This window comes from Sphingomonas cannabina, assembly GCF_021391395.1.
Classification (GTDB): Bacteria; Pseudomonadota; Alphaproteobacteria; order Sphingomonadales; family Sphingomonadaceae; genus Sphingomonas; species Sphingomonas cannabina.
The window spans coordinates 552031-778706 of record NZ_CP090059.1 but is presented as its reverse complement, the minus strand read 5'-3'; the positions used below and the strand labels follow the sequence as shown (position 1 = coordinate 778706).

At 69.0% G+C, this 226676-nt stretch carries 204 protein-coding genes, 1 tRNA gene and 2 pseudogenes (2 of these 207 only partly in view); 87 read left to right on the top strand and 120 right to left on the bottom strand.

The window, feature by feature from the left end; all coding sequences use genetic code 11:
• Nucleotides 1-43: the final stretch of a M20/M25/M40 family metallo-hydrolase gene (locus LZK98_RS03845; protein WP_233785078.1), read on the top strand. 1226 nt of this gene lie to the left of the window's left edge; the window shows 43 of its 1269 coding nt (coding positions 1227-1269); the start codon falls outside the window, past its left edge; the stop codon is at nt 41-43.
• A 57-nt stretch (nt 44-100) separates the two neighbouring features.
• On the opposite strand, the gene LZK98_RS03840 is transcribed toward LZK98_RS03845, so the two are convergent.
• Both LZK98_RS03840 and LZK98_RS03835 read right to left on the bottom strand, forming a co-directional pair.
• Nucleotides 101-1024, bottom strand: coding sequence for a bifunctional helix-turn-helix transcriptional regulator/GNAT family N-acetyltransferase (locus LZK98_RS03840; RefSeq protein ID WP_233785076.1), 924 nt, complete (start codon nt 1022-1024; stop codon nt 101-103).
• Between the two features lie 71 nt (nt 1025-1095).
• Nucleotides 1096-3177, bottom strand: coding sequence for a malate synthase G (locus tag LZK98_RS03835; RefSeq protein ID WP_233785075.1), 2082 nt, complete (start codon nt 3175-3177; stop codon nt 1096-1098).
• A 199-nt stretch (nt 3178-3376) separates the two neighbouring features.
• Here LZK98_RS03835 and LZK98_RS03830 point away from each other — a divergent pair, with 199 nt between their 5' ends.
• Entirely contained in the window at nt 3377-5632 is a 2256-nt protein-coding gene (locus LZK98_RS03830; protein WP_233786500.1) for a glycoside hydrolase family 3 N-terminal domain-containing protein, read from the top strand.
• Here the strand turns inward: LZK98_RS03830 and LZK98_RS03825 are convergent.
• Nucleotides 5588-6996, bottom strand: a pseudogene (locus LZK98_RS03825) (MFS transporter). The gene LZK98_RS03830 and the pseudogene LZK98_RS03825 overlap by 45 nt on opposite strands.
• Before the next feature lie 226 nt (nt 6997-7222).
• Between LZK98_RS03825 and pepN the strand changes: the two are divergent.
• A complete protein-coding gene (pepN, locus tag LZK98_RS03820; protein WP_233785073.1) occupies nt 7223-9817 on the top strand; it encodes an aminopeptidase N in 2595 nt (864 codons plus the stop codon).
• A gap of 81 nt (nt 9818-9898) precedes the next feature.
• Here pepN and LZK98_RS03815 read toward each other — a convergent pair whose 3' ends face one another.
• Both LZK98_RS03815 and LZK98_RS03810 read right to left on the bottom strand, forming a co-directional pair.
• Nucleotides 9899-10741 (bottom strand): hypothetical protein, encoded by an 843-nt coding sequence (locus LZK98_RS03815; RefSeq protein ID WP_233785072.1) that lies wholly within the window; start codon nt 10739-10741, stop codon nt 9899-9901.
• A 94-nt stretch (nt 10742-10835) separates the two neighbouring features.
• A complete protein-coding gene (locus LZK98_RS03810) occupies nt 10836-12089 on the bottom strand; it encodes a S8 family serine peptidase (protein WP_233785070.1) in 1254 nt (417 codons plus the stop codon).
• Nucleotides 12090-12177: 88 nt separating this feature from the next.
• Between LZK98_RS03810 and LZK98_RS03805 the strand changes: the two genes are divergently transcribed.
• Nucleotides 12178-12666, top strand: a complete 489-nt coding sequence (locus LZK98_RS03805; RefSeq protein ID WP_233786499.1) for a sigma-70 family RNA polymerase sigma factor — start codon at nt 12178-12180, stop codon at nt 12664-12666.
• A complete protein-coding gene (locus LZK98_RS03800; RefSeq protein ID WP_233785068.1) occupies nt 12663-13349 on the top strand; it encodes an anti-sigma factor family protein in 687 nt (228 codons plus the stop codon). The genes LZK98_RS03805 and LZK98_RS03800 overlap by 4 nt, the downstream gene beginning before the upstream one ends.
• A 4-nt stretch (nt 13350-13353) precedes the next feature.
• Here the strand turns inward: LZK98_RS03800 and LZK98_RS03795 are convergent, their stop codons facing one another.
• A complete protein-coding gene (locus LZK98_RS03795) occupies nt 13354-14976 on the bottom strand; it encodes an alkaline phosphatase D family protein (RefSeq protein WP_233785066.1) in 1623 nt (540 codons plus the stop codon).
• 89 nt (nt 14977-15065) lie between these two features.
• Here LZK98_RS03795 and LZK98_RS03790 point away from each other — a divergent pair, with 89 nt between their 5' ends.
• Nucleotides 15066-16532, top strand: coding sequence for a DUF2029 domain-containing protein (locus tag LZK98_RS03790; RefSeq protein ID WP_233785065.1), 1467 nt, complete (start codon nt 15066-15068; stop codon nt 16530-16532).
• Here the strand turns inward: LZK98_RS03790 and LZK98_RS03785 are convergent.
• From LZK98_RS03785 to LZK98_RS03775, 3 genes are read right to left on the bottom strand one after another with little or no spacing between them, the layout of a single operon-like run.
• The gene (locus LZK98_RS03785; RefSeq protein WP_233785063.1) at nt 16490-17668 is read right to left on the bottom strand and encodes a glycosyltransferase; all 1179 of its coding nucleotides are present in this window, start codon (nt 17666-17668) and stop codon (nt 16490-16492) included. The two genes, LZK98_RS03790 and LZK98_RS03785, sit on opposite strands and share 43 nt — an antisense overlap.
• Nucleotides 17669-17679: 11 nt before the next feature.
• A complete protein-coding gene (locus tag LZK98_RS03780; RefSeq protein ID WP_233785062.1) occupies nt 17680-18207 on the bottom strand; it encodes a DUF2141 domain-containing protein in 528 nt (175 codons plus the stop codon).
• A complete protein-coding gene (locus LZK98_RS03775; protein WP_233785061.1) occupies nt 18204-19142 on the bottom strand; it encodes a hypothetical protein in 939 nt (312 codons plus the stop codon). Before LZK98_RS03775 ends, LZK98_RS03780 begins: the two co-directional genes overlap by 4 nt.
• Nucleotides 19143-19309: 167 nt before the next feature.
• Here LZK98_RS03775 and LZK98_RS03770 point away from each other — a divergent pair, with 167 nt between their 5' ends.
• Nucleotides 19310-20380: a glycosyltransferase gene (locus tag LZK98_RS03770; protein ID WP_233785059.1), complete on the top strand. Its 1071-nt coding sequence runs from the start codon at nt 19310-19312 to the stop codon at nt 20378-20380.
• On the opposite strand, the gene LZK98_RS03765 is transcribed toward LZK98_RS03770, so the two are convergent.
• From LZK98_RS03765 to pyrE, 5 genes are all read right to left on the bottom strand, one after another.
• Nucleotides 20332-21420, bottom strand: a complete 1089-nt coding sequence (locus LZK98_RS03765) for an AI-2E family transporter (RefSeq protein ID WP_233785057.1) — start codon at nt 21418-21420, stop codon at nt 20332-20334. The two genes, LZK98_RS03770 and LZK98_RS03765, sit on opposite strands and share 49 nt — an antisense overlap.
• Nucleotides 21417-22283, bottom strand: a complete 867-nt coding sequence (gene lepB / locus LZK98_RS03760; RefSeq protein WP_233785055.1) for a signal peptidase I — start codon at nt 22281-22283, stop codon at nt 21417-21419. The genes LZK98_RS03765 and lepB overlap by 4 nt, the downstream gene beginning before the upstream one ends.
• Nucleotides 22276-22683: a holo-ACP synthase gene (gene acpS / locus LZK98_RS03755; RefSeq protein WP_233785054.1), complete on the bottom strand. Its 408-nt coding sequence runs from the start codon at nt 22681-22683 to the stop codon at nt 22276-22278. Before acpS ends, lepB begins: the two co-directional genes overlap by 8 nt.
• Before the next feature lie 154 nt (nt 22684-22837).
• Nucleotides 22838-23566 (bottom strand): pyridoxine 5'-phosphate synthase, encoded by a 729-nt coding sequence (locus tag LZK98_RS03750; RefSeq protein ID WP_233785052.1) that lies wholly within the window; start codon nt 23564-23566, stop codon nt 22838-22840.
• The gene (gene pyrE, locus LZK98_RS03745) at nt 23563-24147 is read right to left on the bottom strand and encodes an orotate phosphoribosyltransferase (protein WP_233785050.1); all 585 of its coding nucleotides are present in this window, start codon (nt 24145-24147) and stop codon (nt 23563-23565) included. Before pyrE ends, LZK98_RS03750 begins: the two co-directional genes overlap by 4 nt.
• A gap of 165 nt (nt 24148-24312) precedes the next feature.
• Between pyrE and coxB the strand changes: the two genes are divergently transcribed.
• The 15 genes from coxB to LZK98_RS03670 all read left to right on the top strand — a co-directional run bounded on the left by coxB (nt 24313) and on the right by LZK98_RS03670 (nt 38412).
• The gene (gene coxB / locus LZK98_RS03740; RefSeq protein ID WP_233785048.1) at nt 24313-25422 is read left to right on the top strand and encodes a cytochrome c oxidase subunit II; all 1110 of its coding nucleotides are present in this window, start codon (nt 24313-24315) and stop codon (nt 25420-25422) included.
• Between the two features lie 4 nt (nt 25423-25426).
• Entirely contained in the window at nt 25427-27091 is a 1665-nt protein-coding gene (gene ctaD / locus LZK98_RS03735) for a cytochrome c oxidase subunit I (protein ID WP_233785046.1), read from the top strand.
• A gap of 103 nt (nt 27092-27194) precedes the next feature.
• Nucleotides 27195-27854 carry a peptidylprolyl isomerase gene (locus LZK98_RS03730; protein ID WP_233785045.1) on the top strand — a complete coding sequence of 220 codons (660 nt, stop codon included), beginning with the start codon at nt 27195-27197 and terminating at the stop codon, nt 27852-27854.
• Between the two features lie 303 nt (nt 27855-28157).
• Nucleotides 28158-28901 (top strand): virulence factor, encoded by a 744-nt coding sequence (locus LZK98_RS03725; protein WP_233785043.1) that lies wholly within the window; start codon nt 28158-28160, stop codon nt 28899-28901.
• The gene (locus LZK98_RS03720) at nt 28898-29302 is read left to right on the top strand and encodes a DUF2147 domain-containing protein (protein ID WP_233785042.1); all 405 of its coding nucleotides are present in this window, start codon (nt 28898-28900) and stop codon (nt 29300-29302) included. Before LZK98_RS03725 ends, LZK98_RS03720 begins: the two co-directional genes overlap by 4 nt.
• A complete protein-coding gene (gene mprF, locus LZK98_RS03715; RefSeq protein WP_233785040.1) occupies nt 29284-31833 on the top strand; it encodes a bifunctional lysylphosphatidylglycerol flippase/synthetase MprF in 2550 nt (849 codons plus the stop codon). Before LZK98_RS03720 ends, mprF begins: the two co-directional genes overlap by 19 nt.
• A gap of 190 nt (nt 31834-32023) precedes the next feature.
• Nucleotides 32024-32923 (top strand): heme o synthase, encoded by a 900-nt coding sequence (locus tag LZK98_RS03710; RefSeq protein ID WP_233785038.1) that lies wholly within the window; start codon nt 32024-32026, stop codon nt 32921-32923.
• On the top strand, nt 32920-33057 hold the full coding sequence (locus LZK98_RS03705) for a hypothetical protein (protein ID WP_233785037.1): 138 nt from the start codon (nt 32920-32922) through the stop codon (nt 33055-33057). The genes LZK98_RS03710 and LZK98_RS03705 overlap by 4 nt, the downstream gene beginning before the upstream one ends.
• Complete coding sequence (locus LZK98_RS03700) at nt 33054-33587, top strand: cytochrome c oxidase assembly protein (RefSeq protein ID WP_264757866.1); 534 nt, start codon at nt 33054-33056, stop codon at nt 33585-33587. The genes LZK98_RS03705 and LZK98_RS03700 overlap by 4 nt, the downstream gene beginning before the upstream one ends.
• A gap of 35 nt (nt 33588-33622) precedes the next feature.
• Nucleotides 33623-34540 carry a cytochrome c oxidase subunit 3 gene (locus LZK98_RS03695; protein WP_233785036.1) on the top strand — a complete coding sequence of 306 codons (918 nt, stop codon included), beginning with the start codon at nt 33623-33625 and terminating at the stop codon, nt 34538-34540.
• 12 nt (nt 34541-34552) lie between these two features.
• Nucleotides 34553-35059 (top strand): DUF3291 domain-containing protein, encoded by a 507-nt coding sequence (locus LZK98_RS03690; RefSeq protein WP_233785035.1) that lies wholly within the window; start codon nt 34553-34555, stop codon nt 35057-35059.
• Nucleotides 35052-35450, top strand: a complete 399-nt coding sequence (locus LZK98_RS03685) for a DUF983 domain-containing protein (protein ID WP_233785034.1) — start codon at nt 35052-35054, stop codon at nt 35448-35450. Before LZK98_RS03690 ends, LZK98_RS03685 begins: the two co-directional genes overlap by 8 nt.
• Complete coding sequence (locus LZK98_RS03680) at nt 35447-36085, top strand: SURF1 family protein (protein ID WP_233785033.1); 639 nt, start codon at nt 35447-35449, stop codon at nt 36083-36085. The genes LZK98_RS03685 and LZK98_RS03680 overlap by 4 nt, the downstream gene beginning before the upstream one ends.
• A gap of 60 nt (nt 36086-36145) precedes the next feature.
• Nucleotides 36146-37546, top strand: a complete 1401-nt coding sequence (gene thrC, locus LZK98_RS03675; protein ID WP_233785032.1) for a threonine synthase — start codon at nt 36146-36148, stop codon at nt 37544-37546.
• Nucleotides 37543-38412 carry a class I SAM-dependent methyltransferase gene (locus tag LZK98_RS03670; protein WP_233785031.1) on the top strand — a complete coding sequence of 290 codons (870 nt, stop codon included), beginning with the start codon at nt 37543-37545 and terminating at the stop codon, nt 38410-38412. Before thrC ends, LZK98_RS03670 begins: the two co-directional genes overlap by 4 nt.
• 157 nt (nt 38413-38569) lie before the next feature.
• Here the strand turns inward: LZK98_RS03670 and LZK98_RS03665 are convergent, their stop codons facing one another.
• The 3 genes from LZK98_RS03665 to LZK98_RS03655 are packed head-to-tail and all read right to left on the bottom strand — an operon-like array spanning nt 38570 to nt 40184.
• Complete coding sequence (locus tag LZK98_RS03665; RefSeq protein ID WP_233785029.1) at nt 38570-39205, bottom strand: heme exporter protein CcmB; 636 nt, start codon at nt 39203-39205, stop codon at nt 38570-38572.
• On the bottom strand, nt 39202-39786 hold the full coding sequence (gene ccmA, locus LZK98_RS03660; RefSeq protein ID WP_233785027.1) for a heme ABC exporter ATP-binding protein CcmA: 585 nt from the start codon (nt 39784-39786) through the stop codon (nt 39202-39204). Before ccmA ends, LZK98_RS03665 begins: the two co-directional genes overlap by 4 nt.
• The gene (locus tag LZK98_RS03655; RefSeq protein ID WP_233785026.1) at nt 39783-40184 is read right to left on the bottom strand and encodes a metallopeptidase family protein; all 402 of its coding nucleotides are present in this window, start codon (nt 40182-40184) and stop codon (nt 39783-39785) included. The genes ccmA and LZK98_RS03655 overlap by 4 nt, the downstream gene beginning before the upstream one ends.
• Nucleotides 40185-40275: 91 nt before the next feature.
• On the opposite strand from LZK98_RS03655, the gene LZK98_RS03650 reads away from it, so the two are divergent.
• A complete protein-coding gene (locus tag LZK98_RS03650) occupies nt 40276-40566 on the top strand; it encodes a 4a-hydroxytetrahydrobiopterin dehydratase (RefSeq protein ID WP_233785025.1) in 291 nt (96 codons plus the stop codon).
• A 38-nt stretch (nt 40567-40604) separates the two neighbouring features.
• Here the strand turns inward: LZK98_RS03650 and LZK98_RS03645 are convergent, their stop codons facing one another.
• Nucleotides 40605-41396 carry an SDR family oxidoreductase gene (locus LZK98_RS03645; RefSeq protein ID WP_233785024.1) on the bottom strand — a complete coding sequence of 264 codons (792 nt, stop codon included), beginning with the start codon at nt 41394-41396 and terminating at the stop codon, nt 40605-40607.
• Between the two features lie 48 nt (nt 41397-41444).
• On the opposite strand from LZK98_RS03645, the gene LZK98_RS03640 reads away from it, so the two are divergent.
• The 4 genes from LZK98_RS03640 (at nt 41445) to LZK98_RS03625 (ending at nt 46959) form a co-directional block, all read left to right on the top strand.
• Nucleotides 41445-42221: an ATP-binding cassette domain-containing protein gene (locus tag LZK98_RS03640; protein ID WP_233785023.1), complete on the top strand. Its 777-nt coding sequence runs from the start codon at nt 41445-41447 to the stop codon at nt 42219-42221.
• Nucleotides 42218-43747, top strand: coding sequence for an ABC transporter permease/substrate-binding protein (locus LZK98_RS03635; RefSeq protein ID WP_233785020.1), 1530 nt, complete (start codon nt 42218-42220; stop codon nt 43745-43747). The genes LZK98_RS03640 and LZK98_RS03635 overlap by 4 nt, the downstream gene beginning before the upstream one ends.
• Nucleotides 43748-43825: 78 nt before the next feature.
• Nucleotides 43826-45394 carry an aldehyde dehydrogenase (NADP(+)) gene (locus tag LZK98_RS03630; protein ID WP_233785019.1) on the top strand — a complete coding sequence of 523 codons (1569 nt, stop codon included), beginning with the start codon at nt 43826-43828 and terminating at the stop codon, nt 45392-45394.
• A gap of 17 nt (nt 45395-45411) precedes the next feature.
• A complete protein-coding gene (locus tag LZK98_RS03625; RefSeq protein ID WP_233785018.1) occupies nt 45412-46959 on the top strand; it encodes an MFS transporter in 1548 nt (515 codons plus the stop codon).
• A gap of 104 nt (nt 46960-47063) precedes the next feature.
• Here LZK98_RS03625 and LZK98_RS03620 read toward each other — a convergent pair whose 3' ends face one another.
• Together LZK98_RS03620 and LZK98_RS03615 are read right to left on the bottom strand one after the other, a co-directional pair.
• A complete protein-coding gene (locus tag LZK98_RS03620) occupies nt 47064-48395 on the bottom strand; it encodes a sensor histidine kinase (RefSeq protein WP_233785017.1) in 1332 nt (443 codons plus the stop codon).
• Complete coding sequence (locus LZK98_RS03615; protein ID WP_233785016.1) at nt 48385-49767, bottom strand: sigma-54-dependent transcriptional regulator; 1383 nt, start codon at nt 49765-49767, stop codon at nt 48385-48387. The genes LZK98_RS03620 and LZK98_RS03615 overlap by 11 nt, the downstream gene beginning before the upstream one ends.
• 156 nt (nt 49768-49923) lie before the next feature.
• Here LZK98_RS03615 and LZK98_RS03610 point away from each other — a divergent pair, with 156 nt between their 5' ends.
• From LZK98_RS03610 to LZK98_RS03590, 5 genes are all read left to right on the top strand, one after another.
• The gene (locus tag LZK98_RS03610) at nt 49924-50061 is read left to right on the top strand and encodes a hypothetical protein (RefSeq protein ID WP_233785015.1); all 138 of its coding nucleotides are present in this window, start codon (nt 49924-49926) and stop codon (nt 50059-50061) included.
• A 118-nt stretch (nt 50062-50179) separates the two neighbouring features.
• A complete protein-coding gene (locus tag LZK98_RS03605) occupies nt 50180-51496 on the top strand; it encodes an efflux RND transporter periplasmic adaptor subunit (RefSeq protein WP_233785014.1) in 1317 nt (438 codons plus the stop codon).
• A gap of 14 nt (nt 51497-51510) precedes the next feature.
• Nucleotides 51511-52191, top strand: a complete 681-nt coding sequence (locus LZK98_RS03600; protein WP_233785010.1) for an ABC transporter ATP-binding protein — start codon at nt 51511-51513, stop codon at nt 52189-52191.
• Between the two features lie 26 nt (nt 52192-52217).
• Nucleotides 52218-54677, top strand: a complete 2460-nt coding sequence (locus LZK98_RS03595; RefSeq protein ID WP_233785008.1) for an ABC transporter permease — start codon at nt 52218-52220, stop codon at nt 54675-54677.
• A gap of 10 nt (nt 54678-54687) precedes the next feature.
• Entirely contained in the window at nt 54688-57198 is a 2511-nt protein-coding gene (locus LZK98_RS03590) for an ABC transporter permease (RefSeq protein ID WP_233785005.1), read from the top strand.
• Nucleotides 57199-57239: 41 nt separating this feature from the next.
• Here LZK98_RS03590 and LZK98_RS03585 read toward each other — a convergent pair whose 3' ends face one another.
• From LZK98_RS03585 to LZK98_RS03575, 3 genes are read right to left on the bottom strand one after another with little or no spacing between them, the layout of a single operon-like run.
• A complete protein-coding gene (locus LZK98_RS03585; protein ID WP_233785004.1) occupies nt 57240-57866 on the bottom strand; it encodes a 2-dehydro-3-deoxy-6-phosphogalactonate aldolase in 627 nt (208 codons plus the stop codon).
• Entirely contained in the window at nt 57863-58735 is an 873-nt protein-coding gene (locus LZK98_RS03580; RefSeq protein WP_233785003.1) for a 2-dehydro-3-deoxygalactonokinase, read from the bottom strand. The genes LZK98_RS03585 and LZK98_RS03580 overlap by 4 nt, the downstream gene beginning before the upstream one ends.
• A gap of 4 nt (nt 58736-58739) precedes the next feature.
• Nucleotides 58740-60332, bottom strand: a complete 1593-nt coding sequence (locus tag LZK98_RS03575; protein WP_233785001.1) for a sodium/sugar symporter — start codon at nt 60330-60332, stop codon at nt 58740-58742.
• Nucleotides 60333-60490: 158 nt separating this feature from the next.
• On the opposite strand from LZK98_RS03575, the gene LZK98_RS03570 reads away from it, so the two are divergent.
• The gene (locus tag LZK98_RS03570) at nt 60491-61225 is read left to right on the top strand and encodes a FadR/GntR family transcriptional regulator (protein WP_233785000.1); all 735 of its coding nucleotides are present in this window, start codon (nt 60491-60493) and stop codon (nt 61223-61225) included.
• Between the two features lies 1 nt (nt 61226).
• Here the strand turns inward: LZK98_RS03570 and LZK98_RS03565 are convergent, their stop codons facing one another.
• Nucleotides 61227-62375: an aldose epimerase family protein gene (locus LZK98_RS03565; protein WP_233784998.1), complete on the bottom strand. Its 1149-nt coding sequence runs from the start codon at nt 62373-62375 to the stop codon at nt 61227-61229.
• A gap of 114 nt (nt 62376-62489) precedes the next feature.
• Between LZK98_RS03565 and LZK98_RS03560 the strand changes: the two genes are divergently transcribed.
• Nucleotides 62490-63425 carry a Gfo/Idh/MocA family protein gene (locus tag LZK98_RS03560; RefSeq protein ID WP_233784997.1) on the top strand — a complete coding sequence of 312 codons (936 nt, stop codon included), beginning with the start codon at nt 62490-62492 and terminating at the stop codon, nt 63423-63425.
• Nucleotides 63426-63536: 111 nt separating this feature from the next.
• On the opposite strand, the gene LZK98_RS03555 is transcribed toward LZK98_RS03560, so the two are convergent.
• From LZK98_RS03555 to LZK98_RS03540, 4 genes are all read right to left on the bottom strand, one after another.
• On the bottom strand, nt 63537-64391 hold the full coding sequence (locus tag LZK98_RS03555) for an SMP-30/gluconolactonase/LRE family protein (protein WP_233784996.1): 855 nt from the start codon (nt 64389-64391) through the stop codon (nt 63537-63539).
• A 243-nt stretch (nt 64392-64634) separates the two neighbouring features.
• Nucleotides 64635-65498 (bottom strand): nucleotidyl transferase AbiEii/AbiGii toxin family protein, encoded by an 864-nt coding sequence (locus LZK98_RS03550; protein WP_233784994.1) that lies wholly within the window; start codon nt 65496-65498, stop codon nt 64635-64637.
• Nucleotides 65491-66111: a type IV toxin-antitoxin system AbiEi family antitoxin domain-containing protein gene (locus LZK98_RS03545; RefSeq protein WP_233784992.1), complete on the bottom strand. Its 621-nt coding sequence runs from the start codon at nt 66109-66111 to the stop codon at nt 65491-65493. The genes LZK98_RS03550 and LZK98_RS03545 overlap by 8 nt, the downstream gene beginning before the upstream one ends.
• A 102-nt stretch (nt 66112-66213) precedes the next feature.
• Nucleotides 66214-66552, bottom strand: a complete 339-nt coding sequence (locus LZK98_RS03540) for a hypothetical protein (protein ID WP_233784991.1) — start codon at nt 66550-66552, stop codon at nt 66214-66216.
• An 89-nt stretch (nt 66553-66641) separates the two neighbouring features.
• On the opposite strand from LZK98_RS03540, the gene LZK98_RS20595 reads away from it, so the two are divergent.
• On the top strand, nt 66642-67739 hold the full coding sequence (locus LZK98_RS20595) for a recombinase family protein (protein WP_319937532.1): 1098 nt from the start codon (nt 66642-66644) through the stop codon (nt 67737-67739).
• Nucleotides 67740-67785: 46 nt separating this feature from the next.
• On the opposite strand, the gene LZK98_RS03530 is transcribed toward LZK98_RS20595, so the two are convergent.
• On the bottom strand, nt 67786-68685 hold the full coding sequence (locus LZK98_RS03530) for a LysR family transcriptional regulator (protein ID WP_233784990.1): 900 nt from the start codon (nt 68683-68685) through the stop codon (nt 67786-67788).
• A gap of 186 nt (nt 68686-68871) precedes the next feature.
• Here LZK98_RS03530 and LZK98_RS03525 point away from each other — a divergent pair, with 186 nt between their 5' ends.
• A complete protein-coding gene (locus LZK98_RS03525) occupies nt 68872-69909 on the top strand; it encodes a DUF1254 domain-containing protein (RefSeq protein WP_233784988.1) in 1038 nt (345 codons plus the stop codon).
• A 231-nt stretch (nt 69910-70140) separates the two neighbouring features.
• Here LZK98_RS03525 and LZK98_RS03520 read toward each other — a convergent pair whose 3' ends face one another.
• The gene (locus LZK98_RS03520) at nt 70141-71442 is read right to left on the bottom strand and encodes a hypothetical protein (protein ID WP_233784986.1); all 1302 of its coding nucleotides are present in this window, start codon (nt 71440-71442) and stop codon (nt 70141-70143) included.
• Between the two features lie 107 nt (nt 71443-71549).
• Here LZK98_RS03520 and LZK98_RS03515 point away from each other — a divergent pair, with 107 nt between their 5' ends.
• Both LZK98_RS03515 and LZK98_RS03510 read left to right on the top strand, forming a co-directional pair.
• Complete coding sequence (locus LZK98_RS03515; RefSeq protein WP_233784985.1) at nt 71550-72128, top strand: CGNR zinc finger domain-containing protein; 579 nt, start codon at nt 71550-71552, stop codon at nt 72126-72128.
• 360 nt (nt 72129-72488) lie between these two features.
• Nucleotides 72489-73307: a DUF2711 family protein gene (locus LZK98_RS03510; RefSeq protein WP_233784983.1), complete on the top strand. Its 819-nt coding sequence runs from the start codon at nt 72489-72491 to the stop codon at nt 73305-73307.
• Between the two features lie 84 nt (nt 73308-73391).
• Here the strand turns inward: LZK98_RS03510 and LZK98_RS03505 are convergent, their stop codons facing one another.
• Both LZK98_RS03505 and LZK98_RS03500 read right to left on the bottom strand, forming a co-directional pair.
• Nucleotides 73392-74372 carry an NAD(P)/FAD-dependent oxidoreductase gene (locus tag LZK98_RS03505; protein WP_233784981.1) on the bottom strand — a complete coding sequence of 327 codons (981 nt, stop codon included), beginning with the start codon at nt 74370-74372 and terminating at the stop codon, nt 73392-73394.
• Nucleotides 74373-74428: 56 nt separating this feature from the next.
• Complete coding sequence (locus tag LZK98_RS03500; RefSeq protein WP_233784979.1) at nt 74429-75880, bottom strand: efflux transporter outer membrane subunit; 1452 nt, start codon at nt 75878-75880, stop codon at nt 74429-74431.
• Between the two features lie 103 nt (nt 75881-75983).
• Between LZK98_RS03500 and LZK98_RS03495 the strand changes: the two genes are divergently transcribed.
• The 5 genes from LZK98_RS03495 to LZK98_RS03475 all read left to right on the top strand — a co-directional run bounded on the left by LZK98_RS03495 (nt 75984) and on the right by LZK98_RS03475 (nt 81447).
• Complete coding sequence (locus tag LZK98_RS03495) at nt 75984-76601, top strand: TetR/AcrR family transcriptional regulator (RefSeq protein ID WP_233784978.1); 618 nt, start codon at nt 75984-75986, stop codon at nt 76599-76601.
• A gap of 79 nt (nt 76602-76680) precedes the next feature.
• On the top strand, nt 76681-77763 hold the full coding sequence (locus LZK98_RS03490; RefSeq protein ID WP_233784977.1) for an efflux RND transporter periplasmic adaptor subunit: 1083 nt from the start codon (nt 76681-76683) through the stop codon (nt 77761-77763).
• A complete protein-coding gene (locus tag LZK98_RS03485; RefSeq protein ID WP_233784976.1) occupies nt 77760-80876 on the top strand; it encodes an efflux RND transporter permease subunit in 3117 nt (1038 codons plus the stop codon). Before LZK98_RS03490 ends, LZK98_RS03485 begins: the two co-directional genes overlap by 4 nt.
• 95 nt (nt 80877-80971) lie before the next feature.
• On the top strand, nt 80972-81208 hold the full coding sequence (locus tag LZK98_RS03480) for a winged helix-turn-helix transcriptional regulator (protein WP_233784975.1): 237 nt from the start codon (nt 80972-80974) through the stop codon (nt 81206-81208).
• Between the two features lie 35 nt (nt 81209-81243).
• Complete coding sequence (locus LZK98_RS03475; protein WP_233784974.1) at nt 81244-81447, top strand: hypothetical protein; 204 nt, start codon at nt 81244-81246, stop codon at nt 81445-81447.
• A 414-nt stretch (nt 81448-81861) separates the two neighbouring features.
• On the opposite strand, the gene LZK98_RS20515 is transcribed toward LZK98_RS03475, so the two are convergent.
• The 3 genes from LZK98_RS20515 to LZK98_RS03465 form a co-directional block, all read right to left on the bottom strand.
• Nucleotides 81862-82095 carry a hypothetical protein gene (locus tag LZK98_RS20515; RefSeq protein ID WP_264757865.1) on the bottom strand — a complete coding sequence of 78 codons (234 nt, stop codon included), beginning with the start codon at nt 82093-82095 and terminating at the stop codon, nt 81862-81864.
• Between the two features lie 19 nt (nt 82096-82114).
• Nucleotides 82115-83203: a tyrosine-type recombinase/integrase gene (locus LZK98_RS03470; RefSeq protein ID WP_264757864.1), complete on the bottom strand. Its 1089-nt coding sequence runs from the start codon at nt 83201-83203 to the stop codon at nt 82115-82117.
• 182 nt (nt 83204-83385) lie between these two features.
• Nucleotides 83386-83476 (bottom strand) — tRNA-Ser (locus LZK98_RS03465).
• Between the two features lie 79 nt (nt 83477-83555).
• Here LZK98_RS03465 and LZK98_RS03460 point away from each other — a divergent pair.
• Nucleotides 83556-84401, top strand: a complete 846-nt coding sequence (locus LZK98_RS03460) for a peptidylprolyl isomerase (protein WP_233784972.1) — start codon at nt 83556-83558, stop codon at nt 84399-84401.
• 128 nt (nt 84402-84529) lie between these two features.
• Here the strand turns inward: LZK98_RS03460 and LZK98_RS03455 are convergent, their stop codons facing one another.
• From LZK98_RS03455 to LZK98_RS03440, 4 genes are read right to left on the bottom strand one after another with little or no spacing between them, the layout of a single operon-like run.
• Nucleotides 84530-85114, bottom strand: a complete 585-nt coding sequence (locus LZK98_RS03455; RefSeq protein WP_233784970.1) for an ABC-type transport auxiliary lipoprotein family protein — start codon at nt 85112-85114, stop codon at nt 84530-84532.
• Complete coding sequence (locus LZK98_RS03450) at nt 85111-86091, bottom strand: MlaD family protein (RefSeq protein ID WP_233784969.1); 981 nt, start codon at nt 86089-86091, stop codon at nt 85111-85113. Before LZK98_RS03450 ends, LZK98_RS03455 begins: the two co-directional genes overlap by 4 nt.
• Nucleotides 86092-86100: 9 nt before the next feature.
• Complete coding sequence (locus LZK98_RS03445) at nt 86101-86904, bottom strand: ABC transporter ATP-binding protein (RefSeq protein WP_233784968.1); 804 nt, start codon at nt 86902-86904, stop codon at nt 86101-86103.
• The gene (locus tag LZK98_RS03440) at nt 86904-88010 is read right to left on the bottom strand and encodes an ABC transporter permease (RefSeq protein ID WP_233784967.1); all 1107 of its coding nucleotides are present in this window, start codon (nt 88008-88010) and stop codon (nt 86904-86906) included. The genes LZK98_RS03445 and LZK98_RS03440 overlap by 1 nt, the downstream gene beginning before the upstream one ends.
• A 62-nt stretch (nt 88011-88072) precedes the next feature.
• Between LZK98_RS03440 and LZK98_RS03435 the strand changes: the two genes are divergently transcribed.
• Nucleotides 88073-88747: an HAD family hydrolase gene (locus tag LZK98_RS03435; protein WP_233784966.1), complete on the top strand. Its 675-nt coding sequence runs from the start codon at nt 88073-88075 to the stop codon at nt 88745-88747.
• Nucleotides 88748-88866: 119 nt separating this feature from the next.
• Here LZK98_RS03435 and LZK98_RS03430 read toward each other — a convergent pair whose 3' ends face one another.
• The 3 genes from LZK98_RS03430 to LZK98_RS03420 all read right to left on the bottom strand — a co-directional run bounded on the left by LZK98_RS03430 (nt 88867) and on the right by LZK98_RS03420 (nt 94678).
• Nucleotides 88867-90075 carry a DUF445 domain-containing protein gene (locus LZK98_RS03430; RefSeq protein WP_233786497.1) on the bottom strand — a complete coding sequence of 403 codons (1209 nt, stop codon included), beginning with the start codon at nt 90073-90075 and terminating at the stop codon, nt 88867-88869.
• Between the two features lie 242 nt (nt 90076-90317).
• Complete coding sequence (locus tag LZK98_RS03425; RefSeq protein WP_233784965.1) at nt 90318-93476, bottom strand: efflux RND transporter permease subunit; 3159 nt, start codon at nt 93474-93476, stop codon at nt 90318-90320.
• Nucleotides 93473-94678 carry an efflux RND transporter periplasmic adaptor subunit gene (locus tag LZK98_RS03420; protein WP_233784964.1) on the bottom strand — a complete coding sequence of 402 codons (1206 nt, stop codon included), beginning with the start codon at nt 94676-94678 and terminating at the stop codon, nt 93473-93475. Before LZK98_RS03420 ends, LZK98_RS03425 begins: the two co-directional genes overlap by 4 nt.
• A 335-nt stretch (nt 94679-95013) precedes the next feature.
• On the opposite strand from LZK98_RS03420, the gene LZK98_RS03415 reads away from it, so the two are divergent.
• The gene (locus LZK98_RS03415) at nt 95014-95277 is read left to right on the top strand and encodes a GlsB/YeaQ/YmgE family stress response membrane protein (RefSeq protein ID WP_233784963.1); all 264 of its coding nucleotides are present in this window, start codon (nt 95014-95016) and stop codon (nt 95275-95277) included.
• Between the two features lie 115 nt (nt 95278-95392).
• On the top strand, nt 95393-96109 hold the full coding sequence (locus LZK98_RS03410; protein WP_233784961.1) for an SIMPL domain-containing protein: 717 nt from the start codon (nt 95393-95395) through the stop codon (nt 96107-96109).
• 66 nt (nt 96110-96175) lie between these two features.
• On the opposite strand, the gene LZK98_RS03405 is transcribed toward LZK98_RS03410, so the two are convergent.
• The 3 genes from LZK98_RS03405 to LZK98_RS03395 form a co-directional block, all read right to left on the bottom strand.
• On the bottom strand, nt 96176-96427 hold the full coding sequence (locus LZK98_RS03405) for a GlsB/YeaQ/YmgE family stress response membrane protein (protein WP_233784960.1): 252 nt from the start codon (nt 96425-96427) through the stop codon (nt 96176-96178).
• Nucleotides 96428-96597: 170 nt separating this feature from the next.
• A complete protein-coding gene (sciP, locus tag LZK98_RS03400) occupies nt 96598-96897 on the bottom strand; it encodes a CtrA inhibitor SciP (protein ID WP_233784959.1) in 300 nt (99 codons plus the stop codon).
• A 103-nt stretch (nt 96898-97000) separates the two neighbouring features.
• Nucleotides 97001-97231, bottom strand: coding sequence for a hypothetical protein (locus LZK98_RS03395; protein WP_319937530.1), 231 nt, complete (start codon nt 97229-97231; stop codon nt 97001-97003).
• Nucleotides 97232-97473: 242 nt separating this feature from the next.
• On the opposite strand from LZK98_RS03395, the gene mnmA reads away from it, so the two are divergent.
• A complete protein-coding gene (gene mnmA / locus LZK98_RS03390; protein ID WP_233784958.1) occupies nt 97474-98586 on the top strand; it encodes a tRNA 2-thiouridine(34) synthase MnmA in 1113 nt (370 codons plus the stop codon).
• 312 nt (nt 98587-98898) lie between these two features.
• Here the strand turns inward: mnmA and LZK98_RS03385 are convergent, their stop codons facing one another.
• Genes LZK98_RS03385 through pdxH form a run of 4 tightly spaced genes read right to left on the bottom strand, consistent with a single transcriptional unit; the run spans nt 98899 to nt 102042 of the window.
• On the bottom strand, nt 98899-99669 hold the full coding sequence (locus tag LZK98_RS03385; RefSeq protein ID WP_233784956.1) for a hypothetical protein: 771 nt from the start codon (nt 99667-99669) through the stop codon (nt 98899-98901).
• 56 nt (nt 99670-99725) lie between these two features.
• Complete coding sequence (locus LZK98_RS03380; RefSeq protein ID WP_233784954.1) at nt 99726-100523, bottom strand: PhzF family phenazine biosynthesis protein; 798 nt, start codon at nt 100521-100523, stop codon at nt 99726-99728.
• Nucleotides 100520-101467, bottom strand: a complete 948-nt coding sequence (locus LZK98_RS03375; RefSeq protein WP_233784952.1) for a cation diffusion facilitator family transporter — start codon at nt 101465-101467, stop codon at nt 100520-100522. Before LZK98_RS03375 ends, LZK98_RS03380 begins: the two co-directional genes overlap by 4 nt.
• Nucleotides 101467-102042, bottom strand: a complete 576-nt coding sequence (gene pdxH, locus LZK98_RS03370) for a pyridoxamine 5'-phosphate oxidase (RefSeq protein WP_233784950.1) — start codon at nt 102040-102042, stop codon at nt 101467-101469. The genes LZK98_RS03375 and pdxH overlap by 1 nt, the downstream gene beginning before the upstream one ends.
• Nucleotides 102043-102154: 112 nt before the next feature.
• On the opposite strand from pdxH, the gene ku reads away from it, so the two are divergent.
• The 8 genes and pseudogenes from ku (at nt 102155) to aroC (ending at nt 110429) form a co-directional block, all read left to right on the top strand.
• The gene (gene ku, locus LZK98_RS03365) at nt 102155-103039 is read left to right on the top strand and encodes a non-homologous end joining protein Ku (protein WP_233784948.1); all 885 of its coding nucleotides are present in this window, start codon (nt 102155-102157) and stop codon (nt 103037-103039) included.
• Nucleotides 103040-103042: 3 nt separating this feature from the next.
• Complete coding sequence (locus tag LZK98_RS03360) at nt 103043-103522, top strand: MgtC/SapB family protein (RefSeq protein ID WP_233784946.1); 480 nt, start codon at nt 103043-103045, stop codon at nt 103520-103522.
• Nucleotides 103509-105927: pseudogene (gene ligD / locus LZK98_RS03355) on the top strand (DNA ligase D). Before LZK98_RS03360 ends, ligD begins: the two are co-directional and overlap by 14 nt.
• 204 nt (nt 105928-106131) lie before the next feature.
• Complete coding sequence (locus LZK98_RS03350) at nt 106132-107070, top strand: DnaJ C-terminal domain-containing protein (protein WP_233784945.1); 939 nt, start codon at nt 106132-106134, stop codon at nt 107068-107070.
• Nucleotides 107071-107076: 6 nt separating this feature from the next.
• A complete protein-coding gene (locus LZK98_RS03345; RefSeq protein ID WP_233784944.1) occupies nt 107077-108027 on the top strand; it encodes a YihY/virulence factor BrkB family protein in 951 nt (316 codons plus the stop codon).
• Nucleotides 108024-108827 carry an enoyl-ACP reductase FabI gene (fabI, locus tag LZK98_RS03340; protein ID WP_233784943.1) on the top strand — a complete coding sequence of 268 codons (804 nt, stop codon included), beginning with the start codon at nt 108024-108026 and terminating at the stop codon, nt 108825-108827. Before LZK98_RS03345 ends, fabI begins: the two co-directional genes overlap by 4 nt.
• A gap of 10 nt (nt 108828-108837) precedes the next feature.
• Nucleotides 108838-109365 (top strand): GNAT family N-acetyltransferase, encoded by a 528-nt coding sequence (locus tag LZK98_RS03335; protein WP_233784941.1) that lies wholly within the window; start codon nt 108838-108840, stop codon nt 109363-109365.
• Nucleotides 109362-110429: a chorismate synthase gene (aroC, locus tag LZK98_RS03330; RefSeq protein WP_233784940.1), complete on the top strand. Its 1068-nt coding sequence runs from the start codon at nt 109362-109364 to the stop codon at nt 110427-110429. The genes LZK98_RS03335 and aroC overlap by 4 nt, the downstream gene beginning before the upstream one ends.
• A 399-nt stretch (nt 110430-110828) precedes the next feature.
• Here the strand turns inward: aroC and LZK98_RS03325 are convergent, their stop codons facing one another.
• Both LZK98_RS03325 and LZK98_RS03320 read right to left on the bottom strand, forming a co-directional pair.
• Nucleotides 110829-112118: an adenylosuccinate synthase gene (locus tag LZK98_RS03325; RefSeq protein ID WP_233784936.1), complete on the bottom strand. Its 1290-nt coding sequence runs from the start codon at nt 112116-112118 to the stop codon at nt 110829-110831.
• Nucleotides 112119-112197: 79 nt separating this feature from the next.
• Complete coding sequence (locus LZK98_RS03320) at nt 112198-115551, bottom strand: PAS domain-containing protein (RefSeq protein WP_233784934.1); 3354 nt, start codon at nt 115549-115551, stop codon at nt 112198-112200.
• A 97-nt stretch (nt 115552-115648) separates the two neighbouring features.
• Here LZK98_RS03320 and LZK98_RS03315 point away from each other — a divergent pair, with 97 nt between their 5' ends.
• On the top strand, nt 115649-116653 hold the full coding sequence (locus LZK98_RS03315) for a fumarylacetoacetate hydrolase family protein (protein WP_233784931.1): 1005 nt from the start codon (nt 115649-115651) through the stop codon (nt 116651-116653).
• Nucleotides 116654-116803: 150 nt separating this feature from the next.
• Here the strand turns inward: LZK98_RS03315 and pdeM are convergent, their stop codons facing one another.
• The 8 genes from pdeM to LZK98_RS03275 form a co-directional block, all read right to left on the bottom strand.
• Nucleotides 116804-117466: a ligase-associated DNA damage response endonuclease PdeM gene (pdeM, locus tag LZK98_RS03310; protein ID WP_233784930.1), complete on the bottom strand. Its 663-nt coding sequence runs from the start codon at nt 117464-117466 to the stop codon at nt 116804-116806.
• A 44-nt stretch (nt 117467-117510) separates the two neighbouring features.
• Nucleotides 117511-118917: a M20/M25/M40 family metallo-hydrolase gene (locus tag LZK98_RS03305; protein WP_233784929.1), complete on the bottom strand. Its 1407-nt coding sequence runs from the start codon at nt 118915-118917 to the stop codon at nt 117511-117513.
• 73 nt (nt 118918-118990) lie between these two features.
• A complete protein-coding gene (locus tag LZK98_RS03300; RefSeq protein WP_233784928.1) occupies nt 118991-119953 on the bottom strand; it encodes an aspartyl protease family protein in 963 nt (320 codons plus the stop codon).
• Nucleotides 119954-119957: 4 nt separating this feature from the next.
• Nucleotides 119958-120938 (bottom strand): retroviral-like aspartic protease family protein, encoded by a 981-nt coding sequence (locus LZK98_RS03295; RefSeq protein WP_233784927.1) that lies wholly within the window; start codon nt 120936-120938, stop codon nt 119958-119960.
• A gap of 41 nt (nt 120939-120979) precedes the next feature.
• Complete coding sequence (locus LZK98_RS03290) at nt 120980-123316, bottom strand: ligase-associated DNA damage response DEXH box helicase (protein WP_233786495.1); 2337 nt, start codon at nt 123314-123316, stop codon at nt 120980-120982.
• A 135-nt stretch (nt 123317-123451) separates the two neighbouring features.
• Entirely contained in the window at nt 123452-124762 is a 1311-nt protein-coding gene (locus LZK98_RS03285) for a hypothetical protein (protein WP_233784926.1), read from the bottom strand.
• A gap of 58 nt (nt 124763-124820) precedes the next feature.
• On the bottom strand, nt 124821-125024 hold the full coding sequence (locus tag LZK98_RS03280; protein ID WP_233784925.1) for a hypothetical protein: 204 nt from the start codon (nt 125022-125024) through the stop codon (nt 124821-124823).
• A 59-nt stretch (nt 125025-125083) separates the two neighbouring features.
• Nucleotides 125084-125773 (bottom strand): hypothetical protein, encoded by a 690-nt coding sequence (locus LZK98_RS03275; RefSeq protein WP_233784924.1) that lies wholly within the window; start codon nt 125771-125773, stop codon nt 125084-125086.
• Nucleotides 125774-125824: 51 nt separating this feature from the next.
• On the opposite strand from LZK98_RS03275, the gene LZK98_RS03270 reads away from it, so the two are divergent.
• The 3 genes from LZK98_RS03270 to LZK98_RS03260 all read left to right on the top strand — a co-directional run bounded on the left by LZK98_RS03270 (nt 125825) and on the right by LZK98_RS03260 (nt 127884).
• Entirely contained in the window at nt 125825-126823 is a 999-nt protein-coding gene (locus LZK98_RS03270) for a ligase-associated DNA damage response exonuclease (protein ID WP_233784923.1), read from the top strand.
• 94 nt (nt 126824-126917) lie between these two features.
• The gene (locus LZK98_RS03265; RefSeq protein ID WP_233784922.1) at nt 126918-127115 is read left to right on the top strand and encodes a hypothetical protein; all 198 of its coding nucleotides are present in this window, start codon (nt 126918-126920) and stop codon (nt 127113-127115) included.
• Between the two features lie 67 nt (nt 127116-127182).
• The gene (locus LZK98_RS03260; RefSeq protein ID WP_233784921.1) at nt 127183-127884 is read left to right on the top strand and encodes a DUF899 family protein; all 702 of its coding nucleotides are present in this window, start codon (nt 127183-127185) and stop codon (nt 127882-127884) included.
• Nucleotides 127885-127987: 103 nt separating this feature from the next.
• On the opposite strand, the gene rpoN is transcribed toward LZK98_RS03260, so the two are convergent.
• From rpoN to LZK98_RS03230, 6 genes are all read right to left on the bottom strand, one after another.
• Nucleotides 127988-129487 carry an RNA polymerase factor sigma-54 gene (gene rpoN, locus LZK98_RS03255; protein WP_233784920.1) on the bottom strand — a complete coding sequence of 500 codons (1500 nt, stop codon included), beginning with the start codon at nt 129485-129487 and terminating at the stop codon, nt 127988-127990.
• A gap of 31 nt (nt 129488-129518) precedes the next feature.
• Nucleotides 129519-130298, bottom strand: coding sequence for an LPS export ABC transporter ATP-binding protein (gene lptB, locus LZK98_RS03250; RefSeq protein ID WP_233784919.1), 780 nt, complete (start codon nt 130296-130298; stop codon nt 129519-129521).
• 122 nt (nt 130299-130420) lie between these two features.
• Nucleotides 130421-130981 carry an LptA/OstA family protein gene (locus LZK98_RS03245; protein ID WP_233784918.1) on the bottom strand — a complete coding sequence of 187 codons (561 nt, stop codon included), beginning with the start codon at nt 130979-130981 and terminating at the stop codon, nt 130421-130423.
• Complete coding sequence (lptC, locus tag LZK98_RS03240) at nt 130978-131616, bottom strand: LPS export ABC transporter periplasmic protein LptC (RefSeq protein WP_233784917.1); 639 nt, start codon at nt 131614-131616, stop codon at nt 130978-130980. The genes LZK98_RS03245 and lptC overlap by 4 nt, the downstream gene beginning before the upstream one ends.
• A 17-nt stretch (nt 131617-131633) precedes the next feature.
• Nucleotides 131634-132254: a ribonuclease D gene (locus LZK98_RS03235; RefSeq protein ID WP_233784916.1), complete on the bottom strand. Its 621-nt coding sequence runs from the start codon at nt 132252-132254 to the stop codon at nt 131634-131636.
• Nucleotides 132255-132312: 58 nt separating this feature from the next.
• Nucleotides 132313-133113: a TerC family protein gene (locus LZK98_RS03230; RefSeq protein ID WP_233784915.1), complete on the bottom strand. Its 801-nt coding sequence runs from the start codon at nt 133111-133113 to the stop codon at nt 132313-132315.
• A gap of 209 nt (nt 133114-133322) precedes the next feature.
• On the opposite strand from LZK98_RS03230, the gene LZK98_RS20590 reads away from it, so the two are divergent.
• Both LZK98_RS20590 and LZK98_RS03215 read left to right on the top strand, forming a co-directional pair.
• On the top strand, nt 133323-134069 hold the full coding sequence (locus LZK98_RS20590) for a cold-shock protein (RefSeq protein ID WP_319937529.1): 747 nt from the start codon (nt 133323-133325) through the stop codon (nt 134067-134069).
• A gap of 74 nt (nt 134070-134143) precedes the next feature.
• Nucleotides 134144-134974 carry a glutaminyl-peptide cyclotransferase gene (locus tag LZK98_RS03215; protein ID WP_233784914.1) on the top strand — a complete coding sequence of 277 codons (831 nt, stop codon included), beginning with the start codon at nt 134144-134146 and terminating at the stop codon, nt 134972-134974.
• Nucleotides 134975-135218: 244 nt separating this feature from the next.
• Here LZK98_RS03215 and LZK98_RS03210 read toward each other — a convergent pair whose 3' ends face one another.
• Both LZK98_RS03210 and LZK98_RS03205 read right to left on the bottom strand, forming a co-directional pair.
• Nucleotides 135219-136052, bottom strand: a complete 834-nt coding sequence (locus tag LZK98_RS03210) for a DMT family transporter (RefSeq protein ID WP_233784913.1) — start codon at nt 136050-136052, stop codon at nt 135219-135221.
• A 166-nt stretch (nt 136053-136218) separates the two neighbouring features.
• Nucleotides 136219-137793, bottom strand: a complete 1575-nt coding sequence (locus LZK98_RS03205) for a cisplatin damage response ATP-dependent DNA ligase (protein ID WP_233784912.1) — start codon at nt 137791-137793, stop codon at nt 136219-136221.
• A gap of 48 nt (nt 137794-137841) precedes the next feature.
• On the opposite strand from LZK98_RS03205, the gene LZK98_RS03200 reads away from it, so the two are divergent.
• Nucleotides 137842-138678 (top strand): metallophosphoesterase, encoded by an 837-nt coding sequence (locus tag LZK98_RS03200; protein ID WP_233784911.1) that lies wholly within the window; start codon nt 137842-137844, stop codon nt 138676-138678.
• Here LZK98_RS03200 and LZK98_RS03195 read toward each other — a convergent pair.
• From LZK98_RS03195 to LZK98_RS03180, 4 genes are all read right to left on the bottom strand, one after another.
• A complete protein-coding gene (locus LZK98_RS03195; protein WP_233784910.1) occupies nt 138675-138860 on the bottom strand; it encodes a DUF1328 domain-containing protein in 186 nt (61 codons plus the stop codon). The two genes, LZK98_RS03200 and LZK98_RS03195, sit on opposite strands and share 4 nt — an antisense overlap.
• Nucleotides 138861-138927: 67 nt before the next feature.
• Nucleotides 138928-139422 (bottom strand): Dps family protein, encoded by a 495-nt coding sequence (locus tag LZK98_RS03190; protein ID WP_233784909.1) that lies wholly within the window; start codon nt 139420-139422, stop codon nt 138928-138930.
• A 100-nt stretch (nt 139423-139522) separates the two neighbouring features.
• The gene (locus LZK98_RS03185) at nt 139523-140083 is read right to left on the bottom strand and encodes a TMEM165/GDT1 family protein (protein ID WP_233784908.1); all 561 of its coding nucleotides are present in this window, start codon (nt 140081-140083) and stop codon (nt 139523-139525) included.
• Between the two features lie 12 nt (nt 140084-140095).
• On the bottom strand, nt 140096-140401 hold the full coding sequence (locus LZK98_RS03180) for a hypothetical protein (RefSeq protein ID WP_233784907.1): 306 nt from the start codon (nt 140399-140401) through the stop codon (nt 140096-140098).
• Nucleotides 140402-140578: 177 nt separating this feature from the next.
• Here LZK98_RS03180 and rpmG point away from each other — a divergent pair, with 177 nt between their 5' ends.
• A complete protein-coding gene (gene rpmG, locus LZK98_RS03175; RefSeq protein WP_233784906.1) occupies nt 140579-140746 on the top strand; it encodes a 50S ribosomal protein L33 in 168 nt (55 codons plus the stop codon).
• A 303-nt stretch (nt 140747-141049) separates the two neighbouring features.
• Here rpmG and dapD read toward each other — a convergent pair whose 3' ends face one another.
• Together dapD and LZK98_RS03165 are read right to left on the bottom strand one after the other, a co-directional pair.
• On the bottom strand, nt 141050-141868 hold the full coding sequence (gene dapD / locus LZK98_RS03170; RefSeq protein WP_233784905.1) for a 2,3,4,5-tetrahydropyridine-2,6-dicarboxylate N-succinyltransferase: 819 nt from the start codon (nt 141866-141868) through the stop codon (nt 141050-141052).
• The gene (locus LZK98_RS03165; protein WP_233784904.1) at nt 141869-142534 is read right to left on the bottom strand and encodes a pyrimidine 5'-nucleotidase; all 666 of its coding nucleotides are present in this window, start codon (nt 142532-142534) and stop codon (nt 141869-141871) included. It abuts the gene before it with no gap.
• 58 nt (nt 142535-142592) lie between these two features.
• Here LZK98_RS03165 and LZK98_RS03160 point away from each other — a divergent pair, with 58 nt between their 5' ends.
• On the top strand, nt 142593-143579 hold the full coding sequence (locus tag LZK98_RS03160) for an LLM class flavin-dependent oxidoreductase (RefSeq protein WP_233784903.1): 987 nt from the start codon (nt 142593-142595) through the stop codon (nt 143577-143579).
• Between the two features lie 144 nt (nt 143580-143723).
• Here LZK98_RS03160 and LZK98_RS03155 read toward each other — a convergent pair whose 3' ends face one another.
• The 3 genes from LZK98_RS03155 to LZK98_RS03145 are packed head-to-tail and all read right to left on the bottom strand — an operon-like array spanning nt 143724 to nt 146152.
• Entirely contained in the window at nt 143724-145097 is a 1374-nt protein-coding gene (locus LZK98_RS03155; protein ID WP_233784902.1) for a sensor histidine kinase, read from the bottom strand.
• Nucleotides 145098-145146: 49 nt separating this feature from the next.
• Nucleotides 145147-145827, bottom strand: coding sequence for a response regulator transcription factor (locus LZK98_RS03150; protein ID WP_233784901.1), 681 nt, complete (start codon nt 145825-145827; stop codon nt 145147-145149).
• Between the two features lie 22 nt (nt 145828-145849).
• A complete protein-coding gene (locus tag LZK98_RS03145; RefSeq protein WP_319937527.1) occupies nt 145850-146152 on the bottom strand; it encodes a hypothetical protein in 303 nt (100 codons plus the stop codon).
• Nucleotides 146153-146250: 98 nt separating this feature from the next.
• Here LZK98_RS03145 and LZK98_RS03140 point away from each other — a divergent pair, with 98 nt between their 5' ends.
• Nucleotides 146251-148029 carry an ABC-F family ATP-binding cassette domain-containing protein gene (locus tag LZK98_RS03140; protein ID WP_233784899.1) on the top strand — a complete coding sequence of 593 codons (1779 nt, stop codon included), beginning with the start codon at nt 146251-146253 and terminating at the stop codon, nt 148027-148029.
• Here the strand turns inward: LZK98_RS03140 and LZK98_RS03135 are convergent.
• The 5 genes from LZK98_RS03135 to LZK98_RS03115 are packed head-to-tail and all read right to left on the bottom strand — an operon-like array spanning nt 148026 to nt 155637.
• Nucleotides 148026-148838 (bottom strand): ATP-binding protein, encoded by an 813-nt coding sequence (locus tag LZK98_RS03135; protein ID WP_233784898.1) that lies wholly within the window; start codon nt 148836-148838, stop codon nt 148026-148028. The two genes, LZK98_RS03140 and LZK98_RS03135, sit on opposite strands and share 4 nt — an antisense overlap.
• A gap of 18 nt (nt 148839-148856) precedes the next feature.
• Nucleotides 148857-150890: a tetratricopeptide repeat protein gene (locus tag LZK98_RS03130; protein WP_233784897.1), complete on the bottom strand. Its 2034-nt coding sequence runs from the start codon at nt 150888-150890 to the stop codon at nt 148857-148859.
• Nucleotides 150874-152226: a PEP-CTERM-box response regulator transcription factor gene (gene prsR, locus LZK98_RS03125; RefSeq protein WP_233784896.1), complete on the bottom strand. Its 1353-nt coding sequence runs from the start codon at nt 152224-152226 to the stop codon at nt 150874-150876. The genes LZK98_RS03130 and prsR overlap by 17 nt, the downstream gene beginning before the upstream one ends.
• Nucleotides 152223-154244, bottom strand: a complete 2022-nt coding sequence (gene prsK / locus LZK98_RS03120) for an XrtA/PEP-CTERM system histidine kinase PrsK (protein ID WP_233784895.1) — start codon at nt 154242-154244, stop codon at nt 152223-152225. The genes prsR and prsK overlap by 4 nt, the downstream gene beginning before the upstream one ends.
• A 4-nt stretch (nt 154245-154248) precedes the next feature.
• Nucleotides 154249-155637: a TIGR03013 family XrtA/PEP-CTERM system glycosyltransferase gene (locus LZK98_RS03115; RefSeq protein ID WP_233784894.1), complete on the bottom strand. Its 1389-nt coding sequence runs from the start codon at nt 155635-155637 to the stop codon at nt 154249-154251.
• A gap of 161 nt (nt 155638-155798) precedes the next feature.
• Between LZK98_RS03115 and LZK98_RS03110 the strand changes: the two genes are divergently transcribed.
• Both LZK98_RS03110 and LZK98_RS03105 read left to right on the top strand, forming a co-directional pair.
• On the top strand, nt 155799-156851 hold the full coding sequence (locus LZK98_RS03110; RefSeq protein ID WP_264757863.1) for a mannose-1-phosphate guanylyltransferase/mannose-6-phosphate isomerase: 1053 nt from the start codon (nt 155799-155801) through the stop codon (nt 156849-156851).
• An 81-nt stretch (nt 156852-156932) separates the two neighbouring features.
• Nucleotides 156933-157961 (top strand): phytase, encoded by a 1029-nt coding sequence (locus LZK98_RS03105; RefSeq protein ID WP_233784893.1) that lies wholly within the window; start codon nt 156933-156935, stop codon nt 157959-157961.
• A gap of 183 nt (nt 157962-158144) precedes the next feature.
• Here the strand turns inward: LZK98_RS03105 and groL are convergent, their stop codons facing one another.
• Entirely contained in the window at nt 158145-159779 is a 1635-nt protein-coding gene (gene groL, locus LZK98_RS03100; RefSeq protein ID WP_233784892.1) for a chaperonin GroEL, read from the bottom strand.
• A 90-nt stretch (nt 159780-159869) separates the two neighbouring features.
• Nucleotides 159870-160157, bottom strand: a complete 288-nt coding sequence (groES, locus tag LZK98_RS03095) for a co-chaperone GroES (protein ID WP_233784891.1) — start codon at nt 160155-160157, stop codon at nt 159870-159872.
• A gap of 341 nt (nt 160158-160498) precedes the next feature.
• Between groES and LZK98_RS03090 the strand changes: the two genes are divergently transcribed.
• The 4 genes from LZK98_RS03090 to LZK98_RS03075 all read left to right on the top strand — a co-directional run bounded on the left by LZK98_RS03090 (nt 160499) and on the right by LZK98_RS03075 (nt 165211).
• Nucleotides 160499-161053 (top strand): hypothetical protein, encoded by a 555-nt coding sequence (locus LZK98_RS03090; RefSeq protein ID WP_233784890.1) that lies wholly within the window; start codon nt 160499-160501, stop codon nt 161051-161053.
• 325 nt (nt 161054-161378) lie between these two features.
• The gene (sppA, locus tag LZK98_RS03085) at nt 161379-163259 is read left to right on the top strand and encodes a signal peptide peptidase SppA (RefSeq protein WP_233784889.1); all 1881 of its coding nucleotides are present in this window, start codon (nt 161379-161381) and stop codon (nt 163257-163259) included.
• On the top strand, nt 163256-163819 hold the full coding sequence (locus tag LZK98_RS03080) for a GNAT family N-acetyltransferase (RefSeq protein ID WP_233784888.1): 564 nt from the start codon (nt 163256-163258) through the stop codon (nt 163817-163819). The genes sppA and LZK98_RS03080 overlap by 4 nt, the downstream gene beginning before the upstream one ends.
• A 174-nt stretch (nt 163820-163993) precedes the next feature.
• The gene (locus LZK98_RS03075; RefSeq protein WP_233784887.1) at nt 163994-165211 is read left to right on the top strand and encodes an MFS transporter; all 1218 of its coding nucleotides are present in this window, start codon (nt 163994-163996) and stop codon (nt 165209-165211) included.
• Here the strand turns inward: LZK98_RS03075 and LZK98_RS03070 are convergent.
• Nucleotides 165193-165822 carry a trimeric intracellular cation channel family protein gene (locus LZK98_RS03070; RefSeq protein ID WP_233784886.1) on the bottom strand — a complete coding sequence of 210 codons (630 nt, stop codon included), beginning with the start codon at nt 165820-165822 and terminating at the stop codon, nt 165193-165195. The genes LZK98_RS03075 and LZK98_RS03070 overlap by 19 nt on opposite strands.
• A gap of 266 nt (nt 165823-166088) precedes the next feature.
• Between LZK98_RS03070 and LZK98_RS03065 the strand changes: the two genes are divergently transcribed.
• Nucleotides 166089-166331 (top strand): hypothetical protein, encoded by a 243-nt coding sequence (locus tag LZK98_RS03065; RefSeq protein ID WP_233784885.1) that lies wholly within the window; start codon nt 166089-166091, stop codon nt 166329-166331.
• A gap of 112 nt (nt 166332-166443) precedes the next feature.
• On the opposite strand, the gene lpdA is transcribed toward LZK98_RS03065, so the two are convergent.
• The 16 genes from lpdA to LZK98_RS02985 all read right to left on the bottom strand — a co-directional run bounded on the left by lpdA (nt 166444) and on the right by LZK98_RS02985 (nt 184614).
• Nucleotides 166444-167844: a dihydrolipoyl dehydrogenase gene (gene lpdA / locus LZK98_RS03060; protein ID WP_233784884.1), complete on the bottom strand. Its 1401-nt coding sequence runs from the start codon at nt 167842-167844 to the stop codon at nt 166444-166446.
• A 122-nt stretch (nt 167845-167966) separates the two neighbouring features.
• Nucleotides 167967-169190, bottom strand: coding sequence for a 2-oxoglutarate dehydrogenase complex dihydrolipoyllysine-residue succinyltransferase (gene odhB / locus LZK98_RS03055; protein ID WP_233784883.1), 1224 nt, complete (start codon nt 169188-169190; stop codon nt 167967-167969).
• Between the two features lie 135 nt (nt 169191-169325).
• Complete coding sequence (locus LZK98_RS03050; RefSeq protein WP_233784882.1) at nt 169326-172265, bottom strand: 2-oxoglutarate dehydrogenase E1 component; 2940 nt, start codon at nt 172263-172265, stop codon at nt 169326-169328.
• A 211-nt stretch (nt 172266-172476) separates the two neighbouring features.
• Nucleotides 172477-173361, bottom strand: a complete 885-nt coding sequence (sucD, locus tag LZK98_RS03045; protein WP_233784881.1) for a succinate--CoA ligase subunit alpha — start codon at nt 173359-173361, stop codon at nt 172477-172479.
• A gap of 57 nt (nt 173362-173418) precedes the next feature.
• Entirely contained in the window at nt 173419-173715 is a 297-nt protein-coding gene (locus tag LZK98_RS03040; RefSeq protein ID WP_233784880.1) for a GIY-YIG nuclease family protein, read from the bottom strand.
• Nucleotides 173716-173763: 48 nt separating this feature from the next.
• Nucleotides 173764-174726, bottom strand: coding sequence for a malate dehydrogenase (mdh, locus tag LZK98_RS03035; protein ID WP_233784879.1), 963 nt, complete (start codon nt 174724-174726; stop codon nt 173764-173766).
• 130 nt (nt 174727-174856) lie between these two features.
• Nucleotides 174857-175960 (bottom strand): cell division protein ZapE, encoded by a 1104-nt coding sequence (gene zapE / locus LZK98_RS03030; protein ID WP_233784878.1) that lies wholly within the window; start codon nt 175958-175960, stop codon nt 174857-174859.
• A gap of 88 nt (nt 175961-176048) precedes the next feature.
• The gene (locus tag LZK98_RS03025) at nt 176049-176501 is read right to left on the bottom strand and encodes a PaaI family thioesterase (protein WP_233784877.1); all 453 of its coding nucleotides are present in this window, start codon (nt 176499-176501) and stop codon (nt 176049-176051) included.
• A gap of 5 nt (nt 176502-176506) precedes the next feature.
• A complete protein-coding gene (locus tag LZK98_RS03020) occupies nt 176507-177289 on the bottom strand; it encodes a succinate dehydrogenase iron-sulfur subunit (RefSeq protein ID WP_233784876.1) in 783 nt (260 codons plus the stop codon).
• A gap of 9 nt (nt 177290-177298) precedes the next feature.
• Complete coding sequence (gene creD, locus LZK98_RS03015) at nt 177299-178687, bottom strand: cell envelope integrity protein CreD (RefSeq protein WP_233784875.1); 1389 nt, start codon at nt 178685-178687, stop codon at nt 177299-177301.
• A gap of 311 nt (nt 178688-178998) precedes the next feature.
• The gene (locus LZK98_RS03010; protein WP_233784874.1) at nt 178999-179694 is read right to left on the bottom strand and encodes a head GIN domain-containing protein; all 696 of its coding nucleotides are present in this window, start codon (nt 179692-179694) and stop codon (nt 178999-179001) included.
• Nucleotides 179695-179736: 42 nt separating this feature from the next.
• Nucleotides 179737-180477, bottom strand: coding sequence for a head GIN domain-containing protein (locus LZK98_RS03005; RefSeq protein ID WP_233784873.1), 741 nt, complete (start codon nt 180475-180477; stop codon nt 179737-179739).
• Between the two features lie 118 nt (nt 180478-180595).
• The gene (locus LZK98_RS03000; protein WP_233784872.1) at nt 180596-181129 is read right to left on the bottom strand and encodes a CarD family transcriptional regulator; all 534 of its coding nucleotides are present in this window, start codon (nt 181127-181129) and stop codon (nt 180596-180598) included.
• A gap of 331 nt (nt 181130-181460) precedes the next feature.
• Nucleotides 181461-181802, bottom strand: coding sequence for a ferredoxin FdxA (fdxA, locus tag LZK98_RS02995; protein ID WP_233784871.1), 342 nt, complete (start codon nt 181800-181802; stop codon nt 181461-181463).
• 51 nt (nt 181803-181853) lie between these two features.
• Entirely contained in the window at nt 181854-182153 is a 300-nt protein-coding gene (locus LZK98_RS02990; RefSeq protein WP_233784870.1) for an RNA-binding S4 domain-containing protein, read from the bottom strand.
• Nucleotides 182146-184614 carry a helicase-related protein gene (locus tag LZK98_RS02985; protein ID WP_233784869.1) on the bottom strand — a complete coding sequence of 823 codons (2469 nt, stop codon included), beginning with the start codon at nt 184612-184614 and terminating at the stop codon, nt 182146-182148. Before LZK98_RS02985 ends, LZK98_RS02990 begins: the two co-directional genes overlap by 8 nt.
• A gap of 249 nt (nt 184615-184863) precedes the next feature.
• Here LZK98_RS02985 and LZK98_RS02980 point away from each other — a divergent pair, with 249 nt between their 5' ends.
• Nucleotides 184864-186342, top strand: a complete 1479-nt coding sequence (locus LZK98_RS02980; protein ID WP_233784868.1) for a M23 family metallopeptidase — start codon at nt 184864-184866, stop codon at nt 186340-186342.
• Nucleotides 186343-186451: 109 nt separating this feature from the next.
• Here the strand turns inward: LZK98_RS02980 and LZK98_RS02975 are convergent, their stop codons facing one another.
• The 5 genes from LZK98_RS02975 to LZK98_RS02955 form a co-directional block, all read right to left on the bottom strand.
• The gene (locus tag LZK98_RS02975) at nt 186452-188134 is read right to left on the bottom strand and encodes an ATP-binding protein (protein ID WP_233784867.1); all 1683 of its coding nucleotides are present in this window, start codon (nt 188132-188134) and stop codon (nt 186452-186454) included.
• Nucleotides 188135-188213: 79 nt separating this feature from the next.
• On the bottom strand, nt 188214-188975 hold the full coding sequence (locus tag LZK98_RS02970; RefSeq protein WP_233784866.1) for a TIGR02186 family protein: 762 nt from the start codon (nt 188973-188975) through the stop codon (nt 188214-188216).
• Nucleotides 188972-189886 (bottom strand): sulfite exporter TauE/SafE family protein, encoded by a 915-nt coding sequence (locus LZK98_RS02965; RefSeq protein ID WP_233784865.1) that lies wholly within the window; start codon nt 189884-189886, stop codon nt 188972-188974. The genes LZK98_RS02970 and LZK98_RS02965 overlap by 4 nt, the downstream gene beginning before the upstream one ends.
• A 308-nt stretch (nt 189887-190194) precedes the next feature.
• Entirely contained in the window at nt 190195-191217 is a 1023-nt protein-coding gene (locus tag LZK98_RS02960) for a hypothetical protein (RefSeq protein ID WP_233784864.1), read from the bottom strand.
• Entirely contained in the window at nt 191214-192659 is a 1446-nt protein-coding gene (locus tag LZK98_RS02955) for a glycosyl transferase family protein (protein WP_233784863.1), read from the bottom strand. Before LZK98_RS02955 ends, LZK98_RS02960 begins: the two co-directional genes overlap by 4 nt.
• A gap of 83 nt (nt 192660-192742) precedes the next feature.
• On the opposite strand from LZK98_RS02955, the gene LZK98_RS02950 reads away from it, so the two are divergent.
• Both LZK98_RS02950 and pbpC read left to right on the top strand, forming a co-directional pair.
• Nucleotides 192743-198478: an alpha-2-macroglobulin family protein gene (locus LZK98_RS02950; RefSeq protein WP_233784862.1), complete on the top strand. Its 5736-nt coding sequence runs from the start codon at nt 192743-192745 to the stop codon at nt 198476-198478.
• Between the two features lie 118 nt (nt 198479-198596).
• Nucleotides 198597-200687 (top strand): penicillin-binding protein 1C, encoded by a 2091-nt coding sequence (gene pbpC / locus LZK98_RS02945; protein WP_406694162.1) that lies wholly within the window; start codon nt 198597-198599, stop codon nt 200685-200687.
• A 280-nt stretch (nt 200688-200967) separates the two neighbouring features.
• On the opposite strand, the gene LZK98_RS02940 is transcribed toward pbpC, so the two are convergent.
• Both LZK98_RS02940 and LZK98_RS02935 read right to left on the bottom strand, forming a co-directional pair.
• Entirely contained in the window at nt 200968-201486 is a 519-nt protein-coding gene (locus tag LZK98_RS02940; protein WP_233784860.1) for an RcnB family protein, read from the bottom strand.
• Between the two features lie 108 nt (nt 201487-201594).
• Nucleotides 201595-202062: an outer membrane protein assembly factor BamE gene (locus LZK98_RS02935; RefSeq protein ID WP_233784859.1), complete on the bottom strand. Its 468-nt coding sequence runs from the start codon at nt 202060-202062 to the stop codon at nt 201595-201597.
• A gap of 108 nt (nt 202063-202170) precedes the next feature.
• On the opposite strand from LZK98_RS02935, the gene LZK98_RS02930 reads away from it, so the two are divergent.
• Nucleotides 202171-202677, top strand: a complete 507-nt coding sequence (locus tag LZK98_RS02930; protein WP_233784858.1) for a ubiquinol-cytochrome C chaperone family protein — start codon at nt 202171-202173, stop codon at nt 202675-202677.
• A complete protein-coding gene (locus tag LZK98_RS02925) occupies nt 202674-203198 on the top strand; it encodes a YceD family protein (RefSeq protein WP_233784857.1) in 525 nt (174 codons plus the stop codon). Before LZK98_RS02930 ends, LZK98_RS02925 begins: the two co-directional genes overlap by 4 nt.
• 108 nt (nt 203199-203306) lie before the next feature.
• Here LZK98_RS02925 and LZK98_RS02920 read toward each other — a convergent pair whose 3' ends face one another.
• Nucleotides 203307-204203, bottom strand: a complete 897-nt coding sequence (locus tag LZK98_RS02920; protein ID WP_233784856.1) for a LysR family transcriptional regulator — start codon at nt 204201-204203, stop codon at nt 203307-203309.
• 176 nt (nt 204204-204379) lie between these two features.
• On the opposite strand from LZK98_RS02920, the gene LZK98_RS02915 reads away from it, so the two are divergent.
• Nucleotides 204380-205576 carry an MFS transporter gene (locus LZK98_RS02915; RefSeq protein ID WP_233784855.1) on the top strand — a complete coding sequence of 399 codons (1197 nt, stop codon included), beginning with the start codon at nt 204380-204382 and terminating at the stop codon, nt 205574-205576.
• Between the two features lie 17 nt (nt 205577-205593).
• A complete protein-coding gene (locus LZK98_RS02910) occupies nt 205594-206373 on the top strand; it encodes an SDR family NAD(P)-dependent oxidoreductase (protein WP_233784854.1) in 780 nt (259 codons plus the stop codon).
• Between the two features lie 128 nt (nt 206374-206501).
• Here LZK98_RS02910 and LZK98_RS02905 read toward each other — a convergent pair whose 3' ends face one another.
• Nucleotides 206502-207137: a TetR/AcrR family transcriptional regulator gene (locus LZK98_RS02905; RefSeq protein WP_406693761.1), complete on the bottom strand. Its 636-nt coding sequence runs from the start codon at nt 207135-207137 to the stop codon at nt 206502-206504.
• Nucleotides 207138-207260: 123 nt separating this feature from the next.
• Between LZK98_RS02905 and LZK98_RS02900 the strand changes: the two genes are divergently transcribed.
• Nucleotides 207261-209618 carry a TonB-dependent receptor gene (locus LZK98_RS02900; RefSeq protein WP_233784853.1) on the top strand — a complete coding sequence of 786 codons (2358 nt, stop codon included), beginning with the start codon at nt 207261-207263 and terminating at the stop codon, nt 209616-209618.
• Between the two features lie 92 nt (nt 209619-209710).
• Complete coding sequence (locus tag LZK98_RS02895) at nt 209711-210973, top strand: spinster family MFS transporter (RefSeq protein WP_233784852.1); 1263 nt, start codon at nt 209711-209713, stop codon at nt 210971-210973.
• Here the strand turns inward: LZK98_RS02895 and LZK98_RS02890 are convergent.
• The 8 genes from LZK98_RS02890 to rpmI all read right to left on the bottom strand — a co-directional run bounded on the left by LZK98_RS02890 (nt 210970) and on the right by rpmI (nt 219251).
• On the bottom strand, nt 210970-212496 hold the full coding sequence (locus tag LZK98_RS02890) for a peptide chain release factor 3 (protein WP_233784851.1): 1527 nt from the start codon (nt 212494-212496) through the stop codon (nt 210970-210972). The two genes, LZK98_RS02895 and LZK98_RS02890, sit on opposite strands and share 4 nt — an antisense overlap.
• A gap of 43 nt (nt 212497-212539) precedes the next feature.
• Nucleotides 212540-213742 carry an MFS transporter gene (locus LZK98_RS02885; RefSeq protein WP_233784850.1) on the bottom strand — a complete coding sequence of 401 codons (1203 nt, stop codon included), beginning with the start codon at nt 213740-213742 and terminating at the stop codon, nt 212540-212542.
• A 54-nt stretch (nt 213743-213796) separates the two neighbouring features.
• On the bottom strand, nt 213797-214672 hold the full coding sequence (locus LZK98_RS02880) for an aldose 1-epimerase family protein (protein ID WP_233784849.1): 876 nt from the start codon (nt 214670-214672) through the stop codon (nt 213797-213799).
• Nucleotides 214665-217016, bottom strand: coding sequence for a phenylalanine--tRNA ligase subunit beta (gene pheT, locus LZK98_RS02875; protein WP_233784848.1), 2352 nt, complete (start codon nt 217014-217016; stop codon nt 214665-214667). Before pheT ends, LZK98_RS02880 begins: the two co-directional genes overlap by 8 nt.
• Nucleotides 217013-218089: a phenylalanine--tRNA ligase subunit alpha gene (pheS, locus tag LZK98_RS02870; protein ID WP_233784847.1), complete on the bottom strand. Its 1077-nt coding sequence runs from the start codon at nt 218087-218089 to the stop codon at nt 217013-217015. The genes pheT and pheS overlap by 4 nt, the downstream gene beginning before the upstream one ends.
• Nucleotides 218086-218583, bottom strand: a complete 498-nt coding sequence (locus LZK98_RS02865; RefSeq protein WP_233784846.1) for a GNAT family N-acetyltransferase — start codon at nt 218581-218583, stop codon at nt 218086-218088. Before LZK98_RS02865 ends, pheS begins: the two co-directional genes overlap by 4 nt.
• Nucleotides 218584-218667: 84 nt before the next feature.
• On the bottom strand, nt 218668-219033 hold the full coding sequence (gene rplT, locus LZK98_RS02860; protein ID WP_233784845.1) for a 50S ribosomal protein L20: 366 nt from the start codon (nt 219031-219033) through the stop codon (nt 218668-218670).
• Between the two features lie 14 nt (nt 219034-219047).
• Nucleotides 219048-219251 carry a 50S ribosomal protein L35 gene (gene rpmI, locus LZK98_RS02855; RefSeq protein ID WP_097062249.1) on the bottom strand — a complete coding sequence of 68 codons (204 nt, stop codon included), beginning with the start codon at nt 219249-219251 and terminating at the stop codon, nt 219048-219050.
• Between the two features lie 155 nt (nt 219252-219406).
• Here rpmI and LZK98_RS02850 point away from each other — a divergent pair, with 155 nt between their 5' ends.
• Both LZK98_RS02850 and LZK98_RS02845 read left to right on the top strand, forming a co-directional pair.
• Nucleotides 219407-221557 (top strand): AsmA family protein, encoded by a 2151-nt coding sequence (locus LZK98_RS02850; protein WP_233784844.1) that lies wholly within the window; start codon nt 219407-219409, stop codon nt 221555-221557.
• 40 nt (nt 221558-221597) lie between these two features.
• Nucleotides 221598-222008, top strand: a complete 411-nt coding sequence (locus LZK98_RS02845; RefSeq protein WP_233784843.1) for a VOC family protein — start codon at nt 221598-221600, stop codon at nt 222006-222008.
• Nucleotides 222009-222042: 34 nt separating this feature from the next.
• On the opposite strand, the gene LZK98_RS02840 is transcribed toward LZK98_RS02845, so the two are convergent.
• From LZK98_RS02840 to tsaD, 3 genes are read right to left on the bottom strand one after another with little or no spacing between them, the layout of a single operon-like run.
• Nucleotides 222043-222579, bottom strand: coding sequence for a DUF1697 domain-containing protein (locus tag LZK98_RS02840; RefSeq protein WP_233784842.1), 537 nt, complete (start codon nt 222577-222579; stop codon nt 222043-222045).
• Nucleotides 222576-223550 carry an NAD(P)H-dependent glycerol-3-phosphate dehydrogenase gene (locus LZK98_RS02835; protein WP_233784841.1) on the bottom strand — a complete coding sequence of 325 codons (975 nt, stop codon included), beginning with the start codon at nt 223548-223550 and terminating at the stop codon, nt 222576-222578. Before LZK98_RS02835 ends, LZK98_RS02840 begins: the two co-directional genes overlap by 4 nt.
• Entirely contained in the window at nt 223547-224572 is a 1026-nt protein-coding gene (gene tsaD / locus LZK98_RS02830) for a tRNA (adenosine(37)-N6)-threonylcarbamoyltransferase complex transferase subunit TsaD (RefSeq protein WP_233786491.1), read from the bottom strand. Before tsaD ends, LZK98_RS02835 begins: the two co-directional genes overlap by 4 nt.
• 63 nt (nt 224573-224635) lie before the next feature.
• Between tsaD and hemC the strand changes: the two genes are divergently transcribed.
• The 3 genes in view from hemC to LZK98_RS02815 are tightly spaced (at most 31 nt apart) and all read left to right on the top strand, a layout consistent with a single transcriptional unit that may run on beyond the window.
• Nucleotides 224636-225520 (top strand): hydroxymethylbilane synthase, encoded by an 885-nt coding sequence (gene hemC / locus LZK98_RS02825; RefSeq protein ID WP_233784840.1) that lies wholly within the window; start codon nt 224636-224638, stop codon nt 225518-225520.
• Nucleotides 225517-226149, top strand: coding sequence for a uroporphyrinogen-III synthase (locus LZK98_RS02820; RefSeq protein WP_233784839.1), 633 nt, complete (start codon nt 225517-225519; stop codon nt 226147-226149). Before hemC ends, LZK98_RS02820 begins: the two co-directional genes overlap by 4 nt.
• Before the next feature lie 31 nt (nt 226150-226180).
• Nucleotides 226181-226676 carry the 5' portion of a hypothetical protein gene (locus LZK98_RS02815; RefSeq protein WP_233784838.1) on the top strand. It continues 386 nt past the right edge of the window, so only the first 496 of its 882 coding nucleotides appear in the window; it begins with the start codon at nt 226181-226183; its stop codon lies beyond the right edge, outside the window.

Below are 226676 nucleotides of genomic sequence, written 5' to 3'. Positions count from 1 at the left end.
CGGGCTGCTCGCCCTGATCGGCGCGGCGGGAATGGCGCCGTGAGGCCGTTGCCATCGCTGACCGCAGGATGATTCCACGCCGAAGCAGGCGCGAATGATGTCAAAGGGCGAGCGACCAGGTCTGCCCGATCAGGTCCTTGCCGAAGGAATGGTGCGGTGCCTCCTCGACCAGCGTGAAGCCGGCACGCACGTAAATGCTGCGGGCCGCCGCGAGGACGCTGTTGGTCCACAGGTCCAGCCGCTGGTATCCGAGCGCCCGTGCCCGCTCGATGCAGGCCGCCACCAGCATCTTGCCGACGCCGGCGCCGCGCGCGTCGGGCTCGACGTACAGCAGGCGCAGCTTGGCCACGCCCGGCTCGTCCCCGCGCACGAGGAAGATCGATCCGGCCATCCGGCCGTCGATCTCCGCGATCCAGGCGGCGTCGCGGGCGGGATCGAACGACTGGTGGAAATCGGCGAGGATGCGCGCGACCAGGGCTTCATAGTCGCTGTTCCAGCCATATTCCTCCGCATAGAGGATCGCCTGCCGCGCGATGACCAGGCCCATGTCGCCGGGCCTCAAATCGCGCAGTGTCACTGCCGGTGCGGTCTCGGCCTCGAAGATGCGGGTAATGGTAGCAGCCGCCGAAAGCAGGCGCCGCCGACGGGTTTGCGGCAGCCCTTCGAGCAGCGCACCGATCGCGGCGCGCGTGTTTCCCTCCAGGGCGGCAAACGCCTTGCTCCCCTCCTCCGTGAGTGAGAGCAGCTGCTGGCGGCCATGGGCCGGGTCCTCGCGCGATGCCACCAACCCGCGTGTCGCTAGCCGCTTCACCGTGCGGCTCATCTGCGCGCGATCGACGTTCAGCGCCCGTGCGATCTCCGCCGCCGTCGGATCGGTGCGGTGTGCGAGTTCGTAGAGGATCCGGGCCTCGCTCAGCGTGAACGGGCTGCCGTCGAGCCTTGCGTGGAGAAGGCCGAGCCGGCTGGTGTAGAGCCGGTTGAATGCGCGCAGGTCGGCGACGGCGCTCTCGTGCTGATGCGTCATGCGCGGGCTCCGTAGTGTTGATGCAGTCAACACTACGAATGTTGATCGAGTCAACACCTATCCGCGCGGGATCACCCTCGCGCCTTCGCCGCCGCCCGGAACCTGTGCAGCAGCGGCTCGGTGTAGCCGTTGGGCTGGGTCAGTCCCTCGAAGACCAGCGCGCGGGCGGCCTGGAAGGCGAGGCTTTCCTCCTCATGGCCCGCCATCGGACGGTAGAGCGGGTCGCCGGCGTTCTGCGCGTCGACCTTCGCCGCCATGCGCCGGAGCGCCGCGTCGACCTGCTCCGGCGTCGCCACGCCGTGCAGCAGCCAGTTGGCGATGTGCTGCGAACTGATGCGCAGCGTCGCGCGGTCCTCCATCAGGCCGACGTCGTCGATGTCGGGCACCTTGGAGCAGCCGACGCCCTGGTCGATCCAGCGCACGACATAGCCGAGGATGCCCTGGGCGTTGTTGTCGAGCTCTCGCGCGACCTCCGCCTCGCTCCAGTTGCGGCCGCCGGCGAGCGGCACGGTCAGCAGCCTGCCGAGCGCGGGGACCGGCTCGCCCGCGATCTCGCGCTGGCGGGCGAAGACGTCGATCTGGTGGTAGTGGAGCGCGTGCAGCGTCGCCGCGGTCGGGCTCGGCACCCAGGCGGTATTGGCGCCGCTCGTCGGATGGGCGATCTTCTGCGCGAGCATGTCCGCCATCCGGTCGGGCGCGGCCCACATGCCCTTGCCGATCTGCGCCTTGCCGGAGAGGCCGCAGGCGAGGCCGATGCGGACATTGCGATCCTCATAGGCCTTGATCCAGTCGGTCCCCTTCATCTCGGCCTTGGGCACCACCGCGCCGGCGTGCATCGAGGTGTGGATCTCGTCGCCGGTGCGGTCGAGGAAGCCGGTGTTGATGAAGACGATGCGGTCCTTCACCGCGCGGATGCAGGCGGCGAGATTGGCCGAGGTGCGGCGCTCCTCGTCCATCACCCCGACCTTGATCGTGCGGCGGGCGAGGCCGAGCAGGTCCTCGACCGCGTCGAACAGGCGGTCGGTGAAGGCGACCTCGTCGGGGCCGTGCATCTTGGGCTTGACGATGTAGACCGAGCCGGCGCGGCTGTTGCGCAGCTTGCCGAGCCCTTTGAGGTCGTGGAGCGCGATCGCGCTGGTCATGATCGCGTCGAGGATGCCCTCCGGCGCCTCGCCGCCGTCGGGGAGCTTCACCGCCGGTGTCGTCATCAGGTGGCCGACGTTGCGCACGAACAAAAGGCTGCGGCCAGGGAGCACGAGGTCGTCGGCGTTGGGGCGCTGGTAGGTGCGGTCGCCGTTCAGGCGGCGGGTCATCGTCTTTCCGCCCTTTTCGAACGTATCCTCGAGATCGCCACGCATCAGCCCGAGCCAGTTGGCATAGGCCGCCACCTTGTCCTCGGCATCGACCGCGGCGATCGAATCCTCGAGGTCGACGATGGTGGTCAGCGCCGCCTCAAGCAGCACGTCGGCGATGCCGGCGGGATCGTCCCTGCCGATCGGGTGGGTGCGGTCGATCACCACCTCGATGTGCAGGCCATTGTGGCGGAACAGGAGGTCGTCGCCCTTCGAGCCGACGAACTGGCCGGGGTCGGCGAGGTCGAGGTCGCCGCTAATGAAATCCTTCCAGCTTCCCGACTTGAGCGGCACCGCCTTGTCGAGGAACTCGCGGGCATAGGCGATCACCTGGGTGCCGCGCTCGGCATCATAGCCACCGGGCTTGGCTGCGCCGGGCAGCGCATCGGTGCCGTAGAGCGCGTCGTAGAGGCTGCCCCAGCGCGCGTTGGCCGCGTTGAGGACGAAGCGGGCATTGAGCGCCGGCACGACGAGCTGCGGGCCGGCCATCGTCGCGATCTCGGGATCGACGTTCCGCGTGCCGATTGTGAACGGCGCCGGCTCGGGCACGAGGTAGCCGATCTCGCGGAGGAACGCCTCGCCAGCCTCACCGCCCTCCACCAGGCGCGTATCGATCGCCGCCTGCAGCGCGTCGCGCCGGGCGAGCAGCTCCCGGTTCTCCGGAACGAAGCGTTCGAAGATCGCCGCCGTGCCCGACCAGAATTCCTCCGCCGCGATCCCCAGCGGCGGCAGCACCTGCTCCTCGACGAACGCGGCCAGGGGAGCGGCCACCGACAGGCCAGCGCGGGGAACATAGGTCATCGCAGAATGCCTCCAACGGAACGAACGGGCCTGGGGAGGCCCCCGCCGCTTAAGCCGATCCGGCCTGGGGGATCAACCTGAGGGTGGATTTGTAACCGGTTACAGCGCACGCTATCGGGCGATGAGCGCCGAGTCGGCAGGACGAAACGACAGGGAGGATGGCTTGAACGGCACGACGATCACGCGGCGCGGCGCGCTGATGGCGGCAGGGACGGTGATCGCCTGGGCGCATTCGCCGGCGCGCGCGCTGCTGCTCCAGGCGGGGAAGGATGGCGGATCGCACGCGGCGATCGACGCGCTGGTCGGGCGGATGACAGTCGAGGAGAAGTGCGGGCAGCTCACGCTGATGGCCGCCGCCTGGGCGGGCGCGGGGGCCAATGCGCTCAATCCGCCGCAGGCCGGCGCCGGCTTCGAGGCGCAGCTCGAGGAGGTGCGCAAGGGGCGGCTGACCGGCGTTTTCAACGGCAACGGCGCCGAGATGGCGCGGCGGATGCAGACGGTCGCCATGAAGGAATCGCGGCTGAAGGTCCCGCTGATCTTCGCCGCCGACGTGATCCACGGGCACCGCACCGTCTTCCCCGTCCCGCTCGCCGAGGCGGCGAGCTTCGATCCCGCGCTCGCCGAGCGCACGGCGCGCGTCGCCGCGGTCGAGGCGGCGGCGGCGGGGATCGACTGGACCTTCGCGCCGATGGTCGACATCGCCCGCGACCAGCGCTGGGGCCGCGGGGTCGAGGGCGCGGGCGAGGACGTGCTGCTCGGCATCGACATGGCCGCCGCGCGGGTGAAGGGCTTCCAGGGCAAGTCATTGTGGGACGACGACGCGGTCGCCGCCTGCGCCAAGCATTTCGCCGCCTATGGCGCGGCCGAGGCGGGGCTCGATTACAACAGCGTCGACGTCTCCGAGCGGACGTTGCGCGAGGTCTATTTCCCGCCGTTCGAGGCTGCGGCCGCGGCGGGCGTGCCGACCTTCATGGCCTCGTTCAACGAGCTGTCGGGCATTCCCGCCACCGGCAACCACTGGCTGCAGACCGAAGTGCTGCGCGGCGAATGGGGCTTCGGCGGCCTCGTCGTCTCCGATTATACCGGCGACGAGGAGATGATCGCGCACGGCTTCGCCGCCGACGCGCGCGAGGCGACCAGGCTCGCCTTCATGGCCGGCGTCGATATGAGCATGCAGAGCGGCTTCTATATCCAGCACTTGCCGCGGCTGGTGAACGAGGGCGCGGTGCCGATGGCGCGGCTCGACGAGGCGGTGCGGCGCGTGCTGGCGCTGAAGACGAAGCTCGGGCTGTTCGACGATCCGTTCCGCCGCCTCGATCCCAAGCGCGAGAAGGCGCGCTCGCGCACCCGCGCCAACCTGGCGGTCGCGCGCGACGCGGCGCGCAAGTCGATCGTGATGCTGCGCAACGAGGGCGAGCTGCTGCCGCTCCGCAAGTCTGGGCAGCGGATCGCGCTGATCGGTCCCTTCGCGGAGGGGAAGCACGACCTGGTCGGTCCGTGGAACGTCTATGGCGACAACGGCCAGGCGGTCGATATCGCCACGGGCATGCGTGCGGAACTGACCGACGCAACGGCACTGACGGTGACGCCCGGCTGCCAGCCGTTCGCGCCTATCCCGGGCGGCATCGACGCCGCGGTCGCCGCCGCGCGGGCGGCGGACGTCGCGGTGCTGGTGCTCGGCGAGACGCAGGACATGTCGGGCGAAGCCAAGTCGCGCACCTCGCTCACCCTCCATCCCGCGCAGCAGGCGCTGGCCGAGGCTATCGCCGCGACCGGCAAGCCCTATGTCGTGCTGCTCAAGAACGGGCGCGCGCTGGAGCTGCAGGGCGCGGTGCTGAGCGCGCCGGCGCTGCTCGTCACTTGGTTCCTCGGCAGCGAGACTGGCCCGGCGATCGCCGACGTGCTGTTCGGCGAGGAGGGGCCATCGGGACGCCTGCCGGTCAGTTTCCCGCAGGAATCGGGGCAGGAGCCGTTCTATTACGCGCACAAGGCGACCGGCCGGCCCAATCCCGAAGGACCGCTCCAGCCCTACAAGGCGCATTTCCAGACGGTGAGCAATGAGGCCCGCTTCCCGTTCGGCCACGGCCTCACCTACGGCCGCATCGGCTATGCCGACCTTGCGAACGGCGGCGGCCGGCTGGCCTGGGATGGGGTGATCACCCTCACCGCGCGCGTCACCAATTCGGGCAAGCACGAAGCGTGGGAAGTGGCGCAGCTCTACATCCACGACCGCGCCGCCAGCATCACCCGGCCCGTCCGCGAGCTGAAGGGTTATCGCAAGATCCGCCTGGCGCCGGGCGAGTCCGCGACGGTCAGCTTCACGCTGCGGCGCCGGGACCTGGAGTTCGTCGGCCAGGCGATGGAGCGCACGGTGGAGCCCGGCCTCTTCGACTTCTGGATCGGGCCCTCGTCAGCCGATGGGCTTCGGGGCAGTTTCGAGCTCCTCGCGGGCTAATCGCTGCTGTTCCAGCTCGTCGACGATGCGGTCGTGGACGTCGCGGCGGAGCGGGTTGAGCGCGATGCACAGCGCCGACAGCGCGAAGCCCAGTGCCGGCACCGCGAGCACGATCCAGCGCATCCCCGCCAGCGTCTCGGCCGACTGGCCGACGTTGGCGCGATAGCCGATCGCGTCGAACATCGCCCCGAACAGCCCGCCGGCGGCACCGAACGCGACCTTCTGCACCAGCGCGGCGACGCCGAAGGTGGTCGCCTCGAACCGCTGACCGGTGGCGCGCTCGCCATATTCGATCGTGTCGGGCAGCAGCGACCAGAAGGCGAAGTGCATCCCCATGATCGCCACCTGCAGCGCGACGAACAGCGCCTGCATCGCCAGCACGCCACGGATGTCGAGCCACGCCACGGCTCCTAGCGCCGCGAGGCCGCCACCGGCCGAAAGCAGCCACACTATCCGCGCGCCGAGATGGCGTCCAGCCACCATCCACAGCGGCACCGCAAGGCCGCCGGCGAACCCCATCACCGCCAAGGCCTGCCGCCCCGCCTCCTCGTGGCCGACGACATATTTGAAGTAATAGAGGATCGACTTGCCGAACACGGTCGCGGCGAAGGTCATGCAGATCATCGCGGCCATCAGCGACAGGAAAGCTGGATTGGTGGCAAGATTGCGCAGGCAGTCACCGAGGAAACGCAGGATGGCGCCTTGCTTCGGCGCCGGCGGCGCCGCCTCCTCGATCGCGAGCGCCACCGGCAGCAGGATCGCGACCCCCGCCAGCGCGAACAGCGCCGCGACGGCGAGGAAACCCATGGAATTGTCCGGCCCTCCCCCGACAAGCGCCGCCATCGGCTGCGTCACCAGCGCGACCGAGATGGCGGCGATCGTGCCGAACATCATGCGCAGGCCGGCGATCGAGGTGCGGTCGCGGCTGCTCGAGCTGATCCGCGCAGTCAGCGCCGAATAGGGCACGTTCACCACTGCATAGAGCGTGCGGAACAGGAGGTGCACCGCCAGCATCGCACCGAGCAGCAAGGTGCCGGTGAAGGGCAGCGGCAGGTAGAGCAGCACGAAGGCAGCGCCCAAGGGCAGCGCACCCCAGACCAGGAAGCGGCGATAGCCCCCTTCCCGGCACCGAGCCGGTCCGCCGACAGTCCCACCGCGAAATCGACCAGTCCGTCCCAGATCGACGGCAGCATGTAGATCAGCGCCGCCTGGCCGATCGGCAGGCCGACCACGTCGGTATAGTAGAACAGGAGATAGAGGGTAATGCTCTGCCAATAGAGGTTGAACGCGAGGTCGCCGAGCGCGAAGCGGGTGCGCTGCCAGAAGCTGAGCCTTTGCCCCGTGCGGTCGCCAGCGGTGGTCATTCGCCCGATGTAGCGGGGCTGGATCACCATCGGGAAGGCCCCACTGTCTCTCTCCCATTGGGAGAGGGAAGGAGCCGCCGGAGGCGGCGGGAGGGTGAGGGCGACTTCGGCTGGCGATGGTCACCCTCACCCTCCCACTCGGCTAGCGCCGAGCGGGCCCCTCCCTCTCCCAAGGGGAGAGGGAAAGAACTGGCCTGCCAGCCTTATGGGCGCGTATAGCGGCGGGATGGATGCCCGCCCTGCCGCTGCGCCGACGCCGAAGACGATCCGCCGCGAGGATTATCGCCCGCCCGCCTGGCTCGTGCCGACGATCGCGCTCGACTTCGACCTCGACCCCGCGCGTACGCGGGTTCGCGCCACGCTCACCGTAGAGCGGAACGGGGATCACTCGGAACCGCTGCGCCTGGATGGCGACGGACTCACACCGCTCGCGGTGCGCGTCGACGGCAGCGACGCCGACTGGTCGCTCGACGACGGCGCGCTCGTCGTCCCGCTGACCGGCGACCACCACAGCGTCGAGACCGAGGTCGAGATCGCGCCCGAGATCAACACCCAGCTGATGGGCCTCTACGCCTCGGGCGGGCTGCTCTGCACGCAATGCGAGGCGGAGGGGTTCCGCCGCATCACCTTCTTCCCCGATCGGCCCGACGTGCTCAGCCGCTATTCGGTGCGGATGGCCGCGGACAAGGCGCGCTTTCCGATCCTGCTCGCGAACGGCGATCCGGTCGCCTCGGGCGAGCTGGAGGGCGGCCGGCATTGGGCGCAGTGGAACGACCCCTTCCCCAAGCCGAGCTATCTGTTCGCGCTGGTCGCGGGCGATCTCGTCGCCAACCGCGCGACCTTCACCACCCGGTCGGGCCGCGAGGTGCAGCTCGGCATCTGGGTGCGCGCTGCCGATCTTCCCAAGACCGATCACGCCCTCCACGCGCTCAGGACGGCGATGAAGTGGGACGAGGATGTCTATGGCCGGGAATACGACCTCGATGTCTTCAACATCGTTGCGGTTGACGACTTCAACTTCGGGGCGATGGAGAACAAGGGGCTGAACATCTTCAACAGCCGCTACATCCTCGCCGACCCGGAGACCGCGACCGATTACGACTATGACGCGATCGCCGCCGTGGTGGCGCACGAATATTTCCACAACTGGTCGGGCGACCGCATCACCTGCCGCGACTGGTTCCAGCTGAGCCTCAAGGAAGGCTTCACCGTGTTCCGCGACCAGAGCTTCTCCGCCGACCAGGGATCGGCGGCGGTCAAGCGGATCGAGGACGTGCGCAGCCTGCGTGCCGCGCAGTTCCCCGAGGATGCGGGGCCGCTCGCCCACCCGGTCCGACCCGACGAATATATCGAGATCTCGAACTTCTACACCGCGACCATCTACAACAAGGGTGCCGAGGTCATCCGCATGATGGCGACGCTGCTGGGGCCCGAGAAGTTCCGCGCCGCGACCGACCTCTATTTCGACCGGTTCGACGGCACCGCCGCCACGGTCGACGATTTCGTCGCCTGCATGGAGGAGGCGGGAGGGATCGATCTCGGCCAGTTCCGCCGGTGGTATGCGCAAGCCGGCACGCCGCGCCTCGCCGCGCGCCTCAGCCATGATGCCGAGCGGCGGCGCGCGGTGCTGAAGCTCGAACAGTCCACCCCGCCGACGCCGGGCCAGCCGGTCAAGGAGCCGCTGGTGCTGCCGCTCAGGCTCAAGCTGTTCGGCGCCGACAGCGCGAAGCCGCTCATCGACGAGCGGCTGGAGGTGTTCGCCCACGCGAGCGCGGAGGTGGCGTTCGAGGGGCTGGCCGAGCGGCCGGTACTGTCGATCAACCGCGGCTTTTCCGCGCCGATCATCGTCGACAGCGATCGCACCGCCGCCGACCTCGCCTTTCTGTCGGCGCATGACGACGATCCCTTCGCCCGCTATGAGGCGATGCAGCAGCTGATGCTCGACACGCTGGTCTCCGCGGTCAGCCGTGGGCGCGCCGATCACGGGCCGGTGCTGGAGGCGATTCGCAACACGCTGACCGATTCAGCGCTCGACGCGGCGTTCATCGGCGAGGCGGTACTGTTGCCGTCCGAGAGCTTCATCGGCGACCAGATGCCGGTGGTTGATCCCGAAGCAATCTATCAGGCGCGCGAAGCGTTGCGGCATGACATCGGTCGGACGCTCGAGCGCGAGTGGCGCGCGGCCTATGAGAAGACCCGCGCCAACCGCTTCGAATATTCCCCCGCAGCCAAGGGCGCGCGGCGATTGAGGACGGTGGCGCTCGGCTTTCTCGCGGCGAGCGGGGCGGAGGATGCGGCGGCGCTCGCCTTCGCGCAGTTCGAGGCGGCGGACAACATGACCGACCGCCAGGGCGCGCTGACCACGCTCGCCAATGGCGACGCCGCCGAGCGGGCGACGGCGCTCGACCTGTTCTATCGCCGCTATCGCGACAATGCGCTGGTGCTCGACAAATGGTTCTCGACCCAGGCGCTGTCGACGCGCGACGATACCATGGCGGCGGTCGAGGCGCTGGCGCGGCATCCGGACTTCACGCTCGCCAATCCCAATCGCGCCCGCGCGCTGGTGGGGGCGTTCGGGGTGAACCAGCGGGCGTTCCATCACGCATCGGGAGGCGGCTACCGCTTCGTCGCCGATCAGCTGATCGCGCTCGACAAGCTCAACCCGCAGACGGCGGCCAAGCTGCTGCCGCCGCTGGGACGCTGGCGGCGGTTCGACGCGGCGCGGGCGGAGGCGATGAAGGCGGAGCTGAACCGTATCCTCGCCGTGCCGGGGCTCAGCAAGGATATGTTCGAGCAGGTCAGCAAGAGCGTGGAGGGATAGGCGCGTCCGGCGGAGGGGGCGCCGGACGCGCCGGTCCGGCCAGGCGAGAGCGGGGAGCACGCCCGGCCGGGACGAAGTCGATTACTGCTGCTGCTCCGGCTCCTGCTTGGCCGCCCGCTTCGTGACCGAACCCTTCCCCATCGCGGAGACGAGCACGTCGCCCGAGCCGGTGAAATTGGAGACGGGCAGCGTCGCGAGCCGATCGCCGACCTGGACGACCACGCCGGTGACCGCGCCGCGCGCGGTGGTCTTCAGCGACTGGACGGTGCCGATCAGCCGTTCGCGTGCGTCGACCACCGGCATTCCCGGCCGTGCGACGAAGTTGCCCGTGCCGCTGCCCGCGGCATTCCCGGCGAGCGCGAGCGTGTCGTCGCCCATCGAACCCGCCGCACCGCCCGAGCCGGCTGCGTTGCCCGATCCGCTCGCGCTGCCGAGCGTCCCCGCCCGATCGCGGACTGCGCCAACGGTTGAGCCGACGCCGTCGCGCGCGTTGCCGACGAGGCCGCGCCCGGCGCCGACTGCCTGGCCGGCCGTGCTGCGCACCGCATCGGTGCCGATGAGCTGGGCGTCGGCGCCGCCCGAGGCCGATCCCGAGCCCGACGCACTGCCGCTCAGCGCGCGGTCGGCGACGGTGCCATCGAGTGCGCCCGAGCCGCTGCCGTCGGCGCTGCCGCGCGCATGGACGCGGCCGCTGCGCCGGTCGACCGAGCGCTCGGCGCGGGCATTGCCGTCGCCGGTGATGCGGCCCGAGCTAGTGGTGTCGATAGTGCGGCCGAGCGTACCCCCGAGCCCGCCGCCGAGCGTACCGCCCAGCTGCCCACCCAAGCCGCCGCCTAGCCCGCCGCCGCCGAGCAGCTGCGCCGACGCCGGCGCCGAAGCGAATACGAGCGCGACGAGCGCGCCGCCGATCACGATCCTGGCCATTTCTTCGTCCTCCGTGACATGATTCCATCGGGCGCCGATCGGCGCCTCGTCACGAGAACGGCAGGGCTTCGCGATTTAATCCCGATGCCGGAATTTATTTGCGGGTCGCGCAGTCGCCGCAGACGAGGCCGCGGCCGTAGACGGGATCGGGGCCGCGCGTGCCGAGGTCCTTCGCAGCCGCGTCGACCGCGGCGAGACGGCCCCCTGCACGCGCGATCGCCGCGGCGACGAGCGGAACGGCGAAGGAGGTACCGCGCACCCGCCGCGCGCGGCCGCGTGCATCGAGCGCGACCATGTCGGCGCCGGGTGCGGCATAGTCGAGATGGGCGGCGCGGCCTGCCTCGATCAGCGCCCGGCCGCGACCATCGACGCCGGTGACGGCGACCACGCCCGGATAGGAGGCGGGATAGGCCGGCGGCGCCGCCGGCCCGTCGTTGCCGACCGCGGCGACGATCACCATCCCGCGCGTCTGGGCGGCGGCGACCGTGCGCGCAAGCAGCGGATTGGGCGGGCCGACGAGGCTGATCGCGACCACCGGCGCGCGCTCGCCCGCCAGCCAGCCGAGCGCCCGCGCGATCGCCACCGCGCTGCCGCCGGCGCGGTCACCGCCATAGACATCGGCAACGAGCAGGCCGGCTCCCGGCGCGCCGCCGCGCACTGGTCCGCCACCAGCGATCAGCGAGGCGACCGCGGTGCCGTGATCGCTCGGCCGTGGCGCGCCGGCGGCAAAGCCCTGCTGGCGCACCGGCCCGCCGACGCCGCGGCCGACGCCGCTGTCGATCATGCCGACCACGATTCCCTTGCCAGCCGCCGATGCCCGAGCCTCCTGCGCCGCCGTGCCAAGGCCGCCGCTCTCGAAATGGAGCACGTCCGCCGATACGGCGGCGACAGGCGCGAGCCGGCGTGCCTCGCGCATCGCCTCGGCGAGGCTGCGGCTTTCGGGGATCGCCAGCCGGGCATAGCCGACGCCCAGCCCTTCCACCTCGGCCTGCTCGATAAGGCGATACCCCCTGCCGGCGAACAGCGAGAGCGTCGCGGCATCGGGATCGGTCAGCACGATCTCGCCCGCGCGCGCGGGCTCGCCATTATCGTCGAGCGCGATGCGGCCGCGGCTCTCGCGCACCAGCCGCGCGAACCGATCGAGCCGCGCGGCGGCGAGCGCTTGCGGGGGCAGGTCACGGACGCGTTCGACGACTTCGCCCGTGGTCCGGCCGATGCCATCGACGATCTCGCCCGGCAGGCTGCCGACCGGCCCTGGCAGGCTCGGCAGCTGCGGCACGAGCTGCGCCTGCGCGGCCGCCGCCGTCAGGGCCGCGAGCACCAGCGTCAGCGCGAATCGCATCGTCATCCGGAACATCCTAAGAGAAAATATCGAGGACAGGGATGAAACGAGCGGGGCCGTCCGTTTCATCCAGGAAGCGTAAGGAGGAGGCATCCTGAGGTTCGAGGACGACGTGCTGGCGCTGCTGCCGCGGCTGAGGCGGTTCGCCCATGCGCTCGCCCGCTCGCCGAGCGATGCCGACGACCTCTGCCAGACCGCTGTCGAGCGGGCGCTGACGGCGCGCGCGGGGTGGCAGCCGGGGACACGATTGGACAGCTGGATGTACCGCATCATGCGCAACGCCTGGATCGACACCGCCCGCGCCCGCAGCCGCGCCGCGCAGACCTTCGTCGCGGAGGAGGCGGGGCTGATGGTGGGCGATGCGGGCGACCGAGCTATCGAGGCCGCGGTCGAGCTCGACCAGGTGATGCGGGCGATGGCGCGGCTGCCCGACGAGCAGCGCGAGGCAGTGGCGCTCGTGCTGGTCGAGGGGCTCGCCTACAAGGAAGCCGCGGCGGTGCTCGACATCCCGATGGGCACGCTCACCTCTCGGCTGGTGCGCGGGCGCGAGGCATTGATGCGGCAGCTGGGGGAAGCGGCATGACGATCGAACCGGAAATGCTGATGGCCTATGCCGACGGCGAGCTCGACCCGCTTGCTGCCAAGCGGGTCGAGCTCGCGATCACCGCCGATCCGGCGCTCGCCGAGCAGGTGGCGGCACATCGGCGGCTGCGCGCGCGGATCGCGGGCAGCTTCGCGCCGGTCGCGGAGGCGGCGGTGCCGGAGCGGCTGACCACGCTGCTCAAGCCTGACAATGTCGTGCCGCTGCGTCCGCGCGCGCGCCCGCGCTTCGATCTGCGCTGGATGGCGGCGATTGCGGCCAGCCTGGTGATCGGACTCCTGATCGGCCCGATGCTCAGGCCAGGCGCGCCGGTTGAGGTGGGGCCGATGGGGCTGGTCGCATCGGGCGATCTCGCCCGCGCGCTCGACACGCAGCTCGCCGCGACCCAGGGCGATGCGCCGATCCGGGTGATCGTGAGCTTCCGCGATTCCTCGGGCGCGATCTGCCGCACCTTCGCCGGACGGGCGACGAGCGGGATTGCCTGCCGGGAGGGCGACGACTGGTCGCTCCGCCGCACCGTCTCCGGCGCGGCCGAGGCGCACCCCGACTATCGCCAGGCCGGTTCGACCGATCCCGCGCTGATGGCGATGGCGCAGGACATGATGGCCGGCGCCCCGCTCGACGCCGCACAGGAACGCGCGGCGCACGATCGCAGGTGGCGCTGAGCCGTTACGCCATCACGTTCCGCCCGCGCGTCACCGTCGCGGTGTGGCCGACGCTGGCGTTGGTCGACCTGGCCTTCACCGTGTCGACGAACAGCCAGTCGTTGGTGACGCGGTCGGGCGTCAGCGTCAGCGCCATATAGCCGCGGCGCGAGACGTCGCACCATTTGAGCTCGCCGCTCGCCTTGACCAGCGCCGCCGCCATCGCCTTGGGATCGGCGGCCGCAGCGGATTCATAGCCCGGCGAGGTCACCGCCTGGCCGGCGAACTCGACGCCGGCGGGCTTGCCGTCGTTCCCGAGGTCGAAGGCCCAGGCGTTGTGGCTGTCGCCGGTGATCACCACCAGGTTCGCGCCGGCCGTCTGCGCCGAGGCGAGGAAGCGCTTGCGCGCCGCCGGATAGCCGCCCCAATTGTCGAAGTTGGAGGGCAGGCCGACCTTGGCCGCCATGATGCCGCTTTCCACATAGTTCCGGCTGCGCGCGGGCGCATCGGGCTTCAGCCAGCCGATCGCTTCCGCCGGCGCGCGCTGTTCGCCCATGATCGTGCCGAAGCCGACGACCTGCCAGCGCTGCCCCGCCTTCACCGAGCGCGCCATCGCGTGGGCGAGCCAGCTTTCCTGCGTGGTGCCGAGCATGGTCATGCCCGGGTCCATCCATGCGCCGTCGCGGAACTTGGTGAGCGCCGCCACCGGATCGGCGTCGCGAAACAATGGGGCGACGTCCGGCTGCGCGGTGCGGGCGAGCAGGCGCGTCTCGGTGCGGAACAGGGTCGCGAGCGTGCCGATGTCATAGGCCTTCCACGGCTCGTCGCTGACCGGCATCCATTCGCGATAGGCCTGGACCGCCGCGGCCTTGCGCAGGCTCCAGTCGCCTTCGTTCGGCTGGTGGTTCTGCGCGCCGCCTTCCCAGCTGTCGTTGGCCGATTCGTGATCATCCCACTGCACGATCATCGGCTTGACGCGGTGCAGCTCCTGAAGGTCGGGATCGGCGCGATAGCTGGCGTAGCGCAGGCGATAGTCGGCGAGGCTCAGAATCTCGCTGGGCGGCAGCGGCACGCGGCCGCCGACCGGCCCGCCCGGCGGGGCATAGCCGTCCGGCGCGTACTCGTAGAAATAGTCGCCGAGGTGGATCGAGAGGTCGATGTCGTCCCGCGCGGCGGCATGGCCATAGGCGTTGAAATAGCCATAGGGCAGGTTGGAGCAGGAGAAGATCGCCGCCTTGAAGGACGGCGTGGCGCCCTCCGGCAGCGTCCTGGTGAGGCCGACCGGCGAGAAGCTGCCGTCCGGCGCGACGAAGCGATAATGGTAGCGGGTCGCGGGCTTGAGGCCGTCGACGGTAACCTTGACCGTATGATCGCGCCAGGGGCCGGTGATCATCACCCCGCCCGCGGCGATGCGGGCGAAATCGGGCGTCTCGGCCACTTCGACCTTGAGCTCGGCGGTGCCGCCGTCGGCGGGGACATAGCGCGTCCACAGCAGCATCGTGTCCGGCCCGGGCTCGCCACTCGCGACCGAATGGGTGAAGCCCCGGAGCGCCGCGACGTTCGGCGTCTGGGCGAAGCCCGGCAGCGCGAGGCCGGCGATGCCGAGGATTCCGGTGACGAGCAGGCTGCGGCGGTCGATGATGATCATGAGCGTCCTCTTCAATCCGCGGGCCGTCTGCGCCTGCCATGTGTCGGGCGCGTGACACTATGACATGGGCAGGCTAGGCGCGCTGCAGGATGCGCCTGCCACCTCCTTTCGCGCTGTTGGCGGTACTTGCCGTCGTGCTGATCGCGCTCGCGTGGATGCGGCCGATCGATCACGACGAGAGCCAGTATGTCGCCGCGGCGGTGCTGAGCGCGGGAGGGCTGCTGCCTTATCGCGACTATGCCTATCTGCAGACGCCGTTGCAGCCGCTGCTGTTCGCGCCGATCGCCTGGGCGGCGGGGACATGGGCCTATCCGGCGCTCCGGATCGTCAACGCGCTGCTCGGCTGGGCGGCGGTGGCGGGCGTCTATGCCGGCGCGCGCGTCGCGGGCGCGCGGCGGACGATCGCCATCGCCTGCGCGATGCTGTTCGCGGCGTGCGACATCCTGCTGTTCTCGGCGGGAACCGCACGCAACGATGCCCTGCCGGCGGCAATGCTGGCATGGGCGCTGCCGCTGATCCTGAAGGCGGAACGGGGCGACGGCAGCCGCTGGGGCGCAGCTGCGATCGGATTGCTGCTTGCAGGCGCGACGGCGGCAAAAATATCCTATGCGCTGCCGGCGATCACTTACGGGCTTTACGCGCTGCTGCGCTGGCGGCGGCACCGGCCATTGTGGGTGATCGCAGGCACGCTGCCGGTGATCGCGATGGCGATGTGGCTTTTCGCGCTGGCACCCCTGGCCGCATTGTTCGGCACGCTGGGATTCCCGGGGCAGGCACCAGCCGAATATTATCAAGCGACTGGCCGGTCGTGGAAATTGTCGTCGGCGATCAAGCTGCTAGATTTGCTCAAGTTTCTGGCGCTTGGGCCTGCGCTGCTCGCCTTTACGCTGGTGGCGCCGCATCGGAGATCGCGCCTGCTCAGCTGGCTGATCGTCGCCGGAGTCCTCGCCGCGCTGCTGCCGACCCCGACCTGGCGCCAGTATCTGCTGCCGCTGCTGCCCCCGCTGTTCGTCGCGCTGGCGATGCGTTGGCAGGAACAGCCGCCCGGCCGCGCGCTGCGCGTTGCCTGCGCGGTGTTCGCCGTCGCCGGATTGGCACCGTCGATCGGGGCACTCATCCAGGGCCACGGTCTCGGCACGGCAATGGCCGAGAGTTTCGCGATCGGCCGGGCGCTCGACGCGGCGGGCGCACGCGGCCTGGTTACAACGCTCAGCCCGCAGTTCGTGCCCGCGACCGGGCGGCCGATCGATCCGCGCTTTGCGGCCGGCCCCTTCTACTTCCGAAGCCATGGCCTGCTTTCGGCGGCCGAGGAATGGTCGCAGCACTTGGTCGCTCGCGACCACCTGGTGGTTGCGTTCGTGGTCGCTCCGCCGGCCGCGATCCTGGTCGGCGGCGAAGGCAAATGGACTGCTGGCGAGGATGCGCTCGACCGCGTGCTGGAGGATTGGGCGACCGCGCATGGCTGGCGGCGGGTGCCGGTCGCGAGCGCGCGCTTCCGCCTCTACGTCCCGCCTCAAGCGGCGGCGCGGCGCTTGCCTTCGAGCAGCTCGGAATAATAGTCGACCAGCGCCGCGGCGTGGTCGCGGTCGGTGCGCACCTTGGCCGCGGCGTGGAGGCAGGCGGCGCGCAGGATCGCGGGCTCGCGCTGGAACAGTCGCTCGATCGCCGCCGCGCAGCTCCGGGCGTCGCGGGCGCGATATTGTTCGGCGAAGGTCGGCTCGGCGATGTCGGCGGCGCCGCCTTCGTCCGGCACGATCAGCGGCAGACCGGAGGCGACCGCCTCCAGCGCGACCAGTCCGAACGGCTCGGCGTCGGAGCCATGGATCAGCCCGTCGACGCTCGCCATGATCTGGGCAAAGCGCAGCCGGTCGTAGAGCGGGCGGAACAGGCGGATATGCGGGCTGCCTTCGACGCGGCGCGCCAACTTCTCGCGTGCGACGCCGTTGCCGAGCAGAATCAGCCCGACCGGCATCCGCTCGCCCGCCGCCTGCACCGCGTCGATCACGCAGGGCCAGCGCTTCTCGGGATGGTGCCGGCCGACGCCGAGCAGCAGATGCCCGTCCCCGGGCAGGCCGCACTGGCGGAGCAGCGCGGTGCGCAGCTGCTCGTCGCGCAGCTCGGGCGAGAAATAGCCGCGGTCGATGCCGAGCGGCATCGCGGCATGGACGGTGAGGCCGCGCCGGGCGTGGCGCTTGGCGAGCGTCACGCCATTGGTGACGAAGGCGTCGAAATGGGCGAGGAACCGCGCCTGATAGCGCGTATACCAGGCGAACCAGCGCTCGACCGTCGCCATGTCGGCCACGCCCTCCAGCCAGCGGCCGGCATAGGCGGCCATATTGTCGTTGTGCGCGAAGAACACCTTGAGCGCGCGGCCCTGCCATTGCCCGACGATCCAGGCCGGCCGCCACGGCGAGCTCGCCTCGACCACGTCGGGGTCGAGCCGGTCGAGCAGCCGCGTCACCGGCTCCGCGCTCCAGAACAATCCGTAATTATGGTCGAAGGGGAGGCGCGGCGCCTTCACCCAATGGACCACGCCGCCGCCCGGCCGTTCCTCGACCGCGTCCTCGCGGCCCGGGGCGATCACGATCAGCTCGTGCCCCATGTCGGCGAGGATGCCCATCTTGCGGTCGAGATAGGTGCGCACGCCGCCGCCGGTCGGCGAGTAGAATTCGTTGACGTCGACGATGCGCATCGCGGTTCGCCTCAATCGTCGGGCTTGTACGGGCCGAAGCCCGACAGGCCGCGCAGATATTGCACCTGGATCGTCGTGGTCGCCACTCCCCGGCCGACCATGATCAGTGCCTGGTCGAGCTTGGGGCGGCTGCGGCCGAGCTTCTGATTGCTGGGGAAACCCGCGCCGTCGCGCCAGAAGTTGAACTTGTTCCGGCCGTCGCGGTCATGGGTGAACAGCAGCGCGTAGCGGCCGGGTGCCGGCACGCGGATGCACATCGTCACCGGGCCGTTGCCGGACGGTGTCGCCGCCCAGACGCGGCGGAAGACCTTGCCTTCCTTGATCAGGTCGCGATCGTCCTTGAGGAAATCCTCTTCCGTCGCCGGGTAGAGCTCCAGCTTGAGCCGGCCGGTGCGGTCCTTGAGCCCCACCACATTGGCTCGGATCGCCGGCCCCCGCCCGGAGGCGCAGGCATCGGCATCGCTGCCGATCGGCCCGGTCTGCGCCGAGGCGGGAGCGATCATGACGAGAGCGAGACCGGCCGCGGCCACGCGCGTCATCCGATCCTCCGCACGAGCGCCTGGATGCCGAAGAAGGCGATGAACAGGGCGTGCCCGAGCAGGGTCAGCGCCGCGGTGAAGGCGATGAGCTCCGACAGCTGCTCGCCCTGGCCGATCAGGATGATCGCGAAATTGGCGAACAGCAGGTCCTTGTTCGGCACGAACGGCAGGCGCGAGACCAGCAGGCGACCGGCGGCGAGGAGCAGCCACATGCCGAGCGACACATGCGGCATCGCGAAATGCCAGGCGAGCGCGATCATGAACGAGCCGAAGCAGAGCCTCAGGCAGTGCATGCCGAACACCCACCACAAGGTCCCGCGCGGCAGCGAGAACACCCGGCGCGAGAAGATGATGAACGGCAGCGACATCGCGACGATGACCACCGCCGACCACACCAGCTTCTGGAAGGTCTCCGGATAGAACAGGTTCCGGGCGAGCGGCAGCGCCAGCGCCATCATCGCCAGCGTGATCGCATTGCCGGCGATGGCGGAGAGGATCGACACGTCCTTCACCGCGCCGAACGGCGCCGTCACCATCTTCAGCCGCGAGCGCGCCCAGGCGTAGAAATAGGCCTCGCCCGAATAGCCGAACACCACCTCGTTCGCGACGCGCTTCTTGATCAGCGCACCAAGGCCGGCGACCGGAAGTCCCCACAGCCGGCGGAAGATCAGCCAGTCGAAGGTCGGCGGCGACATGTAGAGCAGCGCGAAGGCGATGTAATAGCCGGGCGAGCGCGGAATCTCGCGGCTCAGCGCCGACAGCCCCTCGCCGAACAATTCATGAGCGAGGCCCGCCACCATCGCCAACGTGAGCAGGCCGGCCAGCACGATCGGCCAGCGCCGCCGGATGCGTTCGATCGGCTCGAGCCCGGCGAGCTGATTCGCGGCCGGGGCAGACGGCAGCACGTCGGCGTGCATTGTCGTCGAGGCACTCATATCGGGAGGATTCAAAGGGGCAATTCCGTATGGTGCCAGGTCTAGCCGGGCGGGAGCGCCCCTGGCCCCAGCCCGATCCGCCTCCCCATCGCCCAGGAATTTGACAAACATATGTCAAAAGCGATCCATGGGCGGAGAGCGGCCGCTTTGCTATCGGCACGCCGAAGATGAGTATCGCGCGCCACATCCTCGTGCCGATCCAGACGCTGAACGGCGGTGGGGTCGAAAAGGTTGCGCTGCGACTCGCCGAGGCGTGGATCGGACAGGGCCGACAGGTGACGCTGGCCATCGGATCGCGCAAAGGGCCGCTCGCGGCGGAGATTCCCGAAGGTGCCGCCTGCGTCGAGCTGGGCGATTCGCGCTACACGGCGCTGCTCCGGGCGATGCCCCGAATCACGCAGGAAGCCGCGCCGGACATCCTGTTCTGCCCCGGCAATCACTACACCAGCATTGCCGGATGGACCCGGCTGCGGCTCGGCCGCGCCTGTCCGCCGATCGTCGCCAAGGTCTCCAACGCGCTGGTCCGCCGCGACATGGGGAGGATTGTGGCGGGCGGCTATCGCGCCTGGTTGCGGCTGCATCCGCACTTCGTCGACGCGCTGGTGGCGATGACGCCAGGGATGGCGAATGAAGCGGTCGCGGCGATGCGGATGCCGCGGGAGCTTGTGCACGTCATACCCAATCCGGCGCCGCGGCACGGCGCGGGCGAGATACCGGCCGGCCGCTATCTGCTCGGCGTCGGCCGGCTCGCGCCGCAGAAGCGCTGGGACCGCGCGATCGCGGCGATGACACGGATTGCGGATCGCGAGGTGCGACTGGTGATCTACGGCGAGGGCGCCGAGCGCGCGGCATTGGAAAGCCGGGTGCAAGCGCTCGGTCTCTCCGATCGCGTGGACCTGCCCGGCTATGTCGCTGACCCCTCGGCCGCGATCGCCGGCGCGGCGGCGGTGGTGCTGACCTCTGACTTCGAGGGCGTGCCCGGTGTGCTACGCGAGGCGTTGGCGGTGGGGACGCCGGTGGTCAGCACTGATTCGAGCGTCGCCGTACGCGAAATTATCGCCAGCGCCGATCAAGGCAGCGTTGTGCCGGTCGACGACGCCGACGCGCTGGTCGCGGCGCTCGACCATTGGCTAACACCCGGCCGAGGCCGCCCTGCGCCTGTTGGCGAGAACGGCGATCCCGCTGCGGCCTATGCCGCGCTGTTCGATTCGCTGGTGTCGCCGACGCCTTCGATCTGAGCCGCGGCCTCGGAGCGGCGCTGCAGCGCGACCTTGATCATCGCCACCATCGGATCGGCGAGCGCGAGGCCGAGCACGCCGAACAAGGTGCTCGCCAGGATCTGCGCCGAGAGCGTGAGCGCCGGCGGCAGGTCGACCGTGCGGCGGGCGATCATCGGGATGACGATGTAGCCGTCGATGTTCTGGACGAGGAAGTAGATGAAGATCGCCGCGAATCCGGTGTAGACGCCCGCGCTGAACCCGACGGCCACCATCAGCACGCCGCTGGTGATCGCGCCGATGTTGGGGATGAAGGCGAGCATGCCCGTGATGATGCCGAGCAGCAGCGCCATCGGCACGCCGGCGATCCACAAGCAGATCCAGGTGAACACCCCCTCGAACGCCATGCCGAGCAGGCGGCCGGCAAGCAGGCGACGCATCGTCACCGACATGCGCTCGAGCGTGATGGCGAACTCGTTGCGGCTGTGGAGCGGGATCATCCACTCGAGGCCGCGGCCGTAGATGCGCGGCTCCATCGCCACGAACAGGCCGATGATCAGGATCATCAGCAGGCTGCCGACCGCGCCGATCGCGCTGCCGACCGCGGAGGTCAGCCGCCCCACCGATCCCAATGCCTGCTGCGCCATCCCGGCGAGGTCCGACCGCGCGGGCATGACGCCGAGCTCGGCGAGCCAGCTCGCGACGCGGTTCGCCTGCACCTCCAACGTGGTGCGGAGCTGCTCGGCCTGCTCGGCGATCTGGACGCCAGTCAGATAGAAGACGGTGACGACGAAGGCGACTGCCGCGATCATCACGATCGCGAGCCGGAAACCGCGCGGGATCGGCAGCACCCGCCCGAGCAGCCGCACGCCGCCGTCGAGCATCGAGGCGAAGACGAGCCCGCCGAAGATGATCAGCAGCGGCTGGATCAGCAGCACCACCAGCGCCATCGCCGCGGCGAGGCCGAGCCAGATGCTCGCCTTCTTGAGCTCGGCATAGGTGCGCGCGTCGTGCCCGTCGTTCGGCCCCGGCGCGGTGACGGGATCGCGCGGCTTGGTCACTTGGTCGTCCGCTGCGGGTGGAGCGAGGTGCCGGCGCGGCCAGGCCTGAACGAGGCGGGCCAGGTCAGGGGGTTCCAGGTCGCGGAGCCGTCGAGCGAGAAGGTGATGAACTCGGCGCGCCCGCCGATATTCTCCCACGGGACCGGGCCGCCGAGGCCGAGCTCGCTCACAGGGAAGCGGCTGTCGGCCGAATTGTCGCGATTGTCGCCCATCAGGAAGACGTGGTTCGCGGGAATGGTGATCGGGCCGTAGTTGTCGCCTTCGGAATAGCCGCGGTCGATGGTGTCGTAGCTGCGCCCATTGGGCAGCGTCTCGCGGTAGATCGGCATGCGACAATAGGTCTTGCCGTCGGTGCCGGCGACCTCGGTATCGGTGCACTTGGTGTTGGCGTCGGCCGCGATCAGTCGGTCGCCCTTATAGACGCGGGGCACCGCGCGGCCGTTCAAATAGACGATGCCGCCCCGCACCTGCAGCCGGTCGCCCGGCAGGCCGATCACGCGCTTGATATAGTCGGTGGCGGCACCCGGCGGCGTCACGATCACCACGTCGCCGCGCTCGGGCATCCGCCCGAACAGCCGGCCGTGGATGAACGGCAGCACGTGGAAGGTCGGCGAGACATAGCTGTAGCCGTAGGGATATTTGGTCACCACCAGCCGGTCGCCGACCAGCAGGCCCGGCATCATCGATTCGGACGGGATGTAGAAGGGCTTGGCGATCAGGCTGTGGAAGCCGAGCACCGCCAGCACCAGCCAGACGATACCGCGGGCCTCCGCCCACCAGTCGGTCTTGGGCTTGGACGTCGCCACGCCATCATCCTCCGCGGGAACAGTGTCGGGGCGGTCGAGCGCCAGGTCGTCAGCCATGATCCGGAATAGCCTCGATGACGACGAAGGCCTGGGCCCAGGGATGGTCGTCGGTGAGCGTCAAATGCACGTGTGCGAGGTGGCCCGCCGGGATCAAGGCGTCAAGCCTCGCCTTGGCGCCGCCGGTGAGCGCCAGAGTCGGCGCGCCCGAGGGCGCGTTGACCACGCCGATGTCCTTCATGAACACGCCGCGCTTGAATCCGGTGCCGACCGCCTTGGAGAAGGCCTCCTTGGCGGCGAAGCGCTTGGCGAGCGTCGCGGCGTAGGTGAAGGGGCGGCGCTTCGCCTTGGCGAGCTCAACCTCGGTGAACACGCGGGCCTCGAATCGCGCGCCGAACCGGTCGAGCGACGACTGGATGCGCTCGATCGAGCACAGGTCGGAGCCGAGGCCGATGATCACAAGCTCCTCCCCGGCACGGGGAGGGTGACCGCCGCCGAAGGCGGTAGTGGAGGGGGCCCTGCCTCAAACGATTCGCTGGAGGAGGGCCCCCTCCACCACGCCGCTACGCGGCGCGGTCCCCCTCCCCGTGCCGGGGAGGATTCTGGGAGCCGGCTCACCGCGCCATATCCATCAGTTCGCGCATCCGCTTCACCACCGGCGCGAGGCCGTCGAAGATCGCCTCGCCGATCAGGAAATGGCCGATGTTGAGCTCCCTGAGCTGCGGGATTGCCGCTACGGCCACGACGTTGTCGAAGGTCAGGCCGTGGCCCGCATGCGGCTCGATGCCGTTCTTCGCCGCCAGCGCCGCGGCGTCGGCGAGTCGGCGCAGCTCCTCCGCCTGCGCATCGCCGGCCAGCTCGGCGAAGCGGCCGGTGTGGAGCTCGACCACCGGTGCGCCGAGACGTATCGCCGCCTCGATCTGGCGCGGGTCGGGTTCGATGAACAGCGAGACGCGGATGTTCGCCTGCCCCAGCGCGCGCACCATCGGCGCGAGGTGATTGTGCTGGCCGGCGGCGTCGAGACCGCCTTCGGTGGTGCGTTCCTCGCGCTTCTCGGGGACGATGCAGGCGGCGTGCGGGCGATGGCGGAGCGCGATCTCCAGCATCTCCTCGGTCGCCGCCATCTCGAGGTTGAGCGGGACCGTCAGCTCGGCGGACAGGCGGGCGATGTCGTCGTCGGTGATGTGGCGCCGGTCCTCGCGCAAATGTGCGGTGATGCCGTCCGCTCCCGCCTCGGCCGCGAGCAGCGCCGCGCGCACCGGATCGGGATAGCCCGAGCCGCGCGCGTTCCGGACGGTCGCGACATGGTCGATATTGACCCCGAGGCGCAGCTGCCGGGTCAAGCCGCCGCGCGGCTCCCGGGCTTGATCGCGGGAATCGCCGCCAGCTCGGGCGGCAGCGCTTCGGGATCGTAAGTCGGCACTTCCAGCCGAATCAGGGGCACGAACGGCACGTCGAAGGCGGCATTGCCGTTGGAGCGGTCGACCAGCGCCGCGGCGGCGATCACCTTGCCGCCCGCCTCCTCGATCGCCTTCATCGCCTCGCGCGAGCTGAGGCCGGTGGTGACGACGTCCTCCATCATCAGCACCTTGGTGCCGGGCTCCAACCGGAAGCCGCGGCGCAGCTCGAAGGTGCCGGTCGGCCGCTCGACGAACATCGCCGGCACGCCGAGCGCGCGGGCGACCTCGTGCCCGGCGATCACCCCGCCCATCGCGGGCGACACCACCGCCTCGATCGCGTCGCGCAGCTCGGCGGGGAAGCGCCGCACCAGCTCCTCCGCCAGCCGCGCGCCGCGCGCCGGATCCATCAGCACGCGGGCGCATTGCAGGTAGCGCGGGCTGCGCAGGCCCGAGGACAGGATGAAATGCCCTTCCAGCAGCGCGTCGGCGGCGCGGAATTCGGCGAGGATATCGTCGTCGGTCATCGTGGCGCCCCTACTAGGTTCGCGCCGCCTTCATCGCAATGGCCGCGGCGATCCAAGATGCTTGAGGCGCGCCAATCGCTTGCGTATAGGCCGCTAGCAACCGAGCCTTCGCTCGCGACCAAGCGGCCAATCCAAGCGCCGGAACAACAGGGACGTTTCGCCACGATGCGCATGTTTGCCCTCAAGACGATGATCCTCGCCGCGGGGCTTGCGCTCGCCGGCGCGGGCGCCGCCGCGGCGCCTGCCAATACCGCCGCGCCTGCGGTCGCGACCACGGCGGCTCCGACCGAAGCGGCGACGGCCAACGCCGCCGCTCCCGCCGATCCGACCCTCGCGCAGGACGGCGCGCCCAAGCTCGCCCCGACCGAGCACATCGGGCAGCCGAGCAACGGCTGGATCGGCATCCAGCACCAGGTCACCAAGACCGGCGAGGAAGCGCTGTGGTTCCACAATGTGGTGCTGTTCCCGCTGATCACGGCAATCTCGCTGCTGGTGCTCGCGCTGCTGCTGTGGGTGATCTTCCGCTATCGCGCGGCCGCCAATCCGACGCCGTCCAAGACCAGCCACAATACCTTCATCGAGATCATCTGGACGCTGGTCCCGGTGCTCATCCTGGTCGCGATCGCGGTGCCCTCGATCCGCCTGCTCGCCGCGCAGTTCAAGCCGGCGCCGAAGGGCGCGGTGACGCTGAAGGCGACCGGCAACCAGTGGTACTGGACCTATGAATATCCGGACCACGGCGGCATCCAGCTCACCTCCAACATGCTGAAGGAGCAGTCGGAGGTTCCCGCCGGCCAACGCTACCGCACCGACGCCGACGGCCCGCGCCTGCTCGCGGTCGATCAGCGCGTCGTGCTGCCGGTCGGTGTGCCGATCCGCCTGATCACCACCGCCGCCGACGTGATCCACAGCTGGGCGGTGCCGGCGTTCTGGATCAAGCTCGACGCCGTCCCCGGCCGCATCAACGAGACCAGCTTCACCATCGAGAAGCCGGGCCTCTATTTCGGCCAGTGCTCGGAGCTGTGCGGCGCGCGCCACGCATACATGCCGATCGCGGTCGAAGCGGTGTCGCCGGCCGAGTTCGCCGCCTGGGTGAAGGCCAAGGGCGGCGCGATGCCGGGCGCGGCCAAGCCGTCCGAAGCGGCGCCGGCGCAGCCCGGTTCCGAGGCGGCTGCCGGCAACACCACCACCGCGCCCGCGGGTGAGCCGGTCGTGAACGCCACCGCTCCCGCCGAAACCACCAATCAGGCCGCGACGGCCAACCCCGGAAACTGAGCCGATGACCGACACCACCATCGACGCGCTCGACGCGCACGGCCACCACGATGCGCACGCGCATCATGACGCCGATCACAAGCCGGGCTTCTTCGCCCGCTGGTTCATGTCGACCAACCACAAGGACATCGGCACGCTCTACCTGATCTTCGCGATCGTCGCAGGGATCATCGGCGGCGCGATCTCCGGCCTGATGCGCGCCGAACTCGCCGAGCCCGGCATCCAGTATCTCGGCACCTGGGCGAGCCTGTTCCATGGCGGCGAGCAGTCGTTCGACGAGGCGCTGCACTTCTGGAACGTGCTGATCACCGCACACGGCCTGATCATGGTGTTCTTCATGGTGATGCCGGCGATGATCGGCGGGTTCGGCAACTGGTTCGTGCCGATCATGATCGGCGCGCCGGACATGGCGTTTCCGCGCATGAACAACATTTCGTTCTGGCTGCTGATCCCGAGCTTCACGCTGCTGCTCGCCTCGCCCTTCTTCGGCGGCGCCGGCAACGGCTGGACGCTCTACGCGCCGCTTTCCACCTATGGCGAGCCGGGGCCGTCGACCGACATGGCGATCCTGTCGCTGCACCTCGCCGGCGCGAGCTCGATCCTGGGCGCGATCAACTTCATCACCACCATCTTCAACATGCGCGCGCCGGGCATGACGCTGCACAAGATGCCGCTGTTCGCCTGGTCGGTGCTGGTCACCGCCTTCCTGCTGCTGCTCGCGCTGCCGGTGCTCGCCGCGGCGATCACCATGCTGCTCACCGACCGCAATTTCGGCACGACCTTCTTCGATCCGGCCGGCGGCGGCAATCCGATCCTCTACCAGCACCTGTTCTGGTTCTTCGGCCACCCCGAGGTGTACATCATGATCCTGCCGGGCTTCGGCATGATCAGCCACATCGTCGCCACCTTCAGCCGCAAGCCGGTGTTCGGCTACCTCGGCATGGCCTACGCCATGGTCGCGATCGGCGTGGTCGGGTTCATCGTGTGGGCGCACCACATGTTCACCACCGGCCTCAGCGTGAACGTGAAGATGTACTTCACCGCCGCGACGATGGTGATCGCGGTGCCGACCGGCATCAAGATCTTCTCGTGGATCGCGACGATGTGGGGCGGATCGCTGCGCTTCAAGACGCCGATGGTGTGGGCGCTGGGCTTCATCTTCATGTTCACCGTCGGCGGCGTGACCGGCGTCGTGCTCGCCAACGGCGGCGTCGACGATTACATGCAGGACACCTATTACGTGGTGGCGCACTTCCACTACGTGCTGAGCCTCGGCGCGGTGTTCAGCCTGTTCGCCGGCTTCTACTATTGGTTCCCGAAGATGTCCGGCCGGATGTACAACGAGTTCCTCGGCCAGCTGCACTTCTGGGTGTTCTTCATCGGCGTGAACGTGCTGTTCTTCCCGATGCACTTCCTGGGCCTGCAGGGCATGCCGCGGCGCTATCCGGACTATCCGGACGCCTTCGCCTACTACAACCACATCGCCAGCATCGGCTACGCGATCATGGCGGTCGGCATGGTGATCTTCTTCATCAACCTGATCATCAGCCTGTTCGCCGGCCGCAAGGCGGGGGACAATCCGTGGGGCGAGGGCGCGACGACGCTCGAATGGACGCTGTCGAGCCCGCCGCCGTACCACCAGTTCGAGACGCTCCCGAAGGTCGACTGACCCCGGCCGGAGCCTCTCCGATCCGACCAACGAAACGCCTCGGCCCCGCGCCGGGGCGTTTTCGTTTGCAAGGGGCGCCGACGGCCCGCTAGCGGGCACGCCGATGCGCCCGATCCTCCATCTCCTCGCGCTGCTCGCGTTTGTCCTGCCGGCACAGGCTCGGACACAGGACGCCAACCGCCCTTCCCCCGGTTTCGTCCGCGTCCGCCTCGTCACTTCGGCGGGAGCGATCATGCTGGCGCTCGACGCGCGGCGGGCACCGAAGACCACGGCCAATTTCCTCGCCTATGTCGACGACGGGCGGTTCGACGGCGTCGATTTCTATCGGGCGGCGCGCAAGAAGGTCGCGCCCAAGTTCGGCTTCATCCAGGGCGGCATCCGCACCGATGCGCGACGCATCCTGCCCGGCTCGGTCCCGCTCGAGCGCACCGACAGGACCGGCCTCAAGCATCTCGACGGCACCATCTCGATGGCACGCGGCGCCAATCCCGATTCGGCCGCCGGCAACTTCAGCATCATGGTTGGGCCGATGCCCTCGCTCGATGCCGAGGGACAATATCCGGGCTATGCCGCCTTCGGCCGTGTCGTCGCGGGGATGGACGTGGTGAAGCGCATCCTCGCGCTGCCGACCGGCGGCGGATCGGGGCCGATGAAGGGGCAGATGATCCTGAAGCCCGTCACCATCCTCCGCGCCGAGCGGCTCGACGGGACGCCCAAGCCGACGGGCGGGGTCAAGCCGTGGCTGATCGGGGTGGCGCGGTAGCTGTCTCGCCCTTGCTCCCGGGGGAGGCGGGCGCGAAGAAGAAGATAGTTGGTTCACGCAGAGGCGCAGAGAGCGCAGAGATTAGGACCTGCCGCACTCTCGGCCGCACAAGCGGCCCCTATCCTTGACGCTCCACGGGTCGAAAAGGTCTCGCTGATGCGAGACAGGGTTACAGGCTAGACGCCTCTGCGCTCTCTGCGCCTCTGCGTGAACCAACCTTCCCCTTCGCGCATCCGGCAACATGACAGCTTCTTCATCCGCGCGACATGATCGCGTGAGGCGTGGGGTGATAGGGCCGCGAGCATGGTCTCGCTCTCCCTTCGCCGCCCTCTCGGCCGGATCGCGCTCGTCGCGGCGCTGGTCGTGCTCGCGGTTGGCGCTCTCGCCTGGGCGGGCGGGTTTCTCGACCGCGATCCCTTCCATTTCCTGAAGGCAGAAGGGCGGCGAAGCGATGTCGCCGCGCTCTACTTCAGCGGTGACATGGGGCTGCGCTTCGGTATGGGGCCGAAGACGACCGCGGCGCTCGCGCGGCATGGCGTGCCGGTGCTGGGGGTGAGCTCCTCGACGCTGTTCGCGGTCCACCACGACCGCGCCTATGTCGACAAGGTCGTCGCCGACGCGGCGCGCAAGGCGCTGGCGGTGACCGGCGCGCGGAAGCTGGTGCTGATCGGGCAGTCCTATGGCGCCGACATCCTCCAGACCGGCGCGGCGGCGCTGCCGGCGGACCTCAGGTCCAGGGTGGCGGCGATCATCCTGGTGGTGCCGGGGCGCACCGTCTTCTTCCGCGCCGATCCGTCGGGGATCGCCTATCGCGGCACGCCCGATTCGCTGGGACCCGTCACCGCCGCCGCGCTGACCTGGGCACCGTTGACCTGCATCTACGGGACCGCCGAGACCGACAGCCTGTGCCCGCTCGTCAGGCTACCCAATGCCACCGTGGTGGCGATGCCGGGCGGCCATTTCCTCGCCCACGACGAGGCGGCGCTGATCGGCCACGTCCTCGCCAGCCTGCGCCGTTTCCTGCCGGCGCGGGAGCATGGGGCATGAGGATCGCCGCGCTCGCCCTGCCCCTCCTCCTGCTGCTGCCGGTTCCGGCGATGGCGGGACCGCCGCCGCCGACGGGGCGGTGGGCCAATCCGCGTCATACGATCGAGGTCAGCACCGGCTCGTGCGGGCAGGACCGGATGTGCGGCAGGATCGTGTGGGCGGACGCGACCGCGCTCGCCGATGCACGCGCAGCCAAGGTCGATTCGCTGATCGGCACCGAGCTGCTGCAGGACTATCGCGCCGAGGCGAACGGCGAATGGAGCGGGCGCGTCTATGTGCCCGACATGGGGCGCAGCTTCGCCTCGCACATCCGGCAGACCGCGCCGGATGAGCTGACGATCGCGGGCTGTCTGATCGGACATTGGCTGTGCAAGTCGCAAGTGTGGCACCGGGTCGGCTGAGCCGGGCGGTCGCCCGGCTTCTCGCCTTCGCGCGCAAACATGCGCGCTGGATCCTGCTGGGGACGGTCACCGCGGTCGCGGTGCTGGGCTTCATCGCGCTCCGCCAGGTGCTGCACACCGTGCACCTGCGCGATGTCCGCGCCGCGCTCGCCGAGGTGCCGCGGGGCCGGATCGGCCTGGCGATCGCGCTGACCGCGCTCAGCTATCTCGCGCTCGGACTCGGCGACTATGTCGCGCTGCGTGCCATCAGGCGCCCGCTCAGGTGGCGGACGGCGGCGGTGGCGGCGTTCACCAGCTATGCCTTCAGCCACAGCCTGGGCCTGTCGATCCTGACCGGCGGGTCGGCGCGCTACCGCGTCTACCGCGCCGCGGGACTCGAGCTCGGCGAGATCGGGCAGGTGATGGCGATCGCCTCGCTCGCCTTCTGGGCCGGCGTGGCCGTGGTGGCCGGCGTCGGGCTGATCGCGGCGCCGCACGGGTTCGGGATCGTGGGCGCTCGGCCGCTCGCCTTCGCCTTGTTCGCGCTGCTCGCCGTCCCGCCGGTGATTCGCGCGGCCGGGATAAAGCGACTGGAGCTCGGCGGTGCGACGCTGACGGTGCCGCCGCTGCGCCAGCAGGCGCGGCTGCTCGCCATCTCGGTCGTCGATCTCGCCGCCGCCTCGACCGCGCTGTTCGTGCTCGTGCCGGGCCTGGGGCTGCACAGCCTGGCGCCGTTCGTCGTCGCCTATGCCGCGGCGATCGTCATCGCGCTGCTGACCCATGTCCCCGGCGGCGCCGGCGTGTTCGAAGCGGTGATGCTGGCCGCGCTGCCGGGGAACCGCGCGGCGGTGTTCGCCGCGCTGCTGCTCTACCGGCTGATCTACTACATCCTGCCGCTGCTGATCGCCGCTGCCAGCCTTGTCGCAGCGGAGGGGCATCGCCTGCGCCGGCCGATCGCGCGCGGGCTCGGCCTGGTCGAGCGCAGCGCGCAGACGCTGGCGCCGATCGCGGTCACCGCGCTGATCTTCGTCGGCGGGCTGATCCTGCTCGTGTCGGGGGCGCTGCCCGGCGTGCACGCGCGGCTCGACACGATCGATAACGTGGTGCCGCTGCCGGTGATCGAGGGTTCGCATCTCGCCGGCAGCCTGGTCGGCACGGCGCTGCTGCTGGTCGCGCCGGCACTGCACGCACGGCTGCGCAGCGGGTTCGACGCGGCGCGGCTGATGCTGGCGTGCGGCATCGTCTTCTCGCTGGCGAAGGGGCTCGACTGGGAGGAGGCGCTGCTGCTCGCAGGCATCCTGGCGACGCTGCAATATGCCCGGCCGGCGTTCGTGCGCGAGGGCGGCATCTTCACCCAGCCGCCCGACTGGCGCTGGCTCGCGGCCGCCGCGGCGGCGGTGGCGATGAGCGTGTGGAGCGGGCTCTTCGCCTACAAGCACGTCCCCTACGACGACGACCTGTGGTGGAAGTTCGCGCTCTACGGCAACGCGCCGCGCTTCCTGCGCGCGACCTTCTGCGCGGGGGTGCTGCTCGCCGCGACCGCCTGCTGGGAGCTGCTGGCGGCATACCGGCCGCGTCCCGTCGACGACACGCTGTCGGACGCGGTCGCCGCAGCCGCCTTCACCCAGTCGGGACGCAGCGACGCCAACCTCGCGCTGACCGGCGACAAAAGGTTCCTGGCGTCGGCGGGCGGCGATGCCTTCCTCATGTACCGCGTGCAGGGACGCAGCTGGATCGTGATGGGCGATCCGGTGGGGCCGCGAGCAGCGTGGGACGAACTGGTCTGGGCGCTGCGCCGCCACGCCCATGCCGCACGCGGGCGGCTGTGCTTCTTCCAGGCGAGCGAGGCGATGCTGCCGCTGTTCGTCGACCTGGGGCTGCAGCCGATGAAATACGGCGACGAGGCGCATATCGATCTCGCGACCTTCTCGCTCGACGGTCCGCGCGCCAAGTCGCTGCGCCATGCGCTGCGCCGCGGCGAGGCGGCGGGATCGCGGTTCGAGATCGTGCCCGCCGCCGAAGTGCCGCCGCTGATCCCGCGGCTGCGCGAAATCTCGGACGAATGGCTGCGCGACCGGCACGGGCGTGAGAAGCGTTTCAGCCTCGGCGCGTTCGATCCCGACTATCTCGCCCGCTTCGACTGCGCGGTGGTGCGCGTGGCGGGCGAGATCGTCGCCTTCGCCAACCTCTGGCGCGCGGGGGACGGCAGCGAGCTGTCGATCGACCTCATGCGTCACGCCGACGACGCGCCTCAAGGCACGATGGAACTGATGATCGTGCGGCTGATCGAGCTCGCGCGGGCGGAAGGCTATGCCCGGTTCAACCTCGGCATGGCGCCGCTGTCGGGGCTGCCCAGCGGATCGCTGGCGCCGGTGTGGGCGCGAATCGGGGGAATGCTGTTCGACAATGGCGAGCGGCTCTACGGCTTCGCGGGGCTGAGGGCATTCAAGGCGAAGTTCGGGCCGCGCTGGGTGCCGCGGTTCGTAGCGACCCCGCCGGGGCTCGCCGCCGCGCAGGGACTGTTCGATATCGCGCGGCTGGTGAGCGGGTAGAGGTCGGATTCGGCCAGTTTTTGAATCCGTTCCCCGGCGAAGGCCGGGGCCCAGTTGCAGACGGTTCGAGACTGGGCCCCGGCCTTCGCCGGGGAACAGCTGCTTCAGGCCAGATGGATCGAACTCCAAATCCCGGAAGCGACACATGCTTTCGTCCTGCGTGCGGAGCCGCTAAGGGGGTCCGCGACCCATGACTCCGGCAACGCAAATCCCGCTGCCCGCCGACTGGCGGGACTTCCTCGCGCTCACCAAGCCTCGCGTGATGACGCTCGTCGTCTTCACCGGCCTGTGCGGGATGCTGGCGGCGCCGGCGCATGTCGATCCGGTGATCGGCTTCACCGCGATCCTGTGCATCGCGCTCGGCGCAGGCGCGGCGGGGGCGCTCAACCAATGGTATGAGGCCGATCTCGACGCGGCGATGAAGCGCACCGCGCAGCGTCCCCTTCCCGCCGGGCGGATGGAGCGCCAGTCGGCGCTGCATTTCGGGGTGGGGCTCGGCGCCTTTTCCGTGCTGCTGATGGGGCTGGCGGTGAATCTCGCCGCGGCGGCGATTCTCACCGTCTCGATCCTGTTCTACGTGCTGGTCTATACCGTGTGGCTCAAGCGCCGGACGCCGCAGAACATCGTGATCGGCGGCGCGGCAGGCGCCTTTCCGCCGCTGATCGGCTGGGCGGCGGCGACCGGCGACGTCGCGTGGCTGCCGGTGCTGCTGTTCGCGACCGTGTTCCTGTGGACGCCGCCGCATTTCTGGAGCCTCGCGTTGTTCGTGCGCACCGATTACGCCAACGCCGGCGTGCCGATGCTGCCGGTGGTGGCGGGCGAGCGGGTGACGCGGCACCAGATCGGGCTCTACACGATTCCGATGGCGGCGGCGGCGGTCGCGCCCTGGCCGCTGGGGCTGACCGGCGCCTATTACGGCCTGATCTCGATCGCGCTCAGCGCGGTGTTCGGCGCGATGGCGCTGCAGGTGGCGCTGCGCACCGCGAGCGAGGGCGATGCAATGCTCCCCGAGAAGCGGCTGTTCCGCTACTCGCTCTTCTATCTGGCGCTGCTGTTCGCGGCCGTGGTGATCGACAGGTGGGTGGCATGACTCCGCAGGAAGAAGAACGCTATCGCGCCCGGCAGCGCTCCCGCGCGCGGGTGATGGCGCTGCTGCTCGGCGCCTTCGTCATCCTGATGTTCGCGATCACCATCGCCAAGATCAAGGCGGGGATGGCGCCGTGAACCGCAACACGCGCACCGCTCTCCTCGCCGTGGTCGGCATCTGCTGCATGACCGGGCTCGGCTTCGCGAGCGTGCCGCTCTACCGCATGTTCTGCGAGGCGACCGGGCTCGACGGCACCACCAACCGCGGCAGCAAGGCGCCGGGGGCTACGGGTGAGAAGATCAGCATCGCCTTCGACAGCAACGTCAGCCCCAAGCTCGCCTGGAGCTTCAAGCCCGAGCTCGAGCAGGAGACGATCGACGTCGGCGCGCGCGACATGGCGTTCTTCACCGCCACCAACCGCTCGAACGTGCCGGTGACGGGGACGGCGACCTACAATGTCACGCCCTATCAGGCGGCGAAATATTTCACCAAGATCCAGTGCTTCTGCTTCACCGAGCAGACGCTGCAGCCGGGCGAGACGGTGCGGATGCCGGTGATCTTCTTCGTCGATCCGAAGCTGCGCACCGATCCCGATACCAAGGACGTCGAGACGATCACGCTCAGCTACACGTTTTACCCGGTGGATTCCGGCAAGACTGCAAGCTAGAGCAACCAGCAAACACGCCTAACAGGGACGCGACGATGGCCGGAGCCAAGAACCACGACTATCATATTCTGCCACCGAGCCCCTGGCCGCTGATGGGATCGATCGCCGCGCTGATCCTGGCGTCGGGCGGCATCATGTGGATGAAGGGCCATGACTATGGCCATTGGATATTCGCGCTCGGCATGGCCGGCGTGCTGGCGACGATGTTCTTCTGGTGGAGCGACGTGATCCGCGAGGCGCATCGCGGCGACCATACCCCGGTCGTGCAGCTCCACCTGCGCTACGGCATGATCCTGTTCATCGCCTCCGAGGTGATGTTCTTCGTCGGCTGGTTCTGGGCCTATTTCGATTTCTCGCTGTTCCCGGCGGCGATCAGCTACGTCCCCGGCGCGCACGGCGAGAAGGGCACGGTCGAGCTGTTGACCGATGCCGCCGGCCAATGGCCGCCCAAGGGGCTCGAGGTGCTGAACGCGTTCGAGTTCCCGCTGCTCAACACCTTCATCCTGCTGCTCTCCGGCACCACCGTGACCTGGGCGCACCATGCGCTGATCCACGGCCAGCGCGGCGGCGCCAAGCGTGGCCTGTGGGGCCTGATCGGCGTCGGCGAGAACGACGGCGTGCTGAAGGGGCTGTGGCTGACGATCCTGCTCGGCCTGCTGTTCAGCTCGATCCAGGCATACGAGTACGCCCATGCGCCGTTCCCGTTCGCGGGGATCAACTATGGCGCGTCGTTCTTCATGGCGACTGGCTTCCACGGCGTGCACGTGATCATCGGTACGATCTTCCTGATCGTCTGCCTGATCCGCGCCTATCAGGGCGACTTCACGCCGCGCCAGCACTTCGGCTTCGAAGCGGCGGCTTGGTACTGGCACTTCGTCGACGTGGTGTGGCTGTTCCTGTTCGTCTCGATCTACGTCTGGGGCGGCTGGGGCGCGCCGGTGCATGGTGGTTGATTGGGCGGCTGAGTGAGCGCCGGCTGGCATCTCGCGCAGATCAACATCGGGCGGCTGATCGCGCCGCCCGAGCACCCCCAGGTCGCCGGCTTCTTCGCCGAGCTCGACCGGATCAACGCGCTGGCCGAGGCCAGCCCGGGATTCGTCTGGCGACTGACCGGCGAGGGCAACAACGCCACCGACCTCCAGCCGACGCCCGATCCGCTGGTGATCGCCAACATGTCGGTATGGGCGGACGCCGAAACGCTGTTCGGCTTCGTCTATCGCAGCCAGCACACGCCGGTGATGGCGCAGCGCAAGTCCTGGTTCGAGCGCTACGAAGGTGCCTATCAGGCGCTGTGGTGGATCCCGGCCGGCGAAATTCCGACCCTTGCCGACGGGCTGGCGCGGCTGTGGATGATCGACCGCTTCGGGCCGAGCGAACGCGCTTTCACCTTCAAGACGCGCTTCCCCGCGCCCGGCCTGCCCGGCGCTCCGGTCGACATGCAGCCCGATCCCTGGTGCGAAGGCCGTGCCTGACCCGACACCCGCCGCGGCTTCGGAGAGCGCCGCCCCGACGATTGCCGCCGCATCGCTGAAAGGGCTGTGTCCGCGCTGCGGCGCTTCCACGCTGTTCGAGGGACCGGTCAAGTTCGCTCCCAAATGCCGCGCGTGCGGGCTCGATTTCTCCGCTTTCAACGTCGGTGACGGCCCCGCCGCCTTCCTGACGCTCGGCGTCGGAGCGGTGGTGGTGATCCTGGCGCTGGTCACCGACTTCACCGTCCGTCCGCCGCTGTGGGTCCATATGCTGCTGTGGATTCCGATCACCTTCGCCGGCGTGGTGGGATCGCTGCGCATCGCCAAGGCATGGCTGCTCGCCGCCGAATATCGCAACGCCGCGCGCGAGGGTCGGATCAAGGCGCCCGAATGAGGCGGCCGGTCCCGATCGTCGCGACGATCGTCGTGGCTGTAGCCGTCGCGGCGATGATCGGGCTCGGCATCTGGCAACTCCAGCGCCGGCACGAGAAGCTCGCCGCGCTCGAGCGCTATGCTGCCAATCTCCATGCGCCGCCGGTCGTCTGGCCGCGCTTCGGCACCGGCGACGAGGTGCTGTTCCGCAAATCCTCCGCTTATTGCCTGCGCCCGCTGTCGTGGAGCCGCGAAGCGGGGCGCGACGCGAGCGGCAAGCCCGGCTGGCGCCAGATCGTGACCTGCGCGACCGGGGCGGAGGGGCCGCCGCTCACCGTCCAGCTCGGAGTCGCGAGCTCGCCGGAGGGACATCCCGCCTGGAAGGGCGGCGAAGTCAGCGGCTGGATCAGTCATGCGCCGAACCACCGTTCGCTGATCGGCGGCCTGTTCGACCGCACGCCCAAGACGCTGATGCTGGTCGCCAGCACGCCGGTCGCCGGGCTCGCGGCCAATCCGGGACCGGACCTGTCGGCGGTACCCAACAACCATCTCGCCTATGCGGTGCAGTGGTTCGTCTTCGCTGCCATCGCCCTTATCATCTACGCGATCGCGCTGCGCCGGCGGCTGCGAGGCACCGAGCCGCCGCCTCCGGCTTGAGCGCGGCCAAGCCCGGCTTGCTTGCCGCCCTCTCCCCCGCCCGCTAAGCGCTCGCCCGACATGCGCTACGTCAGCACCCGGGGCCAGGCGCCCGCTCTCGACTTCCGCGACGCGACGCTCGCCGGCCTCGCCGGCGACGGCGGGCTCTATGTTCCCGACGCCTGGCCGGCGCTTTCGGTGGACGAGATCGCGGGCCTCGCCGGCCTCTCCTACCCCGAGACGGCGGTCCGGATCATGGCGCCGTTCGTCGGCGATGCGCTCACCGAAGCCGAGCTCCGCGCGATGTGCGAGGCCGCCTACGGCCGCTTCGCCCATGCCGCGGTGACGCCGCTCGTCCAACTCGACCCGCGCCATTTCCTGCTGGAGCTGTTCCACGGGCCGACGCTCGCCTTCAAGGACGTCGCGCTGCAGTTCCTCGGCCTATTGTTCGAGCGGTTCCTGACCGGCGGCAGCACCCACCTGACCGTGGTCGGCGCGACCAGCGGCGACACTGGCTCCGCCGCGATCGACGCGCTTGCCGGCCGCGAGCATGTCGACATCTTCATGCTCCACCCCGAGGGCCGCGTCTCCGAGGTGCAGCGCCGGCAGATGACGACGGTGCTCGCGCCAAACGTCCACAACATCGCCATCCAGGGCGACTTCGACCAGGCGCAGGCGCTGGTGAAGGCGATGTTCAACGACACCGCCTTCTCCGGCCGGTTCGCGCTGTCGGCGGTCAATTCGATCAACTGGGCGCGGCTGATGGCGCAGGTGGTCTATTATTTCTATGCCGCCGTCCGGCTCGGCGCACCCACCCGGCCGGTCGCCTTCAGCGTCCCGACGGGGAACTTCGGCGATGTCTTCGCCGGCTATGTCGCGGCGCGGATGGGACTGCCGGTCGCGAAGCTGATCGTCGCGACCAACGTCAACGACATCCTCCACCGCGCGCTGTCGAGCGGCGATTATTCGACCGGCACCGTGACGCCGACCGCGGCGCCGAGCATGGACATCCAGGTCAGCTCCAACTTCGAGCGGCTGCTGTTCGACCTCGCCGGCCGCGACGGGGCCGCGATCGCGGAACAGATGAAGGGGTTCGAGACGACCAGGGCGATGCGCCTCACCAATGCCCAGCGCGAGGGCGCGACGGCGCTGTTCGCGAGCGACCGGATCGAGCCTGGCGAGATGTCGGAGACGATGCGCTGGGCCAGTGCCGAGGCTGGCCAGGTGATCGACCCGCACACAGCGATCGGCCTCGCCGCCGCGCGCCGGGCGGATCTGCCCGCCGAGGTGCCGGTGGTGACGCTCGCGACCGCTCATGCCGCCAAGTTCGGCGATGCGGTCGAGCGCGCGACGGGGGTGCGGCCGAGCCTGCCGGGCCGGGTCGGCGATCTGTTCGAGCGCGAGGAGCGTTTCGATGTGCTGCCCGCGACCTTCGAGGCGGTGAGCGGCTACATCGCCGAGCGGGCGGTGGCGAAGGCGTGAGCCTCCTCACGCTTATCGGCGAACCCTGGGCCGACTACGGCCTCGTCGACTCGGGCCACGGCCGCAAGCTCGAACGCTACGGACCCTATCGTTTCATCCGCCCCGAGCCGCAGGCGATGTGGGCACCCGCATCCGCCGACTGGGACGCGCATGGCGAGTTCGTCCCCGGTTCCGACGAAGAAGGCGGCGGGCGCTGGCGGTTCGACAAGCCGGTGCCGCACGAAGGCTGGCCGCTCCGGTGGCAGGAGGCCCGCTTCACCGCCCAGACCACGCCGTTCCGCCACCTCGGCTTCTTCCCGGACATGGCGCCGGTGTGGAGCTGGATGCGCGAGCGGCTGGACGGCGCCGGGGACCCCGAGTGCCTCAACCTGTTCGGCTACACCGGCGTCGGCACGCTGGCCTTGTCGGCCGCCGGGGCGCGGATGGTGCATGTCGATGCCTCGAAGAAATCGGTCGAGCAGGCGCGCGCCAATGCCGAGCTGTCGGGCATGGCCAACCGTCCGATCCGTTGGCTGGTCGAGGATGCGAGCAAGTTCACCGCGCGCGAGGTGCGGCGGGGGCGGCGCTATGACGGCATCCTGCTCGATCCGCCCAAGTTCGGCCGCGGTCCGACCGGCGAGACTTGGCGCTTGGAGGAAGGGCTGCCGGGGTTGATCGCGGATTGCCGGCGGTTGCTCGACGATAGGTCGCGCTTTCTGTTCCTCACCGTCTATGCCGTGCGCATGTCGGCGCTCGCGATCGGGGAGCTGCTGAGGCAGGAGCTCGGTGACTTGGGTGGGACGATCGAGGCGGGCGAACTCGGCGTACGCGAGGAAGCGCGCGGGTTGGTGTTGCCGACGGCCATTTTTGCGCGGTGGTCGCGGTAGAGGTTCTTGTTCACGCAGAGCCGCAGAGAGCGCAGAGATGTCTCGCGCGCGGCAGCGCGCGTCTATTCAACTCGATCGACCGGCGGTTGATTTCGGCTGTCGCCGACGAAGCCACACCGACTCTGCGCTCTCTGCGCCTCTGCGTGAACAAAACTCTTCAGCTTCGTCCCATCCGAATCGCTGCTCCCGCAACGAGCGGAGCGCCGGCGACCAGCAGCAGGCTCACCGCTGCGAGCAGCTTGAGCGCGCCGGTGCCGCCTTCGAGCGAGCCGGCACCGAAGATCAGCAACGGCACCGCCAGCGGCAGCATCACCAGCCCGGCCAGCGCGCCCGCGCCCCGCAGCCCCGCCACCAGCGCGCCGGTGGCGATACCCAGCGCGGCAAGACCTGGCGTGCCGATCAGCAGGCCGATCTCGACCCTGAGCAGCAGCTCGCCCGGCAGCCCGAGCAGGCCGGCCGCGATCACCGCCGCCAGCATCAGCGGTGGCGCGAAACCGAGCCAATGGCCGGCGAGTTTGGCGGCGGCGACGCCCGCCATCGAGAGCCCGCGCACCGCGAACTGGTCGAATACGCCTTGCTCAAGATCGGGGCCGATCAGCCGCTCGACCGGCAGCAGCGCGGCGAGCAGCGCGGCCGCCCAGATCACTCCCCCGCCGATCCGCGCGAGCAGCGCGCCGTCCGGACCGACTGCGAAGGGGAACAGGACGGTCACGAGCAGGAAGAACACCACGACCAGCGTCGTGCCGCCGCCGGCATAGCCACGCCGTACCTCCCGGGCGATGATCGCGATCATGGCGTCAGCCCGATCGTGGCCGCACCGGGAAGGTCGACCGGAAGATGCGTCGCCACCAGCGCGATGCCGCCCTCACTGCGATGGCGTGCGATCAGCCGTTCCAGCGTCGCCAGCGACACCTGGTCGAGCCCGTTGGCCGGCTCGTCGAGCAACCACACCGGCGCGCGGCTGGCGACCACGCGGGCGAAAGCGGCGCGGCGACGCTGGCCGGTCGACAACAGCCGCACCGGGACGGCGGCGAGTGCGGCGAGGCCGGTATCGTGGAGCGCGTCGCTGACCCGGCCGCGTGGATCATCATACAGGTCAAGCACAGCCCAGAAGCGCAGCGCCTCGGCAAGCGGGCGGTCGCCGTCGAACGCCGCCGTCTCCGCCATCAGCGCGCGCGCACCGTCCCCTGTCACCCGCCCTGCGGCGGGCGTCAGCAGGCCGGCGGCGATCCGGATCAAGCTCGACTTGCCGACCCCGTTAGGACCGGTGACCAGCGCCGCGTCGCCGGGACGGAGCGTAAAGGACAGGCTGTCGAACAAGGTTCGACCGCTGCGAACCCCGGTCACACCCTCGAACGCGAGCGCCGCGCTCAATCCGCCGAATCCTCTAGGCCATGCATGTCGTCGTCCGACAGGCCGAAATGATGTCCCACCTCGTGCACGACGATATGATGCACCAGCCGTTCGAGCCCGACGCCGGTCTCGATCCATTCCTCCAATATGGGGCGGCGGTAGAGGTGGATGCGGTCGGGCATCGCGCCCGAATCGAACGACGATTTCTGGCCGATGGGGCGGCCGTGGTAGAGGCCGGTGAGTTCGAACGGGTCCTCGATGCCCATCGCGTCCAGGGTCTCGTCGTCGGCGAAATCCTCGACGATCAGCACCACGTCGGCGAGATGCTCGGCGAATGGCGCCGGAATCCGCGCCAAGCTCGCGCGGGCAAGCCGTTCGATCTCGGCGGCGTCGGGCGCGAAGCGGTCTTGCGGGCTCATCGCCTCTGCTCTTAATCGTCGGAGTCGATTTCAGCTACGCTGAACCGGCACCGGCCCGGTGCCGAACCAATGCACGCTCCAAGGAGAGGTTATGATCGAGCCGCTGAGCGAAGCCGAACGCGCCGAGGCGCTCGATGGCCTGCCCGACTGGGATTACGACGACGGACGCGACGCGATCCGCCGCCGCTTCACCTTCGACGATTTCGCCGAGGCCTTCGCCTTCATGACGCAGGTCGCGCTGATGGCGGAGAAGGCGGATCATCACCCCGAATGGGCCAATGTGTACAATCGTGTGGATATCCTGTTGACGACGCACGATGCCGGTGGACTGTCGGCGCGGGACATCGATCTCGCGACGGCGATCGACGCGATCGTCGACTGAGTTCCCGGTGCTCCTGCGAAGGCAGGAGCCCGGGGGGGTTATTCCGTCTGCGCCACCGCGCCCTGCCGCATCATCTTGCGGAGCCGCCCTGGCATCCAGCGCGCGGCGAAGCGGAGGCGATGCGCGGTCTTGCCGACATAGGCGAACACCGCATCGCCGTGTACCGCATCCCAGGCGGCGTCGGCGACCTGATCCGGCGTGCTGAGCTCGAGCCCGGCCGCGACCACCGTCTCGCGGATCGACCGATTGGAGCCGGCGGCCGCCGGGTCGAGCAGCGGCGTGTCGATGAAACCCGGCACGAGCCCGCGCACCTTGATGCCGTCGGCATGCCATTCGCCGTCGAGCGCCTCGGTCAGCGCGCGCACGGCGAACTTGGTCGCCGAATAGGTCGCGAGGCCCGCCGAGCCGTAGATCGCCGACGCCGAGGCGGTATTGAGCAGGCACGCGCCGGGCGTTGCCTTCAGATAGGCATGACCGATCCGCGCGCCGTTGATCACGCCCATGAAGTTGATCGCGACGGTGCGGTCGATCTCGGCGAAGTCGGCCTCGGCGAAAGGGCCGCCGAGCGCGATACCCGCATTGTTGGCGAGCACGTCGAGCCTTCCGCCGCTTTTGGCCGTGAAATCGGCGAGGCTCGCGCGCCAGGCATCGCGGTCGCGCACGTCCATGACATAGGTGTCGGCGCCGTCCGGGAGCAGCGCCGCAGTCGCCGCCAACCCGCTTTCGTTCACGTCGGCGAGTCCGATCCGCCAGCCTTCGCGCGCGAAGCGCACCGCGATCGCGCGGCCGATGCCCGATCCGCCGCCGGTGATGAAGATCGCCTTCTGCATGGCCCCTCCCCTTTCCTTTGTCGTCACCGTCGCGCAGAAATGGCGGACATGCCAGCCTCCAGCCCCGGCCCGAGCATCGGCTTCGATCGCCTCGCGGTAACCTATCCGGGCGACGTGCGGGCGGTCGACGAGGTCACCCTGGAGATCGGCGGGGGCAGCTTCGTCGCGCTGGTCGGCCAGTCGGGCTCGGGCAAGTCGACGCTGCTCAAGACGATCAACCGACTGGTCGAGCCGACCAGTGGGCGGGTGACGATCGATGGCGTCGACGCAACCGACGAGCCGCCGCACCTGCTGCGGCGCCGGATCGGTTATGTCTTCCAGAACGTCGGCCTGTTCCCGCACATGACGGTGGGAGAGAATATCGCGATCGGTCTCAGACTCGCCGGGCGCAAGGTGAACGGGCGGGTCGGCGAGCTTCTGGAGCTGGTCGAGCTATCCCCTGATCTCGCCAAGCGGACGCCGGACGCGCTGTCCGGCGGGCAGCGGCAGCGGGTGGGCGTCGCGCGGGCGCTGGCGACGGAGCCGCGCCTGATGCTGATGGACGAGCCGTTCGGCGCGCTCGATCCGGTGACGCGCGACGCGCTCGGCCGCTCGATCCGCGCGCTGCACGAGCGGCTGGGGCTGACCACGCTGATGGTGACGCACGACATGGCCGAGGCGCTGCTCACCGCAGATCGAGTGCTGGTGATGGCGCGGGGCCGGATCGTCGCCGACGAGACGCCTGCCGCGCTGCTCGCCGGCGCCGGGGGACCGGAGGCAGCCGCACTGGTGGCGGTGCCGCGCGAGCAGGCGCATCGGCTCGCCGCATTGGAAGCAGGCACATGAGCGGCGCCTGGGCGCGCGTCCCCGACCTGCTCGGCAGCCATGTGCTGCTCGCCGCCGCCGCGCTGCTGCTCGGGCTGGTGCTGGCGATCCCGCTGACCGTGGCGTCGGCGCGCAGTCCGCTGGTGGCGCGGGTGTCGCTCGGCCTCGCGAGCCTCGTCCAGACGATCCCATCGCTGGCGCTGCTCGCGCTGTTCTATCCGATTCTGCTCTGGGTGTCGGCGCTGGTCGGCGGCGGCGTGCCGGCGCTCGGTTTCCTGCCGTCGCTGCTGGCGCTCGCGCTCTATGCGTTGCTGCCGATCCTGAGGAATGGGGTGACCGGGCTCGCCAACCTCGATCCGGCGGTGCTGGAGGCAGCCGACGGCGTCGGTATGACGCGCTGGCAGAAGCTCCGTCTGGTCGAGGCGCCGCTTGTCGCGCCGGTGCTGATGGCGGGCATCCGCACCGCGGCCGTGTGGACGATCGGCGCGGCGACGCTCTCCACCACCGTCGGCCAGCCAAGCCTCGGCGACCTGATCTTCGCCGGGCTGCAGACCCAGAACTGGGCGCTGGTGCTGGCCGGCTGCGCCGCCGCCGCGGGGCTGGCGCTAGGCGTCGACGCCCTGCTCGGGCTCGCCGAGCGCGGCATCGCGACGCGGCGGCGCTGGATGTGGATCGGCGCGCTGGCGGTGCTCGCGCTGGGGCTGGCGGTGGCGCTGGCCCCGCGCTTCGCCGGCAAGCGCGGCACGGTCGTGGTCGGTGCCAAGGGGTTCTCGGAGCAATATATCCTCGCCCGCCTGATCGGACACCAGCTGGAGGAGGCCGGCTATCGCGTCGAATATCGCGAGGGACTGGGATCGGTAGTCGCCTTTGCCGCGACCGCGGCGGGCGATGTCGACGTCTATGTCGACTATTCGGGCACGATCTGGACCAACGAGATGAAGCGCAGCGACGTGCCGCCGCGCGCGGCGATCGTCGCCGGCGTGCGCGACTGGGCGATGAAGACGCATGGCGTGGGGCTGGCAGGGACGCTCGGTTTCGAGAACGCCTATGCCTTCGCGATGCGCGGCGATGACGCCGCACGGCGCGGCATCCGCAGCATCGCCGACCTCGCGCCGGTCGCGCCGCGGCTCGATCTCGCTACCGACATCGAGTTCCTCGAACGGCCCGAATGGCGGGCGGTGCGCGACTCCTATGGCCTGCGCTTCCGATCGGCGCGGCCTTATCAGCCGACCTTCATGTACCGCGCGCTGGAGAGCGGCGCGGCCGACGTCATCCCCGCCTTCTCCTCTGACGGCCGTATCGCCGCCGACAAGCTCGTCGTGCTGACGGACCCGAAGGGTGCGATCCCGGGATACGACGCGATCATGCTGGTATCGCCGCGGCGCGCGCGGGATGAGGCGTTCCTCGCCGCGCTCCGCCCGCTCGTCGACCGCGTGCCGGTCGAGGCGATGCGCGAGGCCAACTATATGGTCGATCGCGACACAGACAAACGCTCCCCCGACGATGCGGCGGCGTGGCTGGAAGGCAAAATTGGGCTGGAGCGATAAATTTTCCGCATCAGGGGCGATGACCTCAGCCGTTGGTATCGCTATCTGCGCCGGGCACATCCAATACCCGAGGAGTTCATGATGGACGGCAGCTTCCTGATCGGCGCACGCGCGGTCACGACGGACGAGACCTTCACCGGCTTCGATCCCGCCACCAATGAAGCGCTCGATCCGCCCTTCTCGGTCGCCACCGTCGATCATGTCGCCGAGGCGTGCCGGCTCGCCGACGAGGCTTTCGACACCTATCGCGAGACCACGCCCGAGGCGCGCGCCGCGTTCCTCGAAGCGATCGCCGCGAATATCGAAGCGATCGGCGACGAGCTGATCGTCCGCGCGATGCAGGAAAGCGGCCTCCCCCGCCCGCGCCTCGAGGGCGAGCGCGGCCGCACCGCCGGACAGCTCCGTCTGTTCGCGCGGGTGCTCCGCCAGGGGCGCTGGGCCGGCGTCACCATCGATTCCGCGCTGCCGGAGCGCCAGCCGCTGCCGCGCGCGGACCTGCGCCAGCGCCGCATCGGCGTCGGCCCGGTCGCGGTGTTCGGGGCGTCGAACTTCCCGCTCGCCTTCTCCGTCGCCGGCGGCGACACCGCCTCGGCGCTCGCCGCCGGCTGTCCGGTGGTGGTGAAGGGGCATCCGGCGCATCCCGGCACCTCGGCGCTGGTCGGGCAGGCGATCCGCGATGCCGTCGCCGCGAGCGGATTGCCGGAGGGCGTGTTCTCGTTGGTGCAGGGCCCCGCGAACGAGCTCGGCGCCGCGCTGGTCGCCGATCCCCGGATCAAGGCGGTCGGCTTCACCGGCTCGCGTGGCGGGGGGCTTGCCCTCGTCAACATCGCCAACAATCGGCCCGAGCCGATCCCGGTCTATGCCGAGATGTCGAGCGTCAATCCGGTGCTGCTGTTCCCCGCCGCGCTCGCCGCGCGCGCGGAGGCGCTGGGCAAGGCCTATGTCGGGTCGCTGACGCTGGGATCGGGGCAGTTCTGCACCAACCCGGGTATCGTGCTGGCGCTCGCCGGGCCCGACCTCGACCGCTTCGCCGCCACCGCCGCCGACGCACTGGCGGAGGCGCAGCCGCAGGTGATGCTGACCAGCGGCATCCACGCCAATTACGACCGCGGCGTCACCGAGATCGCCGGCCATGGCGCGGTCGAGACGCTGGCGCGCGGGGCCGAGGGCACCGGCTGCAACCGCGGCCGCGCGGCGCTGTTCGCCACCACCGCCGCCAACTTCATCGCCAATCCGGAGCTGGCGCACGAGGTGTTCGGCGCCGCCTCGATCATCGTGCGTGCCGACAATCTCGACGAGGTCGCCCAGGTGCTGACGGCGATGGAGGGCCAGCTGACCGCGACGCTCCATCTCGACGACGCCGACGCCGAGCTCGCCCGGCCGCTGATCCCGCTGCTCGAGCGCAAGGCCGGCCGCATCCTCGCCAATGGCTGGCCAACCGGCGTCGAGGTCTCCTATGCGATGGTTCATGGCGGGCCGTTCCCGGCGACGTCGGACCCGCGTTCGACCTCGGTCGGCACCGCGGCGATCGAGCGCTTCCTGCGGCCGGTCTGCTACCAGGACATCCCCGACGTGCTGCTGCCGGCACCGGTCCAACAGGCCAATCCGCTCGGCCTGCCGCGCATCATCGACGGCGACCCGGAATAAGGGCATAGATCGCGCGCATGGCAACGCGCGCGACGGTCCTTTCCGAACGTACCGGCCTCTGGGCCTTCATCATCGGCTGCGCCGCGGTGACGGCCGGGGTGCTGCTGCATCTGCCCATGTTCCTTGCCAGCCGGAGCATGGGCTATCACATGGCCGGGATGCCGATGGATCCGGGGATGATCTTCGGCATGGGGCTGATCGTCGGCGGCGTCGCGCTCGCCGCCTATGGGCTGGTGCCGACCAACGTCGCCCGCCAGCGCGCCGCCGCCGCCGGCGTGGAGATCGTCGCGCCCGAGGATGCGGCGCTCGGCCCCGCGCACTGGGGGCTGATGGCGGTGCTGGTGCTGGCGCTGATCATCGACACGATGAAGCCGGCGAGCCTCGGCTTCACGCTCAACGGCATGACGCATGAATATCATGCGTCGACCGCGACGGTCTCGCTGGTGCCGTTCGCCGCGCTGGCGGGCACCGTCACCGGATCGGTGGTCTGGGGGATCATCGCCGATATCTACGGCCGCAAGGCGTCGATCCTGCTGTCCGCGGTGATGTTCGTCGGCACCTCGATCTGCGGGGCGATGCCGAGCCTCGCCTGGAACGTCGGCATGTGCTTCATGATGGGCGCGGCGGCGGGAGGGATGCTGCCGGTCACCTATGCCCTGCTCGCCGAGATGATGCCGAGCCGCCATCGCGGCTGGAGCCTGGTGCTGGTCGGCGGCTTGGGCGCGGTCGGCGGCTATTTCGCGGCGAGCGGCTCGTCGGCGCTGTTCCAACCGGTGTTCGGCTGGCGCATCCTGTGGCTGCTCAACCTGCCGACCGGGCTGGCGCTGGTCCTGCTCGGCGCGTTCATTCCGGAGAGCGCGCGCTTCCTGATCGCGCGCGGCCGCACGGGGGAAGCGGAGCAGGTGATGCGGCGCTTCGGATCCTCGGCACGCCGGGTCGCGCCGGCCGCCTCGGCGCCGGCGGTCAGCCATCGCCTCACCGGCGGCGCGCTGGTCGGCAAGCTCGCCGCGCTCAGCCTCACTGCGCTGGCCTGGGGTTTCATCAACTTCGGGCTGCTCCTGTGGCTGCCGGCCGATCTCGTCGCTAAGGGCTACAGCACCGCGGTATCGAGCCGGCTGCTCGCCGAATCGGCGCTGATCGCCTTCCCCACCGTGTTCCTCGCCGCGCTGCTCTACAGCCGGTGGAGCACCAAATATTCGCTGGTCGCGATGATCGCGGTGACGCTGGCCGGGCTCGCCGGCGTGCTGTGGCTGGAGACCGGCGGCGGGATGAGCCCGGTGTGGCCGGTGGCGCTGCTGATCGTCGGCAGCAACGGCATCATCGCCATCATCCTGCCCTATGCGGCGGAGAGCTTTCCGTTCCGCGTGCGCGGCCGCGCCACCGGCTGGGTGGCGGCGTGCAGCAAGGCGGGCGGCCTCCTCGCGCAGCTGCTCGGCATCCTGGCGCTGAAGCCGGCGCTCGGCCTCGCCGCGCTTGCGCTGATGGCGCCGACGGCGCTGGCGCTGGCGCTGGTCGCGGTGTTCGGCCGGGAGACACGCGGCCGCGATCTCCGGCACCTCGACTGAGAGCAAAATAGGAGTCGCCTCCTGTTCCGTTCGTGTCGAGCGAAGTCGAGACACGGGGATGGGGCCGTCCCTCAACTTCGCTCGGGACGAACGGAATTCGCCGCCTACAGCAGGATCCGGAACAGCGCCCCGCCCTGCGGCGCGTCGGCGATGTCGATCGTGCCGCCATGCGCGATCACGATCTGGCGGGCGAGGTTGAGGCCGACGCCGGTGCCGGTCTTGCGGGTAGTGAAGAAGGGCAGGAAGATGTCGCCCTTGAGCCCGTCGGGCACTCCGGGGCCGTTGTCCTCGATCTCGATGCCGGCGCGGCCTTCGCGTTCGGTGAAGATGCGCAGCGCCACCGACGGGTCGCTGCGCGTCGCGGAGGTCGCCTCGGCGGCGTTGCGGAGAAGGTTGATCAGCACCTGCGCCAGCATGTTGCGATCGGCGTCGAGCTGCAGCCCCGGCGGCGTCACCGACAGTGCCAGCGGCACCGCCGGCCAGTCGGCTGCGAAGAGGCGGGCAAGCTCCTCCGCCCATGGCAGCGCCGCGAAGCCGGTCCGCTCGATCACCGGCGGCCGCGCGATCGCGCGATAGCTCTCGACGAAATGCTGCAGCCCCTCAGCACGGCGCGCGAGGGTGCTCACGGCGATGCGGGCGTCGGCCAGCTCGGCGGTGGCGGCAGGCGGCTGGCCCTCCAGCAGCGCGGCGGCGGTCGAGGCGAGCGAGGTCACCGGGGTCAGCGAATTGAGGATCTCATGGGTCAGCACGCGGACGATGTCGGTCTGTGCCGCCATCTCGACCGCGTCGAGCGTGCCCTGGATCGGCTGCACCGTCACCGCGCGCACGCGCGCACCGAGCCGTTCCAGCACTGCCGAGCGCACCAGCGCGCGCTGAGGGCGGCCGTCGAGGCTGAGCAGCAGCACCTCCTCGCGCGCCGCACCGTCGTCGCCGAGGCGCTTGGCGAAAGTGCTGCCGTAGACCGCATAATCCTCCGGCCGTGCGCCGTGGACGTGGCGGAACAGCGAGCGTGCCGCCTTGTTGCCCGGCGCGACCCGCCCCACCTCATCCACGGTGAGCAGCGCGATCGGCATGTCGTCGACCAGCGCCTCGCGGAAACGAAGCTCGTCGGCCGCCTTGTCGCGGTCGGCGCGCAGCGCGGCGAGCGCATTGTCGAAGGCCTGACCGAGTTCCTGGAAGCCGGAGTCGCCTTGCCGCTCGAACCGTGCGCCGAAATCGCCGAAGCGCAGCGCCTCCAGGAAACGCGCCACCGCCACGTTGGTGCGCGAGACATGGTTCCACAGTCCCCAGGCGGCGGCGATCACCAGGATGCCGGCAACGATCCGCGCGGCGCCCAGCCCCTCGGTCGCGATCGCCGCGATGAACGCGAGCAGCGCGACGAACAGTGCGGCGACCCAGGCCGCGAGACCGACGGTGAAGCGGCGACTAAAGCCCATGCTTCTCCATCCGCCGATAGAGCGCGGCACGCGACAGCCCGAGCTCGGCCGCGGCGAGCGAGATGTTGTAGCCGTGCTTGCGCAGCGCCTCCTCGCACAGCCGCTTCTCGACCCGGTCGAGGTTGAAGTCGTCCGGCGGCGGCGGGGCAATCACCGGCGCGCTCGGAACCGGCCCCAGCGGGAAATCGTGCGGCTCGAGCGGGCCGTCGCCGGCCAGGATCACCGCACGCTCGATCGCGTGCCGGAGCGCGCGGACGTTGCCCGGCCAGTCGTGCGCCTCCAGCGCCTTGCGCGCGGCGTCGCTGAGTGCGGGCACCGGCCGATTGTAGCGCCGAGCATAGTTCGCGAGATAATGGTCGACCAGCTCGGGGATGTCCTCGTGACGTTCCCTGAGCGGCGGCAGTTCGATCTCGACCGTATTGAGACGGAACAAAAGGTCGGGACGGAAATGCCGCTCATCGCGCAGCGTCGCGGGCGAGGCATTGGTCGCGGCGATCACGCGGATGTCGACCGGGATCGGCTTGTTGGCGCCGACCGGGGTCACCTGGCGCTGTTCGAGCACGGTCAGCAATTTCGGCTGGAGCCGGAGCGGCAGGTTGCCGATCTCGTCGAGGAACAGCGTGCCGCCGTCCGCCGCCTGGATGCGACCGACGCGGTCGCTCCTGGCATCCGTGAAGGCGCCCTTCACATGACCGAACAGCTCGCTGTCGATCAGGTCCTCGCTGAGCGCGCCGAGGTCGACGGTCAGCATCACCTTGCCCGACCGGAGCGACTGGCGATGCAGCTCGCGCGCGGCCAGCTCCTTGCCGGTGCCGTTCTCGCCGAGGATCAGGACGTTGGCATCGGTGGGCGCCGCGCGCGTGATCAGCGAGGCGACCCGTGCCATCGCGGGAGAGGACCCGAGCAGCGGGGTCTCGGTGCCCTTCGGCGGCTCGGCGATCGCCGCCACGCGCGCCTTCTCCGTCGCCACCGCCCGGCGCGAGTGCCTGAGCGTCGCAGCGGTACGGGCGGTGGCGAGCAGCCGTTCGTTGCTCCACGGCTTGGAGACGAAATCGGTCGCGCCGCGCTTCATCGCCTCGACCGCGACCTGGACGCCAGCGTGTGCGGTGATCATCACCACCACCATCTCGGGATCGAGCGCGAGCAGCCGGTCGAGCCAGGCCAGGCCTTCCTTCGAATCGGTCGCCCCGCGTGCGAAATTGGCGTCGAGCAGCACGACGTCCGGCGATTTGGCCGCGATCGCCGGCAGCGCCTCGTCCGGGCTGCGCGCGGTCACCACTTCGGCGAACAGCCGGCGCAACAGCAATCGCGCGGCGACCAGGATGTCCTCGTCGTCGTCGACAATGACGCAGCAATCGAATTCGGTGGCCATGATCGTCCGCTCTCGTACAGAAACTGTGCGATATCGGACAATCAATTCGCGTGCCAATTGCACCATGAGCAGCGAAAACGGCGGAAAACCGCGGTTGGCACGCTCGATGCTCTGTTCCTGCCCGTCGGCATCGTGCCGCCGCCAAGGAGAAGCATCATGACCCTCTCGACCTTTCGCCTGCTGAGCGTGCTCGGCGCCTTCGTCGCCACCGCGGCGCTCACCCTCGCTTCGTCGGCGCCGCTGCCGGCCAAGGTCCAGACTGCCGCGCTCGCGGTTCCGAGCATCGCCGCGTGACCGTGCAGGCGCGCCGGCCGGTGTCCGCACCCGGACAGCGACTGTCCGGATGCGGACACTTTTGCCGACATATGACCGATATCGCCTTGTGATCGGCGCTGGCACAAGGATTGCTTGAATGACCGCCATGAGCGTCGTGCGGATGAAGAACGAGAAGAGCGAAGCGCCGGTCTCGGGCAGCGGCATGGACCGCGTCGTCGAGCGCAAGGGGCTGTCGCCGCGCATCAAGATCGCCGCCGGCGTGGCGGCGCTGGCGAGCGCGATCCTGCTGTTCTGGTGGTTCGCCCCGACGTCGAGCAGCCAGACGCTCGCCGCCGACCGCGTGACGATCTCGCCGGTGACGCGCGGGACCTTCGAGGATTTCATTCCGCTGCGCGCGCGGGTCACGCCGCTGCTCACCGTCTATCTCGACGCCGTCGAGGGCGGGCGCGTCGAGAAGCTGCTGGTCGAGGACGGCGCCACCGTCGCCAAGGGTCAGATGATCGCGGTGCTCTCCAACGCCGAGCTCCAGCTCTCCACCCTCGCCCGCCAGACCGAGGTCGAGCAGCAGATCAACAACATGCGCAGCCAGGAGCTGGCGCTCGCGCAGACCCGCCTTGCCAACGAGCGCGCGGTGCTCGAGGCCGAGCTCGACGCCGCCAAGGCCAAGCGCCAGTACGAGCGCGAGGCGCCGCTCGCCGCACGCGGCTTCGTGCCGGGCAAGCAGTTCGCCGACACCCGCGACACCTATGAATACCAGCGCCGCCGCGTCGCGGTGCTCAAGCGCAGCCAGGCCACGGACGAGCGGCTGCAAGTCGGCCAGCTCAGCCAGCAGCAGGCGGCCGCGCAGTCGATGCAGTCGGGCCTCGCGCTTGCCCGCACCAATCTCGATTCGCTGAACCTGCGCGCACCGGTCGCAGGGCAGCTCTCCGGCTTCTCGATCCAGGTCGGCCAGTCGATGCAGCGCGGCGAGCGGATCGGCCAGATCGATAGCCCGGGACGCAACAAGCTGATGGCCGGCGTCGAGGAATTCTACCTCGGCCGCGTCCAGCTCGGTCAGCGCGCCACGATCGAGTCGGGCGGGCGCCAGTATCAGGCGCGCGTCGCCAAAATCTATCCGCAGGTCCAGAACGGGCAGTTCCAGATCGACCTGCAGTTCATCGGCGCCGAGCCCGCCAACATCCAGCGCGGCCAGACGCTGCAGGCGCGCCTCACCCTCGGCGATCCCGCGCCGGCGGTGCTGGTGCCCAACGGCAGCTTCTACAACGACACCGGCGGCAACTGGGTATTCGTGGTCGCCCCCGACGGCCGCTCGGCGATCAAGCGCCAGGTCCGCCTCGGCCGCCGCAACGCCGAGACGATCGAGGTGCTCGATGGGCTCCAGCCGGGCGAGCGCATCCTCACCTCCCCCTATACCGGCCTCACCGACAAGGACCGGCTGGACCTCAGCCAATGACGAAAGGACAAGCAATGCTCAGCATGCGTGCGCTCTCGCGGGTCTACCGCACCGACACCGTCGAGACGACCGCGCTCGACGGCATCGACCTCGACATCGCCGAGGGCGAGTTCGTCGCGGTGATGGGCCCGTCGGGCTGCGGCAAGTCGACCTTGCTCAACCTGATGGGGCTGCTCGACAGCCCGTCCAGCGGATCCTACGTCTTCGCCGGCCAGGAGGTCGCGGGACTGAGCGAGGCCCGGCTCGCCGAGGTGCGCAAGCAGAACATCGGCTTCATCTTCCAGAGCTTCAACCTGGTCGACGAGCTGTCGGTGCGCGAGAACGTCGAGCTCGCGCTGCTCTACCACGACGTCCCCGCCGCCGAGCGCAAGCGCCGCGTCGAGCAGGTGATGGACCGCGTCGGCATCGCCCACCGCGCGCGCCACCGCCCGAGCCAGCTGTCGGGCGGCCAGCAACAGCGCGTCGCCGTCGCCCGCGCGCTGGTCGCCGAGCCCAAGCTCATCCTGGCGGACGAGCCGACCGGCAACCTCGACACGCATCATGGCGAGGAGGTGATGCGGATGCTCCAGGGCCTCAACGCCGAGGGCTCGACGATCGTGATGGTGACGCACTCGCCGGCGCACGCCGACTACGCCAGCCGCGTCATCAACATGCTCGACGGCCGCATCCTGCAGGAACAGCGCCGCGCCGCCTGACCGGAAGGAGACAGGGGAGAGGACCGATGTGGCGCAACTATCTGACCGTGGCGTTTCGCACGCTGGCGCGCAGCCCGGCCTATGCAGCGGTCAACATCGGCGGCCTCGCGCTCGGGCTGGCCGGGTCGCTGCTGATCCTCGCCTATGTCAATTACGAGCGGAGCTACGACAGTTGGCTGCGCGACGTGGACCGAGTCTACCAGGTCCAGACGACGGTCCGTCCGCCCAACATGGCGGAGGTCCATTCGCAAACCTCTCCCTTTCCGCTGTACGAGGGGCTCGCCGGCTTCTCGCAGGTCGAGGCGGTGACCTCGCTCGCCGCGGGCAAGACCGTCACCGAGCACGACGGCCAGCCGATGTTCATCGACGCGACCACCGTCGATCCCGAGTTCTTCAAGGTCTTCGCGCTGCCCTTCGCCCAAGGCTCGGCCGCCACCGCGTTTCCCGACGTCAACTCGATCGTGCTGACCGAGAGCGAGGCGATCCGTCAGTTCGGCACCGCCAACGCGCTGGGCAAGCTGCTCAGCCTCGGCGCCGGGGGCGGCAAGCGCGATCATCGGGTCACCGGCGTGCTGCGCGACCTGCCGAAGAACACCAGCCTGCGCCTGGGCATCATCTTCCGCCGCGACATCAACCAGATGCCGCCCGAGAGCCGCAGCTGGGGCAACAATGACCAGCAGCATTACGTCAAGCTGCGCGCCGGCGCTGATGCCGCCGCGGTGAACGCCGCGCTTCCCGCCTGGAAGAAACGCGCGTGGCCGCCCGGAATGTTCGAGGGCAAGCCGATATCGATCGCCGATGCGTTCGACTTCCATCTGGTGCCGCTCGGCGACGTCCATCTCGGCCGGGCGCAGGGGAAGGCGCTCACGCCGGCCGGCGATCCGCGCGCGCTCGCCACCTTCGCGATCGTCGCGCTGCTGACGCTGGGCATGGCGGTGATGAACTTCGTCAACCTCACCACCGCACGCGCGACGCAGCGGGCGCGCGAGGTGGCGCTGCGCAAGGTGCTCGGCGCGACCCGCGGCCAGCTGATCGTCCAGTTCCTCGGCGAGAGCCTGCTGATCGCCGCCGCGGCGATGCTGATCGCGCTCACCATCGCCGAGCTGGCGACGCCGTGGATCGGCCATCTGATGGGCGCCGAGATGCGCGTCACCTATCTCGGCGAGCGCGGGATGCTGCTGCCCGCGCTCGGGCTGTTCGCCGTCACCGGGCTGGCGGGCGGCCTCTATCCGGCATTGTACCTCAGCCGGTTCCGGCCGGCGCAGGTGCTGCGGACCGGCCGGGCCGCGGCGGAGACGCCGGGGAGCGGCCGGCTGCGCGCGGTGCTCGTCGTCGTCCAGTTCGCGGTCGCGATCGGGCTGATCGCGAGCACCGCGGTGATCTGGTCGCAGACGCGCTTCATCGAGCGCGTCGATCCCGGCTACCGCCGCGACGGGCTGATCCAGATCACCAACGCCTGGCGCTTCACCCAGGGCGCCGAATATGAGGCGGCGCGTCCCCTGATGCTCGCGGTTCCCGGCGTCACCGGCGTCGGCCGCGCCGGCCTGGAGCTGGGCGCCCCCGAAACCCCGGTCCGGCTGATGCGCGGCGGCGCCGGTGCACCATGGGTCACGATGGGATTCTACAGCGTCGACGCGGACTTCCTCAGCACGATGGGCATCGGGCGGCTCGCCGGCCGCCTGCTCGGCGACCGCTTCGCCGCCGACCGGATCGCCGGCGCGACCCCCGCCGATCTCGTCGCGCGCGGCGTCAACGTGGTGATCAACCGCTCCGCCGCGGCCAAGCTCGGCTATCGCACGCCCGAGGCGGCCGTCGGGCAGCGCTTCGAGATCGCGTTCACTGCCTTCCCGATGGTCCCTTCGACGATCGTCGGCGTGGTCGAGGACACAAGGTTCCGTACCGCGCGCGATGCGGTCGATCCGATCGTCTATGTCTATGATCCCGAGCACACCAGCCAGGTGCTGGTCCGCTATGCCGGCGCCCGGCCGGGTGAGGTGATGGCGGGCCTCAACAAGGTCTGGCGCAGGTTCGAGCCCGAGATCCCGTTCGAGGCGCGCTTCGCCGATGACATCGTCCGCGAGCTCTACGCGGCCGAGCGCGCGCGCGGCGCACTGTTCGCCGCCTTCTCCGCGCTGGCGGTGGTGATCGCCTGCCTCGGCCTCTACAGCCTCGCCGCCTTCGCGACCGAGCGGCGCACCAAGGAGATCGGCATCCGCAAGGTGGTCGGCGCCACGGTGCGCGACATCGTCCGGCTGCTCGTCTGGCAATTCTCCAAGCCCGTCGTGCTCGCCAACCTGATCGCCTGGCCCGCCGCCTGGTGGGCGATGCGCGACTGGCTCAACGGCTTCGACGCGCGCATTGCGCTGGGGCCGGGGCCGTTCGCGATCGCCGGCCTGCTGGCGCTCGCCATCGCGGTCGCGACCGTCGCCGGCCATGCGCTGCGCGTCGCGCGCATGAACCCCATCCACGCCCTCCGCTACGAGTAGGACCCATCCCATGTGGCGCAATTACGTGATCGTCGGCCTCAGGTCGCTCGCCAAGAACAAGACCTACGCCTTCATCAACATCTTCGGGCTGTCGCTCGGCATCGCGGCGTGCCTCTTGATCCTGAACTTCGTGCGCTACGAGTTCAGCTACAACGCCTGGATGAAGGACGCCGACCGTTCCTTCCAGCTCCAGGACTTCTACAAGGCGACCGAGACCGGCGGCGAGGAGATGAAGCTGCAGGTGACGAGCATCGCCGCCGGCCGCGCGCTCAAGAAGGATTTCCCGCAGTTCGAGCAGGTGGTCTACGTCACGACGCCGCCGGTCACGGTGATCCAGGACGGCCAGGCGACCCGGCCCGAGAACGCGCTGCTGGTCGACGGGCCGATCTTCGACATCCTGCAGATACCCTTCGTCCGCGGCGATCCGGCGCATGTGCTGGACGATCCGCACGCCGTCGTGCTGAGCGAGACCGAGGCGGCCAAGCGCTTCGGCACGGCCAATCCGGTCGGCCAGACGCTGACGCTGAACAGCGGCGACATGGAGGCGGATTATCGCGTGACGGGCGTGTTCAAGGACCTGCCCAAGAACACGACCGTGCCGATGGACCTGGTGGCGCGCTTCGATCCCGACACCTATTTCGCGCGGTCGCCGGGGACCGTCACCGGCTGGGGCAACCAGAACGGCTTCATCTACGCCAAGCTGCGCCCCGGCGTGGACCCCAAGGCGATCGAGGCGCAGTTCCCCGCCTGGGAGAAGCGCAACATCCCCGACGACATCACCGACGGCAAGCGCACCAACCAGGGCGATGTCCAGGATTGGCACCTCACCCCGCTTCGCGACATCCACCTCGGCGAGGCGCAGGTCGGGGCGCAGCGATCCACCGGCGACAAGGCGACGATGATCAGCTTCATCGTCATCGCGCTGCTGATCCTGGGCATCGCCTGCGTTAACTTCACCAACCTCGCCACCGCGCGCGCCAGCCAGCGCGCCCGCGAGGTGGCGCTGCGCAAGGTGCTGGGCGCGACCCGACGCCAGCTCGTCACGCAGTTCGTGGGGGAATCGGTGCTGGTGGCGGCGATCGCGATGCTGATCGCGCTCGCGCTGGTCGAGCTCGCGACGCCGGCGCTCAACGGTTTCCTCGATACCGACATGAGCGTGCATTATTTCGGCGGCGACGGCATGCTGCTGCCGATCCTCGGCCTCATCGTCGTGGTCGGGCTCGCCGGCGGGCTCTATCCCGCCTTCTACCTGTCGCGCTTCCAGCCCGCGCGCGTGCTCAAGGCCAACAAGTCGGCGGCGGATGCCGAGGGAAGCGGGCGGCTGCGCTCGATCCTGGTGATCGGGCAGTTCGCAGTGTCGATCGGACTGATCGTGTGCACCTCCGTCATCTATGCGCAGACGATGTACGCGCGCTCGGCCGATCAGGGCTACAAGCGCGAGGGGCTGCTCCAGGTGCGGCGCCTCAGCACGCCCAAGATCGAACGCATCCAGAAGACACTGGTCCAGGAGGTCCGCGGCATTCCCGGCGTGACCGCCGTCGGCCGCTCGACGATCGGAGTCGCTACCGGCAACAATTCGATGACCAGCGCGAAGCGTCCGGGTGCCACCACCGAGAGCGACATCGGCTTCTACGGCATGGATCCCGGCGTGATCGACGCGCTCGGCATGAAGCTGATCGCCGGGCGCAACTTCTCCGAAGCCAATCCGATGGATGACGCGACCACGCCGTCGCCGCCCGACGATGCGGCCGAGCGCGCCCTGGTGGCGCGCGGCGTCAACGTGCTGCTGTCCGAATCGGCAGCGAAGCGCCTCGGTTTCGCCAGTGCCCAGGCGGCGATCGGCCAGCCGCTCCAGACCGGCCTCACCGACACCGCGAAATACGGCTGGCTGCCGGCGACGGTGGTCGGCGTCGTCAGCGACGTGCGCTACCGTACGGTGCGCGAGCCGCTGCAGCCGATCCTCTATTATTACCAGACGGTCGGCTACAACAACCTGCTCGTGCGCTACCAAGGCGTGGCGCCCGACGTGATCCGCGCGCGTGTCGAGGCGATCTGGAAGCGGCTCGCCCCCGACGTGCCGTTCGAGGCGCGCCATGCGGAGGACATCGTCCATGACCTCTACAACGGCGACGAGCAGCGCGCGCAGCTGTTCGGCATGTTCGCCATCCTCGCGGTGGTGATCGGCTGCCTCGGGCTGTTCGGCCTCGCCGCCTTCACCGCCGAGCGGCGCACCAAGGAGATCGGCATCCGCAAGGTGCTGGGCGCGCGGACGCAGGACATCGTGCGGCTGCTGGTTTGGCAGTTCAGCCGGCCGGTGCTGGTGGCCAACCTGATCGCCTGGCCGATCGCCTGGTGGGCGATGCGCGATTGGCTGAACGGATTCGAGAGCCGCATCAGCCTCAGCCCCCTGCCGTTCCTGCTCGCGGGCGGGCTGGCGCTGGGAATCGCGATCGCGACGATCGCCGCCCACGCCTGGCGGGTGGCGCAGACCAATCCGGTCCATGCGCTGCGATATGAGTGAGAGGAGAAACGCCGTCATCCCGGTGAAAGCCGGGATGACGCTCAGTTCAGCGCGGCCACGAAGTCCCGGGCGCGGCTACCGACCTCATCGGCGGTCAATCCCGGTCGGTACAACGCGGAGCCGAGGCCGAACCCGGCAGTGCCCGCCTCGGTCCAGCGCGCGAGGTCGGCGGAGGTGATCCCGCCCACCGCGAGCACGCGCGTCCCCTTGGGCAGCACCGCCCGTATCGCCTTGACGACGGCGGGCGACGCCCCTTCCGCCGGGAACAGCTTGAGCGCGGTCGCGCCTGCTTCGAGCGCGGCAAAGGCCTCGGTCGGGGTGGCGATGCCGGGGAGCGAGACCAGCCCCGCCGCCGCGCTCGCACCGATCACCGCCGGGTTGGCGTTGGGCGAGATGATCATGGTGCCGCCCGCGCCCTGCACGGCGGCGACGTCCGCGGCGCTGAGCACCGTACCGGCGCCGATCACCGCCCGTCCCTCGAAACGGCGCGCCAGCCGCGCGATGCTGTCGAGCGGATCGGGCGAGTTGAGCGGAACCTCGATCAGCGTGAAGCCGGCCGCGACCAGCGCGTCGCCGACCGCCTCGACCTCGTCCGGGCGGACGCCGCGCAGGATGGCGACGAGCGGACAGCGGGCGAAGGCAGCGTCGAAGGCGGCGATGTGACTCACGGGATCAGGGCTCCGATCTGATGGATGCCGGCGATGAAGGCGGCGTGGCTGTCGACGAGTTCGGCGGCACGGCCATGCGCCTCGATCGCGGCGACATAGAGGCCGCCCAATTTGGGGTCGGCCAACACATAGGCGCGGTCGTGACGCGTCTCGGCGAGCCGTGCGGCGACGTCGCTGCCAATGACGAGACCGCTGGCGAAGGAGGCGGCGTCCTCGTCGTCGCGCAGGCCGAGCAGCTTGGCGGCGCGGATGCCGAACAGCGAGGCGGCAAGGTCGCGCTTCGCCCCCTCGCGCACGCCGGCGAGGAACGCCTCGCCCGGCGTCACGTCGGCGCCGAGCTGCGCCGCGAGCAGGCCGTGGCCGCGCAGCAATGCGAACAGCTCGCCGGTCATCGCCGTGGTGAAGCGCGCGACCTCACCGCCCGCCATCTCCGCCCATTTGCAATGTGTGCCCGGCTGGACGAGCAGCGCGTCGCCCGGCGCCAAGCCGGCCGCGCAGGCGCCGAGGAGCTGGACCTCCTCGCCGCGCATCACGTCGCCCCGCCCGCCGTCGACGAACGACAGGCCGGGAATGATCGCGGTGCGGTCGTCCATCCACAGCAGATTGGCAACCAGCGCGGCGATGCCGGCAGGCGCGGGGACATAGGGAGCTGCCCGCCAACCGATGTTCGACCCGACCATGCCGGCGAGCAGCATCGGCAGGGCACCGAACCGCTCCCGGATCGCGGTCACCTCACCGGCGAAATCGGTCACGGCGACCACGCCGTGATCGTCGCGTTCGGTCTCGGCGACCGCGCCGTCCTCGATCAGATAGACCCGCCGGTTGGTCGTCCCCCAATCGACGGCGAGGAAGCGCGGGCCAAGACTCATCGGATCACCACCAGGTCGCGTAGAGCGCGACCAGGATCAGGACCACGCCGATCGCCCCGATATTGAATCCGGTCGAGGTTGCATAGCGCACGTCGCCGGTCTCGATCGTATCGGTGCCGGGCTTTTGCGGCGTGACCAGCGACAGCACCACCGCGAGCGCGAGCGCGATCAGGAATACGACGCCCATCCGGTCCATGAACGGCAGCGACGCCCATTGATATTTGAACACCGCCGACAGCACCACCGACGCCACCGCCGCGGCGATCGCGCCGACCTCGTTCGCGCGCTTCCAGAACAGGCCGAGCAGGAAGATCACGGTGATGCCCGGCGTGAAGAAGCCGGTGAACTCCTGGATGAACTGGAACGCCTGCTCCGATGCGCCGACCAGCGGGCGCGCGGTGAGGATGGCGATGGCGATCGCCGCGGCTGCGGTGATGCGGCCGACCAGCACCAGGTGCCGCTCCTCGCGCGCCTTGCCCTCAGAATCCTCGGCGGCGGTGCGCACGCCGCGGAACTTGGCATAGACGTCGAGGGTGAAGATCGTCGCGATCGAATTGATCTTGGATGCGGTCGAGGCGATGATCGCCGCGATCAGCGCCGCGAAGACCAGGCCGAGCAGCCCGGTCGGCAGCAGCCGCATCATCGTCGGATAGGCCTCGTCCGGCTTCGACAGATCGGGCGCGAGCAGCACCGCGGCGATACCCGGCAGCACGATGATCAGCGGCATCAGCAGCTTGAGGAAGGCGGCGAACAACACGCCCTTCTGCGCCTCGTTGATGTTCTTGGCCGCGAGCGCGCGCTGGATGATGTACTGGTTGAAGCCCCAGTAGCTGAGGTTGGCGATCCACATGCCGCCGATCAGCACCGACAGGCCCGGCAGGTCCATGTAATGCGGATCGCCGGGCTTCAGGATCATGTGGAAATGATCGGGCGCGGTGGTCACGAGCTTGTGCCAGCCCGCGAACAGGTCGCCGTTGCCGATCTCGCTTAGGGTCAGATAGGCGACGACCAGGCCGCCGAGCACCAGCAGCGTCACCTGGACGATATCGGTCAGCGCCACCGCCTTGAGCCCGCCGCGCAGCTGATAGAGCAGCGCGAAGGCGCCGAGCACGACCAGCGCGACGTTCTGGTCGATGCCGGCGACCTTGGTCACCGCGATCGAGCCGAGCCAGATGATCGAGGTGAGGTTCACGAACACGTAGAGCGCGAGCCAGAACCAGGCCATCAGGCTGCGGATCGTGCGTCCGTACCGCCGCTCCAGGAACTGCGGCATCGTGTAGATCTCGTTCCTGAGGAAGATCGGCAGGAAGAACTTGCCGACGATCAGCAGCGTCGCCGCCGCCATCCACTCATAGGAGGCGATGGCGAGCCCGATCGCATAGCCCGATCCGGACATGCCGACGATCTGCTCGGCGGAGATGTTCGCCGCGATCAGCGAGGCGCCGATCGCCCACCACGGCAGGTTCTTGGACGCGAGGAAATAGTCGGAGGTGTCCTTGGCGTGCCCCGCCTTTTCGCGCGATACCCATTGCGCCAGGCCGAAGATGCCGATCGCATAAGCGATCACGACGATGACATCGATGGTCGACAGCCCCATACATGCTCTCCCCGCCCCGTTCCGGCGGCACTATCCGCCGTTGTTCGCGCCTATCCGGTTCATTTATCTGATTTATGGGACTTGTCCAGCGCCACGCAACGGCTAACCTAGGCGATGAACAGGGCGGCCGATAGGCCTCAGATGAGGACGAAGAGGGGATGGCGACTTCCTACACCGATCCGGAGGCCGCCGACGGGCGGGCGGCGCTCGGGCGCAACCTGACCTACGGCATGCTCGACAGCCTGGGACGGGCCATCGTCACCGGCCACTACGAGGGCAAGACCTTCCCGACCGAGGCCGAGCTCGCCAAGCAACACGGCGTCAGCCGTTCGGTAACGCGTGAGGCGGTGAAGATGCTGACCGCCAAGGGGCTGCTCAGCGCGCGGCCGCGTCAGGGGACGGTGATCCAGCCGGCGAGCTCGTGGAACCTGTTCGACACCGACGTGCTGCGCTGGCTGCTCGAGCGCAAATTCTCGGTCGACCTGCTGCGCCAGTTCAACCAGCTGCGCGCCGGGATCGAGCCGGAGGCGGCCGCGCTGGCGGCGCGTTTCGGCAGCGACGAGGATTTCGCGCGGATCACCGCCGGACTCGCGCGGATGGAAGCGGCGGAGAAGGGACTCGACGACACGCTCGACGCGGACATCGCTTTCCACGTCGCGGTGCTGCGCGCGTCGCAGAACCCCTTCTACACCCAGTTCCGCGACGTGGTGGCGACGGCGCTGCGCACCTCGATCCGCTTCACCAACCGCATCAAGGGCCGCAGCGCGAGCGTGGCCGATCACGCCGCGGTCAAGGACGCGATCCTGGCGCGCGATTCCGAGGGCGCGCGCGCGGCGATGCGGCGGATCATCGGCGACGTGCTCGAGCTGATCGAGACGGCCGAGGGCGACTGAGCTACTTGGCGCCGTCGCCGACGGCGAAGCGATAGGTCATGACGTTGCGGTAGGTTTCGCCGGGCTTGAGCATCGCCGATCCGAACTTCGGCTGGTTGGGCGTGTCGGGGAAGATCTGCGGCTCCATCACGAAGGCGTCGCCCTCGCGGTAGATGCGGCGCGCCTTGCCGGAGCTGGTGCCGTCGAGGAAATTGCCCGAATAGAACTGCAGCCCCGGCTGGTTCGACCACAGCTCGAAGCCACGACCCGAGCTCGGGTCGTGGGCGCGCGCCATCAGGTGGAGGTCGGACGTGACGGTCTTCCCCACCACCCAATTATGGTCATAGCCGCGCCCGAACACGATCTGCTGGTCGCTCGCATCGCGGACACGCTCGCCGATCGCGTGCGGCGTGCGGAAGTCGAACACCGTGCCGGCGACGGAGCGGAACTCGCCGGTCGGGATCGCGCCCGAATCGGTCGGGAGATAGGTGTCGGCCGGAATGGTGACGAGCGTCCCCATCGCGCCGTTCGCCGAGCCCTCGCCCGACAGGTTCCAATAGGCGTGGTTGGTGATGTTGGCGATCGTCGGCTTGTCGGTGGTCGCGCGATACTCGATCGTCAGCGCGTTGCTCTCGTCGAGCGAATAGATCGCGTCGACCGTCATCGTCCCGGGATAGCCCTGGTCGCCGTCGGGGCTCACGTAGCGCAGCGTGACCGATGCGGTGGGACCGGACGTCACCGACGCCACGGTCCACAGCACCTTATCGAAGCCGGTCTTGCCGCCGTGGAGCGAGTTGGCGCCGTCGTTGACCGGCGCCTGGTAGCTCTGTCCACCGATGCTGTAGCGGCCGGCGGCGATGCGGTTGGCGAAACGGCCGACGGTGCCGCCGAAATACTGCGGCTTGGAAAGATAGAGGTCGATCGTCGGATAGCCGAGTGTGATGTCTGCCGGCTTGCCCGCGCGGTCAGGGAGCACCAGCGACTGCAGCGCCGCGCCATAGGCGATGACCGTCGCCGACACGCCCTTGCCGTTGCTGAGCGTGACCGACGGCACCTCGCGCCCGTCGGGAAGCTTGCCGAAGCTGCCGCGCCTCGCGGTCGCGGCCTCGGCCGGCACTGCTAGCACCACGGCAATCGCAGCGGCCGCCATGAGCGTGATCCTGCCTGTCATCCTCTCGTCCCTTTTCCCTGATCCGGTCGCACCGCCCTTGCCGTCCGGCGGCGCCGTTGGTAGCACCATTGGCGGGGATAGAAGCAGATATATCTTATAAAAGGAAGGTGGAGAATGGCGACTGCGGGCGGGGCGATCAGGCTGGGCCTGGTCGGAATTGGCAAGATCGCGCGCGACCAGCATCTTCCCGCGATCGCCGCCGATCCGCGCTTCGCCCTGGTCGCGACCGCCAGCCGCCATGCCCATGTGGAAGGCATCCCGGCGCACCACGACATCGCCGAGCTGATCGCCGCCGGCCATGCGCTCGACGCGGTGTCGTTCTGCACGCCCCCGGCCGGACGCCACGACATCGCCGCCCAGGCGATCGCGGCGGGGCTGCACGTCATGCTGGAGAAGCCGCCGGCAGCCACCGTTTCCGAGATCAACGATCTCGCCCGCCAGGCCAAGGCCAAGGGCGTGACGCTGTTCGCGACCTGGCATTCGCGCGAAGCCGCCGGTGTCGCGCCGGCACGCGCGTGGCTCGCGGACCGGCGTATCGATGCCGTGCGGGTGATCTGGAAGGAGGACATCCGCCGCTGGCATCCCGGTCAGGAATGGATCATGACCGCGGGCGGCTTCGGGGTGTTCGATCCGGGCATCAACGCGCTGTCGATCGTCACCGCGATCCTGCCCGAGCCGGTACTGCTCGATTCGGCGCGGCTCGCGACGCCGGAGGGGCGCGACACCCCGATCGCCGCCAGCCTGGCAATGCGGTCGGGCAAGGCATCGGTAACGGCGGAGTTCGACTTCCTCCAGACCGGCCCACAGACCTGGGACATCGAGGTCGATACCGACGCGGGCACGCTGCGCCTGTCGATGGGCGGCAGCATCCTGGCGCTGCCGGGCGAGGCACCGCGCGAGGCGCCCGACCGCGAATATTCCGGCCTTTATGCGCGCTTCGCCGAGCTGATCGCGAAGGGCGAAAGCGATGTCGATCCGCGCCCGCTCGAGCTGGTCGCCGATGCCTTCCTGTCGGCGGAGCGGGAGACGGTGGCGCCCTTCGCCTTCTAGGCGTCAGCGCTCCTGCGAAGGCAGGAGCCTTGGCCACGAGCGATACGGGTGATCCAGGGCTCCTGCCTTCGCAGGAGCACATCGCCTCAACTTAAAACGGGCAGACTCTGATCAGCGCACGACGTTGGGCGGCAGGCCCGGCGCCGGCGCCTCGAACGCGAACAGCCCGCCCGCGAGCGGCTGCGCCGCCAGCGCGTCGGCGCTGAGGCCGACGCTGGCGGTGGTGACATAGCCGGTGCGAAGGTCCGGGCCGCCAAACGCCACCTTGGTCACTTGCGCGCACGGTAGAGCGACCGTGGCGATCAGCTCGCCCTCCGGCGAATAGCGCCGCACGCCCCAGCCGCCCCACAGCGCCACCCACAGGCAGCCTTCGGCGTCGCAGGTGACGCCGTCGGGATGGCCGTCGTCCGGCGCGATGGTGACGAAGAGCTCGCCATTCTCCAGCCGGTCGGGATCGCCGCCGATATCGTAACGCCAGACCTGCCCGGCGAGCGTATCGACATGGTAGAGCCAGCGCCCGTCGGGACTCACCGCCGGGCCGTTGGTGATGGTGCAGGCGCAACCCATCTCGGTCAGCGTGCCGTCGAACCGGTAGACGCGGCCACTGGGATCGCGCTCGCCGTCGTCCATCGTGCCGAACCACAGCCGCCCCTCGGGATCGACGGTCGCGTCATTGGTGCGGTTGCCGACCGGCATCGGGATCGTGGCCAGCCGCTCGACCACCGCACCGTCCTCGAACCGTACCAGTTCGCGGCCCGTCCCCAGGATCAGACCGCCGGCCGCCGCCGGCACCGCGAAGCTCGGGCGATTGTCGACATGGAAGGTCTCGCGCTCGCCGCTCTCCGGCACGAAGCGATGCAGCCGGTCCTGCTTGATGTCGACGAACCACAGCGCCTCGTCGGCGGGGAGCCAGATCGGCCCCTCCCCGAGCAGCGCCGATACCGACCAGACGAGGTTCGCTTGCATCTCTCCAATTCGCTCCCTAGGCGGCGCGGGCGCCGATTGACCCATATGTTATCGGAAAGCTGTGGCGGAGCGGGAGGGATTCGAACTCAGGCGCTAAGCGATTGTTTTTGCAAAGACCCGAATTCGTCCTCGTCCGCCGGATACCACAAGTACCATGAGGACTTTTTCGCCTGAAACCAACGCCTTGCAGGCTCAGCTCGACTCCCATCATGGTAATCGAACCCACGATACGTTTGCAAGACCTCAGCTTCCCGCCAGTCGCTGGCAGGAGGGGCCGACCAAAGCCCAGATGGCCTCGACGACCTCAGCCAACGACACGCCTTCGAGCTCGATCGAGGCGGCATAGGCGCGCCACTGGCGCTGCTTGGTCTCGTCGTCGGCCAGCTCGGGGGACAGGCCGGGCGGCCGCTCGCGCGGTATGTCGGTCCCGCGCCGCTCGAATGTCGCCCGGATCGCTGCATCCAGTTCGTCCGCCGCGATGGGCATGGCCTGCGGCAGCGCCCAGAGATCGTAGTAGTCCTTCATCCGGCCATTGCCGATGCCGAGCTGGACCATTGCCTGGAATTTCTCGGCAATGACGGTGACCGGCGGATAGGAACGAATCCGCGGCACCTCCATGTCGAGCAGGGTCGGATAGTCCAGTTCACCGGGCGGCGTCGGAAGCGCGTCGCCAAAGCCGATGTCGACCACCATCGGAATCCGGGTGCGCTCAAGATAGGCCGACACGCGCAGGCGGATGCCGCCATATTCGATGTCGTCGCGAATGGTTGCGACGGTCATGTTGTCGATGTCGAAGCGCAGGCCGTCATCGCTTGCGATCGCCATGATCTCGGCGAAGGTCGCGCGGATCGTCGCTTCACTGGCATCGCCGTAGCCGAGGAAATCGGCGTCGCGGGTTTCGCGGTTGCCCCCGGGCAGCCAGATCGTGACCAGCATGCCGCCCTTCAGCACGAAGCGGTCGCGGTGCTTCGAGAGCGAGAGCCGGTAGAGCAGGCGCTCCAATGCGTAGCGGACGAGCACGACGTCGAAGACGCGGCCGTCGCGCCTGGCGAGGTTGAGCAGACGATCCTTGACCGATGCCGCCCGGTTGGCCCGTTCACTAGCCATTGAAAGTGAGCGCCTCGAGATAGGGCCGCATGATGCGCCAGGCGCCGCCGGCCTTTGCCGCCTGTGCGATCGCGGCCGGCGTGGCCTTGCGCTGGTCGAGCGCCGCACGCAGCCCTTCGACCGCCACCGAGCGATCGACCAGCTTGGAATTGCGGAACAGGTCGGCGAGCGTCTTGGGGATCGAGTAGATCGGAACGCTGACGCCCGAGATCATGTGGTGCTCGACTCCCTCGCGGAGGTATTTCTCGCTGAAACGGACAATCCGGGTCGGTGGATAGGAAGAGACGGGCGACCAGTCGCCCGGCCCGATCGCCACCCAGACCTTGCGCGGCATCTGGTCGGTGAGCCCGTGGAAAGCGAGCGCCGAGACCATTGCGATCACTCCCTTGGGGATTCGCTTCGCGGTTTCGGCAAGCGCGTGCGCCGCATCGATCGCTGCGTCCGGACGCTGGTAGAGGCCACGGCCGACGCGCTCGACCTCGCCGTCCTTCACGGCGCGCGCGATCGTCGCAGCGGCGATGCCGGCATTGCGCAGCTCCTGCGCACGCGCGACGGGGTGCTGGACGAGCAGGTCACGCAGCCGGTCGCGCTGGGTCTCTGGCACGGGCGCCATGTGACGAATCCTCAGATTGAATTAAAATCTCTCAGAGGTTTTGTAACACGAGCCAGTGCCAAGCTGAAGCGACAAAGGACTGCGCCGGTATGCGCAATCGGCTCATTCCCCTTCCAGAAGCGTGGCCAGTTCAAGCAACTTGACCCGTATCGTGCCCAGATCCAGTGCGATGCGCAAATCCCCGCGGCCAGCTGCCATGAGAATGGCCCAGAGCACCTGGTCGGAGTGCCGGGCCAGCGACACAAGATGATTGCCTTTCGGCACGTGGGCTGCCGCCAGCCAGTGTTTGACCGTGCGCTCGCTGGCCCCCGTCCACCCCATCGCGGTCTTCGTAGCTCGGTGACTGGCCCCCAGCTCTGCAAAGAGTGCCTGCGATATCATGATCGCCAGATCGGTCTCGCCGCTCCCGGAATGTAATCTGCTGCCCGTTTTCGGAAACATCTTCCATTCCTTTCCCGCTATGTCGTCAAGCGTGCGGGACGAGTCCTGCGCTCACACCATCTCTAGGAATCGTCAGGCGCGGCCGCACGATGAACAGTGAGGTCCGGTGCTTGGAGAGTTGGCTAGATCCGCAGACCCAGCGTTCAGATGAACCGACGGAGATACGGGCCGCCGAGTATGTCCGGATGTCCACCGACCATCAGCGATACTCCACGGAGAATCAGGCGGAGGCCATTCGACACTATGCCGCCAGCCGCGGCTTCTCGATCGTTCGAACCTATGCGGACGAAGGCAAGAGCGGCCTTCGCATCGACGGTCGCGACGCGCTCAAGCGCCTCATCGAGGACGTAAGCGCCGGGGCGGCAGACTTCCAGGCTATCCTCGTCTACGACGTCAGTCGATGGGGCCGGTTTCAGGATGCCGATGAGAGCGCCTATTATGAGTATATATGTCGCCGGGCGGGAATTGCCGTCCACTATTGCGCCGAGCAATTCGAGAATGACGGCAGCCCGATCTCGACGATCGTCAAGGGCGTCAAGCGCGCCATGGCCGGCGAATACAGCCGGGAGTTATCCACCAAGGTCTTTGCCGGCCAATGCCGGCTGATCGAACTCGGTTTCCGGCAGGGTGGTCCGGCAGGGTTTAGATTGCGGCGCGTGCTCGTGGACCAGTCCGGAGCAATCAAGGGCGAACTCGAGCGCGGCGAGCAGAAAAGCATTCAGACGGACCGTGTCGTCCTGGCGCCGGGGCCGGCTGACGAGACCTCGAGGCACCCGCGCATGACGGGTTCCGCGTGCCGCTGCCGAGCGAGGCGGCGCTGCGCGACCTCTATGCCTGGAACGGGCAGCATCCTCGGCCTCGCCGTCGGCCGGGCGGCGTTCAAGCGCATCGGTTCCCCTCCGCCCCGGCCGGGAGAGCCGGACGCGCCCAGCCTGTTCCTGGCGATCGCGCGGGCGACCGGCAGCGGCGAGCATGGGCGGGCGGTGGCGCGGCTCAACGACCGGCTGGCATCCTATCGGCAGGTCGAGGCGCGGGCGCTGGAGGGCATTCCCGAAGAGCATGCGGCGATCGCGGCGCTGCTCGGCGCCGGCGACCGCACGGGCCTCAACCGGGCGCTGGCGCAATATCACCGGCGCAGGATACGCGCCGCGCCGGACATCCTCGCGCTGCTGCTCGAAGGGGCGTGACGCTCCGCCCACGATGCCGGGAACGGGACGCGGCGACGCGGCGCAGTCATCCGGGGCCGGCGACCGCACAGGCTGCAACGATCCGCGGGAGATAGCCGCGGCAGAAGTCGAGATAGGTCCGGACGATCGTCGAGGGGTGGCGATGGGCCGGATAGAGCAGGTGGATCGCCTGTTCGGGCAGCGGGTGCCCGGGAAGGAGCGGCACCAGGCGCTGCTCGCGGATCGCCGGCCCGGCGAGGAACGGCGGGAGCTCGGTGACCACGTCGCCGTCGAGCGCGCGGCGGCGCAGATGATGATAGTCGTTGGTCGAGAGGATGGAGCGTGGCTCGATCCGGTGCCCGCCGAGCTCCCAGCGGGGCGGAACGTCGACGCGCGACGCCCAGGCCGCGCAGGGAAGGCGGTGGAGCGCGTCGGGTTCCGCGGGCATGCCCAGGCGCCCGACCAGCTCCGGGCTGGCGACGAGCACATGCCGGTAGGACAGCATGTGCCGGGCGACCATCGTCTCATGGACGATCGCGCCGACGCGCAGAGCGACGTCGATGCCGTCCTCGGTCAGGTCCACGCGCCGCTCGGTCGAATGAACATGCACCTGGATGTCGGGATAGCGGTGCTGGAAGGCGGCGAGCAGGTCCCACCACGGCTCGAACGACTGGGGGAGCGAGAGCCGCAGACGTCCCTTCAGCTGAGCCTGGTCGCTCACCACCGCCTGCTCGGCCTCGAGCAGCGCTTCGACGCCGCGGCCCGCATGTTCGTAGAGGCGGTTCCCGGCGTCGGTCAGCCTGGTACCGCGCGCGGAGCGCTCCAGCAGCTGCACGTCCAGCTGGCGCTCGAGCGCGCGGATGCGGCGGCTCAGCGTCGGCAAGGGGATGTCGAGGCGGGCGGCCGCGGCCGAAAGGCTTCCCGCCTGCACGACGGCGACGAACATCCGGGCGGCGTTCAGGTCCATGGCCGTTCCTACCATATTCGAGAGGAAGGCTGCCATCCATGCGTCTTCACTTCCATATCTGACGAGATAGATGCGGAGGCGAAGGAAATCGTTCGTGACCGCCGCCCGCCGGACGGCGCGGCGCCCAGCTGCATCGGCAGTCTGGCAGGCAGGCATGGACCCATGCCCGTCCAAACGGAGAGCATCATGCGAAAGACCAGTACCGTCATCCTCGCCGCGGCGTCCGCGGCCGTCGCGGGGCCGGCCGCCTCGGCCCAGCAGGCCGGACCGGCGCGCGAGCCGGTCACCGTCGAGAACTACAGCCGCGCGCAGAGCGACGTCTATTTCGCGCATACGGTGAAGGCCGGCGCCTTCGGCAAGCTCCAGCACGGGCGCGCCCTCGCCGCGCCGGGGCAGCGGGGGATTATCCGCCCCAACCGCGACACGCTCTATTCGTTCGGCGTGTTCGACCTCGACGCCGGGCCGGTGACGATCACGCTGCCGCACGGCGCCAGGCGCTTCATGGGAATGCAGGTCGTCAACCAGGACCAGCTCACGCCGATCGCCCATGACGAGCCCGGCACCTACACCCTGACCAGGGAGACGGCGGGCACCCGCTATGCCACGGTGGTGGTCCGCTTCCTCGTCGATTTCTCCGATCCGGAGGAGGTCCGGCAGGTCCATGCCCTGCAGGACGCGATCAAGGTCAGCCAGCGCAGCCCCGGCACGTTCGCGGTTCCCGACTGGGACGAGGACAGCCTGCAGAAGGTCAGGTCGGCGCTGCTCGTCCTCGGCACCACGCTCACCGACACGCGCGGCGCCTATGGCGCGCATGCCCGCGACGTCGATCCGGTGAAGCACCTGATCGCGAGCGCGCTGCTCTGGGGCGGAAACCGCGACCGGGACGCGCTCTACTATCCGGTCACGCCGGCACGGAACGACGGCGGCACCGTCTACAGGCTGACGGTCGGCGAGGTGCCGGTCGACGGCTTCTGGTCGGTCACCGTCTACAATCGCGACGGCTATTTCGATTCCAATCCCGGCAACGCCTATTCGGTGAACAGCCTCACTGCGAAGAAGGCGGCGGACGGCTCGGTCACCATCCAGTTCGGCGGATGCGATGGCACGACGCCCAACTGCCTGCCGGTCACGGACGGCTGGAACTATACGGTGCGCCTGTTCCGCCCGCGTGCGGAGGTGCTCGAAGGCCGTTGGCGCTTCCCCATCGCGCAGCCGGCGAACTGACCGCGCCCCGCACCGGCCGAGTGTGCATCGACCGGCGGCACATGTTGCCGGGCGGCTGACGGGCCGATCGGGCCGTCAGCCTCCGAGGCTATTCCGAAGCGCGGGGCCACGAGGCGGGCGACGGCAGCCGCCCCAGTTTCGGTCATTGGATATGGAAGCATTCGATATCGGCATATGGGCCGGTTGCCGATTGGGAGGTTTCGGGTGGCCAGATGCGGGAAGCCGACTCCGTCAGCTACCCGTTGGGCCCGCAAGCGCGCGATCCGGCGAGTCAGCCTGTGCAGTTGCACCGCGTTTGTCGCCGCCGCTGAGCAGAAAGGGCAGAAGCAGCGTCGCGACCGCGAGCGCATATTGCGTCAGGGTCACGCCGATATTGAACGGGAACCAGATGTCCGGGATGCCCAGCTTTTTGATTTCGTTGATGAACAAGGCGGTCGCAACGACGCCCATCGTGGCCAGGGCCAAACCCCTTTGTGGGCCGCGTTTGGCGATACGGAGCGCGATCACGACAAAGAGCCCGATATAAACATAGCGCGCGAGCGTGGTCACAGCAGTTATTTCCATGATGGCGCCGACCACTCTCGCTCCCCAGGCGGCCAGGGCGATCAGCAGGACGACCGGCCGATCGCGCCCGTCCGCCCACTCGTTCCAGGCCGCGGTCCAACCGAGCATCGCGAGCGGCGAAAGGATTACAGGATTCTGCACGGCCAGCATGGGAGCGCTGAGCAGGTCGGTCCAGGATCCGATGGCATTACCCATTCGAAGGAAGCCGGTCGCGACGAGCGCGAAAGCCAACCAGCGCGCGAAACTTGGCCTGGCGATCGAACGGGCCGCGACCAGCGCCATGCATGCCAGCAATATCATCATGAACGGCAGCGCGACTTCGACGATGTAGCCGGCGATCGTCCGCATCCACTGCGCGCGATGCAGACTCTCGCCGAAGCTCGCCTCGGCAAGCGTGGGCACGCTTCTCAGACCACCGCTGACATTATCACGATCGAAGCCTGGCTGCATGAACGTCCGGATTGCCAGCACTCCCGAACGTTCACCGGTTTGCCGGGGAAGCCGCGCCAGATAGGGACGCGCGCCGATGACATGCGGATGGGCGCCGAGACGGCCGATGCCGCCGAGCGGACGGCCGTTCCAGAACATCTCATAGCCATCGTCCACCATGGTTGGGCCGAGGACCGCGAAATCGCTGCCTGCCGGGAGGGTTACATGGCGGCGATACCAACCATATCCTTCCAGTTTCGGGTGTCCGTGCGCATTCCAGCCTGACAGCAAGCCGGGCAACCCGACGTCGCCATCGCGGTTGCTTGGGAGCGACAGCAGATCGATGCGATCCCAGGTCAGGTCATCGAGCTGCGGATCGGCCCAGCTCGGATTGTCTCCGGGATGGAAGCGCCATGTGCCGTCAAGCGCGGCTGCTGGACCCGTCGGATCAGGCCGGCCGCCAATTGCCAAGGTCGCCACCACCCCCGATATGGCCATCAACGCCACGAGGTAGAATGAAAGCATCAGCCCCTTCGACAAAGAGACCTCCCTCGACGATTGCCGGCCGCAGGCAGCGGACCTGCATTCCGTTTAACCGGTTATATGGTTAGATTAGCTATGTCCGCGCGACAAGCAAAAAGAAGGCGATGACGGAGCAGATACGAATTTCGGCCGGGATCGGCGGCAGCCTGTCGCTGGAGTTCGCGAACACCGCCGGCTGGCACCTCTCCCCCGAGCCCGCGGAGCGGCTGCAAACCTGGCAGGACGTTGTCGCTTGGGCCGTTGAGCAAGGGCTGATCGAAAGCGACCAGGCGGCTGCTTTCTCGCACATGGAGATCGAGCTGGAGCGGGTGCACGCATTGCGCGAAGCAATCTTCCGGATCGGCCTTGCGGTGGCTCGGAGCGAGGATCCCGACGAGGCGGATCTGAATGCCGTTGTCCAGCGCGCGTCCGGAAGCTTGCCGACCCCGATCTGGTCGGGGAAATCGCTAAGGTGGCATTTCGATCAAGCGATCGTGCCGCTGTCGCTCCTCGGGCTGGTCGCCCGTGACTTCGTTGCCCTCCTCGCGAGCGAGCGCGCCGCGAAGCTGCGCCTGTGCGCGGGTCCGGACTGCGGGTGGCTGTTCATCGATGAAAGCCGGAGCAAGCCGCGGCGATGGTGTTCGATGAGCGATTGCGGCAATCGCTCCAAAGCACGCCGTGCATATGCCCGACGTAAAGGCTAGTCACCATCACGTGAGCGAACAGACCGGGCGAGCGTCCGCGCCTTCGCTGTCTTCGCTCGCGACAGTTAACTAGAGTGGACCATCTGCGTGTCCGCCGAACATGGGCCAACGATAGCTTCCAAGGATGGCGACTTAGCCGCTGAGCGACCGTGATTATGGGGCCGGCGACTTACACCAGTACCCGCCCTACCGATGTCGGGCCATGAGCGGTCAGTCCGTTTTGGGGCGCGAGATCCTCGATAGCTGCCGATCGAGAGCCGTCTCAGCGGAATGACCGCTTACGCCCCAAATGTAGCACTCGCTCTGGAGTCGCCTTAGTGCGGGAGCTGACATCGCACCGGTTGGCAATTAGAACGGGGCATGGATACGATCGACCGAGATAAGTTTGGCCCGCCGGACGGCACCCCAATCTTACCTTGGTTTGGTGGCGCATACACGCACGGCTTTGTCGCCCTCCATCCATTTTTCACTGTAGAAGGGCTAGACCCGAAAACCTGCGAACATGGGACGCTGGTCCTCTCAGGTTCAGCGGCACCAGCCACACTCGGTTTATTGGAGTGGATGGACGAAGAGGCGGCTAATCGACGCGTTGGCAAGGAGATTGATCCCGAAGGCGTCGATGGCGTGGCAAAGCGATATGGACGGCAGATCGGCTGGCGAACGATCTGCCAGCAGGCCGGTTTTGCCGACCACCGCGAATTGGATCAGGCTCTTCGAACGAGTATCGGCGGCCTCAGACATGACCTTGCGGACACCGCCAAGTCCGATCGGCTAGCTTCTTACTGCTCTCAGCATCGCATATTTCCGCCCACCGAAGGACGCTTCGAGCCGCTAATGCAAACCAGCCTCGCCGCCGTCTTCAGAAGAGCCGGTAATAACCAGTTGATCGTGGGAGATGAGTTTGGCGATGACGAGCGCCTAGTAAACGTTAGCCTATTGGAACAAGGTGATCTGTGGGACGGCATGACCGACCTCCCACAATATGGCGTGAAACGTTTGATCGCCCCCGATCACTCGCTTTTAGCATGGGTCCATTGGGATAGCTTCTACACACTGATTCTTGGGAAAGCGGAGGCGCTCCAAGGCCTGAAGATCGCCAGGCTATTCGAGGGGTTTTGGTGTTCCGACGAAACGGAGTCATACTGGCTTACCCAGCCGTGTATCCCACTCGTGGAATAGCTTGCAAGCAACCGGCGCCTGTCCCTGCCGCCGGCCGCAACTCTCAGAATAGAATGGCCCGCGGCAACCGCGGAATCTGTGCTCTCAAACCAGCATCGATTGCTGGGCGAAGATGCCCGCCATCGCGCCTTGCCAGGATGCCGTGGTGACCGAGGGCATAAGGGGATTGGCGAGGTCGCCGGCGGCGTAGATGCCGGGCATGCTGGTTTCGCGGCGCTCGTCGGCCTTGAGGGCGATGCCGAGGGGCATATCGACCGTGGCGAGACCCAGCGATTCATGCAGGCTCGCGGACGGCTTGTTGCGCGGATGCGCGAACAGGATGTCGACCGAAACCTTGGAGCCGGTATCGAGCACGACGGTGGCGCTATGGCTCCCGTGATGGCCGATTTCGGTGATCCGGCCATCGACGACAGGTATCTTGCGGCGCCACAGATCGGTTCGGATATCGGATGGAATTTCGTGGCCATCGGCCAGGACCGTCAAGCTGTCGGTCCAGTCGTGGAACAGCCTGACATGATTGTGCGACTGCGGGCCGGACCAGACGAGGCCCCAATGCTGGTCGGCGACTTCGAAGCCGTCGCAATAGGGGCAGGGCACGATGGATCTGCCCCAGCCTTTGGCAAAGCCCGGAACCTCGGGCATCTGGTCGACGACGCCATAGCTCAGGATCAGGCGGCGCGCCGCAAGGCTTTCGCCATCGCCAATGAGGACGGAGAAATCGTCGATGGCGCCCGAGATACTGTCGGCCCGGGCATTGACCAGCCTGATCGTGGGATAGCGCGCCAGCTGCTGCCGCGCCTCGGCCAGGATGTCCAGCGGTGGCTTGTGATCATGGCCGAGCAGGCCATGCGAGTGGCCGGCGAAGCGGTTGCGCGGCAGGCCGGTATCGAGAACGGTGACCTTGCGGCGGGCGCGGCCGAGCTGCAGCGCGGCGGCGAGACCGGCAAAGCTGCCGCCGATGATGATGACGTCATCCATGGTGATGGGCTCCGCGTTGTGAATGGAGGGGATTGGGTTGCCGGCACGCAATATGGTCCAGCCGGGCAGTGGGCAGGGCTGCTGCATCGGCGAGAAAGCCGCCCATGCAGCAGCGACCCTGAAGCCGGACCCACCTTGCCGGCTCAGCCGGCCGCAATCGAGGCATCCCATCCTCCGCCGAGCGCCCGGAAGGAAGCGATGGCGGCGCGGGCGGCGGCCGCCTTCGACTGGATTTCGGCATCGCGGCTGGCGAGAAGGCGCTGGTCGGCGTCGAGCACGTCGAGCAGGCTGGACACGCCGCCCTTATAGGCTGCGAGCGAGGATGCGCGCGCCCTGGTGAGCGAAGAGACACCCTGGTCGAGGATCTGCGCGCGGGCCTGCTGCTTGACGAGCGCCGAAAAGGCGTTCTCCACATCCTCCGATGCCCTGAGGACCGTCAGGCGATAGGCAGCGAGCGCCTCGGCGTTGCGGCCGCGCGCGGCGGCGATCTCGGCATCGATGCGGCCGAAGTCGAACAGGCGCCAGCGCAACCCGAGAACGCCGCTGGCCTGGGTGGCATTGCCGCCGAACAATCCGCCGACGCCCATGGTCGCCGTGCCGAGCAGCCCGCTCAGTGAGAATTTCGGATAATATTCGGAGATCGCGACGCCGATCCGCGCATTAGACGCGGCGAGCGTGCGCTCCGCCGCGATGATGTCCGGCCGCCGGCGCAGCAAGGCGGCCGGGCCCCCCGCGTCCGCGACCGCAGGGACATTGGGGATCGGCGCGACGGCCGCGAGCTCGGGTCGGGTCGAGCCGGGCTGGAGGCCGAGCAGCACGTCCAGCGCGTTCATCGCGGCGTCGAGATTCTGCTCGAGCTCCGGAACGCCGGCTTTGACTTGCGCCAGTGCCCCCTCGGCCTGCCGCAGCTGCAATTCGGCCGCCACGCCTTTTCGATACTGGAGTGCGACCAGATCGACCAGCTGCTGCTGGACCCGTAGCTGGTCCCGGGCGACGTCGAGCCGCGCCTGCAGGCTGCGGATCGCGACATAGGTGTCGGCGGTCTGCGCCGCGACGGCCAGTCTCGCCGCGGCGGCGCCGGCCGCGGATGCCTGCCAGTCGGCCCGTGCGGCGTCGCGGGCGGCGTCCTTGCCCCCGAAGAGATCGAGCTCCCAGCTCGCGCCGAGGTTCAGGTCATAGCTCTGCGCCTCGCGCTCGAAGCCGGGCAAGGCGCTGGCGATGCGGCCCTGCGGCGTCTCGAGCGATTGATAGTTCTCGCTGGCCTGGCCGCTGACCTGTCCGGAGGGAAGGAGGTCGGCCCTGGCGTGGCGCAGCGCGGCGCGCGCCTGCACGACACGGGCGCTCGCCTGCTGCAGGTCGAGGTTCTGCGCCAGCGCGCGTTCGACCAGGTTCGCCAGCAGCGGATCGTCGAACGATCGCCACCAGTTCACCAGATCGACGTTCGCGGCCTGGCCCGTGGCGGCCTCGACGGCGGGACTGCCCATGAACGCCAGTGGCGCCGCCACCTCCGGCGCCACATAGGACGGACCGACGGCACAGCCGCCGAGCAACCCGGCTGTCCCGACAACCGTCAGGATTGAAGATGAAATGCGCATGCGATCGTCCGCCAACAGCCCATGAACCATCTCAGGGGCAATGACTAATAACGAAAATGGTCACAATTTGTCAATCCGGGCTTTTGGCGCTATGGATGCCGCCATGAAAAATCAGAGCACAAGCAAGGCCGCCGCGCGCGGGCCGGCGGAACATTCGGTACGGGACCAGATCGTGAAGGCAGCGCGCGAATGCTTCGCGCATTATGGCTATACCAAGACGACAGTTTCGGATCTCGCGCGCGAGATCGGCTTCTCCAAGGCCTATATCTACCGCTTCTTCGAATCGAAGCAGGCGATCGGCGAGGCGATCTGCGACGAGTGCGTGAGCGGGCTGTTCGACCAGGTCCGGGAGGCGGTGGATCAGGGACAGGACGCAACCGACAAGCTGCGCAGATTTGCGAAAACCGCCACCACCGCAACCGTCGAGCTGCTCTTCTCCGATCGCAAGCTTTACGAGCTCGCGGTCAATGCCTCGTCCGAAAACTGGGAGGTCGTGCGGGCCTATACCGAGCGCTTGCAGAGCCTGCTCGAAGAGATCCTGAAGGAAGGCCGCGAGAATGGCGAGTTCGAGCGCAAGACCCCGCTCGACGAGACCCGCCGGTCGATCTTCTATGCCTTCCTGCCCTTCATCGACCCGGTTTTCCTCGAGCGCAGCCTCGACCTTCTGCCCGATGCGCAGACCGAGGTGACCGGGCTGGTGCTGCGCAGTCTCGCGCCTTGAGGCCGAGCGCTTGCTTGTGACTAGTTGACATATTGGTCACTTGATGACATCTGGTTCCGACTGGACAGGAGGAACCTGCGTGTCGATATCGTCTTGCGCCCGAACGGTCGGGATCCTTGGACTGGCAGCCGGTGCGCTGGCCGGATGCGGGCAATCGGACGCCGATCCGCGCACCGCGCCGCCGCTGGTGCGAATCGCTGCAGCCGGCGCGGCCGAGGGCGCGAATCACGAGTTCACCGGCATCGTCGGCTCGCGGGTGCAGAGCGACCTCGGCTTCCGAGTCGGGGGCAAGGTGGTGGCGCGGCTGGTCGACGCCGGGCAGGTCGTCCGCCGTGGGCAGCCGCTGATGCGCATCGACCCGACCGACTATACGCTCGTGGCGCAGGCAGCGGCCGGCACCGTCGCCGCCGCACGCGCCCGCGCGGTCCAGACCGCCGCCGACGAGGCGCGTTACCGCGATCTGGTGTCGGCAGGGGCGGTATCGGCTTCCGCCTATGACCAGGCAAAGGCTGCGGCCCTTGCCGCACGCGCGCAGCTCTCCGCCGCCGAGGCGCAGGCGCGCGTCAGCCGGAACGATGCCGGCTATACGGTGCTCGTCGCCGACGCGGACGGCACCGTCGCCGAGACGCTGGCCGAGCCGGGACAGGTGGTCGCTGCCGGCCAGACCGTCGTCCGGCTTGCGCGCTCAGGCCCGCGCGAAGCGATCGTCGCGCTGCCCGAGACGCTTCGGCCCGCGCTGGGCACGGAGGCGGAGGCGCGGACCTATAGCGGGCTTGGCGGCACCGCGCGGCTGCGGCAGCTCAGTGATGCGGCCGATCCGGCGACGCGGACCTTCGAGGCGCGCTTCGTCCTTGCCGGCGCTCCCGCGGCCGCCCCGTTGGGTTCGACGGTCACGATCCGCCTGGGCGTACCCGGTCAGGCACCGACGCTCTCGGTTCCGCTCAGCGCGATCTATGATCGCGGACAAGGGCCGGGGGTCTGGGTGATTGCCGGCCGGGCGAGCCCAAAGGTCAACTGGCGTTCGGTGAAACTGGCTACGATCGGCGAGGAGTCCGCGACCGTGACGGCCGGGCTGCGGCCGGGCGAGCGGTTCGTCGCGCTGGGCGCGCACATGCTCCACCAGGGCCAGCAGGTCCGCATCGCGGCGGGAGCGGTCCATTGAGCGAGACCCAAGAGCCCAGGGACAAGTTCAACCTGTCCGCCCTCGCCGTCCGCGAGCGGGCGGTCACATTGTTCTTCATCATCGCCATCACGCTCGCCGGGATCGTAGCCTTCCTCAGCCTGGGCCGCGCCGAGGATCCGAGCTTCACCATCAAGCAGATGACGGTGGTCACCGCCTGGCCTGGCGCCACCGCGCAGGAGATGCAGGATCAGGTCGCCGAGCCGCTCGAGAAGCGGCTGCAGGAGCTGCGCTGGTACGATCGCGCGGAAACCTTCACCCGGCCCGGCCTTGCCTTCACCACGCTGATCCTGCGCGACCAGACGCCCCCCTCTGAAGTGCAGGAGCAGTTCTACCAGGCGCGCAAGAAGCTGCAGGATGAGGCGCCCAAGCTACCTCGCGGCGTCGCTGGTCCGTTCGTCAACGACGAATATGGCGACGTGACCTTCGCACTCTATGCGCTGAAGGCGAAGGGCGAGCCGCAGCGCGAGCTTGCCCGCCAGGCGGAGGCGCTGCGCCAGCGGCTGCTCCACGTCCCCGGCGTCAAGAAGGTCAATATCGTCGGCGAACGGCCCGAGCGCATCTATGTCGAGTTCGCGCAGGACCGGCTGGCGACGCTGGGGATCGCGCCGCGCGCGATATTCTCGGCGTTGGCCCAGCAGAACCTGGTCACCCCGGCCGGCGCTATCGAGGCCAACGGGCCGCAGGTGCTGGTGCGGCTCGACGGCGCGTTCGACGATCTCGAGAAGATTCGCGATTTGCCGATCGTCGCCAATGGCAAGACCGTGCGCCTGGCGGACATCGCCGAGGTTCGTCGCGGCTATGAGGATCCGGCCACCTTCCTGATCCGCAACCAGGGCGAACCAGCCCTGTTGCTGGGCGTGGTGATGCGCGAGGGCTGGAACGGGCTCGATCTCGGCAAGTCGCTGAAGGCCGAAGTCCAGGCGATCTCGTCCGAGCTGCCGCTCGGGATGGTCCTCGATCCCGTGACCGACCAGTCGGTGAACATCTCGGCGGCGGTCGACCAGTTCATGCGGACGTTCTTCGAAGCGCTCGCGATCGTGATGATCGTCAGCTTCATCGCACTCGGCTGGCGGGTCGGCATCGTCGTGGCGGGCGCGGTGCCGCTGACGCTTGCGATCGTCCTGGTCATCATGTGGGCGACCGACAGGGTGCTGGACCGTATCACGCTCGGCGCTCTGGTCCTGGCGCTCGGCCTGCTCGTCGATGATGCGATCATCGCGATCGAGATGATGGTCGTGAAGATGGAAGAGGGGTTCGACCGCATCAAGGCGTCGGCCTATGCATGGAGCCACACCGCTGCACCGATGCTGGCGGGCACCTTGGTGACGGTGATCGGCCTGATGCCGGTCGGCTTCGCGAAGTCCACGGCGGGAGAATATGCCGGCAACATCTTCTGGGTCGTCGGCTTCGCCCTGCTCGCCTCCTGGGTCGTGGCGGTGGTCTTCACGCCCTATATGGGCGTCAAGCTGCTACCGGCGATCAAGCCGGTCGAAGGCGGCCACGACGCCATCTACGAGACGCCGCGCTACCAAAGGGTGCGTCGTCTGATCCGCTGGGCGGTGGCACGCAACCGTTTGGTGACCATCGCGACCCTGGTCGCGTTCCTCGTCGCCGGCGCGGGCATGGCGCTGGTGAAGAAGCAGTTCTTCCCCACCTCCGACCGCCCCGAGGTTCTGGTCGAGGTCCAGATGCCCAAGGGCACCTCGATCGAGCAGACCAGCGCCGCGACGGGAACGGTCGAAACCTGGCTGCGCAAACAGCCGGAGGCGCAGGTCGTTACCGCCTATGTCGGGCAGGGTGCACCGCGTTTCTTCATGGCGCTTTCGCCCGAACTGCCCGACCCGTCCTTCGCCAAGATCGTCGTGCGCACGCCCGACGAGGAGGCACGCGACGCCTTGAAGGAGCGCTTGCGGCAGGCGGTAGCCGACGGTCTCGCTCCCGCGGCGCGGGTACGGGTGACGCAGCTCGTCTTTGGCCCGCCTTCACCCTATCCGGTGGCGTTCCGCGTCAGCGGTCCCGACGTCGACAAGGTGCGCGCCATCGCCGAGCGGGTCCGCGCGATCATGGTCGCGGATCCGATGATGCGCACCGTCAACACCGATTGGGGCGAGCTCGTGCCGACGCTGCACTTCGTGCTCGATCAGGACCGACTGCGCGCGATGGGTCTGACCTCAGGCGATGTCGGCGAGCAGCTTCAGTTCCTTCTTTCGGGCGTGACGGTCTCGCAGGTCCGCGAGGACATCCGCACCGTCGACATGGTCGCGCGCTCCGCCGGCGGGGCGCGGCTTGATCCGGCGCGTATCGGCGATTTCACGCTGACCGCGACGAACGGCCAGCGCGTGCCGATCAGCCAGATCGGCACGCTCGAGCTGCGCATGGAGGATCCGATCCTGCTCCGTCGCGATCGCATGCCGACGATCACCGTGCGCGGCGACATCGCCAACGGCCTGCAGCCGCCCGACGTCTCGACCGCGATGTTCAGGAAGCTCCGGCCGGTGATCGACACGCTGCCGTCGGGATATCACATCGTCATGGGCGGCTCGATCGAGGAGGCGGGCAAGGCCAATGCCGCGCTGGCGCCGGTCTTCCCGATCATGATCCTGCTGATGATGATCGTCATCATGCTGCAGGTCCGCAGCTTCTCGGCGATGACGATCGTGCTGCTGACCGCGCCGCTCGGATTGATCGGCGTGGTGCCGACGCTGCTGCTGACCGGTCAGCCGTTCGGCTTCAACGCCATTCTGGGGCTGATCTCATTGGCCGGCATCCTGATGCGCAACACGCTGATCCTGATCGGGCAGATCCATGAGAATGAGGAGCATGGCCGGACGCCGTTCGATGCCGTGGTCGAGGCGACGGTGCAGCGCTCACGGCCGGTGATCCTGACGGCGCTGGCGGCGGTCCTCGCCTTCGTGCCGCTCACCCATTCGGTGTTCTGGGGGGCGATGGCCTTCACGCTGATCGGCGGCACGCTGGTCGGAACGGTCCTGACCCTGGTGTTCCTGCCCGCGCTCTATGCGCTCTGGTACCGGATCAAGCCAGGCGAGCAGAGTCCGCCGCCGGCAGCGGCGATGGTGGTGGCAGCAGCGTGAGCATAGCTAAACCCGTCGATCCATCTGGGATGTCCTGCCGAGGGATCGCCACCCCGGGCGGGGATCCGCTCGAGAAGATCGAGGGGCGCTGGACATTGCAGATTTTGCTTTGTCTCAATGCCGGCGAGCACCGGTTCGCGGACCTGAGAACCGCAATTCCGCGCGTCAGTGCGAACATCCTGACTGACCGGCTTCGCGCGCTGGAACGCGCGGGGCTGGTCGAGCGGCACTATCTGCCGCCGCCACGGGCAAGCCACGTCTACACGCTTGCAACGCTCGCCACTGCCTTGAGACCGTCCCTCGACGCGCTCGCAGGCTGGCGAGCGGCGTAATGCAACAGGCCGGTCCCGGAAAAGGAGCAATCGCGATGAAGCTCATGGGAACCGCGCGCCGGATCTGGCGCTCTTTCAAGGTGATCGCCGAGGCTGCAGACTATGATCCACTCGCCGAAATCACGGCGCGGTTCGAGCGGCTGGAACGCGCAATGGTCGATCTCGGCAAGAGGCCCGAGACCCCGCCTGGCAGCCCCGAGACGAATCTCTCCCAATTGCCGCGCAGGGCGCCACGGTGATCTCGGGCAGACGAAATGTGTAGCGTGGGACGAGATTATAAGAACATTATAATGCTGATATAATTCGATTGTTTTGACGCAGCTGAGGCCAGCCCCAAACCGCTCCAAGCCGGGCGTGAGAAACATGCTTGGACATGCGCCGCCGCCTTTAGCCCTGGGGTTTGGACATGCGCGGAGGCACCCGGCCGCGGTGCGGCAATCCTGTTGACCGGTAGTTTGAATCTTCGCGGCCCCCGCCTTCGCCCATCGGCCAGCAACCAATAGTAAATCGAACGATATCGTGCATATTGGAATGAAGAGTAGCTGCGGCTGAGCGCACGATGTTGAGACGAAGCGGAGGCGGCAGGCTGGCGCACCGTGGTCGGAACGCTCTATCTCTTATCGTTGCGGCGGGGCGATGCCCCGCCACTTTCGTCATGCCGCCCGGCGACGAGCCGGAAATCGGAAGTTGCCGTCAACGAGCGGCGCAAACGACCGCCGTGACCGCGGCCCGATTGCCTTCACCGGCCGATCGATAAGAGCGCCCGGATCGGGAAGGCCATCGCTCAGCATATCCGCCCAAACCTGTGCGAGCTCACGCCGGCGCGGCATGTAGGCGGCGCGATTGTAGGCGCCTTCGACCTTTTCCTTGGGGACGTGGGCCAGCATCAGGTCGATGACCTTGCGGTCATGGTCCTTGCCATGCCGCTCGGCCCCACTCGTTCATGATCGTCGAGAACGCGGCGCGGAACCCGTGCGGCACATGATGGCCGTGATAGCCGGCACGGTTGAGCAAATAGCCGATCGCGTTCTCGCTCATCGGCCGATGCGTATGGCGATTGCTCGGGAACAGCAACTCGCCGGTGCCGGTGAGCGGCCAGAGGGCCTTGAGCACCGAAACCGCATGGTGAGCGAGTGGGACGAGGTGATCGCCGTCGACCTCCTCCTTGCGATTAAGGTCCCCTTTCATGCGGGCCGAAGGAATGCGCCAGAGCGGCTCCTTGCCGTTCAGTTCTTCGAACTCGTCCCAGCGGGCTTCCCGCAGCTCGCTCGGGCGCACCGCAGTCAAGGCGAGGAAGCGCAGCGCCAGACGCGTGATCGGACGGGCATAGTCCTCCTCGGCCGTGATGATCATCTTGCGAAGCGGCGCGAGCTCTGTGATCGCGGGCTGTCGGCCGTTGCGGAGCGGCTTGAGGACGGCGTCCAGCTTCTCGGCGGGATCGGTCGCCGCGATGCCCTGCGCGATCGCGTAGACGAAGACGGCGGAGATACGCTGCCGGATGCGCTTGGCCGTCTCGATCGATCCGCCCGCCTCGACCTCCCGCAGCACGCCCAGCACGAGCGGCGGCGTCAGTTGCGCGATGGGAAGCGCACCAATCGTGGGGAAGACGTCCCGCTCCAGGCTGCGGATCACGTCGCTCGCGTGGATTGCCGCCCACTGCGCCCTGGCATTCTCATGCCATTCGCGTGCGACCCGCTCGAACGTCTGACGCCCCGCTTCGATATTGGCCTCGATCTTGAGCTTCTTCACCACGGACGGGTCGTGGCCCTCGCAAAGCTGGGTATAAGCCTCATCCCGTTTGGCCCGAGCGTCGGCCAGGGACACATGAGGGTAGGCGCCGAACGCCATGCCCTTCTGCTTGCCGTCATAGGTATAGGTCCAGCGCCAGAGCTTACCGCCGCTCGGGGTCACGAGAAGAAATAGGCGATTGCTATCGCTGAGCTTGTAGGGCTTGGGACGCGGCTTGGCCGCGCGGACCTTGGATTCGCTGAGCATTGTCGATCTCCCAAAAGTACCACGTTTTTCGACCGCGCGTACCACGTTCCGATCCCGCCGAATCACCAAATGGGCTCGGACGGATACGGACGGCCATGGCCGATCTGGTCAGCTAAACATCGGTAATCAGGGAGAAAAGGTCGATCCCAGTGGTCTTTTACGAACCCCTGTGGAGGGGTTGGTGGCGGAGCGGGAGGGATTCGAACCCTCGATACGGTTTTGCCGTATACTCACTTTCCAGGCGAGCGCCTTCGACCACTCGGCCACCGCTCCGCGAGCGAAGCGCCCTAAGGGACGCGCGGCCGGGAGGCAAGCGATTGCGCGACCTTCGCGTGCGTGCGACGTTCCGCTCATGCTGATGCCGATCCTCGCCGCGCTGCTCGCGCAAGCCGCCCCTGCCACGCCGCCCAAGCCCTATGATCCCGCACCCGAGGATTGGCGCGCGATTCCCGACGACGAGATCATGGTGATCTCGCTCACCGGCAACCGCACTGTCGCGGTCCGGCTCGCGCCGCGGTTCGCGCCCGAGCACGTCGCCAACATCAAGCGGTTGATCGCCGCGCGCTGGTGGGACGGCGAGAGCGTCTATCGCGTACAGGAGAACTGGGTGGCTCAGTGGGGCGATCCCACAGAGAAGAAGCCGCTGCCGGCGGACGTCGTGCCCTCGCCCGCCGCCGAGTTCGAGATCGGCGCGTTCGAGGCGGCGCAGCGGATGGGGAAGGCCGACGCCTATTCGTCGGCCTCGGGCTTCACCGCGGACGGCTGGCCGATCGCGACCGATGGCAAGAAGGCGTGGCTGACGCATTGCTACGGCTCGGTCGGAGTCGCACGCGACGCGCTGCCCAACACCGGCAGCGGATCGGAGCTGTTCACGCCGATCGGCCAGTCGGCGCGCCGGCTCGACCGCAACTACACGGTGGTGGGGCGGATCATCGAGGGAATGGCCAACCTGTCGTCGCTGCCCCGGAGCGAGGCCCCGATGGGGGTCTATGCCACGGCAGCCGAGCGCACCGGCATCGTCAGCGTGCGCCTGGCGAGTGAGCTGCCGGCCGCCGAGCGGCCGCATTTCCAGTATCGGGCGACGGATAACGCTCGCTTCGCCGCCTACATCAAATCGCGCGAGACGCCGGAGCCGCCGACGGTGCCGGTCGGCGCCAATGTCTGTGATCTGGCAATCGGCGTGCGCCGGGCGCCGTAGGCGAAGAACCAGCATTCGTCACCCCGGCGAAGGCCGGGGTCCACTGTGCCGCAATCGTCGGACAAGAGGTTCGAGTATCGGGCTGGAGGCTTGGTGGGACCCCGGCCTTCGCCGGGGTGACGTTAGATTCAGCGCCCCACCCAGTCGGCGACCTCGGTCGCGACCTGATTGGCCGCCTGATTGAGCGCCACGCCCACCGGCCCCGGCTCGATCGCGCTCGCCGGGACCCGCGCCTCGAAGCGGCGCTTCTCCAGCTTGCCGCCCTGCTCGCGGATCAGGCTGGCGTCGTAGATCACCACCGCCTGGTTGCCCGCGGCGTCGATGCCGAAGCTCCTGAGCTCGCCGCCGAGGGTGGCGCCGGGATTGGAAAACGCCTGCCGCCCCGACACCACCATCCGCCCGGTGCGCGCGATCAGCGTATCGGACAGCAGGCGCGCGAACAGCCGCGCGGGCGGCTCCACCCAGACGGCATCCTTGACATAGGCGATGCTGGTGTCGGTCGCGCGGACCGGCACGCGCTGCGTCGCGATCTCCTGCGGCGCGGACGGCACCACGACCGCGACCGGCGTGCCGCTGCCCGGCACCGCGCCGGCCGGCAGCGCCGCCTGGGTGTTGAGCGTCAGCAGCGACGGCGGCGGTTCGGCGCCGAAGCGGATGCAGCCCGCGACGGCGGCGACCAACGGCAGCAGGGCGAGGATCGCGAGCTTCTTCATTGGCGCTCTCCCTTCCGGGGCTTGTAATCGGGCAGCTTGGGCGAGCCGACCAGCGAGCTGGCACCGCCCTGATCGATCTTCTCGGCGACGTGCGAGAGCGACGCGGACATCACGCGCAGATCCTGGATGAGCTGGTTGATCTCGGGCAGCGTGGTCTTGGAGAAGCCCTGGATCGCGGGTTTGGCATCGCCGATCGCGCCGTCGAGGCTCTCCATGCTGTGCTGGGCGGCGGCAACGGCCTTGTTGAGGTTGCCGACCACCGGCCGGATATCGTCGCGGAGCAGACCGTTGCTGGTCGCGGCGAGATCGCCGATCTTCTCCGCGGCGTCGCCCGCCTGCTGGATCGCGACGCGCGTCTGAGCCAGCGTCGCCGCGATCTCGGGCCCGCGATCGGCGAGCGCGTCGGTCAGGCGGTTGGTGTTGGCGAGAATGCCGGCGATCGATGCCTGGTTCTTGTCGGAGAGCAGCTCGGTCAGCCGCTCGGTCAAGGTCGTCAGCCGCTCGAGCAGCCGCGGCGCCGAGCTCAGCAGCGCACCGAGCCCGCCCTGCTTGGTCGGGATCACCGGCACGCCGAACGGGCAGGCGGCGGAGGCGTCGCGGCTCGGGCAGCGGATCGGCGGCGCGCCCTTGACCGCGCCGTCGAGCTGGATCTGGCTGACCCCGGTGAAGCCGACGCCCTGGATGCTGGCGGTGGTGCCCTCCAGCACCGGCGTCTCCTCGTTCACGGTGATGCGCACGCGCACGAACTGCGGATCGGGCTTGTAGAGCGCGATGTCCTTCACCTGGCCCGAGGGTACGCCGGAGAAGGCCACCGCCGAACCCTTGGCGAGCCCGTCGACCGACTGTTTGAAGAAGATGTCGTACTCCTTCGCCTCGGCGCTGCCCCAGCGCGACAGCCAGACGGTGAACGCCGCCAGCGTCAGCAGCAGGATCAGCGTCACGGCGCCGACCAGGACATGGTTGGATCGCGTTTCCATGGCCTTACCTCATCGTGCCGTCGCCCGTTCCCCGGCGCGCGCGACGCTCGCCGTCGCGGCGCGGCCGCGGGGGCCGTTGAAATATTCCTGGATCCAGGGGTGATCCAGGGCCAGCAGCTCGTCAATCGTGCCGACCGCGATCACCCTCTTGTCGGCCAGCACCGCGACGCGGTCGCAGATCGCGTAGAGCGTGTCGAGATCGTGCGTGATCAGGAAGACGGTGAGTCCCATCGTCTTCTGCAGCGAGCGAGTGAGATCGTCGAACGCGGCGGCGCCGATCGGGTCGAGCCCCGCGGTCGGCTCGTCGAGGAACAGCAGCTCCGGATCGAGCGCGAGCGCGCGGGCGAGGCCGGCGCGTTTCTTCATGCCGCCCGAGAGCTCGGCGGGAAACTTGGGGCCGGCGTCGGCGGGCAGGCCGGCCATCACCACCTTGTAAGCGGCGATCTCGGCCATCAGCACCGGGTCCATATCACCATGGAACTCGCGGATCGGCACCTGGACGTTCTCCGAGACGGTGAGCGTCGAGAACAAGGCGCCGCCCTGGAACAGCACGCCCCAGCGCTTGCGGATGTCGATCGTCTCGTTGTCGTCACGGCCGATGGTGGGCTCGCCGAACACCTCGACCTCGCCGGCGTCGGGGGTCTGCAGGCCGATGATCGAGCGCATCAGCACCGACTTGCCGGTGCCCGAGCCGCCGACCACGCCCAATATCTCGCCGCGGCGCACGTCGAGGTCGAGATTCTCGTGCACGACCTGCTCGCCGAAGCTGTTCCTGAGTCCGCGGACACGGACGACGATGTCCTCGTCGGCCATCAGATCCAGCCGATCCAGGTGAAGAAGACGGCGAAGAAGGCGTCGAGCACGATCACCAGGAAGATCGCCTGCACCACGGCGGCGGTGGTGCGGGCGCCGACCTGTTCGGCGTCGCCCTCGACCTGCATCCCCTGGAAGCAGCCGGCGATGGCGATGATCGCGCCGAACACCGGCGCCTTGACCAGGCCGACGTAGAGGTCGGTGATCGGCACCACCTCGCGGATGCGCTGGACGAAGGTGACGGGTGGGATGTCGAGGCTGACCCAGCACAACAAGCCGCCGCCGATGATCGCGATCACCGAGGAATAGAAGCCGAGCAGCGGCATCATCAGCACCGCCGCCAGCGTGCGCGGCACCACCAGCGCCTCCATCGGCGACACGCCGATCGTGCGCATCGCGTCGATCTCCTCGGTCAGCTTCATCGTGCCGATCTGCGCCGCGAAGGCCGAGCCCGAGCGGCCGGCGACCATGATCGCGGTCATCAGCACGCCGAGTTCGCGCAGCGTGATGCGGCCGACCAGGTTGATCGTGAACACCTCGGCGCCGAACTGGCGCAGCTGCACCGCGCCCTGCTGGGCGATGACGATGCCGATCAGGAAGCTCATCAGCCCGATGATGCCGAGCGCGGTGACGCCGACCACCTCGAACCGCTGCACCGTCGCGTTGAAGCGGAAGCGCGAAGGATGGCGGATCAGCGTCAGGAACGCGAGCACGGTCGCGCCCATGAAGCCGAGCAGGCCGACCAGCGTCTTGGCCGCGGTGATGATCGCTTCGCCGACCTGCGCAATCACGCGCAGGAACGCCGGCAGCGGGCGCTCCGGCATCGCGATCGGCTGGTCGGCGTTCTCGACCTGGTCGAGCAGGTGCTTCCCGTCGGCGGAGAGCCCGTCGACGCTGGCGCCGCGATCGCGCGCGAAACGATGGATCACCCAGGCGCCGATCGTGTCGATGCGATCGATGCCGGAGAGGTCGATCCGCTTCACCTCGCCCGTCAGCGCATTCAGCCGTTCGGGCACGTCGCCGAGGCACGCGAGCGACAGATTGCCGGAAAAGCGCAGCGTCCCGCCGTCGGCGGCATCCTCGACGAAGTCGGCCGGTGCGCTCATCGCGCCGTCCTTGCACTACATTCGGCTGGCGCCGCAAGGAGAAGGGTGCGAAGCGCGCCCTCATGCCGCATCGCATCGCCATCTACGACATGGACAAGACGATCACGCGCGATCCCACCTGGACGCGTTTCCTGCGCTTCGCGGTGGCGCGCAGTGGGCGGTGGCGGACGGTGATGTGGCCGGCGGCGGGGCTGGCGACGCTCGCCTATGGCGCGCGGCTGATCGACCGCGCCGGCCTCAAGCAGGCGACGCAGCGCTGGATGCTGGGCCGGTCGCTGGCCACGGCGCAGGCGGAGGCGCTGGCGGAGGGTTTCGCCGACCAGTTGCTCGCGCGCGGCGTGCTCGATGGCGCGCGACGCCGGATCGCGGAGGATCGCGGTGCCGGCTACCGGCTGGTGATGGCGACCGCATCCTATGCCTTCTACGTCGGCGCGATCGCCAAGCGGCTGGGCTTCGACGACGTGATCGCGACCGGCAGCGAGCGCGGCCCTGACGACGCGATCCTGCCGCGCATCGCCGGCGAGAATTGCTACGGCCCCGCCAAGCTCCGGATGATCGAGGCGTGGCTGACGGCGCAGGGGATCGCGCGGGACGACGCCCATATCCGCTTCTACAGCGACCATGTCTCCGATGCGCCGGCATTGGAATGGGCCGACGAGCCATTCGCGGTGAATGCGCACGGTCCGCTCCGCACGTTGGCGACGCAGCGGGGCTGGCCGATTCTGGATTGGCGCTAGCCCCTCGCCCCATCCGTCACCCCGGACTTGTTCCGGGGTCCACCCATCCCTGCATAGTGCCGTGCATTGTTGCACCGTGGATGCCGGAACAAGTCCGGCATGGCGGGAGAGTGCGTAGATCACAGCGCCACATCCACCGTGTGGATCAGCACACCCACCAGACCACCGACGAGCGTGCCGTTGATGCGGATATACTGGAGGTCGCGGCCGACGGCATTCTCGAGCCGCCCGGTGATGGTACGCGCGTCCCAGCCGCGGATCGTGTCCGACACCAGCCGCACGATTGCGTCGCCATAGTCGGCCGCCGTGCCGACCGCAGCGCGGCGGGCGAAGCGGTTGATCGTCGCGGCGAGCTTCGCGTCCTGCTGCAGCGTGGTGCCGAGCTGGCGCAGCGCCTCGCCGAAGCGGCCGGCGATCACCGCATCGGGATCGCGCGCGGCCTTGAGCATCGCCGCGCGCAGCTGCTCCCACACGCCCTGCCACCAATCGGCGAGCGCGGGATTGTCGAGCAGCTCGTCCTTGAACGCCGCCACCCGCTCCTGCATCGCCGGATCGTGCTGGAGATCGTCGGCGAGCTTCGCCAGCCCCTCCTCCGCCTTTTCACGCAGGGGATGGTCCGGGTTCTCGGCCATCTCGGTGACCAGCTTGGTGAGGCCGTCCAGGATCGCGTTGGCCAGCGTCGCGTCGAGCCCGGTCCAGCGCAGCACCGCGCCGGCGCGCTGGCGCACCATGTCGCGGACGATCGGCTCGTTCGCCTCGACCACGCGCCCTGCCCAGCGGATGATGCCGTCGAGCAGCGGCACATGGCGGTTGTCGGCGATCGCCGCGGCAAGCGCCTGTCCCAGCAGCGGCGCCACGTCGAGCGCGCGCAGCCGCCCCGCCAGCGCGCCGCGTACCATGCCGCCCAATCGCTCCTGGTCGAGCGATTCGAGCACGTCGGCGGCGAGCCGGCTCGCACCGCGCCGCAGTTTGCCCTCTCCCGATGGCGAAGGATTGGCCAGCCAGCGCCCCGCCGCACCGGCGAGGTCGACCCGCTGCATCCGCCGCGCCACCACGCGCGGGATCAGGAAATTGTCGCGCAGGAACGCGGCGAGCGCGCCGGCGATGCGATCCTTGTTCCTGGGAATGATCGCCGTGTGCGGAATCGGCAGCCCGAGCGGATGGCGGAACAGCGCCGTCACCGCGAACCAGTCGGCGAGGCCGCCGACCATCGCCGCCTCGGCAAAGGCGCGGACGAAACCCATCGCCGGATGCACCGGCTGGAAATAGCGCGCGGCGAGATAGACGCCGGCCATCGCCACCAACAGCCCGGTCGCGACCAGCCGCATCCGCCTCAGCGCAGGCGGCGCCGCGCTTCCGTTGAGGTTGAGAGCGCGCGGCGCGAGCGTCATGCCCGAAACAATCCCCGAAACCGGGGATTGTTCAAGCATCTCTTATAGTCTGTTTGGAAATGCGCCTGACGGCGCATTTCGGCGGCACCGGCCCGCTCCCCCACCCGGCCACCCATAAGATACTGCCGTTGGGTGGCCGGGTGGGGGAGCGGGCCGGTGCCGCCTTTACAAACAGACTCTCATTCCGCCGGCTGAATCTCGCCGTCGCCGGGCTTGTGCCCGATGCGTCCGCCCGGCTGATGCTCGATCACCGGCTTGCCGTCGTCGCCCGGACGATAGGTGAGCAGGCGGCGGCCGAGCTTCGGCCCGATCCAGCGCTCGATCCCCACTGCCAGGCTGAAGCTCGCCGGCACGATCACCAGCGTCAGCACGGTCGAGAGGATCAGGCCGCCGATCACCGTCGTGCCCATCGGCGCGCGCCACGACGAGTCGCCGGACAGCGACAGCGCGGTCGGCACCATGCCGGCGACCATTGCCACCGTGGTCATCACGATCGGCTGGGCGCGCTTGTGCCCGGCGTCGACCAGCGCGGTGAACATGTCGACGCCCTTGTTCATCTCCTCCAGCGCGAAGTCGATCAGCAGGATCGAGTTCTTGGCGACGATGCCGAACAGCATCAGCACGCCGATCAGCACCGGCATCGACAAGGGCTCCCCGACGATCGCCAGCGCGATCAGGCCGCCCAACGGCGCCAGCAACAGCGAGCCCATGTTGACCAGCGGCGACATGAAGCTGCGGTAGAGCAGCACCAACACCGCGAACACCAGGAACACGCCCGACGCCAGCGCGATCAGGAAGTTGGTGATCATCTCCGCCTGCCACTTGGCCTGGCCGACGGTGAGCTCGCCGACACCCACCGGCAGGTTCTTCATGATCGGCAGCGCGTGGATCTGCTTCATCACGTCGCCCGAGACATAGGGCTTGCCGGTCGCCGGGTTCTGGGCGAGGTCGGCGCCCACGATCAGGCGGCGCTGCAGGTTGAGACGCTCGATCTTGGTCGGGCCGGCGCCGAAGCCGATGTCGGCGACGACGCCGAGCGGCACCGAACCGCCGTTCTCGGTCGCCACCGGCAGGTTCTTGATCGTCGACAGCCGCGCCCGCGCGCTTTCCTGCAACGCCACGCGGATCGGGATCTGGCGATCCGACAGCGAGAACTTCGCGCTGTTCTGGTCGATGTCGCCGAGCGTCGCGATGCGGATCGCGTTGCTGAGCGCCGCCGTGGTCACGCCGAGATCGGCCGCCAGGTCGAGCCGCGGGCGGATCACGATCTCCGGCCGGTTGAGGTCGCCGGCGATGCGCGGCGCCACCACCTGCTTCATGCCCGACATCTGGTTGACCAGCGTGAGCGCGGTCTGGGTCAAGAGCTTGGGATCCTCGCCGCCGAGCGTGATGGTGAGGTCGCGACCGCTCGATCCCCAGCCGAACTGCGAGCGGAAGCCGACGCGCGCATCGGGGATCTTGAGCAGCTCGGGCGCCAGCCGGCGCTCGAACTGCGTGCTCTTCTCGTCGCGCTTCTTCTTGAGCATCGCGATCACGCGGCCGTTGCCGACGAAGGCGCGCTCATAGACGCTCTCCACGGCCGGCTCGCGGCGCAGCAGGTTGGCGACGCGCGTCACCACCGCCTGGGTCTGCTCGAGCGAGGTGCCCGGCACCATCTCGATCGTCGCGGTGACGTCGTCCTGGTCCTGCTCGGGCTGGAAGGTCATCGGGATCACGCCCGAGAAGGCGAGCCAGATGGTGAGCCCGAGCGCGATCATGCCCGCGACCACCGCCGACCAGCGGTGGCGCAGCGTCCAGCTGAGCAGCTTGAGGTAGCCGCCCATCACCGGTCCGCCGGCGTGCTCGGCATGGCCGTGCGCCTTGAGGAAATAGGCCGCGACCATCGGCGTCACCATGCGCGCGACCGCCAGGCTCATCAGCACCGACGCGACGACGGTGAGGCCGAAATTCTTGAAGAACTGGCCCGAGATGCCCGGCATCAGGCCGACCGGCAGGAACACCGCGACGATCGACATGGTGGTGGCGAGCACGGCGATGCCGATCTCGTCGGCGGCGTCGATCGAGGCCTGATAGGCCGACTTGCCCATGCGCATGTGGCGCACGATGTTCTCGATCTCGACGATCGCGTCGTCGACCAGCACGCCCGCGACCAGGCTGAGCGCGAGCAAGGTCATCTGGTTGAGCGTGAAGCCCATCAGGTCCATGAACCAGAAGCTCGGGATCGCCGACAGCGGGATCGCCAGCGCCGAGATGATCGTCGCGCGCCAGTCGCGCAGGAACAGCAGCACCACCAGCACCGCCAGCACCGCGCCCTCCACCATCGCCTCCATGGCGGTGTGGAACTGCTCCTCGGCGTATTTGCTCTGGTTGAACAGGAGCTCGAAATGGACCTTGGGATTGGTCTTCTCGAGCTCCTTCAGCTTCTTCTCGGCGGCGTGGAACACGGTGACGTCCGACGCGCCCTTGGCGCGCTGGATGTCGAACGAGATCACCTGGTTGCCGTTGAAGCGCGCAAAGCTCTTCTGCTCGGCGTAGAGGTCCTTGACGTCGGCGATGTCGGACAGGCGGATCGTGCGCCCGCCGCCCACCGCGATCTGGGTCTGGCCGAGCGTATAGGCATCCTTGGCGTTGCCGAGCACGCGCACCGCCTGCTCGAAGCCGGAAATCTCCGCCTTGCCGCCCGCCGCGTCGAGATTCACCTGGCGAAGCTGCTGGTTCACCTGGCTGGCGGTGAGGCCATAGGACTGGAGCTTGTCGGGGTGGAGAATCACCCGGATCTCGCGGTCGACGCCGCCGTTGCGGTTCACCGCCGACATGCCGGAGATCGACAGCAGCTCCTTGCGCACCGTGTTGTCGATGTACCAGCTCAATTGCTCGACCGTCATGTCGGGCGCGAGCGCGGTGAAGCTGGCGACGTCATTGTCGCTCGACGTGTCGACGCGGCCGATCTGCGGCTCCAGGATGCCGTCGGGCAGGTTGCCGCGGATCTGCTGGATGGCGCTGCGCACGTCCTCGACCGCGCGGTCGACCGGCATGCCGATGTCGAGCTGGACGATCGTCTGCGACTGGCCCTCGGTCACCGTCGAGTTGATCTCGTCGATGCCCTGAAGGCTGCGCACCGCCGATTCGACCTGCTGCGTGATCTGCGTCTCGAGCTCGCTCGGCGCCGCACCCGGCTGCGAGATCGAGATCCACACGATCGGGAAATCGATGTCCGGATCGTTGTTGACGTCCATCCGCCAGAAGCTGACCAGCCCGGCGATGGTGAGGAACAGGAAGAGGACGATCGGCGGAACAGGGTTCCGGATCGACCAGGCCGAGATGTTCCGGAAGCTCATGGTTTCGCCTGCTCCGCCTTCTTGAGGACCGGAATGACCTTCTGCCCCGGATTGAGGAACGCGCCGGCGGTCAGCACCACCCGCTCGGTGCCCGAAAGCCCGCTGGTGATGGCAATGCCCTCGTCCGAGACCTCGCCGGTGGTCACGTTGCGCCGTACCGCCTGATTCTTGTCGTCGATGATATAGACGAAATTGCCGGTGACGTCGCTCTGAACCGCGGACTGCGGCAGCAGCGGCGCCACCGCCGCACCGGAGACGACCTGGACCGAGGCGAAGCCGCCCGGACGCAGCGCCGGATCATAGGCGAGCTCGATGCGGGCGATGCCCTGGCGCGTCTGCGGGTCGATCACCGGCGAGATCTGCCAGATGGTGCCGCGGAACACCTTGTCGGTGCCGACCGGGCGCACCTCGGCCGGGATGCCGACGTGGAGCCGCTGGATGTCGGCCTCGCTCAGCTGGGCGCGCATCTCCATCTTGCCGTCCATCGCCATGCGGAACAGCGTGCCGCTGCCGGAGCTGACGATCTGGCCCGGCTCGACCTGACGGGTGAGGATCAGGCCCGCGGTGGGCGCGCGGATGTCGAGCCGGTGGTTGCGCGCCAGCGCTTCCTTGTAGCTGGCCTCGGCCGCCCGGACGCGCGCGACCGCGCCGTCGCGGGTCGCCGCCTTCTGGTCGAGATCGGCCTTGGATACGAAGCCGTTGCTGACGAGCTGCTTGGCGCGATCATAGTTGGACTGGGCGAGCTCGGCATCGGCGCGGGCGACGCGGATCTGCGCGGCGAGCGAATCGGCGGTCTGCACCTGCACCGAACGGTCGACCGTCGCCAGCACCTGGCCGGCGTTGACCCATTGGCCGGGCTCGACCAACACGCGCGTCACGATGCCGCCCTCGCCGGCGACACCGACCGGCATGTCGCGCTTGGCGGCGAGGCTGCCGGTGCCGGCGATGACGTTGCGGATCGACGAGCGGCCCGGGACTGCGACCGTGACGGTCGGGATCTGGCTGTTGGCAGCGCCGGCCTTACCCTTGGACGTTTCGGCAGCGCCGCCGCGCATGAACATCGCGGCCGCGGCGAGCACGACGACGATCGCGACGATCGCGGCGATGATCAGCCAGCGCCGCCGCCGCGGCGGCGCGACCTCGCCGGGCAAGGCCGCATAGCCGCCCGCTTCGCCGCCCACCATCTTCGTCTCGTAGTTCATATGCGCCACTTTCCGTCACGCCCCCCTCAGGCGTTCATGCGGTGCTGTATTATATGAATAAGTCACCGACCTCAAGCGGGTCATTTGAGAGCGCGGCTTCATGACGATTCCGGTGCCGAAAGGCAATCGCGGCAGAGGTCGTGTATAAGAAATGGCTAGGCCGCTGCGACTCTGGAGCAACGCCGCGTCGGTCTGCCGCGGAAGACCCGCACGATCATACCGCTCGTAAAGACTAGTTCCGAAGCGTTTCGTTCAAGAAATGGTTGCGTTGCCGCGCCTCAGGAGCGACGCTCCGCTCCGCGCGCAGTCGACGCGCACCACATGGGAGACAGAAAATGCCCGAACGCGGTATCATCGGCTGGTTGTTGATCGGTCTTGTGGCGGGAATTCTGGGTAAGTGGATCATGCCGGGGAAGGATCCCGGCGGCATCATCGTGACCATCCTGATCGGCATCGTCGGCGCGCTGCTCGCCGGCTTCGCCGCACAGGCAGCGGGCATCTCAATCCAGGGAGGATTCGCGAACTATGCGGCGGCAACCGTCGGGGCGATCGTGCTGCTGGCGCTCTATCGAGTGGTGACGAGGCGCCGCACGCCCTGAATCTATCCTCAGGCGCATTTCCGCAAGCTGTAGGCGCCGTTCATTACCGGTTGGCTGAGGCCAGCTAGTCTGGCCTCCGTCTTACTGCCGACGTCATACTGCTGAGGAGGATTTCATGCGGTTTCCCGCCGTTCTTTCGCTCGCCCTCGCGGCGCCGGTCGCGGCGCATGCGCAGGTTGCGACCGCCCCGGTGCTGCTGCCCGAGGGCACGCTGCTCGACCTGACCGCCACCGGCAAGACCACCCGCGTCCCCGATGTCGCGATCATCCGCGCCGGCGTGGTGAGCCAGTCGCCGACCGCGGCCGCGGCGCTGGCCGACAATGCCCAGCGCATGGCGCGCGTGCTCGCGGCGCTGAAGCGTGCCGGCGTCGCCGAGCGCGACGTCCAGACCGCGAACATCGCGCTGCAGCCGCAGTATCGCTACCAGCAGAACGAGGCGCCGGTGATCACCGGCTACCAGGCCTCGAACACCGTCCAGGTCCGCTTCCGCGACATCGGCAAGAGCGGCGCGATCCTCGATGCGCTGGTGAAGGAAGGCGCCAACCAGATCGACGGCCCCAACCTCACCATCGACCAGCCCGAGGCGGCGGAGGACGAGGCGCGCACCGACGCCGTCGCCAAGGCGCGGGCGCGGGCCGAGCTCTATGCCAAAGCGGCCGGCCTCAGGGTCGAGCGGATCGTCTCGATCAGCGAGGGCGGCGCCATGCCGCCTCCCCCCGTGCCGATGATGATGGCGCGCATGGCGGCCGCAGCGCCGGAAGCCGACACCAAGATCGCCGCAGGCGAGCAGGACGTGACGGTCAGCGTCACGGTGCGCTTCCTGCTCAAGTGACGTGAAAAGGGGCCGTCCGACGACGCCGGACGGCCCCTCCTCTCCCAACCTTTCCGGCCAATCCGGTCAGCGGACGGTGCCGCGGCGGACCAGATTGACGATCGCGAGCAGGATGATCGCGCCGACCAGCGATGCCAGGAAGGTGTAGAGCGTGACCGCCTGATTGATCGAGCCGCCGAACAACAGGCCGCCGATGAAGGCGCCGACGATGCCGACGACGACGTTCAGGACGATGCCCTGCTGCGCATCGGTGCGCATGACGATGCTGGCGAGCCAGCCGACGATGCCGCCAATAACGAGCCAGATGATGATGCCCATATTCAAGTCCCTCCATTGAGCCGGGCCGTTCGACCGACCTTCGCTGTGCATGACTCGCGATGCGTGGGATTAGTTCCGCTCGCGTTTTGACTGTCGCACATGACAGAGCGGCCCGCCATCCCCCGAAAGGGACGGCGGGCCACATGCGATTCCCGGCAATGGGTAAGCGCTCAGAACTTCTGCTGGCGCTCGTAGAGCGAGCGGTAATGCTGAATGCGCGTGACGCGCAGGCCCGGCATCCCGGAACGATCGATCGCGCGCTGCCAGCCCGCGAACTCCTCGGCGGTCAGGTCGTAGCGATCGCAGACCTCATCGACCGTCAGCAGCCCGCCGTTGACCGCGGCCACCACCTCGGCCTTGCGGCGCACCACCCAGCGGGTGGTGTCGGGCGGCGGCAGCGTGTCCAGGGTCAGCGGCTCGCCGAGCGGGCCGATCACCTTGGCTGGCCGGATTTTCTGGTTCTCGATCATTCCAACCCTCAATACTGGGACAAGCCCCCTACGCTCATTCCGTAAAACGACGGTTAGCGCCGGAGCTTGAACGCTCCCTCAACCCCTAGGGTAAACGCGCCGTTCACTCGCCTTGCCGCCGGGTTAGCGACGCCGCCGCAACGGCGTGGAAGGCGCCTGCGGCCGGTGCCAGCGGCTCCGCATCAGGCGCGGCGAGCGTGAGCTGCGCCTGCGTCTGGGCGGTCGGGCTGGCGGCCTGCCGGCTGGCGATACCGACCATCAGCACCGCGAGCTCGGTAGGCAGCGCGGTGGCGTGGCGGTCCTGGGCACGGGCGAAGCTGAGATCCAAATGCACCGGTCCTGCGAGTCGAAACGAGACGACTCGGCTAGCGCAATATTGCTGAAGAGCAGGTAAAGCCCCGTTTTTGCACGGCGCGCCGCGAGCCGCTAAAGGGCGCCTATTGGGAAATGCGCCCGGCGGCGCATTTCGGCGGCACCGGCCCGCTCCCCCACCCGGCCACCCAACGGCAGTATCTTATGGGTGGCCGGGTGGGGGAGCGGGCCGGTGCCGTCAAACGGACTCCAAAGGCCAGCGCGATGATTTCCGGTGATTTCCAGCTCTCCGGGCCGCTCGCGAGGCGGCGGATCGTCGTCGCCATGTCGGGCGGCGTCGACAGCTCGGTCGTGGCCGCGCTCGCCGCGCGCACGGGAGCCGAGACGATCGGGGTGACGCTTCAGCTCTACGACCATGGCGAGGCGGTCGGGCGCGCCGGCGCCTGCTGCGCGGGCCGCGACATCCGCGACGCGCGCGCGGTGTGCGATCAGCTAGGCATCGCCCATTACGTCTTCGATTATGCCAGCCGCTTCCGCGAGGCGGTGATCGACGATTTCGCCGACGAATATCTCGCCGGGCGCACGCCGATCCCCTGCGTCAAGTGCAACATGGGGCCGAAGTTCGCCGACCTCCTCACCCTCGCGCGCGACCTTGGCGCCGATTGCCTGGCGACGGGGCATTATGTCCGCAGGGTCGAAGGGCCGGCGGGGGCGGAGCTCCACCGCGCCGCCGATCCCGCGCGCGACCAGAGCTATTTCCTGTTCGCGACGACGCCCGATCAGCTCGACTATCTCCGCTTTCCGCTGGGCGGACTGCCCAAGGCCGCGGTGCGCGAGATCGCGGCCGAGCTTGGCCTCGGCGTCGCCGGCAAGCCGGACAGCCAGGACATCTGCTTCGTCCCAGACGGCGATTATGCCGCGGTGGTGCGCAAGGCGCGGCCGGACGCCGACACCGCCGGCGAAATCGTCGACGAAAGCGGCCGCGTGCTGGGCTCGCATCGCGGCTTCATCCATTTCACCGTCGGCCAGCGGCGGGGACTGGAGATCGGCGGGCTCGCCGAGCCGCTCTACGTGATCCGGCTGGAGCCGGAGACGCGGCGCGTGGTGGTGGGGCCGAAGCGCGCGCTCGCGGTATCGGCGGCGCGGATCAAGGGGATCAACTGGATCGGCGGCGACCATGCCGGGCCGATGACCGCCAAGGTGCGCAGCCTGGCCAAGCCGGTGCCGGCACGGCTGGTCGGCGACCGGGTGGTGTTCGCCGCGCCCGAATATGGCGTGGCGCCGGGGCAGGCGGCGGTGCTCTATGCCGGCGACCGCGTGCTCGGCGGCGGCTGGATCGCCGAGACCGAACGGGCGGAACTCGCCGCAGCCGCCTGAGTCGTCGCTCCCCCGGTCCACCCTTCGTCCTACGGAAATCGCGCCACCGCCATCCCCGAAGTGGCGGCGATGGCAAGTGCCGAAACCCGCAGAAATCCGTCGAAGGTCACGAAAGTCACGGGTAGACGCCTACTGTGACTTTCGCGATATAATGTCACATGAAAGTTCGCAGAAAAGTTGACCGAATTGACTCTGGTCACGCGAATCATTCGCGCGCACGAGCCCGGTCGCGATGTCGAGCCTTCACGAGTGAGAAAGAGCCGGTCCGCGAGGCTGTCAGGCGAAATCCTACATTGCAAGCGACGGCGCCCTCTAGTCGGACGACTTCGCGACGCCCTCGACATAGTCGATCCGGATACGGACCCAGGCGCCGAGTATCGGCTTGCTGCCGACGCGGGGCGGCAGCACGCGGAACTGCCACGCGGCCTCGCGCACCGCGCGGGCGAAGCCGGAACCGGCGGGGGATTGGCCGATCTCCCGGCAATCCTCGACACGGTAGTTCGGGGCCGTCCGGCACGCGATCATCCCCCAGCCGCTGAGGCCGGGGCGCTTGGGCAGATAGAATCCGAGCTCGGCCGAGGTCGGCTTGCGATACCAGTCGACGTCGTAGAGCCGTTCCGAGCCGCCCGCGTCGGCGTCGGCACTGTCGTCGCCGCTGCCCTCCGCCTTCGCCGTGCCCGCATTGCCGGGGGAACGCGGCATCCGGTCGATATCGGAGGACGCGAACTGATCCCGGCTCATCATGATGAATCCGGGCGGCAAGGCGACAGGCGCCGGCCGCTCCTGCGGCGGCTGCTTCGGCGGCGGGGGAGGCGGGGGAGCCGGTGCGGCCTTGGCTGCGCTCCCGCCCTTCTCCCTGGCCTTGGCGGCGGGGCGCGGCGTCGCATTCTCGCCCTCGGCGGCGACGTCGAAGGTGACCGTCTCCGACTGCGGCGGCCCGGACGACGGGATGAACGGCGCGATCCGCAGCAGCATCAGCAGCAGCAGGAGGTGGACGATCGCCGTCAGCACCAGCGAGACGATGCGCCGCCGCGGCGAGGCCCCGCCCGAATCCGGTGAAGAGCGGTAGGACGCCGCGCGCATGGACGCGCAGCTAGGCTCGGTCACGGCCGGCGGCAATGCCAGCGATGCAGAATGCGTCAGCCGAGCAGGAAGCTGCCCTCGATCACCGTCACGCACCGGCCGCCGAGCACGACGCTGCCCCCCTCCAGCCGGCAGTCGAGATGCCCGCCCCGCGCACTCGCCTGGAAGGCGGTGAAGCGGTCGCGGCCGAGGCGCTTCGCCCAATAGGGGACGATCACCGCATGGGCGGAGCCGGTGACCGGATCCTCGTCGACGCCGGCGCCCGGCGCGAACATGCGGCTGACGATATCGGTGTCGCGGCCGGGCGCGGTGACGATCGCCTGATGGTCGCCGGTCGCGGCGAGCGCACGCAGGTCCGGACGGACGGCGCGCACCGCCTCCTCCGATTCGAGTACGACCACGCCGTAGCCGCCTTCGCGCCACAGCGTCTCGGCGACGTTCTCGACGCCGAGCGCCGCCACCACTTCGGGCAGGGGCTTGGGCGACGGCGCCCAGGCCGGCAGCGCGAGCTCATAGCCCGCACCGGCGCGCGAGACGGTGAGGACTCCGGCGCGACGCGTGCGGAAACGGACCGCGGATCGCGCCGGATCGCGCTCGAGGAGATAATGGCCGCTCGCCAGCGTGGCATGGCCGCACAGCCGCACCTCGTGGCCGGGCGTGAACCAGCGCAGCTCGTAATCGGCATCGCCGCCGGCATCCGGGACGAGGAAGGCGGTCTCGCTGAGATTGTTCTCCGCGGCGATCGCCTGGAGCACCGCGTCGTCGAGCCAGGCGTCGAGCGGCATGATCGCCGCAGGATTGCCCTCGAACGGCTTGCTCGCAAAGGCGTCGATCTGGGCGAAAGGAAGTCTCACAGGCGTTTCCCGAACCAATGCGGCGTCACGTCCGCCTCGATCAGCGGATTGTCGGTGTCGACATGGCCTTCGGGGTCGAGGTGGATCAGCACCTCGACCTTGGGGAAGGCGTCGCGCAGCGCCCGCTCGACCCGCTCGACGATGTCGTGCGCCTGGGCGACGGTGAGGTCGCGCGCGACCTCCATGTGGAACTGCGCGAACTCGTGGCTGCCCGAGCGGCGCGTGCGGAAATCGTGGATGCCGAGCAGGCCGGGCTGGCGCGCGGCGACCTCGATATAGGCGCGGCGATCCGCCTCCGGCCATTCCTTGTCCATCAGCTGGTCGATCGCGTTGGACGAGGCCTGGAAGGCGCCCCAGGCGAGCCACAGCGCGATCGCGACGCCGAACACCGGGTCGGCGCCGGTGACGCCGAAATACTGATCGAGCGCCAAAGCCGCGATCACCGCGAGGTTGAGCAGCACGTCCGATTGGTAATGGACGTTGTCGGCCAAGATCGCGACCGACCCGGTGCGGCGGATGACGTGGCGCTGATAGGCGAGCAGCACGAAGGTGGCGACGATCGCGATCAGTGAGACGCCGATGCCGAACTCGGCGTCGGCGCCGGCCTGGGGGTTGCCGAACCGCTCGATCGCGCGCCAGGCGATGGCGGCCGCCGAAGCCGTGATCAGCGCGACCTGGAACAGCGCCGCCAGCGCCTCCGCCTTGCCGTGGCCGAAACGGTGATCGTGGTCGGCTGGCTCGGCGGCGAGCCGGACGCCGTAGAGGGTGACGAGGCTGGCGAGCAGGTCGAGCCCGGTGTCGGCAAGGCTGCCCAGCATCGCCACCGACCCGGTGTGCCACGCGGCGAACCCCTTGAGGCAGAGCAGGAAGGTCGCCATGCCGACGCTGAACAGCGCCGCGCGCGTCGCGAGCGGGATGATGCGCTTGCGTTCGCTCTCGGTCATCATGGGTATAGCAACCCTTCCGTCCAGCCTCCGCCCTCTCGAACGAACAGCCGGCGGTGATGGAGCCGGTGGGCACGATCCTCCCAGAACTCGATCCGCTCGGGCACGACGCGGTAGCCGCCCCAGTGCGGCGGGCGCGGCACATCGCCGGGAAAGCGTGCGCTCACCTCGGCGTAGCGCGCCTCGAACGTCTCTCGCACGTCGAGGGGGCGCGATTGGTCCGACGCCCAGGCGCCGAGCTGCGAATCGCGGCTGCGCGAGGCGAAATAGGCATCGCTCTCGGCATCGCTCGCGCGGCTCACCAGCCCCTCGATCCGTACCTGGCGGCGCAGCGACTTCCAATGGAACAGCAGCGCGGCATGCGGGTTCGCCTCGAGCTCCGCGGCCTTGCGGCTCTCGCGGTTGGTGTAGAAGACGAAGCCGTCCGGCCCGTGTCCCTTGAGCAGCACCATCCGCACCGACGGCCACGCATGCGCATCCGCGGTGGCGAGCGCCATCGCGTTCGGGTCGTTGGGCTCGCTCGCCTGCGCCTCGGCGAGCCAGGCGGCGAACAGGGCGAAGGGATCGTCGGCCATCGCGCGCCTTTAAACCGTCATCTTCCTCACGCCAACGATCAGTTCCGCACATGCCGGAACGACTCCCGCGCCCATGCTTTGAATCGGTCACGCAACGAAGGAGTGAGGACCGGTGGCGGCACGCGCCTATTGGCAGGGACAGATCAGGCTCGCGCTCGTCTCGATTCCGGTCGAGATTTACACCGCGACCAAGTCGGGGGCGCAGATCAGCTTCCACCAGGTCCACGAACCCTCGGGCAAGCGGATCAAGTACGAGAAGGTCGTGCCCGGCATCGGTCCGGTCGACCCCGACGAGATCATGAAGGGCTATGAGCTGGAGAAGGGCGAATATGTCCTGCTCGACCAGGACGAGATCGATGCGGTCAAACTCGAATCGAAGAAGACGCTGGAGCTCACCCAGTTCGTCGACGCCGACGAGATCGACGTGCTCTATTACGAGCGGCCCTATTTCGTGGTGCCCGCCGACGACCTTGCCGAGGAGGCGTTCATCGTGCTGCGCGAGGCGCTGCGCCGCGCGCGCAAGGTCGGGCTCGGCCAGCTCGCCATGCGCGGCCGCGAATATGTGGTGAGCCTGAAGCCCTGCGGTCGCGGCATGGTGCTGGAGACGCTGCGCTACGCCGACGAGGTCAACAAGGCGCAGGGCTATTTCCGCGATATCCCGGACGCGGAGCCGGACGAGGACCTGCTCGACCTCGCCACCACGCTGATCGAGAAGAAGACGGCGAAGTTCGATCCCAAGGAGTTCCACGACCGCTACGTCGATGCGCTGAAGCACCTCATCGAGCGCAAGGTGAAGTCGAAGGGTCGCAAGATCATCGAGGAGAAGGAGGAGAGCCGCCCGACCGGCCACAATGTCGTCGACCTGATGGCGGCGCTGAAGAAGAGCCTCGAGCGGCCGGGCCCGCCGGCGAGCCAGGGGGAGAAGAAGGCTCCGGCGCGCAAGCCCGCCGCCCGCAAACCCGCCGCCCGGAAGGCGCCGGCCCGCAAGCGCGCCTGATCGATGGAGCTCAACCCGCCGACCCCGCTGTCCGCGATCAGCTGGGACCTTGTCGTACGGCTGGTCGGCGCCGCGCTGGTGGGATTGCTGCTCGGCATCGACCGCGAGGTCCGCGGCCGCCCGGCGGGCCTGCGGACGCACGCCATCGTCTGCACCTTGGGATCGCTGGTCACCGTCTCGTCGATCGCGATGTTCCAGCAGCTCGGCGGGCAGCAGACCCGCGTCGATCCCATTCGGACGATCGAGGGTACGCTGGGCGCGATCGGGATCGTCGCCGCGGCGGTCGTGGTGATGGGGCAGGGCGGCATCCGCAACCTCACCAGCGCGGTGCATCTGGTGCTCGTCGCCGCGATCGGCATCGCGTTCGGCGCCGGCCTCTATCCGGTGGCGCTGATCGGCACCCTGCTCGCCTTCGCCCTGCTGACGCTGGCGCGGTTCATCGAGCGCAAGCCCGGAGGAGCCAGTCCCGATGCCGAAAGCTGACCCGCTCGCGAAATACAACGCCAAGCGCGACTTCGCGAAGACGGCGGAGCCCGCTGGCCGGATCGCCGAGGGCAATGGTCACCGCTTCATCGTCCAGAAGCACGATGCGACGCGGCTGCACTGGGACTTCCGGCTGGAGCTGGACGGAGTGCTCAAGAGCTGGGCGGTGACGCGCGGCCCCAGCCTCGACCCTGCGGAGAAGCGGCTGGCGGTGCGTACCGAGGATCATCCGCTGTCCTATGCCGATTTCGAGGGGACGATCCCCAAGGGCGAATATGGCGGCGGCACGGTGATGCTGTGGGACGACGGCACCTGGGCGCCGGTCGAGGGGAAGTCGGCCAAGGACCTGGAAAAGGGCCACCTCCACTTCCGCCTCGACGGCGAGCGGTTGAAGGGCGAGTGGCTGCTGATCCGCCTCAAGCCGCGCGCCAGGGAGCGGACCGAGAACTGGCTGCTGCGCAAGCTCGACGACGCCGAGGCAGGCGGCACCGACGCGCTGGTCGAGACCGGGCTGACCAGCGTGAAGACCGGGCGGACGATGCAGGAGATCGCGGAGGGCAAGAAGCCTCACAAGCTCCTCCCCGTCCCGGGGAGGAACGAAGTTACCCAAGTTCCGCCCGGTCCAGCTCGCCACGCTGGTCGACGCCGTGCCCGCCGGCAACGGCTGGCTGCACGAGATGAAGCTCGACGGCTACCGCGCGCTGATCGCAGTGGGCGGGGACAAGGCCAAGGTCTATACCCGCACCGGCCTCGACTGGACCGACAAGTTCGCGGAGATCGCCCGCGCCGCGGCGAAGCTGCCGGTCGCGACCGCGCTGATCGACGGCGAGGCCGTAGCGTTCAAGGACGGCAAGCCCGACTTCTCGACCTTGCAGGAGGCGCTGTCGGAGGGGCGGCAGGACCTGACCTTCTTCGCCTTCGACCTGCTAGAGCTCGACGGCGAGGATTTGACGCGCCTGCCGCAGATCCAGCGCAAGGAGCGGCTGCGCCCGCTGCTCGACAAGGCGGACGAGCCGCTGCGCTTCTCCGAGCATGTCGTCGGCTCGGGCGAGCAGTTGCTCGAGGCGATGTGCAGGGAAGGCTATGAGGGCGTCGTCTCCAAGCGCGCCGACGCGCCCTATCGCGGCGAGCGCACCAAGGCGTGGCTCAAGACCAAGTGCATCCGCCGGCAGGAGTTCGTGATCGTCGGCTGGACGCCGAGCGACAAGGCGAGGCGCGGCTTCCGCGCGCTGCTGCTCGCGGTGAACGGGCCGGAGGGGCTCACCTACGCCGGCAAGGTCGGCACCGGCTTCGACGGCGAGACGATGATCGACCTGCGCGAGCGGCTCGACCGCCTCGCCGCCGACACGCCGACGGTGAAGGCCCCGCGTGCCGCGACGCGGGGGGCGCACTGGGTGAAGCCGGAGCTGGTCGCCGAGATCGCGTTCGGCGAATTCACGGCCGAAGACGTCGTACGGCACGCGAGCTTCATAGGCTTGCGCGAGGACAAGAAGGCGAAGGAGGTGGTCGTGGAGAAGCCGGCACCGGTGCCGAAGACGCCCGATCTACCGATACGGATCAGCAATCCCGGCAGGGTGATCGATCCCGGCAGCAAGCTCACCAAGGGCGGCCTCGCCGACTATTACGCCGCGGTCGCGCCGATCATGCTGCCCTGGCTCGCCGACCGGCCGATCAGCCTGGTGCGGTGCCCGCAGGGCCGCGCCAAGAAATGCTTCTTCCAGAAGCACGACGCCGGCAGCTTCGGCGAGCACGTCCATCACGTCGACGTGCGCGAGAAGGACGGGTCGGTCGAACCCTATCTCTACGTCTCCGATCTCGAAGGGCTGCTGACCTGCGTCCAGATGGGGACGATCGAGTTCCACGGCTGGGGCAGCCAGGTCGCCGACATCGAGAAGCCCGACCGCATGGTGTTCGACCTCGATCCCGACGAGGGGCTCGGCTTCGCCGCGGTCAAGAAGGCGGCGGAGGACCTGAAGCAGCAGCTCGCCGACATCGGCCTCACCAGCTATCCGATGCTGTCGGGCGGCAAGGGCGTGCACGTCGTCGTGCCGCTCAAGCCGCAGGCGGAATGGCCAGCGGTCAGGAGCTTCGCCGAACGCTTCGCCCGTGCGCTCGGGGAGGCGGAGCCCGAGCGCTTCACCGCCAACATGGCCAAGGCCAAGCGCAAAGGCCGCATCTTTCTCGACTATCTGCGCAACCAGCGCGGCGCGACCGCGGTGCTGCCCTATGTGGTGCGGGCGCGATCGGGAGCGCCCGTGGCGGCGCCGGTGAGCTGGACCGAGCTCAGGGACATCGACAGTCCGGCGACCTTCACGGTGCGCGACGTCGAGCGGCTGATCGAGCGCGCCAACAGCCATGCACTGGAGCATTGGGGCGAATCCGCCCAGGTGCTGCCTGATCTTTAGGGTGGGTCGGCATTGGGCACTTAAGCCCCTCCCCTTCAGGGGAGGGGTTGGGGTGGGGCCTCGCCCCGAGCGACAGAGCCTGCCGCACTGCCCCACCCCCAACCCCTCCCCTGAAGGGGAGGGGCTTAAGACAGAGCCTCGTACCACCTGAAAGCGCACGAGCGAATTGCGCTCTGCCGCCGCTTCACCCAAATAGGCGTGGATATGGCAGATCCCTATGCAACCCTTGGAGTCGCCCGCGGCGCGTCCGAAGACGAGATCAAGACGGCGTACCGCAAGCTCGCCAAGGAGCTGCATCCCGACCGCAACAAGGACAATCCCAAGGCCGCCGAGCGTTTCGCTCAGGTGACGTCGGCCTATGACCTCTTGACCGACAAGGACAAGCGCGCGCGTTTCGACCGCGGCGAGATCGACGGCGACGGCAATCCGACGATGCCGTTCGGCTTCGGCGGCGGCCGTGCGGGCGCCGGGGCGCGGCCGGGCACCGCCGGCTTCGAGTTCAACGACGGCGGGAGCGACTTCACCGACATCTTCGAGGGGCTGTTCGGCGGCGGCGCCGCGCGTGGTGGCGGCGGCTTCACCGGCGGGTTCGGCGGATTCGGGCGCCGCGGCGCGGCCAAGGGCGCGAACGTCCCCTATCGCCTCACCGTCCGTTTCGAGGATGCGGCGACGCTCGCCCCGCAGCGGGTGACGCTGCGCGACGGCAAGACGATCGACATCAAGCTGCCCGCCGGCGTCGAGACCGGCACGCAGATGCGCCTCGCCGGCAAGGGCGAGGAAGGCCCGGGGGGCTTCGGCGACGCGATCGTCACTGTCGAGGTGCAGCCGCACCGCTTCTTCACCCGCGACGGCGACGACGTGCGGCTCGACCTGCCGGTCAGCCTGGCCGAAGCGGTATTGGGCGCCCAGGTGCGCGTGCCCACCGTCGACGGCGCGGTGATGCTGTCGGTCCCCAAGGGCTCGACCTCGGGCAAGGTGCTGCGCCTCAAGGGCCGCGGCTTCCACCGGAAAGGCGGCGGGCGCGGCGACCAGCTCGTGACGCTGATGGTCGACCTGCCGGTCGATGACGACGCGCTGGTCGAGTTCGTCCAGGGCTGGCCGGGCAAGGACCGCGGGAACCCCAGGGGCCGGATGGGCGTCTGACGGGGCGTGGCCGAGGTCTCGCCCCTTTCCCCCGAGGAGCGCGCGGAGCATCCCGAGAAGGAGCGGCGGCTCGATCGGCACCACCCGCTCGTCTCGGCCTGGGAGATCGTCAAGCGCGCGGCGATCGGCGTCTACAACGACGGCTTCATCCACGCCGGCAACCTCGCCTATCTCGCGCTGCTGACCGTCTTTCCCTTCTTCATCGTCGCCGCCGCGATCGCCTCGCTGCTGGGGCAGGGCCCGGAGACGCAGCGTGCGGTCGCCTCCTTCCTCCACGTCCTGCCGCCCGAGGTGAGCGATATCCTGCGCAAGCCGATCCGCGACGTGCTGGCGGCGCGGCAGGGAGCGGTGCTGTGGTTCGGTGCGCTCGTCGGCCTGTGGACGGTGGGCAGCTTCGTCGAGACGCTGCGCGACATCTTCCGCCGCGCCTATGGCGTGCGCGCGACGCGTGCCTTCTGGCGCTACCGGCTGGGATCGGCGCTGGTGATCATCGCCGCGGTGATCCTGGCGCTGCTGTCCCTGGTGGTGCAGGGCGTCCTGCTCGGCGTCGAGCAGTTCGTCTACCGGCTGCTGCCCCATGCCGAGGATGTCGCCCGCTGGATCGGCATCTCGCGCGCCATTCCCGGCGTGGTGATGTTCGGCGCGCTCTACATGCTGTTCCTGTCGGTGACGCCGGGCAAGTATCGCAAGTCGGCCTGCCGCAAATGGCCGGGGGCGCTGTTCACCACTGCCTGGTGGGTGGGGATCACCGCGCTGCTGCCGGCGGTGATCGCGCGCTTCACCAACTACGACCTCACCTACGGCAGCCTGGCCGGGGTGATCGTGGCGCTGCTGTTCTTCTATCTGGTGGGGCTCGGTCTCGTCTTCGGCGCCCATCTCAACGCGGCACTGGCGGAGCCGGACCTGAACGGTCTAGAAGCCGCCGAAACCAACCACAGGGAGGCGCGGACGGCGTGACCGGATTGATGCAGGGCAAGCGCGGGCTGATCATGGGGCTCGCCAATGATCGGTCGCTGGCCTGGGGAATTGCGCAGAAGCTTGCCGAGCAGGGCGCGGAGATGGCGTTCAGCTATCAAGGCGAGTCGCTCGAGCGGCGCGTGCGCCCGCTCGCCGAGCAGCTCGGGCAGGATTTCCTGATCGACTGCGACGTCTCCGACATGGCGGCGCTCGACCGCACCTTCGACCAGCTCAAGGAGCGTTGGCCGACGATCGACTTCCTCGTCCATGCGATCGGCTTTTCCGACAAGAACGAGCTCAGAGGCCGCTATTACGACACCAGCCTCGACAATTTCCTGATGACGATGAACATCAGCGTCTATTCGTTCACCGCGGTGGCGCAGCGCGCGCGGCCGCTGATGCCGAACGGCGGGTCGCTGCTGACGCTGACCTATTACGGCTCCGAGAAGGTAGTGCCGCATTACAACGTCATGGGCGTCGCCAAGTCGGCGCTCGACACCTCGGTCAAATATCTCGCGGTCGACCTGGGGCCGGAGAACATCCGCGTCAACGCGATCTCGGCCGGCCCGATCAAGACGCTGGCGGCGAGCGGGATCGGCGACTTCCGCTACATCCTCAAGTGGAACGAGCTCAACTCGCCGCTCCGCCGCAACGTGACGATCGAGGACGTCGGCGGCGCCGGCCTCTATTTCCTGAGCGACCTGTCGTCGGGCGTCACCGGCGAGATCCATCACGTCGACGCCGGCTACAACGTCATCGGCATGAAGGCCGAGGACGCGCCCGACATCGCGCTGGCCTGACGGCGCGCGCATGACCTTCGCGATCCGCAGCGCGACCGGAGGCGACGTGGCGGCGATCGACGCGCTGCTGCGCGCGTCGTTTCCCGCTCCGGACGAGGCGCGCCTCGTGCAGCGGCTCTGCGTCGACGGCGACATGGTGCTGACGCTGATCGCCGACGACGAGGATACCGGGCAGCTGGCGGGCGTCATCGCGTTCAGCCGGATGACGGTCGACATCGCCGGCCGGCCGATCGCCGCGGTCGCGCTGGCGCCGGTCGCGGTCGCCGAACGCTATCGCCGTCAGGGCGTGGCGGAGGCGCTGATCCAGGCGGGGCTCGCCCATCTCGCCGATGCCGGCATGATCCTGTGCTTCGTGCTCGGCGAACCCGCCTACTACCAGCGGTTCGGCTTTGCCGCCGATTGGGCCCTGGGGTTCGACTCCCCTTATGCCGGGGAGTATTTCATGGCCTTGCCGCTGCAGCAGGGGGCGATGCCGTGCGGCGTGCGCGGCGCGGCGGTCCATGCGCCGGCGTTCGCGGCATTGGGGGAAGCGGCGTGAGCTACAACAGCTTCGGCCATGTCTTCCGGTTCACGACCTGGGGAGAAAGCCACGGCCCGGCGATCGGCGCGGTGGTGGACGGATGCCCGCCGGGGATCGCGCTGTCGGAGGGGGACATCCAGCCCTGGCTCGACAAGCGGCGGCCGGGGCAGTCTCGCTTCACCACGCAGCGGCGCGAGCCCGACGAGGTGCGCATCCTCTCCGGCGTGTTCGAGGGGCGGACGACCGGCACGCCGATCAGCCTCCTCATCGAGAACGTCGATCAGCGTTCCAAGGACTATTCGGATGTCGCGCGCGCCTATCGGCCGGGCCATGCCGACTACGCCTATGACGCCAAATACGGCTTCCGCGATCCGCGCGGCGGGGGCCGCTCGTCCGCGCGCGAGACGGCGATGCGGGTCGCGGCCGGCGCGGTCGCGCGACTCGTGATCCCGGAAGTGATGATCCGCGGCTGGGTGGAGTCGATCGGCGGCGACGCGATCGATCCGGCCAGCTTCGATCCGGAGGAGATCGGCCGCAATCCCTTCTTCTGCCCCGACGCCGCCGCGGCGGCGCGGTGGGAGGCGAAGATCGATGCCGCGCGCAAGGCGGGATCGTCGCTCGGTGCCGTGGTCGCCTGCGAAGCGACCGGCGTGCCGCCCGGCTGGGGCGCGCCGCTCTATGCCAAGCTCGATGCCGAGCTCGCCCATGCCTGCATGGGAATCAATGCGGTCAAGGGCGTCGAGATCGGCGACGGCTTCGCCGCGGCGGCGCTCTCCGGGGAGGAGAATGCCGATGCGATGCAGCCCGGCAACGAGGGCCCGCGCTTCCTCTCCAACCATGCCGGCGGGATCGCGGGCGGCATCTCGACCGGGCAGCCGGTGCGGGTGCGCGTCGCGTTCAAGCCGACCAGCTCGATCCTGACCCCGGTCGAGACGATCACCCGCGAGGGCGAAGCGACGACGATCGCCACGAAAGGACGCCATGATCCCTGCGTCGGCATCCGCGGCGTTCCCGTAGTCGAGGCAATGATGGCGCTGGTCCTTGCCGACCAGAAACTGCTGAATCGCGCGCAATGCGGCTGAAAATGAATGGAAAATGAACGACCTGCTTGGATCAGCTAATCGTTTCGAGAGCACAATGCACGGTTAACCGAACCTTTTGCAGGACGAATTTCTGCCACAATTGGTGCTTTACGCGACGATGGTGCGTTAATTCCTCGGGTACGCCATCACGGCGTCCATGAGGGAGTAAGTCATGCGTAAAGCTACTGTTGCCAGCCTTCTGATTCTCTGCGGCTCGACGGCCGCCATCGCTCACGTTGCGTCGGCCCCGGCGGATTCGGGTGTGCAGAACTGGTCTGCCAACAACTCGACGACCCCGGACAATTCGACCACTCCGACGACGCCGGACACCACGACGCCGACGACGCCGGATACGGGTACGCCGCCGAACGCGTCGATGTAATCAGCGGGATACGGTTCCTAGTCCGCGAACGGATCGCGGACTAGGATCGTGTCCTCGCGCTCCGGGCTGGTCGAGACCAGCGCGACCGGACAGCGGATCAGCTCCTCGATCCGCCGGATATATTTGATCGCCTGCGCCGGCAGCTCCGCCCAGCTGCGCGCGCCCGCGGTGGATTCGCTCCACCCCTGCATCGTCTCGTAGATCGGCTCGACCGCCGCCTGGTCCTGCGGATGGGGCGGCAGATAGTCGAAATGCCTGTCGCCGAGCCTGTAGCCGGTGCAGATCCGGATCTCCTCGAGTCCGTCGAGGATGTCGAGCTTGGTCAGCGCGATGCCGGTGATGCCGGAGACCGCCGCCGACTGACGCACCAGCACCGCGTCGAACCAGCCGCAGCGCCGCTTGCGCCCGGTGTTGACCCCGAACTCGCGGCCGCGCGTGCCCAGATAGTCGCCGATCTCATTGTCCTGCTCGGTCGGGAACGGCCCCGAGCCGACGCGGGTCGTATAGGCCTTGACGATGCCCAGCACGAACCCGACCCGGCTCGGCCCCAGCCCCGAGCCGGCCGAGGCAGTGCCCGCAACCGTGTTCGACGAGGTGACGAACGGATAGGTGCCGTGATCGACGTCGAGCAGCACGCCCTGCGCGCCCTCGAACAGGATGCGCTTGCCGGCCGCCTGCGCCTCGTTGAGCGTCACCCACACCGGCTTGGCATAGGGCAGCACGAAATCGGCGATGTCGCGGAGCTCTGCCATCAGCGCGGCGCGGTCGACCGGCGGCTTGCCGAAGCCGGCGAGCAGCGCGTCGTGATGCGCGCACAGGCGGTCGAGCTGCAGCTCGAGATCGTCGAGATGGGCGAGATCGCACAGGCGGATCGCGCGGCGGCCGACCTTGTCCTCATAGGCGGGACCGATGCCGCGGCGGGTGGTGCCGATCTTGCCCGCGCCCGAGGCGTCTTCGCGGAGCGCATCGAGGTCGCGGTGGAGCGGCAGGATCAACGGCGCCGTCTCGGCAACGTGGAGCACGTCGGGGGTGATCGCCACGCCCTGCTCGGCGATCCGGGTCACCTCGTCGCGGAAGTGCCAGGGGTCGAACACCACGCCGTTGCCGATCACGCTCAGCGTGCCGCGCACCACGCCCGAGGGCAACAGCGCGAGCTTGTAGACCTTGCCGTCCACCACCAGCGTGTGGCCGGCGTTATGCCCGCCCTGGAAGCGCACCACCACGTCGGCGCGCTCGGCGAGCCAATCGACGATCTTTCCCTTGCCCTCGTCGCCCCATTGGGCGCCGATCACCGCGACATTTGCCAATTTCCGGGTCCTTCCAGCTTACGCGGGGGCCCTAAAGCAGCCGGCCGGAGAGGTCCATGCCCAACCGGGCAGGACGGGATCAGGCGTCGAGCGCCTCGCGGATATGAAGCGCCAGCGTCGTGACGTCGAACGGCTTGCGGAGCACGGTGCCGCCGATCGGCTCGACCGCGTCGCGGGTATAGCCGCTGGTGTAGAGCACGCGCAGCGCCGGCAGCCGCGCGCGGGCCGCCTCGGCGAGCTCGCGGCCGGTCATCTCCGGCATCACCACGTCGGTGAACAGCAGATCGGCCGCCTGTCCGTCCTCGATCAGCCTGAGTGCGGTGCCGCCGTCGGGCGCCTCGACCACGCGGTAGCCGAGATCGCTCAGCGCCTCGACCGAATAGGCGCGGACGCGCTCGTCGTCCTCGACCACCAGCACCACCTCGTCGCCGCGCGGCAGCTCGGCGCCGGCGCGGCGCAGCGGTCCCGCCGACGTCGCCGGGCCGCTGTCGCGCGGCAGCAACAGCCGGACGGTCGTGCCCGCGCCGGGCGCGGTCTCCAGCGCGACGTGACCGTCCGACTGGTGCGCAAAGCCGAACACCTGGCTGAGCCCGAGGCCGGTCCCCTTCCCGACCGACTTGGTCGTGAAGAAGGGATCGAACGCCTTGGCGGCGATCTCGTCGCTCATGCCAGTCCCGGTATCGGCGACGGCGATCTCGACATAATCGCCGGGCGCCACGCCTGCCGCAGCCGCGTCCAGCGCGCGGTTGGCCGTCGCGATGGTGAGGCGGCCGCCGCCCGGCATCGCATCGCGCGCGTTGACGGCGAGGTTGAGGATCGCATTCTCGAGCTGGCTCGGATCGGCGGTCGCGGGCCATAGGTCGCCGGCAAGCCTCGTCTCGACGATGATGTCGTCGCCGATCGTGCGGACGAGCATATCGATCATTCCGGCGATCATCGCATTGATGTCGATCACGCGCGGCGCAAGCGGCGACTGGCGCGAGAAGGCGAGCAGCCGCTGCGTGAGGGCGGCCGCGCGGGAGGCGCCGTCGCGCGCAGCCTCGACATAGCGGCCGACATCCCTCTGCCCCTGCCCCAGCCGGCGCTCCATCATGTCGAGCGCGCCGATCACCACCGCTAGCATATTGTTGAAGTCATGCGCGATGCCGCCGGTGAGCTGGCCGATCGCCTCCATCTTCTGCGCCTGGCGGAGCTGCTCCTCGGCGGCCATCAGCTGCTCGCTCCGCTCCGCGATCGCGGCCTCCAGATCAGCGCGCGATCGGGCCAGCACCTCGCGCGCCTCGACGATCTCCTGAATGTCGGTGCAGGTGCCGAACCAGCGCGTGATCCGGCCCTGCTCGTCGCGCACCGGCTGGGCGGAGGCGAGCACCCAGCGATAGCCACCGGAGGGACGATGGCGCAGCCGATATTCGACGCGGTAGGGCTCGCCGCTCGCCAGGCTGTGCTGCCACGCGGCACGCGCCCGATCGCGCTCGTCCTGGTGGACGAGGTCATTCCAGCCCTCGGTCGATCCCTCCAGCGCGCCGGTGAACGCGTACCAGCGCTCGTTGTAGAAATCGTGCCGCCCGTCCGCGAGCGACGACCACACCATCTGGTCGATCGAGTTGGCGATCGCGCGGAACTTCTCCTCGCTCTCGCGCAGCGCCGCCGCGGCATTGGCGCGGTCGGCGGCATCCCAGGCGATCTCCGCCACCGCCTCGACCAGCGCGATCTCCTCGGCGGTCCAGCGGCGCGGGATCGCCTGATTGACGAACACGCAGCCCGCCCATTGCCCATGGCGGCGGAGCGGCACGGTGATCGCCGCCGCCATCAGCCGGCCGATCGCGGCATCGCGGGTGGTGGGATCGGTGCCGAAATCGGCGACTACGCGGGTCTCGCCGACGCGATAGGCGGCAAGCCCGGCGCTGCCGATGTCCGCGAGCGCCATCCTCCCGCCGAGTGGCGGCAGGCGCTCGCTGGTCCAGCAGGCGAGGAACTCGATCTCCTGCTCGCCGGCAAGCGCGCGATAGAAGCCGACGCGGTCGACGACGAGCCGCCGCCCGAGCGCGGTCGCCGACAGCCGCATGATCGCAGCGGGCGAATCGAGCCGGCGCAGGCGCTCGGCGAGGCGGAACAGGAAGCCCTGCGCCTCGGTCGCGATCCTGAGGTCGTCGGCGGCGGCGCGGGCGCGCTCCTCGGCCTCGCGCCGCTTGGTGACATCGAAGCTGACGCCGGGGAAGCGCACCGGCCGGCCGCCGGCATCATAGACCGCCCGCCCCTGCGCCGCGATCCAGACGATCGCGCCGTCGGGTCCGAGCAGCCGATATTCCTCGTTGAACGGTGCGCCGGTCTCGATCGAATGCTCGACCGCCGCGAGCACCCGCGGCGCGTCGTCGGGATGGACCCGCTCGAAGAAGGAAGCGAGCGGGACGCCTTCGACCGCCTGCTCCGCCGGCAGGCCGTAGAGCCTGGCGAAGCGGGTGTCGGACCGCGCCAGGCCGTTGACGATGTCCCAGTCCCAGATGCCGATCCCCATCGATGCTTCGAGGGCCAGCTCGAGCCGCTCCTCGCTGGCGCGCGCCGCCTGTTCGGCCCGCGCACGGTCGGTGACGTCGGTCGCCTGGACGAAGATGTCGCTGACCTCGCCGGCGCGGTTGCGGATCGGCTGGTAGACGAAGTCGAGGATGCGCTCCTCCGGCTCGGCGCCGGGCGTGCGGATCAGCCGGACCGGCTGCGCGCTGGCACGGAAGGCCTTGCCGGTCGCATAGACGCTGTCGAGCAGGTCGACGAAGCCCTGCTCGACGACCTCGGGCAGCGCCTCGGCGACCGTCATGCCCAGGATCGGGCGATGGCCGATCAGCTCCATATAGGCGTCGTTGCCGAGCTCGAAGACATGATCGGGGCCGTGCAGCACCGCGACCGCGCCGGGCGTCTGCTGGAACAGCTCGCGCATCCGCTCGATCTCGATCCTGCGCTCGCGCTCGGCGAGCACATAGGCGGTGGTCTCGTTGCCCTGGTTGAAGACGCCGACGATCGCGCCGCCGTCGTCCCGGATCGGCGAGAGCGAGTAGTTCCAGAAGGTCTCGCGCACCGCACCGCCCCGCCGGATCGGCAGCATCTGGTCGTAGGCGGAACAGGCCTCGCCGCGGAACACGGCCGCGAACTGCGGGCCGACGATCTCCCAGATGTCCGGCCATACCTCGGTGGCCGGCCGGCCGAGGACGGCGGGATGGCGCTCGGCCAGGATCGACGCCCAGGCGTCGTTGTAGAGGAGATGGAGCTCCGGGCCCCAGTAGATGGCGGTAGGGAAGCTCGAGCCCAGGCAGATGTTGACCGCGACCCGCAGCGCATCCGGCCAGCTCTCCGGCCGGCCGAGCGGATGGCCCGACCAGTCCGCATCGCGGATTCGTGCCGCCATCTCGCCGGGATGGTTGAGAAAGGTCCGCGCGGGCATGGCCGCGGGATTGTGCCCCGCCGGCCCCATGAGTCAACCGCGCACGCTCGACATCGCCGGTCGCTGCCGCCATGGACAGAGCAGCAAGGAGAGGCGGATGAAGCTCGCAAGCCTGAAGGGCGGCCGTGACGGACGGCTGGTGGTGGTGTCGAACGATCTCGCCTGGTGCGCGGACGCGAGCGTGATCGCGCCGACGCTGCAGGCGGCGCTCGACGATTGGGATCGGGTGGAGCCCGATCTCCGGAACCTCGCCACCGATCTGGAGCATGAGACGATCCCGCGCGAGCGGTTCCACGAACGCGAGGCGGCGGCGCCCCTGCCCCGTGCCTATCAATGGGCGGACGGCTCGGCCTATGTGAACCATGTCGCGCTGGTGCGGCAGGCGCGCGGGGCGGAGATGCCGGAAAGCTTCTGGCACGATCCGCTGATGTATCAGGGCGGCTCCGACGGTTTCCTGGGCCCGCGCGACCCGATCCCGCTGGCCGACGAGAGCTGGGGCTGCGACCTCGAGGCCGAGGTGGTGGTGGTGACCGGCGACGTGCCGCTCGGCGCCTCGCGCGAGGAGGCGTTGGCGGCGGTGCGGCTGGTGGGGCTCACCAACGACGTGTCGCTGCGCAATCTGATTCCCGGCGAGCTTGCCAAGGGCTTCGGCTTCTTCCAGTCGAAGCCGGCGAGCGCCTTCTCCCCCGTGTTCGCGACCCCCGACGCGCTCGGCGACTGGTGGCGGGACGGCAAGCTCCACCGCAGGCTGATGGTCGACGTCAACGGCCAGCCGTTCGGCCGCGCGGAGGCTGGCGAGGACATGACCTTCGACTTCGGCACGCTGATCGCGCATGCGGCGAAGACACGGGCGCTAGGAGCGGGGACGATCATCGGCTCCGGCACCGTCTCCAACCGCGACGCCGACGGCGGGCCCGGCCGGCCGATCGCGGAAGGCGGCGTCGGCTACTCCTGCATCGCCGAGGTGCGGACGGTGGAGACGATTCGCGAAGGCGCCCCCAAGACGCCGTTCCTGAAGCACGGCGATACGGTCCGGATCTGGGCGGAGGACGACCGACATCACCCGATCTTCGGCGTGATCGAGCAGGTGGTCGGCGGTTAGGAATTGCCCCTTTTCAATCCTCCCCCGCCAGGGGGAGGTGTCAGCCATAGGCTGACGGAGGGGGAGGACGGCGACCCGCTATCGATGTGCTTCCGCCCCCTCCGTCACGCTTCGCGTGCCACCTCCCCCTGGCGGGGGAGGATTGGCGTTCTAAGCCGCCAGCCGGAACCTCAGCAGCCGGTCGTCGAGCGGGACCAGCGCCTCGGCACCAGTTCCCACCACCCGGACGATCTCCGGATGATGCGCATCGAGGCCGCCGGTGAGCGCGCCGAACGCCGGCAGGATCAGCTTGGTCCCGGTCGCCACGAAGCAACGGCGCGAGACCTGGCGCCCGCGCAGGGTGAGGCGCAGCTTGGGATGGAAATGCCCCGACAGCTCCGGCCGCGCCTCGGCCGGATCGGCCTCGTGGCGCAGGATCAGCCCATCCACCTCGGCCTCTTCGACGACCTCGCCGCCGCAATGATCGGCGACTACGGGATCGTGATTGCCCGTGATCCAGGTCCAGCGCGTGGCGGCGGTCAGCGCGCGGAGCCTCGCCTGCGCGGCGGCGGGCAGGCGTTCGCAGCCCTCGCGGTCGTGGAAGCTGTCGCCGAGGCACCAGACTTCGGTTGCCCGGGTGCGCTCGACCAGCACCGCCAGCTCGGCGAGCGTCGCCAGCGAATCATAGGGCGGCAGCATCTGCCCGGTGCCCGCGTACCAGCTCGCCTTCTCGAAATGCAGGTCGGCGACCAGCAACGCGCGCCGCGCCGGCCAGAACAGCGCACCCTCGCGCAGCGCGGCCAGCTCGCGCTCGGCGAACAGAAAGGGAACCATGATCGCCGCCTATGCGCCCGCCACCGTGCGGGGGCAAGCCCGGATCAGCTCGGCGAATTGGCGAAAAGCTTCGCCAGTTCATAGAGGTAATCGCGGCCGTCGTAGAGCTCCTTGACCCCGATCCGCTCGTTGAGGCCGTGCGTGCCGCTGCCGTTCGGCTCGACGAAGATGCCGGGCACGCCATAGACCGGAATGCCGATCGCCTCGATGAACACGCCGTCGGTCGCCCCGGTCGACATCAGCGGCAGCAGCGGCACGCCGGGGAAATGCTTGGCCGCGAGCTTCTCGATCGGCCCGACGATCTTCGGATCGAGCGGCGGCTGCACCGCGAGCGGCCGCACCGGCTGGTTGGCGGTGACCTTCACTTCACTGCCCGCAAGCTCCTGCAGCTTGGCGAGCGTGCCGTCGACCGTCTCGCCGGGGATGATGCGGCAGTTGACGTTGGCGGTGGCGCGCTGGGGCAGCGCATTCTCGGCGTGGCCCGCATTGAGCAGCGTGGCGACGCAGGTCGTGCGCAGCGTCGAGTGCATCGCCTTGTCGCGGCTGACGATGGCATCAGCCTCCTTGTCCTCGGGATTGGCGAGCAGGCGCTTCACCGCGTCGGCGACCGGCGCCGGCAGCGTCGGCAGCGACTTGGTGAAGAAAGCGCGCGTCGTGTCGTTGAAGCGGATCGGGAACTCATAGTTCCGGACGCGCAGTACCGCGTCGGCCAGCTCGTAGATCGCATTGTCCGGCACCGGCTGCGAGCTGTGGCCGCCGGGATTGGTGGCGGTGAAGGTATAGTTCTGCGCCGCCTTCTCGCCGACCTGGATCGCCAGCAGCTGGCGCTTGCCCTCGGCGCTGATCCGCCCGCCGCCGCCCTCGTTGAAGGCGAATTCGGCGGCAATGAGATCGGGCTTGTTCTTGGCGAGCCATTCGGCGCCGTTCCAGGCGAAGGTCGTCTCCTCGCCGCAGGTGAGCGCGAGCTTGATCGTGCGCTTGGGCCTGAAGCCGTCCTGCTTGAAACGGATCAGCGTGTCCGCCCAGATCGCCGACATCGCCTTGTCGTCGACGGTGCCGCGGCCATAGTAATAGCCGTTCTCCTCGACGAGCTTGAACGGATCGCGCTCCCAGTCGGCGCGATTGGCCTCGACCACGTCGATGTGGCCGAGCAGCAGCATCGGCTTGGCCCTGGCGTCGCTGCCCGGCAGCACCGCGACGAGGCCGCCCTCCTTGGGGTGCTCGGGAACGGAAAAGAGCGTGACGTCCCGATCGGCATAGCCCGCCGCCTTGAGCCGCGCCGCGATCTGTCCGGCCGCCTGGGTGCAGCTTCCCGCGGACAGCGTGGTGTTGGTCTCGACCAGCTCCTTGTAGAGGCCGAAGAACGCCTGCTGGTCCGGCCGCGACTGGGCGGCGGCGGGTAGCGTCGCCAGCGCGAGTGAAGCCAGTATCGCCGTTGCCAATGCCCGCATGTCGACGCCCCTCGTTTCGATCCCGAGGGTGGTAGGGCGACATGATGGCGTCCGCAACCGCGGCCGCGGAAGATCAGCGATAGCTTCTGCAGCTGGAAATCGAGCGGCAGACATTGTGGAAGTCGATCGGCGGGACCGGTAGGCTGAAGCCGATTTCCCGATTCGCGAAGTCCATCTCGATCCGGCGGAAGAGACGCAACGAACTCATGCCCAGGATCAGCGCGGGCTTGTCGCGCAACCCGAAGCGTTCGAACGGCGCGACGTCGGCGAAGGACAGGCCGACATTGTCGAAGCGCACGTCCCCGATCTTGAGATCGCTCACCACCATCAGCTCCGCGTCGAACGAGCGCCCGGTCACCGACGTGACCGAGATCGGCCCCAGGCGCCGCGGTGGCTGCTTGGCCAGCGCCAGCATCGCGCTATTGCCGATGCTCACCCAGGAGCCGGTGTCGATGACGACCGCGATCGGCTGGCCCTGGAACGAGGCCGCGGTGATGATCAGCTGGCCGACTCGCTGCTGGGTCGAAACTATCAGCTCACCCCTGACCCGCCGTGTCGACGGCCTGACCTCCATTCGCCGCCTCGCGAAATCGATCGCGAGCCTGTGGCCCTGCAGCGCGTCGATCCCCAGCATGCCGAGCGCGCCCAGATTCGCCATCGCGAGCGCCGGAGCTTCGATCGCCTGACCGCCAAGGTTGCTCACCGCCAGCGCGGGAATATGGACCGTCGCGACATCGCTCGGGCCGACGAAGTCGAAGACGCGCATCGCATCTCCCGGCCTCAGGTTGAGCCGGCCGGCGAGCTCATGCGAAACCACCGATCGCTCTGCGCCCGTGTCGATGAGAAAGTCGAACGGGCCCTGGCCCGCGACGACCACGGGCACCGTCATCCGCCCGCGTTCGAGCGCGAATGTCAGCTCCGTAGTCTGCGGTGCGCTGGTGGACGGCGCTGTCGGCTCCTGCGCCGATCCGGACGCCGTGAAGATCGACGCGGCAAGGATGGCGGCGATCCAGCGCGGATGCGGGTTCGGCAGCATCGGCCTAAAGCGCCGTGAAGGCCGTGCGCGGACGGGTATCAACGTCGCGCGGCATCAGGAAGCGCACCTCGCGGTTGGCGAAGTCGATCTGCACCCGGCGGAAGGATTTGAGGGTGCTCATCCCCAGGAACAGCGCCGGACGGTCGTCGAGCTCGAACCGCTTGAACGGCGCCACGTCGGCAAAAGCGACCGGCATATTGGAGAAGGTGATCCCGCCCACCCGCACATTTTCGACATAGGCGAACTCGGCCGGGACCAGCCCGCCGGTGGCGCTGATCAGCGTCGTCGGCTCGATGCCGCGCGTGTGCCGGCGCACCAGGCGCAGCATCGCGCCGTTGCCGACGCTGACCGGCGATCCGGTGTCGAGGATCACGCGGATGCGGCGGCCTTCATAGGAGGCCTCGGTCACGATCAGCTGGCCGAACAGGCTCTTGGCGCGGACGACGATCTCGTCCGGCTGCTTCGGCGGTGTCTTCTTGCGCTTGACCGACGGCGCTACGCTCATCTGGCCGGCCTCGAAATCGATGTCGATGCGATGATCGCGCAGCGTGTCGATGCCGAGCAGCCCGAGCGCGCCGAGATCGACTGCCTTCAAGGCCGGCGCGTGGATCGCGCCGATGTCCGGCACGGTGCTGACGTTGATCGAGGGGATGACGACGGTGCCGACGCGGCTGGTGCCGCTCATCGCCACCACATTGACGGTGCGCCCCGCCGGCAGCCCGAGGTTGCGCGCCAGCTCGCGCGCGATCACGGTGCGTTCGGAGCCGGTGTCGATGATGAACCGATAGGGTCCGGCGCCGGCGATCTGGACCGGCACGGTCATGCGGTTCTGATTCTCGCCGAGCGCTACGATCGCGGCGGCGAGCTCCTCGGCCGGCGACAGCTGGGTCTCGGGAGGATTTTGCTGCGGGGCTTGCTGCACGTCGGCAGGCGTCCCCGCAAGCAGCAGGGCCAAGGGCCACAAGGCGAAATGCACCCCTGACATGGGCGCATATTACGCCTCTATTACGATTGCTACAATCGGGCTCAATCGAGCTGCATCGCCCGTGCAGCAAGCTGTTCGGCCTCGACCAGCAGCGCGTCGTCGACGGTGCCGGTCTGCGCGACATTCTCGCGGCCGATCAGCACCAGCACGGGCACCGCGAGCGGGCTCACGCGGTCGAGGTCGACGTGCACCATCGTCCCCGCGGCCCGATCGAGCAGGCTGGCGAGGCGGCCGACGTCGGTGAGGCGCGCCCGCGCATCCTCCCACGCCGCCTGCAGCAGCAGGTGCGTCGGCTCGTACTTGCGCAGCACGTCGTAGATGAGGTCGGTCGAGAAGGTGACCTGCTTGCCGGTCTTGCGCTTGCCGGGATGCTGGCGCTCGACGAGACCGCCGATCACCGCCACCTCGCGGAACGCGCGCTTGAGCAGCGCCGAGCCCTGGACCCAGTCGACGAACTCGTGCTCGAGGATATCGGGCGAGAACAGCGATGCAGGATCGGTGATCCTCTCCAGGCCATAGCAGGCGAGCGCATAGTCGTTGGCGACGAAGCCGATCGGCTTCAGCCCCTGCGCCTCCATCCGGCGCGTGATCAGCATCCCGAGCGACTGGTGCGCGTTCCAACCCTCGAAGCTGTAGGCGACCATATGGTGCCGCCCTTCGAGCGGGAAGGTCTCGACCAGCAGCTCGCCGGGCGCGGGCAGGCGCGAGCGATAGCGTTGCACCTCCAGCCACTCGCGCACGTCGGCCGGGAAACGCTCCCATTCGCGATCATCGTGGAGGAAGGTCCGGACACGCTCGGCCAGCCGCGTCGAGATGGCCAGCCGCGCGCCCATGTAGCTCGGGATGCGGGCCGGCCGCGACGTCGCATGGACGATCAGCTCCTCGCCGGTGATGCGTTCCACCTCCAGGCTGAGGCCGGCGAAGAAGAAGGTGTCGCCGGGCGAGAGCGATGCGCCGAACGCCTCCTCGACACGGCCGAGACGACGGCCGTTGCGGAAGCGGACCTCGATCATCGTCGCCTCGACGATGATGCCGGCGTTGAGCCGATGCTGCGCGACGAAGCGGGGATGGGAGACGCGCCACAGCCCGTCCGGTCCCTTGGTCAGCCGCTTGAAGCGGTCATAGGCGCGCAGCGCGTAGCCGCCGTCGGCGATGAAATTCAGGATGCGCTCATAGGTCTCGTCGGTCAGCGCCGAATAGGGCAATGCCGCGCGGACCTCCTGCAGCAATGCCGCAGCATCGAACGGCGCGGCGCAGGCCACCGCCATGATGTGCTGCGCGAGCACGTCGAGCGCGCCGGGCCGGAACACATCGGCGTCGAGCTCCCCCGCATCGACCGCATCGAGCGCTGCCCGCGCCTCCAGATATTCGAAGCGGTTGCCGGGGACGACTACCGCCTCCGACGGCTCGTCGAGCCGGTGGTTGGCGCGGCCGATGCGCTGGAGCAGGCGCGACGAGCCCTTGGGCGCGCCCATCTGGATCACGCAGTCGACGTCGCCCCAGTCGACGCCGAGGTCGAGGCTGGCGGTCGCCACCAGCGCGCGCAGCCGCCCGTCGGCCATCGCCTGCTCGACCTTACGCCGCGCCTCGCGGTCGAGGCTGCCGTGATGGATGCCGATCGGCAGGCCCAGCCGGTTCACCTTCCACAGATCCTGGAAGATCAGCTCGGCGAGGCCGCGGGTGTTGCAGAAGACGATGGTGGTCCGGTGCGTCTCGATCTCCGCCATCACCTGCGGCGCGGCATAGCGGCCGGAATGGCCCGACCAGGGCACCTTCCCCTCGGGCAGCAGGATGGCGATGTCGGGATCGGCGCCCTTCTCGCCCTGGACGAGCGTCACCGCATCGATGTCGCCCCAGGGCGCGAGCCAGGCGCGATAGCCGTCCGGATCAGCGACGGTCGCGGAGAGGGCGACGCGGCGCAGCGCCGGCGCGAAGCTCTGCAGCCGCGCGAGGCTCAAGGCGAGCAGGTCGCCGCGCTTGCCGGTGGCGAAGGCGTGGACCTCGTCGATCACCACCGTCTTCAGATGCGCGAACAGCCGCGGCGCATCGGGATAGGACAGAAGCAGGCTCAGCGACTCGGGCGTGGTCAGCAGAATCTGCGGCGGTCGCACGCGCTGCCGCGCCTTGCGATCGGACGGTGTGTCGCCGGTGCGCGTCTCGACGCGGATGGGGACGCCCATCTCCTCGATCGGCGTCAGCAGGTTGCGCTGCACGTCGATCGCCAGCGCCTTGAGCGGCGAGACGTAGAGGGTGTGGAGCTCCTCGGTCGGGTTCTCGATCAGCTCGGCCAGCGTAGGAAGGAAGCCGGCGAGCGTCTTGCCGGCCCCGGTCGGCGCCACCAGCAGCGCGTGCCGCCCGGCCCGGCCTGCCGCGAGCATCTCAAGCTGATGCCGGCGCGGCGCCCAGCCGCGCGCGGCGAACCAGTCGGCGAGAGGCTGGGATAAAGCGACCACGCGTAAACTCAATTCAGCCGCCGGCTTATGGAGAAATGGACCGCCACGCGCTAGGCGGCCTCATCGCCCTCGGACATAATGATCAACCACATCGATGCGTTCGCGAAAGGGCTCGACCAATTCGGGAGGCAAACGCTTAACCATTGCCAGCATCTGACGAACATTGTCGCGGGCGGTTCCGTTCACGGCCGCACTCCGTTCCATCGCCTCAACGATCGAGGCCAGTCTCGGACGAATAATGTCCGTTCGATCCAGAAGGACATCCAGACCTCCGTAACCGATCGGGGCCGACATATCTTCATCGACCGCTTTGTCGAGCTTCGCAGTAGCGTCGGCAATGGCGTGCTCTTGAACGGCTCGGGCTTTCGCCAGGACCATAGACGAGTCAGCACCGCGCCGGGTAGCGGCAGTGATACGGCGAACGCCCAGCATCTGCACGAGCGCCGGCGCCGTGTCATCACCGCCGAACCGCGACCCAAGCACCGGCGAAAGTGGTACATCGTCGCGTGAGAAGTGCGCGAAACACCGCCATGCCGCCGCGCCGGAATCTAAGGCGCATCCAAGGATGGGCTTGGGAAACCATGGCAGGGGATGGACGCTGCCACCGTACATGCGGCGACGCGTCCCGTCCGGCATCGTCGCCGTTACCGTAATCTCTGAAACGGGTAAGAGGCCGATCCTGCTCTCGCGCTGCGACCGCTCGACCTCGATCGGAGGAAGGATCGGATCCTCAGGCAATCCAAGCGCGCAGAACCGGGAATCGCGATCTTCCATTCGCGAAGTGCCGGAGCCGTCCAAATCGAAAATTGCAAAGGTCAGAATGCCAGCGTTACGGAACGCAGGTTCCTCCATCTCATCGCAAAGAAGCCGGTCGACAGTGCGAATCGCGATATGACTTGCACCTGAGAATTGCGACCGCGCCGTTGCCGGGTCCCGAATGTATATAACTGGCGCCGAAAGGGCGGCGACGATCTCTTGCTCGTCCAGGCTCAACCCGGCGCGAGGGGGAGATCCGGGCATCTCGCGTGCCTTGCTCACCAGCACTAGTGATTGCCGGAGTGGATCGAAATCGACCGAAGCGGACGCGTTCCGCCGGGCGACGTCCTGCTCCAATCGCTGTAACGGGAGATGATCCCGCCATGCGACAGCCGCATAGCCCCCGAACCATATCGTCGGTACGATCAACCAGTAGAACGAAGCACGCCTTGTCAGCGCCTCTACAGCGATTCCGAGGAAACCGATATTCACGAGAAACCCCGGCCAGGCCGAGGCCGTCAATATCATCAGGAAAATGCCGGGAATCGGCAGAAGCTGCAGCAGAAAGGCTATCGCCGCGGCGACAAAGAACCAGAGCGACTTCGGCAGTTTCATGCCGTAACAATAGATTCGAACCCGTATCCTTCCTGTAAATGTTCCGGTGGAACATCGATTAATCAGCGCGCTCGGCGCTCTGCCGCGTTTCCACGACGTGGTCGGCGCGGCCCTGCTCCTCGTACAGCTCGCGCGTGGCGCGCTCGGTCTCGGCATGTTCGGCGCGCGAACGCCGATTGTGCAGCATCGCCCAGGCGATCACGATCAGCAGCAGCAGCGGGCCGACGATCACCATCAGGCCTGTCATCGTGCCTTCGGCCATGACGTTCCTCCATTTTCATGGAGTCAACGAGTGCCACAGGCCATTCGATCCCCCCTGGCCTACGACGCCGGCGGCGCGCCGGCCGGACGAGCGATCAGCTTGGGTGGTTCCGCTCCTTCGACGGCAAGCCGCGCCCGCTCGCCGTCCGCACGATCCTCCAGCGACAGCCATGCGGTGTCGCCTTTGGTGCCGATCCGCACGCCCTCGGCGTATTTGCCGAGCGGATTGGCGTAGTTGACGGTGAGGCCGGCGAAGCCGCTCTGCTCGTTGACGATCAGCGCCACCGCATCGCCGCCCGAGCGATCGAGCGCGACGACGCCGCGGCCATTGTCGAGCCAGCTCATCGCCCCGCGTTCCGATCCGTCCCTGTCGTGCAGCACGAGCCCGTAGCCGGCGGCAACGCGCGGATAGCTCTTGCCTGCCAGATGAGGTTCGGGTTCCTCGCCCAGGATCACCCGGTCCTTGCCGTTGGCGTCGAGCACCACGATCGAGGCGGTCTGCGCGTCCTTGCGCTCCCGGCCATCCGCGGGCGGCGGCGCGCCGATCAGGATGCGCGGCTTGCCGGCGGCATCGACGATGCGCAGCGCATGCGCGTCGATCACGTCCGGCGTCACGTCCCTGGTCGGCGCGAAGCCCGCGACGGCAAGGCCGATCGCGATCACGCCCATCGCCATGAGCCCCGCCCGATGGCGGCCGAGGCTGCGTTCGAGCCGGGCGATCCGTTGCTCGGTGTCGGTCGATTCTTTCATTGATCTCTCCTCCGGCTGGAACGGATAGGCGTCCGCGGCGATATTGGCGACATGCCAAGGCTCGGCGACTGGATCGAACCGCACCCAACCGGGCTCTACCTGCCCGCCGCCGACGCCTGGATCGACCCGTCGGTGCCGGTCGCGCGGGCGCTGGTGACGCACGGCCACGCCGATCACGCGCGCGGCGGCCATGACGAGGTGTGGGCGACGGCGGAGACGCTGGAGATCATGTCGGTCCGCTATGGCCCGCAGAACGGCCGCACGGTCGCCTATGGCGAGACGCTGACGCTGGGCGAGGTCGGCGTCGGCTTCGTCCCCGCCGGCCATGTGTTGGGATCTGCGCAGATCGTGCTCGATCATCGCGGCGAGCGGATCGTCGTCTCGGGCGACTACAAGCGCCGCGAGGACCCGACCTGCGCGCGCTTCGAGCCGGTCGCCTGCGACGTATTCGTGACCGAGGCGACCTTCGCCCTTCCCGTCTTCCGCCATCCCGAGACGCGCGACGAGATCGACAAGCTGCTGACGGTGCTGCGCGCCAATCCGGAGCGGTGCGTGCTGGTCGGCGCCTATGCGCTCGGCAAGGCGCAGCGGGTGATCCGCGAGCTCAGGGTGATGGGGTTCGACGATCCGATCTACCTCCATGGCGCGCTGCAGCGCCTGTGCGACCTCTATGTCGCCAACGGCATCGACCTCGGCGAACTGCGGCCGGCGACCGGCGCGGCGAAGGCCGAGCTGATGGGCCGGATCGTGATCGCACCGCCGGGAGCGCTCAACGACCGCTGGTCGCGGCGCCTGCCCGATCCAATCACCGCGATGGCTTCCGGCTGGATGACCGTCCGCCAGCGCGCCCGCCAGCGCAACGTGGAGCTGCCGCTGATCCTTTCCGACCATGCCGACTGGGACGAGCTCACCGCGACGATCCGCGAAGTGCGGCCGCGCGAGGTGTGGGTGACGCATGGGCGCGAGGAGGCGCTGGTCCACTGGTGCGCGACCAACCAGATCAAGGCCCGCGCGCTCGAGCTGGTCGGCTATGAGGACGAGGATGATTAGGCTGTAGACACATAAAAAGCCCCTCGTCGGCTAACATCCTTATTGCGAACATTCGGAGTTACGGTGAAGCTCGCCTGAGATGGAGGACGACAGGGTGAAGCACGGGATCATGATAGGTATCTGGATCATGATTTTTGCGGTCCTATCCGCTTTCGCCACCGCACCTCTCGGCTACGGCACGATATCGGGCGTCGTGTTCGTTGGCGGTATGTTGGTGGCGTGGCTGGCCGGGCTGCTGACGGTGGCGACGTGGGTTGCTCAAAAGGGGCGCTCGACAAGGGGCGGCGGCTAACCACCCAATGTCGGCCGTATGGTTCACGACCTCGACCGCGTATGATCGCCCCATAAGGAGAGGACCGATGGCCGATTCGGAAGGACTGGCTCCCGCGCCGGCGCTGGCGGAGCGGAATCACTTGCCCTACCCTGGCGAGAGCGACGCCTATCGGCGCGCGCGGATCGCCCTGCTTGCCGAGGAGATCGAGCTGCGCCGGCACATCGAGCGGGTGGCGGTGCAGCGCCGGGCGCTGCCACAGGCGCCGGTGGTGACGAAGGACTACAGGTTCGAGGGGAGGGACGGTCCCGCCATGCTGGCCGACCTGTTCGAGGGCAAGGACACGCTCGTCACCTATTGCTGGATGTTCGGGCCCGAGCGCGAGCGGCCGTGTCCGATGTGCACCGCCTTCCTGGGCCCGCTCGCCGCCAATGCCGCCGACATCCGACAGAACGTCGCGCTCGCGGTGATCGCACGCTCGCCGGTCGAGCGGATGCACGCCTTCGCCGAGGAGCGCGGCTGGCGGAACCTGCCGCTTTATTCGGACCCGACCGAACAATTCGGCCGCGACCATCATGCCTGGCACGACGGGGCGGACTGGCCGTCGTACGACGTGTTCACCAGGGACGCCGACGGCACGATCCGCCATTTCTGGAGCGGAGAGCTCGGCGGGACGCAGGACCCGGGTCAGGATCCGCGCGGGAGCCCCGAGATGATCCCGCTATGGAACGTGCTCGATACCACGCCGAACGGACGGAAGCCCGATTGGTATGCGCAGCTGGAGTATTGAGCCCTTTCGTCATGCCGGGCTTGTTCCGGCATCCACGGAGCCGCGAACGCTCCGGCTAGTGGCGCGGTGGACCCCGGCCTTCGCCGGGGTGACGGAATAGAGGTCAGCCCACCCCCTCCAGCGCTTTCTGCCGGCGGCGCTGGACCGAGCTGCCGATCCCCATCGCCTCGCGGTATTTGGCAACGGTGCGGCGGGCGATGTCGAAGCCCTTGTCCTTGAGCATGTCGACCAACGTGTCGTCGGAGAGGATCGCCTTGGGGTCCTCCGCCGCGATCAGCGCCTTGATCGCCGACTTGACCGCCTCGGCCGACACCGCCTCGCCGCCGTCGGCGGACTGGATCGCCGAGGTGAAGAAATATTTGAGCTCGAACAGCCCCCGCGCGCAGGACAGATATTTGTTCGAGGTGACGCGGCTCACCGTCGATTCGTGCATCTCGATCGCGTCGGCGACCTGACGGAGCGTCAGCGGGCGGAGGTGCGCGACGCCGTGGCGGAAGAAGCCGTCCTGCTGCTTCACGATCTCGGCCGCGACCTTGATGATCGTGCGCTGGCGCTGGTCGAGGGCCTTCACCAGCCAATTGGCGCTGGCGAGGCAGTCGGAAAGCCAGCTTTTCGACGCCTTGTCGCCATGCGCGCCGGCGAGCTCGGCATAATAGCTGCGGTTGACGAGCACGCGCGGCAGCGTCGCCGAGTTGATCTCGACCGCCCAGCCACCGCCGCGCGGCGCGACGAAGATGTCGGGCACCACCGCCGGCACCGCCTCGCCGCCGTAGCGGCAGCCGGGCTTGGGGTCGTATCCGCGCAGCTCGCGGATCATGTCGGCCATGTCCTCGTCGTCGACGCCGCAGATGCGCTTCAAGCGCGCGATCTCGCCGCGGGCGAGCAGGTCGAGATTGTCGATCAGCGCCGCCATGCAGGGATCGTAGCGGTCGACCTCCTTCGCCTGGAGCGCGAGGCATTCGCCGAGGTTGCGCGCACCCACTCCGGTGGGATCGAACGTCTGGACCACCGCCAGCACGGCCTCGATCCGCGCGAGCGGCACGTTGAGGCGGTTGGCGATGTCGAGCAGCGGGACGGTGAGGTAGCCCGCCTCGTCGATCTGGTCGATGAGATGCGTCGCCACGAACAGGTCGCCGGGATCGAAGCTGGCGCCGGCCTGGGCGAGCAGATGGTCGTGGAGCCCGGTCTCGGGATTGCCGAAGCCGTCGAGGTCCGGCCCGTCCTCCGGCATCGCTCCGCCCGCTGTGCCGCCGAGGCCGAGCCCGCCGTCGAGCCCGCCGATCGAATCGGTCGGCGAATCGTGATGGAACGTCTCCGCCGCGAAATCGACGTCGAGGCTCTCGCCGGTCGCCGCGCCGCCGTCGGTCACCAGTTCGTCGGCAGTGGCCGGCTCGGTGCGTTCGACCGCCGGCTCGGCGGGCTCCGGCGCTTCGCCGGGCTCGCTGCCGCCGGCTTCGAGCAGCGGGTTCTTCTCGATCTCCTCGGCGATGAAGCCTTCGATCTCCAGGTTCGACAGCGCGAGCAGGCGGATCGCCTGCTGGAGCTGCGGCGTCATCACCAGCGACTGGGACTGACGAAGATCGAGGCGGGGCGCGAGGGACATGGGTCAGCCTGGCACGAGCACGGCCATCACCTCAGAGCTCGAAGCCTTCGCCGAGGTAGAGCCGCCGCACATTGGCGTCCGCCACCAGCTCCTCGGGCGAGCCGGTGAAGAGCACCCGGCCGTCGTAGATGATGTAGGCCCGGTCGACGATGTCGAGCGTCTCGCGGACATTATGGTCGGTGATGAGCACGCCGATACCGCGGTTCTTGAGCTCCTTCACCAGGTCGCGGATGTCGGAGATCGAGATCGGGTCGATGCCGGCGAACGGCTCGTCGAGCAGCATGATGGTGGGATCGGCGGCGAGCGCGCGGGCGATCTCGGCGCGGCGGCGCTCGCCGCCCGACAGCGCCATCGCCGGCGCGTCGCGAAGCCGGGTCAGGCCGAATTCGTCGAGCAGCTGGTCGAGCCGCTGCTGGCGCATCGCCTTGTCCGGCTCGGAGAGCTCGAGCACCGCGAGGATGTTCTTCTCGACCGAGAGGCCGCGGAAGATCGAGGTTTCCTGCGGCAGATAGCCGAGCCCCAGGATCGCGCGGCGGTACATCGGCAGGCCGGTGATGTCGTCGCCGTCGAGCGTGATGCGGCCCGAATCGGGCTTCACCAGCCCCATCACCGAATAGAAGCAGGTGGTCTTGCCGGCACCGTTGGGGCCGAGCAGGCCGATGACCTCGCCGTGGCCGACCGTCAGCGACACGTCCGACAGCACCACGCGCTTGTCATAGGCCTTGGCGATCGAGATCACCGACAGGCCGTTGCTGGTCTCCTCGGGCGGGAGCACGTCTCCCTTGCGGTCGAGAGTGGCGACGTCGTTCATGGCTGGCTCTGCTCGCACGACATGGTTGGCGAACCCTCACCGCACAAGCAGTTGGCAGGATTCATGCATGGCCCTTTTGCCGCACTGCGGCGCCGAGGGGAAGCGGAATCGCGGCGAAGCGGTTATTGGTTGCGCTTCGGCACGGTGAAGCGGCCGGTGACGCGCCCGCCGGAGCGGGTGACGGTGCCGTCCGGCGCCTTGACCTGCCCGGCGACTCCCGAGCCGTCGAGCACCGCGCGGCCGGTGTCGAGGTTGATCACCAGCCGCCCGCCGTTCAGCGTGTTGCCGCCCTGGTTCAGCGTGACGCCGCCCAGCATCGTGATCTGGCGCTTGTTGAGGTCGTAGACCGCATATTGCGAGCGCGCGCGCTGGTCCGGCCGGGTGACGGTGACCCCGCCCGCGGCGTCGATCCGCGACGCCTGCGGGGATCCGTCGGTGATCTGTCCGGTATAGGCGACGGTCATGCGCGCGGCATTCAGCGTCATCTCGGCCTGGCGCACGACGACGCCGCCCGACAGGATCGCGCGGTTCGCCTTGTCCTGCAGCTCCATATAGCCGGCGTCGAAGTCGATCGGCGCGGTCGAATCATGGCGATTCTGCGCTGGCGCAGGGCCGGCGAGCGCGAGCAGCGCCAGGGCAAGCAGCGGTGGTGCGAGGAGGAAAGTGCGCGTCACGCCGCTCATTTCGCGCGCTTCGGCACGATCCGCAAGCGCGCATTGCCTTTGAGGGCGACGGTGCGCGCTTCGAGGTCCGCCGTCAGCCGGTCGCCGCTGAAGGTGCCGAGCGGCGTCGTGCCGCTGACGGCGCTGCCGCTCTCCAGCTTGCGGTTCCTGAGGTCGACGGTGGCGTCGCGGGTGCCGAGCACATAGCCGTCGGCGGCGGTGAAGCGGATCGGCCCGTCGATCGCGACGCGCTGGTTGCTCATGTCGTAGCGCCCGCGATCGGCGACGATCTGGGCAGGGCCGTCCTGCAGCTCGATCGAGGCGGCGAGGTCGTAGAGCTGCACGATCGGCTCGGCCGCGCTCTTCTGCACCGCCTCGCCCGCGGTGATCTGGAACTCGCGTCCTTTCGTATCCTGGCCGCGATAGCGCGCGGTCTGGAGCTTGAGCCGCTCCTTGGCGACGGCGACCTTGTTCTTGTCGAGCACGAAGCTGACGTCGCCCCCCGTGAACAGCGGCGCCATCACCAGGAAGGCGGTGAGGACGCCGATCCCGATCGGCAGCACCACCTGCAGCACCGCGATCAGCCGATCGTGCCGGCTGCCGGGCGCCGCCCAGCGCTGGTTCTGCGAACGGGTGCTGCGGGCGATGTCGGACACGAGGGGACGCCGCCTCCCTAGATGTGGGCGAAGATGTCGATCTCCGGCCAGCCGGCGAGGTCGAGCTCGGCGCGATGCGGCAGGAAGTCGAAACAGGCCTGGGCCAGCGCGGTGCGACCCTCGCGGGCGAGGCGGGTGTCGAGCTCGGCCCGCATCGCGTGGAGATAACGCACGTCGGACGCGGCATAGTCGCGCTGCGCGTCCGACAGCTCGGGGCCGCCCCAATCGGACGACTGCTGCGCCTTGGAGATTTCCTGCCCGAGCAGCTCGCGCACCAAGTCCTTGAGGCCGTGGCGGTCGGTGTAGGTGCGCACCAGGCGCGAGGCAATCTTGGTGCAATAGACCGGCGCCGCCACCACCCCGAGATAATATTTGATCGCGGCCAGATCGAAGCGGGCGAAGTGATAGAGCTTGAGCCGCTCAGGATCGGCGAGCACCGCCTTGAGGTTGGGTGCGGCATAGTCGCTGCCCGGCTTGAAGCGGACGAGATGCTCGTCGCCGCCGCCGTCGGAGAGCTGCACGACGCACAGCCGGTCGCGGGGGGTGATCAGGCCCATCGTCTCGGTGTCGACGGCAATGGCGGCGCCCGGCGCGAACACGCCGGCGGGAAGGTCTTCCTCGTGGAAATGAACGGTCATCGCCGCGCCCTAGCCTTCCCTTGCCGGCCGCTCAACCGCCTCGCTCGCGCGCCGGGCGTCAGTGGAGCGACTCGCGGACCGCCTTCTTCGCCTCGCGGCGCCGGCGGGCGACGATGTTGAGGATCTCGACCCCCGCCGAAAAGGCCATGGCGGTGTAGATATAGCCCTTGGGCACATGCACGCCGAAGCCGTCGGCGATCAGCACCGCGCCGATCATCAGCAGAAAGCCCAGCGCCAGCATCACCACCGTGGGGTTGCGGTGGATGAAGTTGGCGAGCGGATCGGCGGCGAACAGCATCACGCCGACCGCCACCACCACGGCGACGATCATGATCGGCACATGATCGGTCATGCCGACCGCGGTCAGGATCGAATCGATCGAGAAGACGAGGTCGAGCGCCAGGATCTGCGCGATCGCCGAGCCGAAGCTCATCACTACCTTGCCGGTCTTGTCGAGCGTCTCGCCCGTCTCCTCGTGCGAGACATTGTGATGGATCTCCTTGGTCGCCTTCCACACCAGGAACAGGCCGCCCGCGATCAGGATGAGGTCGCGCCAGGAGAAGGCGGTCTCGAAGGTCGGCTCGCCATGCGGCCCCGGCGCGCCCGAGATGCCGAGATCGAACACCGGCGTCACCAGCCCGGCGATCCACGAGATGCCGAGCAGCAGTACGATCCGCATGATAAGCGCGAGACCGATCCCGACTCGGCGCGCGCGCTGCTGCTGGTGCGCCGGCAGCTTGTTCGACAGGATCGAGATGAAGATGAGGTTGTCGATGCCGAGCACCACCTCCATCACGATCAGCGTGACGAGCGCCGCCCAGGCGGCCGGGTCGGTCAGGAGCGCGAGGATGTCGGTCATGGCCCCTTCGTGTGCCGAAGCTGCCACAGGATAGCAAGGATCGCGCCCCATCCTGCCATGATTGCGACAAAATCATTCGCAGCGGCTTGTTATTTAGGTTATGAGTGATTCCGAGGCGCGCTTTCTCTGCGCCCGAGGACCTGCGTCTTTTCGTCCGGCGCAACGGTTTTGAACAGAAGTTCGGACGAAGCGGGAAGACGAACAGGGTCATGAGTTTTGATCGAGGGCGCCGCGGGGATCGCGGCGGGCGCGGCAAGGACAAGCGCGACGGCTTCGGCGACGAGAGTTACGGCGGCTATAGCGATCGCGGTGGTTTCGGCGACCGCGGCTTCGGCGGTGGCGATCGCTTCGGCGGCGGCGGCTATGGTGGCGGCGGTGGCGGCTTCCGCGGTGGCGGCGGCGGTTTCGGCGGCGGCGGTGGTGGCTTCCGTGGCGGTGGCGGTGGCGGAATGCCGCCGCAGGTCGTCGGCGAGGCGACGGGCGTCGTCAAATTCTTCAACGGACAGAAGGGCTTCGGCTTCATCGTCCGCGATGACGGCGGCGAGGATGTGTTCGTTCACATCTCCGCGGTCGAGCAGGCGGGCCTGACTGGTCTGGCCGAGGGCCAGCCGCTCGGCTTCACGCTGGTCGATCGCGGTGGGCGCATCTCGGCGACCGACCTCAAGATCGAGGGCGAGCCGCTGCCGGTCGAGGATCGCGGGCCCCGTCCCGCGGCCGGCGGCCCGCAGCGCCAGCTGACCGGCGAGAAGGCGTCGGGTACGGTCAAGTTCTTCAACGCGATGAAGGGCTTCGGCTTCATCCAGCGCGACGACGGTCAGCCGGATGCGTTCGTCCACATCAGCGCGGTCGAGCGTGCGGGCCTGCCGACGCTCAACGAGGGCGACCGGCTCGAGTTCGAGCTCGAGGTCGACCGGCGCGGCAAGCATGCCGCGGTGAACCTGCAGCCGGTGCAGTAAGCGCCGGTTCAGGCGACGAAGCTACGGGCGGTGCCGGGCAAGCGGCGCCGCCCGTTTTCGTTGGTGGAGGGACAATGATCCGCACGATCGCACGCTGGATGCTGCCGTTCGGCCCTGCCCTCGGCCTTGCCCTCTGCCCCGTCGCCGCCACCCCGCAGGATGCCGTACCTCCGCCCGCCGCACCGCCCGCCGTACCGGTGGCGACGCTGGAGGTGGTGGCGCGCTATCCGCACGATTCGACCGCCTTCACCCAGGGGCTGCTGTGGCACGACGGCGCGCTCTACGAGAGCACCGGCGAGGACCGCTCCGAGGTGCGGCGGGTGTCGCTCGCCGACGGGCGCGTGCTGGCGCATACCCCGATCCCGGCCGGCCAGTTCGGCGAGGGGCTGGCGCTGTGGAAGTCGACGCTGATCAGCCTCACCTGGAAGAACGGCATCGCCCACCGCTGGCGGCTCGATTCGCTGAAGCGGGCGGGCGACGACTTCCGCTATCCCGGCGAAGGCTGGGGACTGACGACCGCGCCCGAGGGCCTGATCCTCTCCGACGGCACGCCCACCCTGCGCGTGCTCGATCCCGAGCGCTTCACCGAGCGCCGGCGAATCGCGGTGACGCTGGCCGGCAAGCCGCTTCCCCGGCTCAACGAGCTGGAGATGGTCGGCGGCAAGCTGCTCGCCAACGTCTGGATGAGCGGCTTCATCGTCGAGATCGACCCTGCGACCGGCCATGTCACCCGCGTGATCGACGCGCGGCCGCTGGTCGAGGAGGTGGGCGCCAAGAACGTCGACGCGGTGCTGAACGGCATCGCCTGGGACGCGGACCATCAGCGGCTGTTCGTCACCGGCAAGCTGTGGCCGACCTTGTTCGAGGTGCGGATCGTCGATTCGGTCGGGGTGGCGGCGCGCTGAAGCCGGGGCTGGTTGCGGGCCAGGGCAGGCGCCGGAAACCCGCGGAAATCCGTCGAAGGTCACGAAAGTCATAGGTAGATCGGGGCCCCTTCGTCACCCCGGCCTTGTGCCGGGGTCCACCGCGCCTCACGGGCTGTGCTTGAGCCTCTCGTCCAGTCCTTGCTTCCCGGTGGACCCCGGCACAAGGCCGGGGTGACGGTTGGAAAGGGGCCAGAAGGCTCGGAACCTCAGATGTCGATTCAACCTAAGCCGTCAGGATCAGCGCCGCGCCGGCGAGGATGCCGAGCACGCCCGCGGTGCGGCCGGGCGTCACGCGCTCCTTCAGCACCAGCGTCGCGATCGCCAGCGCGGTGACCATGCCGGTCTCGCGCAGCGCCGCGAGCGGTGCGGTGGGGCCGAGCGAGAAGGCGGTGAGCGCCAGGCCGTAGGTGACGATCGACAGCGCACCTGCGGCGAGGCCGGGGCGCCATTGCGCCCGCGCCGCGCGGAACATTGCCCCACGCGACAGCAGGCCGAACATCGTCACCACCACGGCGCCCATCACCACGAACAGCCAGGCGATGTAGCTCCACGGGCTCGGCGCGGCGCGCACGCCCTGGGCGTCGATCACGGTATAACCGGCGATGGTGAGGCCGGTGAGCAGCGCCCAGCCGAGCCCCTCGCGGCCGATGTGGCGGCCGGCGACCATCACGAACATCGCGACGCCCAATACGGCGATGCCGGCGATCTCCTGCGCGCTGGCGGGCTCGCGGAACAGCCCGAGCGAGACGGCGGCGGTGACCAGCGGCGCCGTGCCGCGCAGGATCGGATAGGCCGCGGAGAAATCGCTGACGTCGAACGCACGCACCAGCGCATAGAGGTAGAGGCCGTGGAGCGCTGCGGAGGCGGCGAGCCAGCTCCAGCCCTCGCCCGGCGACGGCACGAACAGCAGCGCCGGCAACATCAGCACCGCGCTCGATCCGTCGATCATCGCGCGCCCGGCGGCGCGATCCTTCCCGCCTTTGAGGATCGCATTGACAACGGCATGGATCGAGCCGGAAGCGATCATCAGCAGCGGTGCGAGCGTGGCGGGCGACATCGCCCCCGGCCTAGAGACTCTCCGATTGAAGTTGAACCACCGTCATTCCCGCGAAGGCGGGAATCCATTATCGCTGAAGGCGATGAGTCTCACTGCGGTCAGCCAGAATGGATTCCCGCCTTCGCGGGAATGACGATTAAATTTGTGACGGATCGACCTCGGCAGCCTACGTCACCAGCCGTTTCAGTGCTTCCAGCGTATCCGCCTCGGCCGCGGGCTTGTCGTCGCGGATGCGGTGGATGCGGGGGAAGCGCATCGCCACGCCCGACTTGTGGCGTTTCGAGAGGTGGATCGAATCGAACGCGACCTCCAGCACCAGCGTCTTCTCGACCTCGCGCACCGGCCCGAAGCGGTTCACCGTATGGTTGCGCACGAAGCGGTCGAGCCACTTCAGTTCCTCGTCGGTGATGCCCGAATAGGCCTTGCCGACCGGCAGCAGCTCGCCGTCCTTGCTCCAGCAGCCGAAGGTATAGTCGGAATAGAAGGACGAGCGCCGGCCGTTGCCGCGCTGGGCGTACATCATCACGCAGTCGGCGGTGAGCGGATCGCGCTTCCACTTGTACCAGAGCCCGGTGCGGCGGCCGGCGACATAGGGCGAATCGCGGCGCTTCAGCATCACGCCCTCGATCGCCGAATCGCGCGCGCCGGCGCGGATCTCGCCGAGGTGCGCGAAGTCGGTCGCGTCGATCAGCGGGCTGACGTCGAAGCTCGCGGGATCGAGCCGGCCCGCGAACCGCTCCAGCCGCCCGCGCCGCTCCGACCAGGGCAGCTCGCGCAGGTCCTCGGGTCCGTCGAACAGGATGTCGTAGAGCCGGACGAAGGCGGGGTATTCGGCCAGCGTCCTCGCCGACACCGCCTTGCGCCCGAGCCGCTGCTGGAGCGCGTTGAAGCTCGCCGCCTCGCCGCCCTGGAACTCGCCCTTCACGAGGAGCTCGCCGTCGAGCACGCCCGGCGTGCGGAAGGCGGCGGCGACCTCGGGGAAACTATGGGTGATGTCGTCGCCGGCGCGGCTGTAGAGCCGGGTCTCGCCGGCGACATGGACGAGCTGGGTGCGGATGCCGTCCCATTTCCACTCGGCGGCATAGTCGGCGAGGTCGAGCTCCAGCGCCTCCAGCGGATGCGCGAGCATGAACGGGCGGAAGACCGGCACGTTCGCCGCCGTCGGCTGCTCCGCCCGTCCTTCGACCCAGTCGAACAGCGCAGTGTAAGGCGGCGCGAGGCCGTGCCACACCTCCTCGACCGCATCGACGTCGACCCCGAAGGCCTCGGCGAGCGCGGTCTTGGCGAGCCGCGCGGAGACGCCGACGCGCAGCGCGCCGGTGGCGAGCTTGAGCAGCGCGAACCGCTCGTCGGCCTCGAGCCGGTCGAGCATCGCGCCCAGCACCGCCGGCGTGTCGGAGCGCGACAGGTGGCCGAGCCGCTCGATCGCGTCCGCCAAGCGCAGCGGCTCGCCGATCGCCGGCACCTCCGGCTCGGGCCAGATCAGCGCGATCGTCTCGGCCGAATCGCCGACGAAGTCGCGGCTCATGCGGAACAGCACCGGATCGACCCGCTCGTCGACCATGGCGCGAATGATCGCGGGCTTGACCGCCGGCAGGTCGAGCTCGCCGGTCAGCGCCGCCATCGCCCAGCCGCGATCGGGATCGGGCGTGGCGCGGAGATAGTCGCCGATCAGCTTGAGCTTGGCGTTGCGCGAGCGCGTGTAGATCAGGCGATCGAGCAGGTCGGCGAAGGCGCGCATGACGCATGCAACATGGGCTTGGCCGGAGAGTTCCGCTAGGCAGCCGCGATGCTGCGTCGTCTGCTGAAGCTGGGCGCCTTCGGGCTGGTGGTCGCCGCCGGGCTGTTCCTGTGGGGCTGGCTGGGCGCCCGCGCCGATCCGATCGTGCGCCGCGCGACGATCGAGCTGCCGCGCTGGCCGGATGGCGCCGCGCCGGTGACGGTGGCGCTGCTCAGCGATATCCATATCGGCAGCTCGGTGACCGACGACGGCCGGCTGCGGCGGATCGTCGCGCAGGTGAATGCGCTCCGGCCCGATCTGGTGCTGCTGGCCGGCGATTTCGTGGCGGGGCACGATCCGGAGGATGGGCGCCGCTATGCAGCGCGCCTGACCGGACCGCTCTCGGGGTTGCGGGCGCGGCTGGGCGTGGTCGCGGTGCTCGGCAATCACGATCATTGGACCGATCCCGTCGCCGTGCGGACCGCGCTCGAGCAGGCGAGGGTGACCGTGGTGGAGAATGGCGCGGTCGCGCGCGGGCCGCTCGCGATCATCGGGATCGGCGATGCGCATACCGGCCATGATTCGCTGCCCGCCGTGCTCGCCGCCTTTCACCGGGTGAAGGGCGCGCCGCTCATGCTGACGCATTCGCCCGACGTCGCGGCGGAACTGCCGCCGGGGGGCGGGGTGCTGCTGGCGGGGCATACGCATTGCGGGCAGGCCGTCCTCCCCTGGTGGGGCCCGATCAGCGTGCCGTCGCGCTATGGGAATCGCTATCTGTGCGGGGTGATCCGCGAGGGGCGGAACACGATCGTCGTCACCGGCGGAGTCGGGACCAGCGTGGTCCCGCTCCGCTTCGGTGCGCCGCCCGACCTGTGGCTGCTGACGGTCGGGCCAGGCGGACGCTAGTCGATCGCGTTCTTGACGCCGCGGCCGGCCATCAGGCCCAGCACCAGCAGCACGACGAACACCGCGATCGCGATGAAGAACAGGATCTTGGCGATGCCGACGAACGCGCCGCCGATCCCGCCGAAACCGAGCGCGGCGAGCACCAAACCCGCCACCAGGAAGATGATCGCCCAACGAAGCATGGCTCACTCTCCTATCGAGATTGTGTCCAGCTAAGCGCCCGGCGGCGGGCGATGGTTCCGGCGCGGATCAGGCTTTCCGGCTGGCCTCGAACAGGAACCAGGCGCGCCGCTCGGCCTGGTCGGTCCAGTCGTCGACGATCCCGCTGGTGGCGTTGTCCTTGGCCGCGTCCGCGGCATCCTTCACCGTGCGGAAGCTCTCGACCAGTTTGAGATTGTCGTCGCGCAGTTCGGCGAGCATGTCGGCCGGAGCGACGAAGTCCTTGTCGTTGTCCTTGATCGTCTGGCGCCGCGCGATGTCGCCGATCGAGCGCAGCGTGGTGTTGCCGATCTTGCGCACGCGCTCGGCGATCTCGTCGGTGGCGCCCAGGATCTCGGTCGCCTGGTCGTCGAGCAGCAGGTGATAGTCGCGGAAATGCGGGCCCGACACGTGCCAGTGGAAGTTCTTGGTCTTGAGGTAGAGCGCATAGCTGTCGGCGAGCGCGCTGTTGAGCGCGTCGGCCACGCTCTTGGTGTCGTTGCGGTTGAGGTCGGTCGGGGTCGCGAGCGGTGCGGGGTTGGCCATGTTTGTCTCCGTCTGGAATCGGTTCGCGTGAGGAACGATCCCCTAGAGGATTGGCTCCCGGATGCCGAGACGAAACGCTTCGATGACGGAGATCGAGGGGCTAGATCAGCCGCAGTCCGCCGAGACCGATGATGATTCCCGCGAGCAGCAGGATCACACCGCCCGTGATCGAGAGCGGCCGGAGGGGGAGCGCCCGCCAGCCTTCGCTGCCGAGGCTGATCGCCGCCGCAGCGAGCGCAGCCGAGGCCAGCATCATGCCGACACCGGCCAGCACCGGCTGCGCACCCCAGGCGGCGAGGGCGAAGGTGATGAAGGTGGCCCGGTCGCCCGCCGCCGCACTCGCCATACCGGCGAAGGCGGTGACGGGCCCGCGGATGCAACCCTGCTCCCGCGTCGGTCGTGCACGGAGCGTTGCGCCGATACCGGCCAGGATCAGCGTCAGCGCAAGCAGCAGCGCCTTGGCATTGGGCGTGAGCAGGGGCGCCACCAGCCATCCGCCAGCCACCGCGATCGCTGCGGCGAGGGCATGAGCCAGCACCGCGGCGGCGAGGACGAGTCCCGCCGGCCGATATTTCCGCCCCATCCGTGCCGCCAGCCAGGCTGGCCGGTCGCCGATGCCGGCCAGCAGCGCCGCGACAAGGGCGGGAAGGAGCGTGTCCATCGTCGCAGCGAATCAGGCGGTCAGGCGCACGCTGCAGACGGCGGCGAAGGTCTCGCAGGCGCGCGCGTCCGGCATATCGCAATCGATCGCGTCGCGCAGGATCGCCAGCCAGCCGCGGATCAGCGGGCCGCGCTCGCCGCGTGCCAGGGCCGAATCGAGCGCGTGGACGACGGCGATTGCCGCCCCGATCCCCTCTGCCGCGGCAAGGCGGCGGACCTGCTCGAGCTCGGCGGCGAGGTCGGCCGGGCCCAGCTGCGGGAGGCGCCGACCGATCGCGTCGATGCGCGAAACCAGTTCCAAGCGGACACCATCGGCCATGCGCCATTCCTTCAGGGGAAGGTCCCCGCGTCACTCTGGCGCGATCATGGTTAAGGCTGCGTAAAGCGCCTCGCGGCTTGACAAGCGCGCCGTCATCCGCCATGCGCCCGCGTCTGTCGCGGCGGCTCTCAAGCGGGGCGCGCCGCTTTCTTTTTCCGCTGTTCGAGAGTTTGGGCCATGGCCAAGCCGACTACCGTCAAGATCAAGCTCGTGAGCTCTGCCGACACCGGCTTCTTCTACGTGACCAAGAAGAACCCGCGCACGCAGACCGAGAAGCTGAGCTTCCGCAAGTACGACCCGATCGCGCGCAAGCACGTCGAGTTCAAGGAAGCCAAGATCAAGTAATCCTGCCGGCGGGGTAGTCCCTCGCCTGCGAACGCGGATCGCAATGCGGTCGCAGCCGGACGCGCTGCGACCGCTTTTGGCGTTAGGTCAACGCGCCGGCCGAAAGGCAATCCGCCTGTTAGAATCGGCTTCAGCCAGTTTTAATCCGCTCCCCGGCGAAGTCCCCTTCCAATCCTCCCCCGCCAGGGGGAGGTGGCGCGCGAAGCGTGACGGAGGGGGAGGAAGCGGATCGATAGTTGGTCGCCGTCCTCCCCCTCCGTCGCCTTCGGCGCCACCTCCCCCTGGCGGGGGAGGATCTCAACCCTAGTCCCGCAGCAGCTCGTTGATGCCCGTCTTCGATCGCGTCTGGGCATCGACCGTCTTGACGATCACCGCGCAGTAGAGGCCCGGCTTGCCCGCCTCGCCTGGCAGCGTGCCGGGGACGACCACCGCATAGGGCGGCACTTCGCCGCGGTGGACTTCGCCGGTGGCGCGGTCGACGATCTTGGTCGAGGCGCCGAGATAGACGCCCATCGACAGCACCGCGCCCTCGCCGACCCGCACACCCTCCGCCACTTCCGAGCGCGCGCCGATGAAGGCGCCGTCGCCGATGATCACCGGGTCGGCCTGCAAAGGCTCGAGCACGCCGCCGATGCCGGCGCCGCCGGAGATGTGGACGTTGCGGCCGATCTGCGCGCAGCTGCCGACCGTCGCCCAGGTGTCGACCATCGTCCCCTCGCCGACATAGGCGCCGATGTTGACGAAGCTCGGCATCAGCACCGCGCCCTTGCCGATGAAGGCGCCGTGGCGGACCACCGACCCCGGCACCGCGCGGAAGCCGGCGGCGCGGAAGGCGTCCTCGCCCCAGCCGGTGAACTTCGACGGCACCTTGTCGTACCAGCCGCCCGGCATCACGACATTGTCGTTGAGGCGGAACGACAGCAGCACCGCCTTCTTGAGCCACTGGTTGACCCGCCAGCCGCCGCCATTCTCCTGGGCCACGGGCTCCGCCACGCGCGCCTCGCCCCGGTCGAGCAGGTTCAGCGCCTCGGCCACCGCCTCGCGCACCGCACCCTCGGTGCCCGTATTGAGATCGGCCCGATTCTCCCAGGCGGCGTCGATGGTGGTTGCGAGGTCGGTCACTCAAGCGTCTCCCAGGATGTCGTGCAGCCAACCGGTGATGTCGGCGGTGGTATAGTCGATGAAGCTGCGGTCGGTGTCGGCGGTCTGCTCGCTGCCGTTGTCGACCCAGACGGTGGTCATGCCGATCGCCTTTGCCGGCTTCAGATTGCGCGCCATGTCCTCGACGAACAGGCATTCGGTCGGTTCCAGCTCGTACGCGGCGCACAGCCCCTCGTAGGAGACCGGATCGGGCTTGGGGCGGAGCGCCATCGCGTGGATGTCGTGCACCGCCTCGAAGCTGGCGCCGAGGCCGAGCCGGTCGAGAACCTTCGAGGCATAGGGCAGGTCGCCGTTGGTGAAGACCAGCTTGCGCCCCGGCAGCCGGGCGATCGCGGCGGCGAGCGGGGCGTTCTCCTCGAGCACGTCCATCTCGATGTCGTGGACATAGGCGAGGAACTCATAGGGATCGGTGCCGTGCTCGGCCATCAGCCCGGCCAGCGTGGTGCCGTGCGCGTGGAACCAGCCCTTCTGCAGCTTGCGCGCCTCGTCCCAGGGGAGGCCGGTCAGCCGCTCGATATAGTCGGTCATGCGATGATCGATCTTGGCGAACAGGTTCGCGCTCGGCGGATAGAGCGTGTTGTCCAGATCGAAGATCCAGGCGCGGACATGGTCGAGTTCGGGCGGCACGAGGGCGCGCCTACCGGTCCTGCTTGCATGGGGCAAGCGGCTCCCCATCTGGCGGACCATGATCCCCTATTCGCTCCTCGACCTCGTCCCCATCGTGCAGGGCGGGGACGCCCGTACCGCGCTCGCCAATGCCGCCGACCTCGCCGCCCATGCCGAGGCGCTCGGCTACACGCGCTACTGGGTGGCGGAGCATCACGGGATGCCGGGGATCGCCAGCGCGGCGACATCGGTGGTGATCGCGCATGTCGGCGCCGCGACCTCGACGATCCGGATCGGCGCGGGCGGGATCATGCTGCCCAACCACGCGCCCTTGGTGATCGCCGAGCAGTTCGGCACGCTGGATGCGCTGTTTCCGGGGCGGATCGATCTCGGGCTCGGCCGCGCGCCGGGTTCGGACCAGCGGGTGGCGCGGGCGCTGAGGCGCACGCTGGAGTCGAGCCCGGATGCCTTCCCGCAGGATGTGCTCGAGCTGCAGAGCTATTTCGCCGACGACGGGCAGACCGGCATCCGCGCGACGCCGGGGGCAGGCGCGGACGTCAGGCTGTGGATCCTCGGCTCCTCGACCTTCGGCGCGCAGCTCGCGGCGATGCTGGGGTTGCCCTATGCCTTCGCCTCGCATTTCGCGCCGGATGCGCTGGACGCGGCGATTGCGATCTACCGTCGCGATTTCCGTCCCTCGGCCGTCTGCGAGAAGCCGCATCTGATGCTGGGCTTCAACGTGTTCGCCGCCGACAGCGACGCGGAGGCGGAGCTGATCGCGAGCTCGGCGCAGCAGGCATTCGTCGCGATCCGCACCGGCCAGGCGATCCAGCTGCCGCCGCCGGTGCCCGGCTTCCGCGAGACGCTGGGGGCGCAGGGGAATGCGATCCTCGATCATGTGCTGCAATGCTCGGCGACCGGCGGGCCGGAGAGCGTCAAGCGCCAGATCGCCGCGTTCGTCGAGCGGACGAAGCCGGACGAGCTGATGGTGACCGGGATGATCCATGATCATGGCGCGCGGAGGCGCAGCTTCGAGATCGCGGCGGAGGTGGTGAGGGACCTCTAAGCTCCTCTCCGGAACGGGGAGGGGGGCCAAGACGCGAAGCGGCTTGGTGGAGGGGGCCCTCCACCGACGGATCGCTCTTGGCTGGGCCCCCTCCACCACGCCCTGCGGGCGCGGTCCCCCTCCCCGTGCCGGGGAGGAGCTTGTTTACGCCAGCGGTAGCCTCAGCCGCACCAGCAGGCCGCCGAGGTCCTCGCTTTCCTCCAGGCTCACCGTCCCGCCGTAGAGCTCCGCCACGTCGCGCACGATCGCCAGCCCCAGCCCCGTCCCCGGCTTGCCGCTGTCGAGCCGCACGCCGCGGTCGAAGATGCGCAGGCGATCGGCCTCGGGAATGCCCCTTCCGTCGTCCTCGACCATGATCTCGGCGAAGCCCGCCTGCGCCGAGACGGTGATGAACACGCTGCCGCCGCCATATTTGGCGGCATTCTCGACGAGGTTGCCGAGGATTTCGTCGAGGTCCTGGCGCTCGATCCGGGCCTTGAGGTTCTTCGCGCCGTCAGTGTCGATACGGACATTGGGATAGAGGCGCGAGATCGCGCGCTCGACCGCTTCGACGCTTACCCAAAGCTCGGCGCGGCTGTGCGCCGAGCCGCGCCGGCCGACCGCGCGGGCCCGCGCGAGATGGTGGTCGACCTGGCGACGCATCGTCCGCGCCTCGCGGATCACGGTGTCGGCGAGGTCGGCCTGGCCCGCGGCGGCAGCGTTCATGATCACCGTGAGCGGCGTCTTCAGCGCATGGGCGAGGTTGCCGGCGTGGCGGCGCGCTTCCTCGGCCTGGCGATCGTTGTGCTCGATGAGGCCGTTCAGTTCCTCGACCATCGGTGCGACCTCGGCGGGCATATTGCCCTCGACACGGCTGGATGTCCCCGCGCGCATCCGTTGGATCTCCAAGCGGACCTTCCTCAGCGGCAGCAGGCCGTAGAAGGTCTGCAGCGTCACCATCACGATCAGCCCGAGCCCGAGCAGCACGAAGCTGCGCACCAGCGTCCGGCGGAGCGCTGCGATCTGCGCGTCGAGATAGCCGCGGTTCTGCGCGACCTGGAAGCGCCAGCGCACCGGCGAGCCGGGCAGTTTGAGGTCCCGTTCGACGACCCGGAGGCGCTCGTCCGGGAACTGGCTCGAATCATAGATATGGACGTCGCGGTCGCTGTGCTTCTGGTCGGTGCGCAGCCGCCGGTCCCACAGCGAGCGCGAGGGGAAGGGATCGACGCCCTCGCCGCTCACCTGCCAGTAGAGGCCGGAGTTGGGCTCGAGGAAACGCTGGTCGGCGAGCTGGCGGTTGAACATCACCTCGCCTTCCGGGCCGATCTCCGCGGTGGCGATCAGGCTGGTCAGCAGGAAATCGAGCTGGTCGTCGAAGCTGCGCGTCACCGCCGAGGTCAGCACGCGATCGAGCGCGAACCCGCCGCCGGTGAGCAGCAGCAGGATCCACAATGCCGCGACGACGATCATCCGACGCGACAGCGAGCCGGTGACGCGGACGTAAGGGCGTGGCGGCAGTTCGGGAGCGGTGGTGGCCATCAGGCAGCCTTACATGCCCCGCTCCCCGCTGGCGGGGAGCGGAAGCGCATCACTCCGCCGACGGCCGTTCGCCGGGCTCGTCGAGCGAATAGCCGAGGCCGCGGATCGTCGAGATCACGTCGGCGCCGAGCTTCTTGCGGATGCGCGTCACGAACACCTCGATCGTGTTCGAATCGCGGTCGAAATCCTGGTCGTAGATATGCTCGATCAGCTCGGTGCGGCTCACCACCTTGCCTTTGTGGTGGAGGAGGTAGCTGAGCAGCTTGTATTCCTGCGCGGTGAGCTTCACCGGCTCGCCGGCCTTGGTCACCTTGCCCGAGCGGGTGTCGAGGCGGATGTCGCCGGCGGTCAGCTCGGCCGAGGCATTACCCGAGGCGCGGCGGATCAGCGCACGCAGGCGGGCGATCAGCTCCTCGGTCTGGAACGGCTTGGCGACATAGTCGTCGGCGCCGGCATCGAGCCCGGCGACCTTGTCCGACCAGCTGTCGCGCGCGGTCAGCACCAGCACCGGCGTGGTCTTGCCTTCCTTGCGCCAGCGGTCGAGCACGGTCAGCCCGTCGATCTCGGGCAGGCCGAGGTCGAGGATGATCGCATCATAGTCTTCGGTCGAGCCCAGGAAATGCCCCTCCTCGCCGTCGGTGGCGAGGTCCACCGCATAGCCCGCGCCTTCGAGGGTATTGCGGAGCTGCTGACCGAGATTGGGTTCGTCTTCGACAATCAGAACGCGCATGTGTGTCTCCAGTGGGGGAGCGTCAGCTTCCGGTGCGGCCGATGACGGCCCCCGAGCGGCCGTCGACGCTCACCCAGATGACATTGCCATCGCGCAGGAATTTGAGCGTGTAAACCTGCGTGCCCGAATCGAAGTCGAAGCCGATATACTGCGCGCCCTTCATCTTCGGCACGACGCGGCGCTCGATCTCGCGAAGCGACAGCAGGCGGCCCTGCTCGCGCGCCTCGCGCGCGGCATCCTGATCGCCGCGGCGATGCCGCTGCGCACCAGCGTCGCCGGCACCGGCGAGCGCGATCGCAAGGCCGATCGAGAGAATTCCCACCATCTTCATATGGCTGTGGCATAGGCAGCATGCGTTGAACAGCCCGTGAATGTCGACGAAATCTTGCCGCAAGCGCGAAGGGACCCTAGGTCGCCCCGATCATGGCTGCTCCCATCCTCGCCTATGAAGGGCTCGGGCTCGTGCAGGGCTCGGGCTGGCTGTTTCGCGGGCTCGACATCTATATCGGCGCGCGCGACCGGCTGGCGCTGATCGGGCGCAATGGCGCGGGCAAGACCACGTTGCTCAAGCTGATCGCCGACCGTATCGAGGCGGACGAGGGCCGCCGCACGATCGTGCCCGGCACCAACGTGGTGATGCTCGAGCAGGAACCGAGGATGGAGGGCGCGACGACGCTGCTCGACTTCGTGCTGTCGGGCGCCGACGCGCCGCCCAGGCACGAGGCGGAGGCGATCGCGGGACAGCTCGGCATCGACCTCGGCCGCGAGGCGGCGACCGCATCGGGCGGCGAGCGGCGGCGCGCGGCGATCGCGCGGGCGCTGGCGCAGAACCCCGACGTATTGCTGCTCGACGAGCCGACCAACCATCTCGATCTCGCCGCGATCGACTGGCTGGAGGATTGGCTGAACCGCTATACCGGGGCGTTCATCGTCATCAGCCACGACCGGACGTTCCTGACCCGCCTCACGCGCCAGACGCTGTGGCTCGATCGCGGCAGCATCCGCCGCAACGAGGTCGGCTTCGGTGGATTCGAGGCGTGGATGGAGGCGGTCTATGCCGAGGAGACGCGCGCGGCGGAGAAGCTCGACGCCAAGTTGAAGCTCGAGCTGCACTGGCTCCAGCGCGGCGTCACCGCGCGGCGGCGGCGCAACCAGGGGCGGCTGGAGAAGCTCAACCAGATGCGCGCCCAGCGTGCCTCGATGCTCGGGCCGCAGGGCACCGCCAAGCTCGGCATCGCCACCGACGACGTGCGCACCAAGAGCGTGATCACCGCCGACCGGGTGACGAAGCGCTTTGGCGAGCGCACGATCATCAAGGACTTCAGCCTGCGCATCCAGCGCGGCGACCGCATCGGCATCGTCGGCGCCAACGGCGCGGGCAAGACGACGCTGATCAGGCTGCTGACCGGCGAGATCGCACCCGACGAGGGGACGGTGACGCTCGCCAGGACGCTCGACGGCGTGATCATCGACCAGCAGCGAAAATTGATGGCGCCCGAGAAGCGCGTGCGCGACGTGCTCGCCGACGGCGGCGACTGGATCGAGGTGCGCGGGGTCAAGAAGCACATCCAGGGCTATCTCAAGGAGTTCCTGTTCGATCCCGGCCTCGCCGATGCGCGGGTCGGCACGCTCTCCGGCGGGGAGCGCTCGCGGCTGCTGCTGGCGCGCGAGTTCGCCCGCGCCTCCAACCTGCTGGTGCTCGACGAGCCGACCAACGACCTCGACCTCGAGACGCTCGACCTGCTCCAGGAGGTGATCGCGGACTATGAGGGCACGGTGCTGATCGTCAGCCACGACCGCGACTTCCTCGACCGCACGGTGACGGTGACCCTGGGGCTCGACGGGTCGGGCTCGGTCGACATCGTCGCCGGCGGCTATGCCGATTGGGAAGCCAAGCGGAAGCCCAGGGCGCAGGCGAGGGCTGCGGCGAAAACGGCGGCCGCGCCGCCTCCTCCACTGCAGACGCGCACCAAGCTCAGCTACAAGGACCAGCGTGACTACGACCTGCTGCCGAAGCGGATCGAGGAGCTCGACGCGGCGATCGCGCGCGACGAGGCGGCGCTGGCCGACCCGGAGCTTTACGCACGCGATCCCGCGAAATTCGACACGCTGATGAAGGCGATCGCCGCCGCGCGCGAAGAGAAGGACGCGGCCGAGCTGCGGTGGCTAGAACTGGCGGAGATGGTCGAGACGCTCGGCTAGGCCCCCTTGCCGCGATCGATCGCCACGCCGGCGCGGCCGGCGAGGTCGACGACGTACTGCCAGGCGACCCGCCCGGAGCGACTGCCGCGCCGCGTCGCCCAGCCGACGGCGTCGACAGGATCGAACGGCAGGCCATAGCTGGTCGCGTAGCGCTCGATGATCGCCAGATAGGTGTCCTGGTCGATCACATGGAAGCCTAGGCTGAGCCCGAACCGGTCCGCCAGCGCCAGCGCATCGTCGACCGCATCGCGCGGATTGATCGCGCTTTCCTGCTCGGCGATGTCGCGCGGGACGAGGTGGCGGCGGTTCGAGGTGACGGCGAGGCGGGTGTTGTCGGGCCGCGCCTCCGCACCGCCCTGCAGCAGCGAGCGCAGCGCGCGCGCCTCGCTCGGCGCCGAGAAGCCGAGATCGTCGATGAACACCACGAAGGCGCGCTTGACCGGCGCCAGCGTGGCGAACAGCCGCGGCAGGCTGTCGAGCGAGGCGGTGGCGACCTCGACCAGCGCGAGGCCGGTCGCGGCGGCGGTGCTGGCGACCAGCGCCGACTTGCCGGTGCCGCGCGCGCCCCACAGCAGCACGTCGTGCGCGGCGTGGCCGGCGGCGAGACGGCGGAAATTCTCGATGAGCGACGCCTTCTGCGCGTCCATGGCGGTCAGCATGTCGAGCGGCAGCGGCGCGAAGCCGCGCGCCGCTTCCAGCACCTCGCCGTGCCAGAGATAGGCCGGATGGGCGAGCGGATCGGCGGACGCGGGCGGCGGCGGGGCGAGCCGCTCCAGCGCGGCGGCGATCCTTTCGAGCGGGTCGGTCATGGCGCCCGCTTAGCGGGGTCAGCCGGCCGCGGCCAGCTTCTGCGCCGCTTCGCGTTCGCCAAAGCGGGGATCGGCGAGCGCCGCCAGCGCCTGGGCGCGGGCATCCTGCGCACGGCCGAGATCGGCATAGAGCTGGGCGAGGTGCCAGCGCAGCGCCGCATGACGAGGCGCGAGCGCCACCGCCTTTTCGAGGAGCTGGCGCGCTCCCTCGGTGTCACCGCTGCCGTAGAGCGCCCAGCCATAGGCGTCGGCCGCAGCGGCATTGGCGGGAGCGAGCGCATAAGCGGCGGCGGCGTAGCTGGCCGCGGTCTCCTCCTCGCCGGCGCCGTCATAGGCATAAGCGAGCTCGGCCAGCAGCGCCGCGTCGCGGTCGCCGAGCCGCACGCGCAGCCTCTCCAGCGTGTCGATCGCCGCGTCATATTCGCCCGCCGCGATCTGCCAGTGTGCGGCGAGGCGGAGCGCGGCGACGTTCGCCGGGTTCTGTGACAGGAACAGCGCGAGCGCGTTCGACGCCTCCTCGCGCCGTCCGGCCATGTCGAGCGCCTCGGTCAGCCGCAGCATCGTCGGCTCGTCGAAGCTCAGCGACGCGGCGCGGCGGAAGGCGGCGACGGCGTCGCCCGGCCGCCCGAGCGCCATCAGCGTATCGCCAAGCACCAGCGCCGCCTTGGGCGCACCGCGGTTGGTGGCCGCCACGGCCTGCGCGCGGGCGAGCGCGCCGGCACGATCGCCGGCTTCGAGCTGCGCCCGGATCAAGGGGATCGCGCTCGACGGCTCGCCGGCCGGATCGCCGGCGGCGGCGGCCGCGAGCACCGGCACGCTGTCGTCCGAGCTGAAGCTCGCCGCGTCCGCCCGCGCCGGATGCGCGGCGCGATCGAGCAGGCGCGCGGCGGCCGCCCGATCGCCGAGCCGTTCGAAGGCGCGTGCGGCCAGCGTCAGCGTATAGCTGTCGGCATCGCCGCGCTCGGCCACCGGCTGGATGACGTCGAGCGCGCCCCGCGCGGAATCGCGCCGCAGCAGCGCCATGGCGAGAAGCTGGCGCGCGCGGATGTTCATCGGCTGGATCGCGACCAGGTTGCGCAGCTTGGTGACCGCCTGCTCGTCGGCGCCATCGTCCAGGTCCAGCGTCGCGCCGAGCTGGAGCGGCCCCGGCATGCCGTCGAGCGCGCCGCCGGTATCCTCCATCAGATCGCGCGCGAGGCCGGTATTGCCGGCGCGCGCCGCCATCACCGCGAGCAGATAGAGCACCTGCGGACTGCCCGGCCGCACCGCCAGCGCGCGGCGGGCGGCGCCGAGCATGTCGTTGTATCGGCCGGCATCGCCGAGTGTCGCCGCATAGTCGAGCAGGGCCGGATAGCTGTTCGGGTCGCGCTTCAGCGCGCCCTCGAACCATGGCAGCGACGCGACCAGGCCATATTGGTCGCGCACGAGCTGGGCGTTGAGCAGCAGCGCGGCGGTGTTGTCGCCGTCGAGGGCGACCGCGCGGCCCGCCGCCTCGATCGCGCCCGCGACGTCGCCGACGCTCCGGCGGAAACGGGCGAGATCGGTCCATACGGCACTGTCGCCGGGCGCACGCGCGATCGCCTGCGCCAGCAGGTCGTTGGCGGCGGCGGGGTTGCCCATCGCCGCCAGCGCCTGCGCCTGGATGCGCAGGCCATAGGTCCAGTAACGGGGCGCGGTCGCCTTCGCGAGCGTGAGCGCCTGCTGCGGATCGCCCTGGAGCAGCCGCGCATGGGCAAGCAGCTGCTGCGCCCGGCGCATGTCGAAGCCGTTGTCGCGCGCCTTGCCGAGCTCGGCCTCGGCGGCGATGCCGTCGTCGTCCACCAGCGCCGTCCGCGCGAGCACCGCATGGGCGAGGCCCCAGCTCGGATCGGCCTTCACGGCGGACGTGGCGAGAGCGCGCGCGGCCGAGACATTGCCTTGATCGAGCGCGGCGAGGGCGCGGCCGAGCGTGGCCCGGGCGGTCCCTGCGTCGGCATGGAGCGGCGCGCCGGCGGACAGGCCGACCGCGACGGCAAGGGCGAGCGCGCCGAGGCGCTTACGGCTGGAGGTCATAGGCCTTCATCAGGTCATAGAGGGTGGGGCGGCTGATCCCGAGCAGCCGGGCGGTGCCGGAGATATTGCCGTCGGCGCGCGCCAGCGCGTGCCGGATCGCCTTGCGGTCGGCCGCCTCGCGCACGGCCTTGAGGTTGATCGGCAGGCTGTCTCCGGCAGGCTCGGCGAGGTCGAGGTCGGCGGCGGTGACGCGGGCGCCGTCCGCCATGATGACGGCGCGCTTCACCCGGTTCTCCAGCTCGCGGACGTTGCCGGGCCAGCCCCAGGCGTCGATCGCGGCAAGCGCGTCGGGCGCGAAGCCCTTGACGCCGCTCCGCATCTCGCCGGCGTATCTGCGCAGGAAATGCCGTGCGAGCAGTCCGGCATCGCCCGGCCGCTCGGCGAGCGACGGGATGCGCACCACGATCTCGGCGAGACGATAGTAGAGGTCTTCGCGGAAGCTGCCGGCGGCGACCATCGCGTCGATGTCCTGGTGCGTCGCGCAGACGATACGCGTGTCCACTGGAATCGGCTTGCGCCCGCCGATCCGCTCGATCACCCGCTCCTGCAGGAAGCGCAGCAGCTTGACCTGGAGCGGCAGCGGCACGTCGCCGATCTCGTCGAGAAACAGGGTGCCGCCATGCGCCGCCTCGATCTTGCCTTCGGTGGTCTTGACCGCGCCGGTGAAGGCACCCTTCTCGTGCCCGAACAGCTCGCTCTCGAGCAGCGTCTCGGGGATCGCCGCGCAGTTGATCGCGACGAAGGCGCCGCGCCTGCGGGGGCTGGCCTCGTGCAGCCCGCGCGCGAGCAGCTCCTTGCCGGTGCCCGATGCGCCGAGCAGCATCACCGACACGTCGGCGCCGGCGACGCGATCGATCGTTCGGGTGACCTTCAGCATCTCCGGCGCGGCGGTGATCATGCCGCCGAGCGCGGTGCTCGATCCAGCCTCCGCGAGCCGGCGGTTCTCCGCTTCCAGCGCATGGACGTGGAAGGCGCGCGCGACGATCAGGCCGAGCGCGTCGATGTCGATCGGCTTGGCATAGAAGTCCCATGCCCCCGCCGCGATCGCGATCCGCGCGCTTTCACGGGCACCGTGGCCGGAGGCGACGATCACCTTGGTGTCGGGCTTCAGCTCCAGGATCGCCTGGAGGGTCGCGAAGCCCTCGCTGGTGCCGTCGGGATCGGGCGGCAGGCCGAGGTCGAGCGTCGCCACCGCGGGCTCCTCGGCGCGCAGCACGGCGATCGCGCTCTCGCGATCGGCGGCGACATGGACCTCATAGCCTTCATAGGCCCAGCGCAGCTGGCGCTGGAGCGCGAGGTCGTCCTCGACGATCAGCAGCTTCCTCGTCTCGCTCATGCCGCCACCCTGGAGGCGAGCGCCGCCGGCAGGATCACGCGGAAGGTGGAGCCTCCACCCTCGCAGCTCTCGACCTCGATGCGTCCGCCCATTCCTTCGGCCAGCTGCCGCGCCTCGAACGCGCCGATGCCGAAGCCGCCGGGCTTGGTCGAGGCGAAGGGGCGAAACAGCCGATCGCGCATGAAGGCGGGCGACATGCCGCAGCCACGGTCGATCACCGAGACCGTCACCGTCTCCACACCGGGCTCGACTGCGATCGTCACCGGATCGACCGCGGCGCTCGCGTCGATCGCGTTCTGGACGAGATGACCGAGCAGCTGCTCCAGCCGACCGGGATCGGCGAGCGCAACTGCGCCCTGCGGTCCCGCCACCACGACCGGATGCTGCGCGCGGCGTGCCGCGGCGATATGCTCGGCGATGGCCGTCACATCGATCGCGACCGGCGGCTCGGCCGCAGCGCGGGTGTTGGCGAGCAGGCGGCCGAGCAGCGCGTTGAGCTTGTCGGCCGAATCCTGGAGCGTCGCCACCATGTCGGCGCGGAAGGCGGGGTTGTCGGCGTGGCGCTCCGCATTGCGGGCAACCAGGCTCAACCCGCTCACCAGATTCTTGATATCGTGGACGATGAAGGCGAAACGGCGGTTGAACTCGTCGAACCGCTCAGTCTCGGCGAGCGCCTCCTGCGCGCGCGCTTCGGCGAGATAGCTCGCGACCTGGCGTCCGGCGATGCGCAACAGGTCGAAATCCTCCCAATCGAGTGCCCGGTCCACCGGCGGACGCGCAAGCACGATCGCGCCGACCAGCGTGTCCAGGTGCAGAAGCGGCACCACCGCCCAGGCGTCCCGCTCGTCGAGCAGCCATTGCGGCGCGACGTCGCCATCGACGTCGCCGCGGCGGGCGCGGTCGAGCTCGACGATGCGCTCGCCCTGGCCGAGACTGTGCGTGAAGGCCGCGTCGGCGCCGGTACGCGGCAGGTCTCCGCTCCAGTTCCAGCCGGTGCCGATGCCGAGCCCCGCGCCCTCCGGCACCAGCAGCAGCCCGGCCGGGGAATCGGTGAGGTCCGCGACCGCCTTGACCACGCGCTCGGCGAGCGGTGCGGCGCGATCGGGCTTGCCGAGCGTGCCGGTGAAGCGGATCCATTCCGCTCGATAGTCGTAGCGATGGCGGAAGAGGTGCTTGGCGACGCTCACCTTCGCCCAGGCCCGCAGCCACGGCGTCGCTACCAGCGTCAGCACCGCGGCCGCCGAGCCGAACACGAAAGCGGTCTGCCACATCCGCGCCAGCGTGCCGCCGATCGCGCCGAGTAGGCTGGTGCCGGCGGCGAGCAGCGCGAAATAGGCGCCGATCGCGACCAGCGACAGCGAACGATAGGTGACGGCGTGCGAGATGCGGACCTCGCCGCGCCCGTCACGCTGGATCGCCGCGCCGATCAGCGCCGCCGCCAGCACCATCGCTGCCCCACGGATGGGCGCCACCGCCGCCGGCCATGCGCCGAGCAGATAGGCGATGGCGGCCAAGCCGAAATCGCTGAGCCATATCGCCGCGAAGCCGATCGCAATCAGGCGGACATTGCCGCGGCCGTCCTCGGCGTCGAGCTGCTGAAGCAGCACCAGCGCGCCGACCGCCATCATCATGCGCAGCAACATGCCGGCACTGACGATCCCGACGTCTTCATGGGTCCCGACGACACCGAGAGGGAGCAGCATTTCCGCGGCCGCGACCAGCACGACCACGCCATAGACCGCGACCACGCCGGCCGGTGCACGCGGGGCGCCTTGCCGGCCGAGCGCGAACATGAAGCCGAGCAGCGCCAGTGTACGCGCGCCTTCGGCAAGCTGCGTGCCGGGCGCATTGCCGCCGAGCCCGGCGACCGCGAGCGCCCACGCCGCGAGCGCGGCCGACGCCACGACCAGCGGCCAACGCGGCAGCACCACGCGCGTACTTCGCCCCGCCCATAGCGCGACGGCGGCGAACAGCAGCGCCGCCAGCGCATGGCTCCACAGGGTCAGCGTTTCGGCCATCGCCTCAGCGCGCTCCCTCCGGGAACAGCACCACGCGCACCGTCTGGAGCAGGATCAGGAGGTCGAGAAAGGGCGAGTAGTTCTTGGCGTAGTAGAGGTCGTATTCGAGCTTCTGCCGCGCGTCCTCGATCGAGGCGCCGTAAGGATAGTTGATCTGCGCCCAGCCGGTGATGCCCGGCTTCACCATGTGCCGTTCGGCGTAATAGGGGAGCTTGGCTTCCAGATCGTCGACGAACTGGGGCCGTTCCGGGCGGGGGCCGACGAAGCTCATCTCGCCCTTGAGGACGGTCCAGCACTGCGGCAGCTCGTCGATCCGTACTTTGCGGATGAAGCGGCCGATGCGGGTGACACGCGGATCGTCCTTCTCCGCCCACACCGCTTGGCCCTGCACCTCGGCGTCGGTGCGCATCGATCGGAGCTTGATGACCTGGAACGGCGTTCCATACAGGCCGACGCGGATCTGGCGATAGAAGGCGGGCCCCTTGCTGTCGAGCTTCACCGCGATCGCGGCAAGGGCGATGACGGGAAGGGTCAGCGCCAGCAGGATCAGGCTGGCGGCGATGTCGAACAGTCGCTTGAACACGCTCGACAGCATCCGGCTCGACGAGAAGCCGTCGGAGAAGATCAGCCAGCTCGGATTGACGCTGTCGAGATCGACGCGCCCGGTCTCGCGCTCGAGGAAGGTCGAGATCTCGTTGACGTGGACACCGGTGGTCTTGATGCGGAGCAGATCCTTGAGCGGCAGCGCGTTACGCCGCTCCTCCAGCGCCAACACCACCTCGCTCGCGCTCAGCAGCACGACATGATCGGCGAGGTTGTAGATGGCGTCGCGCGCGATCGCCTCCGGGATCACGCGGTTACCCTCGCTCATGCTGACGTAGCCGACCACCGCGAAGCCGGCGCCCGGCCGCGCCGCCAGCGCCTTCAGCCGCGCCGCACGCGGGCCGGCGCCGAGCACGACGATGCGGCGCTTGAACGCCTGGCCGCCGAGCGCCTTGCCGATGAGGATGCGCAGGAAGGTGAGGCCGACGATGGCAAGGCCCATGGCGTAGAGCAGGTTCGATCGCCACAGGCTGAGGTCGGGCAGGATGAAGAAAACGGCGCTCAGGGCGAGCACGCCGATCGCGACGCCGGCACCGAGGCGCACCACGGCGTAGCGGATCGATTGCAGCGATTCGGCGCCGTAGACGCCGACCGCGATCATCGCCGTCTCGACCGCCGCGACGAACACGGCGAGCTGGACCATGCGGGTGTGGATCGGCTCGACCGCCATGCCGATTTGGTGTGCGCGCAGCGTCCAGCCGAGCTCGCCAGCGAGGGCGAGCACCACCAGGTCGAACAAACCGAGCAGCAGGACCGCATTGGGTACGTAATGCTTGAACAGCCTGATCATCGCGCTCGCCGCGCTCCCGACACCCGAGTGTAAACTTTGCCGACATGCCTCTCGCGCAAATTGGCGAAGAAATGCTGAATGGGGGAAATCGTTGGCGATTCTGAGCGTTGGACAAGCCCAGGGGGTCCGCTACACCCATCGCAACAGGAGAAAACTTCGCCATGACCGAGGCCAGGCCGATCATTCCTGTGATCCTCTCGGGAGGCGCGGGTACGCGGCTATGGCCGATGTCGCGTCCCGAGCGCCCGAAGCAACTCCTGGCGCTCACCGCCGAGGAGACGATGCTGCAGCTCACCGCCAAGCGCTGCGGCGGCGAGCGCTTCACCGCGCCGATCGTGGTCGCCAATGCCTTTCATGCCGACGAGATCGAGCAGCAGCTCGCCGCGATCGAGGGTTCGGTGCGTGCGCTGGTGCTGGAGCCGATGGGGCGCAACACCGCGCCGGCGATCGCGCTGGCGGCGATCGCGGCCGGCGGCGGGCACGATCCGCTGCTGGTGATGCCGTCCGACCATGTCATCACCGATGTCGCCGCGTTCCACGCGGCGATCCATGCGGCGCTGCCGCTGGTCGACGAGGGCTGGCTGGTCACCTTCGGCATCACCCCCGATGCGCCGGAGACCGGCTATGGCTACATCCGCATCGGCGAGGAGATCGCGAGCGGCGTCCACAAGGTCGATCGTTTCATCGAGAAGCCGCCGCGCGAGGCGGCCGAAGCGATGCTGGCGGAGGGCGGCCATGCGTGGAACGGCGGCATCTTCCTGTTCCGCGCGGACATGTATCTGGGCGCGCTCGCGGCGCATGCGCCCGACATGCTCGTCGCCGCGCAGGAGGCGATGGCCAAGGCGCGCCGCGAAGGCGTGCGGATCTGGCCGGACGAGGAGGCCTTCGCCAGGTCGCCGGCGGATTCGATCGACTATGCGGTGATGGAGAAGGCGACGCGCGTCGCGGTGGTGCCGGTCAGCATGGGCTGGAACGACGTCGGCTCGTGGGATGCGCTCCACGCGATCAGCGCGCTCGACGATGGCGGCAATCATCACCACGGCGAAGTGATCGCGGTCGATACGAAGAATTGCTTCGTTCGTTCGGACGGCGTCCGGATCGCACTGGTCGGCGTCGAGGACCTGATCGTGGTGGCGAGCGGTGACGACGTGCTGATCCTGCCGCGGGGGCGCAGCCAGGAGATCAGGAAGATCATCGAGGCGTTGAAGCGGTGACGCGGCGGGGGCGCTAGCCGGCTTGTCACTTTACTGACACACCCCTTCCCCATGAGGCGGCGCAACAGGGGGAGATCACCTATGAAACACCGCCACTTGCTGACGGCGCTGCTGCTGTCCGGCTGTGCCGCCACGCCCAAGCCGCAGGCGATGGTATCGCCGCTGCCGACCGCTTCGGTCGTTCCCTTCGCGCAGACCGACGCAGTCGCCAGCCTGCAGGATGCCGCCGACGATCCCGCGATCTGGCACAATGCGGCCGATCCCGCCGCCAGCCTGATCGTCGCGACCGACAAGAAGGCGGGGCTCAACGTCTACGGCCTCGACGGCAAGCTGCGCTCGAACCTCGCCGCCGGCCGGGTCAACAACGTCGACCTGCGCGAGACGCCGGCGGGCGTGATCGTCGCGGCGAGCGACCGCAACACGATCGGCGACAGTCGGCTCGCGCTGTTCCGGCTCGATACCCGGACGGCGACGCTGACCCCGCTCGCCCGGGTGCCGGTGGCGACGGCGGAAGCCTATGGCCTGTGCATGTACCAGGCGAAGAACGGGCTCTACGCCTTTGTGGTCGGCAAGGACGGGGCGATCATCCAGCTCCGCATCGCGGCCGACGGCAGCGGCGCCGAGACGGTGCGGACGATGAAGCTCGCCACCCAGTCGGAAGGCTGCGTCGCCGACGACCGCACCGGCACGCTGTTCGTCGGCGAGGAGGATGTCGGGGTCTGGAGGTTCGGCGCCGAGCCGGGCGATCCGGTGACGCCGACCTCGGTCGCCAAGGCCAATGGCAAGGAGTTGATCGCCGACGTCGAGGGCGTGGCGATCGCGGCGGAGGGGGCGGACGGCGGCTATCTGGTCGTCTCCAGCCAGGGCGACTCCGCCTATGCGCTGTGGCGGCTGCCCGACCTCGGCTATGCCGGGCGCTTCCGCATCGCCGAGGGTAGCGGCATCGGCGGGACTAGCGAGACCGATGGAATCGAGGTCAGCAGCGCGAGCTTCGGGCCCGGGCTCGAGGGTGGGCTGATGGTCGTCCAGGACGGGGATAACGCGCCCCAGGCGCAGAACTTCAAGCTGGTGCGCTGGGCGGAGGTGAAGACGGCGCTGGGGCTGGAGTAGCGCCTTTCCGGATCGGACAAACGAAGGGCCGGGAGAGGGATCTCCCGGCCCTTTGCTTTTGGGTTCGGTGGACCGGCGCGGCGAAGCCGCGCCGTCGGTCGGGCGGTTGGCGAAGCCAGCCGCCCGCCGGCCGAGCCTTTGGCGAGTCCTGAGCTAAGTCGCCTTAGCTCAGGCCGCCTTGGCTCAGAAATCCATCCCGCCCATGCCGCCCGGCATCGCCGGAGCCGCAGGCTTGTCCTCGGGCAGCTCGGCCACGGTCGCCTCGGTGGTGATGAGGAGACCGGCGACCGACGCCGCGTCCTGGAGGGCGGTGCGGACGACCTTGGTCGGGTCGATCACGCCGGCCTGGACCAGGTTCTCATAGGTGTCGGTCGCGGCATTGAAGCCGAGGTTGACGTCGTTGCCGTCGATCAGCTTGCCCGCGACCACCGCGCCGTCATGGCCGGCGTTCTGGGCGATCTGACGCACCGGCGCCTGCAGCGAGCGCCGGATGATGTCGACACCGCGGGTCTGATCGTCGTTCTCGCCCTTGAGGCCCTCGAGCGCCTTGGTGGCGTAGAGGAGAGCGGTGCCGCCGCCGGGGACGATGCCCTCTTCGACCGCCGCGCGGGTCGCGTGCAGCGCGTCGTCGACGCGGTCCTTGCGCTCCTTCACCTCGACCTCGGTCGCGCCGCCGACCTTGATCACGGCGACGCCGCCGGCGAGCTTGGCGAGACGCTCCTGGAGCTTCTCGCGGTCATAGTCGCTGGTGGTCACCTCGATCTGCTGGCGGATCGCCTCGATGCGGCCCTTGATCGCCGCCTCTTCACCGGCGCCGTCGACGATGGTGGTGTTGTCCTTGTCGATGGTGACGCGCTTGGCGGTGCCGAGCATGCCGAGCGTCACGCTCTCGAGCTTGATGCCGAGATCCTCGCTGACGACCTCGCCCTTGGTCAGGATCGCGATGTCCTCGAGCATCGCCTTGCGGCGATCGCCGAAGCCCGGCGCCTTGACCGCCGCGACCTTGAGGCCGCCGCGCAGCTTGTTCACCACGAGCGTGGCCAGCGCCTCGCCCTCGATGTCCTCGGCGATGATCAGCAGCGGACGGCCCGACTGCACCACCGCCTCGAGGATCGGCAGCATCGCCTGCAGCGACGACAGCTTCTTCTCATGGATCAGGATGTACGGATCGGCGAGCTCGACCGACATCTTCTCCGGATTGGTGATGAAGTAGGGCGAGAGATAGCCGCGGTCGAACTGCATGCCCTCGACGACGTCGAGCTCGAACTCGAGGCCCTTGGCCTCCTCGACGGTGATCACGCCTTCCTTGCCGACCTTCTCCATCGCTTCCGCGATCTTCTCGCCGACTTCCTTGTCGCCGTTGGCGGAGATGATGCCGACCTGCGCAACTTCGTTGGAACCCGCGACCGGCTTCGAGCGGCTCTTGAGGTCCTCGACGACCTTGGTGACGGCGAGATCGATGCCGCGCTTCAGGTCCATCGGGTTCATGCCGGCCGCGACCGACTTCATGCCCTCGCGCACGATCGCCTGGGCGAGCACGGTGGCGGTGGTGGTGCCGTCGCCGGCGATGTCGTTGGTCTTCGAGGCCACCTCACGCACCATCTGCGCGCCCATGTTCTCGAACTTGTCCTTGAGCTCGATCTCCTTGGCGACGGTGACGCCGTCCTTGGTGATGCGCGGCGCGCCGAAGCTCTTGTCGATCACGACGTTGCGGCCCTTCGGCCCCAGCGTGACCTTGACCGCGTCGGCGAGAATGTCGACGCCGCGCAGGATGCGCTCACGCGCATCGCGGCTGAATTTGACGTCCTTGGCTGCCATGTGGCTACCCTTTCAGATGAGAGGTTGAGAGTTGGAAAGTCACGAAAGTCGCACCTCCTTCGCGTACGCGCGCGCGGGAGGCGCCGGACGTCACTCGACGATGCCGAGGATGTCCGATTCCTTCATGATCAGCAGGTCTTCGCCGTTCACCTTGACCTCGGTGCCCGACCATTTGCCGAACAGGATGCGGTCGCCGGCCTTGACGTCGAGCGGCGTCACCTTGCCGTCCTCGGCCTTGGCGCCGGCGCCGGCGGCGACGACCTCGCCCTCCTGCGGCTTTTCCTTGGCGGTGTCGGGAATGATGATCCCCCCGGCAGTCTTCTCTTCGGCCTCGACCCGGCGAACGAGCACGCGATCGTGCAGCGGACGGAAGTTCATGCGCGTCATCCCTTGCTAGTGACGTGATGTGGACTGTCTTGGCACTCCCATGAGGAGAGTGCCAGCGCCGCGCATATGTGCCCGTGCGGCCACAGCGTCAAGGGTCGGGAGGCGAGTCGAACGCGACTCCGGTTAGGCGCCCCGGCCTTCCCAGGCAATCCGCGCCGGAACGGTGCCAAGCCCGATCGTGCGCGCGATCCGGACGAGGCGCCGCACACGATGGTTAGCGCGCCGGTGATCCCCGCCGAAGCGGCGGCGAGATGGGGAGAGAGTTCACGCTTTTCCGGCCCCCTGCCCCACGGACGGGCATGCCTGCCCGTCCCTGAGAGGAGACGTGATCGATGCATTATCTGATCCGATCGAGCCTGATCGCCGCCGCCGCCACGGCCGCGATCGCCGCGGGCTCCGCCAGCGCCCAGTCGCTGCCGGCGCCGGCGCTGCCCAACTCCGCCGACATCATTTCGATCGACGCGGGGAACTTCCACACCGGCCATTCGCCGAACGGCCCCGCCGCGGTCGCGGTCAACCTGGGCCAGACCCAGGGCCGCGAAGGCGGCCTCGCCGACGTCAATGCGCTGACCAACGGTCAGGTGATCGACGTGGCCGTCAACAGCCTGACCAAGCCGGGCAAGACCCAGCTGTCCGACATCGTCGCGGTCGGCGCCGGCGACGTCAACGTGACGACGCCCAAGGACGGCAACACCGTGCTCGGCGTCAACGTCGGCAAGCAGGCCCCGCTCAGCGGCAGCACCGGGAGCGTCAACCTGCTGAGCGGCAACAACATCGTCGAGGTGAAGCTGGGCTCGGCGAGCATCGCGGTGCCGACCTTCAGCGGCATCCCGGGTCTCAGCAATCTGCCGCTCAAGATCACGCTGCCGAAGCTGTTCGGCCGCTGATCCTTCCCTCCTCGTCCTTCGAGCCCCCTCGGACGAGGAAACGGCGGCGCGCGGGCTGTCCCCGGTTCGTCCCATTGCCCTGCGCGCCGCCGCATTTTCCTTCTTCGTCACCCCGGCCTTGGGCCGGGGTCCACTCGACCTCTCGGGCTGCGCTGGAGCCTCTTGTCCTGCACCTGCCTCCCGGTGGACCCCAGCCCAAGGCCGGGGTGACGGTTGGATGCCGATCCAGACTCCTTTCACCCCTTCCTCACACGCCAAGGTTTGCCCGCGCGCGTCCCATGCTCTAGCGTCGCCCGCGATTCCGCCTTTGGGGGATAGCGAAGACGTGAAGCTGGTTCGTGGCGCCTGGAAGCTGCTGGTGGGGATCAAGGACGCGCTCGTCCTGATTCTCATGCTCCTGTTCTTCGGCGGCCTGTTCGCCGTCCTGTCCGCGCGGCCCAACACCGCGATCCGCGACGGCGCGCTGGTAGTGGCGCTCGACGGCCGCCTATCGGAGCAGCCCGAGGAGGTCGATCCGCTCGCGAGCTTCGGCGGCGGCGTCGCCAAGGAGACGCGGCTGCGCGACGTGGTCCGCGCGCTCGACGCCGCGCGCACCGACGGCCGCGTCAAGGCGGTGGTGCTCGACCTCGACCGCTTCGCCGGCGGCTATCCCGCCGCGGTCGCCGAGGTGGCGAGCGCGGTCGGCCGCGTCCGCGCTAGCGGCAAGCCGGTGCTGGCCTATGCCACCGCCTATATGGATTCGAGCTATCTGATCGCCGCCAACGCGTCCGAGATCTGGGTCGATCCGATGGGCGGCGCGATGTTCATGGGGCCGGGCGGGTCGCAGCTCTATTACAAGGGGCTGATCGACAAGCTGGGCGTCAACGTCCACGTCTATCGCGTCGGCCAGTTCAAGTCGGCGGTCGAGCCCTATACGCTGACCGGCCAGTCGGCCCCGGCGCGCGCCGCCAACGAGGCGCTCTACGGCGCGATCTTCAGCCAGTGGCGTGAGAATGTCGCCAAGGCGCGGCCCAAGGCGAAGATCGCCGATTACCTGACCCAGCCGGACAAGGTGATGCTTGCCGCCAACGGCGATCTCGCCAAGTCGAACCTCGCCGCCGGGGTGGTCGACAAGCTCGGCGACCGGCTCGCCTTCGGCAAGCGCGTCGCCGAGATCGCGGGCAGCGACGGCGGCAAGCCGGCGGGCAGCTTCCGCACGATCAGGCTCGCCGACTGGATCGCAGCCAATCCGGCGCCGGCCGGCGGCGATGCGGTCGGCGTGATCACCGTCGCGGGCGAGATCGTCGACGGCAAGGCGGGCCCCGGCACTGCCGGCGGCGAGACGGTGTCGAAGCTGCTGCTCGACGGGCTGGCCAAGAAGAATTTGAAGGCGCTGGTGGTGCGGATCGATTCGCCGGGCGGATCGGCGCTGGCCAGCGAGCGGATCCGCCAAGCGGTGCTCCAGGCCAAGGCGCAGGGGCTGCCGGTGGTCGTGTCGATGGGCGGGCTCGCCGCGTCGGGCGGCTATTGGGTGGCGACTGCGGGCGACGCGATCTTCGCCGAGCCCAACACCATCACCGGATCGATCGGCATCTTCGCCGTGCTGCCGACCTTCGAGAACGCGCTCGGCAAGATCGGCGTCACCGCCGACGGCGTCGCCACCACCCCGCTCAGCGGCCAGCCCGACGTGTTCAAAGGCACGACGCCCCAGCTCGACGCGGTGCTGCAGGCGGGGGTCGAGAACGGCTATCGCCGGTTCATCGCCCGCGTATCCGAGGCACGCAAGCTGAGCCCCGAACGGGTGAACGAGATCGGCCAGGGCCGCGTGTGGGACGGCGGGACCGCGCACCAGCTGAAGCTGGTCGACCGGTTCGGCACGCTCGACGACGCGGTCGCCGAGGCCGCGCGGCGGGCGAAGCTTGATCCAGCCAAGGTGCATGCCGTGTTCCTGGAGAAGGAGCCCAAGTGGACCGCCAAGATCGCGGCGGCGCTGTTCGGCAGCGGCGACGATGACGACGACGCCAATGCGCCTTCCGGCGACGCGGTGGCGCGGATCGCGGCGGAGCGGCGCGCGATCTTCGCCCAGGCAATCGCCGACGCCCGCCGGCTCGCGCGCGGGCCGTCGGTGCAGGCGCTGTGCCTCGAATGCACCGCCTATGCCCCATCCAATGCCAGACAGGGAGATCTGAAGTTGGCCGACCTCTTGTTCGCGAAGCTGTTCCAATGATCGCGATCCGAGCGGCACGACCCGAGGACGCGGCGGCGATCGCCGCTATCTACGCCCCCTATGTGCTGGGCGGCACCGTCTCGTTCGAGACCGAAGCGCCCGATGCCGAGGCGATGCGCGCGCGGATGACCGCGTCGGACGGGCTCTATCCGTGGATGGTCGCCACCAACGGTGAGGACGATTCGGGCGTGCTCGCCTATGCCTATGCCGGGCGCTGGCGCGACCGGCCGGCGTACAAATACGTCGTCGAGACCTCGGTCTATGTCGCGGGGCCGGTGGTCGGCCAGGGGGTCGGACGGCTGCTCTACGAGGCGCTGATCGACACGCTGCGCGCGCAGGGCTTTACCCAGGCGATCGGCGTGATCTCGCTGCCCAACGACAGCTCGATCCGCACGCATGAGGCGGTCGGCTTCCGCCGCGCCGGCATGTACCGCGAGGTCGGCTTCAAGCAGGGCCGGTGGATCGACGTCGGTTTCTGGCAATGCGGGCTCAACGAGAGCCAGGTGCCGCCGGTGGAGCCGAGGCCATTCAGCGAGGTGGGCGTGGTGCGGGCGGCCTGATCGCGGCTGCCGGGAGGCGCTCGGGCAGTCCTCACGGGCCTAGCAGGCCGTCCCGCTTCTCCTATCGTCATCCCGGCGAAAGCCGGGATCCAGGACCACAAGCGGCGACCTGTTTGACTCTGGATCCCGGCTTTCGCCGGGATGACGGTAGAAGAGCCGGGAGGAATGGGAGAAATGCCTCCGCCGCGCGTTGACGCCGCCATGTCTCCGGCCATTTCCGCCTCGCATCACCGCCGCGGCACCCTTGCCGCGATCGGCCTGATCGCGGTTTGCTTCGCGGGCAGCACGCTGCTCACGCCGCTCTATGCCTTTTACGAGGCGCGGTTCGACTTCTCGCCGGCGGTGCTGACGATCGTCTATGCCGCCTATGTGATCGGCAATGCCGGTGCGCTGCTGTTCCTGGGGCGGCTATCCGACCGGATCGGGCGGCGGCCGATCGCCTTCGCGGCGCTCGCGCTGGCCGCGGTCGCGACGCTGCTGTTCCTGGTGGCGCGCGATACCGCCTGGCTGTTCGCCGGACGGGTGGTGAGCGGGTTCGCGGTCGGGCTGGGATCGGGGACCGGCACGGCCTGGCTGGTCGACCTCCGTCCCGACGAACGCCCCCATGCGACGCTGCTCGCCGCCGAGGCCAATACCGGCGGGATCGGTACCGGGCCGCTGGTGGCGGGCATCCTCGCCGCCTGGGCGCCGATGCCTCTGGTGATTCCCTTCCTCGTCTATGGCGGGGCGCTGGCGCTGGTTGCCGTTGCGGTGATGCGGTCGGGCGAGACGGTGGCACGCCGGGCGCCAACCGCCGACCTGTTCCGACCGCAGCTCGCCCTGCCTACAGGGTCGCGCGGCGCCTTCGTCGCGCCGGCGGTGACGGGGTTCGTGATATTCGCCTTCGTCGGCTTCTACGCGGCGCTGCTGCCGTCGATCCTGCGCCAGTCGATGGGGATCGTCAGCCCTGCGGTCGGCGGAGCGATCCTGGCCGAGCTGTTCACGGTCGCGATGGTGGCGATGGCGACGACGCGCCGGATCGCCAGCCGTACCGCGATGATCGCCGGGCTGGCGACGATCGTGCCGGGGCTGGCGCTGCTGGTGGCGGCGCAGGCGGCCCATTCGCCGGCGCTGCTGATCGTCGGCACCGCCTGCGGCGGGGTGACGCTGGCGCTCGGCTATCGCGGCAGCCTTGAGGTGGTCAATGTGATCGCGCCGCCCGATCATCGCTCCGGCGTCGTCTCCGCCTACCTCCTCGTCGGCTTCGCGGGCAATTCGATCCCGGTGATCGGGGTCGGCGTCGCGACGATGGCGTTCGGCGCGGTGGCGGCGAGCGAGATCTTCGCGGGGGTGATGCTGGTGCTGGCGCTGGTCGGGCTGGTGGCGGGGCTGCGCTACGCGCCGCCGCGATAGGCGGGCAGCGCGAGCTTCCATGTGATCGCGGCGGCGCGGAGCGCGAAGCCGGCGAGCGCGGCGACGGCCGCGGCGACGAACAGCGGGACGCCCGCCAGCACCAGGCCGACGTAGAGCGCCGAGGCAAGCGCGGCGGCGGTGACGTAGAGCTCCGGCCGCATCAGGATCGAGGGCTCCTGCGCCAGCACGTCGCGGATGATGCCGCCGACGCAGGCGGTGACCACGCCCATCAGCGCCGCCGGCACCGGCGGGACGCCATGGTCGAGCGACTTGGCGGCGCCGAACACGGCATAGGCGGCGAGCCCGGCCGCGTCGAACCAGTCGAGCGCCTTGCCGTGCCACCAATGCTGCGGCGTCACCCAGATGAGCAGCGCGACGCCGAGGCACACCGCCGCGACCCACGAATCGTGCACCCAGAACACCGGCGCGCCGATCAGCAGGTCGCGCACCGATCCGCCGCCGACACCGGTGATCAGCGCGAAGAAGGCGGCGGTGACCATCGTCTGCGTGCGCCGCGCCGCCGCCAGCGCGCCGGTGGCGGCGAACACGGCGATGCCGAACAGGTCCAGCCACGGGAGGATCGGGCCGAGCTGGGAGGGAATGGGGGTCACGCGGGGGAGAGTAGAGGCTATGCGGTTCAGATTGAAGCAGTGTCGGTGCTCCTGCGAAAGCGGGAGCTTGGCCGCAAGCGAGGTCCCCGCGATCCAGGGCTCCTGCCTTCGCAGGAGCACGCTTGCGGCTCATCACCGCGCCTGCGGAACGCCGACGCGCCCTACCCCCGAAGTATAGTCGATAACCGATGCGGGGTAGCGGTAAGGGCTCGTTAATCGGATCGGCTCAGCCTTTCCTCGTGCTCGATCATGTTCGGAAAGGTTTCATGCCGTACTCTCTGCCTGCCCTGTCGGCATCGGATACGCCGCCGGTCGCGCGGCTGGCGAGGCTGCTGGTCATGGCGAGCGGCATCGCTTTCGGGGCGACGCTGCTGACGGCGCTTGTCGCGCCGTCTTCCTGGAGCATGTGGGCCGCGCTTTCCGTGTTCATGGCGGTCACGGGCGTGCAGGCGTGGCTTTACCTGCATGTCGCGGTGGTGCCGGTGCGGGATGGGGTCAGGAGCCGATAGGTCTCGGCAGCCGTCATGGGCAAAGCCCATGACGTCGGTCGGCGCTGTGGCGCCGCCGGCCGATTTGAGCCGAGGTTCGCTCGGAATTAGCTTTCGCTAATTCCTTGCCGGCTCAAATGTGTATCGGCTTCCCTCTCACCGCCATCGCCGCTTCCTTGATCGCCTCGCTGTGCGTCGGATGGGCGTGGCAGGTGTAGGCGATGTCCTCGGACGTCGCGCCGAACTCCATCGCCTGCGCGGCCTGGGCGATCATCGTGCCGGCGACGCTGGCGATGCACCAGACGCCGAGCACGCGGTCGGTCTTGGCATCCGCGATCACCTTCACGAAGCCGTCGGGCTCGTGGTTGGTCTTGGCGCGCGAGTTGCCGAGCATCGGGAACTTGCCGACCTTGACCTCGCCCCGCTCCTTCGCCGCCTCTTCGGTGAGGCCGACGCCGGCGATCTCGGGCCAGGTGTAGACCACCGACGGGATCACGTCGTGGTTCACGATGCCGTGCTGGCCGGCGATGTTCTCGGCGACCGCGATGCCCTCGTCCTCGGCCTTGTGCGCGAGCATCGGGCCGGGGACGACGTCGCCGATCGCCCAGATGCCGTCGACCGAGGTGCGGAAGTCGTGGTCGATCTCGATCTGGCCGCGCTGGTTGGTCGAAAGGCCCGCCTTGTCGAGCGCGAGGCCGTCGGTGTTCGGGCGGCGGCCGATCGAGACCAGCACCGCGTCCGCCTCGATCGTCTCGGCCGCGCCGCCGGCGGCAGGCTCGACCGTCAGCGTCGCCTTCTTGCCCTTGACCGCGACGCCGGTGACCTTGGTCGACAGGCGGAACTCGAGGCCCTGCTTCTTCATGATCTTGTTGGCTTCCTTGCGGACGTCACCGTCGAAGCCGGGCAGGATCTGGTCGAGGAACTCGACCACCGTCACCTTGGCGCCGAGACGCCGCCACACGCTGCCGAGCTCGAGCCCGATCACGCCGCCGCCGATGACGACGAGATGCTCGGGGACCTTGGCCAGCTCGAGCGCGCCGGTCGAATCGACCACCACGCCCTTGGCATTGTCGATCTCGACGCCCGGCAGCGGGGTCACCGACGAGCCGGTGGCGATGACGACGTTCTTGGCGGTGACGGTCTGATCGCCGACCTTGACGGTGTGCGCGTCCTCGAACGCCGCGCGGCCCTTGAGCCAGGTGACCTTGTTCTTCTTGAACAGGAACTCGATGCCGCCGGTGAGCTGCTTGACCGCGTCCTTGCGCTGGCCGTGCATCGTGTCGAGGTCGAGCTCGGGCTTCACCTTGATGCCGAGCTTGGCGAAGGTGCCGTTGGCGGCGGCGTCGTAATATTCGGAGGCGTGGAGCATCGCCTTGGACGGGATGCAGCCGACGTTGAGGCAGGTGCCGCCCAGCGTCTCGCGGCTCTCGGCGCAGGCGGTACGCAGCCCGAGCTGCGCGGCGCGGATCGCGGCGACATAGCCGCCGGGGCCGGCGCCGATCACGAGGACGTCATAGTCGTACTGGTCTGCCATTCTTCTTCTCCGTGCCCCGGCGAAGGCCGGGGCCCAGTTGCGAGACGTTATGTGTCGAGCGTCCCGCGGGGGTTACAACCTGCGCCGAAGCTGGGCCCCGGCCTTCGCCGGGGCACAGGTGATTACAGGTCGATCAGAATCCGCGTCGGGTCCTCGATCGCGTTCTTGAGCGCGACCAGGAAGGTCACCGCCTCGCGGCCGTCGACCAGGCGGTGGTCGTAGCTCAATGCGAGATACATCATCGGGCGGATCACGATCTGGCCGTCGCGGACCACCGGGCGGTCCTCGATGCGGTGGAGGCCGAGCACCGCCGACTGCGGCGGGTTGATGATCGGGGTCGACAAGAGCGAGCCGAACACGCCGCCGTTGGAGATGGTGAAGGTGCCGCCCTTCATCTCCTCCATCTTGAGCGTGCCGTCCTTGGCGCGCTTACCGAAGTCGCCGATCGTCTTCTCGATGTCGGCGATCGACAGCTTGTCGGCGTCGCGCACGACCGGCACCACCAGGCCCTGCGGCGCCGACACCGCGACCGAGATGTCGGCATAGTCGTGGTAGACGATCTCCTCGCCGTCGATCTGGGCGTTGACCGCCGGCACGTCCTTGAGCGCGAGGCAGGCGGCCTTGGCGAAGAAGCCCATGAAGCCCAGGCGGACGCTGTGCTTCTTCTCGAACAGATCCTTGTAGCGGGTGCGCGCCTCGATCACCGCCGTCATGTCGACGTCGTTGAACGTCGTCAGCATCGCCGCAGTGTTCTGCGCTTCCTTGAGGCGCTTGGCGATGGTCTGGCGGAGGCGCGTCATGCGGACGCGCTCCTCGCGACGCTCGCCAGCCGGCGCGGCCGAGGGAGCCGGCGCAGGCGCCGGAGCAGCGGCCGGAGCCGCGGGCTGCGCGGCAGCGGCGAGCACGTCGTCCTTGGTGATGCGGCCGTCCTTGCCGGTGCCGGTGACCGTCGCCGGATCGACGCCGGTCTCGAGCACCGCGCGGCGCACCGAGGGCGACAGCGCGGCGGGTGCGTCACTGCTCGCGGCCGGGGCCGGGGCGGGTGCGGGAGTCGGCGCCGGAGCAGCAGCCGGCGCCGGAGCGGGCGCCGGCGCGGCAGCCGCGCCGCCGCCAGCCTCGACCACGCCGATCGTCGCGCCGACCGCGACGGTGTCGCCGACCTTCACGCCATGCGCGCCCATCACGCCGTCGACCGGCGAGGGCACTTCCACCGAGACCTTGTCGGTCTCCAGGCTGGCGACCGGCTCGTCGGCCTTGACCGGGTCACCCGGCTGCTTGAGCCATTCGCCGAGCGTCGCCTCGGTGATCGATTCGCCGAGCGTCGGTACCTTGATTTCGGTCGCCATCGGTCCTTCTTCCTCATTGTGCCCCGGCGAAGGCCGGGGCCCAGATGCGAGCCGTTCGAGGCGAACGTCCCGCGTTATCCATCCGTCGCCGCAGCTGGGCCCCGGCCTTCGCCGGGGCACGGCAGCGCGTAGCGGCTACCCCTTCTTCGTCCGCCGAATCTCTTCGCGGACATTGTGGCCGAGCGCGTCGGCGACGAGCGCGGCCTGTTCGAGCTGGTGGCGCTTCATCAGGCCGGTCGCCGGCGAGGCGGCGGCGGCGCGGCCGGCGTAGCGCGGGCGCGCGACCGGCGCCTTGGCGGTCGCCAGCACTTCCTCGAGCAGCGGCGCGGCGAAGAACCAGGCGCCGTTGTTCTTCGGCTCCTCCTGCGCCCACACCACGTCCTCGAGCTTCGGCATCTTCGCGATCCGCGCGGCGAGCGGCTCGCCGGGGAAGGGATAGAGCTGCTCGAGGCGGACGATCTGGGTGGCCTTGTCGCCGGCGGCGTCGCGCGCCTCCATCAGGTCGTAGGCGACCTTGCCCGAGCACAGCACCAGCCGCTTGGTGTCGGCATCGGCCGGGGCGTTGGGGTCCGACAGCAGACGGCGGAAATGGCTGTCGCCGAGGAAGTCCTCCGCCTTCGACACCGCGAGCTTGTGGCGCAGCAGCGACTTGGGCGTGAACACGATCAGCGGCTTGCGGAAGGTGCGGTGCATCTGCCGGCGCAGCAGGTGGAAATAATTGGCCGGCGTGGTGCAGTTGGCGACCTGGAGATTGTCCTGCGCGCAGAGCTGGAGGAAGCGCTCCAGCCGCGCCGAGCTATGCTCCGGCCCCTGCCCCTCGTAGCCATGCGGCAGCAGCATCACCAGGCCGTTGGCGCGCAGCCACTTGGCCTCGCCCGCGGCGATGAACTGGTCGATCATGATCTGCGCGCCGTTGGCGAAATCGCCGAACTGCGCCTCCCACATCACCAGCGTCTTGGGGTCGGCCAGCGCATAGCCGTATTCGAAGCCGAGCACGCCATATTCGGAGAGCGGGCTGTCGAGCACCTCGAACCGGCCGTGCTCGACGGTGGAGAGCGGCACGTACTTGTGCTCGTCGGTCTGGTCGACCCACACCGCGTGGCGCTGCGAGAAGGTGCCGCGGCCCGAATCCTGGCCCGACAGGCGGACGCCATAGCCTTCCGACAGCAGCGCGCCGAACGCCAGCGCCTCGCCGGTCGCCCAGTCGAAATTCTCGCCCGACTTGAACATCTCGCGCTTGGCGTCGAGCACGCGGCCGAGCGTCTTGTGGATGGCGAGTCCCTCGGGGACGGTGGTCAGCGTGCGGCCGAGCGCGTCGAACAGCTTCTTGTCGATGCCGGTCTCGACGTTGCGGCGCGCGCTCTCGGCGTCCGCGGGCGCGTGGAGGCCCGACCAGCGGCCGGCGAACCAGTCGGCCTTGTTGGGCTTGTAGCTGGCGCCCGCCTCGAACTCGCCTTCGAGCAGCAGGGTGAATTCCTTCACCTGCTCGTCGACCCACGCCTGGTCGACGACGCCCTCCTGGATCAGGCGCTCGCCATAGACCTTGCTGACGTCGGGATGCTTACGGATCGCGGCGTACATCAGCGGCTGGGTGAACGACGGCTCGTCGCCCTCGTTGTGGCCGAAGCGGCGGTAGCACCACATGTCGATGACGACGTCGCGGTGGAAGCGCTGGCGGAACTCGATCGCCATCTTGCAGGCGAAGGTCACCGCCTCCGGATCGTCACCGTTGACGTGGAACACCGGCGCCTGGACGCCCTTGGCCACGTCGCTCGGATAGGGCGAGCTGCGCGCGAACTGCGGGCTGGTGGTGAAGCCGATCTGGTTGTTGATGACGAAATGGATGCAGCCGCCGGTGTTGTAGCCGCGCAGCCCCGAGAAGCCGAAGCATTCCCAGACGATCCCCTGCCCCGCGAAGGCCGCGTCGCCGTGGATCAGCACCGGCAGCGAGCCGGTGTGCTGCTCGAGGTCGTTGGCGAGCGTCTGGATCGCGCGGGTCTTGCCGAGCACCACCGGATCCTCGGCCTCGAGATGCGAGGGGTTGGCGACCAGCGACATATGGACGCTGATCCCGTCGAACTCGCGGTCGGTGGAGGTGCCGAGATGGTACTTGACGTCGCCCGAGCCACCGATGTCGTCGGGATTGTCCGACCCGCCGGCGAATTCGTGGAAGACGACGCGATAGGGCTTGCCCATCACGTTGGTCAGCACGTTGAGGCGGCCGCGGTGCGCCATGCCGAACACGATCTCGCGCACGCCGTACTGGCCGCCGTACTTGATGACCGATTCGAGCGCCGGGATCATCGCCTCGCCGCCGTCGAGGCCGAAGCGCTTGGTGCCGACGTATTTCTTGCCGAGGAACTTCTCGTACTGCTCGGCCTGGATCACCTTGGTCAGGATCGCGCGCTTGCCCTCGGGCGTGAACTCGATCGCCTTGTCCTTGCCCTCCATGCGCTCCTGGAGGAAGCGGCGCTCCTCGACGTCGGAGATATGCATGTATTCGAGGCCGACGTTGCCGCAGTAGTTGGCGCGCAGGATATCGACGATCTCGCGGATCGTCGCCGTCTCCAGGCCGAGCGCGCCGCCGAGATAGACCGGGCGGTCGATGTCGGCGTCGGTGAAGCCGTGGTATTCGGTGCGGAGGTCCTCCGGCATCTCGCGCTTGGAGAGGCCGAGCGGGTCGAGGTTGGCGGCGAGATGACCGCGCACGCGATAGGTGCGGATCAGCATCATCGCACGGATCGAATCGTCGGCCGCCTTGCGGATATCGGCGAGCGCCGGAGCGGCGGCGGGGGCCGCGGCGGCCGGAGCGGGCTTGCCGCCCTTCGCCGGCGCGGGCGCAGGTTCCATCTGCGTCGGATCGAGCGCCGCCGTCAGCGAATCGGTATCCTTGGGCGGCCAGGCGGGATTGGCCCAGCTCGGGCCGCTCACCGTGCTCTCCAGCCCCTCGAACCACTGGCGCCAGCCCGGCTCGACGCTGTTCGGGTCCGCCTTGAAACGCGCATAGAGCGTCTCGACGAACGCGGGGGAGACGCCTCCGGCGATCTCGCTGAAATCCTGGCCTTCGTAGCCCATTTACCTTCTCCATCCCTCTCCCCTTGTGGGAGAGGGTTGCGCAGACTTGGGTCGCGCCCTTGCGCGGCCCTAGTCGGAGCTGGGTGAGGGGAAAGCGCTTGCACTTGCAAGCGCGCGAGGCTCCGCCTCGCTACCCCTCATCCAACCTTCGCTAGGCAGCAAGCTGCCAAGCTCCGGTATCCTTCTCCCACAAGGGGAGAAGGTTTGACCGTTAACCCTTCAGCACCTCGACCAGCGTGGTGCCGAGCTCCGACGGCGAATCCGCGACGCGGATGCCCGCCGCTTCCATCGCCGCGATCTTGTCCTCGGCGCCGCCCTTGCCGCCCGAGACGATCGCGCCGGCGTGGCCCATGCGGCGGCCCGGAGGCGCGGTGCGGCCGGCGATGAAGCCGACCATCGGCTTGCTTCGGCCGCGCCTGGCCTCATCCTTGAGGAACTGCGCCGCTTCCTCCTCGGCCGAGCCGCCGATCTCGCCGATCATGATGATCGACTGGGTGGCGTCGTCGGCGAGGAACAGCTCGAGCACGTCGATGAAGTTGGTGCCGTTGACCGGATCGCCGCCGATGCCGACCGCGGTGGTCTGGCCGAGCCCCGCATTGGTGGTCTGGAACACGGCCTCATAGGTAAGCGTGCCCGAGCGGCTTACAACGCCCACCGATCCCTTGGAGAAGATCGAGCCCGGCATGATGCCGATCTTGCACTCGCCCGGGGTCAGCACGCCGGGGCAGTTGGGGCCGATCAGCCGGGTCTTGGAACCCGACAGGGCGCGCTTGACCTTGACCATGTCGAGCACCGGAATGCCTTCGGTGATGCACACCACCAGCGGCACCTCGGCGTCGATCGCCTCGAGGATCGAGTCGGCGGCGAAGGGCGGCGGCACGTAGATCACGCTCGCGCTGGCGCCGGTCTTGGACACCGCCTCGGCGACGGTGTCGAACACGGGGAGGCCGATGTGCTCGGTGCCGCCCTTTCCGGGGGTGACGCCGGCGACCATCTGAGTCCCATAGGCCAGCGCCTGCTGGGTGTGGAAGGTGCCGGTCTCACCGGTCATGCCCTGGGTGATGACCTTGGTGCTCTTGTCGACGAGGATGCTCATTCGTTTGTCAGCCCTCAATTGTGCCCCGGCGAAGGCCGGGGCCCAGTTCGGAAAGCGTCAGCCGTTTGCGATCGACGGGTAGAGGTCTTCCCAGTCCGGGTTCGGCCCCTCGATCTCCCGCAGTTTCCAGCTCCGTTTCCACTCCTTCATTCGTTTCTCGCGCAATCGCGCTTCTTCCAGGCTGTCGTAGGCCTCGTACCAGACGAGGATGTGACAGCGATGTTCCTTCGTGAACCCGTCGGCGACCCCGTTGCGGTGCTGCCAGATGCGCTGCGGGAGATTGCTCGTCGATCCGATATAGATCGTCCCGTTGCGCTGGCTGGCGACAATGTAGACGAAGCCGCGTTTCTCCAATCGCATGCTCCCGGCAGCTGGGCCCCGGCCTTCGCCGGGGCACGGGGATCAGTTCAGGCTCGCGTCGATTCCCTTGCAGGCCACCAGCAGCTCCTTGACCGCGTCGACCGAGACCTGGAGGTTGGCCTTGGCCTCGTCGCTGAGCGCGATCTCGACCACCTTCTCGACGCCGCCCGCGCCGATGATGCACGGCACGCCGACGTAGAGGTCGTCGACGCCGTACTGGCCGGTGAGGTGCACCGCCGCCGGCAGCACGCGCTTCTGGTCGTAGAGGTAGCTCTCCGCCATCGCGATCGCGCTGGTCGCCGGGGCGTAATAGGCCGAGCCGGTCTTCAGCAGCGCGACGATCTCGCCGCCGCCGCCGCGGGTGCGCTTGACGATCTCGTCGATACGCTCCTTGGTCGAGAAGCCCATCTTGATCATGTCGCTGACCGGGATGCCGCTGACGGTCGAATATTCGAGCACCGGCACCATCGTGTCGCCATGGCCGCCGAGCACGAACGAATTGACGTCCTGCACCGAGACGTTGAACTCCTCGGCGAGGAAGGTGGTGAAGCGCGCCGAATCGAGCACGCCGGCCATGCCGACCACCTTCTGATGCGGGAGACCCGAGAACTCGCGCAGCGCCCACACCATCGCGTCGAGCGGGTTGGTGATGCAGATCACGAACGCGTCGGGCGCGTTCTGCGCGATGCCCTCGCCGACCGCCTTCATGACCTTGAGGTTGATACCGAGCAGGTCGTCACGGCTCATGCCCGGCTTACGGGCGACGCCGGCGGTCACGATGATCACGTCGGCGCCGGCGATGTCGGCATAGTCGTTGGAGCCGGTGATCTTCGCGTCGAAGCCCTCGACCGGACCGCACTGCGACAGATCAAGCGCCTTGCCCTGGGGCACGCCCTCGACGACGTCGAACAGCACGATGTCGCCGAGTCCCTTGAGCGCGGCGAGATGGGCGAGCGTGCCGCCGATGTTGCCGGCGCCGATCAGCGCGATCTTCTTGCGAGCCATGCGGGTCTCCTGAACTGGCGCGCAATGACGACCGGCGCGCGGAATCGGGCGCGGCATAGGCCGATCCCCGCGGCAGGGCAACCCTTAGATCGGACGAGTTAACACTTTTTAATGCAAATCGTTCGCAGTATCAATAACGTTCCGCGGCGAGATAGTCGTCGGAGCCCATCTCGCGCAGGCGGCTCACCGTGCGGGCGAATTCGAAGCTGCCGTCGCCCGACTGGTAGAGCTGCTCGGGCTCGGCATCGGCGGCGGCAAGCAGCTTGACCTTGTGCTCGTAGAGGGCGTCGATCAGCGTGACGAAGCGCGCCGCCTCGTTGCGGTTCTCGGGCCCGAGCTTCTGGATGCCGACCAGGATCACGGTATGGAAATGCCGTGCGATCGCGAGATAATCCGCCGCCCCGCGCGGCTCGCCGCACAGGCGCTTGAACGAGAAGACCGCGACGCCCTTCAAGCTCTTGGGCACGTGCAGCGTGCGGCCGCCGGGGACGGGCAGCTCCTCCGACGGCACGTTGGCGCGGTCCTCGACCGGATAGTCGGTCAGGCGGAAGAAGGCGGCGGAGAGCGTCGCGGTCGCTTCGGGTCCGTTGGGAACCAGCCAGGTCTTCATCGTGCCGAGGCGGTCGAGCCGGTAATCGACGGGGCCGTTCAGCGCCATCACGTCCATCTTCTCGCCGATCAGGTCGATGAAGGGCAGGAACAGCTCGCGGTTGAGGCCGTCCTTGTAGAGGTCGCGCGGCGGCCGGTTGGAGGTAGCGACCACCGTCAGTCCGCGCGCGAACATCTCGGTGAACAGGCGCGAGAGGATCGCGGCGTCGGCGGTGTTGTTGACCACCAACTCGTCGAAGGCGAGCAGGCGCACCTCGTCGGTCAGCGCCTCGGCGACCGGCCGGATCGGGTCGCCCTTCTCCTTGGCGCGCTCGACGCGCAGGCGATCGTGCACCTCGGCCATGAACTCGTGGAAATGGACGCGACGCTTCCTGCGGATATCGAGGCAGCCGAAGAACAGGTCCATCAGCATCGACTTGCCGCGCCCGACGCCGCCCCAGAGGTAAAGGCCCTTGGGTGCCTCCGGCTTGCGGCCGAAGCGCCAGAGGACGCTGCCGCGCTTGGGCTGCGCTTCCAGCTCGGTCGCGAGCTGGTCGAGCCGGCGGGCGGCGGCGGCCTGCGCTGGATCGGCGCGAAGCTCGCCGGCCACGACCAGCGCTTCGTAGCGAGGAAGGAGCTTGCTCATGCGCGCGCCTCCCGCGCCCCGGCGAAGGCCGGGGCCCAGTTGCGGGCCGGTCGGAGCTGGGCCCCGGCCTTCGCCGGGGCACGAGTGGTCATTTCGGCGTGCTCTTCCTCAGCGTGCCCGAGAAGGCGGCGATCTTGTCGCTCCCCTGGACGATGATGCCGCGGACGAACAGCATCCGGCCGGTCTCGCGCAGCAGCTCGACCTGAGCCTCGATCGGCTCACCGATCGCCGCGCCGCCGATGAACTGGGCCGAAAGGTCGAGCGTCACCGCGCCGCCCGCATTCAGCACCCCGAAGCCGCGGCAGCCGGCGAACATCGCGACGTCGATGAAGCCGAGCAGCGCGCCGCCATGGACATGATCGCGCAGGTTCGAGTGGCGATGCTCGGGCATCATCCGCACCCGCGCGATTCCGCCGTCGACGCGGACCGAGAGGGGGCCGAGCAGCGTGTTGAAGCGCGTGGGGTCGGTCGCCTTCCACAGCTTCCAGCCCGGCTGGTCGGGATCGTCCTCGTAGCTGAAGAAGGGGGGCTGCTCGCTCACGCGGTTCAGATGACCCGCTCGGCTTCCATCTTCTTGATCTCGGCGATCGCCTTGGCGGGCGAGAGGCCCTTGGGGCAGACGTTCGCGCAGTTCATGATCGTGTGGCAGCGGTAGAGGCGGAACGGGTCCTCGAGCGCGTCGAGGCGCTCGCCGGTCATCTCGTCGCGGCTGTCGGCGAGCCAGCGATAGGCCTGGAGCAGGATCGCCGGGCCGAGGAAGCGGTCGGAGTTCCACCAATAGCTCGGGCACGAGGTCGAGCAGCAGGCGCACAGGATGCACTCGTAGAGGCCGTCGAGCTTCTCGCGATCCTCCGGCGACTGCAGCCGCTCCTTGCCGGCGGGCGGCGGCGTGACCGTCTGCAGCCACGGCTTGATCGAGGCGTACTGCGCGTAGAAATGGGTGAAGTCGGGCACCAGGTCCTTGATCACGTCCATCGCCGGCAGCGGGGTGATGCGGATCTCGCCCTTGATGTCCTCGATCGCGGTGGTGCAGGCGAGGCCGTTGCGCCCGTCCATGTTCATCGAGCACGAGCCGCAGATGCCCTCGCGGCACGAACGGCGGAAGGTGAGGCTGGGGTCGATCTCCGACTTGATCTTGATCAGCGCGTCGAGGACCATCGGGCCGCACTGGTCGAGGTCGATCTCGAACGTGTCGTAGCGCGGATTCTCGCCGCTGTCGGGATCGTAGCGGTAGATCTTGAAGCGCTTCACCCGCTTGGCCTCGGGCGCGGCCTTGTGCTCCTTGCCCTTCTTGATCGTCGAATTCGTGGGGAGCGTGAACTGCGCCATCGAACGTCCTTACGCCGCTGATTCCGGGGCACCCGGACGGGCGCCCCACTCGAGATTGCGGGTCAGGTACATGATCGAGGCCAACGCCGCAAACAGGAGAAGCGATCCGATCAGCAGCGAATAGGCTTCGAGGCTCAAGAGCACATAGAGCACGGCATAGAGCGCCACCAGCAGGCCGGCGATGAAGCCCGCGCGGCGGCGGCTTTTCAGCACCGCGGCCGAATAGGCGGTCAAGAGGCCGATGATCATGGCGGCGGCGAGCAGATAGGCCGGCGTGAAGCCGATCACCTCGGCGAAGGCGAGCAGCATGACGAAGAACAGCACCAGCCCCGCGCCGACCAGCAGATATTCGGCTGCCGACACGCGCACCCCGCCGACCACGTCGAACAACAGGAAGGCCATGAAGGTGAAGCCGATGAACAGGAAGCCGTATTTCACGCTGCGGTTGACCTGGGAATAGAGGTCGACCGGGGTGATCAGCGTGACGCTGGCCTGATGGTCGCCGGCGACATTGCCGACGTCATAGGTCTCGCGCGCCTGGCTGGGCTCCGCCGGGGCATTGGTGCCGACCAGCGCGGTTCCCAGCGCGAGGTTGCCGACGCGCCAGCTGGCGGCGAATCCGTCCTTGGTGAGGCTGTGGCCGGTCGGCAGGAAGCCGCCCTGGAAGCTCGGATGCTGCCACGGCGAGGTCACCCGCCAACGCGTGTCGCCGGCACGCGGCGACAGGGTGAGGCTGCCGTTGCCGCGGAAATCGAAGGCGAATTGCGTCACGAGCGGACGGCCGCGGATCGCGCTGGCGTCGATGGGGGCGAAGAAGCCCGAGCCGCCGGTCTCGCGCGGCCCCTTGCCGGGCTGGAGCGCGCGCGTCTGTCCGTCAACCGTCACGCTCGGCGGCGGGCCGTAGAGGCCGCGGGCGTCACTGAGGCCGAAGCGCAGCTCGGCGCGGTCATAGGCGAGCGTGTCGGCGCTGACGCCATAGCGGGCGAGATCGGCCGGCAGGGCAAAGCGCGCGCTGCCCTCGTTGCGCGCCGAATAGACCACCACCTCGTAGATCGAGCGCTTGCGCCGCTCGGGGGCCAGCGAGGACTTGAGGTCGGCGACGTCGGGCGCGATCTCGAGCTCACGCCACACGCGGTTGACGCGGGTGACCTGGCGACCGCCTTCGGTCACCGTCTCGGTGGCGTCGGTCTGATAGGGGATGACCAGCACCGGCCCTGCGATCGTCTGCGGCCCGCCCCAGCCCTCCGCGATCGAGGCGGTCGCGGTGCGCGACTGCGACTCGCGGTCGTAGACCAGCAGATAGACGGTGAAGAGCGGGACCGCGAGCAGCGCCGCGACGAGGATGGCGAAGGCGAGCTTGGCACCAGGGCTGCGCTCGGCGCGGTCGGTGAAGGCCATTGCGGGCATTTCCTGTCGACGAAGCGTGCATTTCCATAGATGAGTCGTTGCGAGGGTCAACCCGGATGCGGTGAGTTGAGCAGTGAACACGGGGTTTGCCGGGCGACGTTCGGCTTGGGGCGGAGAAATGGGTTCACGCAGAGGCGCAGAGGACGCGGAGATACGTCGCCTGCCGCACGCTCAGCCGCGCCAGCGGCCTTCATGGTTGGCGCTTGCCACAGGTTGAAAGGTCTCGCTGACGCGAGACGAGGGCTACAGGCGAGACACCTCTGCGTCCTCTGCGCCTCTGCGTGAACCCTCTTTTCAACGCCTCAGCGCGCCGGCCGGTTGCCGCAGAGCACAGGTGCACTGCCGGTGACGCTGCAGGTGGCGGGGCCATTCACCCGGATGGTGCCGTTACCCAGCGCGGCGATGGTGGCGGTGTTGCGCGCGGTGAAGCTCGAATCGCCCGCGCTCTGGGCGGCGACGGTGAGCGTGCCGGCGCTGAGGCCCTCGGCATCGATGGTGCCGGCGCCGTTGGTCTGGAAACGCGCGTCGCGAGCCTTGCCGGCGAGGACGAGTGCGCCGGTGCCGATCAGGCTGGCGCTGAGCTGGTCGGCGTCGATCGCGCCGACGCGGATCGTGCCTGCGCCGGTCAGCGAGAGGGCGACGCGCTGGCCCGACATGCTCGTCACGGTCAACTGCCCGCCGCCGGTTACCGCGGCGGCGCGGAGCATCGGCACCGTCGCGATCACCTTCGGCACGGACCGGGTCGCACCGGGATAGCCGCCCCAGCTGTTGACGTTGGACGACACCACCAACGTGGTGCCCTCGACCTCGACCCGGACTCCTTCGAGCGCGCGCCGATCGCCCTCCGCGTGCGCCGCGGCGCTACGGCCGGTGGTCACCTCGACCTCAAACGGCCCTTCGACGCGGATGCGCTCGAAGCCGGAGAGCATGAAGCTGCGTTCGTCGGCAGCCGCCGGCGCGGTGACCAGCAGAAGCGCCAGGGGTGCGAACCGGATCATGGCCGCAGGCTTCGCACCCCGCACGGTCTCAGGCAAGCCGCGTCAGCTGCCGCAGCGGACCTCGCCCGAGCCCATCTTGCTGGTGCTGCAATGGGCGTTCGGTCCCAGATCGACGTCGCCCGAGCCCATCAGCGATACCTCGGCCTGGCCGCTGATGTTGGCATGGACGCCGCCGGAGCCGGCGATCGACACGTCGGCGGTCGAGGCCTTGAGGCCCGGCGCATCGACGTCGCCCGACCCGGCGATCGACACCTTCATGCGGGCGGCCTGGCCGCTGGCCTTGAGGTCGCCCGAGCCCGCGATGGAGAGGTCGGCGGTGTTCACCCCGAGCTCCCCGATGGTGAGATTGCCCGAGCCCGCGATCGATCCGTCGAAGTCGCCCCCGGCGACGCGATCGACGGTCATGTCGCCCGATCCGGCGACGCTGGCGCCCTTCATCGCCGGCATGGTGACATAGACCCTGACGCCCTTGCCGTGGTGGTCGCCCCAGTTGAAGCCGTTCTGGTTGACGCGGCCGACCTTGAGCGTGGTGCCGTCCTTGCGGATGTCGAGCTTGTCGAGTTCCTCGATCGGCCCCTCGGCGCGGACCGAGAAGGCAGGGCCGACCTTGACGTCGACGTCGTCGAAGCCGCGCAGGTCGACATGGTCGAAGCCGGCGACCTGGAAGCTGCGCGAGGCGCCCGAACCGCTGGCGCTCACCTTGCTGCCGCTGTCGTTGCCCATCGCCACCGACCCGCACGCCGCGAGCGGCAGCGCCGCCAGTACGATCATCACCTTGCGCATCGACCCGTCTCCCGATTGTGTATTGCTACAGTAATACACGCGTTCGACTACAAGTGCAAACGAAAAGGGGCGGCCGTTGCCGGCCGCCCCTTCGCTGTTTCATTCAGATGCCCGCCGTTCAGGCGACCGCCTTGTCCTTGGCATGAGCCGGTGCGGCCTTGCGCAGGATCTCGAGGATCTTCTCGAGCGCCTTGGGCTCGTCGACCTGCTCCATCGCCGCGAGCTCGCGGGCGAGGCGCGAGGCCGCCGCCTCGAAGATCTGGCGCTCAGAATAGCTCTGCTCGGGCTGGTCGTCGGGCCGGAACAGGTCGCGGACCACCTCGGCGATCGACACCAGGTCGCCCGAGTTGATCTTCGCCTCATATTCCTGCGCGCGGCGCGACCACATGGTGCGCTTGACCTTGGGCTTGCCCTTCAGCGTCTCGAGCGCTTCCTTGAGCGTCTTGTCCGAGGACAGCTTGCGCATGCCGACGCTCTCGGCCTTGTTGGTCGGAACACGGAGCGTCATGCGCTCCTTCTCGAAACGCAGCACATAGAGTTCGAGGCTGGTGCCCGCGATTTCCTGCTTCTGGAGCTCGATGACACGGCCGACACCGTGCTTGGGGTAAACGACATAATCGCCGACGTCGAAGGACAGCGCCTTTGCAGCCATTGCTGAGAAGCCTTTCCGTGGTACATGCCCCGAGTAATCGAAAGCCGTACGCCTCGCGGGAGCGAAACGAACGGCGCTGGGTCGGGGCGGGTGTTCTTACGTCTCCGGGCGAAGAGCGAATCCAATCGTCTCCGTCGACTCCTATTTAACATGCTCGCAATAAAATTACCAGCCCGCTGTCACATTCGACGTGCAGTTCGTGACAGATTTGCGTCGAATCGGGCCGATTCCAAGGCTTCCGGGCGGAAGCTGCGATCGATAGCAAGCGAATCTATGGTGTTTGCCGTTTGGAAATGCGCCTTACGGCGCATTTCGGCGGCGCCGGGAATCCTCAGTCGCCCTGGCCGGGCTCGGGCGAGAAATATTTGTCGTACTTGCCGGTCTCGCCCTTGTGCTCGTCGGCGTCGGCGGGGGTCTGGTCGCCCTTGCGGGTGACGTTCGGCCACTGCGCGGAGAAGGTGCTGTTCAGCTCCAGCCATTGCTCGAGGCCGCTCTCGGTGTCGGGCAGGATCGCCTCGGCCGGGCATTCGGGCTCGCACACGCCGCAGTCGATGCATTCGTTGGGGTTGATGACGAGCATGTTCTCGCCCTCGTAGAAGCAGTCGACGGGACAGACCTCGACGCAGTCCATGTACTTGCAGCGGATGCAGGCATCGGTGACGACGTAGGTCATTCCATCAACTCCTTCGAACGGCGCCCTCGCTATGCAAGCGGGATTGCGTCGTCAATCGGCGGCGGCTTGCTGCGAGACGTTCTCAGCTAGGTCGGTGTAGCAGCCTCTTGCTTCGCTCGCCGGACCGCGGCGTGCCGGCAGCGCCTCGATCCGGATCACGCGGACGCGACCGTGGAGCGGAAAGGTCAGCACATTGCCGACGCGGACCGGCGCCGCCGCCTTCTCCACAACGCGCTCGTCGATGCGAAGGTGCCGCGCCTCGGCCACCTCCTGGGCGAAGCTCCGCGTCTTCGCGAGGCGCGCGAACCAGAGATATTTATCGAGCCGCATCGTCGACGCCGGCTCAGCCATGGCCGAGATCCAGATCGGCCAGCGCGGCGAAGGCGTTGCTGCGGCGGGACGGCGCATCCACCTTCGGGCGGGGCTGCGGACGGCCGCGCCAGGCCCATTGCGGTGGCCCTTCCCCGTTCGCGACGCTCCGGAAGCCGAGGCGTGCCATCAGCTTGGCGAGCGTATCCGGCGTGACGCCGATCGATGTGGCGAGCGCGGGATCGGGGACGAAGGGCTTGCGGCCGGCGCGCGCGTCGTGCGCGGCGCGGGCGAGCCGCTCGACCAGGTCGACACGGACCTGCTGGCTGCCAACACGGCGGAAGCCGGCGAGCGGCGTGCCTCCCCTGGCGACGCTCGCGCCCGGCGGCGGCAACGTCACCGCAACATCGCGCGCACCGAGCAGCGCCGCGCGCCACGCCGCCGCGGTCGGCTTGAGCAGGCGCGGGTCGAACAGGTCGAGCGTGCCGACGGTGATGCCGAGCTTGCGCAGGAACTTGCGTGCGATCGGGTCCAGCGCCTCGACATCGGGCACGGCGGTGCGCTCGGCGAGTCCGCCGGCATCGGCAAGCGCGGCGGCGGTGGCGCGCAGCGCGCCGGGCGCATCAGGATCGCGCACCAGCCGGTCGAGCCGGGCGAGCGCCGGTGTCAGACGTCGTGTCTCCGATTCCACCCATTGCGCCAGCCGCGCCGCCACGGCTTCGCGAGCGGGCTTGTCGAGCCTGTCGAGCGCGCGGTCGAGCCGGATGCGCGGGCGCGTGAGCTCAGGACCGGCGGTGAGCCGCGCCACCTCGTTCCCGTTCCACAGAAGCGCTGTCCCTTCGAGCGCGAGCGCCGCATCGGATACCTCGGCCAGCGCCCGGCCGCGCTTGGCAAGCTCGCCGCCCAGCCGCTTCTCGGCCGCGGCGAGCAGGATGCGCTTGTCGGTCGCCCGCGCGTCGGCGGCGACAGTGAAGCGGAAGCCCTCCAACCGGCCGATCGGATGGTCCTCGACCAGCACCTCGCCTTCCGGCCCGATCGTCACCGGCAGGGCGCTGGCGTCGGCGCCGATCGAGCGCAGCAGCGCGGTGGTGCGCTTGTCGACGAAGCGCTGGGTCAGTCGGTCGTGGAGGGCATCCGACAGCCTCGTCTCGAGCGCCTGCGCGCGCTCCTGCCAGTGGAGCGGCTCGGCGAGCCAGTCGGCGCGGTGGGCGATATAGGCCCAGCTGCGCGCGGCGGCGATGCGCGCCGCGATCGTCTCGACATCACCCGCGACATTGTCGAGCCGTGCGATCTCTTCGGCGAACCAGCGGTGCGGGACATGGCCGTCGCCCTCGGTCAGGTGCTGGAAGATGCGGCCGACGAAGCGGCTGTGCGGCTCGGGTCCGAGCTTGCGGAAATCGGGCAGGCCGCACGCCGCCCATAATCGGTCGACTCGGCCGCGCTCGCGGACCCACGGTTCGTCGGCAAGACGCTTCAGCACCGCAAGGTCGACCGCTTCGGGCGCGGGACGCAGGCCCGGCCGGTCCGGCTTCGCCTCCAGGCCGGCGATCAGCGCGTCGACGCTGGAGAGGTCGGGCTCCCCCTCGCGCCAGTAGAGGAAGTCGAGCGGCGGGAAGCGATGCTCCTCGATCGCCCGGACCTCCTCGGGGGTGAAGGCACCGGGCCCCTCCTCGTGCAGCGCGCCGAAGGTGCCGTCGCGCTGATGGCGCCCGGCGCGGCCGGCGATCTGCGCCATTTCCGAAACCGTGAGGCGGCGCTGCCGACGGCCGTCGAACTTGCTCAGCGAGGCGAAGGCGACATGCGCCACATCCATGTTGAGGCCCATGCCGATCGCATCGGTGGCGACGAGATAGTCGACCTCGCCGGCCTGGAACATCGCGACCTGGGCATTGCGGGTGCGAGGACTGAGCGCCCCCATCACCACCGCGGCGCCGCCGCGCAGACGGCGGAGCGCCTCGGCGACGGCATAGACCTCCTCCGCACTGAACGCGACGATCGCCGAGCGTTTTGGCAGGCGCGAGAGCTTTTTCGCGCCGGCATAGCTCAGCGTCGAGAAACGCGGACGCTCGATCACCTCGGCCTCGGGGACGAGGCTGCGCAACATCGGCTTCAGCGTCTCGGAGCCGAGGATCATGGTTTCGTCGCGGCCGCTGACGCGCAGGATGCGGTCGGTGAAGACATGACCGCGCTCGGGATCGGCACCGAGCTGCGCCTCGTCCAAGGCAACGAACCCGACCTCCCGATCGAGCGGCATCGATTCAGCCGTGCAGAGGAACCAGCGCGCGCCGGGCGGGACGATCCGCTCCTCGCCGGTGATCAGGGCGACCTGATGGTTGCCCTTGAGCCTGACGACGCGGTCATAGACCTCGCGCGCGAGCAGACGCAGCGGGAAGCCGATCATGCCGGAGGAATGACCGCACATCCGCTCTACCGCGAGATGGGTCTTGCCGGTGTTGGTCGGGCCCAGCACCGCCGTGATCGGGGAGCGCGCGAACGATGCCATCGCGATGCCCTACATCGGCGCGCACGGACGGTTCCGCAACCTTTGTCTTCCGGGAAATTCTGTAATTGAGTCCGATGCTTGGCTCGATCGCGGCGAGTCGGGCATTCCCGGTTCGTCCAGCATCAGGCACGATTCGTCGCAGCATCGCCCCGGCCGCGACGGGGTTAATTTGACTTTAGGGACTCCACGCCACAACCCTCACACCCGGGCCTGGGGTCGGCAGGCCGCAGATTTTGGGGTGGGGTGCGCATGTACTTGCGCAACGATCATGGGCTTGAGGGCGCAGGCGGCGCGACGGCGCTGTCGTTCGGTCGCGCATCCCCGGTGACGCCCCTCCCGAGCTTCCTCGAACGGCTGGGCGAGTGGTTCGCCCATGTCGAGCTGGTGCCGGACCTCGGCGCCGACATCGGCTCGCGCACCTGGTGGCGCGGCGCGGCGACCTGCGCGGCGCTGATCGCCGGCACCGTCGCCCTGTCGCCGGGTTTCAGCCGACCGCTCGCGGTGACCGCGCCGCCGGCGATGACCGGCAGCGACTATGACGAGACCCGCAGCCTCGCGATCACGCCGCTCGCGCTCGGCGCCAACAGCGGCAGGCGGCTGGGCGCGACCGGGCTGGTCAAGCCGCTCACCGACACGCCCGAACGCCCGATCATCGAGGCGACCGCGACGCTCGGCAGCGGCGAGGACTTCGCGGCGGTGCTGCGCCGCGCCGGCGTCGGGGCGCCGGAGGCGAATGCGGTGGCGGACATGGTCGCTGCGCGAATGAGCCTGGGCGAGTTGCGTCCCGGCACCCAGTTCGAGCTGACGCTCGGCCGCCGCCCGGACAAGGACGCGCCGCGCCCGCTCGAGAAGCTGGCGTTCCGCGCCAAGTTCGACCTCAATATTGAGGTCGCACGCAACGACGGCGCTCTCCAGCTCGCCGCCATGCCGATCGCGATCGACCATACGCCGCTGCGCATCCAGGGGCGCGCCGGTACCAGCCTCTATCGTTCGGCGCGCGCGGCCGGCGTGCCGGCCAAGGCGGTGGAGGCGTTCATCCGCTCGATCGCCTCGCGCATGCCGATCAGCCGCGTCGGCGCCGACGACCAGTTCGACATCATCGTCGAGCAGGCCAAGGCCGCGACCGGCGAGGTTCAGCTCGGCAAGCTGCTCTATGCCGGGCTCACCGGCGCGTCGAAGAAGCTCCAGCTCATGCGCTGGGAAGAGGACGGCAAGAGCCAGTGGTTCGATCCGCGCGGCATCGGGGCGACCACCCGCGGCGGCGCGGGGATGCCGGTGCAGGGGCGGCTGAGCTCCGGCTTCGGGATGCGCCGGCACCCGCTGCTCGGCTATATGCGGATGCACAAGGGGCTCGATATCGCCGCGCCCTATGGCGCGCCGATCCGCGCGGCGATGGCCGGCGTGGTGCAGATGGCGGGCCGCGCCGGCGGCTACGGCAATTTCGTCAAGCTATCCCATGCGGGCGGCATGGCGACCGGCTATGGCCATATGAGCAGAATCGCGGTGCGCGCCGGCCAGCGGGTGAGCCCGGGGCAGGTGATCGGCTATGTCGGCTCGACCGGGCTCTCGACCGGCCCGCACCTCCATTACGAGCTGACGAAGAACGGCGTGCCGATCAATCCGGGCAAGGTGACGTTCGAATCCGTCCAGAAGCTGAGCGGGCGCGACCTCGCCGAGTTCAAGAGCAAGTTCAACAAACTGATGTCGGTGAGCTCGGGCGGCAACTGAGGCCGCCGGTCATTCTCGACTGTCGCTGGAAACCCTTGTGCTCCTGCGAAAGCAGGAGCTTTGGCCACGGCTCCTGCCTTCGCAGGAGCACACGGACGGACGATGCGGCTCAGCGCCCCTGCGCGCGCCAGCGCTTGATCGTGCGCTCGATCAGCCCTTCCTCGCCGCCGGTCTCGCGCCACAGCTCGGAGAAGAGCGGGTCGCCGGAAGCCGGACGCTTGTCTTCGTCCAGCGTGTCGAACAGCACGCGGATCGGCGTCGCGACGCCTTCACCGCAGACGATGCATTCGCGGTTCCTGAGCGCGGGAATCGAATCGAGGAAGCCGCGCGCGCCTTCCGGCATCGCCGCGCGGACATGGGCCTGGTCGCGGTCGTTGTTGAGGCGCATCGCGATGATCGTGCCGCATTGCGACAGCACCCCCTCGGCAAGGTCCGACGGCCGCTGGGTGATGAGGCCCAGCGACACCCCGTACTTGCGGCCTTCCTTGGCGATACGGCTGAGGATGCGGCCGACCGACGAGCCGTCGGCGTTGCGCTCGTTGGGGACGTAGCGGTGCGCCTCCTCGCAGACGAGCAGGATCGGCCGCTGCGCCTCGCCGCGAGACCAGATCGCGAAGTCGAACACCATGCGGGACAGCACCGCCACCACCACCGAGGTGATCTCGCTCGGCACCCCCGACACGTCGATGATCGAGATCGGCCTGCCGTCGCTGGGCAGGCGGAACACGCGCGACAGGAACGTGGCCATCGAATCGGCGACCAGCATGCCCGAGAACATGAAGGAATAGCGCGGATCCGACTTGATCTCCTCGATCTTGGCCTTGAGGCGCAGATAGGGCGCGGTGTCGCCGGCGCGGTCGAGCTTGCCCATCTCGAGCTGGATGAGGTTGAGCAGGTCCGACAGGAGATAGGGGATCGGCGAATCGACGGTGAGCTTGCCGATCTCGGCCGCCAGCCGGTTCTTGCCCTTGGCCGCGAGCAGGCATTTGGCGAGGATATCGGAATCGATCTGCCGGTCGGAGCCCGAGGTGGTGACGAACACCTCGCAATGCTCCTCGAAGTTCATCAGCCAGTAGGGCATCTGCAGGTTGGAGACGTCGTAGATCGCGCCCGTCGTCCTGAATGCCGCCGAATATTCGCCGTGCGGGTCGATCATCACGACATGACCCTCGGGCGCGAGTTGGCAGATACGGTGGAGGATCAGCGCGGCCGCGGTCGACTTGCCGGTGCCGGTCGAACCCAGCAGCGCGAAATGCTTGCCGAGCATCGCGTCGACATAGAGCGCAGCGCGAATGTCTTTGGTCGGGTAGACGGTACCGATCTCGACATGCGCGCGGTCGTCGGCGGCATAGATCTGCTTGAGGTCGGCGGTCGAGACCGGGAACACCGCCGTGCCCGGCGTCGGATAGCGCGTCACGCCGCGGCGGAAGCGGTAGAGCTTGCCGGTCAATTTCTCCTGGTCGCCCTCGCCGAGGAAATCGACCTGTGCGACGACGCGGTTCTCATGCTTGTCGGACAGGCGCAGCGCGCGGATGTTGGCGACCAGCCAGCTGGCGCCGACCTGCATCTTGATCTGGCTGCCGACCTGTCCGGCACTGGCGATGGCAGCGTCGTCGTGATCGGCGAGCGAATCGATCGTCGTCAGGTCGAACAGCACCTGGCTGCTCGATCCGGCGATCTCGAACACGGCGCCGATCTCGGTGCCCGCACCCGCCGATGCCGACGCACCGCCATGACCCGCCCCCGCGAGCGAGGTGGCCTCGAAGCCGTGCCTTTCCAACCGTTCCGCCATCCACGGCCCCCCTGATCGCGCAGGGTATCACCTTGAAAGCGTAAAGATTGTGTTGGCTCGGGTTTGTCCGGAAATGCGCTCAGACGCGGCGGGCGATCGCGCCGGCGCCCCAGCCGAAGGCTACCGAGAGCACCACCGCCACCAACCCGTAGGCGAAAGAGGATTTCTCGGCGGCGCGGGCGACGAAGCGCTCGAAGCCGGATTTGCGGATGTCGATATCGCGCACCGCCGCGGCGAGCACGCGGCCGTCCTGGATCAGGAAGGTCTCGGCGGTGAACCGCCCTACCGGCACGCGCGCCGGGATGGTGACGCGCGCGCGATAGAGCACGCCGTCGGTGATCTCGACCGCCTTCGGGTCCTCGTAATAGAGGCCGCCGCGGCGCCTCAGGTCGACAAGTCCTCCGTCGAACCGCGCCTGCTCGGCCGGAACGGCGCCCGAGGCGGGAGACAGCTGGAGGCTGTCGAGACCGAGCTCGTAGATCGCGCGGGTACGCCCGTCGACGATCCGGCCGATCGGCCGGGACGACGCGATCGCGTAGAAGCTCGGCGCCGAGCGGTAGCGCATGCGGTCGGCGTTGACCCAGATGCCGGCGACCTTCTCCTTCTCGCGCACCAGGATCGATTGGGACGGGCCCTTGACCACCACCACCACGTCAGCCGGCGGCGTGCCCGGCCCGGGCTCCTGGCCCTTGGGATAGAGGATCGCGCCGAACAGCAGCAGCTCGGCGCCGGTGAAGGAATAGGCGATCTCGATGTCGCGCTGCGAGACGTCGGGCACCAGCACCGGCTTGGCGGCGCCGAGGAGGAGCGGCGCGAGCAGCAGGGTCGCGAGCGCCTTCACGACAGCTCCACCGTGTAGATTTCGTCCGGGCGCCAGGTGATGCCGAGCAGCATCCGCACCGCCACCAGCAGCACCATCACCGCAAGCGCGAGGCGGAGATATTCGGGCTTCATCTTCGCCGCGAACCGCGCGCCGAGCTGCGCGCCGACCACCGAGCCGAGGAGGAGCAGCGCGGCGAGCACGATATCGACCGCCTTGGTGGTGAGCGCGTGCGTCATCGTCGCCGCGGCGGTGACGAACAGGATCTGGAACAGACTGGTGCCGACCACGACCTGCGTGGTCATGCCGAGCAGATAGAGCATCGCGGGTACCAGGATGAAGCCGCCGCCGACGCCGAGCAGCACGGTCAGCATGCCGGTGCCGAAGCCGAGCAGCAGCGGCGCGAGCGGCGAGATGTAGAGGCCGGAGCGGTAGAAGCGCCACCTGAGCGGCAGCGCGGCCACCAGAGGATGGTGGCGGCGCTTGCGGGCCTTGGGCGCGGTGCCGCTGCGCATCGCGCCGATGCTGACCAGCGATTCGCGCAGCATCAGCCCGCCGATCGATCCGAGCATGACGACATAGATGACCGCGATCACCGTATCGATCTGCCCGCTCGCCTGGAGCAGCCGAAACAGTCCCGCACCTGCGATCGAGCCGAGGATGCCGCCGAAGGTCAGCACCAACCCCATGTGCACGTCGACGCCATTGCGCCGGAAATGCGCGAACACGCCCGACACGCTCGCCCCGGTGACCTGGCTCGCCGCCGAGGCGGCCGCCACGGTGGGGGGAATGCCGTAAAAGATGAGCAGCGGCGTCGTCAGGAACCCACCGCCGACGCCGAACATGCCCGACAGCAAGCCCACCCCGCCGCCCAGCAGGATGATCACGAGCGCGTTCACCGACAGGTTGGCGATCGGCAGGTAGATGTCCACGAATGCTAGCCGATAGCCCTTTTACCGGCCGTGCCAAGGGCTAGGGTGTGTACTCGATACCGGCAATGGTCTGGACGGAGCGGATTTGGCGCAGGGCTAGGAGCGAGGAAGGAGCGATGCCGAAGCATCGTGACTGACGAGCGACGACGTCATGCGTCAAAATCCGCCCGCCGCTGCGCGGTCGCATTCGGGGGCTCGCTGGCTACGTCGCTTGCTTGCGCGTAGCTTCAGCTACGCGTCTGCGCCGCACTCCTTGCCAGCGAGCCCCCGAATGCGATCCAGACCGTTGCCGGTATCGAGTACACACCCTAGAAGTCGGCGCCGACCGACAAGGCCAGGCCGGAGCCGGGCCGCGCCTCGCCGGCGACGCGCTGGCGCCAGTCGACCGAGACGCGGACGGTGCGGTCGGCGAGTGGGATGCCGAGACCGAGGCTGGGCCCCAGATCGAGCCGGGCGACGCCGCGCTGCGCGCCGCCCCAGGCGCCGGCGCCGAGGTCGAGATCGATCCTGCCCAAGCGCGCGACCGGATGCGCGGCGCGGGCGATGCCGTCGACATAATGTTCGGCGCCGTCGCGGAAGATCGCGCCGCCCTGTGCATAGCCCTCGAGCCGGAAGCCGGCGGGAAGCGCCGTATAGACGCCGCCGCTGATCCCCAGTGCCGGACCGCCCCGCCCTTCGTCGAGCGCGATGCGCCGTTCGGCAACGAGGCGGACCGGGAGGCGGCCCGGACGCCAGGCGATCCCGAGCGCCAGCTCGCGCCCTGCCCCCGCCGCGGGCGCGGCGAGCCGGCCGGTCGCGGCGAAGCCGTGGCCGAGCGCATAGTCGACGCGCAGCCCTCCCTGCGAACCGCCGAGCTGCGGTGCGTCGGTGCTGGCGCCGAGGCCGGTCCCGCCGCGCACGATCAGCCAGCTGCTCGCCGACCAGCGGCCTTCGCCCCGCGCGGCAAGGGCGGCAAGGGCGGGCAAGTCGCGCCGGAGCTGAGGCTGCGTTTCCGATTCCTGTTCGATCTCGTGCACGGGTCCGAACTGGCTCATCGCCAGCAGAGCGAGCTGCACGCGTCGCGGATTGGAGGGCATCCCGCCGTTGGGAGCGAGCGGTGTCCGACCGGCATGAGCGATACGGTGGATTCCGGGCACGATCGCTCGCGACGGCATTCGAGCCGAGGCCGGGGCGGTCGTGACCATCGGCGGATGTGCGGCGAGCACCGGCAGAGGTGCCACGCGGCGAATCGCCTCCGGCAGCGATCCGGTTTCGTGCCAAAGGATCAGCACCCTTGCCGCCACCCAGCCGCCCGTCACCAGACCAAGGAAACGAAGCGGGCGGCCGCTCATGCCTCAGGTGCCATGAGCTCGGCTTCGGTGGGAAAGCGGTGCGCCGTCTTGTCCCAGTGCGGTCGTGCACCGCGCAAGGTTCCGACATAGCGGAACAACGCCCGCCGCGCCGCCATCAACGCAATCACATTACCGACGATGAGCCGCGGCATCGACAGCGCCGCCTCCGCCCAGCCATAGCTCGCCGCGATGAATCCGGCACGCACCGCGATACGCCAGACGAGCAGGCCCAGGTTGAGCGCCAGCACCGCCTGGACCCAGGGGTGGGGCACCGGCAGCGGCGTCCCGCCGACAAGGACACGAACCACGCTGACACCCCAGAGGAACAGCGCGGCATAGGCGGCGGCGAGCACCAGCACGCCCAGCGGCTGGCGGCGATCGCGCATCCGCATCCAGTAATCGCCGATTCCGCGGGATCCCGCCCAGCCCAGCCGATCCCATCCCGCGAAGGCGATACCGAACATCCAGCGCGCGCGCTGGCGCACCGCGGCTTCGACCGTGCCGGGGAAATAGGCGTGAACCGCCACCGGCAGGCCGCCGGCATGTTCTCGGACGCGCGGCGCTGCGACCCGCCCGCCGAGCGCCGAGATCGTCAGCCCCAGCTCATAGTCCTCGGTCAGGCTGGCGGCATCGAACGGCTTGCCGCCGCGCGCCTCGGCGACGCGGCCGAGCATCTCGCGCGACATCGCACAGCCGACTCCCGCGAAAGGAAGCCCGGCGCCGACCGCCTGGCGCACGACGAGCTGCTTGGCATGGGACTCGACGAACTCGTCGATGTAGGTGCCGGCGACGAGGCGGGAGTCGCGATCGACCAGCGGCAGCACCGGGACCTGCACCGCGTCATAATCGCCGATCAGATGATCATAGACCGCAAGCTCGCCGGCGTGGACGACGTCCTCCGAATCGTGGAGCACCACCGCGACCGCCGGCTCCAGCCCGGCTGCTTCGTCGTTCAGCATCGCGGTCCACAGGCTGTTGAGGCAGTCGGCCTTGGTCGTCGGCCCCGCGCGCGTGCCGACGACGAGTCGGACGCGCGGATCGTCGAGCGCGACCGCCGCGATCGCCTCGATCGTCTCCCAATCGTTGGGATAGGCGCCGGCGTAGATGCGCAGCCCCGGATGCGGCCAGCGCTCGACCGCCGTGCGGAGCATCCGGCCGATCACCGCGGCCTCATCCCACGACGGCACGAACACCGCGATCGGGCGGCTGGGCGGCGGCAGCTCGGCAAGCAGCGGATCGCGCCGCCCGGTCGCCCGCCGCCACCCCAGCCGCGCGAAATAGACGGCGTCGACGATCAGATCGTCGACGCCGCCCACAAGGAAGCCGGTCGCCGCGAACATGATCGTTTCGCGCGCAGCAACATCGATCAGTCCGGTGACGATGCCCCCGTCCAGCCCCTTTTCCCCCTGAAGCGAACATAGCCGCGCAACCGGGGCCGACAAGCGGTGGAATCGGATACGATTATCGAGACGCTGGACTCGGCGCGGCCGCCGTTTCAGGTTGGCAACAAAAAGGGGAATCCGCCGTGAAGCTCGCCGTTCGCCTCGCGATTCTTGCCGCCGCGCTTGCACCGCTCACTGCCCAGGGCGACGCCAGTCCGCGCGTGATCCTGGCCACGCCGGGCATCGGCGACGGCGCGATCGAGCGGTTCACCTTGCGCTTCTCGGCGGCGATGGTGCCGCTCGGCGACCCGCGTGCGAAGGCGCCGGCGGCCAGCGCCTGCGCGGGCGAGGGGCGCTGGGTGGACCAGTCGACCTGGGTCTACGAGTTCGCGAGCCCGCTGCCGGGCGGCACCACGTGCGAGTTCAACCTGGCCGCGGGGCTCAAGAGCGTCTCCGGCTACGAGGTCACCGGCAATTCGACGTTCAAGGTCGATTCGGGCGGGCCGATCGCGCGGGCGGTGCTGCCGGGCAACTACGACGGCGAGATCGAGGAGGACCAGGTATTCCTGGTCGCCGCGGCGATGGCGCCCGACCGCGCCTCGGTCGGTGCCAACGCCTATTGCGCGGTCGACGGACTCGGCGAGAAGATTCCGGTCGATGTGCTCGACGCGGCGCTGCCGGGCAAGCTGCTGTCCGAGCTCGGCATCGATCGCTGGCAGGTCTCGAGCTTCCTCTCCAGCGCCAACCTGCCGAGCGCGCTGCCGGCCGAGGCCAAGGCACGGGACGAGGCGCTGGCGAGCGTGATCGCGGTCAAGTGCCGCCGCCCGCTGCCGCCCGGGCGCGACATGGCGCTGGTGTGGGGCGCGGGCGTCAGCGCCGCCGGCCGCACTGCGGGAGCCGACCAGCGTTTCGACTTCACCGTGCGCAAGCCGTTCACCGCGCGCTTCGAATGCAGCCGGGTCAATCCGCAGGCCGGCTGCAACCCGGTCAAGGACGCCTATGTCCGCTTCTCGGCGCCGATCCCCAGGGCGCAGGCCGAGGCGATCCGCATCGCGCTGCCCGACGGCAAGACGCTGACGCCGAAGATCGACAAGGACGACCAGACCAAGGCGGTGGTGAGCCAGGTCAGCTTCTCCGCACCGCTGCCAGCCGCCACCACCGCCAAGCTGACGCTGCCCGCCGATGTGAAGGACGAGAGCGGCCGTCCGCTCTCCAACGCCGAGCGATTCCCGCTGGATGTGCGATTCGACGCGGCGCCGCCGCTGGTCAAGTTCGCCGCCGTGTTCGGCGTGCTCGAGGCCGAGGAAGGCGGCGTGCTGCCGGTGACGGTGCGCGCGGTCGAGCCCTCGCTCGGCGGCCAGGTCGCCAGCGTCTCCGGCCAGACGCTCAAGGTCGACGCGTCCGATGCCGACGTCGCGGCCTGGCTGCGCCGGCTCGACGAGCATGAAGAATCGGATTTCGAGGAGGTGAAGCGCGGCGATGAGACCGTCACGATCAACAACACCGCCTCCAAGCCGCTGATCCCGGCCGGACGCGGCGCCGCGCTCAACGTCGGCCTGCCGGGCAAAGGCAAGGAGTTCGAGGTCGTCGGCATCCCGCTGAAGCAGCCCGGCTTCTACGTGGTCGAGCTCGCCAGCCCCGCGCTCGGCCGTGCGCTGCTCGGCCGCGATGCGCCGCGCTACGTGACCGCGGGCGCACTCGTCACCAACATGAGCGTGCATTTCAAATGGGGCCGCGAGGGCTCGCTCGCCTGGGTGACCGAGCTCAGCAGCGGCAAGCCGGTGGCGGGCGCCGACGTGCGCGTCTCCGACAGCTGCACCGGTGCGATCCTGGCGCGCGGCGCCACCGACGCCGAGGGTCGCTTTCTGGTCACCAAGGGCTTGCCCGACCCCGAGACCTACGGCAGCTGCGAGGACAACAGCACCAACCATCCGCTGATGATCTCCGCACGCAAGGCCGGGGACTTCGCCTTCGACCTGACGAGCTGGGGCGAGGGCATCCGGCCTTACGACTTCGACCTGCCCTATGGCTGGAGCGAGCGCAGCGAGGTGGTCCACACCGTGTTCGACCGCGCGCTCGTCCGCCAGGGCGAGACGGTGCACATGAAGCACATCGTCCGCGTGCCGAACGGTGCCGGCTTCCGCATGGGCGAGCCGTTCACCGGCACGCTCAAGCTGTCGCACCGCGGCTCCGACACCCAGTTCGAACTGCCGCTGTCGATCGACGCCAACGGCACCGGCGAGAACGAATGGACCGCGCCGCAGGGCGCGCCGATGGGCGACTACGACGTGCAGATGGTGGTGGGCGACCGCACCATCTCCAGCGGCCAGTCGTTCAAGGTCGACGAATACAAGCTGCCGACGATGAAGGCGACGGTGACCGGGCCCAAGGAGGCGCAGGTCAGGCCAAAGACGATGCCGCTCGATCTCTACGCCGGCTATCTGTCCGGCGGCGGCGCCTCCAACCTGCCGGTCGACCTGCGCATCGGCTATTTCCGGCGCTCCGCCACACCCGCCAATTATGACGCCTACACCTTCGGCGGCGCGGCGGTGAAGGAAGGCGTGCAGCCGCTCAACGGCGACGGCGAGGACGCCGACGAGGCGGCCGAGCTGCCGCCGACGCAATCGCTGCCGGTGACGCTCGGCGGCGACGGTACCGGCAAGGCGACGGTCGACGTGCCCGCGCTCGACGCCGGCACCGACATGCTGGTCGAGATGGACTATCAGGACGCCAACGGCGAGACGCTGACCGCCTCGCGCCGCATCCCGATCTATGCCTCGGCGGTGCAGCTCGGCGTCAGGACCGACGGCTGGCTGATGAAGCAGGACGACCTGCGCCTCAAGCTGGTCGCGCTCGACACCGACGGCAACCCGATCGCCGGGCAGCGGGTGGAGGTCGCGCTCTACAGCCGCGAGATCCTGACCGCGCGGCGGCGGCTGATCGGCGGCTTCTACGCCTATGACAACCAGGCGAAGACCACCAAGCTGTCGGGATCATGCTCGACCACGACCGACAAGCTCGGCCTCGCCGAATGCCAGCTCGATCCGGGCGTGTCGGGCGAGGTCTATGCGGTGGCCACCACCACCGACGCCAACGGCAATGTCGCGCGCGCGGTGCGGTCGGTGTGGCTGGTCGGCGACGACGACTGGTGGTTCGGCGGCGACAATGGCGACCGCATGGACGTGATCCCCGAGCAGGCGGAGTACAAGGCCGGCGAGACCGCGAAGTTCCAGGTGCGGATGCCGTTCCGCAACGCCACCGCGCTGGTGACGGTCGAGCGCGAGGGCGTGCTGTCGAGCTTCGTCACCCAGCTGTCCGGCACCGATCCGGTGGTCGAGGTGCCGATGCCCGGCACCTATGCGCCGGACGTGTTCGTCTCGGTGATGGCGGTGCGCGGCCGCGTCGGCGGCTGGTGGCTGTGGCTGTCCAACCTCGCGCGCGACTGGGGGCTGCCCTGGTTCAGCCGCGAGGGCGCGCGGCCGACCGCGACGGTCGACCTTGCCAAGCCGGCCTATCGCCTCGGCATCGCCAAGGTGAAGGTGGGATGGGAGGCGCATCGTCTCGGCGTCGAGGTGAAGGCCGACAAGGGCCGCTATGCGGTGCGCGACACGGCTGAGGTCGACGTCGCGGTGCGAGGTCCCGACGGCAAGCCCGCCGCCTCCGCCGACGTCGCCTTCGTCGCGGTCGACGAGGCGCTGCTGCAGCTCGCGCCCAACGACAGCTGGGACCTGCTGACCGCGATGATGGGCGAGCGGCCGATCTCGGTGCTGACCTCGACCGCGCAGATGCAGGTGGTCGGCAAGCGCCACTATGGCCGCAAGACCGCCGAGCCCGGCGGTGGCGGCGGCGGCGACCTGTCCGGCCTCAACCGCGAGAATTTCCAGCCGGTGCTGCTGTGGCGCGGGCGGCTCGCGCTCGACGGCAACGGCCATGCGCGCGTCGCGGTACCGCTCAGCGACGCCCTGTCCTCGTTCAAGCTGGTGGCGGTCGCGACCTCCGGACCGCAGCTGTTCGGCACCGGCGAGACGAGCGTGCGCACGTCGCAGGACCTGCAGATCTTCGCGGGGCTCCCGCCGCTGGTGCGCACCGGCGACTGGTATGCGGCAGGCTTCACGCTGAGGAACGCGTCGGACAGGCCGATGAAGGTCTCGGCCACCGTCGAGGTGACGCCGGCGATCGCGCGCGGCCGACCGATCGAGGTGACGATTCCCGCGGGCGGCGCGGTGCCGGTCGCCTGGAACCTGACCGCGCCGTCGATGCCCGGCAATCTGAGCTGGAAGGTCACGGCCAGGTCCGCCGACGGCAAGGCGAGCGACGCCATCACCGTCGCGCAGGAGGTGGCGCCCGCGGTGCCCGTGGAGGTATGGGCCTCCTCGCTCACTCGCGTCGGCGAGGCGACCTCGCTGGTGGTCGGCCCGCCGGCCGGGGCGCTGCCGGGGCTCGGCAGCGTCGAGGTCAGCCTGACCGACACGCTCGCGCCGCCGCTCGCCGGCGTGCGCGACTATATGGCGGCCTATCCCTACAGCTGCTTCGAGCAGCGGCTGTCGCGCGCGGTGGCGCTCGGCGACGGCGGCATGTGGACGGCGCTCGCGGGCGAGATGCCGACCTACCTCGATGGCGACGGCCTGCTGCGCTATTGGCCGTCGGAGACGCTGCCGGGATCGGAGGCGCTCACCGCCTATGTGTTGGCGCTGACCTCCGAGGCCGGGCTGCCGGTGCCCGAGGCCCCGCGCGGCCGGATGATCGAGGCGCTGAAGGCGGTGCTCGACGGGCGGCTGAGGCATGAGGACTATGGCGACGTCCGGCTCCAGCGCCTCAACGCCTTCGCTGCATTGGCCCGCGCCGGGGCGGCGACGCCCGACATGCTCGGCCAGATCGGGCTCGCCCCGAACGAGATGCCGACCGCCAGCCTTGCCGACTATATCGTCGCATTGGGCAAGGTGCCGGGGCTCGCCAACGGCGCTGCGCTGCGCAGCCAGGCGGAGGACGTGCTGCGCACGCGCCTGGTCTACGAGGGCACGCGGCTCGATCTTTCCGACAAGGACAATGCGCCATGGTGGCTGATGTCCTCGGGCGACGAAAGCGCGATCAAGGCGCTGCTCGCGGTGCTCGGCCGGCCGGGTTGGCAGGATGACGCGGCGAAGATGATGGTCGGCGTCGCCCAGCGCCAGCAGCGCGGCCATTGGGATAACACCACCGCCAACGCCTGGGGGACGGTGCTCGCGCAGCGCTTCATGGCGATGTACCCGGCCGAGGCGATCGCGGGGATCACCACTGCCTCGCTCGGCAGCTCGAGCATCAGCCGGAGCTGGCCGCTCGCACCCGACCAGCGCCGCTTCAGCCTGGCCTTGCCGGCGGCGCAGGCGCCGCTGCGCCTCGCCCAGTCGGGCGGCAGCGGACCGTGGGCGTTCGTGACGGTCAAAGCGGCGGTGCCGCTCCGCCAGCCGCTCAATGCCGGCTACAAGATGACCAAGGCGGTCGAGGTGGTGCAGGCGCGGACCAAGGGCCAGCTCACCCGCGGCGACGTGATCAAGGTGACGATCACCGTCGACGCCTCGGCCGAGCGCAACTGGGTGGTGGTGAGCGATCCGGTGCCCGCCGGCGCGACCGTCGTCGGCGGCGCGGCCAACCAGTCGTCGATGCTGGGCGACCTCGCCGGCGCCGGCGAAGGGGTGAGCCCGAGCTACATCGAGCGCGGCAAGGACGCGTGGCGCGCCTATTTCGCCTGGGTGCCGCGCGGGACCTTCAAGGTCTCCTACGTCATGCGGCTGAACGGCGTCGGTCGGCTGCAGGTGCCGCCGACGCGGGTCGAGGCGATGTACTCGCCCGCGATCCGCGCGCAATGGCCGAACCAGCCGATGGTCGTGACGCAGCGGTGATGTCGTGGTGGACGTGCCCCAATTCCCGTTCGGGCTGAGCTTGTCGAAGCCCTGTTCTTCTCTTCTCGAAAAAGGAAGGGCGGCGCTTCGACAAGCTCAGCGCGAACGGAACAAGTGGATCGCCCTTGCCGCTATTCTCGCCCTTGCGGCATCGGTCGCAGGGGCCGACTGGATCACGCGCCCGCCGCCTTTGCCGAGCTACGCTCAGGTCCGCGCCGCTTGGAAGCCGTCCGAGGCCTGGCTCTACGACCGCAACGGCCGGCTGGTCGACAGCATCCGCGTCGATTTCGAGCGCCGCCGCCTCGCCTGGACGCCGCTCGACAAGGTCGCCGAGCCGATGAAGGCGACCTTGGTCGCGGCCGAGGACCATCGCTTCTACGGCCATAACGGCGTCGACTGGTGGAGCCTTGCGGGCACGCTGCGCGACCGGATGCAGGGCGAGCGCGCACGCGGCGCCTCGACCCTGTCGATGCAGCTCGCCGCCTATCTCTCGCCCGACCTTGCCGCGCCAGGTGCGCGCGGGCTGCTCGACAAGCTGCGGCAGATGCGCGCGGCCAGGGCGCTGGAGGCGCGCTGGAGCAAGGACCAGATCCTCGAGGCCTATCTCAACCTCGCCGGCTTCCGCGGCGAGGCGCAGGGGATCGGCGCCGCCGCGCTCGGGCTGTTCGGCAAGACACCCGATGCGCTCACCCGCGACGACGCGCTGCTGCTGACGGCGCTGCTGCCCAATCCGGCAGCGACGGCGCCCCGGATCGCCGGCCGAGCGTGCCGGCTCGGGCAGGAGCGGGATTGCAGCCGCTTCGAGGGCATGGCCGCATCGATGCTGGGGCCGGCGCGGAGCCTCGCGCTCGATCCCGGCCTCGCGCCCCATCTCGCGACCCGGTTGCTGACCAGGCCGGGGATGAAGGTCACCAGCACGCTCGACGCGCGCATCCAGCAGGTCGCGATCATTGCGCTTCGGCGCCAGCTCCAGGGGCTCGGCGGCAGCCGTGCGCGTGACGGGGCGGTGATCGTAGTCGACAACGCCAGCGGCGACGTGCTCGCCTATGTCGGCGGGATCGGTGGCGCCTCGACCGCGCCCCAGGTCGACGGCGCCAACGCCTATCGCCAGGCGGGATCGACGCTGAAGCCGTTCCTCTACGCGATGGGATTCGAGAAGGGTTATCTCACTCCCGCGTCGATACTCGACGATTCGCCGGTGCAGCTCGACACCGCCTCGGGCCTCTACGTGCCGCAGAACTACGATCGCGGGTTCAAGGGACCGGTGTCGGCGCGGACCGCGCTCGCGGGGTCGCTGAACGTGCCGGCGGTGCGCACCTTGCTGCTGACGGGCGTCGAGGCGTTCCGCGACCGACTGTGGGACACCGGCTATCGCGGCCTCACCGAGGACGGCGATTATTACGGCTTCAGCCTGGCGCTCGGATCGGCGGAGGTGACGCTCGGCCAGCAGGTCGACGCCTATCGCAGCCTCGCCAACAGCGGGCGCTGGTCGCCGCTGAGGCTGACCACGGACGCCCCGCGCGAGGCGCCGCGCGCGATCACCACGCCCGCGGCCGCCTGGCTGGTCGCCGACATCCTGGCCGATCCGGCGGCGCGCGCCGCCACCTTCGGGCTCGATTCGGCGCTGCGGCTGCCGTTCTGGGCGGCGGCCAAGACCGGCACCTCCAAGGCGATGCGCGACAATTGGTGCATCGGCTTCTCGCGCCGCTACACCGTCGGCGTCTGGGTGGGGAATCTCGAGGGCGATCCGATGCGCGCCGTCTCGGGCACCAGCGGGGCGGCGCCGGTGTGGCGCGACGTGATGCTGGCGCTCGGCGATGGTGGCGGGCCGCCACCGACGCCCAAGGGGATCGAGGCACGGACGGTGCGCTTCGCCGGCGCCATCGAGCAGCCGCGCCGCGAATATTTCCTTGCCGGCACCAGCCAGGCCGAGCTGGCGGAGGCCCCCGCCGCCGCGCGCCGGCCGCGCATCACCACGCCGGTGTCGGGCAGCGTCTATGCGCTCGACCCCGATATCCCGCCGTCACGCCAGCGGCTCGCGGTATCGGTGTCGGGGGAAGTGATCGGGCACCGGCTGCTGCTCGACCGGCACGACATCGGCGCCGCCGACGCGCAGCCGCTGCTGCTGGCGCCGCCGGGATCACATCTGCTGCGGCTGGTGGATCTCGGCGGGCGGACGGTCGATCAGGTCCGCTTCACCATCCGCTGAAATACAAATCATATCGCCAGCGAACCAATCGGCGGTTCGCGCGTTGCGTGGCGCAGGTCCCTTCCCTTTCGGGGACCAGGCGTCCCTCCCGGCGCCCGGCCGCGTCGGCGCTTATCTGCGACGCGGCCGAACCCGGAGCGGTTTTGGAGCCTATTCGGGAATGCGGCACCGGCCCGCTCCCCCACCCGGCCACCCACGAGCGTACCCTGATGGGTGGCCGGGTGGGGGAGCGGGCCGGTGCCGCCGAAATGTGCCGCTGGGCACATTTCCGAATAGGCTCTTACCAGTAGAAGCCGCGGATCACGTCGACGACATAGCCGCGACGCGTGTCGACCAGGATCACGTCATTGTAGTGACGCACCCAGCGCTGGTAGCGGCCGGCCGGCGGCAGGCGGTAACGCCAGGGATCGTTGATCCAGTAGCGCGAACCCCAATAGGTCGGCGCGATACGCACGCCCGGACGGAAGCTGTAGTAGCGGAACGGCGCCCGCCAATTGCCCCGCGCGTAGAGGCCCCGGTTGCGATCGCGCCAGCCGCGCCAGTCGTCGCGGCCCCAGCGGCGGTTCCGGTCGTTGATATCCTCGCGAAGCTCACGGCGCGCCTCGCGCACGTCGCGGCGCTCCTCGCGAATGTCACGGTGATCGCCGCGGCGATAGGCGTCGCGCAACTCGCGCCGCTCCTCGCGGAGGTCGCGACGGTCGCGGCGGATCTCGCCCTGCGACTGCGCGCTGGCGGGGGCGGGAGCGATCACCGGCATCGCCACCGCGGCGATCAGCGCGGTCATCATCAACTTGCGCATAAATCCTCCTATTCCCTTACGGACGCGGCACGCGCCGCATCTCGTCCCGATGCATAGGAGATGTCGCTTGAACCGGGCGCGAACGCGCCGGTCAGCCAATTGAAAGGGTCAGGGCCCGGTGTCGCCGCCGCCCGGCGCGCCGGCGCCCGCGCCGACCGTGCCGATGTTGCCGAACAGATCCTGGAAGAAGCCGCGATGGCGGCCCAACGTCGGCGTCGTCTTGCCGTAGGGCGTGACCTCCGCGACCTGCTCGATGCCGGTGCGGTTGATCGCGGTCACCGTGCCGTTCTGGTCGAAGCTGACGCGGATCGCCACCTGGCGGATCGCCTTGGGATTGTTGAACGCGAGGTTGCGGGTGTCGCGCGACACATAATACCAGTCGCGATCGTTGAACTGGCCGCCGACGGTCGGCCGCCCGAGCACGCGCGTCACCGATTCGCGGTTGTCGACCCCCGGCTGCACCGAGTTCACCAGATCGGCATCGACGACATAGCCCTGATGGCCGCGCAGCGGCGTGCAGCCGCCGGAAAGCCCCGCGGCAGCGGCGATGAGCAGGACGGCGGCGGGACGAAACATGGAAACTCTCCGGACGATACGGGCGCGGATTTGCATCCCTCGCCGTCCGCCTCAATATGCGGTGACGATGCGGCGAACAAGCCGCGGCTTTTCAAGGACGTTGACAAGGTGGGTTGGATCGATCGGCTGTTCGGCCGCAGGGAGGAGGAAGCGGTCACGCTCTACCGGGCGGTGGTGGCCCGCGCGCGTGAGCCGCACTGGTATGCTGAAGGCAAGGTCGCCGACACGATCGACGGCCGATTCGACATGATCGCCGCGCTGCTCTCGCTGGTGCTGCTGCGGCTGGAGGCGGAACCGGGCACCGAAGCCGTCGGCGTCGCACTCGCCGAGCGGTTCGTCGACGACATGGACCCGCAGCTGCGCGAGATCGGGATCGGAGACGTCCTGGTCGGCAAGCACGTCGGCAGGATGATGAGCATGTTGGGCGGCCGGCTCGGCGCCTATCGCGAGGGGCTGGCGGCGGGCTCGATCGACCGTGCGCTCATCCGCAATCTCTACCGAGACCACCCGCCCGCGCCGGAACCGCTGGCGCATGTGCGCGAAGGCCTGCTCGCCCTTCACCGTGCGCTGGCGGCGACGCCGGCCGAGACGCTGATCGAAGGGAGGCTGCCATGACCGCCGCACCCGAATTCTCGCGGCCGCATCGGCTGGATGCGATCGGCGCGGGCGAATCGAACGTCACCGTCACCGCCGACGAGGGCGAGCGCGCGGCGCTGGCGAAGCGCTTCGGTTGCATTGCGATCGATCGGCTGGAAGCCCGTTTCACCCTGCGGCGCGATGCCACTGGCATCGTCGCGCGCGGACATCTGTCGGCGGCGGTGACGCAGGCCTGCGTCGTCACCGACGAGCCGCTACCGACGACGCTGGAGGAGGATTTCGCACTGCGCTTCCTGCCCGAGCCCGACGCGCCCACCGACGAGGTCGAGCTCGACGCCGACGAATGCGATACCGTCTTCTACACCGGCGGCGCGATCGATCTCGGCGAGGCGGCGGCGGAGACGCTGCTGCTGTCGCTCGATCCCTTCCCGCGCGGCCCCAATGCCGCGGCGGCGCTCAAGGAAGCGGGCGTGCTGAGCGAAGGCGAGGCTGGTCCTTTCGGCGGGTTGGCGGCGCTCAAGGACAAGCTCAAGAAATAACCAGCTCCGTTCGCCCTGAGCCTGCCGAAGGGCCGCCCTTTTTCCGAAGCGAGAGAAGAACGGTGCTTCGACAAGCTCAGCACGAACGGAATAGGGTAGCCGTTCCAGCTATCCCGCCACGAATGCCTGCAGCCGCGGCACGGTGAAGTCGAGGAAGGCACGCACCCGCTGCGGCATCCGCATTCCGCCGAGGAACAGCGCGTGCAGCGGCTCCTCGTCGCTCTCGCCGGACAGCACCTCGGCCAGCCGGCCGGCAGCGATGTCGTCGCGGACGTGATAATCTGCCAGCCGGGCTAGCCCGACCCCGGCAAGCGCCATGCGGTGCAGCGTCTCGCCATTGTTGGCGAGCAGCGACCCGCGCACGTTGCGGTCGACGATGCGTCCGCTTTCCTTGATCGGCCAGACCGGCGCCAGCCGACGGAAATTGAAGCCTAGGCAGTTGTGCCGCGCGAGATCGTCGACCGTGGCCGGGATGCCGTGGCGCTCGAAATAGGCCGGCGAGCCGACGATCTTTCGATGCGAGACGCCGATCCGCCGCGCGGTCATCCGCGAATCCTGCAGCGTGCCGGTGCGAAAGGCGACGTCGGTGCGGTCGAAATAGAGGTCGACGATCTCGTCGGAGAGCGACAGGTCGACGACGATGTTGGGATAGGCGCGCCAGAATTCCGGCAGGATCGGTTCCAGCGCGTGCACGCCGAAGGTGACGGTGGTGGTGACGCGCACCGTGCCGCCGGTGGCAGCCGCGCCCTGCATCACGCCGCGGTCGATGTCGTCGAGCTCGGCGAGCAGCGCCAGGCTGCGCTCGTAATAGACATGCCCTTCGGCGGTAAGCGACAAGTGCCGCGTCGAGCGTTCGAGCAGCCGCACGCACAATCGCCGCTCTATGCGCGCGACCAACTTGCTCACCGTCGAGGGTGTCATACGGAGCAGCCTCGCCGCTTCGGAGAAGCTGCCCGCTTCGACCACGCGTACGAACACCTGCATCTCTCCGGCGCGGTTATCCATGTCCGGACGGTCCTATCTGTGAAATTACTTCATCAATGAAGTGGTTCGGGAGGGGATAATCAAGCCGCGCCGGGCAACCCATCTTCCGCGCCGCAACACGCCATCACGGAAAAGGGTTCAATCATGCGGACATCCGCCAACCATCCCCGCTTCACCGCCCGGCAGGATCGCTGACGATGGAAGCCTGCGCCAATCCCGCCACCTTCGCCCGAAAGAGCGAGACGAATTCCGCCTGGCCGCTGCTCGCGCTCGCGATCGGCGCCTTCGGTATCGGCACCACCGAATTCTCGCCGATGGGGCTGCTGCCGGTGATCGCCGAGGGCGTCCATGCCTCGATCCCCGCCACAGGGATGCTGGTCAGTGCCTATGCGCTGGGCGTGATGGCCGGCGCGCCGTTGATGACGCTCGGGCTCGGCCGGCTCCCCCGCAAGACCGCGCTGATCGTGCTGATGGCGGTGTTCACCGTCGGCAACCTGCTGTCGGCGGTCGCGCCCGGCTATGCCTCGCTGATGGTCGCCCGGGTGGTGACCAGCATGGCGCATGGTGCCTTCTTCGGCCTCGGCTCGCTGGTCGCCGCGAGCGTGGTGCCGGCGGAGAAGCGCGCGAGCGCGGTCGCGACCATGTTCCTGGGACTCACCATCGCCAATGTCGGCGGCGTGCCCGCGGCGACCTGGGTCGGGCAGCAGATCGGCTGGCGTGCGGCCTTCGCCGGCGCCGCCGGGCTGGGCGTGCTGACGATGATCGCCGTCGCGCTCGCGCTGCCGCGGGGCGACCGCGGCGCCATGCCGGATATCCGGCGGGAGCTGACGGTGCTCGGTCGGCCCGCGGTGCTGCTGGCGCTCCTCACCACGGTGCTCGGCGCCGGCGCGATGTTCACGCTCTACACCTATGTCGCGCCGGTGCTGGCGCATGTCACCGGCGCGAGCACGGGATTCGTCACGGCGATGCTGGTGCTGATCGGCGTCGGCTTCACCATCGGCAACGTCGCCGGCGGCAAGCTTGCCGACAAGTCGCTCGACGGCAGCCTGATCGCGTTCCTGTCGGTGATCGTGCTGATCATGCTCGCCTTCCCGCTGCTCGCGAAGAGCGAGGCTGGCGCGGGCGTAGCGCTCGTCATCTTTGGCGCCGCTACCTTTGCGGTCGTGCCGCCGCTGCAGATGCGGGTGATGCAAGCCGCCGCGGAAGCGCCGGGGCTCGCCTCCTCGGTCAACATCGGCGCGTTCAACCTCGGCAATGCGCTGGGCGCCGGCGCGGGCGCTGCGGCGATCACGCTCGGGCTCGGCTATGCGGCGGTGCCGATCGCCGGCGCGCTGATCGCCGGCGCCGGGCTGCTGCTCGTCCTCGCCAGCCGCGCCTCGCGGCCCTCCCTCTGAACCGAAGGAACCGACCCATGGACCTTGAACTTCACGGCAAGACCGCGCTCGTCACCGGCTCGACCGCAGGGATCGGGCTGGAGATCGCCCGGCGCCTCGCCGCCGAGGGCGCGAACGTCGTCATCTGCGGCCGATCGCAGGAGAAGCTGGATGATGCCGCAGCCGACATCGGCGGGAACGTCCGCGCCGTGCTCGCCGATCCCGCCACGGCCGAGGGTGCGGCGGCGCTGATCGCCGCGGTCCCGGCAGCCGACATCCTGGTCAACAATCTCGGCATCTACGAGCCCAGGGACTTCGGCGAGATCGACGACGCCGACTGGTTCCGCCTCTTCGAGGTGAACGTGATGAGCGGCGTGCGCCTTTCGCGCCATTACCTGCCGGCAATGAAGGCCGGGAACTGGGGCCGCATCATTTTCATTTCCAGCGAAGGCGCGCTGATGGTGCCGCCGGACATGATCCACTATTGCATGACCAAGACCGCGCAGCTCACCATCTCGCGCGGCCTCGCCGAGACCACGCGCGGCACCGGCGTGACCGTCAATACCGTGATGCCGGGACCGACGCGCTCGGCCGGGATCGTCGATTTCCTGCGCAGCGGCGCGAGCAATCCCGACGCGCCGGCCGAAGAGATCGAGCGCGAGTTCCTGGAGAAGAAGCGGCCGACCTCGCTGATCCGGCGCATGATCGAGCCGCAGGAGGTCGCGGCGACGGTCGCCTTCCTCGCCAGCCCGCTTGCCGCCGCCACCAACGGCGCGGCGATCCGGGTGGAAGGCGGGATCCTGCCGACGATTGCATAATTTCCCCCGTCACCCCGGCAAAGGCCGGGATCCACCGTGCGGCAAGCACTGAGCAAGAATCTCAAGCGGCGGTCGCTGCTGCTTGGTGGACCCCGGCCTTCGCCGGGGTGACGGTGAGCGTTGGACCGCTAAGCTCCAATCCCGCGCGCCAGCATCTCGGCCACCGTGTCCGCGAGCTCGTCGGGCGCCACATCCTCCGCCCACACGCCGTAGCGCAGGCCGAGGAACACGTTCATCCCCATCACCGCCCAGGCATGAACCTCTCCCACGCCGGGGCGGAGCTCGCCCCGCGCCACCGCCGCCTCGAGCCGCTGGCGGATGCGCTCGGCGGTAGTCGCGTAATGCGCCCGGAAGCTTTCCGGATCGACGAACTCGGCCTCGTCGATGATGCGGTAGATCTCCTTGTGCTCGCGCACGAAGGCGATGAACTGGGCGAGGCCTGCACGCTCGGCGGCGATACCGTCCTTGGCGGCGCGGATGCCGGGGGCGACATGGTCGCGCACCTGGTTCGACATGTGCCGCACCAGCGCGCGGAACACTTCGTCCTTCGAATCGAAATAGGTGTAGAAGCTGCCGAGCGCGACGCCGGCGCGGCGCGTGATCCCACTGATCGACGCCTCATGGAAGCCCTTCTCGCCGAACTCGGCGGCGGCGGCGTCGAGGATCGCGTTCAGCGTCCGCCGCCCGCGCTCGGTGCGCGGCGCCTTGTCCGCGCTGGTCGCGTCGATCGGCCGTGCCGCCGCGGGTACGCTGTCCCTTGTCACCGGCCCATCATCCCATCCTCGCCCGAATTTCCAAAGTTGAAACTTGGTTCAACTTTCAGTAAAGCGGAAAACGCACCGGCACAACCCGTCGACGAACGGGGTGCCTCCAGGGAGGGGTTTCGCATGATCCGCACGCCGTCCGTCCGCACGCTTGTCCTGTTCGGCACGAGCCTCGCCGCGCTCGCCGCCGCACCGGCGTGGGCGCAGGAAGCGCCTTCGGTCGCGGACGAGCAGGCCGCCGAACCCGCCAGCGACGCGGACATCGTCGTCACCGCCCGCCGCCGCGAGGAATCGTTGCTCGACGTGCCGGTCGCGGTCACCGCCTTCACTGCCGACAAGCTCGCCAAATCGGGCGCGATCGACATCACCGACCTCCAGAACACCGTCCCCAACACCACGCTCAAGGTGGCGCGCGGCACCAATTCGACGCTATCGGCCTTCATCCGCGGCGTCGGCCAGCAGGATCCTGTGCCGGGGTTCGAATCGGGCGTCGGCATCTACCTCGACGACGTCTATCTGAACCGCCCGCAGGCGGCGGTGCTCGACATCTACGACGTCGAGCGGATCGAGGTGCTGCGCGGACCGCAGGGCACGCTCTATGGCCGCAACACCATCGGCGGCGCGGTCAAGTACGTGACGCGGCGCCTGCCCGACGATCTCGAGGTGAAGATCAAGGGCACCTACGGCAGCTACGACCAGCTCGACGGCATCATCAGCGTATCGGCGCCGATCGGATCGATGTTCAAGGTCGGCGGATCGGTCGCGCGGCTGACCCGCGACGGCTTCGGCCGCAACCGCAACCTCGGCATCGACAACTACGACAAGGACATCTGGGCCGGCCGCGGCACCATCGAGTTCGAGACGCCCGACGAGCGGCTCTTCATCCGCCTGACCGGCGACTATACCAAGGACAAGTCGTCCCCCCGCAACGGCCACCGGTTGATCCCCGGCCTCGTCTCCGGCCTGCCGGTGCTCGACGACGTCTATGATACCATGGCCGGGCTCGCCAATCCGAAGCAGGACATCGAGGCAGGCGGTCTGTCGCTGTCCGCCACCGCCAAGCTCACCGACACGCTGACGCTGCGCAGCATCAGCGCGTGGCGCAAGGACCGGTCGTACACGCCGATCGACTTCGATTCGAATCCGGCGGCCGATGTCGATGTGCCCGCGGTCTACCGCAACGAGCAGACCAGCCAGGAATTCCAGCTGCTCTACGACAGCGACAAGCTGAACGGCATCGTCGGCTTCTACTATCTCGGCGCCAAGGCCGAGACGCGGTTCGACGTGCTGCTGTTCACCACGGGCGCGGTGTCGAACCTGCCGGGCCTCGACGGCTTCACCGCGGGCGAGGTCGCGACCGAGACCTCCTCGGTCTATGCCGATTTCACCTATGACTTCACGCCGCAGATCAGCCTGTCGCTCGGCGGCCGCTACACCTGGGACGAGCGCCAGAGCCACATCTACAAGGCCAATCTGCTGAACGGTCCGAGCCGGTTCTTCGGCGGCTCGCCCACGGTTCTCGCCGTCGCGACCGATTTCCGTGGGCGCGCCCGGTTCACGCGCTTCACCCCGCGCGCCTCGTTCAGCTTCAAGCCGACCGAGGATCACATGCTCTACGCCTCCTATTCGGAAGGCTTCAAGGGCGGCGGCTTCGACCCGCGCGGATCGGGAACCTCGGCCCCCAAGCCTCCGACGCAGCCCGCCCCCACCTATCAGGAAATCTACGATTATCTCTCTTTCGATCCGGAGACGGTGAAGAGCTACGAGATCGGCTGGAAAGGCGCAGCGTTCGACCGGCGGCTGACCTGGGCGCTCGACGGCTTCTATTCCAAGTACAGCGACGTGCAGGTGCCGGGCTCGGTCGGCTGCTTCATCGGCACCACGCCCAGCTTCTGCGGCATCACCACCAATGCGGCGCGCGCGACGATCAAGGGCGTCGAGTTCGAGGGCAACGCCGTGCTGGCGCGCGGCTTCGCGGGCGGGGGATCGTCGTTCAGCCTGGCCGGCACGCTCGGCTACATCGACGCCAAGTATAAGGAGTTCATCGGCCCGACTGGTACCGACGTCGCGGATTACCGCTATTTCCAGAACACCCCCAAATGGACCGCCTCCGGCACCGCGACGCTCAACCTGCCGGTGGGGCCGGGGCTGGTGACCGCGAACACCACCGTCTCCTACCGCAGCCTCACCCATCAGTTCGAGACGGCGAGCCCGTTCCTCGACCAGCCGGGCTATACGCTGTGGGATGCCGGCATCACCTATGCCTGGGGCAACTATTCGATCGGCATCTACGGCCGCAACCTAACCGATGAGCGATACAAGACCGGCGGCTACCAATATATCCGCGTCAATCCCGAGACCGGCGTGCCGATCCTCAGCCCGACCGGCAACTACCAGTCGTCGCTGGGCCTGGATGGCATCGCCACCGCCTTCTACGGCAATCCGCGCCAGGTCTTCGGCAGCTTCACGATCAAGTTCTGAGCGGGTCAACAGGGGGCAGGGCCGGGTTTCCGTTGACACGGACGCCCGGCCCTCGTCCTATGCCGATCAAAGATTTGAGGGGAGGGTATGGAATGGCCGACCGGACGACGAGCCCCGGCTACGCACGGCTGGTGCTGGCCATGCTGCTGCTGGTCTATATCTTCAACTTCCTCGACCGGCAGATCCTCGGCATCCTGGTCGGGCTGATCAAGAAAGACCTCGGCCTCACCGACACCCAGCTCGGCCTGCTCGGCGGCACCGCCTTCGCATTGCTCTATTCGACGCTGGCGATCCCGCTCGCGCTGGTCGCCGACCGCACCAGCCGGAGCTGGGTGATCACGATCAGCCTTGCGGTATGGAGCGGCTTCACCGCGCTGTGCGGCACGGCGACCGGTTTCACCCAGATGTTCCTCTATCGCCTGGGCGTCGGCGTCGGCGAGGCGGGCGGCGTCGCGCCCAGCTATGCGATGATCTCCGCCTATTTTCCGCCGGAGCGGCGCGCGCGCGCGATGGCGATCTATTCGCTCGGCATTCCGGTGGGGCTCGCCGCGGGCGTGCTGCTCGGCGCCTATATCGCCGCGCACGTCAACTGGCGGGTTGCCTTCTACACTGTCGGCGTCGCCGGCCTGCTGATCGCACCGATCTTCCGGCTGGTGGTGAAGGAGCCGCCGCGTGTCGCCGCGACCGGGCCGCAGCCGTCGGTGTGGCAGGTGTTCCCGATCATCGCCGCCAAGCCGAGCTTCTGGCTGATGGCCTTCGGCGCGGCGATGTCGAGCCTGGCAGGCTATGGCCTCGCCTTCTGGGTGCCGTCGTTCCTCGAGCGTAGCTTCCACTTCGATCTCGCCACCCGCTCCTATTATTTCGGGTCGTTGCTGCTGCTCGGCGGCGCGACCGGCGTGTTCCTCGGCGGCGTGCTCGCCGACAAGCTCGGGCAGGCCGACCGCGGCGCCTATGCCCGGCTGCCGGCGGTCGCCTGGGCGATCACCGCGCCGATGTTCGCGATCGGCTTCTGGTCGTCGTCGCCGGTGCTGGCGTGGCTGTTGTTCCTGATCCCCAACGCGCTCAACATCCTGTGGCTGGGGCCGATCGTCACCGCGGTCCAGCACCTGGTGCCGCCGCACATGCGCGCGACCGCCTCGGCGAGCTTCCTGCTGATCAACAACCTGATCGGGCTCGGCGCCGGCGCCTTCGTGATCGGCGCGATGAGCGACGCGATGAAGCCGATCTTCGGCGACGAGGCGCTACGCTACTCGGCGGTGGCGGTGAGTGGCTTCTATCTGATCGCGGCGGTGCTGGCGTTCGTCGCCGCACGGTTCCTCAAGAAGGACTGGGTGGAGGAGGCGGCAGCGGCCTAACGTTCCCGCGTCCCCGCGAACCGCACCTTCGGATAACGGTCGGAGACATATCCTACCTCCCACGCCGATTTGGCGAGGAAGACCGGGTTGCCGTCGCGGTCCCTCGCCATCGCGCCTTTATTGAGGTCCGCGAACTCCTTGAGGTCGGTCGGATTCTCCGCCGAAATCCAGCGCGCGGTGTCGTAGGGCGAGGGCTCGAGCGCCGCCGCGACTTTATACTCGGCCTCCAGCCGCGACAGCAGCACGTCGAGCTGGAGCTGTCCGACCACGCCGATGATCCAGTTGGAGCCGATCTCGGGATAGAAGACCTGGATCACTCCCTCCTCCGACAGGTCGTCGAGCGCCTTGCGCAGCTGCTTGGTCTTGGTCGGGTCCTTGAGCGCGACGCGGCGCAGGATCTCCGGCGCGAAGTTGGGAAGGCCGGTGAAGCGCACGTCCGCCTTCTCGCTGAGCGTGTCGCCGACGCGCAGCGTGCCGTGGTTGGGAATGCCGATGATGTCGCCCGGAAAGGCCTCGTCCGCCAGTTCGCGCTGCTGGGCGAAGAACAGGATCGGCGAGTGGATCGCGATCGGCTTGCCGTGGCCGGTCGGCACCAGCTTCATGCCGCGCTTGAAGGTGCCCGAGCACAGCCGCATGAAGGCGATGCGGTCGCGGTGCTGCGGGTCCATGTTGGCCTGGACCTTGAACACGAAGCCGGTGACGTCGTCGCGGTCGGGCGCGACCGGCGCCGGCTCGGCCGGCTGCGGGCGCGGCGGCGGGGCGTGCTCGGCGAGCGCGGCGATCAGCTCCTCGACCCCGAATTCCTTGAGCGCCGAGCCGAAATAGACTGGCGTCAGATCACCGTGGCGATAGGCATCGCCGTCGAACGCGGCATAGCCGGCCTGCGCCAGCTCGATCTCCTCCCGCACCGCCTCGGGCAGGGTCGGCGCCACTTCGACCTTGCCGAGGAACTCGCGGCTGTCGCCCTCGGGGCGGGCGATGCGGTCGGCGACGGGATCGTAGACGCCCTCGAAGGTGCCGCCCATACCCACTGGCCAAGTCATCGGCGCGACGTCCAATGCCAGCACGTCGGCGATCTCGTCGAGCAGCTCGAACGGCGGACGGCCCTCGCGGTCGACCTTGTTGACGAAGGTGATGATCGGCACCGAGCGCAGCCGGCACACCTCGAACAGCTTGCGCGTCTGGCTCTCGATGCCGCGCGCGGCGTCGATCACCATCACCGCGGAATCGACCGCGGTCAGCGTGCGGTAGGTGTCCTCGCTGAAATCCTCGTGGCCCGGCGTGTCGAGCAGGTTGAAGGTGATGCCGTCCTTCTCGAACGTCATCACCGACGAGGTGACCGAGATGCCGCGCTGCTGCTCGATCTTCATCCAGTCGGAGCGCGCGCGCCGCGCCTGGCCGCGCGCCTTGACCTCGCCGGCCAAGTGGATCGCGCCGCCCTTCAGCAGCAGCTTCTCGGTCAAGGTGGTCTTGCCGGCGTCGGGGTGGGAGATGATCGCGAAGGTACGGCGGGGAGAGGTCATCGCGGCCCCCTAGCGGCTTTGGCGCCGCGATGCGAGATTCGCGTCAGCAGGCGACGACTGGTCTGGCGGCGCCGCGCTCGGCCAGCACCGATACGCCCAGCATGGCGAGGCCGCCCAGCGCCAGCGCTGCGCCGACCCAGCCGGTCGAGGTCCAGCCCAGTCCCGCCGCGATCGCAAGCCCGCCGAGCCACGGCCCGAGCGCGTTGGCGACGTTGAACGCCGAATGGTTGAGCGCCGCCGCCAGCCCCTGCGCGTTGCCGGCGACGTCCATCAGCCGCGTCTGTAGCACCGTGCCCAGCGCCCCGCCCAGGCCGATCGCGAAGGTGCCGAGGCACACCGACCAGAACTGCCCGGCGGCGAACGGCCAGGCCGCCAGCGCCGCGGCCGACCACAGCAGGATCGCCGCCGCGGTCGGCATCAATGCGCGATCGGCGAAACGCGGCGCGATCAGGTTGCCGGCGGTCATGCCGAAGCCGAAAGCGGCGAGCGCGATCGGAATGGCGCTCTCCGGCACATGCGTCACCGCCAGCATCGTATCGGCGAGATAGGTGTAGACCGCGAACAGTCCGCCGAACCCGATCGCACCGGTGCCGAGCGTCAGCCACACCTGCGGCCGAGCCAGCGCGCTCAGCTCACGCAGCGGGCTCGCATCGGGATCGGCGCGGTCGGCGGGCGCGAACAGCAGCACGAGCAGCGCGGTCAGCAGCGCCAGCGCAGCGACGAGCGCGAACACCCATCTCCAGCCCACCGCCTGTCCGAGCCAATTGGCGAGCGGCACGCCGACGATCGTCGCGACCGTGAGCCCCAGCAGCACGCGCGCGACCGCCCGGGTCCGCATGGCCTGCGGCACCAGCCCCGCCGCGACCAGCGACGCGATGCCGAAATAGGCGCCGTGCGGCAGCCCGGCGAGGAAGCGGAATACCAGCATCGCCTGGTAGCTCCCCGCGATCCCCGACAGCGCGTTGCCGAGCGCGAACAACGTCATCAGCACGACCAGCAGGGTCCGCCGCGGCAGCTTCGCGCCGAGCACCGCGATCGCCGGTGCGCCGACGACCACGCCGAGCGCATAGGCGCTGATCACATGGCCGGCAGTGGTCGGATCGATGCGGAGATCCTGCGCGAAGAACGGCAGCAGGCTCATCGTCGCGAACTCGGTCGTGCCGATCGCGAACCCGCCGACCGCCAGCGCGAGATGGACCAGGCCGACCGGGGCCGGCTTGCGAGTGATACCAGGTGTCGCGGACATCCTCGTTCAACTGGAGATGCTGCACTGCAGCGTCAATTGCGCGTCGCGCAAGCGTCAGCGCGTCAGCGTCACCTGCATCGCGAACTCACGGCTTTCGCTTGGGGCGAAGCGGATGATGCCGGGCTTGTCCCAGATCTCGCCCTCATAGCCCGCCGGATCGGCATGCCCCCACCACGGCTCCACGCAGACGAACGGCGCGCCGGGCTTGGTCCAGACGCCCAGCCACTCGGCATCGGGGAAGCCGATGTCGAGCGCGACCGGGCCATCGCCTTCATAGCGCAGGCGACCGCTCGCCGGATGATCCCAGATCAGCGCGTCGGCGGTGAACAGCTCGTCGTTCAGCTCCAGCGTGTCGCCGACGACCGGGCTCGGGCGCGCGTCGGCAGTCATCAGGCCGCCGGGCGTGAGCTTGCACAGCGGCGCCGGCTCCGGCCGCTCGAAGACCAGCCGATGGCCGGTCCGCCCGCTCGCGCCGGGCAGCGGCCAGCGGAAGGCGGGATGGAAACCGAAGCTCGCCGGCATGTCGACCTCGCCGCGGTTGCGGACGGTCGCGGTCATCGTCAGCGTCGCGCCCTCGCCGACGAATGCCATGTCGAGCGCGAAGGCGAAGGGGTAGATCGCCCGCGTCTCGGCGCTGTCGGTCAGGCGGAAGTGGGCGGCACTGGCGCTGCTTTCGACCAGATCGAAGCGGCTGCGACGCGCGAAGCCGTGCTTCGGCATCGCGAACTCACGGCCGTCCAGCCGGTAGACGTCGTCGTTCAACGCACCGACGTTCGGGAACAGCAGCGGCGCGCGTCCGGACCACCAGGCCGGATCGCCCGAGTGCATCAGCTCCTGTCCGCCATGCTGGCGAAGTCCGATGAGCTCGGCACCGGCGAAGGCGATCTCCGCCTCGAACAGCTCGGTCGCGATGGTGACGGTCTCAGCCACGCAGGCTTGCTCCCAGCTTGGCCGCCGCGGCGATCACCTTGTCAGCGGTCGCCTTGAGGTCGGCATCGGTGAAGCTCTTCTCGATCGGCTGCAGCGTCACCTCGACGGCGAGGCTCACCTGCCCGTCCTTGACGAAGCGGTCGAACAGCCGCGCTTCGACGATCCGCTCCTTGTCGGCGCCGCGGATGGCACGGACGAGATCGCCCGCCGCGAGGCTCTCCGGCACCAGGAAGGCGAAGTCGCGCGTCACCGCCTGGAGCGCCGGCGGCGTATAGGCCGGGCGCATGAACCCCGATCCGCGCTTCGCCGGCAATGCGTCGAGATAGAGCTCGACCGCGGCGACGTCGCCGTCGAGGTCGAACGCCTTGAGCGTCGACGGATGCAGCATCCCGAACGCGGCGAGCACCGTCTTCGGCCCGAGCCGCAGCGTGCCCGACTGACCAGGGTGCCAGGTCGCGCCTGCTTCGCCCATCACCTGGAGGTTGGCGACCGGCGCGCCGGCGGCGTCGAGCAGCGCCAGCGCCTCGGCCTTGGCGTCGAACGCGTCGAAGCCCTGCGCCTTGCCCGCCGCCCAGCCGCGCGGGCGGCGCTCGCCGGCCAGCACCACGCCCAGGGTCGGCCGCTCGGCGTCGGCGAGATAGCGCCGCCCGATCTCGAACAGGCGTACCGACGTCGCGCCGCGCTTGAGGTTGCGCTCGGCGGCGGCGAGCAGGCCCGGCAGCAGCGACGGACGCATCACCTTCATGTCCTCGCTGATCGGATTGGCGACGATCCATGGCGCCTCGCCGAACGGCGCGGCCTCGGCTTCCGAGATGAAGCTCCACGTCACCGCCTCGGCGAGTCCGCGCGCGGCGGCGCTGCGGCGCAGCTTGCGCTCCAGCTTCTGCGCCGGCGTGGCGGTCGGGCGGGCGACGCCGGGGACGCGCGGCAGCGGGGTCGAGGGGACCTTGTCGATGCCTTCGATGCGGATCACCTCCTCGACCAGGTCGGCAGCGCCGTCGATGTCGCGGCGCCAGGTCGGAACGATGACGTGCCAATCGAACGCGACTTTGAAACCAAGGCTCTCGAGGATCGCGAGCTGGCGATCATGGGGTATTGCGAGGCCCCCCAGCGTTTCGGCTAGCGCAGGCTCATAAACCACCACTTTTGGCTCGACCGGCGGCTGGCCGGCGCGGGTGACGCCGCTCGCCTTGCCGCCGCAGATGTCGAGCACGAGACGGGTCGCAATCGCGAGTCCGTCGTCGAGGAACGCAGGGTCGACTCCGCGCTCGAAACGCTGGCGCGCATCGCTGGTGAGGGCGAGCTTCTGCCCGGTGCGGGCGATGCTCTCGGGATCGAAATAGGCGCATTCGATGGTGACGTCGGTGGTGGTCTCGGACACCCCCGAATGCTCGCCGCCCATGATGCCGCCGATGTCGTGGACCGTCTCGGCGTCCGCGATCACCGTCATCGTCTCGTCGAGCGCATAGGTCCGGCCGTTGAGCGCCAGCACCTCCTCGCCCGGCTTGGCCTTGCGGGCGCGGAGGTCGCCCTTGAGCTTGGCCTTGTCGTAGACGTGCAGGGGGCGGCCGAGATCGATCATCACATAGTTGGTGATGTCGACCAGCGCCGAGATCGGCCGCTGCCCGATCGCGGTCAGGCGGCGCCGCATCCACTCGGGCGCCTCGCCGTTGGTGACGCCGGAGACGTCCTGGCCGTAGAAGGCCGGGCAGCCGGCCGGGTCCTCGATGGTGATGTTCGGGCCCGGGCCTTCGCCCGCGACCGGCTCCACCTTGAGCGGCTTCAGCGTCCCCAGCCCCGCCGCGGCGAGATCGCGCGCGATGCCGCGCACGCCCATGCAGTCCTGGCGGTTGGGGGTGACGCTGATGTCGAACACCGGATCGGTCAGCCCCGCATAGTCGGGGAAGGGCGTGCCGACGGGCGCGTCCGCGGGCAGCTCGATGATGCCGTCGTGATCGTCGCCGAGCTCCAGCTCGCGCGTCGAGCACATCATGCCGTTGGAGATGACGCCGCGGATCTCGGCGACCTTCAGCACCATGCCGTTGGCCGGCACCACCGCGCCCGGCATCCCGAACACACCGACCAGTCCCGCGCGCGCGTTGGGGGCGCCGCATACCACCTGCAGCGGACCCTCTCCCGCATCCACGGTCAGCACCTGCAGCTTGTCCGCCTGCGGATGCTTCTCCGCCGTCAGCACGCGCGCCACGCGGAAGTCCGCAAGCTTGGCGCCCGGGTTCTCAACGCCCTCGACCTCCAGACCGATGCGCGTCAGCGTTTCCGCCACCTCGTCGGCGGTGGCGGTCGTCTCCAGATGTTCCTTGAGCCAGCCAAGCGTGAACTTCATGCCCCCACTCCTGCCGACAGCGTGGGCACGTCCAGCGCCGAGAATCCGTAATGCCTGAGCCAGCGGATATCGCCGTCGAAGAAAGCGCGGAGGTCATCCATGCCGTATTTCAGCATCGCCAGCCGGTCGATGCCGCAGCCGAAGGCGAAGCCCTGCCATTCGGCGGGATCGAGCCCGCAGGCGGCGATCACCCTGGGATGGACCATGCCGCTGCCCAGCACCTCCATCCAGCCATCCGATCCGCCGATCACGCGCTTGCCGTTCTGGACGGTGTAGCCGACGTCGACCTCCGCCGAGGGCTCGGTGAAGGGGAAGTAGCTGGGCCTCAGGCGCAGCACGATGTCGTCGCGCTCGAAATAGGCCTTGAGAAAGGTCTCCAGCGTCCATTTGAGGTGGCCGAGCGTGATGCCCTTGTCGATCACCAGTCCCTCGACCTGGTGGAACATCGGCGTGTGCGTCGCGTCCGAATCCGAGCGGTAGGTGCGCCCCGGCGCGATGATGCGGATCGGCGGCTTCTGGCTGGTCATCGCGCGGATCTGCACGGGCGAGGTGTGCGTGCGCAGCACCATCGGCCGCTCGTGCTCGCCGGCGATGTAGAAGGTGTCGTGCATCGCCCGCGCCGGATGCGTCTCCGGGATGTTGAGCGCGGTGAAATTATGCCAGTCGTCCTCGATCTCCGGGCCGGTGGCGACCGCGAAGCCCAAGTCGGCGAAGATCTCGGCGAGCTCGTCCATCACCTGGCTCACCGGATGGACACTGCCCGGCGCCGGCAGGTCGACCGGCAGCGTCATGTCGAGCGTCTCGCTCGCCAGCCGCGCGTCGAGCGCCGCGCGCTCCAGCACGTCCTTGCGCGCGGCAATCGCGTCCGTCACCGCCTCGCGCAGGGCGTGGATGCGCGGACCTTCGACCTGACGCTGCTCGGGGGTCATGCCGCCCAGCGTCTTGAGCAGCCCGGTCACCGCGCCGGACTTGCCGAGCGCATGCACGCGCACCGCATCGAGGGCGTCGAGGCCGCTCGCGGCGTCGATCGACGCCAGCAGGTCCGCGCGGAGCCGGTCCAGGTCGGTACTCATTTCGTCTCCCCTTGCGCCACCGTCAGCGACCAACAGATCATCGCGCCGTCCTCGGGATCGTCGCGCTCGCCGGTGCGTACGAATCCGTTGCGCTCGAGCACGCGCTGCGATGCCCGGTTGTCGATGCTCGTCTCCGCGGTCAAGCCGGCGATGCCATTTGCCCGCGACAAGTCGACGAGCGCCGCCACCGCCGCGCTGGCATGGCCGCGCCCCTCCCGCGCCGGCGCGGTGCCGTAGCCGATGTCGACACAGCCGGCGGCGTCCGGCGCCGCCTTGTAGCTGATGAGGCCCACCGCCTCGCCGTCCGCGACCATCATCCACGCCGAGGGCGTGTCATAGGACGGGCGGACCCGGGCCGCCATCCTGGCCACGACCGCCACGACCTCGGGCGGGGCCAGCCCGCCTTCACAGATGGGAGGCGCATCGGCTGGAGCGGGTGCATCGCCCAGCAGCCAGGCGAAGACGGCTTCATCGGCGGGGATCAGCGTGAGCATGTATGTCCGTCGGTTGGTGGTGAGCAAAACAAAGGGCGCCGGTGTTGCCACCGACGCCCCATGTCCCTTGCGCGCGTGCCCGGCTCAGGCGGCCTGGGGCAGCGCCGCCTTCGCCTGCGCGACGATGGCGGTAAAGGCCTCGCCCTCGTGCATCGCGATGTCGGCCAGCACCTTGCGGTCGAGCTCGATGCCGGCGAGCTTCAGCCCGTGCATGAACTGCGAATAGCTGAGCCCCTCGGCGCGCACGCCCGCGTTGATGCGCTGGATCCACAGCGCGCGGAACGAGCGCTTCTTCACCTTGCGATCGCGATAGGCGTACTGGCCGGCCTTCTCCACCGCCTGGCGGGCGATGCGGATCGTGTTCTTGCGACGGCCGTAATAGCCCTTCGCCTGATCCAGAATGCGCTTGTGCTTGGCCTTGGTGGTCGTGCCACGCTTCACTCGAGCCATGGTTCAGACCTCCCTTACTTGAGACCGTACGGCGCCCACGCCTTGACGTGAGCCACGTCGGCGTCGGCGAGCACGCTGGTGCCGCGGTTCTGGCGGATGTACTTGGCGTTGTGGCTGATCAGGCGGTGGCGCTTGCCGGCGACACCGTGCTTGACCTTGCCGGTAGCGGTGAACTTGAAGCGCTTCTTCACACCGCTCTTGGTCTTGAGCTTGGGCATTTTCGTCTCCTTATCATCGGCGACTTCAAGAACCGCCTCGGCAGCCCACACTGGCCGGGCGATTCGTCCATAAAATCGCGGAAGCGCGGGCGCATAACGGCAAGCGTCGGGAAAGGCAAGGGAACCCTTGCCGGCGCCTGAGGATTTCCACCGCCATGGCAGACCGGGATGCGCCGATCGCGGTGGCCGATGCCGCAACTCCTCCCGAGCCCTCAGCGCAGGCCCGGCCGGTCCGTACGCTCGGCACCCCGCTCGCCAGCGCGATCGCGGTCGCTACGACGCTGCTCGGCCTCGCCCTGCTCGCCTGGACCGTCCTCTACGTCACCAAGGGCCGCTTCCTTCGCGCGCCCTTCGAGCGCATCGTCGGCGGCGCGATCCACCGCGAGGTGAAGGTCGGCGGCGATTTCCAGCTCTATTTCGATCCCTTCGCGCTCAAGTTCGTCGCCGAACGGATGACGATCGCCAATCCCGGCTGGGCCGGTACGCGGCATTTCTTCAACGCCCGGCGGATCGAGGCGCGGATCAGCACGCCCTCGCTGATCTTCGGCAAGCGAAGGATCAACGTCCTCGCGCTGGACGAGGGCCATGTCGACCTCGAATGGGATGCGGCGGGCCGTCGCAACACCTGGACCTTCAGCGAGCAGAAGGGCGAGCCGCTCGAACTGCCGCTGATCCGCCGTGCGGTGCTGTCCGGCACGCGGCTCCGCTACCGCAATCCCCGGATGCGGCTTGCTGCCGACATCGGCTTCCGCACGGTCGAGGCGCGCGATACCCGCTTCGCCAGCGCGATCCGCTTCGCGGGCGACGGCACCGCGCGCGGCACGCCCTTCACGCTGTCGGGCGCGCTGCTCTCCCCCAACGCCACCATCACCGGCGGGCAGAACCGGCTGGAGCTCCACGCCTCGGGCGTGCGGACCGAGGCTGACGTCACCGGCACCCTGCCCGGCGCGACCGAGATCGAGGGCGCCAACCTCCACATGAACGTGCGCGGGCAGAATCTCGCCGACATCTTCGCGCTCGCCGGCATCGCCGTGCCCGACACGCGCACCTATCGCCTGACCTCGGCTGTGACCAAGCGCGATGACGAGTGGCGCTTCACCGGGCTCAAGGGCCGGTTCGGCGACAGCGATCTCGCCGGCCGCATGACGATCCGGCTCGGCGAGCCGCGGCTGCTGCTTACCGCGGACCTTGCGACGCGCGTGCTCGACATCGTCGATATCGCGCCCTTCATCGGCTACAACCCCAACGCCGTCGCCGCCCGCGGCGCCGCCGCCACCGTCGAGACGGTGCAGGGCCGTCCGCGTCTGCTGCCAGACGCGCCGCTCAGGATCGAGGCGCTCCGCAACTTCGACGCCAAGGTCGACTATCGGGTGAAGACGGTCCGCGCGAAGAGCTTCCCGGTCTCCGACATCACGCTCGGGCTCGATCTCGACAATTCGCTGCTGATGCTCAGCCCGCTCAACTTCGCGCTGGCGCGCGGCACCGTCAGCTCCGACATCATCGTCGACGCGCGGCGCCAGCCGGTGTTCACCGACTATGACATCCGCCTGTCGCCGACGCCGATGGGCACATTGCTCGCCGGCTTCGGCGTCGAGGAATCGGGCACTACCGGCACGCTCAAGGCGCGGATCAAGATGACCGGCACCGGCAATTCGGTGCGCGACAGCCTCGCCACCGCCAACGGCCGCATCGCCGTCATCATGCCGAAGGGCACGCTGTGGACGCGCAACGTCCAGCTCAGCGAGCTCGACATCGGAACCTTCGTCCAGAAGATGTTCGAGAAGAAGCTTAAGGAACCCGTGCAGATCAACTGCGGCCTGATCGGCTTCACCGTCCGCAACGGCGTCGCCGCCGCCGATCCGATCCTGATCGACACGCGCAAGAACGTCGTGCTCGGCCGCGGCGGCTTCAGCTTCAGGAACGAGAGTATCGACCTGGCCGTCCGCGCCGATGCCAAGAAATTCAGCCTGTTCTCCGGTCAGTCGCCGGTCGCGGTCGGCGGCTATTTCGCCCGGCCGTCAATCGATCCGATCACGCCCGAGCTGCTCGCCCGCTCGGGAGCCGGTCTTGGGCTGGGTCTGGCCGCGAGTCCACTCGCGGCGGTGATCGCCTTCGTCGACATCGGCGACGCCAAGGCCGCCGACTGCGGCCCGGTGCTCGCCGGCGCCAGCGCGCAGGCGCAACGCACCACCAAGGGCAAGCCGCGCGACGACGTCGGCCAGGGCACCACTGCCAAGTCGGAAAGCGGCAAGAGCACGACACAAGAGCGCCGCACGCAGCGCAAGAAGTTCCTCGGCATCTTCTGATCGGCTAGAATTGCGTCTGCCCGACTCGGGGAGAGGTTCCATGGCCGAAGCACAAGCGCCGCTGACCGGCGTCACGCCGCATCTCACCATCCGCGATGGCCGCGCCAAGGAGGCTATCGACTTCTACGTCCGCGCGTTCGGCGCCGAGGAGCTCGGCCGCCATCCCGAGGAGAAGGGCGAGCGGCTGATGCACGCGCACCTCAGGATCAACGGCGGCGCGCTGCTGCTGAACGACGATTTCCCCGAGATGATGGGCGGCAACGCCGCACCGCCGCCAAGCGGCGTCACGCTGCACCTGGACGTGCCCGATGCCGACGCCGCCTGGGAAAAGGCGCTCGCGGCTGGCGCCAGCGTGCGCTTCCCGCTCGACAACCAGTTCTGGGGTCAGCGCTACGGCCAGGTCACCGATCCGTTCGGCCACGTCTGGTCGATCGGTGGTCCGCTGACATAGCTCCTGTGGAGGAGGCGGAACGGTTTCGCCGTCTCTACTGCTCCAGCATCGCGATCAGCTTCAGAATCGTGTTCCAGTTGCGCGCGGTCGTCGCCTTGGGGAACTTCGCCCTGGCCATCGCCTGCGGCAGCTTGGAATGGCCGATGTCGTCGGGATAGTCGACGTAGAGCTCGCGCCCGATCGCGTGCAGTCGCTCGGGCCCGTCGTAGATGGCGGCCACCGCGTCGATCAGCGCCGGATCGACGGGATCGCGGTGGAAGAATAGCTGGAGATGATTGGGATGCGCCGCGGCGGCGTCGGGGAAGGGATTGGCCGCCGCGATCGCGGTCAGATCGGCGTGGCTGCGCAGGAACCAGTCGGTGTCGAGGCCCAACGCTTCCCTTGCCGCGGCGGCGAGCCGCGTCTCCAGCGCCGCGGCGTCCCGGTCCGCCGAACCGAAGACCGCATTCCCCGAGGCGAGCAGCGTCTTGACGTCATCCATGCCCTGATCGGCAAGGAAGGCCCTGAGATCGGCCATCGCCAGCTTGCGCCCGGCGTTGATGCCCTTGAGCAGCGCGGCCCAGCGCATCATGCTTCCTCCTTGAGCGGCCGGGCGAGCAGCGCCCCTACCACCTCCGCGACCGGTGCGCCTTCGAGCAGTGCGCACACCGCGGCCGCGATCGGCATGTCGACGCCGACCTCGGCCGCCGCCTCGCGCAGCACCGGCGCGGTGAAGGCGCCTTCCGCCACCGTCCTGCGGTCGGCGAGCAGCTCCGCCGCCGCCTTGCCCTGGCCGAGCCCGACGCCGAGGGTGAAATTGCGCGAGTTGGTCGAGGTGCAGGTCAGCACCAGGTCGCCGAGCCCGGACAGGCCGGCGAGCGTCTCCGCCCGGCCGCCGCGCGCCACGCCGAAGCGCGTCATCTCGGCAAAGCCGCGCGCGATCAGCGCCGCGCGCGCGTTGAGGCCGAGGTCCGCGCCTTCGACCACGCCGCAGGCGATCGCGAGGACGTTCTTGACCGCGCCGCCGATCTCGGCGCCGATCACGTCGTTTGAGGCATAAGGGCGGAAGGCCGGGCCGCCGAGGCGATCGGCGAGCCGGCCGAGCAGCTCGCCGTCCTCGCAGGCCAGCGTGACGGCGGTCGGCTGTCCGCGCGCCACCTCGTGCGCGAAGGTGGGGCCGGAGAGAACGGCGACCGGCGCATGGGGATGCATCTCGCGCGCGATCTCGCCGACCAGCAGGCGGGTGCCCGCCTCGATGCCCTTGGCGCAGAGCACGAGGGGGGTCGCGCCGACATGCGCCTCGGCGAGCACCGCGCGGATATGCTGCGCCGGCGCCACCACCAGCAGCGCGTCGTGACCGGCGAGCTCGGTGAGGTCGCCCGTCGCGGTGATCGCGGGATCGAGATCGATGCCGGGCAGGAAGTGGGGGTTGCGGTGCTCGGCGTTGATCGCCTCGACCACCTCCGTCTCGCGCGCCCACAAGGTGACGGGCCTGCCCCCGCGTGCCGCGACCTGGGCGAGCGCGGTCCCCCAGGCGCCGCCGCCGATGACTCCGATCCTCATGCCTTCACCCCCGCACCCCGTACCTTCTCCGCGTCCGGATCGAGCGGCCAGCGCGCGCGGGCCGGCGTGTCGAGCGGATCGACCATGCCGGCAGCGAAGCGCTCCGCGCCGGCCCAGGCGATCATCGCGGCATTGTCCGTGCACAGCCACAGCGGCGGCGCGACGAAGCGGATGCCGTAGTCGCTCGCCAGCGTCTCCAGCGCGACGCGCACGCTCGTGTTGGCGGCGACGCCCCCTGCCACGACCAGCGCGGTGATCTCGGGCACCACGTCCAGCGCCCGGCGGGTGCGGTCGATCAGGCAGTCGACCACCGCGGCCTGGAAGGAGGCGGCGATATCCTCGACGCGATACTGGCCGACCACGCGTGCCACCGCGCTCTTGAGCCCGGCGAAGGAGAAGTGCGGCTCGCGCGAGCCGGCCAGCGGCCGCGGCAGCTGCACCGCGCGCGGATCGCCGGCCTGCGCTGCCTTCTCGACTGCCGGCCCGCCGGGAAAGCCGAGCCCGAGCAGCTTCGCCGTCTTGTCGAACGCCTCGCCGGCGGCGTCGTCGATCGTCGTCGCGAGCCGGCGGTAGGTGCCCGCGCCTTCCACCAGCAGCAGCTGGCAATGCCCGCCGGAGACCAGCAACAGCAGATAGGGAAAGGCGAGGCTCGGATCCGCGAGCCGGGGCGACAGCGCGTGGCCTTCGAGATGGTTGACCGCGATCAGCGGCTTGCCGCTCGCCAGCGCCAGCGCCTTGCCGGTGACCAGCCCCACCATCACCCCGCCGATCAGGCCGGGTCCGGCGGTGGCGGCGATCGCGTCGACGTCGGCGAGCGTGGTGCCCGCTTCCGCCAATGCGGCCTCGACCAGCGGCCCCAGCGCCTCGACATGCGCGCGCGCGGCGATCTCCGGCACCACGCCGCCATAGGGGCGATGCGCCGCCTCCTGTCCCGCCAGCTTGTGCGCCAGGACGCGGCGGTCGCCGGTGACGAGCGCCGCGGCAGTCTCGTCGCAGCTCGATTCGAGGCCGAGGATCAGCATCGCCGCCATGTAGCGATCGTGCCCGCGCTTGTCGAAGGGCGGCGGTTCGTCCAAGCGGGAGCGATGATCAGGATTCGCCTCGGCACCCGCGGATCGCCGCTCGCGCTCGTCCAGGCCGGGCAGGTGCGTGACGCGCTGGCCGCGGCGCACGGCTGCGCGGTCGATATCGTGCCCGTGCGCACCACCGGCGACAAGGTGCAGGACCGCGCGCTCGCCGAGATCGGCGGCAAGGCGCTGTGGACCAAGGAGCTCGACCGTGCGCTGCTGGCCGGCGAGATCGACTGCGCGGTGCATTCGATGAAGGACGTCGAGACGGTCCGTCCGCCCGAGATCGCCATCGCCGCGATGCTGGAGCGCGCCGACGTGCGCGACCGGCTGGTGGGGGCGGCGTCCTTCGAGGCGCTGCCCGAGGCCGCGCGGATCGGCACCAGCTCGCCCCGCCGCGCGGCGCAGGTGCGGCGCATCCGCGGCGACCTGCGGCCGGTGCTGTTCCGCGGCAATGTCGACACGCGCCTCGCCAAGCTGGCGGCCGGCGAGGCGGAGGCGACCCTGCTCGCCGCCGCCGGGCTCGCGCGGTTGGGGCGCGACGACATTGGTGTGCCGATCCCGCTCGAGACGATGCTGCCCGCGCCGGCCCAGGGCGCGGTCGGGATCGAGGCACGCGCGGGCGACGGCGCGATGCTGGAGATGCTGGCGGCGATCGGGCATCGCGACACCGAGAAGTGCGTCCATGCCGAACGCGCGGTGCTGGCCGCGCTCCATGCCGATTGCCATTCGCCGGTCGCGGTGCTGGCGCGGATCGGAGCGGACGGGGTGGCGATCGACGCCGAGCTGCTTGCCGAGGACGGGAGCGAATCGGTGCGGCTGTCGGGGCAAGACCCCGACGCGCTGGCGGCGGCGCTGCTTGCCGCCGCACCGGCCGCGATCGCGCGGCTGTTCGGGGCATGACGCGCCCGCTCGCGGTGCTGCGGCCGGAACCGGGGAATGCCGCCACCGCTGCGCGGATCGAGGCGGAGGGGCTGCGCGCCATCCGGCTGCCGTTGTTCGCGATCGCGCCGGTCGCATGGCAGGCGCCCGATCCGGCGGATTACGACGCGCTGCTCATCACCAGTGCCAATGCGATCCGGCATGGCGGGGCCGAGCTCGAGCGCCTGCGTTCGCTGCCGGTCGTCGCGGTCGGGAATGCGACCGCCGCCGCGGCGCGGGACGCCGGCTTCGCGGTGCGCGACGTCGGCGCAAGCGGAGTCGAGGCGATCATCGAACGGGCAAGGGGCATACGGCTGCTGCATCTCGCCGGGCATGACCGAATGGCGGCCGGCGTCGACACGGTCACCGTCTATGCCAGCGATCCGCTTGCCGTCGATCCGACGCCGTTGCAGGGCAGCGTCGCGCTGGTCCATTCGGCACGCGCCGGTGCTCGGCTGGCCGAGATCGCACCCGACCGCAGCCGTATCGTGCTCGCCGCGATCAGCCGGACGGCCGCCGACGCCGCCGGCGTGGGCTGGGCGGCCGTAGCTGTTGCGGAAGCACCGACCGACGACGCGCTTATCACCACCGCGCGCAAGCTCGCCGATTGACGCGCGTGCCGCCGGTGCCGATAAGCCCGGCATGACCGGCGAGACCCCGTCCCTCGCGGCTCCGCCGCGGCGCCGCAGCGGCTGGCCGCTCGCGATCGCGCTGATCGCCGCCTTCGTGCTCGGCGTGATCGCGGTGATGTGGGCCGGTCCGGCGATCGAGCGCTGGCGCCGGCCCGCGCAGCAGCCGATCATCGTCGACCCTTCCGCCGCCGCGCCCTCCGTCCCGGCCGCGGTCGCGCCGATCACGATCGAGGGGCTGGCCGCGCGCGAGGCGGCGCTCGACATGCAGCTGCGCGCGATCGAGGCGCGCATGGCCGCCGCCGACGCGGCGTCGCGCACCTCCGCCGGCAATGCCAGCCGCGCCGAGCGGCTGCTGATCCTGTACGCGGTGCGCCGCCGGCTCGATCGCGGGCAGAAGCTCGAGGGCTATGAGCCGCTGCTCCTCACCCGCTTCGGCGCCGACGCGGGATCGTCGGTGGCGACGGTGATCGCCGCCGGACGCTCGCCGGTGACGCTGGAGGACCTGC

What these genes read in the sequence shown, in the direction of transcription:
- LZK98_RS03840 (WP_233785076.1), bottom strand. Translation starts at nt 1,024, where the DNA reads ATGACGCATCAGCACGAGAGCGCCGTCGCCGACCTGCGCGCATTCAAC.
- LZK98_RS03835 (WP_233785075.1), bottom strand. Translation starts at nt 3,177, where the DNA reads ATGACCTATGTTCCCCGCGCTGGCCTGTCGGTGGCCGCTCCCCTGGCC.
- LZK98_RS03830 (WP_233786500.1), top strand. Translation starts at nt 3,377, where the DNA reads ATGGCGGCAGGGACGGTGATCGCCTGGGCGCATTCGCCGGCGCGCGCG.
- pepN (WP_233785073.1), top strand. Translation starts at nt 7,223, where the DNA reads ATGGATGCCCGCCCTGCCGCTGCGCCGACGCCGAAGACGATCCGCCGC.
- LZK98_RS03815 (WP_233785072.1), bottom strand. Translation starts at nt 10,741, where the DNA reads ATGGCCAGGATCGTGATCGGCGGCGCGCTCGTCGCGCTCGTATTCGCT.
- LZK98_RS03810 (WP_233785070.1), bottom strand. Translation starts at nt 12,089, where the DNA reads ATGACGATGCGATTCGCGCTGACGCTGGTGCTCGCGGCCCTGACGGCG.
- LZK98_RS03800 (WP_233785068.1), top strand. Translation starts at nt 12,663, where the DNA reads ATGACGATCGAACCGGAAATGCTGATGGCCTATGCCGACGGCGAGCTC.
- LZK98_RS03795 (WP_233785066.1), bottom strand. Translation starts at nt 14,976, where the DNA reads ATGATCATCATCGACCGCCGCAGCCTGCTCGTCACCGGAATCCTCGGC.
- LZK98_RS03790 (WP_233785065.1), top strand. Translation starts at nt 15,066, where the DNA reads ATGCGCCTGCCACCTCCTTTCGCGCTGTTGGCGGTACTTGCCGTCGTG.
- LZK98_RS03785 (WP_233785063.1), bottom strand. Translation starts at nt 17,668, where the DNA reads ATGCGCATCGTCGACGTCAACGAATTCTACTCGCCGACCGGCGGCGGC.
- LZK98_RS03780 (WP_233785062.1), bottom strand. Translation starts at nt 18,207, where the DNA reads ATGACGCGCGTGGCCGCGGCCGGTCTCGCTCTCGTCATGATCGCTCCC.
- LZK98_RS03775 (WP_233785061.1), bottom strand. Translation starts at nt 19,142, where the DNA reads ATGAGTGCCTCGACGACAATGCACGCCGACGTGCTGCCGTCTGCCCCG.
- LZK98_RS03770 (WP_233785059.1), top strand. Translation starts at nt 19,310, where the DNA reads ATGAGTATCGCGCGCCACATCCTCGTGCCGATCCAGACGCTGAACGGC.
- lepB (WP_233785055.1), bottom strand. Translation starts at nt 22,283, where the DNA reads ATGGCTGACGACCTGGCGCTCGACCGCCCCGACACTGTTCCCGCGGAG.
- pyrE (WP_233785050.1), bottom strand. Translation starts at nt 24,147, where the DNA reads ATGACCGACGACGATATCCTCGCCGAATTCCGCGCCGCCGACGCGCTG.
- coxB (WP_233785048.1), top strand. Translation starts at nt 24,313, where the DNA reads ATGCGCATGTTTGCCCTCAAGACGATGATCCTCGCCGCGGGGCTTGCG.
- ctaD (WP_233785046.1), top strand. Translation starts at nt 25,427, where the DNA reads ATGACCGACACCACCATCGACGCGCTCGACGCGCACGGCCACCACGAT.
- LZK98_RS03730 (WP_233785045.1), top strand. Translation starts at nt 27,195, where the DNA reads ATGCGCCCGATCCTCCATCTCCTCGCGCTGCTCGCGTTTGTCCTGCCG.
- LZK98_RS03725 (WP_233785043.1), top strand. Translation starts at nt 28,158, where the DNA reads ATGGTCTCGCTCTCCCTTCGCCGCCCTCTCGGCCGGATCGCGCTCGTC.
- LZK98_RS03720 (WP_233785042.1), top strand. Translation starts at nt 28,898, where the DNA reads ATGAGGATCGCCGCGCTCGCCCTGCCCCTCCTCCTGCTGCTGCCGGTT.
- LZK98_RS03710 (WP_233785038.1), top strand. Translation starts at nt 32,024, where the DNA reads ATGACTCCGGCAACGCAAATCCCGCTGCCCGCCGACTGGCGGGACTTC.
- LZK98_RS03705 (WP_233785037.1), top strand. Translation starts at nt 32,920, where the DNA reads ATGACTCCGCAGGAAGAAGAACGCTATCGCGCCCGGCAGCGCTCCCGC.
- LZK98_RS03695 (WP_233785036.1), top strand. Translation starts at nt 33,623, where the DNA reads ATGGCCGGAGCCAAGAACCACGACTATCATATTCTGCCACCGAGCCCC.
- LZK98_RS03680 (WP_233785033.1), top strand. Translation starts at nt 35,447, where the DNA reads ATGAGGCGGCCGGTCCCGATCGTCGCGACGATCGTCGTGGCTGTAGCC.
- thrC (WP_233785032.1), top strand. Translation starts at nt 36,146, where the DNA reads ATGCGCTACGTCAGCACCCGGGGCCAGGCGCCCGCTCTCGACTTCCGC.
- LZK98_RS03665 (WP_233785029.1), bottom strand. Translation starts at nt 39,205, where the DNA reads ATGATCGCGATCATCGCCCGGGAGGTACGGCGTGGCTATGCCGGCGGC.
- LZK98_RS03655 (WP_233785026.1), bottom strand. Translation starts at nt 40,184, where the DNA reads ATGAGCCCGCAAGACCGCTTCGCGCCCGACGCCGCCGAGATCGAACGG.
- LZK98_RS03650 (WP_233785025.1), top strand. Translation starts at nt 40,276, where the DNA reads ATGATCGAGCCGCTGAGCGAAGCCGAACGCGCCGAGGCGCTCGATGGC.
- LZK98_RS03645 (WP_233785024.1), bottom strand. Translation starts at nt 41,396, where the DNA reads ATGCAGAAGGCGATCTTCATCACCGGCGGCGGATCGGGCATCGGCCGC.
- LZK98_RS03640 (WP_233785023.1), top strand. Translation starts at nt 41,445, where the DNA reads ATGCCAGCCTCCAGCCCCGGCCCGAGCATCGGCTTCGATCGCCTCGCG.
- LZK98_RS03635 (WP_233785020.1), top strand. Translation starts at nt 42,218, where the DNA reads ATGAGCGGCGCCTGGGCGCGCGTCCCCGACCTGCTCGGCAGCCATGTG.
- LZK98_RS03630 (WP_233785019.1), top strand. Translation starts at nt 43,826, where the DNA reads ATGATGGACGGCAGCTTCCTGATCGGCGCACGCGCGGTCACGACGGAC.
- LZK98_RS03625 (WP_233785018.1), top strand. Translation starts at nt 45,412, where the DNA reads ATGGCAACGCGCGCGACGGTCCTTTCCGAACGTACCGGCCTCTGGGCC.
- LZK98_RS03620 (WP_233785017.1), bottom strand. Translation starts at nt 48,395, where the DNA reads ATGGGCTTTAGTCGCCGCTTCACCGTCGGTCTCGCGGCCTGGGTCGCC.
- LZK98_RS03615 (WP_233785016.1), bottom strand. Translation starts at nt 49,767, where the DNA reads ATGGCCACCGAATTCGATTGCTGCGTCATTGTCGACGACGACGAGGAC.
- LZK98_RS03610 (WP_233785015.1), top strand. Translation starts at nt 49,924, where the DNA reads ATGACCCTCTCGACCTTTCGCCTGCTGAGCGTGCTCGGCGCCTTCGTC.
- LZK98_RS03605 (WP_233785014.1), top strand. Translation starts at nt 50,180, where the DNA reads ATGACCGCCATGAGCGTCGTGCGGATGAAGAACGAGAAGAGCGAAGCG.
- LZK98_RS03600 (WP_233785010.1), top strand. Translation starts at nt 51,511, where the DNA reads ATGCTCAGCATGCGTGCGCTCTCGCGGGTCTACCGCACCGACACCGTC.
- LZK98_RS03595 (WP_233785008.1), top strand. Translation starts at nt 52,218, where the DNA reads ATGTGGCGCAACTATCTGACCGTGGCGTTTCGCACGCTGGCGCGCAGC.
- LZK98_RS03590 (WP_233785005.1), top strand. Translation starts at nt 54,688, where the DNA reads ATGTGGCGCAATTACGTGATCGTCGGCCTCAGGTCGCTCGCCAAGAAC.
- LZK98_RS03580 (WP_233785003.1), bottom strand. Translation starts at nt 58,735, where the DNA reads ATGAGTCTTGGCCCGCGCTTCCTCGCCGTCGATTGGGGGACGACCAAC.
- LZK98_RS03575 (WP_233785001.1), bottom strand. Translation starts at nt 60,332, where the DNA reads ATGGGGCTGTCGACCATCGATGTCATCGTCGTGATCGCTTATGCGATC.
- LZK98_RS03570 (WP_233785000.1), top strand. Translation starts at nt 60,491, where the DNA reads ATGGCGACTTCCTACACCGATCCGGAGGCCGCCGACGGGCGGGCGGCG.
- LZK98_RS03565 (WP_233784998.1), bottom strand. Translation starts at nt 62,375, where the DNA reads ATGACAGGCAGGATCACGCTCATGGCGGCCGCTGCGATTGCCGTGGTG.
- LZK98_RS03560 (WP_233784997.1), top strand. Translation starts at nt 62,490, where the DNA reads ATGGCGACTGCGGGCGGGGCGATCAGGCTGGGCCTGGTCGGAATTGGC.
- LZK98_RS03555 (WP_233784996.1), bottom strand. Translation starts at nt 64,391, where the DNA reads ATGCAAGCGAACCTCGTCTGGTCGGTATCGGCGCTGCTCGGGGAGGGG.
- LZK98_RS03550 (WP_233784994.1), bottom strand. Translation starts at nt 65,498, where the DNA reads ATGGCTAGTGAACGGGCCAACCGGGCGGCATCGGTCAAGGATCGTCTG.
- LZK98_RS03545 (WP_233784992.1), bottom strand. Translation starts at nt 66,111, where the DNA reads ATGGCGCCCGTGCCAGAGACCCAGCGCGACCGGCTGCGTGACCTGCTC.
- LZK98_RS03540 (WP_233784991.1), bottom strand. Translation starts at nt 66,552, where the DNA reads ATGTTTCCGAAAACGGGCAGCAGATTACATTCCGGGAGCGGCGAGACC.
- LZK98_RS20595 (WP_319937532.1), top strand. Translation starts at nt 66,642, where the DNA reads ATGAACAGTGAGGTCCGGTGCTTGGAGAGTTGGCTAGATCCGCAGACC.
- LZK98_RS03530 (WP_233784990.1), bottom strand. Translation starts at nt 68,685, where the DNA reads ATGGACCTGAACGCCGCCCGGATGTTCGTCGCCGTCGTGCAGGCGGGA.
- LZK98_RS03525 (WP_233784988.1), top strand. Translation starts at nt 68,872, where the DNA reads ATGCGAAAGACCAGTACCGTCATCCTCGCCGCGGCGTCCGCGGCCGTC.
- LZK98_RS03515 (WP_233784985.1), top strand. Translation starts at nt 71,550, where the DNA reads ATGACGGAGCAGATACGAATTTCGGCCGGGATCGGCGGCAGCCTGTCG.
- LZK98_RS03510 (WP_233784983.1), top strand. Translation starts at nt 72,489, where the DNA reads ATGGATACGATCGACCGAGATAAGTTTGGCCCGCCGGACGGCACCCCA.
- LZK98_RS03505 (WP_233784981.1), bottom strand. Translation starts at nt 74,372, where the DNA reads ATGCAGCAGCCCTGCCCACTGCCCGGCTGGACCATATTGCGTGCCGGC.
- LZK98_RS03500 (WP_233784979.1), bottom strand. Translation starts at nt 75,880, where the DNA reads ATGCGCATTTCATCTTCAATCCTGACGGTTGTCGGGACAGCCGGGTTG.
- LZK98_RS03495 (WP_233784978.1), top strand. Translation starts at nt 75,984, where the DNA reads ATGAAAAATCAGAGCACAAGCAAGGCCGCCGCGCGCGGGCCGGCGGAA.
- LZK98_RS03475 (WP_233784974.1), top strand. Translation starts at nt 81,244, where the DNA reads ATGAAGCTCATGGGAACCGCGCGCCGGATCTGGCGCTCTTTCAAGGTG.
- LZK98_RS20515 (WP_264757865.1), bottom strand. Translation starts at nt 82,095, where the DNA reads ATGCTGGCCCACGTCCCCAAGGAAAAGGTCGAAGGCGCCTACAATCGC.
- LZK98_RS03470 (WP_264757864.1), bottom strand. Translation starts at nt 83,203, where the DNA reads ATGCTCAGCGAATCCAAGGTCCGCGCGGCCAAGCCGCGTCCCAAGCCC.
- LZK98_RS03460 (WP_233784972.1), top strand. Translation starts at nt 83,556, where the DNA reads ATGCTGATGCCGATCCTCGCCGCGCTGCTCGCGCAAGCCGCCCCTGCC.
- LZK98_RS03455 (WP_233784970.1), bottom strand. Translation starts at nt 85,114, where the DNA reads ATGAAGAAGCTCGCGATCCTCGCCCTGCTGCCGTTGGTCGCCGCCGTC.
- LZK98_RS03450 (WP_233784969.1), bottom strand. Translation starts at nt 86,091, where the DNA reads ATGGAAACGCGATCCAACCATGTCCTGGTCGGCGCCGTGACGCTGATC.
- LZK98_RS03445 (WP_233784968.1), bottom strand. Translation starts at nt 86,904, where the DNA reads ATGGCCGACGAGGACATCGTCGTCCGTGTCCGCGGACTCAGGAACAGC.
- LZK98_RS03440 (WP_233784967.1), bottom strand. Translation starts at nt 88,010, where the DNA reads ATGAGCGCACCGGCCGACTTCGTCGAGGATGCCGCCGACGGCGGGACG.
- LZK98_RS03435 (WP_233784966.1), top strand. Translation starts at nt 88,073, where the DNA reads ATGCCGCATCGCATCGCCATCTACGACATGGACAAGACGATCACGCGC.
- LZK98_RS03430 (WP_233786497.1), bottom strand. Translation starts at nt 90,075, where the DNA reads ATGCGGCTGGTCGCGACCGGGCTGTTGGTGGCGATGGCCGGCGTCTAT.
- LZK98_RS03425 (WP_233784965.1), bottom strand. Translation starts at nt 93,476, where the DNA reads ATGAGCTTCCGGAACATCTCGGCCTGGTCGATCCGGAACCCTGTTCCG.
- LZK98_RS03420 (WP_233784964.1), bottom strand. Translation starts at nt 94,678, where the DNA reads ATGAACTACGAGACGAAGATGGTGGGCGGCGAAGCGGGCGGCTATGCG.
- LZK98_RS03415 (WP_233784963.1), top strand. Translation starts at nt 95,014, where the DNA reads ATGCCCGAACGCGGTATCATCGGCTGGTTGTTGATCGGTCTTGTGGCG.
- LZK98_RS03410 (WP_233784961.1), top strand. Translation starts at nt 95,393, where the DNA reads ATGCGGTTTCCCGCCGTTCTTTCGCTCGCCCTCGCGGCGCCGGTCGCG.
- LZK98_RS03405 (WP_233784960.1), bottom strand. Translation starts at nt 96,427, where the DNA reads ATGGGCATCATCATCTGGCTCGTTATTGGCGGCATCGTCGGCTGGCTC.
- sciP (WP_233784959.1), bottom strand. Translation starts at nt 96,897, where the DNA reads ATGATCGAGAACCAGAAAATCCGGCCAGCCAAGGTGATCGGCCCGCTC.
- mnmA (WP_233784958.1), top strand. Translation starts at nt 97,474, where the DNA reads ATGATTTCCGGTGATTTCCAGCTCTCCGGGCCGCTCGCGAGGCGGCGG.
- LZK98_RS03385 (WP_233784956.1), bottom strand. Translation starts at nt 99,669, where the DNA reads ATGCGCGCGGCGTCCTACCGCTCTTCACCGGATTCGGGCGGGGCCTCG.
- LZK98_RS03375 (WP_233784952.1), bottom strand. Translation starts at nt 101,467, where the DNA reads ATGACCGAGAGCGAACGCAAGCGCATCATCCCGCTCGCGACGCGCGCG.
- pdxH (WP_233784950.1), bottom strand. Translation starts at nt 102,042, where the DNA reads ATGGCCGACGATCCCTTCGCCCTGTTCGCCGCCTGGCTCGCCGAGGCG.
- LZK98_RS03360 (WP_233784946.1), top strand. Translation starts at nt 103,043, where the DNA reads ATGGAGCTCAACCCGCCGACCCCGCTGTCCGCGATCAGCTGGGACCTT.
- LZK98_RS03350 (WP_233784945.1), top strand. Translation starts at nt 106,132, where the DNA reads ATGGCAGATCCCTATGCAACCCTTGGAGTCGCCCGCGGCGCGTCCGAA.
- LZK98_RS03335 (WP_233784941.1), top strand. Translation starts at nt 108,838, where the DNA reads ATGACCTTCGCGATCCGCAGCGCGACCGGAGGCGACGTGGCGGCGATC.
- LZK98_RS03320 (WP_233784934.1), bottom strand. Translation starts at nt 115,551, where the DNA reads ATGCCCGCGCGGACCTTTCTCAACCATCCCGGCGAGATGGCGGCACGA.
- LZK98_RS03315 (WP_233784931.1), top strand. Translation starts at nt 115,649, where the DNA reads ATGAAGCTCGCAAGCCTGAAGGGCGGCCGTGACGGACGGCTGGTGGTG.
- pdeM (WP_233784930.1), bottom strand. Translation starts at nt 117,466, where the DNA reads ATGGTTCCCTTTCTGTTCGCCGAGCGCGAGCTGGCCGCGCTGCGCGAG.
- LZK98_RS03305 (WP_233784929.1), bottom strand. Translation starts at nt 118,917, where the DNA reads ATGCGGGCATTGGCAACGGCGATACTGGCTTCACTCGCGCTGGCGACG.
- LZK98_RS03300 (WP_233784928.1), bottom strand. Translation starts at nt 119,953, where the DNA reads ATGCTGCCGAACCCGCATCCGCGCTGGATCGCCGCCATCCTTGCCGCG.
- LZK98_RS03295 (WP_233784927.1), bottom strand. Translation starts at nt 120,938, where the DNA reads ATGTCAGGGGTGCATTTCGCCTTGTGGCCCTTGGCCCTGCTGCTTGCG.
- LZK98_RS03290 (WP_233786495.1), bottom strand. Translation starts at nt 123,316, where the DNA reads ATGCTCGCGGCAGGCCGGGCCGGGCGGCACGCGCTGCTGGTGGCGCCG.
- LZK98_RS03285 (WP_233784926.1), bottom strand. Translation starts at nt 124,762, where the DNA reads ATGAAACTGCCGAAGTCGCTCTGGTTCTTTGTCGCCGCGGCGATAGCC.
- LZK98_RS03280 (WP_233784925.1), bottom strand. Translation starts at nt 125,024, where the DNA reads ATGGCCGAAGGCACGATGACAGGCCTGATGGTGATCGTCGGCCCGCTG.
- LZK98_RS03275 (WP_233784924.1), bottom strand. Translation starts at nt 125,773, where the DNA reads ATGAAAGAATCGACCGACACCGAGCAACGGATCGCCCGGCTCGAACGC.
- LZK98_RS03270 (WP_233784923.1), top strand. Translation starts at nt 125,825, where the DNA reads ATGCCAAGGCTCGGCGACTGGATCGAACCGCACCCAACCGGGCTCTAC.
- LZK98_RS03260 (WP_233784921.1), top strand. Translation starts at nt 127,183, where the DNA reads ATGGCCGATTCGGAAGGACTGGCTCCCGCGCCGGCGCTGGCGGAGCGG.
- rpoN (WP_233784920.1), bottom strand. Translation starts at nt 129,487, where the DNA reads ATGTCCCTCGCGCCCCGCCTCGATCTTCGTCAGTCCCAGTCGCTGGTG.
- lptB (WP_233784919.1), bottom strand. Translation starts at nt 130,298, where the DNA reads ATGAACGACGTCGCCACTCTCGACCGCAAGGGAGACGTGCTCCCGCCC.
- LZK98_RS03245 (WP_233784918.1), bottom strand. Translation starts at nt 130,981, where the DNA reads ATGAGCGGCGTGACGCGCACTTTCCTCCTCGCACCACCGCTGCTTGCC.
- LZK98_RS03235 (WP_233784916.1), bottom strand. Translation starts at nt 132,254, where the DNA reads ATGACCGTTCATTTCCACGAGGAAGACCTTCCCGCCGGCGTGTTCGCG.
- LZK98_RS03230 (WP_233784915.1), bottom strand. Translation starts at nt 133,113, where the DNA reads ATGACCGACATCCTCGCGCTCCTGACCGACCCGGCCGCCTGGGCGGCG.
- LZK98_RS20590 (WP_319937529.1), top strand. Translation starts at nt 133,323, where the DNA reads ATGAGTTTTGATCGAGGGCGCCGCGGGGATCGCGGCGGGCGCGGCAAG.
- LZK98_RS03215 (WP_233784914.1), top strand. Translation starts at nt 134,144, where the DNA reads ATGATCCGCACGATCGCACGCTGGATGCTGCCGTTCGGCCCTGCCCTC.
- LZK98_RS03210 (WP_233784913.1), bottom strand. Translation starts at nt 136,052, where the DNA reads ATGTCGCCCGCCACGCTCGCACCGCTGCTGATGATCGCTTCCGGCTCG.
- LZK98_RS03205 (WP_233784912.1), bottom strand. Translation starts at nt 137,793, where the DNA reads ATGCGCGCCTTCGCCGACCTGCTCGATCGCCTGATCTACACGCGCTCG.
- LZK98_RS03200 (WP_233784911.1), top strand. Translation starts at nt 137,842, where the DNA reads ATGCTGCGTCGTCTGCTGAAGCTGGGCGCCTTCGGGCTGGTGGTCGCC.
- LZK98_RS03195 (WP_233784910.1), bottom strand. Translation starts at nt 138,860, where the DNA reads ATGCTTCGTTGGGCGATCATCTTCCTGGTGGCGGGTTTGGTGCTCGCC.
- LZK98_RS03190 (WP_233784909.1), bottom strand. Translation starts at nt 139,422, where the DNA reads ATGGCCAACCCCGCACCGCTCGCGACCCCGACCGACCTCAACCGCAAC.
- LZK98_RS03185 (WP_233784908.1), bottom strand. Translation starts at nt 140,083, where the DNA reads ATGGACACGCTCCTTCCCGCCCTTGTCGCGGCGCTGCTGGCCGGCATC.
- LZK98_RS03180 (WP_233784907.1), bottom strand. Translation starts at nt 140,401, where the DNA reads ATGGCCGATGGTGTCCGCTTGGAACTGGTTTCGCGCATCGACGCGATC.
- rpmG (WP_233784906.1), top strand. Translation starts at nt 140,579, where the DNA reads ATGGCCAAGCCGACTACCGTCAAGATCAAGCTCGTGAGCTCTGCCGAC.
- LZK98_RS03160 (WP_233784903.1), top strand. Translation starts at nt 142,593, where the DNA reads ATGATCCCCTATTCGCTCCTCGACCTCGTCCCCATCGTGCAGGGCGGG.
- LZK98_RS03155 (WP_233784902.1), bottom strand. Translation starts at nt 145,097, where the DNA reads ATGGCCACCACCGCTCCCGAACTGCCGCCACGCCCTTACGTCCGCGTC.
- LZK98_RS03150 (WP_233784901.1), bottom strand. Translation starts at nt 145,827, where the DNA reads ATGCGCGTTCTGATTGTCGAAGACGAACCCAATCTCGGTCAGCAGCTC.
- LZK98_RS03145 (WP_319937527.1), bottom strand. Translation starts at nt 146,152, where the DNA reads ATGGTGGGAATTCTCTCGATCGGCCTTGCGATCGCGCTCGCCGGTGCC.
- LZK98_RS03140 (WP_233784899.1), top strand. Translation starts at nt 146,251, where the DNA reads ATGGCTGCTCCCATCCTCGCCTATGAAGGGCTCGGGCTCGTGCAGGGC.
- LZK98_RS03135 (WP_233784898.1), bottom strand. Translation starts at nt 148,838, where the DNA reads ATGACCGACCCGCTCGAAAGGATCGCCGCCGCGCTGGAGCGGCTCGCC.
- LZK98_RS03130 (WP_233784897.1), bottom strand. Translation starts at nt 150,890, where the DNA reads ATGACCTCCAGCCGTAAGCGCCTCGGCGCGCTCGCCCTTGCCGTCGCG.
- prsR (WP_233784896.1), bottom strand. Translation starts at nt 152,226, where the DNA reads ATGAGCGAGACGAGGAAGCTGCTGATCGTCGAGGACGACCTCGCGCTC.
- prsK (WP_233784895.1), bottom strand. Translation starts at nt 154,244, where the DNA reads ATGGCCGAAACGCTGACCCTGTGGAGCCATGCGCTGGCGGCGCTGCTG.
- LZK98_RS03115 (WP_233784894.1), bottom strand. Translation starts at nt 155,637, where the DNA reads ATGATCAGGCTGTTCAAGCATTACGTACCCAATGCGGTCCTGCTGCTC.
- LZK98_RS03110 (WP_264757863.1), top strand. Translation starts at nt 155,799, where the DNA reads ATGACCGAGGCCAGGCCGATCATTCCTGTGATCCTCTCGGGAGGCGCG.
- LZK98_RS03105 (WP_233784893.1), top strand. Translation starts at nt 156,933, where the DNA reads ATGAAACACCGCCACTTGCTGACGGCGCTGCTGCTGTCCGGCTGTGCC.
- groL (WP_233784892.1), bottom strand. Translation starts at nt 159,779, where the DNA reads ATGGCAGCCAAGGACGTCAAATTCAGCCGCGATGCGCGTGAGCGCATC.
- groES (WP_233784891.1), bottom strand. Translation starts at nt 160,157, where the DNA reads ATGAACTTCCGTCCGCTGCACGATCGCGTGCTCGTTCGCCGGGTCGAG.
- LZK98_RS03090 (WP_233784890.1), top strand. Translation starts at nt 160,499, where the DNA reads ATGCATTATCTGATCCGATCGAGCCTGATCGCCGCCGCCGCCACGGCC.
- LZK98_RS03080 (WP_233784888.1), top strand. Translation starts at nt 163,256, where the DNA reads ATGATCGCGATCCGAGCGGCACGACCCGAGGACGCGGCGGCGATCGCC.
- LZK98_RS03075 (WP_233784887.1), top strand. Translation starts at nt 163,994, where the DNA reads ATGCCTCCGCCGCGCGTTGACGCCGCCATGTCTCCGGCCATTTCCGCC.
- LZK98_RS03065 (WP_233784885.1), top strand. Translation starts at nt 166,089, where the DNA reads ATGCCGTACTCTCTGCCTGCCCTGTCGGCATCGGATACGCCGCCGGTC.
- lpdA (WP_233784884.1), bottom strand. Translation starts at nt 167,844, where the DNA reads ATGGCAGACCAGTACGACTATGACGTCCTCGTGATCGGCGCCGGCCCC.
- odhB (WP_233784883.1), bottom strand. Translation starts at nt 169,190, where the DNA reads ATGGCGACCGAAATCAAGGTACCGACGCTCGGCGAATCGATCACCGAG.
- LZK98_RS03050 (WP_233784882.1), bottom strand. Translation starts at nt 172,265, where the DNA reads ATGGGCTACGAAGGCCAGGATTTCAGCGAGATCGCCGGAGGCGTCTCC.
- sucD (WP_233784881.1), bottom strand. Translation starts at nt 173,361, where the DNA reads ATGAGCATCCTCGTCGACAAGAGCACCAAGGTCATCACCCAGGGCATG.
- mdh (WP_233784879.1), bottom strand. Translation starts at nt 174,726, where the DNA reads ATGGCTCGCAAGAAGATCGCGCTGATCGGCGCCGGCAACATCGGCGGC.
- zapE (WP_233784878.1), bottom strand. Translation starts at nt 175,960, where the DNA reads ATGAGCAAGCTCCTTCCTCGCTACGAAGCGCTGGTCGTGGCCGGCGAG.
- LZK98_RS03020 (WP_233784876.1), bottom strand. Translation starts at nt 177,289, where the DNA reads ATGGCGCAGTTCACGCTCCCCACGAATTCGACGATCAAGAAGGGCAAG.
- creD (WP_233784875.1), bottom strand. Translation starts at nt 178,687, where the DNA reads ATGGCCTTCACCGACCGCGCCGAGCGCAGCCCTGGTGCCAAGCTCGCC.
- LZK98_RS03010 (WP_233784874.1), bottom strand. Translation starts at nt 179,694, where the DNA reads ATGATCCGGTTCGCACCCCTGGCGCTTCTGCTGGTCACCGCGCCGGCG.
- LZK98_RS03005 (WP_233784873.1), bottom strand. Translation starts at nt 180,477, where the DNA reads ATGCGCAAGGTGATGATCGTACTGGCGGCGCTGCCGCTCGCGGCGTGC.
- LZK98_RS03000 (WP_233784872.1), bottom strand. Translation starts at nt 181,129, where the DNA reads ATGGCTGCAAAGGCGCTGTCCTTCGACGTCGGCGATTATGTCGTTTAC.
- fdxA (WP_233784871.1), bottom strand. Translation starts at nt 181,802, where the DNA reads ATGACCTACGTCGTCACCGATGCCTGCATCCGCTGCAAGTACATGGAC.
- LZK98_RS02990 (WP_233784870.1), bottom strand. Translation starts at nt 182,153, where the DNA reads ATGGCTGAGCCGGCGTCGACGATGCGGCTCGATAAATATCTCTGGTTC.
- LZK98_RS02985 (WP_233784869.1), bottom strand. Translation starts at nt 184,614, where the DNA reads ATGGCATCGTTCGCGCGCTCCCCGATCACGGCGGTGCTGGGCCCGACC.
- LZK98_RS02980 (WP_233784868.1), top strand. Translation starts at nt 184,864, where the DNA reads ATGTACTTGCGCAACGATCATGGGCTTGAGGGCGCAGGCGGCGCGACG.
- LZK98_RS02975 (WP_233784867.1), bottom strand. Translation starts at nt 188,134, where the DNA reads ATGGCGGAACGGTTGGAAAGGCACGGCTTCGAGGCCACCTCGCTCGCG.
- LZK98_RS02960 (WP_233784864.1), bottom strand. Translation starts at nt 191,217, where the DNA reads ATGAGCGGCCGCCCGCTTCGTTTCCTTGGTCTGGTGACGGGCGGCTGG.
- LZK98_RS02940 (WP_233784860.1), bottom strand. Translation starts at nt 201,486, where the DNA reads ATGCGCAAGTTGATGATGACCGCGCTGATCGCCGCGGTGGCGATGCCG.
- LZK98_RS02935 (WP_233784859.1), bottom strand. Translation starts at nt 202,062, where the DNA reads ATGTTTCGTCCCGCCGCCGTCCTGCTCATCGCCGCTGCCGCGGGGCTT.
- LZK98_RS02925 (WP_233784857.1), top strand. Translation starts at nt 202,674, where the DNA reads ATGACCGCCGCACCCGAATTCTCGCGGCCGCATCGGCTGGATGCGATC.
- LZK98_RS02920 (WP_233784856.1), bottom strand. Translation starts at nt 204,203, where the DNA reads ATGGATAACCGCGCCGGAGAGATGCAGGTGTTCGTACGCGTGGTCGAA.
- LZK98_RS02915 (WP_233784855.1), top strand. Translation starts at nt 204,380, where the DNA reads ATGGAAGCCTGCGCCAATCCCGCCACCTTCGCCCGAAAGAGCGAGACG.
- LZK98_RS02910 (WP_233784854.1), top strand. Translation starts at nt 205,594, where the DNA reads ATGGACCTTGAACTTCACGGCAAGACCGCGCTCGTCACCGGCTCGACC.
- LZK98_RS02900 (WP_233784853.1), top strand. Translation starts at nt 207,261, where the DNA reads ATGATCCGCACGCCGTCCGTCCGCACGCTTGTCCTGTTCGGCACGAGC.
- LZK98_RS02895 (WP_233784852.1), top strand. Translation starts at nt 209,711, where the DNA reads ATGGCCGACCGGACGACGAGCCCCGGCTACGCACGGCTGGTGCTGGCC.
- LZK98_RS02890 (WP_233784851.1), bottom strand. Translation starts at nt 212,496, where the DNA reads ATGACCTCTCCCCGCCGTACCTTCGCGATCATCTCCCACCCCGACGCC.
- LZK98_RS02885 (WP_233784850.1), bottom strand. Translation starts at nt 213,742, where the DNA reads ATGTCCGCGACACCTGGTATCACTCGCAAGCCGGCCCCGGTCGGCCTG.
- pheT (WP_233784848.1), bottom strand. Translation starts at nt 217,016, where the DNA reads ATGAAGTTCACGCTTGGCTGGCTCAAGGAACATCTGGAGACGACCGCC.
- pheS (WP_233784847.1), bottom strand. Translation starts at nt 218,089, where the DNA reads ATGAGTACCGACCTGGACCGGCTCCGCGCGGACCTGCTGGCGTCGATC.
- LZK98_RS02865 (WP_233784846.1), bottom strand. Translation starts at nt 218,583, where the DNA reads ATGCTCACGCTGATCCCCGCCGATGAAGCCGTCTTCGCCTGGCTGCTG.
- rplT (WP_233784845.1), bottom strand. Translation starts at nt 219,033, where the DNA reads ATGGCTCGAGTGAAGCGTGGCACGACCACCAAGGCCAAGCACAAGCGC.
- rpmI (WP_097062249.1), bottom strand. Translation starts at nt 219,251, where the DNA reads ATGCCCAAGCTCAAGACCAAGAGCGGTGTGAAGAAGCGCTTCAAGTTC.
- LZK98_RS02850 (WP_233784844.1), top strand. Translation starts at nt 219,407, where the DNA reads ATGGCAGACCGGGATGCGCCGATCGCGGTGGCCGATGCCGCAACTCCT.
- LZK98_RS02845 (WP_233784843.1), top strand. Translation starts at nt 221,598, where the DNA reads ATGGCCGAAGCACAAGCGCCGCTGACCGGCGTCACGCCGCATCTCACC.
- LZK98_RS02840 (WP_233784842.1), bottom strand. Translation starts at nt 222,579, where the DNA reads ATGATGCGCTGGGCCGCGCTGCTCAAGGGCATCAACGCCGGGCGCAAG.
- LZK98_RS02835 (WP_233784841.1), bottom strand. Translation starts at nt 223,550, where the DNA reads ATGAGGATCGGAGTCATCGGCGGCGGCGCCTGGGGGACCGCGCTCGCC.
- tsaD (WP_233786491.1), bottom strand. Translation starts at nt 224,572, where the DNA reads ATGCTGATCCTCGGCCTCGAATCGAGCTGCGACGAGACTGCCGCGGCG.
- hemC (WP_233784840.1), top strand. Translation starts at nt 224,636, where the DNA reads ATGATCAGGATTCGCCTCGGCACCCGCGGATCGCCGCTCGCGCTCGTC.
- LZK98_RS02820 (WP_233784839.1), top strand. Translation starts at nt 225,517, where the DNA reads ATGACGCGCCCGCTCGCGGTGCTGCGGCCGGAACCGGGGAATGCCGCC.